Source organism: Qipengyuania gaetbuli (assembly GCF_020171365.1).
Lineage (GTDB): Bacteria > Pseudomonadota > Alphaproteobacteria > Sphingomonadales > Sphingomonadaceae > Qipengyuania > Qipengyuania gaetbuli_B.
This window is the reverse complement of record NZ_JAIUZO010000002.1, coordinates 2112625-2340011: the sequence shown is the minus strand read 5'-3', so window position 1 is coordinate 2340011 and position 227387 is coordinate 2112625. Positions and strand designations below refer to the sequence as shown.

Below are 227387 nucleotides of genomic sequence, written 5' to 3'. Positions count from 1 at the left end.
AGCTGGCGCAGGCTTATGCCGAATTCGACCGCTGCAAGACCCGCCTCCTCGCCGCGCGCGAGGAGATCGCGACCTGCGCGATTTCGGGCGCGGTCGGCACCTTCGCCAACATCGATCCGTCGGTCGAGGAATATGTCGCCGAGAAAATGGGCCTCAAGGCAGAGCCCGTCTCGACGCAGGTCATCCCGCGCGATCGCCACGCCATGTATTTCTCGACGCTTGCCGTAATTGCCGGCTCGATCGAGCGCCTTGCCGTGGAAATCCGCCATCTCCAGCGCACCGAAGTGCTTGAAGCCGAGGAATATTTCTCGCCCGGCCAGAAGGGCTCGTCGGCCATGCCGCACAAGCGCAACCCGATCCTGACCGAGAACCTGACCGGCCAGGCCCGCATGATCCGCGCCTATGCCCTGCCCGCGCTGGAAAACGTGGCGCTGTGGCACGAGCGCGATATCTCGCACTCGTCGGTCGAACGCTTCATCGGCCCCGATGCGACCATCACGCTCGACTTCGCGCTCGCCCGCCTGACCGGCGTAGTCGACAAGCTGCTGGTCTATCCCGAGCGCATGCAGGCGAACATGGACCGCATGGGCGGCCTCATTCACTCGCAGCGCGTCCTCCTCGCCCTCACCCAGAACGGCGTGAGCCGCGAGGACGCCTACCGCCTTGTCCAGCGCAATGCGATGAAGGTCTGGGAATCGGACGGCAGGCTGATGCTGCTCGACCTGCTGAAGCAGGACGAGGAGGTGACCGCCGCGCTGACCGTCGAACAGCTCGAGGAACGGTTCGACCTCGATTATCACTTCAAGCACGTCGACACGATTTTCGACCGCGTCTTCGGCTGACCTTGCCGCGCGAGTGATGCGCGCCTAGCATCGCGGCCAAACAGCTGAGGGGTAACGCAGAATGCAGATTGTCCGGACGATCCTTTGGGTATTGCTGCTGGTGGCGGTGCTCGCCTTCTCCTTCGGCAACTGGGACAAGCAGATCGACGTGCGGATCTGGCCCGGCATCGTCTGGGACACGCGCGTCCCTGCGCTCGTGATCGTTTCGTTCATGATCGGACTCATCCCGATGTGGCTCTATCACCGCGGCGTCCGCTGGCGGCAGGCCCGGCGTATCTCCGCGCTGGAGCAGGCAACGGCCAAGATGGCGAGCCCGCGGGTGGACGATACGCCCGTCACGGCCCCCGCACCCGTCGAAGCCACCGCCTCGCCCGCTGCGGAACCGGCCAATCCGGTCGAGCCCGAACCCGATCAGCGGGCATGAGCAATCCGATCTACCTTGCGCTGGACGTCCCGCGCCTGAGGGACGGCGTTGCCCTGGCCGAAAAGGTGAAGGCGCACGTGGGCGGCATCAAGCTGGGCCTCGAGTTCTTCTGCGCGCACGGGGCGCACGGGGTGCACATGATCGGCCAGCTCGGCCTGCCGATCTTCCTCGACCTCAAGCTTTACGACATTCCCAACACCGTGGCCGGCGCGATGCACGCGATCCATTCGCTGGAGCCGGCGATCATCACCATCCACGCCAGCGGTGGGCGGGCCATGATGGAAGACGCCAAGGCTGCGGCGGGCGAGCATACCAAGGTCGTCGGTGTCACCATGCTGACCAGCATGGACGACCGAGATCTTCAGCGCACAGGCGTGCAGGGAAGCGCGCACGACCATGTCATGCGCCTTGCCGAACTGGCGCACGAAAGCGGGCTCGACGGCATCGTGTGCTCTGGCCAAGAGGTCAAGGCAGTCCACAGCCAGTGGAAGGACGGCTATTTCGTCGTTCCCGGCCTGCGCCCGGCAGGCAGCGCGGTCGGCGACCAGAAGCGTGTCGTAACACCCCGGCAAGCGCGCGACGACGGGGCCAGCGTGCTGGTCATCGGTCGCCCGATCAGCCGGGCCGACGATCCCGCAGAAGCCGCCCGCGCGATCGAGGCGACACTTTGAATCGATTCGAGGAGGCGTCGCCGCAAGACGCCGAAGAAATCCGGCAGCTGGTCGAAAGCGCCTATCGCGGCGATTCCGCGCGCCGCGGCTGGACCCACGAGGCCGACCTCCTCGAGGGTGAGCGCACCTCGATGGACGAGATCGAGGGGATGATCGACGCGCCCGGCATCGCCCTGTGTGTTGCGCGCAACGAAGAGGACAGGATCGTCGGCTGCGTTGCCGTGACCGCCGTCAGCGACACGCTCGGTTACCTCGGCATGCTGACCGTTTCCCCAACCCTGCAATCGGCAGGCCTGGGAACGAAGCTCCTGCGCGGAGCCGAGGAGAAAGCGCGTTCAATGGGTCTGAAGGCCATGGAGATGACCGTCATCTCCCAAAGAAACTCGCTCATCGCATGGTACGAACGCAGCGGCTATCGTCCGACGGGCGAACGGCGGCCCTTCCCTATCCTGCGGAATCCGCCGCTCGAATTCGTGGTTCTGGCAAAGCCCCTGGTGGCCGACTAGGTAGAGGCAATGGGTGCCCCCCTGATCAAGATCTGCGGCATAGCAACTGCCGAAGCGCTGGACGCAGCAATCGCCTCGCAGGCCGATTTCGTGGGGCTGGTCTTCTTTCCGCCCTCTCCCCGACATATCGGCGGACACGCTGCGGCGGCGCTTGCCGCAAGGGCCGGCAGCCGCATCGGGCGGGTCGGACTGTTCGTCGATGCCGACGATAGCACAATGGCGGAAGGCATTGCCGCCGGGCGGCTCGACGCGGTGCAATTGCACGGCGAAGAGACACCCGCGCGCGTCGCACAGGTGAAGGCGCGGTTCCGCTTGCCGGTCTGGAAGGCAATCCCGGTATCAACTGCCGCCGATGTAGCCCGGGCCGAAGACTATCGCGGTGTGGCAGACCTGCTGTTGTTCGACGCGAAAACGCCGAAGGACGCCGCGCTTCCCGGCGGGATGGGACTGCGGTTCGACTGGTCGCTGCTTGCAGCCCAGAAGGGCCGTTCCGGCTGGGGCCTTGCTGGCGGCTTGTCTCCTGCCAACGTCGCCGATGCCGTCCACCTGACCGCAGCCCCGCTGGTCGATACGTCTTCCGGCGTCGAAACGGCTCCCGGCATCAAGGACCCGGACCTCGTCCGCGCCTTCTGCGAAGCTGCCCGAGGCGCTTGACGCAGGCGCCAATCCTGCTATGCGCGCGCCTTCGCTAATTGGCCCCGCACCCCGGTGAAGCGGTGGCCGCGTAGAAGTCCCTGGGATTCCTGCGGTGCGATGCCGGGTTGGATGGCTGTCAATGGGGCAGTTCAGCAAATTGAAGGATACGACTCATGTCGAAGCGCAAGAGCGCCAAGTACAAACTCGACCGCCGGATGGGTGAAAACATCTGGGGTCGTCCGAATTCCCCGGTCAACAAGCGTTCGTATGGTCCCGGCCAGCACGGCCAGCGCCGCAAGGGCAAGATGTCCGACTTCGGCCTGCAGCTGCGCGCCAAGCAGAAGCTCAAGGGCTACTACGGCGACGTGACCGAAAAGCAGTTCAAGCGCACCTACCAGGAAGCGTCGCGCATGAAGGGCGACACCGGCCAGAACCTGATCGGCCTGCTCGAGCAGCGTCTCGACATGGTCGTCTATCGCGCCAAGTTCGCTCCGACCATCTTCGCCGCCCGCCAGATCGTGAGCCACGGCCACATCTACCTCAACGGCGTGAAGACCAACATCGCCTCGGCCCGCGTCAAGGTCGGCGACGTCGTCAGCCTCGGCAGCAAGGCCAAGGAAATGGCGCTGGTCATCGAAGCACAGAGCCTGCCCGAGCGTGAAATTCCGGACTACGTTGCCCCCGACGGCAACGACAAGATCACGTTCACCCGCGTGCCGAAGCTCGACGAAGTGCCCTACCCGGTCACGATGGAACCGAACCTGGTCGTCGAATTCTATTCGCGCTGATCGGTCCGGCAACGGAACACGAAAGGGCGGTCCTTCGGGGCCGCCCTTTTCATTTGCGTAATATATTTCAATAACTTGCGGGAACTTGCAGCACCCATTGCGTTATTGCGGTGCAATGACATTCTACCGCTATCTCACCCGCACGCGCATCGGCAAATGGTACGCCTCGCTCGCCGATGCGCAGCGGCAGGCAAATAGCATCGGCGCTGGCTTCACCGAACCGAACGGGGACTTCGTCGCCTATCGCGGGACTATCCTCGAAATGCGCGAGAAACCGCCTCAGCGCGAATGGGCGCGGCGCAAGGACCAGTAGACCATTGCTGCAATGATGGCGGTAATGACGCCGCCCCAGAACCAGTAAGGCAGGAACAGCGCCTGCGCGATGTGGCCGGTGTCGGAGACCTGCGGCCGGCCGTCCAGCATGCCGCCCGCGCTGAAGAGGTAGTCGAAGTCGCGGTAGATGCTGATGCAGCCCTGAACGCCCAGGAACTGCACTGCGAACTTGCGGTGGTTCTGCGCGCCGCGAAAGGCCAGCCACAGGCATGCCGCCCCGATTGCCGGCAGCACGACCCAGCCCGTAAGAGAGCGCACCCAGATCAGCGTCGATGCAAGCAGCACGATGCCTAGCACTGCCAGCGCCGCAGTCGTTGCGCGACGTGTCTGCGATGACAGGATAAGCGCGCACCCGGCGGCCGTCGGGCCCAGCAACCCTGCTGCGGCTATGGCTGCGCTGGAGATTCGCGATGGCTCGACCTCGCCCACATGGAGGGCGTAGCCCGAACCATTGGCGAAGATGACCAGCCGCTCGAAGTCATTGCCGAATGCCATGGCCGCGAGCCCGTGTCCCATCTCGTGGAACCATGTCGACAGGATCGTGAAGGGATAAAGCAGGTAGCCGCCATAGGGCGAATGCCACAGCAGTATGGTCGCAAAGGCGAGGACAACCAGCATGGTGATCTCTTCACGCGGGCTGCGGCCGGAAAAGTTTCCGTTCGCGGACCTGTTCGTGGCGCGCCAGCGCTCCATCCTGCTCCTGTTCCTCCGACACTTGATCGGCAAATTCTGGCTTTCGGTCAGATAATGCCCAATTTACCGCGATTTACGGGGCGATCAACTTGCCGTCGAACGAAAACACATTTCCGCTGTGCGAGGCAACGCGGCTGGCAATCACTTCGAGCAGGCGTGCAGCCGAATACTCGGGCGTGAAAAGCTTTCCTGCAGACACATTGCGCTGGAAGGGTTCGCTCAGCGCGGTGTCTACCGTGCCGGGATGCAGGCCGATGCAGAAAGCGTCGGGCTTCTTGCGCGCCAGTTCCACCGACAGCGTGCGGATCAGCATGTTGAGCGCAGCCTTGCTCGCTCGGTAGCCGTACCATCCACCCAGCCGGTTGTCCGAGATGCTTCCGACGCGGGCAGAGATGGCTGCGAAGCCCGCCCTCCCCCTTGCCGGCAGGAGCGGCAGGAAATGCTTGGCCACCAGCGCCGGGCCGGTCGCATTGATCGCAAAGTAGCGTGCAAGATTGGCCGCATCGAGGTGCCGCCAGTCCTTTTCGGGACCCTCGCCATCCGAATGGAGATAACCCGACGCCACGATCACCAGGTCGAGTTCGCCCCCTTCCGCCATCGTGGCGGCGGCCGCGGCGATGCTCGTTTCGTCTTCGAGATCGAGAAAGATCGCGCCTTCACCGGCGCTGCGCGACAGGCGGACAACCTGCGTTCCCGATGCTTCCAGCCCCGCAGCCAGGGCAGCGCCGATTCCTCCCGACGCGCCGATGACCGCTGCGCGCCGCCAGTTCATCCCTCGCCGCTGCCGAGATAGTCGCGTCGGAAGTCGCCTGCGAAGGTCGCAAAGCTGCCCGCTGCGATCGCATCGCGCATGGCCTGCATCAGCTGCTGGTAGAACGCGATGTTGTGCTCGGTCATCAGCATTGCGCCGAGGATCTCGCCCGCCTTGTTCAGGTGATGCAGATAGGCGCGCGAATAAGTCGAGCAGACCGAACAGGAACACCGCGCATCGAGAGGCTCCATGTCCTCCGCAAACCGCGCATTGCGCAGGTTGAGCGGACCATTCCAGGTAAAGGCCTGCCCGTTGCGGCCTGACCGGCTGGGCAGGACGCAATCGAACATGTCGACCCCGCGCTCCACCGCGCCGACGAGGTCGTCGGGCTTGCCCACGCCCATGAGGTAGCGCGGACGGTCCTGCGGCAGCTGTTGCGGAGCGAATTCGAGTGTGGCGAACATCGCCTCCTGCCCCTCGCCCACTGCGAGGCCGCCGATGGCGTAGCCGTCGAAACCGATGTCGGTCAGCTTCTCGGCGCTGATTTTGCGCAGTTCCTCGTCGAGTGCGCCCTGCTGGATGCCGAACAGCGCAGCACGTTCAGCGTGCTCGCCGCCCGCATCGAAGCCGTCACGGCTGCGCTTCGCCCAGCGCATGCTCATTTCCATGCTGGCTGCGATTTCGTCGCGCGGCCGGTCGGCGCGGGGACATTCGTCGAAGGCCATGACGATATCGCTGCCGAGCAGGCGCTGGATTTCCATCGACCTTTCGGGCGTCAGCATATGCTTGGAGCCGTCGATATGGCTGCGGAACTCGACGCCCTTTTCGGTCAGCTTGCGCAAATCAGACAGGCTCATCACCTGGTAACCGCCGCTGTCGGTCAGGATCGGGCGGTCCCAGTTCATGAACTTGTGCAGCCCGCCGAGCCGCGCGACCCGCTCGGCCCCGGGGCGCAGCATCAGGTGATACGTATTGCCGAGGATGATGTCCGCCCCGGTGGCGCGCACCGTTTCGGGCTTCATCGCCTTGACCGTCGCCGCGGTCCCAACGGGCATGAATGCGGGCGTGCGGATATCTCCGCGCAGCATCTCGATCCGCCCGGTCCGAGCGCGGCCGTCGGTCGCATCGATGGTGAAGGAAAAGCGCTTTGCCATGTCAGAAGCCGTAGATCAGCGTCGCGCGGGTCAGCGTGTCGGTCGACACCTTCCCCACGGGCGGATTGCTGTCGTAATCGAGTTGGTATGACAGTCGTGAACGCAGCCGGTTGCTGACCTTGAAGTCGAGGCCGCTGACGAAGGTCAGGCTAGTGTTCGACCCGTCGACGATCAGCTGGGCCTCTCCGCCGGTCTCGGCCAGAGCGTTGGCGTCCTGCGAGAAGGTGAGGCGCTCGAAAATCTTCCAGTCGAAATCAAGACCGGCAAGAGCGGCAATGCGGCTTTCGGTGCGCCCGTCGGTGTATTCGGTCACGCGATAGGCAGGGCCGGCCTTTACCGAGAGGGACAGGTCGCCACTATCCACCAGCTTGTAACCGACGCCGCCCGATGCGGCATAGCGGCCGGAAAAGCCCTGGATCTTGTCGCTTTCGAACTGCGCCAGGCCATAGATGAACATGCGATCATTGAACTGCCAGCGCGGTTCGTAGGAGAAGAGGTATTGCTCGCGGCTCGTGGTGCCGTTCTGGCGCTGGTAATCCACGCGGCCCTGCAAGCGGTGGCTCCAATCGATGCCCTCGCGCTTCAGCTTGAGCGAGGCGGCGATCCCGACGCTCTCGGTGTTGCCGGAAGACTGGAAGCCGCCAAGCTCGCCCTCGCCCTTCCACAGCTCGAACATCCCCGCATTCTCGATTTTCGCGAGACGCGCTTCCTCGGCCGCCGCATCGCGCTCGGCCTTGGCCGCTTTCCAGCCGCTCTCGAGCGCGTCGATTTCGGAGGCATCGTCAGGGAAGGAACTGCGCGCAACCGAGATCACTGCGTCCACCTTTGCCGCATCGCCGGTCGCGATGGCATTTTCGATCATGGTGCGAGCAGCTGCAGGCAACTCGGCATTGGCGGCACTCGGCACTAGGGTGAGCGCCAATACTGGCAAGAGGAGGCGGAGCATCTTCATGGCGAGCCGCCTAGCCTGTCAGGCGCGCAGTCGCCAGCCTGTCTTGAAGATGTAGGCGATGATCGCGACGCAAACGGCAAGGAAGCCGAGCGTGATTGCAAAGCTGATCCTGATGTCCACGTCGCTCGACCCGTAGAAGGTCCAGCGCAGCCCGCTGACGAGATAGACGATCGGGTTTGCCAATGCGATCGTATCCCAGGGCTTGGGCAGCATATCTATCGAATAGAACGTGCCGCCAAGGAAGGTGAGCGGGGTCAGGAACAGCATCGGGATGATGCCCAGCTTCTCGAAATTATCGGCCCAGATACCGAGGATGAAGCCGAACAGGCTGAAGGCCGCGGCCACCAGCATGATGTAGACAACCGCCAGCAGCGGATGGGCAATCGAGTAGTCCACGAACAGACGCGCCGTCACGAGAATGATTGCGGCAAGGATGAGGCTCTTGGTTGCCGCGGCCCCGACGAAGCCGATCAGCGTCTCTGCCACCCCGACCGGAGCACTCAGCAGCTCGTAAATCGTGCCCGTGAAGCGCGGCATGTAGATACCAAAACTGCTATTGCTGGTCGTCTCGCCCAACAGCGTCAGCATGAGCAGGCCCGGGATGATGAAGGCGCCGTAATCGACCCCGCCAAGGTCGGGCATCCGCCCCCCGATGGCGGCACCGAAAACGATGAAATAGAGCGAGGTCGTCAGCACCGGTGCCAGCACTGACTGGAAGGCGGTACGCAGGAAACGCACCAGCTCGCGCTTGTAGATCGACCAGGTCGAACGCCATCCGATCATGCCGCGACCTCCCCATCGCCCAGCAGGGAAACGAAGATGTCTTCGAGGCTGCTCTCACGTGTCTCTATGCCTGTGAAATCGATACCCTCGGCCACCAGCGCCTTGGTCAGCTCGGCTACTTCCGCCTTGCCCTTCCCCGTACCGTCACCCCCGCGATAGCACAGCGATGTACCGCATTCTTCGAGTTCGACGGGAAATCGGGAAAGCGCTGGCGGCAGCACGGCAAGCGGCGCGGCCAGCGCGATATGCGCTTCAGTCCGGCCGAGCCGTGCCATCATGGCGTCCTTTTCATCGACCATCAGCAACTTGCCGCGATTGATGATACCGACCCGGTCGGCCATCAGCTCGGCTTCCTCGATGTAATGCGTGGTTAGGATGATGGTGACGCCGCGTGCGCGCATCTGGTCGATGATCGCCCACATGCCCTTGCGCAATTCGACATCGACGCCGGCAGTCGGCTCGTCGAGGAACAGGAGGTCCGGCTCGTGCGCCAGCGCCTTGGCGATCAGCACGCGGCGCTTCATCCCGCCGGACAGCGCCATGATCCGCTCATCCCGCTTGTCCCACAGGCTGAGGCTGCGCAGGATTTCCTCGATCCGCGCCGGATGGGGAGCAAGGCCGAACAGGCCGCGCGAATAGCTGACCGCGCGGATCACCGGCTCGAACATGTCGGTGCTGAGTTCCTGCGGCACTAGGCCGATCCGCGCCCGTGCCTTGCGCCAGTCGGTCGCAAGATCATGCCCGAATGCGCTCATCCTGCCCGAGCTCGGCCTGACGAGGCCGCAAACCGCCCCGATCAGAGTCGTCTTGCCAGCTCCGTTTGGGCCGAGCAGCGCGAATATTTCGCCCGGCCTGATCGAAAGGCTCACATCGTCGAGCGCCTTGAGCCCGCCGGGATAAACCTTCGTCAGTCCCTCAAGCTCCAGGATCGGTTCGTTCATGCAACCCGACTAGGGAAGAAGCAACGAGGAGTCACCATAGGAATAGAAGCGGTATTCGTTGGCAATTGCATAGGCATAGGCGGCCATCATGCGCTCGCGTCCCATTAGCGCGCTCACCAGCATCATCAGCGTGGATTTTGGCAGGTGGAAATTGGTCATCAGGCCATCGACTGCGCGGAAAGTGTAGCCAGGCGTGATGAAGATATCCGTGTCGCCGGCGAAGGGACGGATCACACCGTCCTCACCGGTCGCGCTTTCGAGCAGGCGCAGGCTGGTCGTGCCTACAGCGATGATTCTCCCGCCAGCCTCGCGCGCTGCGTTGAGGCGTTCCGCGACCTCCGGCTCGATCCGGCCCCATTCGGAATGCATGGTGTGGTCGTCGGTGTCGTCCGCCTTGACCGGCAGGAAAGTGCCCGCACCCACGTGGAGGGTCAGCATCTCGCGCCCGACACCGGCTTCGTCCAGCGCGGCGACCAGACGCGGCGTGAAATGGAGCGATGCGGTGGGCGCGGCCACTGCGCCGTCCTCGGCGGCGAACATCGTCTGGTAATCCTCGCGGTCCTGCGCGTCGGTTTCGCGCTTGCCCGCGATATAGGGCGGCAGCGGCATGCGCCCCGCCCGCTCCAGCAGGACTTCGACTGGCTCTTCCCCGGCAAAGGCGAGGACGAAACTGCCGTCGGGCAGGCGTTCTTCCGCGACCGCCTCGACACCGCCGCCGAATTCGACGCGGTCGCCCGGCTTCAGGCGCTTGGCATTGCGGATGAAGGCCTGCCAGCGGCGCAGGTCCACGCGCTTGTGCAGGGTCGCGCCGATGCGCGCTTCGCCGCGTCGCCCTTCCAGCTGTGCGGGAATGACGCGGGTATCGTTGAAAACCAGTACGTCCCCGCGGCGCAGCAGCTTGGGCAGGTCGCGCACGCCGCAATCGCGAAACGGCGCCGCCTCGCCTTCGACCAGCAGCATGCGCGCCGCATCGCGCGGACGTACCGGGCGCAACGCAATGCGTTCGTTGGGTAGTTCGAAATCGAAGAGATCAACTTTCATCGCCCGCGCCTCTAGACGCAGGGCGATGACAGTTAAAGCACTTAGCTGATCGGCGAGTTCAGATCGTCGGCGGTCACTTCCGCTTCGGTCATGATGCGCGGCGCAGCAGGAGCCGGCTTGTTATCGGCCGCGATCGAGGCCTGCATGATGCGGGTCGGGTTCTGCGGCGGTTCGCCACGATTGATCCGGTCCACGGCATCCATGTTGGAAATCACGCGGCCGAAGTTGGTGTAGCGCTTGTCGAGGCTGAAGCGCGGATAGAACACGATGAAGAACTGGCTGTTCGCGCTGTCTTCGCTCGCGGCGCGGGCCATCGAGACGGTCCCGCGAACGTGCGGCATGAAATTGAACTCTTCCTCAAGGTCGGGATACGTCGAGCCGCCCTGGCCGGTGCCGGTCGGATCGCCGGTCTGCGCCATGAATCCGTCGATCACGCGGTGGAAGATGACGCCGTCGTAGAAACCCTCGCGGGCGAGCGTCTTGATACGCTCCACATGGTTGGGCGCCCAGCTCGGCATGAGGCGGATGGCAACGCGTTCGCCGTTCGACAGGTCGAGAAGGAGGATATTCTCCGGATCTTCCTGCTGGCTGTAATTGATCGGCTGGAGAACCTTGCGCGGCGCGGCGGCTTCCGCGTCCTGCGCGGTTGCAGCGACGGGAGCGATTACCGTCAGGGTTGCGGCAGCAATGGCAAGCGTGGTCTTGAACATCGTGTATCCGTCGAAATGTCTGATGTGGCGCTTGCCCTAGCGAGCGGGCGCTGTCGGTTCAATGAATAGCTTGGACAGCGTCAATAGTCGCCCAGCCGGCCCTTTTCTTCCACACGCGCGATCACGTCCTCGCAAACGGCCTTGCTGACGAAGGGCGTGATGTCACCGCCGAACAGGGCGATTTCCTTGACCAGCTTGGAGGCGATCGGCTGCAGCGAGACGTCTGCCATAAGGAAGACCGTCTCGATTTCACTGTCGAGCTGCTGGTTCATCCCGGCCATCTGGTACTCGTATTCGAAGTCGGCGACGGCGCGCAGCCCGCGGATGAGGACATTGGCGCCCATCTTCTGCGCGAATTTGACGAGCAGCGCGTTGAACCCGACCACCTCGACATTGTCGAGCCCGAGCCGCTCGATCTCGCGCTCCACCATGGCGAAGCGTTCCTCGGTCGAGAACATCGGGTTCTTCGATGGGTTGGTCGTCACCCCGATGATCAGCTTGTCGACCAGCTTGGAACCGCGCCGGATAATATCCGCATGGCCCAGAGTGATGGGATCGAAGGTTCCGGGGTAGATGCCGATACGGGTGCTCATCAATGGTCCCTCTTCACGATGAAGCGCGCCAGTTCCGCCAGCAGCCTTGCGTCCGCGCCATGGCCGGCGAGGTGCTGGCCGGCCTGCTCTACCAGCATTTCCGCCTGCGCGCGCGCCTGTTCGCGGCCCATGATCGTGACGAAGGTCTGCTTGCCCTGCCCCTCGTCCTTGCGCAGCGCTTTGCCGGCTTTCTCCTCGTCCCCTTCAACGTCGAGTAGGTCGTCGGCGATCTGGAAAGCGAGGCCGATGTCGCGGGCATAGGCGCGCAAATGCGTGCGGCCTTCCGGGGGAACGCGGCCGAGGATTGCGCCCATTTCCACGCTGGCCGCAAGGAGTGCCCCGGTCTTGAGCTGCTGGAGGCGGGTAATCTGCCTGAGGTCGTATTCCTGCTCTTCGGACATGATGTCCATCATCTGCCCGCCGGCCATGCCGTCGTGCCCGCTGGCCTTGGCGAGTGCCGCCACGAGTTCGGCACGGACGAACGGATCGCTGCTGGTGTCGGGCATGGTCAGGATATCGAAGGCCAGCGCGTGCAGGCAGTCGCCCGCCAGCACGGCGGTCGCCTCGTCGAAGGCCTTGTGCAGCGTCGGCTTGCCATGGCGCAAATCGTCGTCGTCCATGCAGGGCAAGTCGTCATGGATAAGCGAATAGGCATGGATCGCCTCGACTGCGCATCCGGCGTTGACGGCGGCCTGCCGCGAGACGCCGAAGAGCTGCGCCGTCGCACAGACCAGCAGCGGGCGGACCCGCTTGCCCCCGCCGATGACGGAATAGCGCATGGCTTCCACCAGCCGGGCGCGGGTGTCCTGCGGCACTGGCAGGAAGGCGTCGAACGCCCCGTCGACTTCGGCCTGGACCTGTTCGAAGGCTTCGGCGAGCAGGTCGGGCATGCCGGACATCGCGTTCACGCCTCAGCTTTCCGCGTCAAACGGGACAGTGCCCGAAGGCGCGCCGTCGCCGCCTTGCACGATCTTTTCGATCCGCGCCTGCGCCGCATCGAGCCGCGCCTGGCACGCCTTGCGCAGCGCCTCGCCCCGCTCGTAGAGCGCGATGCTTTCATCGAGCGGGACCTCGCCGCTTTCAAGGCTGCGCACGACCCCTTCGAGCGCGCGAAGCGCCTCCTCGAAGCTCATTTCGCCAATCGGCTTGTCTTGACCCTCTGTCATATGCGGCGGAGCATTGACGGGGCACGGGCGCGCGGTCAAGAAGATGGCAAAACAGGGGAGCGGATATGACGTGGATTGTCGCCTTCATCGCTGCGGCGCTGGCCTTTGGCGCGCTTGATGCCATCTGGCTGGGCTGGGCCGGAGACAATTTCTATCGCCCCCGCCTCGGCGACATACTGGCCGACAGCTTCCGCATGGGGCCGGCGCTGGTGTTCTACACCGCCTATATCGCTGCAATCGTCTGGTTCGCCGTGCGACCCGGGATTGCCGGGGGCATCGGACAGGCCGCGCTCAACGGGGCGCTGCTCGGGGCGATCTGTTATGCGACCTATGACCTCACCAACCAGGCAACGCTGCGCCAGTGGTCGACGACGGTCACGGTCGCGGACATCATTTGGGGCGCTTTCGCTACCTGCGTAGCCGCGTCGGTCGCGACCTTCGCCGCCCAGCGGCTCGCCTGACCGGAACCGCAAAGACATGTTCATCGGCCACTTCGCCCCGGCGTTTGCCGCGCGCGCCATCACCGACGAGGCACCCAAGCTGGGCACGCTGTTCATCGCCGCGCAGCTGACCGACTGGGCCTTTTTCCTGTTCGCGATGGGCGGGCTGGAGCATTTGCGCCTCACACCGGGTATCACGGCGATGAACCCGCTCGATTTCTACGATTACCCGATTACGCACTCGCTGGTTGGCACGGCGGGGTTCGCGCTTGGCTTCGCCATCGTGGTCGGCGTCATGCTGCGAAACGCTATTGCCGCGACCTGGGCAGCGATCGTGGTGATGTCGCACTGGGTGCTCGACTGGGTATCGCACCGTCCCGACCTCACGCTTGCGGGCGGTCCGGACCGGCATGGCCTCGGCCTGTGGAACTATCCGGTTGCCGCCATCTTGGTGGAGCTTGCGCTCGTGGGCCTGTGCTTCTGGTGGTACCTGCGCCGGACCAAGGGGCCGGTGGTTCCCCCGCTGATCCTGCTGGGCACCCTGCTGCTGTTCCAGGTTGTCAACTGGTTCGGGCCGGAGCCGGAAACCGTGGGTTTCCCCTTCCTCGTCACGGGCCTCGTCGCCTTCGGGATACTGACCCTCGTCGCATCATGGGTCGGCAGCACGCGCTGGCACCGCAACGAGGTCGGATTGAACCGCGCCAGCCCGCCGCTGTAGGGAAAAGCGCAGCGCCGCATATTGCGCCCGCGCGCGCGGGACCGTAAGGCGCGCGCCATGAGCGAAATCACCCCCGACATCGTCGCCCAGCACGGCCTCTCCGAAGAAGAATACGACCGCGTCCTGCACGCGCTCGGCCGCGAGCCCAATCTTGTGGAACTCGGCATCTTCTCGGTGATGTGGAGCGAGCACTGTTCCTACAAGTCCAGCCGCCTGCACCTCAAGAAGCTGCCGACCGAGGCGCCGTGGGTGATTTGCGGTCCGGGCGAGAACGCGGGCGTTATCGATATCGGCGACGGCCAGGCCGCCATCTTCAAGATGGAGAGCCACAACCACCCCTCCTACATCGAACCCTACCAGGGCGCGGCGACGGGCGTGGGCGGCATCCTGCGCGACGTGTTCACGATGGGCGCCCGCCCCGTCGCGAACGCAAACGCGCTGCGCTTCGGACGGCCCGACCACCCCAAGATGCAGCACCTCGTCAAGGGCGTGGTTTCGGGCATCGGCGGCTACGGCAATTGCGTCGGTGTCCCGACCGTGTGCGGCGAGACCAATTTCCACCCGGCCTATGACGGCAACATCCTCGTCAACGCGATGACGGTGGGCGTGGCCGATGCGGACAAGATCTTCTATTCGGCCGCGACCGGCGTCGGGAACCCGATCGTCTATGTCGGCTCCAAGACCGGGCGCGACGGTATCCACGGCGCCACCATGGCCAGCGCCGATTTCGAGGAAGATGCCGATGCCAAGCGCCCCACGGTGCAGGTCGGCGACCCCTTCACCGAAAAGCTGCTGATCGAAGCCTGCCTCGAACTGATGGCGACCGACGCCATTGTCGCGATCCAGGACATGGGTGCAGCCGGCCTCACCTCCTCGTCGGTCGAAATGGCGACCAACGGCAAGGCAGGCATCCGCCTCGATATGAACAAGGTGCCGTGCCGCGAGGAAGGCATGACCCCTTACGAAATGATGCTGAGCGAAAGCCAGGAGCGCATGCTCATGGTGCTGAAGCCCGGCAAGGAGGCCATGGCCGAAGCGATCTTCCGCAAGTGGGAGCTCGATTTCGCGGTCATCGGCGAAGTGACCGACACGCGGCACATGGTGCTCGAATTCGACGGCGAAGTGGTGTGCGACATCCCGCTCGGCCCGCTCGCTGCCGATGCCCCCGAATATGACCGCCCGTATCTCTCCAAGGAAGAATACACCGCCTGGGCGGGCATCAAGCCGATGACCGACCGTCCGGACACGCAGGACGTGGGCGCAGACTTGCTGACGCTGCTGGCATCGCCCAACCTTTCCTCGAGGCGGTGGATTTCGGAACAGTACGACAGCCAGGTCGGCGCGGACACGCTGCAGACTGGCGGCGATGCCGGTGTCGTGCGCGTTCACGGCACGAAAAAGGCGCTGGCGATCAGCACCGACTGTACGCCGCGCTATGTCCATGCCGACCCCTACGAAGGCGGCAAGCAAGCGATCGCGGAAGCCTATCGTAATCTCAGCGCGGTGGGCGCACGCCCGCTGGCCGTGACCAACTGCCTCAACTTCGCCAATCCGCAGCGTCCGGAGATCATGGCGCAGTTCGTCCACGCCCTCGAAGGCATGGGCGCCGCCTGCCGTGCGCTCGATTTCCCGATCGTGTCGGGCAACGTCAGCCTCTACAACGAGAGCAAGGCGACTGGTGGCGGATCGGCCATCCTGCCCACCCCGGCTATCGGCGGCGTCGGCCTGATCGACGACTACGACAAGATGATGACGATGCCCTTCAAGGCCGCGGGCGAGGCGATCTACCTCATCCACGCCGAGGAATGGGCCACGCCCGACCCGCAGCGTTCACACATCGGCAAGTCGCTGTGGCTCGCGGAGATCCACGGCCGCGACGAAGGCCGCGCTCCGCCCGTCGACCTGACGCTGGAAAAGAACGCCGGCGAAGGCGTACGCGAACTGATCCAGGCCGGCCTCGTCAGCGCGGTGCACGATGTGTCTGACGGCGGTCTTGCGGTCGCACTGGCCGAAATGGCCATGGCGAGCGGGCTCGGCGCGGAAGTGGTCGGCAATGACGACTATACGCAGGCCCAGTGGTGGTTCGGCGAGGACCAGGGCCGCTACGTGATCACCGTTCCCGATGCAGAGGCTTTCAATGCCTATCTCGCCAAGGGCACGGAAAATGAGGACACCGCGCGCGTCGGTTTCCGCCGCCTCGGTACGGTCGGCGGCGACAGCCTGTTCGGCGTCCCCGTGAGCAAGCTGCGCGAAGCGCACCAGAGCTTCTTCCACGACTGGATGGAAGCCTGAGGACAAGGCCGTGGCCGTGCTGCAGTTCGTGCTGCATTACGCCGGCCACTGGCTTGCCCCCTTCCTGATCGCGCGGCTGGTCTTTGCAAGGGACTGGCTGCGAGCAGGCGCGGTCATGGCCGCGGCGAACGTGATCGACCTCGACCATTTGCTGGCCGATCCGGTATTCGATCCGGACAGGTGCAGCATCGGTTTCCACCCGCTACATGGCTGGGTCGCCGCAGGGATCTACGTGGTCATGCTGGCCGTGCCGAAATGGTGGATTCGCGCGTTTGCACTTGGTGCGCTGTGGCACCTGGCAGTCGACCTGGCCGATTGCGGCATGCAGGGATGGAGCCGGTAAGATGAATTCAGCCTATTCCGGAACGCCGCTGGCGAAGAAGCTCAATCTGCGCGACGGCCAGCGTGTCTGGTTCGACGGCATGCCCGAGCACGTGATCGACGAGATAGACGAATATGCGCTCGAACTGAGTTTCGCGGCTGGCCCTGAGGACAATCCCGATGCAGCGCACATCTTCGTGACCGAACGCGCGGCAATGGAAGAAAAGCTCGCGGTGCTGCGCGAGGCTATCGCCAGTGACGGTCACATCTGGGTCAGCTGGCCCAAGAAAGCGTCCGGCTTGGCGACCGACATCACCGAGGACACCATTCGCGAGGTGTGCCTGCCGATGGGCCTCGTCGATACGAAGGTGTGTGCGGTGGACGAGACCTGGTCGGGCCTCAAGCTGGTGATCCGCAAGGAACTGCGCTGAAGGTCAGGCGGCCTGAGCCTGCGGAGGCATGTAGTCCTCTTCGGTCAGGCCTTCGGACCGCATGATCTCGAGGCAACGGAAATAGGTTTCCGGCTTGCCGACATTGAGGCGGCGACGGGCATCGGCAATGTCTTCGCGCATCACGCTGGCGACATCCATGTGCGCCAGCTTGGCGGCCTTGCGCCCGAGTTCGCGCCCTTCGCGAATGGCGTCGAACAAAGGCGCAGCCGTGCCGGTCGACCTCTTGATCTCGCGCGCACCGGCATAGGCGATGAAGAGGATGCCGTGATTGTGGTTCTGTTCGTAGCTGAAGCCGAGCAACGCCGCCTCGCCCAGCGCATCGCGCCCGTATCCGGTCAGGACGTGGAAAAGGTCGTGCGTATCGCGCAGGCGGCTGAAATACCATTCCGTCAGGTCGTCGTAGCGCTTTTCGGGCGGCAGGAACTTGTGCGATTCGGCGACCAGTCCGGCCGCCGACAAGCCTTCACGCTTCATGAAGGCGATATAGTGCGCCGCCACGGTTTCAGGCCCGCAGTCCGCCCAGCGGGAATGTTCGTCCAGCATGGCAGGAATGTCGGTTTCGTCCGCGAGGAACCGCTGGCCTTCTTCCGATGCGATGAAGTCCCACGCCTGCCGGTGGCTGCGCTTGCCCTTCAGCGATTCGATGATGTGGAACACCTGCGCAGTGTCTTCCTTGTCCGCGACCAGCTTGCGGAAATGGCGCCAGGCCTTGAGCGGCCGGATGCGGCTGGTCTTGCGGTCAGGATGGACAAGCGGACGTTCGATAAGTGCCATGCGAAGCTCCATTGCAGCGCGCAACTTACAATAGTGTAAATTGCCTGTCCATGTAACGGGTTCCCTCCGCGCCGCGAATTGCCGATAGGAGGGGACATGCAAGACCACGAGAGCATCGCTTACGACCTGCCGGACCTCGCCGACGAGGACCGGATTTCCCGCGCGCAGGCCATGCGGGACAAGCTGAAGGAGCGGCGAACCTGCCGCTATTTCTCAGACCGGCCGGTCCCGCGCGAGGTTATCGTGGCCGCAATCGAGGCGGCGGGCACCGCGCCCAATGGCGCGAACCATCAGCCGTGGCATTTTGCCGTCGTATCCTCGCCCGACAAGAAACGCGCCATTCGCGAAGCAGCCGAGGCGGAAGAGCGCGCATTCTACGCCGGCAAAGCCAGTGCCGAATGGCTCGATGCACTGGCCCCGCTGGGTACCGATGCGGACAAGCCGTTCCTGGAGACCGCCCCCTGGCTCATCGTGGTGTTCGCTCAGCGCAAAGGCGGGATCGCCGAAGACGGGAAAACGCAGAATTACTACGTCACCGAAAGCGTGGGCATCGCCTGCGGAATGCTGATCGCGACGCTGCACGAAGCCGGGCTTGCCACTCTGACCCACACGCCCTCGCCCATGGGGTTCCTGCGCGAAATCTGCGGCCGGCCCGAACATGAAAAGCCGCTGATGGTGGTGGTCGCCGGCCTGCCTGCAGAAGGCGCGACGGTCCCGCGGCACGCGCTGGACAAGAAGCCCCTGACGCAGATCGCCAGCTGGTTGTGAGCTAGGCCGCCCGCAGCATTTCGCGCGGGTCGTGCCCCTCGCGGTGCCAGACCTCGTGGCAGCGGTGATAGGCATGAGGACGTTGGAACCCGAAGCGCTCGCGCGCTTTTTCCAGGTCCATCATCAGGACCTCGCTCACCGGGTGGGCAATCACGCCATCGCAATCCTTGCCGATCCGGTGCGCTTCACGAACCGCGTCGAGCACCGGGGCTGACGTCTTCACTTTGCGCCTGATCCTGAAGCCACCGCTATAGCCCAGCAGGAGGTTGGCGTGGTTGGGCGCGTGCCCGTGCGTAAACAAGAGCACGCAGGCTTCGCCCAGCGCATCGCGCCCATATCCGGTAAGGACATGAAGCAGGTCGTGCGTGTCGCGCTGGCGCCAGCCGAACCATTCGAGCAGGTCGCCATAGCGCGGCCTGCCCATCTTCTTCTGTTGGTCCGCGAGGCCTTGCGCCGACAGCTTCTGGCCCTGCATGAAATCGCAATAGGCATGGGCCACGCTGCCCTTGGGCAGGCGCCGCAGAGCATCATGGTCGTCGAGGATTTCGGGCAGGTAGGGCTCCTTGCGACGCAGCATCTGCCCGTGTTCGCTCAGCGCCAGCTTGCGAGCCAGCCGCTCCGTATGGCGTGACGGCAGGGCGTCGAAGATATGGAAGACGTGGGAGGTTTCCTCCTTGTCCCTGAGCAGTTCGCGATAGTGCCTGAAAGCGCGGCGCAGGCTGCGTTTCTGCTCTGGGCGTTCGGGATGCCGGAACGGGGTTCCATCGGGCGCGAAATCGGCCATCGGCGTGATGGAAGTCATTGGTTCCTGCTGCTTCGTATTCTGGAAAAGTCGAAGCAGGAGGATAGTGCAAATGCACTATGTCCGATTGGACGTTACCGTCATTCCATGGGCACTTAGCCCTGCGTCCAGTCCTCGCGGCCGATCCCGAGGAGCGACAGGATGACTGTCAGGTCCTCGCTCGAAACCCTTCCGTTTGCCGCAGCGCGGGCCTTGGGTTTTGCGCGATAGGCGAAGCCGTAATCGGCCGCGCCGATCATCGGGATATCGTTCGCCCCGTCTCCCGAGGCGAGGACGCGGGCTCCATCGCCCAGGGCAGCGCGCTCTTCCTCCAGCGTGGCCAGCTTGGTCGAGGCATCGCTGACCGGTCCGGCAAGACCGCCGGTCAGCCTGCCCTCGCCCACGGCAAGCCGATTACCGACGACCCGTTCGAAACCGAGCTGCTGCGCAACCGGATCGGCGAAATGGTGGAAGCCGCCGGTGACGAGGACCGTGCGGCAACCATGCGCCTTCAGCGTCTGGACGAGCGTGCGCGCACCCGGGACCGGGCGGATGCGTTCGTCGAGGCACTGGTCGATGGCCGCTTCGGCCAGCCCTTCGAGCAGGCCCACACGTTCGCGCAGCGCAGCCTCGAAATCGAGTTCGCCGCGCATGGCACGCTCGGTAATATCGGCGACGCGGTCCTTGATCCCCGCGTAGTCGGCCAGTTCGTCGATGCATTCCTGACCGATCATGGTCGAATCCATGTCGGAGACGAACAGACGTGGCACGGCGATCTCGTCCATTGCGACCAGCATGTCGCAATCGCCGAAATGCTCGCCCAGGATGTCGGCCACCTCCAGCGCATCGCCGCGCGGCATGGTCAGTTCGAGGACGTTGCCGCAGAATTCCAGCATGCCTGCCGCAGCGATCGGCGTGCCAGCGGATTCAAGTGCGGCGCCTGCGGTATCGAGGCGGGTTTCCAGTCCCTCTTCCTCTGCTATCAGCCGGGCGATGAGCACTGCGCAATCTCCTGAAACCAACGGGGCCGGACGGCCGGTCGCGCTCATTGCAGGGCCGACCGCCAGCGGCAAGAGCGATCTCGCGGTCCGGCTCGCACAGCTGCTGGAAGCGGACGGCCGGCGCGGCGTGGTGATCAATGCCGACAGCGCACAGGTCTACGCCGACCTGCGGGTGCTCTCGGCCCGGCCCGACGAGGAAGAGATGGGCGGCATCGAGCATCGCCTGTTCGGCGCATGGGACGGCGCACAGGCCTGCTCCGCAGCCGATTGGGCGGAGGCGGCGAAGCGCGAAATCGCCGCGCTCCATGCCGAAGGGGCGGTACCGATCCTGTGCGGCGGTACGGGTCTCTACATGCGAACCCTGCTGGAAGGCATCGCACCGATCCCGCAGATCGATCCGGCCGTGCGCGAAGAGGTGCGTGCGTTGTCGCAGGCGGATGCCCGCACCGCTCTGGAACTCGAGGATCCCATGGCCGCAGCCCGCCTGGCCCCGGCCGATACCGCGCGCACCGCAAGGGCGCTCGAAGTTGTCCGCTCCTCCGGACACCCGCTGAGCTATTGGCAGGAGCACAAGGAAGGCGGGATCGGCGCGGATATCGACCTGCACCCGCTCATCCTCCTGCCGGACCGCGACTGGCTGTACGAACGCTGCGACCGCCGGTTCGAAATCATGCTGGACCAAGGGGCCATCGAGGAAGTCGAGGCGCTGCTGGCGCGCAATCTCGACCCGGCCCTGCCGGTCATGAGAGCGATCGGAGTGCGCGAAATCGCGGCCGCCCTCAAAGGCGATCTATCGCTGGCTCAAGCCATCGTCGCTGGCCAGACCGCTACGCGCCAGTACGCAAAGCGGCAATATACGTGGTTCCGGCACCAACCGCCGGGGAACTGGCCGCGCAGTGATTGCAAAAATATCTCGGTTGAAGATATTTTTGTATCTTTATTGCGCAAATCGAGTTGACAGCACGCTTTTCGTTTCTCATACGAAAGGTCCAGTCGGCTCGGTGCTATGACCCCAGCACCGGGCCGATTTGTCACTTTGAGACGGAGGAAAACGTGTCGGAAGAGCGCAGCGGTGCTGCCATATTGATCGAATGCCTGAAGCGGCAGGGCGTCGAATTCGTATTCGGCTATCCCGGCGGCGCAGTGCTGCCGATCTACGACGAACTCTTCGCCGATGACGACATCCGCCATATCCTCGTCCGTCACGAAGCGGGCGCGGCTCATGCGGCGGAAGGCTATGCGCGCTCGACCGGCAAGCCCGGTGTGGTGCTCGTCACCAGCGGTCCGGGTGCGACCAATGCGGTCACCGGCATCGCCGATGCCTATCTCGATTCCATCCCGATGGTGGTCATCACCGGCCAGGTGCCGACTGCGCTGATCGGGACCGACGCGTTCCAGGAAGCCGACACGATCGGCCTCACGCGCCACTGCACCAAGCACAATTACCTCGTGAAGGACCCGGAGCGCCTGCGCGCCACGATCGAGGAAGCCTTCCGCATCGCCACGACCGGGCGCCCCGGCCCCGTGGTCGTCGACATTCCCAAGGACGTGCAGATCGCATTGGCATCCTGGGGCGACCAGGACGAGGCGCCCCTGCCCTCGCACCGTTACCAGCCGCAGATCGAAGGCTCGCAGGACGAGATTGCCCAGGCGGTCGCCATGCTCGCCGAAGCGCAGCGCCCTGTCCTCTATACCGGCGGCGGCGTGATCAATGCCGGCCCCCGCGCGACCGAACTGCTGCGTAAGCTGCAGCGCGCCACCGGCGCACCGGTGACGAGCACGCTCATGGGCCTCGGCGCATTTCCCGCCGACCATCCAGACTGGCTGGGAATGCTCGGCATGCACGGCACCTATGAAGCCAACATGGCGATGAACCGGGCCGACCTGATCATTGCCGTCGGCGCGCGGTTCGACGACCGTGTCACGGGCCGCCTCGATGCCTTCGCCCCGCAAGCGAAGAAGGTGCACATCGATATCGACCGGGCGCAGATCAACAAGATCGTGCGCGTCGACCTCGGTATCGTGGGCGACTGTGCCCATGTGCTCGACCAGATGCTGCAGGCATGGGGTGGCCGCAAGCCGAACGACCTGTCCGAATGGCAGGCCCGTATCCTCGGCTGGAAAGCGCGCGACTGCCTCGCCTATCCCGACCGCAGCGACGCGATCATGCCGCAGAAGAGCATCGAGCGCCTGTTCGCCCTGACGAAAGACCGCGATCCGATCATCACTACCGAGGTCGGCCAGCACCAGATGTGGGCAGCGCAGTATTTCGGTTTCCGCGGTCCGAACAAGTGGCTCACCAGCGGCGGGCTCGGCACGATGGGCTATGGCCTGCCTGCTGCGATCGGCGCGCAGCTGGGCAATCCGGGCAGCCTCGTCATCGATATCGCGGGCGAAGCGAGCATCCAGATGAACATCCAGGAGCTCGGCACGGCCAGCCAGTTCCGCCTGCCGGTCAAGGTCTTCATCCTCAACAACGAATACATGGGCATGGTCCGCCAGTGGCAGGAACTGACCTATGAGAGCCGCTATTCCAACAGCTATTCCGACAGCCTGCCCGATTTCGTGAAGCTGGCGGAAGCCTATGGCTGGAAGGGTATCCGCATCGAGGACGAAAGCCAGCTCGACGCCGGGATCGAGGCTATGCTCGCGCATGACGGGCCGGTCATGGTCGACTGCCAGGTCGCCAAGGAAGCAAACTGCTTCCCGATGATCCCGAGCGGCGCGGCGCACACCGACATGCTGCTCTATGGCGACCAGGTGGGCGGCACGATGGACGACGAAGCAAAGGCACTTGTCTGATGGGTATGCATTCGAAAATCCCGACCGAATTCGCCGCGCGCGCCGAACGGCGACGCTGGTTCAACCGCGCCGATGCCGAACAGCTGCTCGACTGGCTGGAAGAGGACGGTCACCGCTTCGTCGGCATGGACGTGGCGGAAAAGCATGGCGACGAGAACTGGACCCTGTTGCCCGACCAGCTCGACCTCTCGCGCCAGACCGACAATTTCGAAGCGGTGCGGCGCGGGCGCGATTTCCTGCGCGAATACGACGGCGAAGGCCGCATGTTCGAGCCGGTGTGGCAGGAGCGTGCGCAGTGAAAATCGCCGAGCAGGCCAGCGAACGGCACGTGCTGAACGTGATCGTCGACAACGAGGCCGGCATCCTTGCCAAGATTTCGGGCATGTTCACCGCGCGCGGCTACAACATCGACAGCTTGACCGTGGCCGACATTTCCGAAGACCATGCGATCAGCCGAATCACTATCGTGACGCGCGGTCCGGAGCCGGTGATCGACCAGATCCGCGCCCAGCTGGAACGCCTCGTGCCCGTACACAAGGTCATCGATCTCACCGAACAGGGCGCGCATGTCGAACGCGAACTGGCGCTCGTGAAGGTCGCGGGCAAGGGTGACAACCGCGTGGAAGCGCTTCGTATCGCCGAGCTCTTCCGCGCCAATGTGGTCGACACCACCACCAGCAGTTTCGTCTTCGAATTGACCGGCGCGCCGGACAAGATCGACAGTTTCATCGCCCTGATGCGCGAACTCGGCCTCGTCGAGGTCGGCCGCTCGGGGATCGTGGGTATGATGCGCGGCGCGGCCGGCGCGTAGAACGAGGAATCCAATGCAAGTCTATTACGATACCGATTGCGACCAGCAGCTCATCAAGGACAAGAAGGTCGCCATCGTCGGCTATGGCAGCCAGGGCCACGCGCATGCGCAGAACCTCCGCGACAGCGGGGTTGGCGAAGTCGTCATCGCGCTGCGCCAAGGTTCGGCGACGGCGAAGAAGGCCGAAGGCGCAGGCTTCACGGTGAAGACGGTCGCCGAAGCCGCCGCATGGGCTGATGTCCTGATGATCCTCGCGCCCGACGAGCACCAGGCTTCGATCTATGCGAACGAGATCGCCGGCAAGATGCGCCCGGGCACAGCGCTGGCCTTCGCGCATGGCCTCAACATCCACTTCGGCCTGATCGACCCGCCGGCAGACGTCGACGTCATCATGATCGCACCCAAGGGCCCCGGCCACACGGTGCGCGGCGAATACCTCAAGGGCGGCGGCGTGCCCTGCCTCATCGCGGTCCACCAGGAATCGAGCCAGTCGGGCGGCAACGGGTTCGCCAAGCAGCTTGCGCTTTCCTACGCCAGCGCGGTCGGCGGCGGCCGGTCTGGCATCATCGAGACCGATTTCAAGGAAGAGTGCGAAACCGATCTCTTCGGCGAACAGGCCGTTCTGTGCGGCGGGATCACCCACCTTATCCAGGCCGGTTTCGAAACGCTGGTCGAGGCCGGATACGCGCCCGAAATGGCCTATTTCGAGTGCCTCCACGAAACCAAGCTGATCGTCGACCTGCTTTATGAAGGCGGCATCGCCAACATGCGCTATTCGATCTCGAACACCGCCGAATACGGTGACATCAAGACCGGCCCTCGCATCATCACCGACGAAACCAAGGCCGAGATGAAGCGCGTCCTCAAGGACATCCAGTCGGGCCGCTTCGTTAAGGATTTCGTGCTCGACAACCAGGCAGGCCAGCCCGAACTCAAGGCCAGCCGCAAGGCTGCCGCAGCCCACCCGATCGAGCAGACCGGCGCCCAGCTGCGCGCGATGATGCCCTGGATCGGCGCGAACAAGCTGGTCGACAAGGACAAGAACTGAGGGCTTGCGCATCACGGGATTAGGGGCAGGATAAGCCTATGCAAGACCTGCCCTTTTCCTGTTCCTGCGGCGCGATTGCCGGGACGCTGGTGGACGTCGGCCCCAAAGCCGGCGACCGCTATGTCTGCTATTGCAACGACTGCCGCGATTTTGCGCGCTATCTGGGCAAGGATGCGGAGGTGCTGGATGCGGCAGGCGGGTCCTCGGTCTACCAGACCCGCGTGGGTCACCTGCGCATCGAACGCGGGCTCGATCACCTCGCCTGCGTGAACATGGCTGGCAAGCAGACCTTGCGCTGGTTCTGCCGCGATTGCCGTACGCCGCTGTTCAACACGATGGACAATGGTCGCTGGCCGTTCCTCAGCATGATCACTGCAGGCTGCGACAAGGCGAAGCGCGAAGCAGTGCTCGGCCCGCCGAGGGGCAGCGTCTTTGCCGAGCACGCGACCGGCCCCGACGTGGTGACGCCGCCCGTCACTGCATTCGCGATGATCCGCCGCGTGATCGTGCGCCTCTTCGCCGACAAGCTCTCCGGCGCTAGCAAGCGCTACGCCCTGTTCGATCCCGTCACGAAGGCTCCGGTCGCACGGCCCCTATCGCTAACCGACGCCGAAAAAGCCGCCTTGGGACGAAGCTGACCATGCGCCTGTCCGATTGCCACAATATCGAGGATTTCCGCAGACTGGCGCAGGCGCGCCTGCCCTGGCCGGTGTTCGACTATATCGACGGGGCCGCCGATGACGAGATTACCAAGGCACGCAACACTGCGGCCTTCGACAGCGTCGACCTGGTGCCCGACGTGCTGGCCGGCGTAGCGGAAATCGACACCTCCTGCACGATCATGGGCCGCAAGAGCGCCCTGCCCCTGATGCTCAGTCCGACCGCGCTGCAGCGGGCCTTCCACCGTGACGGCGAACGCGCCGTGGCCAAGGCGGCGGAGAAATTCGGGGTGTGGTTCGGCATCTCCAGCCTCGCCACGCATTCGATCGAGGAAGTGGCCGCGCTCACCAGCGGGCCGAAGCTGTTCCAGCTCTACGTCCACAAGGACAAGGGCCTGAACGCCAGCATGATCGAACGCTGTCAGGCCTCGCGTTTCGATGCGCTGGCGCTGACGGTCGATACCATCGTTTCCGGCAAGCGCGAGCGGTGCCTGCGCTCCGGGTTCACGACGCCGCCGCGCTTTTCCGCCTCCTCGCTGTGGAGCTATGCGACACGGCCGTACTGGACGCTCAATTACGTTTTCTCGCCCAAATTCCGCCTGCCCAATCTCGACGGGCACGTGCAGGAAGGAACCGGCAAGGCGGTCAGCATCCAGGATTATTTCAACACCATGCTCGATACCGGCATGGACTGGGATACGGCCGCGAAGATCCGACAGGACTGGGGCGGCACATTCTGCCTGAAGGGCGTGATGAGCGCAGCCGACGCCCGCCGCGCGGTCGAGATCGGTGCCGATGCGATCATGATTTCCAACCACGGCGGCAGGCAGCTCGACGGCAGCCGCTCGCCCTTCGACCAGTTGTCCGAGATCGTCGATGCGGTCGGCGGCGAAATCGAGATCATCTGCGATGGCGGGGTCAGGCGCGGCACCCATGTTCTGAAGAGCCTGTGCACGGGGGCCACTGCGGCCTCGGGCGGCAGGCTTTATCTCTATGCGTTGGCAGCTGCGGGACAGGAGGGCGTCGAGCGTGCACTTGCCATCCTGCGCGACGAAATCGAGCGGGGGATGCGGCTGATGGGGGTCACCTCGGTGGAACAATTGACCCGCGAACGGCTGCGCTGGCGATAATTTCCAAAACTTCGGCTTGAACTCGGGGTAATATTGCGCAATGCAGCATGACATGAACCGCATCGGACTAATTCTGCGACTTACCCGCCCTTGGGCGTGACCTAGGCGTGCCGAAAGGGTGCGCCGCGCACCCAAGGGCCGAACCGACCTTCGCAGTTACCGATACGAGTTTTCCCAATGTCCATGCTTCGCGATCCGAGCACCAAGTACAGCGCATTCCCGCAGGTCAACCTGCCCGACCGGAAATGGCCGACGCGCACCATCACCGCCCCGCCCCGCTGGCTCTCGACCGACCTTCGCGACGGGAACCAGGCGATCGTCGACCCGATGGACGCGCACAAGAAGAACCGGTTCTTCGACCTGCTGGTCGAGATCGGCGTGAAGGAGATCGAGGTCGGTTTTCCCAGCGCCGGCGCGACGGAGTTCGATTTCATCTCCGGCCTCGTCCGGTCGGGACGCATCCCGCAGGACGTGCTGGTGCAGGTCCTCACGCAAAGCCGCGAAGACCTGATCCGCACCAGCTTTGCCAGCCTCGAAGGCGCGCACGCGGCCATCGTCCATCTCTACAACGCGGTCAGCCCTGCATGGCGCGAAGTCGTCTTCGGCATGACCCGAGACCAGGTGCGCGACATTGCCGTCCACGGCGCCAAGGTGATGCGTGACGAGGCGGGAAAACAGCCCGGCACGAACTGGCATTTCCAGTATAGCCCGGAAACCTTCTCCACCGCCGAGCTCGATTTCAGCCTCGAGGTTTGCGAGGCTGTGATGGAGGTGCTCACCCCCACGCCGGACCATCCGATCATCCTCAACCTGCCCGCCACGGTCGAGGCGGCGACGCCCAATATCTATGCCGACCAGGTCGAATATTTCATCCGCAACCTGCCGAACCGCGACAGCGCGGTGATCAGCCTCCACACACATAATGACCGCGGCACCGGCGTCGCTGCGGCGGAACTCGCATTGATGGCAGGGGCGGACCGCGTCGAGGGCTGCCTTTTCGGCAATGGCGAGCGCACGGGCAATTGCTGCCTCGTTACGATGGCGCTCAACTTGTATACGCAGGGCGTCGATCCGGGGATCGACTTCTCCGACATCGATCGCGTCATCGAGACGGTCGAGTACTGCAACCAGATCCCCGTTCACCAGCGCCACCCCTATGGCGGCGAGCTGGTCTACACGGCCTTTTCCGGCAGTCACCAGGACGCCATCAAGAAGGGCTTCATGGCGCTGGAGACGCAGAACGACCCGCACTGGCGCGTGCCCTACCTGCCGATCGACCCGGCCGATCTCGGACGCAGCTACGAGGCGGTCATCCGCGTCAATTCGCAGTCCGGCAAGGGTGGCTTCGCCTGGGTGCTGGAACAGGACCAGGGTTTGAAACTGCCGAAGAAGATGCAGGCCGATTTCAGCCCCCATGTCCAGCGCATGGCGGACCAACTGGGCCGCGAACTCAATGCGGCCGACATCTGGGAAGCATTCCGCAAGGCCTATCACGTCAAGACCAGCGACAAGCATTTCCAGCTGGTCGATTACGAGGAAAGCCGCGCCAGCGACGGGACACGCATCTTCACGGGCCGGATCGAGGTCGGTGGGACCGCGCAAAGCGTGTCGGGCCGCGGCAACGGCCTCATTTCCAGCGTGATGGGGACGCTGCGCGATGCGTTCGGCGTGGAGCTAGAAGTGGTCGATTATTCGGAACATGCCCTGGGCGCAGGGACCGACGCCAACGCCGCAGCCTACCTCGAATGCCGGACACCCGACGGGCGGACAATCTGGGGATGCGGCATCGACGAGGACGTCGCGACCGCCAGCGTCAGGGCAGTGCTCAGTGCAGCCAACTCGGCGCAGCTTGCCGAGTAATTTGCAGGCAGGGTGCCCCGCATCGGGACTATGGCCCTTCTATACAATCTAAGCATGTATACTATGGTATGAGACTGGCGAGTATCTCCGATTATCAGGCCTTTATGGTCGCAATATGAGGGCATTAATTGGTTGAGGAGCCGTTCTACGTAGTCCGGGCTGACCAGCTACCGGCGCTCTATTACCTGGACCGCGAACACCCGCGGCCCCGCCGCGTCGAATGGATCAACCGCGGCACGGACTCCAAGCTGCGTCCCTCCACCATCGACATGCTGCTGCGCACACTGTTCCGCGACCCGGGCTCGCCGAGCGTCAAGAAGCTGCACCAGTCCTCCGGCCTTCGCGCCGTGTTCGGCAACGAAAGCGACCGGGACCGGTTCGCACGCGCCTTCGTGGAGGCGCGCCGCCACCTGCATTCCAGCACAGCGAATGTCGTCACCGCCGTGTTCGATAATGTGGAATCTGCAGAGAAGGCGGTCGAATTGCTGTGCGGCAGCGATATATCGGAAGACGCTATCTCGCTGGCCTGGCGTACCAGCCAGTATCTCGACCCCGATTACACCGCAGGCGAAGGTCACGGGATCGTCGACGTGGCCACAGCGATTGCCGGCGGTGGTATCGCCGGTGCCCTTCTGGGGACCGCGATCCTGTTCATCCCCGGCGTCGGTCCGGTGGCCGTGGCCGGGGCGCTCACCTCTTCCGCGCTTTCGTCCGTTGCGACAGTGACTGGCATCATCGGCGCTACCGGTAGCGGCATCGCCAAGATGCTTACCGACCACGACGTCGACGGCGTATCCGCCACGCTCTACGAACAGGAAATCCGCAAGGGAAAGGTCTTCCTGTCGGTGGATTGTTTCCGCGGGAAATGCGATGCCGACACGGTCCACACTTTGCTGGACAGGGCAGGTGGTAAGACGGCAGGAATGAACCCTGGAGGGTTTTCCTGACCGGCCAAAGGGGAGAGGCAAGAATGAGCGAAGCGATAATCGAACCCGAACTTCCGATCATCGATCCGCACCATCACTTATGGGACCTGCGCCCGCTGATGGCCGCCTTCCCCGAACCTCGGCATGATTTCATCGAGGCAATTGCCGGCGCGCCCTATTACACCTTCGACGAACTGCTCGCCGACACGCAGAGCGGGCACAATGTCGTCGGCACGGTTTTCATGGAATGCGGCGCTTTCTACGACGCGTCGCGCGGCGATGCGATGAAGCCTGTCGGCGAGGTCGAATTCGTCAATGGCGTCGCCGCACAGGGGGCGAGCGGGCTCTACGGCGATTACCGTCCCTGCGCAGGCATCGTAGGCCATGCAGACCTGACGTTGGGCGACGGGGTCAAACCGGTCATCGAGGCGCTTGTCGCCGCCGGCAACGGCCGTTTCCGCGGTATCCGGCACGCTTCGGCCTGGGATCCCGACCCCGAGGTTCTCGGCCCGCCCTTCCATGCACCCGAAGGGCTCTACGGCAGCGACGCCTTTCGCGCCGGGTTTGCAGCATATTCGCAATTCGGCCTGACGTTCGACGCATGGTTGCTCGAGCCGCAGCTCGGCGATGTCCTCGAACTTGCCCGTGCGTTTCCGGGCCAGCAGATCATCCTCGACCACTGCGGCACCCCGCTCAATATCGCGAGCCACAGGGGCAAGCTGCACGAGAATTTCGACCGCTGGCGCCGCTCCATCCACGCCATCGCCGAATGCCCCAATGTGGCGGTCAAGCTGGGCGGCCTCGCCATGGCGTTTTGCGGCATGCCCGAGGACGGCCCCGCCAAGGGTCACGGGTCCGAACACCTCGCTGCGCTCTGGCGCCCCTATATCGAGACTTGCATCGAAAGCTTCGGTCCCGAGCGGGCCATGTTCGAAAGCAATTACCCGGTCGACCGCTGGGGCGCGAGCTACCCGGTGCTGTGGAACGCGTTCAAGCGCCTCGCCCGCAGCCACTCCGAGGACGAGAAGCGCGCGCTGTTCGCAGGGACAGCTGCGCGCATCTACGGGATCGAGCACGTCCTGCCGGCCTCCTGACGTTTACGTAACGTCACTCTCGACAAGCGCGCCTGCGCGCCATAGGCGTTCGCGCATATTCGAGAGAGGAGCCTTTCTGCATGAGCCTGCCCGCCCCCTTCGACAAGCTGCGCCTGCCGGTCATCGGATCGCCGCTCTTCATCGTCTCCGGTCCGGAGCTGGTGATCGCCCAGTGCAAGGCCGGCATCGTCGGCAGCTTCCCGGCGCTCAACGCACGCCCGCAGAGCGAACTCGACGAATGGCTCCACCGCATTACCGAGGAACTCGCAGCCTATAACCGCGACAATCCCGACCGTCCGGCTGCGCCTTTCGCCGTCAACCAGATCGTCCACCGTTCGAACGACCGGATCGAGGCCGACATGGCGACCTGCGCGAAATGGCAGGTGCCGCTGGTCATCACCTCGCTTGGCGCGCGTGAGGAAATTTTTGACGCGGTGCGCGGCTGGGGCGGCATCACCATGCACGATGTCATCAACAACCGCTTCGCCCACAAGGCGATCGAAAAGGGTGCCGACGGCCTCATCCCGGTTGCCGCCGGTGCAGGCGGCCACGCAGGCACGCTCAGCCCCTTCGCACTGATGCAGGAAATCCGCGAATGGTTCGACGGGCTGGTCGCCCTGTCCGGCTCGATCGCGCACGGACGGTCGATCCTTGCCGCGCAGGCGCTGGGTGCCGACTTCGCCTATATCGGCTCGCCCTGGATCGCGACCGAGGAAGCGAATGCGGTAGACGGCTACAAGCAGGGCATCGTCGAAGGTAGTGCGGACGGCATCGTCTATTCGAACCTGTTTACCGGCGTGCACGGCAACTACCTGCGTTCTAGCATCGAGAATGCGGGCCTCGATCCCGACAACCTGCCCGAAAGCGATCCTTCCAAGATGAATTTCGGCAGCGGCGGCAATACCAAGGCCAAGGCGTGGAAGGACATCTGGGGTTCGGGCCAGGGCATCGGCACGGTCAAGTCGGTCGGCCCTGTCGAGGACATGGTCGCCCGCTTCGAACGCGAATATCGCGATGCGAAGGAATCGCTCGACAAGCGGACGGTCTAGGCCGCCGCGCTCCACAGCGCTTCGGCCATCGCGTCGAGATCGGAAAAATCGAGGTCCGCGGCCACCGGGTCGCGGCGGTTGAGCAGCAGCGGGCGCGCCTCGTCGAGGAGCCTTCGCCGCAGGGCTTTCTGCAGCAATTGAAGCCGGTGCAGGGCCTCGTGGGCGGCAGTCTCGGCGTCGAGCCGGCGCTTCTCGGCCCATGCCCCCTCCACGCAGCCAACCCGTTCGATCACCATTGCGTTGTAATCGCGATGGGGTCCGCGGTGCAGCGGCAGGGCGGTGCGCCGCGCCGCATGCTCGCTGGCCGGAAACAGCAGGCCGTTGGTGCGGAAATCGTCGAACCCGATCCGCTCGCGCCCGAGCGCTGCGAACATGGAGCCGAAGCAGTCGCGGTTGAGCAATTGGCGCGGCAGCAAGTGATGTCGTTGCAACGCAGGGTCGTGACCCGGCTGCCCGCGCCGGTTGACCGCGCGGAAAGGCAGGCGGGAACGCCCGCCTGAAAATGAATTACGACCCGTCACGACCCCCTCTTTCGTCTAACATCGGAGTTACTCTCACCGTCCCGTCTCCCTTAGGATCGAGCATGACCATTACCCCGTCCTCGAACCGGGCTTCCGATTTGTCCTGAAGAGGCCCTGCCCTGACCAGCTCGTGCATCAGCCGCGCGGCCATGCGGGTCGCCCCGATGCGATCCTGAGCGAGTTCGGGTGCAATGAGGATTTCCTGGCCGATGAACCAGGCGAGCCCGTCGCTAACCAGCGCACCGTCGCCGCCGACCGCGAAGCCGACCAGCCCGAGCGCGGGAAACGGCCCCCCGTCAATCCATGCATTGACCGTGCGCAGGAAGAAATCCGGTTCGATGGCGCTGCAGGACGGGCCCCAGGACACCGCCTTCACGCCCGGCAGGTGTTCTGCCAGACCGGCGCCGATATCGAGCATGCAGCGAACGATAGGCAGGCTGTTGGCGGCGTCGGCAAGCTGCGGGCCGGGAACCAGCGCAATAGCCTCTGTGGCTATGTCACCAAGACTGCTGGGCACGTTGAAGCGGTGAACGAGAGGCGGGACCGCGACGCCCGGTCCGGGGGACAGGCCGAGGCAGTCGAATGTCATTCCCCATTGCAGCAGTTCTAGCCAGTCTCCGCCGCGCGTACTTTCGCGCCTTTCCGGCGCCGCAACCTCGTCATGCAGCAGGGGGTCGTGGCTGACGGAAGCCTGCGGCATGGCCGCAAGCGCGCCCGTCAGCGCTGAACGGTCGGGACGTTGCCTGGGCTCGAACAGGAGATAGAGCCCGTCGGGGCAGCGACGTACCTCTGCCGGTGTTCCCGATCCCCGCTGCATTATCGATGCGTCCCCCGTCCCTTCGCCATAAAGCCCTAAGCGCCCTGAAAAATTACGTCGAGGCCGTTAAGGTAGATTCTGTCCGTTTCGGATGCAGTTGTCCTAAAAGATGCCGCTGCCAAGTCCTTCGGCCATTGCCGCGCCAAGTTGGCGGGCTGCATCGAGTATATCCGCAGACAACGACTTTCGGGCCATGATCTGTTCGGGAGTCTGCGCGTCAGTGTTGACGATCACCGGTTCGGCCACGCGGCGCAGGCGCCAGCCGGCGGCGATCCGGTCGATCTGCCGCTGCGCGCCTTCCCCGTCGGATCCGGCGGCGATCATAGTTGCATAGGCGCGGCCCTCGATCTGCCCAAGCACCGGGTAATAGCAGCGGTCGAACATCTCCTTCATCTCGCCGCTCATGGTGGCGAGGTTTTCCGGGCAGACGAACAGATAGCCGCCGGCAGAAAGCAAGTGCTCCGGCGTAACCGCGTTCGCCCCCAGCAAGAGGGCCGCATCGCCCGCGCCCTCGGCGGCAGCCCGCGCCAGCGCCTCGCTCGCGCCGGTGCGGCTGTGCCAGGCGATCAGGAGTTGTGTCGACGTCATGACGCCGCCGAGCATCGCGCAGCCTTGTCGATTGTCAATGCCGCCGCGCTTGCTGCGATGGGGTTCGCCGCGATAGGAGGGGACCATGGCAACTTCGGCCCTCCCCCATGTTTTCGGCGTTTCGCAATCCCTGACCGGCAAGGCCTGGCGCTGGCGCGGCGGGAACATGGACCTCGGCCAGGGGAATTTCGCGGCTGGCGACGATATCGTGCGCCAGATCCTGCTCGCACGCGGAGTGTCCCCGGACGATCTCGACCGGCACCTCACCCCGACCCTGCGCGATTTCCTGCCCGACCCGTCGGAGTTCAACGACATGGACGCGGCAGCGGACCGGCTTGCCCAGGCCGTGCTCGCGGGCGAGAAGATCACCGTCTACGGCGATTACGACGTGGACGGGGCGACCAGTTCGGCGCTCCTTATCCGCCTGTTGCGCGACCTTGGCGTCGAGGCGGACTATTACATCCCCGACCGACTGCTCGAGGGCTATGGCCCGTCGGGCGAGGCGCTGGTCCAGCTTGGCGAAAGCGGGTCGAGCCTGATCGTTACCGTCGATTGCGGGGCCATGGCGCACGAGGCGCTGGCCATGGCAAGCGATGCGGGCATCGACGTCATCGTGGTAGACCACCACAAGTGCGCGCCCGAATTGCCGCGCGCGGCCGCGCTGGTGAACCCCAACCGGCTCGACGAGAACGACCTTGCCGCAGCGCACGGGCACCTTGCCGCGGTGGGCGTGGCCTTCCTGCTCGCCATCGCGCTGGTCCGCACACTGCGCGCCAGCGGCTATTTCGAGAACCGCAAGGAGCCTGACCTCTTTTCCCTGCTCGACCTCGTGGCGCTCGGCACGGTGGCCGACGTCGCAGCCTTGCACGGCCTCAATCGCGCCTTCGTCGCGCAAGGCCTCAAGGTCATGGGCAAGCGGGCCAATACCGGCATGGCGGCCCTCATCGACGCGAGCCGCCTGAAGCGGGCCCCGGCCTGCTCCGACCTCGGCTTCGCACTGGGTCCGCGGATCAATGCCGGTGGGCGCGTGGGCGAATCCACCCTCGGCGTGCGCCTGCTGACGACCGAGGATCCCGAAGAGGCCGCGCGCATCGCCGCCCAGCTTTCCGCGCTGAACGAGGAACGGCGCGCGATCGAGGCAGAGGTCCAGCAGGCCGCCGAGGACCAGCTGGCCGGACAGCATAACCGCGCAGTGCATGTGCTCGCCGGCGATGGCTGGCACCCCGGCGTCATCGGCATCGTGGCCGGGCGCATCAAGGAAAAGACGGGCAAGCCCTCGCTCGTGGTGGCGCTCGACAGCGCAGCCGGCCAAGGCAAGGGTTCGGGGCGTTCGATACCCGGTGTCGACCTTGGCGCAGCGATCATCCGGGCCCGCGAGGAAGGCCTGCTGGTCAAGGGCGGCGGCCATGCCATGGCGGCGGGCCTGACAGTGGCCAGCGACAGGCTCGACGCCTTTGCCGAATGGCTCGACGCGCATCTCGAAAGCGTGGTCGCCCGCGCGAGCGAGAACCGCGAGATGCTGCTCGACATCGCGGTCGCGCCCGGCGGTTTGACGCCGGCACTGGTCGAATCGCTCGAATGCGGCGGGCCCTACGGCGTCGGCTGGCCCGGCCCGAGAATCGCGGTCGGCCCGGTCCGGCTGGTGAAATGCGATATTGTCGGTACTGATCACGTGCGCCTGATTGCCAGCGGCGACGACGGCCGCAGCTTCAAGGGCATCGCCTTCCGCGCTGCCGATAGCGAGATGGGGCAGGCCCTGCTGCACGGCTCGCGCGGGCGCCGCCTGTGGCTGGCCGGCCGGGCGAAAATCGACGATTGGGGAAGCCGCCCGCAGGCCGAATTGCACCTCGAGGACGCAGCTTTCGCTGACTGATCCGCAGCTTGCGCATTTGGAGGGTTGACGCCCCGAGCGCCCCCGCCTAAGTGCGCCGCCACGCCACCGACCCGGCAACGGGTGTGGCCCGTTCGTCTAGCGGTTAGGACGCGGCCCTTTCACGGCTGAAACACGGGTTCGATTCCCGTACGGGTCACCACGGTGGCGTTATTGCATCTGCAATCCGCGCAAAGCGCCACGCATGTGGCCCGTTCGTCTAGCGGTTAGGACGCGGCCCTTTCACGGCTGAAACACGGGTTCGATTCCCGTACGGGTCACCATCTGCCACAGGCTTGCAGACATTGGCTCTGGCGCTGTCCAGCAGGCCTCGCTAAGCGCGCCTGCATGAGCGAGCGCTCCTTTCCCTGGTCCGCCTTCGCCCTCGCCGTGGCGACCGCCATCGCACTTCTCGTGCTGGGCGACGACCTGCTTACCGTTGCACTCGTGCTGCTGGTCTGGGCCGGTTCGCTGTGGCTCGTCGGCGCGACCCCGCCGCCTGCGGTCGAGCAGAACAGCAATGGCGCGATCTCCCGCGATTCGATGGGCGACCTCTTCGAGCATTCGGAAACACCCGTACTCCTGACCGACCGCGGACGCGTGATCGTCGCCAATCTCGCCGCACGCCGCCTGCTGGGCGCGCACGTGCTGGGTCAGGACGTCAGAATGGCCTTGCGCCAGCCGGAAGCCGTCAGCCTGCTCGACAGCGACCAGGACGGCGCAGCCATCGTGCGCGGCCTTGCCCGGCGAAGCGATATCTGGCGCGTGAACCGCAAGTTGCTCGACACCAACCTCTCGGTCATCGAGCTGGTCAACAAGACCGCCGAGGCCGACATCAGCCGTGCGCACACCGATTTCGTCGCCAACGCCAGCCACGAGCTGCGCACGCCGCTCGCCTCGATCCTCGGCTATGTCGAGACGCTGCGCGAGGAGGACCGGCCCGAGCCGGAAATGGCGGACAAGTTCCTCGCCACGATCCAGCGCGAAGCCAGGCGCCTGCAGGACCTCGTTAGCGATCTCATGTCGCTCTCGCGTATCGAGGCGGAAAAGCACGACATGCCGGCCAGCACAGTCGCCCTTGCCGCCGTCGCCAAGCGCGCGGCGCAGGACGGGGCCGGCGCAGAACGCATGGAGCGGCTCGATTTCGAGGCGCATGGCGATTTCATCGTGCGCGGAGACGAACAGCAGCTCGAACAGCTGGTGCGCAACCTCGTCGACAATGCCATGAAATACGGCGCGCCCGACAGCATGGTGACCGTCCGCCTGGCGCCGCAGGGCGAGACACGCGTGCTGCTGACCGTGACCGATCACGGCGACGGCATCGCGCCCGAACATATCCCGCATCTCACGCGCCGTTTCTACCGCACGGATCCGGGCCGCAGCCGTGCCTCGGGCGGGACCGGCCTTGGCCTTGCCATCGTGAAGCACATTGTCGAGCGGCACCGAGGAAAGCTGTCGATCGAGAGCAAGCTGGGCGAAGGGACGCGGGTCAAGGTCTCGCTCCCGCTCGCGGACTGATCAGCGATTTCTGGCGCATCTGCGCAGTTTTCACAGCTTTTCCACAGCCATTCCACAGGGTGCGCAAGGCCGCGTGGAATGTGTCACATGGCTGTAATCATCGGGTCATAGAGGCGACGCCGGATCGTAACCTTGTAAAGGATTCGTCATAATGAAACCGGCATTCCGGCTGTCCGTCATCGCGGCGGCACTGAGCTGCACCATCGCCACTCCCGTCGCCGCACAGGATGCGGCTGCACCCACTGCAGAGCGGAGCCTGGCCGAAATGCGCGCGCAGCTCGCGGCCCTGGCGTCGCGCATCGACCAGCTCGAAGGCGAGCTGGCGCAGGAAAAGGCTGCCAACGCTGCACAGGATGCATCGATTGCTGCCAACACCGAAGCGGTTGCCAAGCCCGCGCCCGCGCCGGCAGTGGCACAGCTCGAAAAGAAGGACGGCTGGAGCTTCAAGCCCCGCGGCCGCCTGATGTTCGATGCCGGCTTCACCAGCGTGCCCGATTCGACCGGCCGTGAAGACGGTTTCGCCAGCGAAGTTCGCCGTGCGCGCCTCGGCGCCTCGGGCGGCCTTGGCGGCGGTTTCGAATACAAGTTCGAGCTCGATTTCGCCGGTAACGAGGTCGAGGCTGCCGATGCCTACCTCAGCTATGGCAATGGCCCGCTCGAAGTGATCGTGGGCCACCACAACAACTTCCAGTCGCTCGAAGAGCTGACCAGCTCGCTGCACACCAGCTTCATCGAACGTGCCGCCTTCACCGATGCCTTCGGTTTCGAGCGCCGCATCGGTGCCTCGGTCAGCTATTCGCAGGGCATCGTGCTGGCACAGGCCGGTGTGTTCACCGACAATTTCGACGATACCGGCACCAACAATCGTGGCATCGACGGACGCCTCGTCGTCATGCCGAAAATGGGCGACACCCAGCTCCACTTCGGCGGTTCGCTCCACTTCAACGAACTGGGCGAAGACGCCGGCAGCGTGCGCTATCGCCAGCGCCCGCTGGTTCACTTTACCTCCGAACGCTTCGTCAACACCGGCAATCTTGCCGCCGACAGCGAATTCGGCGCAGGCCTGGAAGCAGCCGTGATTTCGGGCCCGTTCCACGCGGCAGCGGAAGGCTACTGGCAGAACGTGGACATGCCCGCGATGACGGACAGCCCGACCTTCTTCGGCGGCTATGCCGAGGTCGGCTACTTCCTCACCAAGGGTGACACGCGCGGTTACAAGGGCGGCAAGTTCGACCGCACCAAGCCGGCCAGCGCGGTGGGCGAAGGCGGGATCGGCTCGATCCAGCTGAACCTGCGTTACGATTACCTCGACCTCAACGATGCTGGGATCATCGGCGGCGTGCAGAATGGCTACCTCGCCTCGCTGGTGTGGAAGCCGACCGACTACACGCTCTTCAGCCTGAACTACGGCAAGATGGATTATGACGATGCCGCCTATGCAACGGCAACCGGCGACACGTCCTACACCGTAGATGCCTTCGGCGTGCGCGCACAGGTCGATTTCTGATCCAGATACCGCTAGGGGCTGCCACAACGATTCGGCACCCCCTAGCGGAAGTCACACTTTTGTCGTCAGCATGTAACAAATCCGCGCTCTTGCGCGGCTAGTTGGACAACATAGGGGTTCCCAATGACCAAGACTTTCAAATTCGCTCTCGCCGCCGCTTCGGCCCTTGCCCTCACCGCTTGCGGTGACAATGCCGGTGGCGGTGCGACCCGCGACCAGATCAAGGCCGTCGGCTCGTCGACCGTCTTCCCGTTCGCCAAGGCCGTTTCCGAAGCTTTCGCACGCGACACGCAGTTCGCCTCGCCGATCATCGAATCGACCGGTACCGGCGGCGGCATGAAGCTGTTCTGCGCCGGCGTCGGCGCCCAGACGCCCGACATCGCGCATGCCTCGCGCCGCATGAAGTCGAGTGAATTCGCCGACTGCCAGGCCAATGGCGTGACCGACATCATCGAAGTCCAGGTCGGCCTCGACGGCATTGCCCTCGCTTCGTCGAAGGGCGGCATCATGATGAACCTGACGCCGAAGATGGTCTACGAAGCGCTCGCCGCCTCGCCCTACGGCAAGGAACAGACCGCCAAGAACTGGTCGGACGTCGATCCCTCGCTGCCGAACCAGCCGATCCTCGTCTACGGTCCGCCGAGCACCTCGGGCACGCGCGACGCGCTCAAGGAACTGATCCTCGAAGCGGGCTGCAAGACCGACGCCGCCACCGCAGCGCTCAAGGAAACCGACGAAGACCGTTACGACCAGGTCTGCACCGAGGTCCGCAGCGACGGCGCCTATGTCGACCAGGGCGAACAGGACAACCTCATCGTCCAGAAGATCGAAGGCAACCCGAACGCAGTGGGTATCTTCGGCTACTCCTACCTTGAAGAGAATCTCGACAAGGTGCAGGGCCTGCCCATGAACGGCGTCGATCCGACCTACGAGAACATCGCCAGCTTCGCCTATCCGGGCGCGCGCCCCCTCTTCATGTACGTGAAGAAGGCGCACCTCGACGCGATCCCGGGCCTGAAGGAATTCCTCACCCAGTGGTCGACCATGTGGGGCAAGGACGGCGCGCTGACCAAGATCGGTCTCGTGTCGAATCCCGATGATGCGATGGCCAAGGCTGCCGCAGCCGTCACCGAATACACCACGCTCGACGGTTCCGAGCTGAAGTAAGGGTATCAACGCACGCAATGTCGCCGACCATTCTGCTCCTCCTGGCCCTCGGGCTCGGGCTCGCCGGATGGTTGGCGGCTCGTGCTCGTGCGTGGACCTTCCGCAAGGCGAGCCCTGACGGGCGGCTCGCCAGCCTGCCCAGCTACCACGCATGGTACGTGGCGCTGTGGATCATCCTGCCCGTCCTGGTTTTCGTCGGGGCGTGGAGCGCGATCGCGCCCGGCCTCGTCACCCAGTCGGTGCTGGCGTCGCCTGCCGCCGACCAGCTGCCTGCCTTCGGTTTCCAGCGCCAGACGATCCTGAACGAGGCGCGCGCGGTCGCGACCGGGGCATCGCAGGCGGTGTTCAACCCGCTGGCGAAGGAATTCGTCGAGCCGTACCGTCAGGCCCTGTCGTTCTACAACTGGATCGGCATCGCTGCGACGCTGGTTATCGCTTTCCTCGGCGGCGCGTGGTCGTTCCTGCGCCTGAAGCCCGATTTCGCCGCCCGCACCCGGGTGGAGCGGATCGTCATGGCGATCCTGCTGGGTGCCTCGCTGGTCGCGATCCTGACGACCATCGGTATCTTCGTCAGCCTCATATTCGAGACACTGCGCTTCTTCGGCATGGTCAACCCGCTCGACTTCCTGTTCGGCACCCACTGGGGTCCGGATCCGATGAGCAACCCGAACAACCCGGACAGCAGCCGCTACGGCGCGATTCCGCTGTTCTGGGGCACGCTGTTCATCGGTGCGATCATCGCCATGATCGTGGCCATCCCGCTCGGCCTGATGAGCGCGGTGTACCTGACGCAATACGCGAACCCGCGCCTGCGTGCCTGGATCAAGCCGACGCTCGAAATCCTCGCCGGCGTCCCGACCGTGGTCTACGGTTATTTCGCCGCGCTGACGATTGCGCCCGCCATTCGCGATTTCGCGATCAGCCTCGGCGCCTCCAACCCCTCGAGCGAGAGCGCGCTGGCAGCCGGCCTCGTCATGGGCGTGATGATCATCCCGTTCGTGTCCTCGATGGCCGACGATTCCATCGCTGCGGTCCCGCAGGCCATGCGTGACGGCAGCCTGGCGATGGGCGCGACCACCAACGAGACGATCCGCCGCGTGCTGGTGCCTGCCGCCCTGCCCGGCATCGTGGCCGGTGTCATGCTCGCCATCAGCCGCGCGATCGGCGAGACCATGATCGTCGTCATGGCCGCATCGACCGCCGCAAATCTCAGCGCCAATCCGCTCGATTCCATGACCACGGTGACGGTCCAGATTGTCGCCATGCTGACCGGCGAAGGCAGTTTCGACCATCCCGCGACGCTCAGCGCCTTCGCGCTCGGCTTCGTGCTGTTCATGGTGACGCTGGGGCTGAACTTCATCGCCCTGCGCGTCGTCAAGAGGTTCCGCGAAGCTTATGAGTGAGCATATCGCCCCCACGCGTACGCCCGAATTCGAGGCGCGCCTGAAGAAGCGTTACGCGGCAGAGCGCCGGTTCCGCAGGCTCGGCCTGGCCGCGATCGTGTTCTCGGTCGCCGTGCTGGTCTACCTGCTCGGCACGATGACGCTGAACGGCATCGGCGGCTTCCAGCGCGCCGAGCTCGAAGTCCCGATCGACTTCACGCAGGCCGGCATTTCCGCCGATCCCGCCACCATGGCGAGCGACGGGGCCGTGCAATCCCTGCAGGGGCAGGGCCTGCCCGAAGTCGTGCAATTCTTCGCCGAGCAGTCGCTGGGCGACGAGGCGGCCGAACAGCTTGGCGCACAGGCCTGGCGTGATGTCGCCGATGCGATTGCCGCCGATCCCTCCATCCTCGACCGGCAGGAAACCTTCTGGCTTCCTGCCAGTGCCAGCCTTGCCAGCGGCTATGCCGGCGAAGGGTCGGCGGAAATGCAGGCGCTCGCGCAGCAGCTCGATGAAGCGGGCAAGATCGACAAGAACTTCGACACCGGCTTCTTCGCCCGGTCCGATGCGACCAATCCGCAGCAGGCAGGCATCTGGGGCGCGCTCAAGGGCTCGTTCCTGACGATGATCGTGACCCTGCTGCTGGCCTTCCCCATCGGTGTGCTGGCCGCGCTCTACCTCGAGGAATACGCGCCCAAGAACCGCTGGACCGACCTCATCGAGCTGTCGATCAACAACCTTGCGGCAGTTCCGTCGATCATCTTCGGCCTGCTGGGCCTTGCGGTCTTCCTGACCCTGTTCCCGAACCTGCGATCCGCCCCCGTGATCGGCGGCATGACGCTGGCGCTGATGACCATGCCGGTCATCGTCATTGCCGGGCGCAACGCGATCAAGGCGGTCCCGCCGAGCATCCGTGACGGCGCGCTCGCCATCGGGGCCTCGCCGGTCCAGGTGGTCTTCCACCACGTCCTGCCGCTCGCCCTGCCCGGCATCCTGACCGGCACGATCATCGGCATGGCCCGCGCGCTGGGTGAAACCGCGCCGCTGCTCATGATCGGCATGCGCGCTTTCGTGGCGAGCCCGCCCGATAGCTTCACCTCGCCTGCCACGGTCCTGCCGATGCAGATCTTCCTCTGGTCTGACGAAATCGATCGCGGTTTCGTGGAACGGACCAGTGCGGCTATTATCGTCCTGTTGCTGTTCCTCCTGCTGATGAACGGCCTCGCCATCTACCTGCGCAACAAATTCGAGAAAAAGTGGTGACCGTAGTCCATCAAAACCTGGAAGATACCGACGCCAAGATGAGCGCGCGGAACGTCTCCGTTTTCTACGGCGACAAGAAGGCGATCGACGAGGTTTCGATCGACATTCCCACGCGCTACGTCACGGCCTTCATCGGCCCGTCGGGCTGCGGCAAGTCGACCTTCCTGCGCACGCTCAACCGCATGAACGACACGATCCCTTCGGCGCGCGTCGAAGGCGACATCATGCTGGACGGCGAAGACATCTACAAATCGGGCATGGACGTGGTGCAGCTGCGCGCCCGCGTCGGCATGGTCTTCCAGAAGCCCAACCCCTTCCCCAAGTCGATCTACGAAAACATCGCCTACGGTCCGAAGATCCACGGCCTTGCAGAAGGCAAGGACGAGCTGGACGCGGTGGTCGAGAAATCGCTGCGCCGCGCGGGCCTGTGGGAAGAGGTCAAGGACCGCCTTCAGGACAGCGGCACCGCCTTGTCCGGCGGCCAGCAGCAGCGCCTGTGCATCGCGCGCGCCATCGCCGTCGATCCCGAAGTCATCCTGATGGACGAACCATGTTCGGCACTCGACCCGATCGCCACTGCAAAGATCGAGGAACTGATCGACGAACTGAATGGCCGCTATGCCATCGTGATCGTTACCCACTCGATGCAGCAGGCCGCTCGCGTCAGCCAGCGGACGGCTTTCTTCCACCTCGGAAAGATGGTGGAATATGGTCGTACTTCTGACATATTCACCAATCCGCTCGAACAGCGGACCCAGGATTACATCACGGGCCGCTACGGATAAGGCTAGGTAAGAACATGCAAGAACATACCGTAAAAGCCTTCGACGAAGACATCACCCGCCTCCGCGGCCTGATCGCGGAAATGGGCGGTCTGGCCGAAGTCGCGATCCAGCAGGCGCTCGATGCGCTGGTGCGCGGTGACGACGACCTCGCCAAGAAAGTCGTCAAGGGCGACAAGAAAATCGACGCGCTCGAAAGCGAGATCGACAAGCTGGCCGTGCGGATCATCGCGCTGCGTGCGCCGATGGCGGACGATCTGCGCGAAGTCATCGCCGCACTCAAGATCGCCGGCGTGGTCGAGCGTATCGGCGACTATTCCAAGAACATCGCCAAGGCGAGCCGCGAGATCGGCGACAACCGCAAGAAGTTCGAACCGCTCACCCTGCTCCCTGCCATGGCCGAAGTCGCCAGCGAGATGGTCCACGACGTGCTGACCGCCTACGCCGCCCGCGACCCGGAACTGGCCAAGGAAGTGATCCTTGCGGACGAGAAGGTCGATGCCTTCTACAACTCGATCTTCCGCAACCTCGTCAGCCACATGGTCGAAAACCCCTCGATGATCTCCAGCGCGGCGCAACTCCTGTTCGTCGCCCGTAACCTGGAACGCATCGGCGATCATGCGACGAACGTGGCCGAAATGGTCCATTTCGCCGCCACCGGACAATATCCGGTCGACGAGGATAACTGACATATTCCTGTAGCCTGAAGGTCATAGAGCCATGTCGAACGAGAAAAACCGCTCGCATGGAGACGCGAAGGTGCAGGCTGCAAAACTCCTGCTCGTAGAGGACGATCCCGCCCTTTCCGAGCTGCTCGAATACCGCTTTTCGAACGAAGGCTACGACGTCCGCACCACGCCGGACGGCGACGAGGCGATCCTCCTTGCCAGCGAGGAAACGCCCGACCTCGTTATCCTCGACTGGATGATCGAGGGGACCAGCGGCATCGAAGTGTGCCGCCGGCTGCGCCGCGACAAGGCGACCGCGCACGTGCCGATCATCATGCTGACCGCGCGCGAGGCGGAAGACGACCGTGTCCGCGGCCTGGAAACCGGCGCGGACGATTACCTCACCAAGCCCTTCTCGCCGCGCGAGCTCCTGGCCCGCGTGGCGGCTGTCATGCGCCGCATCCGGCCCGTGCTGGCCGGCGAAAGCATCGATGCAGGCGATCTGACGCTCGATCCGGTGGCGCACAAGGTCACGCGCCGGGGCAAGCAGCTCAAGCTCGGCCCGACCGAGTACCGAATGCTCAAGTTCTTCATCGAAAGCCCGGGGCGCGTCTTCAGCCGCAACCAGTTGCTCGACGGGGTCTGGGGCACGGAAAGCGACATCGAACTTCGCACGGTCGACGTGCACATCCGCCGCCTGCGCAAGGCGCTGGAAGTCGAAGGCGCCAAGGACCCGATTCGCACCGTGCGTAGCGCTGGATATTCCTTCGAACCCGTCTAAAGCTGCGGCATGGAATTCGCCGGCTACGCGTTCATTGCAATATTCGTCGGCGCACTATTGCTGGGCCGGCATTTCAAGGCCACGCGCGAGGCACGGGAAGCCGCCGAACAGGCGAAAGTGCCATCGAGGGCAGTGGACCTGCGGGTCAGCGGGTGGACAGCCAGCGAGCTGCGCGATGTCTTCCGCCGCTTTTCCGAACTTTACGGCCTGCCGGAACCGCGAGTGGCCGAAACTGCGAACGGCGTCTTCTCGGCCAAGTGGACCGACGGCCTTGCCCCCTCCCACATCCTCTTCGCGGTGAATTACGCCCACTATCCCGAAGGCCACGACCTCCACGGGCGGAGCATCTGCGCAGCGGCGAAGGTTTCGGCCGGTCACTTCGACAGTGTTCCTGCCGGTCGCTCAGTCACGATCTACGTGCCCGAGGACGATGACCGTTTCGACTGCGTCCATGCCGTGGACGATCGCGGCACGGCCTATTTCGGTGATTTCGGGAAGTCCGGTTTCGTGAAGACTGACCGGGCGCGCATGCGGACCTGTGTGCAGGCCTTGTTCGGCTAGGTCACCGGCACAGCCCGCCCCGCCGTGCACCCATGTCGAGGTGTAGGTGGTCCGCGTGGGCAGCATTGTAATCGGGCGACAGGACGATGCCGAAAGCCTCGCAGGCACCGTCGCGAACCTCGCGAAGGAAGCGGGCTTCGTCGCCCTCGCCCTGCCAGTCGCCGAGCACGCTGATCCGCGTACCGTCGGTCAGGACGAAACCGGCGATGTCGATGGCATTGCCGTTCGCGTGCTGGCTCCACGGGCCATCTTCGCGCCCGTAGAGGCGGCGGCAGGAATAGGCGCCAAGGTGCTCGATCCGCGCGATGCCGGTGCCGAATATCGCCTGTGCGGCAGGCTCGATTGCGTCGCTCTGCCATAGCTCCATCGCAATGGCGACCGGGCAGGTCGTGGGCGGCGTGTCGGGGCTGAGCGGATAATCGGCAAGCTGCGTGCGATCCTCGCGGCGGCACGCTCCCTCGCCTTCCGGCGGCAGGGCGGTGAATTCGACCCCGCTACGCTCAAGCACGGCGCGGCATTGCGGCACGTCGCCGGCAAGGGCGCGCAGCTTCGCCTCGGTCGCCCAGCCCACCGGATCATTGAGGTCGAGCGGGGCCCAGGGATCGTGCTGAGGATGCGCGGCGAGCCAGCTGCGTCCCGCCACGAACAGCGCTGCCGCGACCAGCAGCAGGATGACCCTGCGGTCACCGATAAACTTGCCGATGTGCCTCGATATGGTGAGCTTCAAACCTGCGTACCCATCAGATCGACCAGGATCAGCCCCGCGATCAGGACGAATACGATTCCGATGCCGCGATCGATCCAGACGCGGGTCGCGGCGCGTTCCATGAAGCGCGCAAGGCGCTTGCCCGCCGCGATGTAGAGCCAGCCGATCACGAGGTCGGCGACCAGCGCCACCAGTGCCAGTACCACGATCTGCAGCGGCACGCTTTTCGCCGGATCCACGAAGGGCGGGATGATCGCGACCATGTAGACCAGCGACTTGGGGTTGCCGATGGCGACCGCGATCCCGTCGCGGAAGGCGTGGCCGGAGACCTGGCGGACCGGCTCCACCCCGTCCTCCCCCGCATGGAAGGAATGGCGGATTGCCTTCAGGCCGAGCCAGGCGAGGTAGAGCACGCCTGCGATCGCCAGCAGGCGGAAGGCGAGCGGATAGGCAGCGGCGAGCGCGCCGAGGCCCAGCGCGGCAAAGGCCCACCACACGAAATAGCCGATCTGCATGCCCATCAGCGCTGCCCAGCCCGAGCGCGGGCCCCGCCAGATCGCCTGGCTCATCACGAAGATCATGGACGGCCCCGGCACGATGCTGGTCGTGGCGGTTACGAGGAGGAATGCGAGGAGCGTTTCGAGACCCATTACGCCCGCGCCCCTAGCCGCAGCCTCAGTGGAAGTCGCGCGATTTCGGAATGATCCGCACGTCGCGCCGATGTCCCTGATGCCAGCCGCATTCGCGGTTGCCCGGTGGCGGTTCCTGCCACGGTTCGACCGGCTGGTAGGGATCGTCTCTCCCCTCGCGCAGGTTGTCGCGCGGGTTGAACTTGTCCGGCCGCGGCGAGGAGACGTGGTCGGCCCGTGCGAGCGGCGCGTTGAGCATGTCGTCGGACAGCCTGTGCAACTGGTCAGTCGCATCGGTCATGTGATGCGCGATCACGTGGATCACCTCGTCGTCATATTCGACGCGCCCGCGCACCTCCATCAGGCGCGCGCCCATGACCACGCGGCGCTGCCTTTCCTTCAGGTCCGGCCAGACGACGAGGTTGATGACACCCGTCTCGTCCTCCAGCGTGATGAAGCACACGCCCTTGGCAGAACCCGGCCGCTGGCGGATCAGCACCACGCCCGCGACATGGACCATGGAGCGGAACTTGCGCGCCCTCAGATCGCAGGCACGCACGAAGCCGCGTTCGGCAAGGCTGGCGCGCAGGAACGCCATCGGATGCGCCTTCAGGCTGAGGCGCGTGGTCTGGTAATCGGCGACCACTTCCTCCGACAAGGGCATCTGCGGCAGCGCGGTGCGATGCACCTCCGCCCCCTCGTCGCGCGTGGCGGCGGCGGCGAACAGCGGCAGGTCCGCACCGCCGACGAGGCTGCGCGCGTCCCACAGGGCCTGCCTGCGCGATAGGCGCATCGAACCGAAGGCATCGGCGCTGGCGAGCCGCTCCACATGGGCGGGACCGATCCTGGCACGGTCGCGCAGCGCGCGCACGTCCTCGTAGGCGCCGTTCTCCTCGCGCTCGGCGACGAGCTGCGCGGCCACCGCTTCGGGCAGGCCGTCGATCTGCCTGAGGCCCAGCCGCAAGGCGACGTGCCGGTCGAGCCGGCCGCTGTCGCCCTGCCCGCCACTCGCCGCACCGACTTCCTCCAGCGTGCAGTCCCACTGCGACAGGTTCACATCCACCGGCAGCACGCGCACGCCATGTTCCGCCGCATCTCGCACGATCTGCGCGGGCGCATAGAAGCCCATGGGCTGCGAATTCAGCAGCGCGCAGGCGAAGGCAGCGGGGAAATGGCATTTCAGCCAGCTCGACACGTAGACGAGATGCGCGAAGCTGGCCGCATGGCTTTCGGGAAAGCCGTATTCGCCGAAGCCGCGGATCTGGTTGAAGCAGCGCTGGGCGAAGTCGCGGTCATAGCCGCGCGCGACCATGCGTTCGACCATCATGTCCTGCAATTCGTCCACCATGCCGCGGCTGCGGAAGGTCGCCATGGCCTTCCTCAGCCGGTTCGCCTCTTTCGAGGAGAACTTGGCCGCATCGAGCGCGATCTTCATCGCCTGTTCCTGGAAGATCGGCACGCCCAGCGTGCGCTCGAGGATGCTGGACAGTTCGTCCGGCGGGCCGTGCTGCGGCGACGGCGCGGGTATCACCACCTGTTCCGCCCCGCGCCTGCGCTTCAGATAGGGATGGACCATGTCGCCCTGGATCGGACCCGGGCGCACGATGGCGACCTGGATGACGAGGTCGTAGAATTCGCGCGGGCGCAGCCTCGGCAGCATGTTCATCTGCGCCCGGCTTTCGACCTGGAACACGCCGAGCGAATCCCCCTTGCGCAGCATGGCATAGGTTTCCGGGTCCTCGCGCGGGACGCTGGCCAACGTCAGCGTGCGGCCGTGGTGGTCGTCGAGCAGGTCGAGGCATTTGCGGATGCAGGTCAGCATGCCCAGCGCCAGCACATCGACCTTGAGGATGCCGAGCGCCTCGATATCGTCCTTGTCCCATTCGATGAAACTGCGATCGGGCATGGCGCCATTGCCGACCGGCACCGTTTCAGTGAGCGCGCCTTCGGTGAGGATGAACCCGCCGACATGCTGCGACAAATGACGCGGCATTCCAATCATTTGCTCGGTCAGTTTGAGAACGCGCCTGAGATGCGGATCGGTGACGTCCATGCCTGTTTCGGCAGCGTGTTTCTCGCTGATCTCGCGGCCCCAGCCGCCCCACACCGTCTTGGCGAGCGCGGCGGTCACGTCCTCGCTCAGCCCCATCGCCTTGCCCACTTCGCGGATCGCCATGCGCGGGCGGTAATGGATGACCGTGGCGCACAGCCCGGCGCGGTGACGGCCATACTTGCGGTAGAGATACTGGATCACTTCCTCGCGCCGCTCGTGCTCGAAATCGACGTCGATATCGGGCGGCTCCTTGCGGTCTTCGGAGATAAAGCGGTCGAACAGCAGCTGGTGCTGCGCCGGATCGACACTGGTGATGCCGAGGCAGTAGCAGACGGCCGAATTGGCCGCGCTGCCGCGTCCCTGGCACAGGATCGGCGGGTCGACCTTCTCGCGCGCGAAATCGACGATGTCCTTGATGGTCAGGAAATAGCGCGCCAGCTCCATCTTGCCGATCAGCGCCAGTTCCTTGTGCAAGGTTTCGGCCACGCTTTCTGGAATCCCTGCGGGATAGCGCCATTCGGCCCCCTTCCACGTCTCGGAGACGAGATAGTCCTGCGGCTCGACCCCGCCGGGATAGAGTTCTTCGGGATATTCGTATTTCAGCTCGTCGAGGCTGAAATTGCAGGCATCGGCCACTTCGCGCGCAGCCGCGATGGCGTGCGGCCAGCGTTCGAACAGGCGGACCATGGTCGCAGGCGGCTTGAGGTAGCGTTCCGCATTGCCGTGGAGCAGGTGCCCGGCGGCCGCGACAGTGGTCTTGTGCCGGATCGCGGTCATCACGTCCTGCAACGGGCGCCTTTCCGGCCCCGCGTAATGCACGTCGTTCGTGGCGAGGATCGACAGGCCGTTCGCTTTCGCCAGCGCGTCGAGTTGCTCGATCCGGGCGATGTCGCTGTCGGTGTAGAGATAGGCCGCCGCGATATGGCGCAACGTCGGCAGTCCGGCAGCGAGCTGCGGCACGATATCGGTAAAGGGCGCGGCGAGGTGTTCCTGCAGCTTCTCTCCCGCCAGCCCGACGACATTCCCGGCCCATGCGGGCACGATGTATTCCTGCGCCAGATCGCGCGGGGGCACGAGGATCAGCTGCACGCCCTCCGTATGGCGGGCGAGCATGGAGAGCGAAATGTGGCACTCCCCCTTCTCCTGCCATTCGCCGTCCAGCGTGCGCATCCGCCCCGCCGAGATCAGGCGGCAGAGCCGGCCATAGGCCGCGCGGTTCTTCGGATAGGCGAGGAAGGCCAGCCCCTCGATCGTTTCGATCCGGCAGCCGATGCAGGGCTTCAGCTTGAGTGTTGCCGCCTCGGTATGGACGCGCACCACGCCCGCCATGGTGTTGGCATCGGCAATCCCGATCGCGTCGTATCCCAGCGCGCGCGCCTTGAGTACGAGGTCCACCGCATCCGATGCCCCGCGCAGGAAGCTGAAACAGGACACGATGCCGAGTTCGACGAAGGCGCTGCGCGGCGGCGCGTCTATCGAGGCAGGATCGATCTCGATCGTGCGCTTGGGAATCTGGAGGTCGCTTTCGGGCATGGGCTCACCCCGCAAGCTCCGCCAGGCGCGCCTTCACCGCGGCAAGGTCGGCATCGAACAGCCGCGCCTGTTCCTCGCGCGCAGGGCCTTCGAGGCGCAGGAGATAGGACGGGTGCGCGGTGACCCACAGCTCGCTGCCGTCTTCCAGCGGGATCGGCGTGCCGCGCACCTTGGAGATGCTGACCGTCTTGCCCAGCAGGCCGCGCGCCGCGCTGGCACCCATGGCGAGCACCAGCTTGGGCTGCACGATCGCGCGCTCGCTCTCGATCCACCAGCGGCAGGTGTCGATTTCCTTCGCGCCCGGGTTCTGGTGCAGCCGCCGCTTGCCGCGCTGCACGTATTTGAAATGCTTCACCGCATTGGTGAGATAGGCCGCGCGCCGGTCGATCCCGGCCTTTTCCAGATGCACGTCGAGCAATTGCCCAGCCGGACCCACGAAGGGGCGGCCAGCCAAGTCCTCATTGTCGCCGGGCTGTTCGCCGACGATCATCAGGGCGGCATCCTGCGGCCCCTCCCCCATGACGGCGGTATTGTCGAGCGCGCCGATCGGGCACTTGCGGCAGGCGTGGATCGCCTTGTCGATCGCGGCCAGCGTGTCGGGCCGCTCCTCGAACTCGAGCGCCCCCTTTTCCACCATGCTGGCCTCGCGCCCCTGCGCGCCTGCGATCAGGTCCGGGATGAGCGATGCCTCCGGCATGTTCTTCCAGTACTTCTTGGGCATTTCCTTCAGCATGGCCCCGATCTTCAGCCGCGCGGGGTTGAAGATGGAGGCGTAATAGGTGCGCCAGAGGTCCTCCATCGGGTCGCCGCCGGGGGCATCATGGCGCTCGGCAGGCGGGCCTTCCGCCATCGTCTCGCCGTCCCAGTGGAGGCTGCCGCGCGGGGTCAGGATCGACCAGCGCATGTTCGAAAAGCGGCGCATGAAGAAGCCTGCATTGGCGCGCAGGATGTGATGCTCGGGCTCGAACCAGGCGACGTAATGCTCGCCCGCTTCCTCGTCCTCACTCTCGACCAGCCGGAAGCGCACGAAGGCGTGCATCTTGTGACTGTCGCGCCGCACGTTCTTGTCGAGTTCCTCCACCCGACGCACGTCGAGGTCGGCCTTGTCCTCCATCATGCGCGGATTGGACTGGAGCCGCCACAGCAGGCGGTAGAGCAGCGCGAAACGCTCGGGATCGGAATGCAGGATCGCGTTCTTCGCCAGGCTCACGAAGCGGCGGTTGGCGCGCACCGGCCTCGCATCCATCGGCGGGACCGGCATCCGGCGCTCGCCATGCGAGAACAGATCGCCGCTGCCGCCCGGCTCGACCCAGGCGATGCGGTCAGGCGGCACGTCGCACTGGACGAGCGCGCGCGCCCGATCGCGCCAGAAGTCGAAATCGTCCGCTTCGGGCAGGTTGACCACGTAATAGGTGCCGAGCCTGACATGCTGGAGCGCGGTCATGTCACAAACAGCTCCAGCTGCTCTGACTTCGGGGCGAGCAGGCTGCGCAAATCCGCCCGGTCGGTCAGTGTGACCGGGCGCCAGTCCACGGTGCAGATGAAGGGGCGCACCTTGGTGATCGACTGGGTGAGTAACGCCACGTCGTCCAGCCGCAGCGCGCGGTGGCGGCGGCTGGCGAGGATCTTGCCCACCGCCTTCACGCCCAGGCCGGGCACGCGCAGCAATTGTTCCTTGGTGGACCGGTTTACGTCGACCGGGAAGGCCTCGCGGAATTTCAGCGCCCAGGCGAGCTTGGGATCAATGTCGAGCGGCAGGTTCCCGTCCGCCTCGGTCGCCTGCATCACCTCGGCCGGCTTGTAGCCGTAGAACCGCATCAGCCAGTCGGACTGGTAGAGCCGGTGTTCGCGGATCAGCGGCGGACGCTTCAGCGGCAGCACTGCGCTGGCATCGGGAATCGGCGAGAAGGCGCTGTAGTAGACCCGGCGCAGGCGGAAATTGTCGTACAGCCTGCTGGCCTTGCCCACGATGTCGGCATCGGTCGCGGCATCGGCGCCGACGATCATCTGGGTCGACTGGCCGGCAGGGGCGAAGCGCGGTGCGTGCTTGAACCTTTTGTGCGCGTCTTTCGCCTCTGCAAGATCGGCCTTCACCTTGCCCATCGCCCCTTCGATCTGCCGCGCGTCCTTGTCCGGCGCGAGGCGGGTGAGGCCGCTGTCGGTCGGCAGTTCGACATTGATCGAGACGCGGTCGGCATAAAGCCCGGCCTGGTGGACGATCTCCGCATCCGCTTCGGGAATGGTCTTGAGGTGGATGTAGCCGCGGAAATCGTGCTCTTCGCGCAGGATGCGCGCCACCTCGACGATCTGTTCCATCGTATGGTTCGAGTTCTTCACGATGCCGGAGGAGAGGAACAGCCCCTCGATATAGTTGCGGCGATAGAAGGCCAGCGTCAGGTCGACCACCTCCTGAGGCGTAAAGCGCGCCCGCGCCACGTTCGAACTCTTGCGATTGACGCAGTAATGGCAGTCGAACACGCAGTGGTTGGTCAGCAGGATCTTCAAGAGCGAGATGCAGCGGCCGTCGGGCGCGTAGGCATGGCAGATGCCCATTCCTTCGGTCGAACCGATCCCCCTCCCGCCCAGGCTGTTCTTCTTCGCCGTTCCCGACGACGCGCAGGAGGCATCGTATTTCGCCGCATCGGCAAGGATTTCCAGCTTCTGGAGGATCGTCTGCTGCGCCATTTGTTCTTTATATGTTCCAGCGTCAGATTCGCCAATGTCAAAAGATGCACGAAAGTTGGATTTTTTCGGGAACTCCACGCGCGCACGCGCGTAGCGCGGGTACGGACCGGGCCCCTCTGGCGAGCGCAGCAGCGCTCGTGATGTCGGACGTAAGTAACGCCGGCGGCCCATTCCAATTCCCCAAAAGGGCGTCGGCATACCTACATCTCGCGGCCGCAAGGTCGCCAGTCTGGAGTATGCAATGAAATATCTCGCTTCCCTCGCCCTCGTCGGTCTGGCAGCCACCCCGGTTGCCGCCCAGGAGAAGGACTGGAGCTTTGGCGACGGAACCTCGCCGGAACGCTGGTCGACGGTAAATGCCGCCTACGCTCTTTGCGATGTCGGTCTGCACCAATCGCCGATCGATCTCGGAGCCCCCAATGCCCGCGGCGATATCGAGCTGACCACCAACTTCGGCGAGACCGCCGGCAAGGTCTCTCTCGGCAAGGAGAAGGTCCAAGTGGATTTCCCTGCCGGATTCGGAATGAATTCGGGCGGCAAGGAATTCGGCCTCGTCCAGGTCCACTTCCACACCCCTTCGGAGCACGCCATCAGCGGCAAGCGTTATCCGCTGGTCGCCCACTTCGTGCACGCAACGCAGGCTGGCGAACTTGGCGTACTGGGCGTCATGTTCGAACTGGGCGATGCCAACCCCGCCCTCGATGCCATCGTGAATGGTGTCGGCAAGGGTAACGGCACGCAGGTCCAGTTCGATATCAACGACATGGTCCCGGAAGACACGGGCATCTATCGCTACATGGGTTCGCTGACCACGCCGCCCTGCAGCGAAGGTGTCAACTGGCACGTGGCCGATACGATCATGACTGCCAGCGCTTCGCAGATCGCTGCCATGGAAGGCAGCCTCGGTCCGTCCGCCCGGTCGATCCAGCCACTCGGCACCCGCCTGCTGGTCGCCCCGGCCGACTGATCGCGAAATTCTCCGGGGCCGGGAGCTAAGGTTTCCGGTCCCAACCCTAATGGCCCGGTAAGCATGAGCCGAAGGGCAGGATTCACCCTTCTTGCGCCAATAGGACTCTCCAAGGGGAGAAATGGCGCGTGGGGCTTTTCCGCAGGAACCAGGTCGCAAAACCGCAGGACCGGCGCGTTGCGACGCGATACAGCGTCGATTGCGCGGCTACGCTCAAGATGCTGGGCGGCGACCGTCACGGCCGGCTTTCGGATCTGTCCGAGGCAGGTGCGCGCCTCGACACCCCCAATCCCCCCAGCGAAGGCGTTTCAGGACTGCTTTCGTGGAACGGGCACGAGCATTTCGGCAAGGTGGTCTGGGCCAACGAGCGCAGTTGTGGCCTCGTGTTCGAGCGGCCCCTTCCCCAATCGGTAATCGAAGAGACGGTCGATACGGTCGAGGCCCCGTCGGGTCCGGTGGCGAAGTTCGGCAATATTCCTCTCGGACAGCGGCGTTCGCGCCGTGCGAGCCTCGTTTCGGAAGGCTGAGGGTTCAGGCGGCGGCAATCTCGCCTGCGCGATAGGCGCAGGACTGGAGATTGCCCATGCGCGCCGCATACCTGATGACTGCCCTTGCCCTTTCGGCCACCCCTGCGCTTGCGCAGGACGAGGAAGCACAGGCCGATGCGCCGCGTGGAGTCCCGGTGAAGTGCATCGCGCCGCAAGCGGTCGTTCCGCCCTTCAACAATACCCCTGAGGCGATGGAGCAGTCGCGCGTTGCAGCCACGATCGTGGCGGGGGACCGTGTGTGCAAGGGCAGCGCGCTGATGCTCGAACTCTCCGAAATCCAGCACGGCCCCGAAGAGCCGGTCGTGCCGGAAGAAGGCGTGGAAGAACCGGCCGAGCCCGCCTAGGCGCACAGGCCCTGCAAATACCAGTCGGGCGCCCCGCCGCGGCCGTCGCCCACGATGCCGAGACGATAGATCCAGTAGCGGCGTCCGCGATCGTCCTCGATCCGGTAGTAGTCCCGCAGCCTCGCCCCCCCGCGTTCGCGCCACCATTCGGGAGCGATGCGTTCCGGGCCTTCGACCCGCGCCACCTCGTGCACTTCCCCCCGCCAGCGAAAGCGCCGCGGGTACCCGTCAGGGGTCGCGTAGAGCACTGCAATCTTTTCCGGATTGTCGAGTAGTTTCAAAGGCCTTTTGTGGAAAGCCAATTCGCCTTGTGAAGTCGGTTCCGGCTCCAGCGGGGGCTGCCAGCGCTGCGCGCGCTCGGGGATGTGGCTGGCAAACGGAACCGGCCGGGTAACCGCATCCCTGCCAAGGCGTACCGTCAGCCGGTCGATGCAGGCTGCCAGCGAAGTGCCGTGCGTTTCTGCCGCAGCCTCGATATCGCCCTGCTCCAACGCCAGCGGCTCGGCCCAGCTGGCGCGCAGGCGCAGCATCTCGATACCGAACCCTGCATCGACATCGTCGAGCCGCGCCGCGAAGAGCCGGCAGATATGCGCCGCCTCGCGGGTGGCGGCAGCCATTTCGAGACGGCGCACCACCACCTCCCCGTCGACCCGCCACATTCCCAGCTCCAGCCTGCGCGCGCCTTCGCCCCGCGCTTCCAGTTCGCGCGCCATGTCTTCTGCGAGATCGCCCACCACCTGATCCAGCAACTGGCGATGGCGGATCGGCTCCATCAGACGGCGCTGGACCAGCGGCATGTGCTGCGGGACCACCGGCAGCAGCGGCTCGGGCACCCTGCCGAGGATTTGGTCGAGCCGGATGAGCGGGTTGGCGGCAGGCGACTTGCGGTTGCGGAACCGCCGCTGGATCGCATCGCGGCCGATCGTGGCCAGCTCTCCGAGCCGCTTGAGGCCGAGGCGGCGCAGCACGGTAAGTACGTCATCGTCGAGGCGCAGCGCGGCGACAGGCAGGTCGGCGAGCTTCGCTTCGGCATCGTCCTGCGCGGCCAGGATCGCGCCGGGTGGGCCGTAATGCGACAGCGCCCATGCCGCCCCTGCCGTCGGTGCGATAGCGCAGCGCAGCGTCAGTTCGCGGCGCGCGAAGGCTTCTGCCACATCGGCCAGCAGCCTGCCTTCCCCGCCGAACAGGTGCGGCACCGCCGTCACGTCGACCAGCAGGCCGTCGGGCGCGTCCATCGCCGACCACGGGCCCCAGCGCTGCGCCCAGATCGCCAGCCTTTCGAGAAAGGCGAGATCGCCTGCCGGATCGCTCGGCGCGGTAGCGATGTCAGGGCACAGCGTACGCGCATCGGCCAGCATCATGCCCCGGCGCGCACCTGCCGCCATGCCCGGCCGGTTGGCCGCCTCGATCCGCGGCCCGTGAGCGGTATCGGCGATGAGCACGAGCGGCTTGTCGTCGAGTGCGTGGCGCTCTCCTCCATCGCCTAGCCGCCAGTGATCCATCGCCATGGCAGGCATCCAGATGGACAGGATGCGGCGCGGGCGCGCGGCATCCGGCAGGAGCGCGCTCATGCCCGCCGGGGCGCGCGGCGATGTTGCAGCCCGGCTGCCCAGTTCGCGACCGCGCGGTCGGTTTCTCCGCCGGCCCTGCCTGCCCTGAGGGTCTTGCCGTCCTCTCCCAGCAGCCACTCGCCGGGCGCATGGCTACGCGCCCGAAAGAGTTCGGCATGCCACGCCGGATCGCCCGGGGCCTGCGCGTTCCAGCGCGGCGGGGCGGACGGCGCGCTGGTGGCTTCCCAGCGCATCCGCGCCGAAGACAGGTCGCGCGCGGCATCGAGCCGGACGAGGAACAGCGGCACACCGTGCCTCTCGCTCGCCAGGGTCAGCCGGCGCGAGGCAGTGAAATCCAGCGCCTTGGCATTGCCCGGGATTTCACCGATCACGAAGGCGAGATCGCGGCAGCGCAGCCCCTCTTCCAGCGCGAAGAGGGCATCTTCCACTTTCTCTGCCAGTACGTGGATCACGCGGCCCTGCAGGTCCGCCGGAAGCCCTGCGCGACAGGGCCTGCCACCAAGGCGCGCCGCCTCGCGCGTCTGGACCCACAGCACGCCGCGCCGGTCCTCCGCCTCGCAGCCGCATTCACGCGGGACATGCCGCCAGTCGTCGAGCGCCAGGGCAAGCGCCACGCCCGCCCCTGCCGCTTCGCGCGAAAGGGCGAAAACCTCGTTGTGGAGCGCCGGTCCCTGCACTGCCACCAGCCCCGGACGCCAGCGCGCGCTGCGACGCGCGGACAGCGCGGCAACGTCTTCGAAGGCCGTGATCGGCAGGGAGGAAAGGGCGGTATCGGACATGAGGAATCGACTCGTTTGTTCGCATTATGTTCCATGCGACAGAGATTCGCAATTCGTCTGTGCGCTGCCCCGCTCCGGCGCAGTCGCAGGAACGCGCAAGCCGCTCCAAGCGTACGAAAACCAAACGCAATCACCAGAAGGGCAAGATCATGAAATACTCGAAAGGCAACCCCGACGCGCTCAAGGAGAAGTTCTGGCACGCCATGGCGGACTCGCCGTTCCTCTTCCTCGAACTCGACGGCCAGTCGGACACTTCGGTGCCGATGACCGCCCAGCTCGACAAGAATGCGAACAGCTCGATCTGGTTCTTCACGCAGAAGAACAGCACCTTCGCCAAGCTGGGCAAGGTGAAAGCGAGCTTCGCCGGCAAGGACCACGACATGTTCGCGCGTTTCGACGGCACGCTGGCGGTCGAGACCAGCCAGGAGCGTTTTGACCAGTTCTGGAACAACTTCGTCGAAGCCTGGTACGACGGCGGCAAGGACGATCCGGATATCCTCTTCCTGCGCATGGACCTGGGCCAGGCGGAAATCTGGAGCGGTGACCTCGGCTTGCTCAACACTGCCAAGATGGCACTGGGCATGACCGTCCACCAAGAAGCCGAAGAACGGCACGTGGAAAGCGTCGACCTCTAAGCGGGATCGACAGCACAAAGAAAAAGGGCCGCTCCAGTGGGGCGGCCCTTTCTTTTTGCCTTAGTCCCGCGGCTCGTCGGGATGGATGGGGATCATCGTCTCCTCGCCAGCGACATCATCGACGACTTCGATGATACCGCGTCCGAGATGGCTGTTCCCGCGGCTGTAGGCGAAATAGATGACCAGTCCGATCGTGGTCCAGATCGGCAGCACCAGCATCGCTTCGAACGGCAGGTTGAGGAACAGAAAGGCGCAGCCGATGATGGTCGCCGGCCCAACCAGCCACAGCGCCGGCGTACGGAAATCACGCTTGCGATCCGGGTCGGTCTTGCGCAGCAGCATGACCGCGACCGCCACCATCAGGAAGGCGTAGAGCGTCCCTGCATTGGCGATGTCGGCCAGCTGCCCCACCGGGAAGAACGCGGCAGCAACCGCCACGATCACGCCGGTGATGGCGGTGACGACATAGGGCGTCTTCCACTTGGGATGCACCTTGGACAGACCTTCGGGCAGAAGACCGTCACGGCTCATCACGAAGAAGATGCGGGTCTGCGCGAAGAGCAGCACGAGAATAACCGAAGGCAGCGCGAGGAAGGCCGCGATACCCAGCATGTTGCCGATGCCCGAGAAGCCGATCTGGCGCAGCACGTGGGCCAGCGCCTCGTCCGAGCACACCAGCGCGCTCGAATAGGCAGGCAGGGCACACTGGCGTGCCAGTTCTTCCGACCCTGCAGGGAACGGAATGCCGTTCGGCCCCATGATCGGCTGGCCGCCGATCGTCCCGATCGCACCTGCTGCCACGAGGATGTAGAACACGGTGCAGAACAGCAGCGAACCGACGAGGCCGATGGGCACATTGCGCTGCGGATTCTTGGTTTCCTCGGCCGCGGTGGAAACTGCGTCGAAGCCGACATAGGCGAAGAAGATGGTCGCCGCGGCACCCACCGCGCCCACGCCCGTGCCGAAGCCGCCGAACACGCCGGCCGGCAGGAAGGGGTTGAACTGGTCGGGATCGAAATAGGCGCTGGTCAGAGTGAGGGCGATGAAGGCGGTCAGCGCGGTCACCTTGATAGCGACAAGCACGGCATTGACCTTGGCACTTTCGCTGGTGCCGATCATCAGCAGCCAGGTCACCAGCAGGGCGATGACGAGCGCGGGCAGGTTGATGAAACCGCCCTCTGCCCCGCCCAGTGCCAGCGGTCCTGCCGACAGCCATTGAGGCAGGTATATGCCCAAGAATTCGTTGAGGATGGTCCCCGTGAAATAGCCCGACCAACCGACCGACACGGCCGATGCGGCGATGGCGTATTCGAGGATCAGCGCCCAGCCGACGGTCCAGGCGAGGAATTCGCCCATCGTGGCATAGCTGTAGGTATAGGCGGAACCCGCGACCGGGATCATGGCAGCGATTTCGGCGTAACAGAGCGCGGCCACGATACAGACCGCACCCGCGATCACGAAGGCCAGCATCAGGCCGGGACCTGCCTTCTGCGCGCCGGCGGCCGTCAGTACGAAAATTCCGGTGCCGATGATGCAGCCGATACCGAACAGCATGAGTTGGATGGCACCGAGCGAGCGATGCAGCGATTTCTTTTGCGCAGTCGCCAGAATGGCGTCGAGCGGCTTTACTCTATCGAGGATCATTTCAGGCGAAGGCCTCCACGGGCCCGCCTCGGGACCCTCCCGCTCCGCCAGCCCGAAGCGCGCTAATTACGCGCGAACTTCGGACTGGAAAAGCGGCAAATATGTCAGGCCCCCAGAATAGAGGGGAAAAGCCCCGTCACGAGGATGATCGTGACTGCCAGCGGGCACAGCCAGGCAATCAGGAAACGCCACAGGCCGAACATGGCAGGCGACAGGCCGGTCGTCGTGCGCAGCAGGTTGGTATCTGCCTTCCACCCGACGAAAAGCGAGGTAAACAGCGCGCCGAGCGGCAGCATGACCTTGCCCGTAAACCCGTCGACCGTGTCGAGGATGTCGGTGTTCTCGAACAGCGACCAGAAGCCCAGCGGGCGCACATCGGCCCAGACATTGTAGCCCAGCAGGCAGGCAATCCCGATGAGAAAGGCTCCGCCGCCGAAGATCGCCGACGATTTCGGACGGCTCCAGCCGCGCTCCCCAATCCCCCAAGCAGTGGGCACTTCGAGCAGCGAGATCGAGCTGGTGACTGCCGCCACGAGGATGAGGATAAAGAAGAGGAACCCGAACAACGCGCCGCCCGGCATGGTCTGGAATGCGAAGGGCAGCGTCTGGAATACCAGCGTCGGTCCGGCGGCCGGATCCAGTCCGACGGCGAAAACGATCGGGAAGATCATCAGGCCGGCAAGGATGGCAACGCCGGTATCGGCAACCGCAATCATCGCGGACGTCGCGCCCAGCCCGCTGTTTTCCTTGATGTAGGAACCGTAGGTGATCAGCCCTGCAACACCCAGCGAAAGCGAGAAGAGCGCCTGTCCCAGGGCCGAGTTCATGACCTGCGGGGTCAGCTTCGACCAGTCGGGCGTAAACAGGAATGCCACCGCATCGCCGATGTCACCCTCGATCGCGCCGTAGACCACGAGCCCGAGCAGGAGGACGAAGAAGGCGGGCATCAGGTAGGTAGCAGCCTTCTCGATCCCCGAGCTGACGCCGCGCGCCACGATGTAAAAGGTCAGCCCCATGAAGGCGAAGTGCATGGCAAGCAGCAGGCCGGGGCTGGCGAACATGTCGCCGAGCCGCTGCTGGATCTGTTCCTGGCTCTCTCCTGCCAATGCACCGCGGAACGGGTCGCCGGACAGGATCGCCTGGAGGAAGTCCCAGCCCATAATGCCCGCATAATAGAGCACCCAGCCAGCTACGACCGAGTAGAACGACACGATCAGGAATGCCGCGATCGCCCCGATTCCGCCGAATATCGACCAGCTCGGCGAAGCGCCCGACTGCACGGCTACCTTGCGGATCGAACCGACGGCATCGGTCTGGCCGACACGGCCGACGAAAATCTCGGACAGCACCAGCGGCAGTCCCAGCAGGAACACGCAGCCGATGTAGAAAATGACGAAGGCGCCGCCCCCGCTTTCGCCGGCCAGAGTCGGAAAGCGCCAGATGTTGCCCAGCCCGACTGCCGCGCCGACCGCGGCAAGGATGAATGCGCTACGCGAGGACCAGCCCTCGCCCGTGGTTTGAGAAGTCGCGACCATTTGTCGTCCTAATCCCTTGTTTCCCGCAGCGCTCCCGGTCGCCGCTCCTCGGGGCGGGCTTTAAGCATGGATACCACGCGGTGTCCAAGCGTTGCTTTGCCTTCTCCCCTGCACTTGCTAGGGCACGCCAATGTCGACCACATTCCAGCTCGATACGAGCACCAGCCGCGCCAACCCCACGCCCCAGCCGATGAAACGGCTCACGGTACCGAAGATTCGCGCTCACAAGGCAGACGGCGAAACAAAGGAACCACTGGTCATGCTGACCGCCTATACGGCGCGTCAGGCGCAGATCCTCGATGCGCATTGCGACATCCTGCTGGTCGGGGATTCACTGGGGCAGGTGATCTACGGATTGCCATCGACCATTCCCGTCACGCTGGAGATGATGGCGAACCATGCGGCTGCCGTCGTGCGGGGTAGCTATCACTCGGTCGTCGTCGTCGACATGCCGTTCGGTTCCTACGAGGCGTCGAAGGAACAGGCGTTCGAAAACGCTGCCTACCTCCTCAAGCAGTCGGGCGCCGCGGCGGTCAAACTGGAAGGCGGCGAGCAGATGGCCGAAACCGTCGCTTTCCTCAACCAGCGCGGCATTCCGGTCATGGGCCACGTCGGCCTGACCCCGCAGGCGGTAAACGTGCTCGGCGGCTACATGGCGCGCGGGCGCAGCGATGCAGAGGCGGACAAGATTGTCGGCGATGCACAGGCGCTCGACGAAGCAGGCGCATTCGCGATCGTGATCGAAGGTGTTGTCGAGCCCATCGCGATCGAAGCGACCAAGGCGGTATCGTGCCCCACTATCGGCATCGGTGCGTCCGCGCAGTGTGACGGACAGGTCCTCGTGACGGAAGACATGCTCGGCATGTTCGAGCGCGTTCCGCGCTTCGTGAAGAAATACGAAAACATCGCCGAGGTGATCGACCGCACGGTTGCAACCTATGCCGAAGAAGTGCGTTCACGCAGTTTCCCGTCGCAAGAACAGACCTACCAGCCCAAAAGCTGAGACCCGGACCGAAAAGATGCTCGCAACCATCTGGCGTTTCTACGCCTTTTCTCTCTTTTTCACTCTCATCTGCCTTGGCCTTGGCGCCTGGTACGGCTGGAGCGCGACCGGTACGGTGACCGGGACGCTGTCCCTACTGTGGATCATCGTGGTCCTCTCGGTCCTCGAAATTTCGCTCAGCTTCGACAATGCCGTGGTCAATGCCTCGGTCCTCAAGGAAATGGACGAGGTCTGGCAGCGCCGCTTCCTGACCTGGGGCATCGCCTTTGCGGTGTTCGGGATGCGCGTGGTCTTCCCGCTCGCCATCGTGGCCATAGCTGCAGGGCTTGGACCGCTGGAGACGATCAACCTCTCGCTCAACCAGCCGGACGAGTACGAGCGCATCGTGTCGAGCGCGCATGTCGGCATCGCCGGTTTCGGCGGTGCATTCCTTGCGATGGTGGGCCTGAAGTTCTTTTTCGACCTCGACAAGGAAGTGCACTGGATATCCGTGATCGAGCGCAACCTGTCCAAATTTGCCGCACTGCCCGCAGCTGAAATCGCAATCCTGCTGCTGGTGATGTGGGGTATTTCGAACCTGCTCGAACCAGCCGAAGCGCTGACTTTTCTCGTCGCCGGGATTCTTGGCCTCGTGACCTTCATTGCAGTCGAAGGGATCAACACGATCCTCGAAATGAAAGAGGAAGCGCACAAACTGCAGGGTGCCGTGGTGCGCAGCGGTCTCGGCGGCTTCCTCTACCTCAACGTGCTCGACGCTAGCTTCAGCTTCGACGGCGTCATCGGGGCATTCGCATTGTCGAACAACATGGTCGTCATCGCGCTGGGCCTGTCGATCGGCGCGATGTTCGTGCGCTCGATGACCATCCATCTGGTCCGCAAGGGTACGCTGGCAGCCTACCGCTTCCTCGAACACGGCGCTTTCTGGGCGATCATCGTGCTCGGCGCGATCATGCTGGTTTCGGCCAAGTTCCACATTCCGGAGACGATTACCGGGTTGATCGGTGCAATCCTGATCGGGCTCAGCTTCTGGTGGTCGGTGCGGTACAACCGTCGCAACCCGGTCGAGGCTGACGGGCCAGCCGCGTAGACAGGGGCGCGGCCAGCACCAGCTGGAACAGGTGGTAAAGCAGCAGCGGCATCACGATGAAACCGGCCACGGCGGGCGGGAACAGGATCGTCGCGAGCGGCGCTCCTACCGCTGCGCTCTTCTGCGCTCCTGCGAAAAGGAAAGCGATGCGGTCTTCGCGTCGCAGGCCGAGCATGCCGCCAGCGGCCCAGGCACCCAAGTGGCCGATAGCGAGGAACAGTCCGACCAGCGCAAGGACGATTGTCCAGCCCGACCCGTCCATGCGTGACCACAGGCCCTGCTCAACGGCGCCGGAAAAGGCCACATAGACTGCGACTGCGATCACAAACCTGTCGATCCAGACGATGCGCTGCCGGTTGCCCGCCGTGAACCGGGCAGCGGGCTTTTGGAACACCTGCCCTATGGCGAAAGGCAGGACGAGGATCGTGAGGATCTTGACGATGACTTCGTTGCCGACCGCGCCCTCGCCGCTTCCGCCAAGCGCAAGGAATATCGGCACGGTTACGAATACACCGATGATGTTGAGCAGTGCCGCACTGACGACCGAGAGCGCGACCGTGCCGCCGGAAAGCGACGTATAAGACGTCGCCGATTGCACCGTAGAAGGCAGCGCACCGAGATAGAGGAAACCGAGTGCAACAACTGCGGGCAGCGCGCTATTCGCAGCCAGTGACAGCCCCAGACCGGCAATCGCCATCGCGCCGAACACCCATAGGACCAGAGGCAGGAGAAACCTCCAGTTCGCGATACCGGCAAGGATGTCCTGCCGGTCGATACGCAGGCCGTTGAGCAGGAAGAGCAGGAAGATGGCCCCGTTGGCGATCTGCTGCGCGATCTCACGTGCAGAGCCTGTCGCGGGAACCAAGGCCGCTGCCGCAATGGCAATTGCCAGAAAGCGGATCATCGGGTCCCGGGCGATGGATGCGAGTGCCATGAGGGCCCACCTGCCCGTGAGCGGTGCCCGTGTCTAGCGGCGCGAAAGCGCGGCGAGCTTTGCCTGCAACTCGCTGCGCAGTGTCCTGTCCTCTGGCGGAAGGGCATCCAGCAGCGCCGTTATGGCAGGCAGGCTTGTTCGCTGCATTTCGTAGGCCTCCAGCGCCCAGTCCAGCTTGGCAGCGCCCTGACCCTCGCCCAATTGCCCCGCAGCGACACTGCGGGCTGCAAGGACCCATGGCACGCCGCGCATTCCGCGTTTCAGCGCACGGTCGAAGAGGTCGGCGGCTTCCTGCCACTTTCCGGCTTCGGCATAGGCGCTCGCGGCTAGCGCTGAGGCATGGCCGTTTGCCGGGTTTGCGGCGGCGTATTCGGCAATAACCCGCGCCGCTTCTTCGCTCTCCAATGCCGCAGAGAGCCGCAAGACGAGCGGCCATGAACGTTTTATGCTGGCGGCTTTACCATAGGCCTCACGCGCGCCGACGCGATCGCCGGCAGCCAGTGCGGCATCGCCCTGCAAGGCCCATGCATCGCTCGAATTGGGGAACTCAGCTGTAAAGGAGCGCGCGGCAACCTGCCCTGCCTGGAAGTCTCCGGCATATATCCGCGCACGGATCGCATCGCGTTTGGCCAGCGCGGCCCCGCCTTGAGCTTCCGTCGGCGGAAGAACGGCCAGTGCCTCAGTCGGCGTGGAGGCCAAGTCGAGGAATACGGCAGCTTGCTCCCGATCCCCCAGCGCCTCGTAGGCACGGCCCACGAGCGTGCGCAGCCACACCGAACCGAGTGGTCCACGCGCCTGGTCGGCGAAGCGGTAAACCAGCTCCTCCTCGCCGCCGCTGCGCGACAGGGCATAGGCGAGCAATTCCGCAACCCTGCGATTGTCGGGTTGCAGACGCTGCAGTTGGTTGAGCGTTTGCGCCGCGCTTTCGAGGTTCCCCCGCTCAATGTCGATGATCGCCGAGAGCAACCGGGCGGCTGGTGTCCTGCTGCGCACCGCACCCGACCGGTCGAGCGCCTCGCGCGCTTCGACAAACGCGCCGCTCCGAGCGGCAGCAACCGCCTTCAGATAGTGGGCTGCAGGCGTTTCGCTCTCTTCTTCGTAAAGCAGGTCGATCGCCTGCGGGATGTCGCCGGCATCAAGCAGGGCGGCAGCATGTTCAAGCCGCACTTCCTGGTCGCGAGGCGCCGCCTGCCGCGCCCTTGCAAACCACTCCGCCGCCGGGACCATTCCTTCGCTATCGCGCGCCAGATGGCCGCGGAACCGCAGCGCGGCGGCATTGTCCGGTCCGAGCTCCACTGCCTTTTGCGCCGCATCGAGCGCGGCGAACTGGTTGCCGATGTTGTAGCGAAGCCGACCGACATCGACCCACAGCTCCGGGTCATCCGGGGCGACTGCTCTTGCCCGTTCCAGCGCCTCGATGGCCGCCGGCAGGTTACCCTCGCGGTACGCAAGCTTGCTGAGCAGGCGGAAGCCTTCGCTTGCCGTCTCCTGACTGAACTCGCCATCACCGAGCCATTTGCGAGCGGCAACCAAGTCGCCGCGTTCCAGCGCCTCCTTGCCTGCCAATGCAGCGTAGTCGGTCCGGGGCGTGCCCGCTGCCGCGAGCTCTTCAAGCGTCAACTGCACTGCCCGTGCATCGCCGCGTTCCACCTGGTCGCGCAGGTTTTCGATCCCGTCGCGGGTCCCGCCGCTTTCGCCGCAACCTGCAACCAAGGCCGCTGCGAGAACCGCAGCCAGTCGGAAATCAGTCCTGCAGGTCATACTGCTTCAGAAGGTCGTACAGCGTCGGACGGCTGATCCCGAGCAGCTTGGCGGTATTGGAGATATTGCCCTGCGTGCGCGACAGGGCCTTGCGGATCATCCTCCGGTCGGCCTCTTCGCGCGCCTGCTTGAGATTGAGCGCCAGTTCGCCAGCCTCTTCGTCCCCGCCAAGATCGAGGTCTTCGGCGCCGACCAGCTTGCCGTCCGACATGATAACCGCCCGCTTCACGCGGTTTTCCAACTCGCGAACGTTCCCCGGCCAGCCCCAGCTATCGATGGCCGCAAGGGCATCGGGCGCGAAACCCTTCACCTGCGGGTTCATCTCCGCGCTGAATCGGGACAGGAAATGTTTTGCCAGCAGGACGGCATCTCCCGGGCGTTCGGCCAGCGTCGGGATTTTCACGACGATTTCCGCGAGGCGGTAGAACAGGTCTTCGCGGAAAGTGCCTTCCGCGATCATCGCTTCAAGGTCCTGGTGCGTCGCACACACGATGCGGGTGTCGACCGCAATCGGCTTGCGCCCGCCGATCCGTTCGATGACGCGTTCCTGCAGGAAGCGCAGCAGCTTGACCTGTAGCGGCAGCGGGATGTCGCCCACCTCGTCGAGGAACAGCGTACCGCCGTCGGCCAGTTCGATCTTGCCTTCGTTGGTCTTTACCGCCCCGGTGAATGCGCCTTTTTCATGCCCGAAGAGTTCGCTTTCGAGCAGGTTTTCGGGGATCGCGGCGCAATTGATGGCGATGAAGGCCCCGCTGCGCCGGTCGCTTGCCTCGTGAAGACCGCGAGCGAGCAGCTCCTTGCCGGTACCGCTTGCACCGAGGAGCATGACCGAAACATTCGTCGGCGCGACACGCTCGATCGTCCTTGCCACTTTCGCCATCTCGGGGGCGGCGGTGATCATCGAGCCGAGAACCGTCTTCTCCTCGCCCACCTTGGCCGACAACCGCCGGTTCTCGGCTTCGATTTCATGAAGCCTGAAGGCCCGGTCGACGATCATGCCCAACTGGTCGATGTCGACCGGCTTCTGGTAGAAGTCATAGGCCCCGCGATCGATCGCCTGGAGAGCGCTTTCCCGCGCGCCGTGGCCGCTGGCGACGACGACCTTGGTGTCGGGCTTCATCGCCATGATCGCATCGAGCACGGCAAAACCTTCGGTCGTCCCGTCGGGATCCGGCGGCAGGCCGAGATCAAGCGTAACGACTGCCGGCTCTTCCGCCCGCAGCGCGGCAAGCGCCTGGTCGCGGTTGCCCGCAATGACCACCTCGTAATTGTCGTAGGCCCACCTCAACTGGGCCTGCAGTCCTTCGTCATCCTCGACAATGAGCAGCTTGGGTTTCGCCTCGGCCATCAGACGGTCTCCTTGGTCGGGGTGCCGGACCCTTGGTAGATTGCTTGTGCGGAGCGCAGCGGCAGGCTGACGCTGAAACGGGTCCCCAGCCCTTCGCGGGATTCGACGTCGAGCCGGCCCTGCATGGCGCGGATCGTCTCGCGCGCCTCGTAGGCGCCGATGCCGAAACCGCCGTCCTTGGAGCTGACGAAGGGTTTGAACAGGCCGTTTCGTAGGAAGGCCGGGCTCATGCCCTTGCCCTGGTCGATCACGTGGATCTGGCCAGTGATGCCGTCGCTGAAGACTTCGATCGTGACCGGCGTTTCGTCGAAGCTTGCATCGATGGCGTTCTGGACGAGATGGGCGAGCGCCTGTTCCAGACCCTCGGCATGGGCGACGACGACTGCCTGTTCCGATCGTGCGATGCCGATCGGGTGGGACCCGCCAAACTGGTCGACCAGCTTCCTTGCGACCTGCGCAAGATCGAGCGGCTCGACTGCCTGGTTACCGGCCGTGCCATAGCGTCCCAGCCGCGCGAGCAGGAGGTTGAGCTTGTCCGCGCTGTTGCGCAGCGTCACGAGCATGTCCTTGCGGAATTCGGGCTTGTCGGCGTGCAGTTCTGCATTGCGCATCAGGAGCGACATCTGGCTCGAGAGGTTCTTTATGTCGTGCATGACGAACGCCATGCGGCGGTTGAACTCGTCGAACCGGCTCGCCTCGGAAAGGGCGACCTGTCCGCTCTGTTCGGCAAGGTAGCTGGCGAGCTGCCGTCCGACGATGCCGAGAAGGTCGAAATCCTCCCAGTCGAGATCGCGCGTGATGGCCGGCCTGGCGAGCACGATGACGCCCACGAGGCGGTCGAAGTGCAGCAGCGGCACGGCAGCCCAGGCGCGCCGTTCCTCGCGCAGCCATTCGGGCAGGAATTCGAGCTCTCCGTGGTGTTCGACCCCTTTGCGCGCCTCGTCGAAATCGATGATCAGGCCTTCGCGTTCGAGGATGGTGGCCAGTTCGACCGGCATGGCGCGGTGCGGGATGTCCGCGTTCGGCCAGCACCAGCTAGCTCCCAGCACCAGCGAGCCGTCGTCATCAGGAACGAGAAGCAGGCCCGAGGGACTGTCGGTAATGTCGGCCAGCGCCTTCACCGTGCGTTCCTGCAGGCTGGTCTCGTCGAAACCGGTGCGGCCGATGGTATTGGTGAAGCGCATCCACTCGCTCCGGTAATCGTAGCGGTGCTTGAAGAGATGCTTGATCGCGGTCACCCGCATCCAGCCGCGCATCCGGTCGGACGGCAGCCAGATCAGCGCCAGCGCGCCGGCCGCGATAAGCAGGCCGACCTGCGTCAGGGCACGCACGTCGCCTTCGAGCAGGTCGAGCGAATTCGCCAGCACCAGCATGACCGCGAAATAGGCGCCGATCACCAGCAGCGAGAGCGAACGGAAAGCGAGCGTACGCGAGGGCCGGAACTCGAGGCCCGCCGCATTCGAATTGTAGCCGATGGCGAAGGGTATCGCGATGATCGCCGCGGCAAGCCCCTGTACCGCCACCAGTTCCGGCGGCGCTCCCCCCGTGAGATAGGCCAGCGTGTGGAAGTTGAGCGCGAACGCCCACATCCCCGCCATCGCCGCGGCATTCCAGCGCAGCAGGCGGCGCGAGGACAATGCCGCACCCACGTAGAGATTATGGATCAGCACGAGCGCACCGACCGCAGTGAGGACGCGCAGGATCGCGGCGGTCTCGAACACCATCAGGCTAGCATCGGGCCAGCCAGCATAGCGCCGTGCCAGCATCAACAGGGCGATCTGGAAGGTCTCGACCAGCGCCAAGGCAATTGCCGCGGGTCGCACAAGGCGCAGGCTTTCGTCGCGACCATCATTCGCGAACAAGCGGAAGAGGACGAAAATCCAGGCAAGGTTGCGCGCCACTTCCGTCAGCGAGACGGCCAACCGGTCGGGCGGGAAGCTGGCCGCCGCAAAGCACCAGTTTGCCGTCAGGGCGAGCGCTGCCACGCCGGCCCAGCGGTCCGGCCTTTCGCTTGCACCGAAACGCGCAACCCACAGTGCGGCAAGGCCGCAAACCATTGCGCCGACCGCGTAAAGCACGGACCCGAGACTGCCGACCCATTCCATCAGCGGGCCCCATCCGGCCAGAGGATGACGCGCGCCGTCTGCAGGAGGATCAGCACGTCGAGGAAGGGCGAGTAATTCTTGGCGTAATACAGGTCGTATTCCAGCTTGCGGCGGGAATCGGCCATGCTCGCGCCATAAGGGTAGTTGATCTGCGCCCAGCCGGTGATGCCCGGTTTCACCATGTGGCGTTCGGCGTAATAGGGCAGTTCGGCCTCGAGCTCGCGAACGAATTGCGGGCGTTCGGGACGCGGGCCCACGAAGCTCATTTCGCCCTTCAGCACGCTCCACAATTGCGGCAGTTCGTCGATCCGAACGGTGCGGATGAAGCGCCCGACACGCGTGATGCGGGGGTCGTCCTTCTCCGCCCATTTCGCGCCGTGCGCCTCGGCATCCTGGCGCATGGAACGCAGCTTGGGGATCATGAAATTCTGGCCGAACAGGCCAACGCGCTGCTGGCGATAGAACGCTGGCCCCTTGCTCTCCAGCTTCACGAGCAGCGCGAAGAGGAGGATCAACGGCAGGGTCATCACCAGCAGGACAAGACTGACCACGACATCGAAGGCGCGCTTGGCAATAGAGGACAGACGCTGGCCGGCAGTGAACCCGTCCGAGAAGATGAGCCAGCTCGGGTTGAGCGTATCGAGGTCGAGCCTGCCAGTCTCGCGTTCGAGGAAACCGGACAGGTCGCTGACATCGACCCCCTTGGTCTTCACCCGCAGCAGGTCCTTCAAGGGCAGCGCATTGCGCCGTTCCTGCATGGCGAGGACGACTTCCTGCGCCCCGATGCTGGCGACATATTTGCCGAGGTCCCCGACCGAAGCGCGCTCGAGCGCACCCTCGATCTTTTCGCCCGGGCCGGTGCCCATCCACAGGCAGGCAAGCACCTTGAAGCCCGCATCGGGCCTGCGCGACAGGTCGACGATCTTTTGCGCTCTCGGCCCTGCCCCCAGCACAAGCACCCGCCGCCTGAACGCGTCCTTGTCGATGATACGCGACATCAGCAGCCGGTTGACGACCAGCAGCACCAGGCCGATCGCCATCGCGTAAAGCAGGATGGAGCGCCACAGCGCCGTACCGGGCAACACGAGGTTGACGAAGGAAATCGCGAAGATGCCAAGCCCCAGCGCCACGAACATGCGTGCGGTCGCAAAGCGCATCGAGCGAAGGGCAATCGGCGTGTAAGTGCCTACCGCAATGGTCGCGAGCCAAACGATGACGGCAAAGCCGATGACGGCCGGCAAGCGGTCGCGAAACGGTCCCGGGTCCATCTGCAGCTGGAAAGTGCGCAGGTGCCAGCCCGCCTCGCCCGCGAGGACCAGCAAGAGCAGGTCCAGCGCGCACAGAAGCATCACCTCGTAAGGGATGTAATGCTTGAAAATTCGAAACATCGTCGTTCTGCGGCGGCCTCGGGCTTGGTTAAGGCCAGCCTTACCATTGGAATGGTGAACTGTCGGTAAATTTTACACCAATGAAAAACGGCGCCCTGTCGCGGTGACAGGACGCCGTTTCGAGTGTTTTTCGGGCCGGGTTAGTTGTCGACTGCGTCCTCGACCGCCTCGCCTGCATCCTGCGCAGCTTCGCCTACGGCGCCGGCTGCTTCGCCTACTTCATTGGCGGCATTGGCGATGGCATCGTCCTTGGCGACCTCCGCCCCGCCCATCTGGGTGAAGAGAACGACCGCCACGACTGCGACGACCAGCAGGACGAGCGCCATCAGCCAGCCCGAACCACCGCTGCGGCGCGGTTCGTCGGTCACGACGGTATGGGTGGTGTGCGTATTGCCATCGGGCGTACGCGTTTCCGTGATACGTTCTTCTGCCATTGGTACTTGCCTTCCCACAATTGCTTGTATTGTGGCGAAAACGCGGCGCGCTTGCAGGCGGTTCCCACGTGACTGGTTAACGCTCGCCGAACTGGAACGGCGTGGTCCCGCGGCTCATCCGGTCGAAACTGAGGTGTCGGCCGCGAGGCGGCAGCGAACGCTGCGCGCAGTTCTCGCGGTGGCAGCGCGCACAGCCCGGTCCGATCGGCTGGGCGTCGGCAGGGCGGAGCGAAACGCCCCGCGCCTGTGCCAGGTCGCCTGCCAGGACCGCTTCGATGCCGAGGACGACGGAGTAGCGCGCTTCGCCCTTGGCCCCGCTGCCCACAGGGCTCTTGGCCATGGTCAGCCAGCCACCCTGCCTGTCTCCGCCATCGTCGAGCGCGATAAACTGCACCTGCAGTTCCCCGCCCCGTTCGAAAGCCAGATGCGCCGCCCACAAGGGGCAACTCACCTCCCCGTCGAGGAAGCGGGCCGTGCTGGCACCGACGAAGACCTTGGAAAACTGCCCCGCCCGGTCGAGGCGCGCCATGAAGAAAGGCAACCCTCTCTGGCCGACCCGTTGCAGCGTCGTCAGGCGGTGGGCGAGCTGCTCGAAGGTCACGCCGAAGCGGCGCTGGAGGACCGGTAAATCGTATCCGGTCGCCTCGCAGGCGCGCAGGAACCGGCCATAGGGCATGATCAGCGCGGCGGCGAAGTAGCCGGTCAGGTGCCGGGCGAACAACTGCCGCGCCGCATCGTCCTCCAGCCGCGAACCCTGCACGATGGCGTCGATCTCGTCGCGCTGTTCGAGCTGGGCCAGCTGTGTCGCAAGGTGGAAATTGCGCGATGCGGGGCTGAGCATTTCGTTCAGCTGGATCTGGCGCGCATGGAGGTCCAGCCGGCTTAGCCTGTCCGGCAGGACCTCTGCCGGCAGGATGCGGACGGACAGCTGGTGCCGTTCACGAAGGCGGTCCGTAAGGGCGACCCCGATATCTCCGCGTGACAAGCGGATTTCGTCGGCCAGTTCTTCTGCCGCCGTGTCGAGGTCTGCGAAATGGTTGCGCCAGCGCTCGATCTCGCGCCGCGACGCGGCGAGCGGATCATCGAACAGGTCCGCGCCCGCACCCGCCTTGTCATAGAGGCGCGCGAAGGCCGCAGCGATTTGCGGCGATGTCGCAAGGAACTCCTCCGCCTCGTCCCGGTCGATGGCGAGGTCGGCGAACCGTTCGTCCGCCAGCCGGCGCATCAGCCCGTCGAGACCGCCCACTGCCTCGTCCTCGCGCAGGGACCGGGGGTCGAATTCGAACTGTTCGACCATCGCCATGATGACGCGCGCGCTGACCGGGCGCTGGTTGCGCTCGATCAGGTTGAGGTAGCTGGGCGAAATCGACAGGCGCGTCGCCATGGCTGCCTGGGTCAGGTTCTCGCGCTTTCTGAGGCGACGTATCGCCGGCCCTGCAAGGAGCGCCTCGTCGGCCATATTGTAAATTCCTTTACATCTTTACAGCTATAGTTGGCAGGAACGCGCCAATTAGACAACAAATTCTGTAAATTTCCCTGTCATGCAAACGCCCGAGGGCACATCTTCCTCTCAAGGCCACAGTGCCAAGACGACAGGAGATTCGCATGACCTACCAGAGCCGCATCGCCGAACTCGGCCAGACCATCGCCAAGAATGGCGACAGCTGGGCAGCCATCGACGCAGCAAGCGCTGCTCGCATGGCCGTGCAGAACCGCTTCCCCACCGGCCTCGACATCGCGCGGTACACCGCCAAGATCATGCGCGAGGACATGGAAGCCTACGATCGCGACCCGGCGAACTACACCCAGTCGCTCGGCTGCTGGCACGGTTTCATCGCCCAGCAGAAGATGATCAGCATCAAGAAGCATTTCGGCAGCACCAAGCGCCGTTACCTCTACCTTTCGGGGTGGATGGTCGCCGCCCTGCGCAGCGAATTCGGCCCCCTGCCCGACCAGTCGATGCACGAGAAGACGAGCGTTCCTGCCCTGATCGAGGAACTCTACACCTTCCTCAAGCAGGCCGACGCCCGTGAACTCGGCGGCCTGTTCCGCGAACTCGACAAGGCCAAGGAAGCCGGTGACGCAGTCAACACGCACCGCCTGCTGCGCGAAATCGACGAACACCAGACGCACGTCGTGCCGATCATCGCCGACATCGATGCAGGCTTCGGCAATGCCGAGGCGACCTACCTGCTCGCCAAAAAGATGATCGAGGCTGGAGCCTGCGCGCTCCAGATCGAGAACCAGGTGTCGGACGAAAAGCAGTGCGGCCACCAGGACGGCAAGGTTACCGTTCCGCACGAGGACTTCCTCCAGAAGATCCGCGCGATCCGCTACGCCTTCCTCGAACTGGGCGTTCCCGACGGCATCATCGTCGCACGCACCGATTCGCTCGGCGCGGGCCTCACCAAGCAGATCGCATATTCGACCGAACCGGGCGACCTTGGCGACCAGTACAACAGCTTCCTCGACTGCGACGAAGTCGATCCGGCCAACATCACCAATGGCCAGGTCTTCATCAGCCGCGACGGCAAGCTGCTTTCGCCCAAGCGCCTGCCCAGCAACCTGTACCAGTTCCGCGCCGGAACGGGTGAAGACCGCTGCGTGCTCGACTGCATCACCGCTCTCCAGAACGGTGCAGACCTGCTGTGGATCGAGACCGAGAAGCCGCATGTCGAACAGATCGCCGGCATGGTCGATCGTGTTCGCGAGGTGATCCCGAATGCCAAGCTGGTCTACAACAACTCGCCCAGCTTCAACTGGACCCTGAACTTCCGCCAGCAGATTTTCGATGCGTGGGAGAAGGAAGGCAAGGACGTGTCGGGTTATGACCGCGCCAAGCTGATGAGCATCGACTACGACGGTACCGAACTCGCCGCCGAAGCCGACGAGAAGATCCGCACCTTCCAGGCCGATGCCGCAAAGCGTGCCGGAATCTTCCACCACCTGATCACGCTGCCGACCTACCACACGGCCGCGCTGAGCACCGACAACCTCGCCAAGGAGTACTTCGGCGAACAGGCGATGCTCGGTTACGTCAAGAACGTCCAGCGCGAGGAAATCCGCCAGGGTATCGCCTGCGTGAAGCACCAGAACATGGCCGGTTCGGACATCGGCGATGACCACAAGGAATACTTTGCCGGCGAAGCGGCCCTCAAGGCCGGCGGCAAGGACAACACCATGAACCAGTTCGCAGCTGCCTGAGGAGAGGAAGGATGACGACGATGACCGACGAAGCCCCGAAGACCGAACCGGGCCGCGCACGCGCCCTGTTCTCCACCGCCGACTTCCGCCTGCTGCGGACCGCCCTGATGCATTACGCGAGGGCGACGGATGACCGGGAGGAGCTCGCCAAGATCAACGCGCTCCACCACCGCCTGGGCACCTACGTGCCTTCGGACAGCTAATTACCAGTTCTCCTGGGGAGGAGAAACGGCCGTCGCAGCACCCCCAAAGCTGCGGCGGCCGTAAATTTTTGGCTCAGCCCCCGCTCCGCGGCATCAGCTCCAGCGCGGCACCGGCAAGCGCTTCCGCACCGGCCGCGACCACCTTTTCGGCATCGGGCGCCCAGAACGGCGAGTGCAGCGAAGGCAGCGGCTTGCCCTCTTCCTTCAGCGCCTTGAGCATGTGGTCCGGCGTACCGCTGACCCAGAAGATCACTGACTTGATGTTGTCGGGATCTGCACGGCGGTATTCGCTGAAATCCTCGCCCCCCATTACCGGCGGCTGCGTGCCGACGCGGTCGGCACCGAAGCGGTCGGCGAAGCTGGCGAGCAGCTGTTCGGCGAAATCGGGATCGTTGTAGGTGGAGGGCGTGAAGTCTTCCTGCACCTCGACCACCGGCATCAGGTTTTCGGGCATGCCTGCCGCCACCGCCTCGCCGCGGGCGATACGGGCGATCCCGTCGAGCAGCAGCTTGCGGCTTTCGTCGGAATAGCTGCGCACGGTCAGCTGCATGCGCGCCTCGTCCGAGATGATATTGTGCTTGGCCCCGGCAAGGAAGCTACCCACCGTCACCACGCCCGGCTCCAGCGGCGACAGTTCGCGGCTGACCAGCGTCTGCAGGCGCATGACGATGGCGCTGGCGAGCACGATCGGGTCCTTGGTGGTGTGCGGATAGGCGCCGTGGCCGCCGACGCCCTTCACTGTGATGTTGACGCTGTCGACATTGGCCAGCGCATAGCCCGGCGAAATGCCGATGCTGCCGGCAGGCTTGTCCGCCGCCGCATCGTGGAAGGCGATGGCGTAATCGGGCTTGGGGAAACGGGTATAGAGCCCGTCGGCCAGCATAGCGCGCGCACCGCCGCCGGCTTCCTCGGCAGGCTGGAGGACCATGACCAGCGTGCCCTGCCATTCGTCCTTGCGTTCGGCGAGCAGCTGGGCGGCCCCGATGAAGCCGGTCATGTGGGTATCGTGGCCGCAGGCGTGCATCACGCCCGTCGTCACGCCGCTGGCAGGCGTCGCCATGACCTTGCTGGCGAAGGGCAGCCCGGTCTGTTCGACCACCGGCAGCCCGTCCATGTCGGCGCGCAGCAGGACCGTGGGCCCGTCACCGTTCCTCATCACCGAGACGACACCGGTCTTGCCCACGCCTTCGGTCACTTCGAAGCCGAGCGCGCGCATCCGCTTGGCGAGCTTGGCGGAGGTCTTGTACTCCTCGAAGCTGAGTTCGGGATTGGCGTGGAGGTCGCGGTAAAGCTCCATCAGGTCGGGCATGTCTTCGGCCAGCGAGGCGCGCAGGTCCTGCGCCGAGGCAGGGGCCGCAAAGGCAATCGCAAACGCGGCAAGGCTTGTTGGACGGATGTAGGACTTCACGGGTTTCTCCCCCACAGCATGGAACACTTGGAACACGGTCCTTGGGGCAAAATTCCCCGCCCCCGACCATCGCCCCTCTGGCCGCGCCTGTCTGGCACGGCGGCAGGCCGTAGGAAAGCCCTACAACCCGTAAGTGAAGACGAGCGCGGCCGACAGCGTGACCACCATGATGATGACCAGCGGCACGCCCGTGCGCACGTAATCGCCGAATTCGTAGCTGCCTTCCGACATGATGAGCATGTTGGTCTGGTAGGCGATCGGCGTCGCGTAGCAGAGGTTGCAGCCGAACAGCACGGCCAGCACCATGGGTTCGGGCGGCAGGCCAAGCTGGGTCGCGATGGCAAAGGCAATGGGCGTGCCGACCGTCGCTGCCGTGGCATTGGACGCGAAATTCGTGATGAAGGTCATGGTGAGCATGATCACCGCCAGCGCCGCTGCCGGGGTCAGGTATTGCAGCCCGCTCGACATGACGAGGCCGATCCAGTCCGCCGCACCGCTTTCGAGGATCACGCGGCCCAGCGCGATACTGGCCGCGACCAGCACGATGACCGAGGCGGACAGCGCCCGGCCCACGCGGTCGAATTTCACGCAGCCGGTGACGAACATCAGGATCGCGCCGAGCAGCGCGGAAATCGCGATCGGCACCTTGAGCAAGTAGAAGCCTTCGCTGCCGAAGAAGGGCAGGCCGACCGATGCCAGGGCGACCGATGCACCCATGATGCCCGCGGCGAGCACGGCTTTCGACCGGCGCGGCAATTCACGGCGGCCTTCCAGCGTGAGAAGGCTGTCCGCGCGCTCGAACCGCTCGATATCGTCGGGCAGGCCCATCACCAGCAGCACGTCGCCTTCCATGAAGCGCAGGTCGCCGCCTTCGGAATAGCTGTCCTTCTCGCCCAGCAGCCGTTCAGGACGGTGCGTGCCGATCACCGCCACCCCGTACAGGTCGGCAATGCCGGAACTGGGCAAGGTGCGTCCGATCAGGCGCGAATCCGCCGTGACCGTCATTTCGACGACCGCGATGTCGATGCCCTGGTCGTGCGAGGTGCGGCGGATGCGGTCGATCACCCAGCTCGGTGCGGCATCGCCGCGCAGCACCGACATGGCCTCCTCGATCGCCTGGTGGGTACCGGTCATGCGCAGCCGGTGATGCGGGCGCATGAGGCCGCGCGGGACCTCGTGGAACTCGATACCGTCGGGCAGGCGCGAGGCCACTTCGGACAGTTCGCGCCCGTTGAGGATGGAATTCTCCGTCACGCGCAAGCGCGTCTCGAACCGGCGCAGCGCGTGGACCTGCGCGATACGGTTGTCGCCCAGCATGCGCGGCATCACCAGCCAGACGAAGGGCAGCGCGATCAGGCAGGCGAAGATCACGATCGGGGTGAAATGGAACACGCCCATCCGCTCCATCCCCAGGTCGACCGCGATGGACACGACGAGGATGTTGGTCGAGGTGCCGATAGTGGTCGCCAACCCGCCCAGCAGCGATGCGGCATTCATCGGGATCAGCGTCTTGGAAGCAGGCAGCAGGCCGCGTTCGGCAAGCGCCACGAAGATCGGGATCAGCAACACGAGGACGGGCGTGTTGTTGATGAACATCGACAGGACGAAACAGACCACCAGCGAGAACAGCAGACCCAGCTGGAGGTTGAACTTGAACATTCTCTCCAGGAAGCGGGCAGCCGGTTCCAGCGCGCCGGTCACCACCAGTCCCCGCCCCATGACCATCAGCGCGCAGATGGTGATCAGCGCGTAATGGCCGAAGCCGGAGAAGGCGAGCTGCAGCCCGTCGGTCGGGTCGTTGCCGTCGAGCGGGAAGAAATAGAGGCCGACCGCGATGACTGCGATTGTCAGCAGGGAGACGATCTCCACTGACATGCGGCCGCGGGCAAAGGCGACGAACATGGCGACGGTCACGACCATGGCGGCTATCGCGTGATAGGACGGAATTCCGATCATCCGCCTGGGTGAATTCCATCGCTGGGGCGCGAATTCAAGGGCTTTCGTCCCCCAGTTGCAATTCGTCTCAGCTTGGGTGGGTCGCGGGGGCGCCCCGTCCCTTGACCAGCAGGGCTGCGGCAAAGGCAGCTGCGACCAGCGTACCGGCGCCGCCTGCAAGGAATGTCCAGTCGGCCCGGCTGGCCATGGCAACGAGGTTGAGCCCCAATGCGGCAAGGCCCGAAAGCGCGCAGATTGCGCCGACTGCCTTGGTCACCGCCCCGCCCTTCCCGAACAGCGACAGTCCCAGCATCACGGCCGCCGCGCCGAGCGTGAACTTGGCGAGGAAGTAGAGGAAGAACGCGCCTGCCAGCACCGCATCGAACAGTTCGGGCAGGCTTTCCGACACTTTCATCGCGGGCGCGAACATCGACAGGCCCATCGCGACCTGCAGCAGGTTGAGCAGGCCGGAAATGCCGACCAGCGTCCACAGGACCGCATTGTCCGGCCGCCGCATTCCGAGTGCGAACGACACGGTAGCCAGCACGAGGAAGGCGATGAGTTCCGCAAACCACGTCAGCGGGCGCAGCATCTCGTTTTCGGAACCCGAAACGACGGTGATATAGAAAATCTGCGACGCCACGGTCGCCAGCAGTGCGATAGCGACTGCGCGAATGGATGCCTGTTCGCTCATGGACTGTCCCCCTTGTGCCGGCACGGGATGAAACCATGCCGTTCGCGGGGTCTGCCACGAAAGTTACAGCGAATGGAAGGCTGGTACCCCTGGCCGGACTCGAACCGGCACTTCAAAGAAACTCGATTTTGAGTCGAGCGCGTCTACCAATTCCGCCACAGGGGCCTGTGCAGGAGCGCGGGAGTTAGCCGCGCTCTGCGGGTGCATCAAGCCTTGAGGGCCTGCGCCACCAGTTTGTGCAGCTTCGAGTGCAGCTGGTCGTTGGCAGCTAGCACCTGCTTCGAATGGATCTGTTCCGAGCGGCCGCGGAAATCGGACACGAAGCCGCCGGCTTCGCGCACGATCAGGCAGCCTGCCGCCGTATCCCAGTCGTTGAGGCCGCTTTCCCAATAGCCGTCGAACCGGCCGGCTGCGAGCCATGCGAGGTCGAGCGAGGCGGCGCCGAAGCGGCGGATGCCTGCGACATTGGGGCCGACCGCGCTGAAAATCTTCGACCATTCGGCGAAGTCGCCATGGCCCTGGAAGGGAATGCCGGTGGCGATCAGCGCTTCGGACGGGTTGCGGCGCGAGGACACGCGCAGGCGGCCATCATGCAGCCATGCGCCGCGGCTCTTTTCGGCCCAGAACGTCTCGTCGGTGACGGGGTTGTAGACCACGCCCGCGGTCACTTCGCCCCATTCGTCGCTGCCGAGCTTGCGTTCCTGCACCGCGATGCTGATCGCGAAATGCGGGATGCCGTGGAGGAAGTTGCTGGTGCCGTCGAGCGGGTCGACGATCCAGCGAGGCATGCCGTCCTTGCCATCGATCACGCCGGCTTCTTCCATGACGAAACCCCAGTCGGGGCGCGCCAGGAGCAGCTCGTCGTAGATCGCGCGTTCGGCACGCATGTCCGCCTTGGACACGAAGTCGGCAGGGCCCTTGCGGCTCACCTGCAGGTGTTCGATCTCGCCGAAATCGCGGCGCAGGCGGGCACCCGCCTTGCGCGCGGCTTTCTCCATTACGCGGATCAGTCCGGAAATTGCGGCCATTGGTATCTCTTACTCGGTGAGGACGCGGATCGAACGCGCCTGCAGGTGGATGTCGCCCCACTCGCAGGCCATGTCGAACTTCGTGCCCTCGATGTTGAAAGTGTCGATCGCGAAGCGGCGCTTGCCTTCGTCGCCGATATCGCGGCGGTCGAGGCTGAGCTTGGAAATGCCCGCGAAGCGCAGCATTCCGGGGTGGAAGCAGCCATCCTCCCCTGCGCCCGGTTCCTCATAATCGGAGTGTCCGGGCTCGAGGCAGAAATCCATTTCCAGCGTCAGTTCGTCATCGTTGATGATCACCGCCCGCAGCGTGCTGCTGGCGATGTCGACGTGATCGAACCGGCTGGCGATGGACTTGCCCATGGACACAGTGCCTCAGTTGGCCTTGCCGACGTAGCTCTGCTCGTAAACGTCGACCACGATGCGCGTGCCGCTCTCGATGTGCGGCGGCACCATGATGCGCACGCCGTTGTCGAGCACGGCAGGCTTGTAGCTGGACGAGGCGGTCTGGCCCTTCACCACGGCGTCGGCTTCGACGATGGTGGCTTCGACCTGCTGCGGCAGTTCGACGCTGATGGGCTTTTCGTCCCACAGTTCGAGCATCACCTGCATGCCGTCCTGCAGGAACGGGCGGGCATCGCCGAGGAGGTCGGAAGGCAGGTTGATCTGCTCGTAGGTTTCCTGGTCCATGAACACGAGCATGTCGCCGTCTTCATAGAGGAACTGGTAGTCCTTCGTATCGAGGCGCACCTTCTCGACCGTGTCGGCGCTGCGGAAGCGGACGTTGGTCTTGCGGCCGTCCTGCAGGTTCTTCATCTCGACCTGCATGTAGGCGCCGCCCTTGCCGGGCTGGGTGTGCTGGATCTTGGCGACCTTCCAGATGCCGCCTTCGTACTCGATGATGTTGCCCGGACGGATGTCCACGCCGCTGATCTTCATGGGAAACCTGCCTTCGATGTGAAAGAGCTCCGACCGGCAGGGATTCGTGCCGGGCGGACGTGCGCCGCGCGCCTTACCCGAGGCGGGCCAATCGGGCAAGCAATGGAAAATTCATGTGGCACCCCCTATATCGGGATGTGGAGGGCATCACCATGAAACGCCTCATTGCCACTGGCCTCGCCGCCGCGCTTGCCGCCACCGCCGCACCGATGGTGCAGGCGCAGGGCCGGCTCGGCCTGCTCGAACAGGGCGAATATGTCTGCGCCCTGCCCGGCAGCGCGACAGGACCCGCCTGGCGCGAGATGGACGCGCATAATTTCGCCATCACCGGGGCATCCAGCTACCGCACCGACAAGGGACAGGGCACCTACCTGCTCGAAGGCAATCGCGTGACCTTCACCCGCGGCCCGATGAAGGGGCATCGGATGATGCTGCTGTCGTCCGGGCTGCTGCAGGAACTGGGCAAGGACGACAAGCTCGGCCGCCTGCGCTGCCACCGCGCAGGGCCGCTGCAAGACTGAGCTAGCGTCCCGCCGTCAGGAGCGGGAACGGATTGACCGCATTTGCGGGCTCCCACCACTCGGCATCCTGCGTCGTCTGCAAGATCGCGAAATGCAGGTGCGGAGCCTCGTCCGAGGCATTCCCGCTCGACCCGACCGTGCCCAGCCGCTGGCCGCGGCGCACGCGCTGGCCTTCCTTCAGCCCTTCGGCATAGCGGTCGAGATGGGCGTAGTAATGGATTGTCTCGCCATCGGGCGAGCGCACATAGATCGTGTTGCCGCCCGCGTCGGAGCGGAACAGCTTCTCCACCGTCCCCGGCCCTGCCGCCACCACGCTGGTGCCGCGCGGTGCCATGATGTCGATCGCCTCGTGCAGGCGCACACCCTCGCTACGCGAATCGCTGAAGGTGTCGGTGAGGTCGGAGGGGCGGATGTTCTTGACCGGAATGAGCAATTGCCGCCCGTCGCTGTCGGCCGGAGCAGTCGGCCCGGCCCTGTCGAGCGAAGCGGCAGAGGCGTCCGTCTCGCCGCCGGTCGGGACCGCGACGGGACTGGGCGCAGCTTCTGCCGGCCGCGTATTCTTGCGCTGGCTTTCGCTGCTCGCATTCTCGATTAGCGTGCCGCCCGCCACGATCCAGATCGCACTGGTAATCGTGGCGGTGATGACGATGGTGAGGATGCGATCGACGAAGTTCATGGGGCCACCCTAGCCCATCTGGCCTCGAATATCACCTGCGTCGATTGCGAGACCATCTGCGCGAGCCGCGCGGCATCCCAATTGGTCAGGCGCACGCAGCCGCTGCTCTGCGCGCGGCCGATGGTATCGGGCTCAGGCGTGCCGTGGATGCCGTAATGCTCCTTGCTGAGGTCGATCCACACGACACCGACCGGGCTGTTGGGCCCTGCAGGCAGCTTGAAGGTCTCGCCCGAACCCTTTCCGAGCACTTCGGGGTCATAGGAATAGGGCGGGTTGTAAGCCTCGCCGAGGATTTTCCATTCGCCCAGCGGCAGGGGAAATTCGCTCGAGCCGGACGACACGGTAAACAGCGCCACCAGCTTGTCGCCCTGGTAGGCGCGCAGCGTGCTGCCGGCCTTGCTGACGACGATGCGATCGACCTCGGTCTGCTCGCTGCCGACGCCGAGCGAGGCGAGCGTGCGCTGCCAGTTGCTGTCGTCGATCGAGCCGGGCTTGATGGCATCCGCGCCGATATTGGGAACGCGGATCTGCTGGCCGACCTGGAAATAGCTCGGCTCTTCGCCATCGGGCCGCCCAATGTCGGGGGTCGGCGTGGGCTGCGGATTGGGTCCCTTGCCCTGCGCCGCACCGGCAGGCTGGCCGCCGGGATTGAGTTCCTTCAGCACTGCGACCGTGGTGTGAAAACGTTCGGCCAGCCGCTCGTCGAGCGAGCGGTAACCCAGCCTCTCCATCTCCGCCTGCTCGGCCGGATCCTCTGGAATCGAGCGATAGTCGGGCTTGCCCCAGCTTGCCGGGATGGTGACGACGCGGGTTGCGGGTATCTGCTCCCACTCCGCCAGCGCGGCCTTGGTCGGCTCGTCGAGGTTGCCCGTGGTGTCGAGACCGTTCGCTTCCTGGAAACCGAGCAGCGCGTTCTCGGTGCTCATGCCCATCTTGCCGTCGATGACGCCCGGCCCGAAGCCGATCCGGTCGAGCACGACTTGGGCCTGCATGACCGGGCGCTCCTCGGAATCGGGAAGGGCATCGGCATCTGCCGCCATCGCATCGCCCTTGTCATAGGCCGCGTCGTTCGAGGCCATCGCGTCGGCGTAATTATCCTGGCCAAAGGTCTCGTACCCCTGGTCTGGCGCGGCAGGCCGGGCAGCGGCGGTATCGGTCTGGTCAGCCTCTTCGGCCCCGTCCAGCCCGCAGGCGGCAAGGGTCACGCAGGAGGCGGCGAGAAGCAGGAAATGGCGCATGGGAACTCCCGAAATTACGGGACGCGACCCGTCCCTTCGGGAGAAACAACTCACTTTACCGACATTTGCTCCGCAAAGGCCTTGATGGCGGCCACTTCGTCGCCGTTCCAGACGGCGCCCGATACAGCGAGGAAGTCAGCCCCCGCCTCCACGATCGGACGGCAGTTTTCGGGCGTGATACCGCCGATGGCGACGCTGGGAATCTCCACCATCTCGCTCCACCATTCGAGCAGTTCGAGCTCGGCGGTGTGCTCGGTCGCCTTGGTCGTGCTGGGGTAGAATGCGCCAAACGCGACATAGTCCGCCCCCGCCTCGCCCGCTTCCAGCGCAAGGTGGCGCGAGCCGTGGCAGGTCACGCCGATCTGCGCCTCGCGGCCCAGTTCCTCGCGCGCGTCGGCAGGATCGCCGTCGCCCTGCCCCAGATGGACGCCATCGGCCTTCAGCCGCTTGGCCAGCCCGACGTCGTCATTGACGATGAAGGCGACTTCGCGCGCGGCGCAGATCGCCTGCAGCGGTTCGGCCAGGGCAGCCGCATCATGCTGGTCCAGCCCCTTCACACGGAACTGGAAAGCCGTAACGAGGCCTTCGCCTGCATCGAGCGCGCGTTCGAGGCGTGCGGGAAAATCGCCCGACACGTCGAGCGGCGAAATCAGGTAGAGCTGGCAGGGGGTATCGGTCATCGCGGCGCTACGTATCGCCAGAAACGCGCTTCGTCGACATTCAGATTTGCGAAAGCGGCGGGCGGCCTATCCTTGGCCTATGAACAAACGCCCCCTCGCCCTTGCGGCAGCCGCCCTGCTCTTCCCCGCGATCGCCGCCTGCGCGGTGGTGCCCGATGCGCCCATCGTGGAAGGCACGCCGCGTGCCGAGGGCACTCCCGTGGCCATCGGCCAGCCGGTGCGCGTGGGCGATGTCGTGGTCACGCCCCGCCGCGTGGTCGAGGACAGCCGCTGCCCGGTGAATGCGCGCTGCGTCTGGGCGGGCCGCCTCGTGGTCGAAACCCGCATCGACGGTGCAGGCTGGCGCGACACCGCCAATATCGCGCTGGGCGAAGACTATGGCACGCACGACCGCGTGATCGCACTCGTCTCGGGCACGCCGGAGGTCACCACCGGGCGCGAACTGGCGCCCGGCGATTACCGCTTCGTCTACGAAAGCAGGTAGGTCGTCAGGCGATGCTGGCGGCGTGGATCTGGTCGATCGCGCCCGACAGCGTGCCGTCGAATTCCTCGTCGCTCTGCGTGGCGCGCAGGTCCTGCAGCAGGCCGCGGCTGAAGCTGGCGATCATGCCCGGGTTCTGCGCCAGGTGTTTGCACGCTTCGTCGGTCGAATAGCCGCCCGACAGTGCCACGACACGCAGCACCTTGGGGTGGCTGGTCAGGCCCGAATAGAGGCCTGCGTCCTTGGGGATCGACAGCTTGAGCATGATCTGCTGGCCTTCCGGCAGCGCATCCAGCCCTTCCTCGATCGCGGCGAGCATGATCTTTTCGCCTTCCGCGCGGTCGGCGGCAGTGATGTCGTATTCCGGCTCCAGGATCGGGACGAGGCCGCAGGACAGGATACGCGCGCCTTCGGCGAACTGCTGGTGCACGGCGGCCTTGATGCCGGCCGGATTGGCCGACTTCACTACGCTGCGCATCTTGGTGCCGAAGACGCCCAGTTCGCGGGCACGGTTGCACATGTCTTCAAGGCCCGGGTTGGGCTTCATCAGCTGCGCACCGTCACGCTCGTCCTCAAGCCCCTTGTCGACCTTGAGGAAGGGAACGATGCCGCGTTCGGCAAGGCGGTGGGGCACGCTCTTGCCGCCGCTCTGGCCGTCCATGGTCTTTTCGAACAGGATCGCGCCGATGACCTTGCCGTTGCCGAAGCAGGGTGCCTCGATGATGCGCTGGCGCATTTCGTGGATCAGGCCGAACATTTCGTCCTCCGTGGTCCAGGCACCCTCTTCGATGCCGTAGCCCTTGAGCGCCTTGGGGGTCGATCCGCCCGACTGGTCGAGCGCCGCGATGAAGCCCTGACCGGTGGCGATACGCTGGCGCATTTCCTCGAAATTCATGTCCGTCCTCGCTGGTGCGTGCATAGGTATGCACGGCCCCTTAGCGGCGGCTCTTCGCAGCTGCAACAGGAACGCGAGGATTACTTGTTGAGGGCGGCGACCCCGGGCAGGTCCTTGCCTTCCATCCACTCGAGGAAGGCGCCGCCTGCGGTCGAGACGAAGGTGAACTCGTCCTTCACCCCGGCATGGGCCAGCGCGGCGACCGTATCGCCCCCGCCCGCGACCGAGGTGAGCGAACCATCCTGCGTCAGCGCGGCTGCGGTCTTGGCGAGCGCGACCGTCGCGGCATCGAACGGTTCGGTCTCGAACGCGCCCATCGGGCCGTTCCAGACCAGCGTGCGGCAGGTCTTGAGCACGTCGCCAAGGGCCTCCACCGCCAGCGGGCCGACGTCGAGGATCATCTCGTCCGCGGCAACCTCGTGGACGTTGCAGACCCGCATGCTCGCCGGATTGGCCGCGAATTCCTTCGCTACCACCACGTCATAGGGCAGGTGCACGGTGCAGCCGGCATGGTCGGCCGTGTCCATGATGCGGTTGGCGGTGTCGGTCAGGTCGTGCTCGCACAGCGACTTGCCCACATCGACCCCGCGCGCGGCGAGGAAGGTGTTGGCCATGCCGCCGCCGATGATGAGGTGCTGCACCTTGCCGACGAGGTTTTCGAGCACGTCGAGCTTGGTCGAGACCTTGGCCCCGCCAACCACGGCAGCTACCGGCGTCTGCGGCGCGCCGAGCGCGGCGTCGAGCGCCCTTAGTTCCGCTTCCATCGCGCGGCCCGCATAGGCGGGGAGGAAATGCGCCAGCCCTTCGGTCGAGGCGTGGGCGCGGTGCGCGGCGGAGAAAGCGTCGTTGACGTAGAAGTCGCCATGCGCCGCAATGGCCTTGGCGAATTCGGGATCGTTCGCTTCCTCGCCCGGCCAGAACCGCACGTTGTCGAGCAGGCCGATATCGCCAGCGCGCAGGATGCCGATCGATTGTTCGACCACCGGCCCCGAAACTTCGGGGATGAACATGATTTCCTTGTCCAGCACCCGCTCGACATCGCCCTGCACCATGCTGGTGCTCATGGTCGAGTGGCGCTGGCCCTTGGGGCGGCCGAAATGCGCGAGCAACAGGACCTTGGCGCCCTTGTCCGACAACTCGAGGATGGTCTCCTTGACCGCCTCGACGCGGGTGACGTCGCTGGCGCGCCCTTCCTGCATCGGCAGGTTGAGATCGACGCGCACCAGCGCGACCTTGCCGGTTACGTCGCCAAGGTCGTCCCCAAGGTCGTCCAGGGTCCTGAATTTGCTCATCTGAGTGTCCTTAGAGGAACTTCCCCATCACGCCGGTGGTGTCGATCATGCGGTTCGAGAAGCCCCACTCGTTGTCGTACCAGCTGACGACGCGCGCCAGCTTGCCTTCGAGAACGGCGGTTTCGAGGCTGTCGACGGTCGAGCTGGCCGGGTGGTGGTTGAAGTCGCTGCTGACGAGCGGCTGGTCGGTGTAGTCGAGCACGCCCTTCATCTTGCCTTCCGCTGCGGCCTTGAGCGCGGCGTTGATTTCCTCTGCCGTGGTATCGCGGCCAGGGACGAAGGTCAGGTCGACCAGCGAAACGTTCGGCGTCGGCACACGGACCGACGAACCGTCCAGCTTGCCCTTCAGTTCGGGCAGGACGAGGCCGACCGCACGGGCAGCGCCGGTGGTGGTCGGGATCATGTTCTGCGCACCGCCGCGGGCACGGCGCAGGTCCTTGTGGATCTGGTCGAGCATGCGCTGGTCGTTGGTGTAGCTGTGGATCGTGGTCATGAAGCCGCGCTCGATCCCGACGAGATCCTGCAGGACCTTGGCGACCGGTGCGAGGCAGTTGGTGGTGCAGCTGGCGTTCGAGATGATGTCGTCGTCAGCGGTCAGCGTGTCGTGGTTCACGCCGTAGACGATGGTCTTCGACACGCCCGTTGCCGGGGCCGAGATGATCACGCGCTTGGCGCCTGCCGCAAGGTGCGGGCGGGCCGCTTCGTCCGACTGGAAGAAGCCGGTGCATTCCATCACGATGTCCACGCCCATTTCGGCGTGCGGCAGCTTGCCGGGATCGCGTTCGCTGGTGACGCGCACGTGCTTGCCGTTGATGACGAGGTCTTCGCCGTCCACTTCGACCGTGCCGGGGAAGCGGCCGTGGGTGCTGTCGAAACCGAACAGCAGCGCGTTCGACTTGGTGTCGGACAGGTCGTTGATCGACACCAGCTCGAGGTCGTGGTCGTTACGCTCCAGGATAGCGCGCGCCACAAGGCGACCGATACGTCCGAAACCGTTGATTGCAACCTTGGTCGCCATTGGGAAGAACTCCTGCTTAGCCGTTCAATTTGTTGATGATTTGCGGGACGATCGCCTCCGCGGTGATACCGAATTTCGCGTAGAGGTCACCGGCCGGGGCGGATGCGCCGAAGCGGTCGATGCCGATGGTCAGGCCGTCGACGCCGACAAAGCGTTCCCAGCCCTGCGTGACGCCCGCCTCGATCGAGACCTTGAGCGCTTCTGCCGGCAGCACGTCGGCGCGGTAGGCCGCGTCCTGCTGCGCGAAAAGTTCCATGCACGGCATCGAGACGACGTCCGCGCCGATGCCCTGTTCCTCGAGGCTGGCGGCACAGGCCATGGCCACCTCGACTTCCGAACCGGTCGCCACCAGCACGACCTTGCGGTCGGCATCGGCGGCCTTGAGGCGATAGGCGCCCTTGGCGCTGCGGTTGCTCGCCGCGCTCCAGTCGGCATCGCCTTCGCCGCGCAGCTGCGGCAGGTTCTGGCGGCTCAGCGCGAGCACAGCAGGCGTGGTCGGCGCTTCGAGCGCCAGCGCCCAGCATTCCGCCGTCTCGATCGTGTCGCACGGGCGATAGACGTTGAGATTGGGGATCAGGCGCAGGCTCATCACCTGCTCGATCGGCTGGTGGGTCGGGCCGTCTTCGCCAAGGCCAATGCTGTCGTGCGTCAGGACGTAGGTTACGTTGATTTGCTGCAGCGCCGACAGGCGGATCGCATTGCGGCAATAGTCGCTGAAGATCAGGAAGGTGCCGCCATAAGGCGCAACGCCGCCGTGCAGCGCCATGCCGTTCATCGCGGCGGCCATGCCGAATTCGCGGATGCCGTAATAGAGATAGCGGCCGCTGTAATCGTCCGCACTGAAGGGCGCGGTGGAGGCGGTCTTGGTGTTGTTCGAGCCGGTGAGGTCGGCCGAACCGCCGATCAGCTGGGGCAGCTTCTCGGTCAGCGGGCCGAGTGCCATTTCCGATGCCTTGCGGGTAGCGACGGTCTTGGGATTGGCGGCGAGATCGCGGATGTAGCTTTCCAGCGCAGGGCTGGCGAGATTGCCGACGCCCGCCATGTGGTTCTCGAACGCGGCCCGCGCCGCGCTGTCGGCTTCGAGACGCTGGCGCCATTCCGCATGGGCGGCCTTCCCGCTCTCGGCGGTCGAGCGCCAGTCGGCAAGGATCGCGTCGGGCACGGTGAACGGCTCTGCGTCCCAGCCGAGATATTCCCGGGCGGCGGCAATTTCGTCCGCGCCCAGCGGCGCGCCGTGGACGTTGTGGCCGCCCTGCTTGTTCGGGGCGCCCTTGCCGATGACGGTGCGGCAGGCGATCAGCGAGGGGCGCTCGTCGGCCAGCGCTTCGTCGAGCGCGCGGCGGATGTCCGCGAAATCATGGCCGTCGCAGATGGTCACATGCCAGCCGGTCGCCTCGTAGCGGGCCTTGATGTCCTCGCTCGTCGACAGGTCGGTATCGCCGTCGATGGTGATGCGGTTGTCGTCCCACAGCACGTTCATGCGGCCCAGCTTGAGGTGGCCGGCAAGCCCGATCGCTTCGTGGTTGATGCCTTCCATCAGGCACCCGTCGCCCGCGATCACCCAGGTGCGGTGGTCGACCAGCCGGTCGGAGAAGACCGCGTTGAGGTGACGTTCTGCAATCGCCATGCCGACAGCCATCGCAAGGCCCTGGCCGAGCGGGCCGGTAGTGCATTCCACGCCGTCGAGGAGGAAGTTTTCCGGGTGGCCGGCGCAGGGGCTGCCAAGCTGGCGGAAGTTGCGGATGTCGTCCATCGTCGGACGCTCGTAGCCCGACAGGTGGAGCAGCGCGTAGATCAGCATCGAGCCGTGGCCGGCCGACAGCACGAAGCGGTCGCGATCGGCCCAGTTCGGCGCGGCAGGGTCATGGCGCAGATATTCGCTCCACAGCACCGTCGCGGCGTCGGCCATGCCCATCGGCATGCCGGGATGCCCCGAGTTTGCCGCCTGCACCGCATCCATCGAAAGAGCCCTGATGGCGTTGGCCATCTGGACCATGCGGGCAGTGTCGATTGTCATGCTTGGTATCTCCGCGAAAAAGGGCCGATTCGACGCGCGCGCACCCTTCGCGGAGGCGTGCGACAAGGTCAAGCCGAGGGCTGGGGACAGGCCTGCGGGGCCGACCCTTGAGCAACTTATCAACAGCACACCCCAAACCTTTGCGCGGCAACGCGATTCTTGGTATTTCTACGCACTATGAGCGACGCGCGCATCACAACGGCCATCGACAGGATCGAAAAAGCGCTCGCCCGCATCGAGACCCAAGCCGCGCTTTCGCGCTCTTCGTCGGCTTCGGCGGCACTCGTGCAGAAGCACGAAGCACTGCGCGAACAGGTCACTGCCAGCCTGTCCGAACTGGATACGCTGATCGCGGGGCTGGAACGGTGAGCGAGGTCCGTCTCACCATCGGCGAGCGCAGCTACACTGTGGGCTGCGCAGCCGGCCAGGAACAGCGGATCGAATATCTCGGCGGCCTGGTCGATGCCAAGCTCAAGTCGATGGGCGGCAATCTCACCAGCAACGAGGCCAAGAACCTGCTCTTCGCCGCTCTGATGCTGGCAGACGAGGCCGACGAAGCCCGCAACAAGGGCGGCTCGGCTGCACCCTCGCCCGCACCTGCGGGATCGCCGCTCGACAGCGACGCCGTGGCCGGAAAGCTGGAACGCCTTGCCACTGCGTTCGAAAACGCTGCATCGGCTCTTGAGGGGCGCTCGCAGGCCTCCTAAATAGGCCGCGGCGGGACTGCCCGGCACGAGCCGCATGAAACATCCCTGAGGCTATAAGCAATCCAAGGGAGCTGTCCCTACCTGGTTGGCGGGTTCGTCCCGGCGATCCGGATATACGGCGCCCACCTGACGTGAAGGCGTCAGAGGATTTTCCGGCAACGACCCATGGTGGTTCCGCCACTCTTTTCGGTGTCCGCACGCCATCCGGCGTGCGACCTCCTCGCTCATGCGACCTTGCGGTCGCGTCGCTGCGGGCGCCCGGTCGGGCTTGCGGGCATTCCGCCCGATGAATCGAGTTGATGAGGCGGCAGTGACCAAGGACGAACTTCGCAAGCAACTGCGCGCCGCCCGGCGAGAGACGGTCGAGGCCCTGCCCGAAAGCATGCGCGCGCTGGTCTTTCATCGCCCGCCTGCGCCCCTGCTCGGCCTGCTGCCGGAAGGAGCGGTGATCGGCCTGTACCGTGCCAATCCGCACGAAGCGCCAGCCGCGTCCTATGCCAAGTTCCTGTACGAACGGGGCCACACCCTTGCCCTGCCGCGTTTCGCCACCCGCAATGCGCCGATGGAATTCGCTCTGTTCGAAGACCCGTTCGAGGAAAGCGACCTCGAGGTCGGTCCCTTCGGCCTGCTGCAGCCTGGAGCAGACGCTTTGCCAGCTTCGCCGGACGTGCTGTTCGTCCCGCTGGTCGGCTTTACCGATCGCGGAGAGCGGCTGGGCCAGGGCGGCGGGCATTACGACCGCTGGCTGGACGCCCATCCCTCTGCGAAAGCCATCGGGCTCGCCTGGGACAGCCAGCTGGTTGCCGCGCTGCCGACCGAGCCGCATGACCGCAGGCTCGATGCCGTCGTCACCACTACCCGCCTTTACGGACCCTTCGCATGAGAAACGAACCAACCTGGCGTATTCCCGTCGGCCTCATGGGCCTGCTGCTGGCGCTACTGGTCTACGGCATCCTCGTCGCGCGCTACGTGCCCGAAGTGATCGGCGGCTGGAACGCGCTGGTGCAGACGGTGATCTACCTGTTCCTGGGGCTCGTCTGGCTGCTGCCGCTGCGGCGTTTCCTGATCTGGATGGAAACGGGGCGCTGGTCGCCGCCTTCGGACAAGGAATAAGGCGCCCAAAACGAAAAAGCGGGGCCGAAGCCCCGCTTTCACGCATCTTCAAAACTGAAGAATGTCCCAAGTGGCGCGAGTGACGGGACTCGAACCCGCGACCCTCGGCGTGACAGGCCGATACTCTAACCAACTGAGCTACACCCGCGCATCTAGGCGCTGTGCCTCTTGGGAGCCGCGCATCTAGGCGGCACTCCGATTCCTGTCAATGCGCTTTTCGCCCCTTTTTTCGGATTGTTTTCCCGCTCTCGCATTTACTCGAAAGTAACCATTTGGGGCCGACACTGCCGCCAGCATTTCCACGTGGGGGAACGGGGGAAGTCGCATGTTGCAAGGGGCATTACTCATCGCATCGCTGGCGCTGCTCGGGGGCGGCGCGATCGCCGCGAAATCGGCCATCGATATCCAGGACAGTTGTTACGAGGCACCGTCCGGCTGGCCCCGCTGACGTTCAGCAGTTCTCGTACTTCCAGTAGCGCTTCTTGCCCTCGGCAAGCCATTCGACCGCCTGGTCGAGCCGGCTTGCGCGGGTCGCCTCGCGCTTTGCCCCGGTAATCCAGTCCACATAATCGCGCCGCTGCGCCGCGGTGAAACCGTCGAAAGTCGTCTTGGCCGCAGCATTCACGCCGAGGCGTTCGGCTAGGTCTTCCGGCACGGCGCTTTCCTTCACCGGGGCGCGCTTCTTGCCGCCGCCGGTGGCGCTCCCGCCCGCCTCGATCACGGCGGCAATGTCCTGCAGGCGGGCGATGAGGTCAGCGTCTGCAGGAAGGTCGGAGAGCGAGGCGATTTTGCCGCACTGGCCCATGCCGTCGCCCTGCTTCGCTTCGCCGTGGATGGTGAAGGAGCAATGCGCCTTGAATGCGGCCATGCCGGCGACATTCTTACCCTTCAGGCAGAAGTGCGGCATGCCCCATTTGATGTCCTCCGCGCCTTCGGGAAGCGCGTCATGCGCCACTTGCCGCAGGTGCCGAAGGATGGGCTGCGCAAAAGGCGCGGCCTTGGCGATGTAGTCGTCGACTCGGGTGTCGGTCTTCATGCCCGACACCCTATCACAGGTCAGTCGACGAGGATCAGCGCAGGCGTCTCGATCAGCTTCTTCAGCGCCTGGATGAAGCTTGCGGCATCATAGCCGTCGACCACGCGGTGGTCGCAGCTGATCGAGATGTTCATCAGCTTGCGCTTCTCGATCCGCTCGCTGCCCATGCCGTCGGAGACGTACATCGGGCGCTCGATTATGCGGTTCGGGCCGATGATCGCGACTTCGGGGCGGTTGATGACCGGCGTGGTCGCCACGCCGCCGAGGGGGCCGAGCGAAGTGACGGTCAGCGTGCCGCCCTCCATCTCTTCCTTCTTCGCCGTGCCGCTGCGAGCTGCATCGGCAAGCCGCGAGATTTCCTTGGCGAGCTGCCACAGGTTCATCGCATGCGCATTGCGGAGAACGGGGACCATCAGGCCCGCATCGGTCTGTGCAGCCATGCCCATGTTGACCGAACCGTGCCGCGTCACCACACCCGCCTCGTCATCGTAGCGCGCGTTGATCATCGGAAAGTCGGGCAGCGTCTTGCAGATCGCCGTGATCAGCAGCGGCAGGATCGTCAGCTTGGGACGATCGCCGCGATTGGCGTTGAGCTGGGCGCGCAGGGTTTCAAGGTCCGTTACGTCCATCTCCTCGACATAGGAGAAGTGCGGGATGTTGCGCTTCGATGCAGCCATGTTCTCGGCGATGCGGCGACGCATGCCGATGACCTTCTTCTCCTCGTCCTGGCGCGTTTTCGCGGCAGGCGAATAGCCGGAGTTGTAGGACAGGAACTGGTCGAGATCGCCGTGACGGATGCGGCCCTCTTCCGAAGGCTTCACCTGCGCAAGGTCGATGCCGAGGTCCCTGGCGCGCTTGCGCACGGCCGGGGTGGCGAGGACCTTGGCGTGAGCCTTGGGCTCGGGCGCCGGGGTCGGCGCGGGCAGCGGTTCGGGTGCCGGATCGGCGGCCAGCGCGTCGTCGGCATCGCTTGCATCAGAAGTTTCGACCTCGATCCGCTCCTCGACCTTCTCCGCCTTCGGAGCAGGTGCCGGAGCAGGCGCTTCTTCGGCGACGTCTTCGGGAATCTCACCCTCGACCTCGATCACGACCAGCATCGAGCCGATCGAGACCATGTCGCCTTCCTCGCCGGCGACCTCGACGATGGTGCCGGTGACCGGACTTTCCATCGGCACGGTGGCCTTGTCGGTCATCATGTCGACGAATTCCTCGTCCTCCTGGACGCGGTCGCCGACTTTCTTGTGCCACTGGACGATCTCGGCCTCGGCGATGCCTTCGCCGATGTCGGGCATATTGAAGGTGAACTTGCTCATCGCGTTACTCGCTCAGGATCTTGTCGAGGGCCTCGCCGATACGGACAGGACCGGGGAAGTAGGCCCATTCGAGGCTGTGGGGATAGGGCGTGTCGAAGCCGGTGACCCGTTCGACGGGCGCTTCGAGATGGTAGAAGCAGCGTTCGGTGACGAGCGCGGAGAGTTCCGCGCCGAAACCGGCAGTGCGCGTGGCTTCGTGAACGATCAGGCAGCGGCCGGTCTTCTTCACCGAGGCTTCGATCGTCTCGATGTCGAGCGGGACGATGGTGCGCAGGTCGATGATATCGGCCTCCACGCCCTTCTCGGCGCAGACCGCCTCTACCACGTGGACCATGGTGCCATAGGCGATGATTGTCAGTTCCTCGCCCTCGGTGGCAAGACGCGCCTTGCCGAGCGGGATCTTGTAATGGCCTTCGGGCACGATGCTGGCGTCGAACTTCTTCCACGGTTGCACCGGCTTGTCGTAATAGCCGGAGAACGGGCCATTGTAGATGCGCTTGGGCTCGAAGAAGATGACCGGGTCGTTGTCCTCGATCGCGGAAATCAGCAGGCCCTTGGCGTCATAGGGCGTCGCGGGGATCACCGTCTTGAGGCCAGCCACATGGGCGAAGATCGCTTCCGGGCTCTGGCTGTGGGTCTGGCCGCCGAAGATGCCGCCGCCGAACGGGCTGCGCACGGTCATCGGAGCGATGTATTCACCCGCCGAGCGATAGCGCAGGCGCGCCGCTTCGGAGATCAGCTGGTCGAGGCCGGGGTAGATGTAGTCGGCGAACTGGATTTCCGGCACCGGACGCAGGCCGTAGGCCCCCATCCCCACCGCCACGGCGATGATGCCGCATTCGGAAATTGGCGTGTCGAACACGCGGGTCTTGCCGTATTTCTCCTGCAGGCCGGCCGTGCAGCGGAACACGCCGCCGAAATAGCCCACGTCCTCGCCCATGACGACGACATCGGGGTCCTTCGCCATGGAGATGTCGAGCGCTTCGTTGATCGCCTCGATCATGTTGAGGCGGCGTTCGATGCCGGTCGCTACGCTATCGGTCGTTTTCGTTGCGGTGCTCACAGGTCGAGCCCTCCCGGAAACTTGGTCTCGCGTTCGCGGATCGCCTGTTCGGCCTGCTCCTGCAGGTGCCACGGCAGTTCCTCGAACACGTCCTCGAACATGGTGCGGAAAGGATGGTGCAGGCCGTGGCCGAGAATGCCGTTGGCTTCCGCTTCCTTGGTGGTCTTCTTGACGTATTCCGCCGCTTCGAGGTCCATGGCCTGCTGGCGCTCCTCGTCCCACTCGCCGATGGCGATGAGGTGGTTCTTGAGGCGCATGACGGGATCGCCCAGCGGCCATTCGTCACGCTCCTGCGCGCTGCGATAGCCGGAGGGATCGTCGGAGGTGGAGTGGCCTTCGGCGCGGTAGCTGAAGAACTCGATCACGGTCGGCCCGGCATTGGCGCGGGCGCGGGTGGCGGCCCACTGTTCCGCCGCATAGCAGGCGAGCGGGTCGTTGCCGTCGACGCGCAGCGAGGCGATGCCATACCCAAGGCCGCGCGCCGCAAAGGTCGCACGCTCGGCTCCCGCAAAGCCGCTGAAGCTGGAAATCGCCCACTGGTTGTTGACCACGTTGAGGATGACCGGCGCGTTGTAGACGGTCGCGAACAGGCAGGCGGAATGGAAGTCGCCTTCCGCGGTGCTGCCCTCGCCCACCCAGGTCGCGGCAATGCGGCTGTCGCCCTTGATCGCGCTCGCCATCGCCCAGCCCACCGCCTGCGGGGTCTGCGTGGCGAGATTGCCCGAGATCGAGAAGAAGCTGTGCTCGCGGCTGGAATACATGATCGGCAGCTGGCGGCCCTTCAGCTTGTCGCCCTTGTTCGAGTAGATCTGGTTGATCATCTCGATCATCGGGTAGCCGCGCTGGATCAGGATGCCCTGCTGGCGGTAGCTGGGGAAGATCATGTCGTCGCCCGCCAGCGCCATGGAGGCGGACACGCTGGTAGCCTCCTCGCCGGTGCACTTCATGTAGAAGCTGGTCTTGCCCTGCCGCTGGCCGCGGAACATCCGTTCGTCGAACGCGCGGGTCATGGCCATGTGGCCGAGCATCGTGCGCAGGGTTTCGGGATCGAGCTTGGGGTCCCAGGGTCCGTGCGCCTTGTGGTCGTCGCCCAGCACGCGGATCAAGCCATAGGCGAAATCGCGCATGTCCTTGGGATCGGTAGTCTCGTCGGGGCGCGGCTGCGCGCCTGCTTCCGGCACTTCGATATGCGAGAAGTCGACCGTATCACCGGGACGGAACTTGGGTTCGGGAACATGGAGCGAAAGCGCGGGGCGGTTGTCGCCGGCTTTCGCTGCTGTCCGGTCACCCTCGGCAGGGGGCCTGTCGGCCATAGACTCTCTCCAGACGCAATCTTACGCTTGCGCGTTATTTTATTTCACGCGGGAGAAACGGTCAAGATGGTGCCGGTTCAGACCGCGACGGGGGCCTTGATGGGCCCGTGCGGCGTGTAGTCGTGAACCGCGAAATCCTCAATGCGGTAGTCGAAGATAGAGGCCGGACGCCGCAGAATCTCAAGTGTCGGATGACCCTGCGGTTCCCGCTCGAGCTGTTCTTCAACGAGGTGTGCGTGGTTGAGATACAGGTGCGTATCGCCGCCCATCCACACGAATTCTCCCGGCTCGAGTCCTGCTTGGTCGGCCAGCATGCGCTGAAGCAGCGCCGCCGACCACAGGTTGAACGGCAGCCCGAGCGCGACGTCGCAGCTGCGCTGGTAGAGCAGGCCGTTGAGCCGCCCGTCCGCGACGTGGAACTGGTAGGTCTTGTGGCACGGGGGCAGCGCCATCGAATCGAGTTCGGCCACGTTCCAGCCTTCGATGATGTGGCGGCGGCTGCCCGGATTCGCTTTGAGCGATTCGACCACCTCGGCGACTTGGTTGATCCCCTCGCCCTTCTCGTAGAGCCCGTCCTTGCGATAGCGATAGGTCGGCCAGTCGACCCACTGCTTGCCGTAGACCGGACCGAGATCGCCCCAGCGCGCGGCAAACGCCTCGTCATCGGCGATCCGCTGGACGAAGTCGTCGAGCGCGATCTCCTCGCCCGTCTCCTTGACGTAGCGCGCGTGCGGCCACTCGTTCCAGATCTTCACGCCCTGCAGCACCAGCGGTCGGATGTTGGTGTCGCCGGTGAGGAACCACAGCATCTCGCGCGTGGCGGTCTTCCAGTAGACCCGCTTGGTCGTGATGAGCGGCATGGCCCCGCCCGCAAGGTCGAAACGGAGCATGGCCCCGAAGACGGACCTCGTGCCTACGCCGGTGCGGTCGCGGCGCTCGTCCCCCTCGCGCCAGATGCGGCGCATGAGGCCGAGATATTGCTGTTCGTAATGCTGGTCGGACACGGCCGAAGCCCTATCCCGATTTTCCGCGAAATGCCTGCTTGCGTGTGCAGCAATCCACACCTATAGGGCCGCCTCTGCCTCGCGGGGTCCGCCCCGCAAGCATCCGGTCGGGGAGTAGCTCAGCCTGGTAGAGCACTGTCTTCGGGAGGCAGGGGCCGGAGGTTCGAATCCTCTCTCCCCGACCACTTTTTTGTCAAATATAATTCAAATCCTGCGTCCCTGCTCATCAGCATGCGGGGCTCTAATCCGAGATTTCAATTTGTTCGCACTGTCTCTTTTGGGTCAAGATGGCTTGGGTCATTTTACGGTTGCCGACGCCTTAACATCAGATTGGCCTTACCAAGATTGTTCGCGGCCCCTCGCTTGGATGTGGAAATTCGCCTGAGAACAGCTCAGTTCGTGTTGTTGTGCATACTTCTTCTGAGCTAAATTTTCTTAAGTTTAGACTGTCGAGTGCGGTAAGCTCTACTCGCGAAATGTCGCTTGCGCTCGCACACAATTGGCGGAGGTCATTTTGAGAGGCCAACCGGCTGATTCGTTGCTCCAAGTGCTCGGCTCGCTGGGGCATCACCGAAACCCTAATAGTAATCTGCGCCATACTTTGCTTCTCCGACGCTTGAGCGGGTTGCGAGTGCATGTGAACGCCGAACATCATTAACAGCATAGCGAATGCTCTCTGAGGGCTGCCGATTAACTGCATTTTGGAAAGTCCTCAATTTTATAGCCTTCCCAAAGCGTATCGGTGATTACCAGAAAAATGGTGCCAAAGCTCTATGTAACGTTACTTAGGTCTTCGAACTCCTCGCTCCCGGCACGGAGGTTCCGAACAACCTTTCGCTGAGTTAAAAGCGTTGAAAGCCGGGTTGCATCAAGGACACGCGATTCAACTGCGTGCGCGGAGCTAGTGAGGTACGATCAGCTAAATCACTGAAGAAGGTTTGATGCGCGGCTCGCGGCCGCATTTGTCGAGTTCAATCAAGGTCAGCGGGCGGATAGATCTCAATTATAGTGGCCGTAGACGCTTCAGTTACGCCCCCGCCAGACAAAACTCGGCTATTCTGACGAAAGAACAAGGGTCTCGAAGAACCCGCGAGCTGCGCTTGTTTAATTGGCCTATTCGCAGCCAAGCTAACCAACAAACATGATCAAAGGATTAGATCGCAATTAGCTCGAGCTGGGATACCGGGCTAGAGTACGTTCTGTGATCAATACTTGACCGAAACGACGCGTCGACCTCTGGCTTGGAGAAACTCAACTTGTTCGTCAGCCTTGGCCTCGAAGACCCACTTCTCCCCCGGATAGAGCCTGTTGGGAGCGAGTGTCCGACACTCCTGAGTGACGATGATGCATGCTTTTCCGTCAAAAAACTCTACGGACGAGTTCGAACGGTTCTCGACTGAAATACTCCCACTCTCCCGATCAGATACTACCGAACCGGCTTCTAAAGCTGGTCTAAGCAGTACCAAAGTATCGTAGCCTACCAAGACCTTAAGCCCGTCAGTTTCTGACACAACATCTCCGGAAACCGGCCGGACTCGAACACGAAAAATCCGTTCAACTTCAGGACGCTCGCCCAATAGAGCGATGCGCAGCAGCCGACGTTCTCCCGGCTCCAGGATAAGGCGCCGAGGTGACACAAATATCGGCGCAGATTTCTCAAGAGTAAGCTCGACGCGCTTTTCAAAGTCGGTGTCGGGATTCAGCACCTCAAATGGCTCTACTGCGACGTACATTCGCTCTTCGCCATCGTTGAGAAGCTCAATATCACCCCGTGCAGGTCCGTCCGCTTCGAGGTCAATGATCACCTTGTCGAGAACCAAGCTGGCCGACGCCGTCGCAGACCATAAGGCGCATACTATGGCCGCAAATGCTTTAGCCCTGAATTTCATGATTTTTCCTCTGCTTGCTGAACGACGAGCTTCCCGACCCGTGCAAGGTCTTCAGATTGCTCAAAATCAGGCGCCTTCGTGATATAACGCGCGCCGTCCCTGCCGCTTATTTCGAGGTCCTGCCCCGGCGACGTTTCCAATTGGAAATAACCCATTTCGTCGGATACCGCGACCTCGCGTCCCGATCGGATAAATGCCCTCGCTAATAGAGTGCCATCTTCCGTGACTAGCTGTCCGACAATGGCTGTGAGGCGTTTAACTGACCAATTGAGTTCCCGAATATTCCCTGGGTACACAGAAACCTTACGCACATCGTTCTCAATTTGCAGCGGGCCGCTTGCCCGAGCCTTTAGCCGCACCTCGTAGGATCGGTAGCTGGGTACGGTTAGGGTAGCGCGTTCGCCTCCTTGAATGGAACCTCTAGATTGTCCATCGATCAATATTTCGAATTCATCAACTTCCCGGGCACCGTTCACATTAAGCAACAATGTACTCTCTCGGCTTGCCCTCACAGTATTTGCTATCTGATCGCCATGCAGGAGCAATGTGGTGGCGCCGCCAAGAGCGAACTGGGTCCGACTGGATCGGCGCTCTTCTGCTCGGAGCACGTCTGCTCGCAAAGATACTCCCTGCCCGGTGAACTCCATCGCCGTCGACAGCGCATCTCGACCGGGGCCTGTCTCAAAGGCAGCCTGTGCCTCGATTTGGCCAATTTCGCCAAGACCGAGGGACCCATTCACATAATGCTCGCTGAAAATGCCAGCTTCATCATCAGCTGGCTGCCTTCGGTAACCTACGGCAGCTCCAGCCCCTCCGCGGCTTCCAAACATTCGCAGGTTTACCCCGACAAAGTAAGCTTCGCCGAATGACGAAGTTGAGTACTCCCCAACCAAGCTTACGATTGCATAGCTCCGTCGAACGATGTCGTAGTTTGCCGTGCCTGTGACAGCATACTGGTAGCTGTTTGACATGTCGCGATAGTTGCCTAGCAGCCCCAACCTCAGCCTCTTGCCAACCCAGCTTATGGATCCACCAGCCTGTGTGTAGTCCCCAGTAAGGTCTGCCTCATTGCGGACGCTCACCCTTGATCCAGAGACATGTCGAAGATCGAAGCTGTAATTGAAAGCGCCGCCCCTCATCGAGGCGAGAGAAATCGAGGCTGACTGCGCCCCAGACGCCTGCATTCCGACTGCGGCTTCCCCAGACATTTCGGTCCCGAGATAGGCGATCATCACTCGCCCCCCTGCGTCCTTATCCTGGTATTGGGCACCGGCGCCCAGCGCCCAGTTTTCGGTCAATCGGAAAATTGCTCCGGTCTGAGCCGTGAGCTTTTCAGACAGCGAAGCTCCCCTAAGCAACGACGTGCGATAGGGGACCTCCAATCCGGCCTCTGCGAAAAAAAAGGGGTGGTCGGGAGGTGGAATACTCCGTGATTTGCTAAAAAATCGTCGCTCGAGTCTGGGCGGAGCTCCAGACTCGCTTATTTCGATTTGTATTTCGTAATTACCGGATGGGAAGGAAGCAGTGTCTATCTGCGTACTTCCAGCAGGAAGGTTTGCAGCATACAGAATTCGTCCACCGAGAGAAACTTCAACTCTCCCGCGAGACCGCAGGTAAATATTTATTGGCGTGCCAATAAGCGTTTCCCTATCCAATCTCGTGTCTAGCTGGCTTGAAATGCCAATGCCGGCAACGCGAGCCCGACGCAAATTAGTAGACGAGCGGGCCCAAAAAAGACCTCCGTAGTACCTTACGTCGTTTTGATCGATTTCCCCTCGCGCCTCTTCGACCTGAAGCCCAGCGCGATCTGAATATACGAGTGAATTCTGGAAACGAATATCGCCAACGCTCGCGATCGTGTCCGCGTTTCCGGAAAAATCTACTTCACCTCCGTCATACCCCGAAGCCAGGAAGCTAATCGTCGAGGCAAGCGCGAAATCCTTGTCAGGCGCCGGAAGATACAGCGGTGCGGCCGACTCTCGGCGCAACTCCGAGTTCACGAAGAGATGAATTTCGAAGCGATCTGCATAGTGGATGATGCCGACAGTCTCGGGTTCTAGAAGGCCGCATGTTTGCTCCACATTACGGGTGGAACATGCTCGGTCCTGATTGCGCGGCAGTCTCGATCTGAGCGCATGCGAGATGTCGTCGGTCCTCAGCGTCTCCGGCAATTGAGCGAGCAGAAGGTCAGGGTCTGAAAATACCACCCATTGAGGATTAACCGTCACCTCGAACAGCCCGATGAGGCGCCCCTCAAAGTAGACGTCGAGGATTTGCTCCTGATCATCCTCCAGGTCCTCAAAACCTGCTGGAGCCGTAACTTGAAAGGATGAAGCGAATACAGGCGAAGGGTACCCAAACATCATGGTTAATAGCGCAAAAAGCGCGGCCACGGACTTATGATGGTTGGATAGCCCCGCCATCGCAAGTCAACTCGGCGAAACGATGAGTGTGAGGGCTCCGGAGTAAGTTCCTGCCTTAGCGCTGGCAATTTCGGCTTCGCTCACCCTTATAATCAGGCTGGCGCTCGTCATGGGGCCATTGTTGCAGGCATGGTGCGTGGCGGCTGAAATGAAGTCTCGCGACGGCTGGCCCGCCATAAGCTCTTCGCCAGTCATTTGGCCCGTGAATTCTGACCAGAGTACATCAAAGTTGATGGCGTCGATCCCGGACGCAAGAGCAAAGGTAGAGCCTGGTCCGGTTCCAAGCGCGATCACCGAGTAGGCGGGGATCCGATTACTGCTGAAAACGCAGACCGATTGGCTTTGGACCGCATCCCCGCCCAAGCCAAAGGCTCCGAATTGCACGTCCTGTAGACCGGTGATGCGCACACGGTCGTTATTGCCCCGGCTGATCCCATTGCCATTACCTTGGGCATGGACCGGCTGCTGGAGGCCCAGTGCCACCATTGCCATGAGGCTAATCGCCCTTCTGATGGCAGAATTCACCATGCCTTAGAAATAAAGAACTATGGTTAAAACTTGGTAAATCGGGCCCACTCTGAAGGCGGGCCCGATTTACCACTTATTCGGGCTGCACCAGCAGCGTCAGAGTGCCGGTATAGGTCTGACCAGCCTGCATCGCTGAAAGATCAGCGCTCGCCAACTTGACGATAAGGCTTGCCGAGCCTGCAGGCCCACTGCTGCACAGCTGATGGGTGGCGGTTGAAGTCAGACCTGTCTCTGCCGCTCCCGCAACAAGAGCCGTCCCGTTGGCCTGACCGACGTTACCTGCCCATTCCACGCTATAGGGGACGGTGGAAGCACCGCTCGCAAGCGTAAAGGCATTACCACTACCGCTACCACTGGCAGTGATCGAATAGCCGCGCGTCGAAGTGTTCGACCAGACGCAGACATCCTGGTTGCTCGATGCATCAACTGACGGGTCAAGATTGAGAAGGCTGATATCATCAAGGCCCGAGATACGGACTCGGTTAGGCACGGACGCATTGATCGACACCGACCCTGTCGAAGTCGAACCTTGAGAGCCCTGTACAGCAGCGGCTGCGGGGGTCGAATTCAGAGCAAGAGCAGCAAGAGCGCACGTTGCCATGAACTTTTGTGCTTTCGCATAGTTAAAGGCGGTCATTTAAGGTCTCCACAAATTCCCAAATCAGGAATTAACGTGGGTCGGTTAATTTTACGTAATCGGGTCTCATTCCCCGGGGCAATCGCCATTGCGCGCGCTGCAGAAATCTAGACCGGTCAGGATTGAGCTGAAGAGGCATGGTTAAGAGGCGCAAGGATGCGCTCTTCATCATGCCGAAATCACCCAATAAAATTTCCTGATTTGCTTGCAATAAATCTGGGCTTCCCGCTTTGTTTTTAGGCGAGACAAGATATTTTACCCCTCAACGCGAGCAAAAAAAACGCCCGGAAAACCGGGCGTTTAATATTCCGTAGCGGACCAGAGATCCTGTAGATCCTTAAATCAAGGGCTGACCGGATCGTCACTGCCACCGTCGTCGCCTCCGCCTGCAAGCGAGGCAAGAAGACCGACAGCTGCAAAAGCCGCAAGAAGGACAAGAACGGCCGAACCTCCCATTTCACTTTCATATGCAGCTGGTTCACTGGCGCGAACCTGGGCCTGAACTGTATCAGCATTGCCTATCGTCACCGCAACGAGGCTGAGCGCAGCTGCCATGGAGAGGAGATTAGACTTGCGCATAAAACTACCTTCGGATTGATTCTGTCGCCGGACTATCTCAGCGAGGGATCGATTTCAAGGGATGTAGCGGAATTTTCTTAAGAACCTTACCAATCTTTGCATGCGACTAGTAGGGATTTCCGCGCCCATGGTTGATGCGACAGGAACGACAGGCGCCTCTAGGGACTTGGGAGCGCATTTCCATGCGCTTAGCACACCTGTCGTACCCAACCGCACGTTATCATCAAATCAACTTTGCTTCCAAGGCTCAGCGAGACGATAGATTTTCGTGTAAACCCACCGACCACCGCTCAAGGAGAATAGTCGGCGAAGGCTGGTTAGGTTCACGCCATAGCAGCAACCCTCAGCGCAAGACCTCACTCTTTCCCGCAAAGATCGATTTGTCGACCAGGTGAGGCATGCGATGATCGGCACAATGAGGCCTGCGCCCAGCCTTCCTGCTCACGATGTCCAAGGGTAGTACCTCTCTTACCTGCCGGAGGCGAAAGTCTTGCTCCTCGCTCGCTTCCCCTCCGCCAAAAGAGGAGGCGATTGGTGCTAGTGCCCGGGGAGCGCCAAATGCATCGCTTGCGCGACACGTGGCGTTATCGCGCATGCTCCCCGTGGATCCGGAAGCTGGGTTCCAGACAAAGGAGCAATTCAACCCCATGCACAGTAGACCTTGCTTCTCGCAGCCGAACTCATGGTCGCCCTGCTCAAGCACCCTAGCCCACCGCCCACTGGCTGGCGCCAACCGAAAGTGGCTTTCCAACATCGTCTAGGCAATCTCTACGATAGCAAGATCGGCGAGGCTTTGCACCCATAGGACTGGAATGATCGCTCGCATGATATATCCATAAGGTGCAGATATATATGGATTTTCCCCCACTTTGTTAGAATTTAATTAGGAAATAAAGCAGATTTATCCCCATACAGGCCGAATAAATATTGTCATTTGTCTATTTATCGGCCCTGTCACTCAACGGGGAAAAATCATGAGATTTGTAAAGAGGTATGAATTTACTTCACTAGCCGCGCTTGCGCTTCTTGCCACGTCTTCTATCGCAGCAGCGAAAGACTACGAGTTCGCTCCGCTGCCTCAGGGCGGAGCGTCGATAAGGTATTTGCAGGGCATTCCGACCGTCAGCGTGGCAGACGAGAATGGCGGGGTGATGGTCACCCAATCCGAGGAAATGTACGGTCGTGTCCGCCTCAACATCGCCTTCACCAATGCAAGCGACGTGGGGATCAACTTCGGCATCGAGAATATAACAGCGACCCTCGATGGCGAGCCTCTGGTTGTGATGAGCGCGTATGACCTGGAGAAGATCGCCAAGCGGAAGGCCGGTTGGGCTAACTTCGCGGTGGCAATGGCTGGAGGGCTTGGGGCAGTAGCGGCGAATGCAAATGCCAACCGGACCTATACGACTGTCGGCCGCTCACGCTTCGGGTCCTATTATTCCCAGACCACCGTTCGCGACAACACAGCCGCGGCTGTGGGTACGGCGGCTTCGATTGGCGGGGCAGCGTACACGATGTCTCGGATCAACCACAATCTCGAGCAAACGCTGGGATCCATTCAAAACGAAGTGATCCAGACGACAACCGTCGACCCTCGGACGAATTACGGCGGCATGCTGGTGCTGGATAAGTTCAAGGTGACGAAGAATTCACCTGGTCGCCTTGAACTGGTCATCCGGCGCAATACCGGTGATGAAGAAGGATACAGGGTCGCGTTCGATCTCAAGCGCTAGACCTCAGGGAGGGATGCGACAGGCACTTCCCTCCCTTTTCCGCTCACCACATCAGGCGATGCTTGAAGTGAAAGAATCCGGGCCATGCCCGATCGCGCGGATGCTCCTACTCTAGCAGCAGTTTGCTCGCGCGAGCGCTCCTTGGCCCAAACAAAGCTTGGCCTCCATTCGCCTGCAGTCAGAATTGGCACGTCTTGCGGGCTGCCCAGCAAGCTCCAACCATATGAACAACCGGCGCGTGCCCTCAACCAGTCGGTTGAGCCGAAGGAGCTTGGAAGTCTGGAACAGCGTGAAGCGGTATATTCCTCAACCGAAAGCGCCTCGCGAACCCGTTAGGATGGTACGCGGCCAGTGTCGGCTGAGCGCAGGCGCGACCTTTGCCCACTATTTGCTGTATCGCACATTCTTGTCGATCGAAGCACTTGCATACGAGAGCTCAATTCAACGCAGGCACGTTTTTCATGAGGTGCCATCATGCCCCTCCAGCTCGCCCTTCTATTTAAAGCGATTCGTCCGGAAAGAGACTGCCGCCATGCATGCAGTCGAAGCATCCTGCGGCACAAAGAAGCCTTTGTCTTTAATTGCTTGCCTGCCGATTCAAAGTTGCCTGACACTGATCTAAACTTGGTCTCGAATATCAAGGAAGACCAGATGAATGATGATGAAATCAAGTTGCATGAGGATGCCCGCACTCTAGCCGCTGCTGTCCTCGACGAGATGCTGGACGAGCTTCCTCTCACCTTGAGGAAGGAGGTCCTAGTCGAGATCGTTGCCAAGGCTGGGGTCTCGCGCCTTACGCGAAACAGCCCGAGGCCTGCTGAACTCGAACAGCAGATCAACTTCCTCGCGCGACTTCTGATCGAAGAAGCCCCCGCCTCCCCTCTTGATGCGCAGCTGGTGCTGCAGGCGGTAGCGCTTAATGAGGCTACTCAGCGCCAAGTGTCCTACGCATCCGATGAACGGACATCAGAGCGGCACCGCGAGTTCAGCCTTAGCTTCGCCAGTAGGGCTATGATCAATCACGCCAAGGTCATGCAAGCACGTGAGGCCATGGCAGGGCGCCGCAAGACCGACATGGACAGCTCACGGGCAACATCGATCGTTGCAGCTATCGAAGCGGGAAAACGTAGGTTGGAGCTAGCAGATGCTAGGCGCACCCTAGCCAATAGTGAGCGTAGCGCCCTTCAAGGAGCCTCGGGTGAGCACCCCTCCAGGAAAGCAAGACCGATACCTAAAGGTGGCCAATGACCTCAAACAGGGCCCCTCACCTTCGCAACATAGGACCGATGCTTGCTAGCCCTCGATGCGGAGCAAGGACTCGTATGGGAGCGCCATGCCGCTCGCCAGCAGTGGCGGGCAAGACAAGGTGCCGGATGCACGGCGGGGCCAAAGGTTCAGGGGCGCGGGCAGGCAATCGTAATGCGCTGAAAGACGGCTTCTTTACCCGTGAGGCAATCATGGAGCGGCGCAACCTCAATGGGTTGCTCCGCGAAATATCCTCGACAATCCGCGATCTGGACTAGCCGCCCTGAAGTTATGAACTCAGGAGGACCGTGCAGAGGCAATCCGCCGATATAGGGAAACGCAGAGCAGAGTGGCGGCTGCTGCAGCTACCCCGACCAGAAAATCGGCGAGGTCCGCTTCCCTCCCCCGCCCCATGCCCCACTGGATACCTTCGATCGCGAGGGCTAAAACCGCTGATCCGCCAAAAAGGCGAAACGAACTGACCTGAGGCCAAGTCAATGCGGCGAGCGCCGCCACGGTTACGAAAGCCAGAACATGCTGTAGCTTGTCTCCTAACCAGTTAGGAGGAGTGAAATCTGGATCGAACCCTACCCAGAGGATGAAGGCGACGACGATCGCGAGAGCAAGAGCGAGATGTTCGTTCGGTACGGTCCGCCGCCTACTGCCGCTTGAGGCGTACGCCTGGCGAGGAGACTGGATCGCCGAGAAACTCGATACCGGCGTCTTCGAATTTCGTCAGAAGGCGCTCCAAAGTGCCGCCACGTGATGGCGGAATGCTTTCGTCTGCCTCAAAGCGCTTAATCGTAGCCCAACTGACCCCAGACAGCGTAGCGAGCTCACGCGAGCTAAGCCCCAGCAAGGACCTAGCAGCACGAATTTGCGGCCCTGAAATCACTTGCGCTCCAGCAATTGTGAGCTTATAAGCTCTTAATGAATTTTGATCTGCTCCCAACGGCATTGCCGCCGAACATCGATGACATCCTCATTCGTTGCAAGGGTGCCTACTCACAAAACACCTTGCGTGGCTACCGCAATGATTTGCGACATTTCCAGCAGTGGTGCGAGGCCCAGGGGAAAGAGTGGCTCCCAGCGGAGCCAGAGACGATTGCGCGGTTTATCGACGAGGAAGCCAAGACCAAGGCTATGGCAACAGTGAAGCACCGGCTCGACGCGATTAGCTTTGCTCATATGATCGCCGACCTGCCCCGCCCCACTGGTCACAGCGAGGTCCGGCTCGCGGTGCGCCGCGCCAAGCGCAGGAAATCGACCAGGCAACAGCAGGTCCTCGGACTGACGAAAGAGCTGCTAGACCGAATGCTCGAGGCCTGCCCGGACACGCGCACCGGCAAGCGCGACGCGGCGCTTCTTTCGGTGGGCTACGATACGCTCTGCCGGAGCAGCGAGCTCGTTCTTCTGAGGGTCGAGCATTTGAGCCCTTGCCGCTCGCGGCTCTTGGTCCCCCGCTCGAAGAACGACCAGTTCGGCGAAGGACGTGCTGCTTATCTTTCTGAAGAAACGGCCAAGCGCCTCGATGTATGGCTTTCCTCCTCCGAGATCACCGAAGGGCCGCTTTTTCAAGGGCTCCACACGCGCAAACTGGCAAAGCGACCGTTTGTGACCGCGTCGGTACGACGGATCGTTAAACGCGCTGCAGAGAGGGCATCACTGACTCCGCCGGAAATAAAAGCATTATCCGGTCACTCTATGCGCGTTGGCGCTGCCCAGGACATGTTTGTCGCAGGTTTCGAGACCCTCGGCATCATGCAGGCTGGCGGATGGAAGAGCCAGAACGTGCTCGCGCGATACGTCGAACATGCTTCAACACAGGCTATGCATCTCAGGCGGTGGAAGCGCTTGTCTGAGATACACTCAGAAGCAAGAATGCCGGCCCAATCAGAGCCGGCACTCCAACCACACTACGGTGTTGTGAACGCTAGGAGCCGTTAGCCAGAGCGCCCAGATATTCCCCATATTCGTTCTTCGCGAACCGCGACGCCCTGGCCATCAGATCTTCGTGGTTAATCCATCCAAGCCCGTATGCGATCTCGTCAGGCGAGCCCACTTGCTGCCCCTGACGTTCAGTCAGAGTGCGGACGAAGTTGCCTGCATCGAGTAGCGAGGCATGGGTGCCGGTATCGAGCCATGCGTATCCGCGCCCCATGAGCTTCACCGACAGAAGGCCGTCCTCGAGATAGGTCTCGAGGAGTGAGGTGATCTCGAGCTCTCCTCGCTCCGAAGGCTTCACGCGGCGTGCTCGCTCGGGCGCAGTTCCATCAACGAAATAGAGGCCTGTCACGGCATAGCTGGACGGTGGGATTTCAGGTTTTTCGATGATCGCTCGGACCGTTCCGTTCTCGTCAAAATCAGCGACGCCGTATCGCTCGGGATCCTTGACGTGATAGCCGAAGACAGTTGCGCCGGTGTCGCTGCTAGCCTCAGCGAGCATTTCGGGCAGCCCGTGCCCGAAGAAGATGTTGTCTCCGAGGACCATCGCCGAAGGTGCACCATCGAGGAAGTCTTCAGCGAGAATGAAAGCCTGCGCTAGTCCGTCGGGGCTGGGCTGGACGGTGTACGAAAGCGAAATACCCCACTGGCTCCCATCTCCGAGAGTCCGCTGGAACTGAGCCTGGTCTTCGGGAGTGGTGATGATCAGGATTTCCCGAATACCCGCGAGCATAAGAACGCTTAGCGGGTAATAGATCATCGGCTTATCGTAGATAGGAAGAAGCTGCTTCGATACGCCGGTAGTTACGGGGTAGAGGCGCGTGCCCGATCCCCCTGCGAGAATGATCCCCTTGCGAGCGGTCATTGCGTGATCTCCATGTCTTTAAGAACGTTTTGCAGGCCGCGCCGCCAGTCAGGGCGAGCGATGCCAAAGGCCTGCTCGAGACTGCTACAGTCGAGCCTGGAATTGAGTGGTCGGGTGGCCGGAGTCGGGTATTCGCTAGTAGGGATGCCCTTCACTGTCACTTCGCGCCTGGCCTCCGCAAAGATTGTCTCGGCGAATTCCTTCCAGCTGACATCAGGCGCCCCGCTGAAATGATAGGTGCCTGCTTTCGAAGCATCCTTCGCCAGCTGCTTTACCAAGTCGAGGCAGGCCTGCGCGATGTCGCTTGCCGGCGTCGGGCCTCCAATTTGATCTGCGACGATATTCAACTGATCGCGGTCCTCGGACAACTTCAGCATACTCTTCACGAAATTGCTTCCGTGGGGCGAAAAGACCCACGACGTTCGGAGTATCGCGTAGCGCCCGCCTGCCTCAAGAACCGCCTTCTCACCAATAAGCTTAGACAGCCCGTAGGCGTTCTTTGGGTCGGTCAAATGCTCTGGCTTCCAAGGCTCGTTGCCGCTTCCGTCAAACACATAGTCTGTCGAAATGTGGACGAAGGGGACGTCAAGGTCCGCGCAGGCTTTCGCCATTGCCGCCGGCGCCAAGCCGTTCACGCGGGCGGCAACAGTGGTTTCGTCTTCGGCCCGGTCGACGGCCGTATATGCCGCAGCATTGATCACTCCACTCGGCGAGTGCTTCCGTATCGCTTCCGCACAGCTCTCAGGCTGCGAGAGATCGGCTTCGTCCCGAGACAAGCAGGTGACATTACCCAGGGCCTGTAGCTCGCGAGCCACCTGCCCCGTCTTACCAAAGACGAGTATGGTCACGCCGCCTTTGCCTTACCGGTTCCGAGCCGCTCACCCACGCCCTTGCGTTCCAGCAATGGACGCCACCAAGCCTCGTTTTCGAGATACCAGACAACGGTCCGCTCCAGTCCTTCTTCCACTGTCACTGAGGGCTTCCACCCCAGTTCATCACGTATGCGCGAGGCATCGATAGCGTAGCGAGCATCGTGGCCGGGACGGTCAGTGACGAAGGTTATGAGATCGGAATAGCGACCTTCGCATCGTGGCTGGACGCGATCGAGAATTGAGCAAATCGCCTGCACCAACTCGAGGTTGGTACGTTCATTGTCGCCGCCGATGTTGTAGCTCCGCCCCACCTCGCCTCGCTCTGCGACCAGCAAGAGGGCCTCCGCATGATCCTCGACATAGAGCCAGTCACGGATATTCGACCCGTCGCCATAGATCGGCAGCGGTTTGCCCGCGAGCGCATTGAGGATAACGACCGGAACGAGCTTTTCAGGGAAGTGATAGGGCCCGTAGTTGTTCGAGCAGTTCGTGATGACAACAGGCAGCCCGTAAGTTTCGTGCCAAGCCCGGACCAAATGGTCAGAACTCGCCTTGGAAGCGGAATAAGGGCTCCGGGGATCGTAAGGGGTATCCTCGGTGAACTTAACCTCCGGATCCGCAGGTAGCGAACCATAGACTTCATCAGTGCTGATGTGATGGAAACGGAAGCTCTCGGGCTTTCCCGCTTCCTCCCAATATTTCCGAACTGCCTCCAGCATATTGAAGGTCCCGTTGATATTGGTCTCGATAAAATCGGACGGCCCATCGATCGATCGATCCACGTGCGATTCCGCAGCAAGGTGCATGACGATGTCAGGCTTGAACTCGTCGATTGCTTCCTGAACGGCTTCGCGATCGCGAATGTCGCCTTGTTTGAACCGATAAAGTTCGCTCGTCTCTACTTCGGCCAGATTCTCGAGGCATGCGGCATAAGTTAGCGCGTCGAGGTTTAGCACCTCATGACCTCGCGCAATCGCGAGCCTGACGACGGCTGAGCCGATGAAACCGGCACCACCGGTAACGAGGAACCTCATTGTGAATTCTCCCAGAGAAAGGGGCTTTTGATTTGTGAAAGATAAGGCGCCTCGACGTCTTTCTCGCTCAAGACCGGATTATCGACGTCCGGCCATTCGATGCCGAGTTCCGGATCATCCCAGCGTACCGAGCCTTCGGTTTCAGGAGCGTAATAATCCGAGCATTTGTAGACGATCTCGCTGCCCGGCTGCAGCGTCATGAAACCGTGGGCGAAACCTGCAGGAATGAAGAGTTGGAGGCCATTATCCGCACTAAGTTCGTAGCCCGCCCACTGACCGTAGGTTGGGCTACCAACGCGGATGTCTACTGCGACATCGAAGATAGCACCGCGGCCGCACCGGACCAATTTGGCTTGGGCAGCAGGAGGCTTCTGAAAATGAAGGCCTCTGACCGTGCCGACCTTGTCGGAGAGCGAGTGATTGTCCTGGAGGAATTCGCACTCGATGCCTGCGTCGCGATAGACTCGAGCATTGTAGGTTTCAGCGAAGAAACCTCGGCTGTCGCCAAACCTGCGTGGCTCCAGCAAAACGACCCCGGGAAGCCGGGCCTGGTCAACTTTCATCATCTCTACTCTTGTTGGGAATTCATGCTTCTCGAAGGAGCGAGAAATATTCGGCGCCAATCACATCCCAGCGATATCGGCGGTTCGCAATTTCATTCATCAACGAACCATTCTTGATATCCGAGATACCGGCAACGAGATCCGCCAACTGGGGCGCACTCGCAAAATAGGCTGCGCAGTCTTCGGTCGTGTAGCGATTGAAGCTGCAATCAAATGCAAGGATTGGATGGCCGACGTGCATCATCTCGACCAAGGCCGGATTTGTGCCCCCTGCCGAGTGACCGTGGATATAGGCCGATGCATTGCCCCGGATTCGTTGAAGTGCTGTCGGCTCGTAGATCGGATCAAGCATTAGGATGTTCGGTGAGTGGGCATATTGAGACCTGAGCTTTCGGCCGAATTCGCTGTTGTTCCAATTCCCCACGAAAACGAGCGGGAGCGATGAGTTTTCGAATGCCTCAAGGATCATCGCCACGTTGTTTTCGGGCTCGATCCTGCACAAGGCTAGAGCGTAGTCGTCGGGGATTAGGCCAATGTCGATAGGTTCTTCGGCAATCGATTGAACTGCATGGTCGCCGCCGTAGGCGATAACGCGGGCCTCAATCTTGTATGTTTCCTTTAGGTAGTCAGCGATACCCTGATTGTCGGCGATGACTTCGTGTGCAAAACGAACAGCCAGCCATTCCGACCATTTGAGGAAATAGCGCCCTAGGCCCGTCCACTTCGGGCGTCGCCATTCAATCCCGTCGACATTCGTAACAATCCTTGCACGAGAGATCAGCCTTAACAGTGGGAAAATGATCGCCCCCGACACCCCAAGGACAAGAAGCCGGTCATGCCGCCTCCAGATTGCATCGAGCGCTGCCACACAATCATAGATGATGCTCTGAATTCCGTTTGCATTGAGACGAGAGTAACGCAGCCTCGCACCGCAATAATGAGAAGGGCGTTCCTCGTACGCCTGCTTAGAGCAATACACTGTCAGCTGATCAATCGGTTGATCGCTCGCTTGCGCATGGCAAACAAGTTTCTCGACCAGAGTCTCGAAGCCGCCGTAACGTGCCGGCACCCCGACTGTACCTGTGATTGCGATTTTCATTAATATTCCGCTTCAGGCCTTGGCAGCCTCTACCGAGGCCAGTGCTTCACGCAAACGGACTGCGAAGCTCTCGAAACTGAAATTGCTGGCGCGTCTTCTCGCCTTCGCTGACATTTGCATCAATAAACCAGGATTGTCTGCCAGAAACCTCACTTTTCGTTCCAGTAAATCAACGTCCCGGGAGTCAATGAGCAAGCCCTCCTCGCCATCAGTGATAATTTCTGACGGCCCGCCGACCGGGGGAGCGATAACGGGAACCCCAAAGGACATCGCCTCCACCAACGTCAAACCAAATGTCTCAATCCACTGGTCTACTCTTGAAAGATTCAGCACCAGATCGGCTTGTTGATAGAACTCTTCCGGCCTCTCCGAGCGCGGAAAGATGTCTAAATTACCTGGAATTTCCGAAACCGGTAGATATCGTTTCACCTCATGGGGCTCCGCATTCAAAACTAGTCGGAGGTGAATTTCCGACCGGTCTGAGAGGCGCCGAGCAAGCTCGAGAAATTCGGGTATCCCTTTGAAGTCCCGTGGCGAAGCGAGCATAAGGATTTCGAATTTTCCAGAATGCATTGGATCATAGAGATGAAATTGTCCCGCCGACGCGATCCTGTCTGGAACGGGGTTGGGAACAACCGCTGCGGCAATTCCTTCGATCGGAAGTCTCGCTCTGTTGTCTTCGGAAACGTACAGCACGAGATCTGCAGTTTTCCGCGCCACCCAGACCAAAAAAGACTGAAGGATTTTGGGTGAAAGTGAAACCTCGTGAATGTGGTAGATTACCATTCTGCCAGAACGACGACCCCAAAGCGCTGCGCCAAATGGCAGTAGAGTATTGACGTAGACAACCGCATGGGGCGGAAACGAAGAGCGCGAGAGCTCACGGTAGAGTTGGACTTGGCTGACCATGAAGCTGAACAATGTCAATATCCGGAAATTACTGCGCCGATACCAGTAACGCCGAACAGGTATACTCACCCCTTCCAAGACCCCACGGCCTTGACTGCCAACAAGAAGAAGACCGCGAGCCTTCAAGGCTCTGATAGCTTCACTCAAGATTGTCGGACTACCCGAGCTATCGTTCAAGAGGTGACAGAATACAATCACGTCAAAAATTTTCGATTTTGCGACGTGCCAAGCGGTCTCGATCCGCCACAATCATATCGACGATTGTAGCTGCTGAGGTTTCTGCATCGGAGACATTATCGACAGCAATAAGCAACTTTCGGTCAGCTAGATCTTGGTATCGTCCATTCAATATCTCGATCGCGTCGAGGCTTAACTCTTGCTTTCTCTCACGGACTACAGCCGCCGGGACCCTGATAAAAAAGGCGTACTTCGGCCTGATGGTTAGGTACGCGATGACGCGCAAGATCCAGTTCGGCAGCGATATCCGGCTGCGCCCAGGATCCGCAACCATGTCAAAGATGTAGCGGTCAAAGAGCATGACTTCGCGCCTAGTCAACTTCTCATGCGTTTCGCGAAAATATCCAATCTGATAATCGATCCAGTAATAAGCTGAGCGCGCCAGAGAGCCCACAAACCCGGACGGCATCGCCCGATGTGGCTCTCCGTAGTTTTCGTCAATTCTATCGATCGCTTTTGCGGACTTTGCGATTGATGCGATCCTCGGCAGGATCGAGGGGCGAAAATGCCGATATGCGACTGATTGCTCGCCAAAGACGCACTCCAGTTGCACCTTGATTTTGTCAATTACAGTCGTTTTGCCACATCCATCAGGGCCGCTTACCGAGAGGAAACTTCCCGCTGGGCGCAATCGATCCCGCAACCGGAAGAACAGGAAGCCCAGAGTGCGCACGAATGCGGAAAAGCCTTGTGCCCGCCACAGCCGCGCTATGGCCATGAATCTCACACGGCGCGACAAGGGTAACAATTTTGAACCTTGTCCTGCTGCAAGTCTGGCGATCTGCATCGCAGCCAATCCTTGGTCAAAGAGCAAGCACAACTTGGACGAAATGATTGCCTTGGCGTTCTCGTCTGACGCGATGGCAGCGAAGGCCTTATCGTACTTAGCATGCAACGGCTTACCCACCATCAGATGGAACAGCCATTTGTCGAGCAACTTTACCGCGTCTGAAACGACTGGGATGCCGCGGTGATCGCAAGCGTCTTCGAGCATCTGTGAGGCTGAGAGCGCCTCGATTCCGTAAACCTGGCTCGATGTGAAGAAATCAATCTTGATTTCGAAAATCGCGGAAGGAGAAAGTCTCTTAAATAGTGTAAACTGCGTGAGTCGCTCGTCTCGAAAGTAGTTGGCGAATTGCAATTCGTTAGATTCTGCAATGGTTCGTACTACGCCAACTGCAGCCGGCAGATGTGCCGGTTCAACAATTAGGTCAAGATCGCGAGCGCCAAGGCTTTCAGGGAGTCTTTCATAATTACGTAAAACGGCGAAACTTATACTCCTCGCAGAAAGCCCTTGGAAGAGTTCTTCCAGTACGCGAGTCTCCAAAACTCTTGGACTTGATTCAGCTACTTCAACTAAGTTCATCATCGTGAGGCAGTTTGGGTCTTTAGCTTCTGGCGGATCAACTTTGGGGAGAACGCTCCGCTCAACCCAAGGAAAATAGCAAGTCGCAGCCAGTCTCGCCTCATCCAAGCGAAACCAGCTTTCTTGTACCACGCAGCGGCGCTATCAGAGCGCCAGTCATTCAAGCGATCCCATACGGTCCGCGAAGCGATAAAGCTCGCTAAACTCTCTTCACTTTGACCGTATCGGCGGCGGCGGAGACAATCCTTAATCCATCTCATCTTGAGCTGCATGAGTTTTAAGTTTTTCGTTGATAGCGATTGCTCGGGCTTCCGATAGCGAAACAATGGCTCAGGAAGCGTCAGGAAATATCTACCCGATGCGCCTAGATCCGACATCCGACACCACAGGTCTAGGTCCTCGGCGAAGTCTTGGTATCTAATACCCTCTTCATTGGGCAATATGTCTTGCCGGTAGCCGCCAACACGCAATGCATCAGACTTTCGGAAAAGCGTTGTGGGAGCCATGAAGAGCAGTTTCCGATCGTTGTACATTCGCTCAAATTCACAGCGGGACTCTGGACCGACCTTCTGAATGCCGAGGTCTCTGTTGCTTGCAGAGACGTAAGTCGCGTAACTGCCTACCCCGATAATATTGGGATCATCACGCAGGGTGGTTTGCAATCTCTCAACCAAACATTCTTCAGCCATGTCGTCGGCATCGAGGAACATGACGAAGTCTGACCCTGCCTCATTCAAGCCCCGCTGGCGGGAGAATGCGGTCCCTCTGTTCTCATCGTTTCTCAGTAAGCGAACCGTTGGATCGCTCTTCATAATCGACTCGACGACTTCTATCGTGTCGTCGCTTGACGCATCATCAATAACCAAAATCTCTGAAGCCCTGGCCGTTTGGATCTGCAAGCTTTCGATGGCTGCTCTAATTGTTGACGCTGCATTATAAGCGCAGATGATAACGGTCACTTTGAGGCTATCGGCGCTCATGTCACGCTTCCTTCAGAACACTTTCATAGGCGGCAGAAAGGCGTTCAGACACTTTGTCATAGGTGTATTTTGACACCGCAAGCTCACGTGCATTCCGCCCCAGTCGTCGCCTAAAGCTCTCGTCCGCGGCTAACTTGGAGAGGGCCACAGCGAGGTCATCTGCCGGACTCCTATCAGGAGCCAGGCTCACGGTAATGCCGGCAGAGCTTCCGATCGCTCTTCCGGTTGCGTCTCCTTCGATGCATACGGTTGGCAGCCCTGAAAGCATTGCTTGCAGGACGATCGTTGCCAGTCCGTGATGGAAACTCGGGTAGAGAAAGACATCAGCCTCGTTGAGATTTTTAACGACGACATCCATCGGTACTCGCCCGAGAAAGGTTACTCGGTCGCCTTCTGGGTGCTTCTCGGCACAAGTAATGAGCTCTTTCTTGAGGGGACCATCACCCACAACGATAAGCCTCGCCTCTTTATTACTATCAAAGAACTTCAGCGCCGCTTCGAGCGCCAGTCTTGCGCCTTTCCAATCTTTCAGCTCACCAACAAAAAGAAGCTTCATGGGACCGTAAGATGCGGCCTCTAGTTTGGAGAGCGCGAGCTCGCTTGTGTCGGTGATTGCCGTTTGCGGAAATGGAACGATCTTTGGGGCATAGCGAGGAGGAAGCGTCTCTGAAGTATGACTTAAAATTATCTTTGCGCGACGCGCCGTAAGTCTAGTGAATGGGTCAAACGTCCTGAGAGCCGAGCGCATAAAAACTCTTGCCAGATCTTTCAGCTTGGACCGAACAGACAAGTGTTTGAGAATTTGCGGATGGGTGTTCTCGCTGCCGACTGGGCCCCAGACAAATGGTCTTTGACCAAATGCAAGCCCCGAAGGCATCCAGTCCATTCCTCCAGTCAGATGATGTACGACATCCACATGTTGTCGGCGCAAAACCTTTCGCGCACGAAACGCAACACCGATTTGCCAAAGGTAATAGTAGATCAAAAAGAATCGCTTGCCCTTTTTGTAGAAGCGAAAAATCCACGGTAGATCGAGATATTCGAATTGGAGGCGGGCTGGCTTTGGTGTTCGTGCGAACGCTTGGTCGTGAACCTTTCGGAGATTGGCCCTAGTAATTACGGTTACGTCATGCCGCTTTGCGAGCTCATGCACTACTCGCCAGCCAATTTCACCCTCACTCCCGCGACCAGTTTCACAAGCATACGCAGAGATGAGAACTTTCATCTCGACCGCGACCTGTCCCGACGTAGCGACTTCCTCTCGATCTCATATACGATGCGAATACAGATTAGTCCGAACCAAAAAACCTGAGTGTTCCAAGCAGAGAATGCGAAAAATATTGCCCAAAAGACGATCAACGGCGCGGTGCTCCGGCTGAAGAGCCTGAAAGCATAAGTCCACGCGAATAGGGCAAATGCGATTATCCCATAGAAGACCGCAAATCCCGGTAGAAAGCCCACTGACGCAGAGTCGGTCATACTGGGTATCTTCCCTAGGAAGAATGCGAAGAGGCCCGGGGTTCCAGACCCAAGCCACCAGCCGATCTGCTGCAGGTTCGAAGAATCGAAATAGATGACTAGAGGAATGACACGCAGGGCACCGCTTCCCTCGGCCTCGTGAATGCTTGTGATATCCAAGGTGGGGAGCGCATTGACTAGGTTGACGACGCGCTCGACCGCCTCAACCTCAAGAATCGACAGCACCGGCCAAGCAAAGAGCAAGATCGCGCCTACGGCAGTAGCCCAGGTCGCCCCACTTGCGAGCGCCAGAACGACCACGATCGACGCGGCCGACAGCGCGCTTCCACTTAAGACCATGGTAAAGAGGAACGCGAAGCAGACGCGCCAATTCTTCCGCAACGTCTGAACGAGAGATTGCGCTGGTTTATTAACTCGCTCCAATGTGAGAAATGCAAGCATGGCAATTCCCACCACTCGTCCCAATTGAGAGGGCTCGAAGGCTAGGGAGTTGTAACTCCACAATCCTTTGCTCGCGATCAAATTAGGAACCGGCAATCCCGCAAACGATGCCGTGAGCTGGATCACGGACGCTACAGCGAAGGCTTGGATCAAAAAGGAAAAAAGAAGTGAAGCATGGGAAGCGTTGAACCAGCGTTTTTGGCAGAGGCCCGCCAAAACTAGATATCCGCAAGCAAAAAATAAGGTGAAAAGTGTTGACCAGATGTCGCGAGCCACATTGGATGATAGACTCGCACTGGTCATCAAGACCGCCAAAAGAGTTAGAAGGACTAAGTCGCCCCCAAGGCGCAGCCGCATAAAGGGCAAGGCGACGGCACCGGCAGCGATGACGCCCAATAACAGGTAGTTCCTGAACTCTTGGTCGACGAATATTCCGATCACTATCGCAAAGGAAAAGAACAGGAGGGCAAACAGCGCCCGCTCATTCTTTTCCAACTCTATTCGCGAAGAGTGGCTTCGGAAGTGAGACCGCTTTTGACTGAACCCAAGGTCCCCCGAAGGACGTTGACTTTCCGACCTGAGGAAACGCATGTTTTTTACCGGTATCTCAGTCGGCTCAACGCGCGCCTGAACCGTAAGGCGATGAGCAGCGTTGCTCGCGAAAGCAAGAGAAGAGATCTCTCAAAGGACGAACGCCCGGAGTATGTCTCGTGGAAATACCGCCTAGATGCACTCCAGAATGCAAAGCGCCGATAGGCGTCCCCTTTTTCCGTCGGTTCATGCGCGTGCTGTACGGAAAGGTCTCCCAAAAAGGCAATTTTCAGGCCTAGGTCTTTCATCTGGTGAGCAAGAATGGCTTCCTCGCAATACAGGAAGACGTTTTCGTCAAAGAAACCAATTTTCTGCATTGCATCAGCACTAATCATGAAACATGCGCCGGAAACCTTTTCGACAAAACGCCTTCGAGGAAGGGTGTCGGGTTCGACCTTCTTCCGCAGGTCCCGGCTGGAGAACATCGTCAATGGCCAAGCGAACTCTTTCCAGAATGAGAGCTCAGCCATAGGGTTTTCCTCGTCCCCGCTCAGATTAACAATCTGGGAGGCAGCGATTCCTACAGAGTTATCTGCGCCAAGTCCTTCTACAAGCCTTGAAACGTAGGATGGATTCGAAACCCTGACGTCAGGGTTGACTACGAGAATGGCATCACAACCGATCGCCAAGGCAAAACGGGCCCCGATGTTGTTACCCGCTGAATAGCCTGCATTTCGGTGGTTCTGCAGAAAATAGGCGCCCTGATCGAAATCCGCCGGGATATGATCAGCCCGCAAGACCACACTACTTCGTGTGATTGAAATGAAGTCTTCAATCATCTTTGCGCGGGATGAGGCATCGGAATTATTATCTACAACTATGATCCGGAGGTCGACGCCCTCCTGATTGACCAGAGTTTGTAGGCACCCGGCCAAATCCTTGTCGCTATTGTAGGTTAGAACGACAGCGCCGACCCTTGGAAGAGTTGTCACTTCGGCATCCGCACTAGCAGACTATCGATGAGTTGGCCGCGGAATTGCTCACCTTCAAACTCTAAGCGTTGGTCCCCTGCGTCGTGTGACCGCCGAAAATAGAATACAGCATGGATGACCAAGGAAAGTAGTATCGCCAATCGGGCTGCGGCCACCTCACCACCGAACCAATCGCGCGCGATAATGCACTGAATTTCATTCAGAAATTTCGCCGGGGAATGGCCCTGAGCAGCTGCTATTTGAAAGTGCAGTTGATCGTATCCCAATGGGTAATTGAGAGCAGCGTACTCCCAATCGAATACGTAGAGTTTGCTATTGAGCTCGAAACAATTCCACGGAGTAAAATCTCCGTGCGCCAAGCTCACCAGCATGTGCGGAGCCTTCGAGCCGAGAGTGGATGAGGCGTGCCGAAATCGCTGGATCCATCGCGAATCCAAGGACGCCTCAATGGAGGCCACATCCTCCTTTAGTCTTGCGAGCAGGCTCTGAGCGCCCTCATGAACAGTTACAGAATGCAGCTCGCGCAGGAACCTCAGGTGTTTATCACCGAAAGGCATTGCCGCTTTAGACCGCTTCTCTCGTGCAGCATCGGTAACGAGCAAACTATAGGAATCGGAAGATCGCTTGACCAATACCTCGGGGGCGACGGCTGAAACCAGGCCGAGACCGGCAATCCTTTCTAGGAGCTTGGCCTCGCGGTCGATGAACTTCCGAACGGGCTCTCGGCGAGATAACTTCGCATAACCAAGGATGCGCCCGTGGCAATCCATTACCTGGATCGTTGACTTCCGGTGAGGCCCAGAAGTGCCGGTGAAATAAGCGAAGCTTTCTGCCTCTCCGCCAAAGTCCGTGCCGATGTCCGGCTGCCCTTTCAAGTTTATCCGCTCCGGTCCAACGAATGAGCGCGGGCCGAAGAGCGCCATCAATTGACTCCAGGATTTCGCAAGTCCGGACGACCAGTTGACAGGTTGAAGCATGTCAAGGCCAGCCGAGGCTGCTCGTCGATTGCCAAGTGGCAATAACCACCACCTGGGATTTGAGCGCGCTGCAATGACCGCGTAGCTTTCGCCGCTTCCCTGTGAAGGCCTGACGCCTATCGCAGCAAGGTCGGCAAGGAAGGCGTCAAACGAAGCTGAGCCAACGGGCGGCACGCCAGAAAGAAATCTAAACACTGGTTAACTCAGGAAATAATACGACTTTTTGGTGCGTGCGTCCCTCGCACCACCACATTAGGGCCGATAATTGAACCATCACCAAGATTAGCTCCATCAGCCACGACTGCCCCATGGGAAATCCAGCAATTTTCACCGATTATAATACCGGAGAACTTGTTGCCTTGCCTCCAAAAAGGTTGCCTATCGCTGGATGTCACGTGGTTACTTGCGTAGACTCCTGCCAGCGCCGCAATCATTGTCCACGCGCCGATCTCTAGGTCGCCATTCGACTGTAGGACGGAATTTCGCCCGACGTAACATGAGGGTCCAACCAGCAGTGTCCCTGCCAAGCAATGGAAGTGAGCACCGTGTGCGATAACTGAGTTGTCGCCAATCTCGACTCGACCTTGGCCACGGCCTCTTGGCAAAATGAACTCAGCATCGCCTTCGAATATAACGCCTTCTCCGATTACAAGATTGCGCTTGTTGCCTTGTAACGTGAGGCGGCCCCTAACTTTGCTGCGTCGTCCAAGGCGAAGCCCAGCCAAGCGGTACAATCCAGCTCGCGTAGTGGAGGCGGCTCTGCCAGCGATCAACTTTAGCAGAGTCAGCGCTCCGGCTGCCAAGCTCTCCCCTTGAATGCCTCGGTTTGTGAGGAGGCGCCGGGATGCCAATCGAAGAAGCAAATCGATTTGGGAAGGATTGCGCAGAATTGCAGCTGCAGGATTCCGCCGAATTTCCTGCTTGAAGTGCTTAAACTTTGCAAGGTCAGCATGCTTCCTAGCCAACGCGTCCGTAGTCTCCATCATGATCGCGGTATCACGGGTCATGTTTGTTGAATGAACTCGGTAGAGGAAAAGCTTCTCAGGAATTCTCTCCACTTGATTTCGTTGCGTCAGCCGTAGCAGCAAGTCCCAGTCCTCGAACTTCAAGTCTGGATCGAATCCATTCAGCTCAACCAAGGCCCTGCGGCGATAAAGGATGCCCATTGCTGGTATCCAATTCGCAATGAAAAGCTCGCGCCTTACGTTCTTGCTTATAGGTACAGGGTATATATCACTGAAAACGGCCCGGCGCCGCGACTTCTCATCAATGATATATCCATCACTGTAGACCGCGGCGACCTCCGGCGAAGCTCGCCTCAAGGCCTCTACAGTACGCGCGGTCATTTCCGATAGATAGACGTCGTCACTGGCAATAAATTGAACGAATTCCCCACGGGCAAGGCTCAGTGCCCTGTTAAGGGTCGCGCAAACCCCAACGTTCTTTTGCTTGTGATATTCGATTCGCATCTCGCGTTCGAATTCGGCTAGGGTTTCTCCAATAATCTGAGGTGTGCTGTCCGCTGAACCGTCATCGATAACGATCAACTCAATATTTGGATATGTCTGGGAAGCCACACTCTGCAGCGCCTCTCGGACATAAGGCGCGTGATTGTAGGCAGGCATAATAATACTTACGAGTGGCATTTCTGTGTCGCAAGGTCGGATGGAAGTGGTCACACTGTAGCCTCAGGATGCTTTCGGCCCATCCGCAGGCCGGTTACGGAACCAGGGTAGCGCAAAACGCAATTCATCTCGATTTGATATCCCAGCCTATCCGAGAAAAAGCCTGCTCGATACGTATCGCGATCGAACTTGAATCGCCTCTAGTTTTAATCAAAAATCTCAATCCTAGGACAATTCCTAATGCCGCTACAAAGCAGGACGCCACCCCTCCCGCTTTGGGCGCCGCTCTGGCTATAAATAGCAGCGCGATCGCCGCGACTAGATACGAGGCCAACAGATACAATGACGCTTTTTCCAGTTTGAACCCAATGAGGTGAATGGCAGCGACCCAAGTCGCTGCAAGGTGGACCCCGTAGGCTATGACGAAAGCCCCCCCTATTGCCTGAGTTCCAAAATTATCGAGCTGCCACCATACAAGGACGACAAAAAGCGCATTGAAGACGCATTCGAGCAGAATGAACAAGCCGCCTCGGCCTTTTGCTACTACGGTGAATCCGATTGCCCATGATCCGAGCTTCAGAATGTTGCCTAGCGTCATGATCTGCAACAGCTCGGCCGCGTCGCTGAATTGAGACGAATACAGGACGAGCAAGACGAGCGGTGCAAGACCGATGGTGAAAAGAATGAGAGGCCCGCCGAGGATGAGTGAAAGCTGGAGCTGTTCATTCACCATGGCAGTCGATGCCTTTGCGTCATGCACCGCGCCGCTGAGACGCGGAAAATAGTCGGCGGCCATCGCGTTCAGGACAAATCCCAGATAAGTTATGGTCAAGGCCCAAGCTGCCTCAAATTGTCCGAGAATTTCCAGTCCGAGCCGCTCTTGAACGATAGCGCGCACCATCAGCAGGGTGGAGGCCGTGAGGAGCGCGCCAAACATGAAGGCGAGTCCTAGCCTGACCATTCCCCACCAGTTCACAATCTGGGCGCGGAATGACGATTTGAAGGCGGCCCTTGGTAGGTCGATCCTCCGTGTGAACCAAATTGCAGCCAGGAGCTGGCCAGAAGCCAAACCGAGTACGAGGAATGGGAGGCCTCGCTGCCCCCAAATCAGAACTGGGATCAATCCTAGTACAGTACCTACTAAAGCGCCGTAGACGGTAACTCTAACCAGCTCTGCAATCCGCCGCATCGCTTGGATAATCGTCGTCATTGCCGAAGCGACCACACCTAGCCACACGGCTACAGCTATGACACCGAGAGTTTGGGGGCTTATCTCATCTGCGAAGACCCTAGATGCTATTTGTTCTCGGAAGAGCCAGATTACCAAGGCGGATAAACCGCCTTGAATAGTGAGGCTCATAAGAAGCAAAGTGCGCGTTTTAGATTGCGCTTCGATATTGTGTGCATCCTGAGCGACCTGACGCACACCACTTGCGGTCATCCCTAGGCCACCAGCTGTTCCGCCAACTTCCTTGATATTGTTAAACAGGCCCAAGAGACCAATTCCTGTGGGGCCCAAAAGAACGGCAACGAGCTTTATTCTAGCTATCGATATGAAGATGTTCGTCACCTGCGAACCGCCGACGATGAGGATGGCGCGAAGAGGACCTGGCGTCTTCATCTGAGTGTTGTCGCTACTTAACCAAGGCTATCGAAAGCAGAGGAATCGTAATCCAAGAATTTTTGACGACGTCCCGAATGTTGGATCGCAATCGAAACCTAGAGCAAAGCCGCGATGACGGCTTCACAGTCATCGTCCGACAGCTGCGGCCCGATCGGAATGCTAAGGGCCTCTGACGCGAGTTGGCGCGCAAGGGGATAGGCGCCAGCAGAAAACCCTAAGCCGCTGTATGCGGCCTGCATGTGGGGTGGGATCGGATAATGAATCAAGGCCCCAATACCATTGGCTTCCAGCTTGGCCTGGAGCTTTTCTCGCTCATCCGTTCGCACGACATAAAGATGCCAGACTGGCTCTGCCCAACGGGGCACATGCGGCAGAATCAAGTCTGAATCGGCTAGTCTTTCGTTGTATCGGGATGCGATCGCCGATCGTCGACCTGTCCAATCGTCGAGAACCTTCAGCTTCACTCGCAGGACAGCAGCCTGAATAGGATCAAGGCGAGAATTCACGCCCACTTCATCATTAACGTACTTGATGCGACTGCCGTAGTTTCGCAGCGCGGATATGCGCTCCGAAAGATCAGCCTGATTTGTCGTGATTGCCCCGCCATCGCCGAGCGCACCAAGGTTCTTCCCAGGATAGAAGCTCCAGCAAACTATGTCGCCATGAGCACCGATCCGGCGCCCCTTGTAGCGCGCACCATGGGCTTGTGCACCGTCTTCTATAACGCGCAGGCCATACTCGCGGGCAATTTCAAGGATTGGGTCCATATCCGCAGGCTGCCCGTAGAGGTGGACGGGCATAATAGCCCGTGTCCGCGAAGTGATAGCAGATGCGATGCGCGAGGGATCGATATTGTAGGTAGCCGGATCGGGTTCAACGGGCACCGGGACAGCACCAACCGAGGTTATGGAAAGCCAAGAGGCAATATAGGTATTCGAGGGGACGATTACCTCGTCTCCTAGTCCAATATTCAGTGCACGCAAAGCAAGCGTTAGCGCATCAAGGCCATTGGCCACTCCGACTGCGTGGTTGGCTCCACAATAGTCAGCCCATTCTGCCTCGAATGCCTCAACTTCAGGTCCGAGGATGTACCATCCGCTATCGAGTACGCGGTGGACCGCCGCATCGATTTCGAGCTTCAGTTCTCGATAAGCCGCCCCCAGATCGAGAAAGGGAATCACCGCATTTCTCTCGATACAGCAGCTCTGAATTCTTCATAACACCGAAAATAATCGGCCTCATCGTAGGGAAGCGACGCAAGCACCATGCAAACCGCCCCTTGGCTGAAACTATCCATTTCTCTCCAGACAAGACGACTTATGTGCAAACCCTTGCGCGGATCTCTGAGCCAATATTCGGAGCGGGAAGTGCCATCGTCGATCTTTATCCGAAAACTTCCAGATAGAGCGAAAACCACCTGTTCAAGTTCTTTGTGGGCATGACCGCCTCGCTTCGCGTCGACCGGAACATTGTACAGGTAATAGACTCGCCGAATATCGAACGGCAGATGATTCCCCCCCTCAACGAAAGTCAGATCACCACGAGGATCATGGATTTGCGGTAACTCGATTTCACGGACGAAGCCTCGAGCTTGGGTCATATGCGTGATGCTCTCTGAATGATGTTTTTATACATAGGTAAGTCGGCCTCAAAAGTTTCGCGATCATAAGCAAAGAACATATCCCGCTCATTTTGACCTAACTCCCTCATAGAGAGTCGGCGATAGAAGGCTTCAGCCTTAGTATTGCCCAAGCGCACGTCGATATTCGCAATTTTGCAACCCAACTCCCTAAAACCCAACCCAAAGGATAATATCGCGCTTTCCAAGGCCGCTTTTGGTGGCTTGTTATGATCAAGTATCCAGCTCCCCCAAGTGAAGCTCTCATTCCCGATATCGTACAATCTCACGGTTCCACAGGGCGCCCCATTCCGGCGCTCAATCACGTAATACAATTCGCGACGATCAGCTTCGCGCGTTTTATAGTTCGCAATCCACTCGCGCTGATCGGCGACTGATCCGGAGACGGGAGATAAATGGCGATTGTAGGCCGGATTCATGCGCAGCCCATAGACATATGGCGCATCCTCCAGCTCGATCAGTCGAAGAACTAGATTGCGACCTTCTATGCGAGAGAAAAAATTCAATGCCGTCACGATCAAAATCTCATTCAATCCTTGGGGTAGTGACCTTCCGGTACCCCACGCGCGATAACACCGAATGGCGCTCAAGTAGCCAAGCGATAGCGCAGATAAGATACTTGCGGCCTACCGCTGCGCTGCTTGAAAGCGCTCTTGTTCGGCCTACCGCTGCGCTGCGTGAGGCCGGGACGCACTCAGAAAGCAAAGCAAGAACGCCATCGAGCACTCTCACCCTGCCCGCCCCTCGATATCCCGCTCAAGGCGCGCGATCTGCGTCTTCAAGTAGTCATACTCGGCGCGCTTGCGGGTAAGGAACTGCCCGGCCAGCCGGCCGCGCTCAGCGAGCCCTCCTGGCGTCAGCACGTAGACATAGCGCCCCTTCTCGCTCGAGAGACGAAAGCGCTCAAGCTTGAGCCAGCCGCGCGCGGCTAGCGCCTTGAGGCAGTAATTGGTGCGGCCCAAGCTCACCCCCATGCGCCTCGCCAGTTCGCGCTGCGTGATGCCCGGCTGCTCCTCGAGCAGGTAAAGTATCTCGCAGTCGAGCGCCTCGCGCTCGCTCAGGGCCGGCTGCGGCTGATGGGAAGCAGGGGGCTGCATGGCTACCGCACCGGACGGGAAGCGAGATTTTCCCGCTTGCCGGCCGGTGCCGTGGGCAAGGACACGGGCAACGCCCGCCATCCTCGCGTGTTCAAAATTGAACGTGGCTGTTAGGCAAGCAACTTGCCGGGGTCAATCGCTGAACAGAAGAAAACCGCGCCCAATGGGGACGATAGCAGAACTCAGGCGGCCACGAGGCTCGCCCGCGGGAGGGTCACGGGGGTCTCACCCGACAGAAGCTTCAGCAGAACCACGACACGCTCGCTTCCCGCCGCCTTGACGAGCTCGCCGCACAGGTCGTCGAACGGCCCACCCACGATGCGCACCTCGTCTCCGGGCTGCAGCTCCTCTGCAAATCCGGCAAAGCCGCCGCTCTGCTCAAGCTCCCTCAACCGCTCGACGAAGCCCACGGGAACAGGCGCGGGGTCGGCCCCGGTGGTCACGAGGCGGATAACACCGATGGTCCCGTTGACCGAGCGCCACTGTGCGCGGTCCGCGGCGAGGCCCACGAAGAGATAACCCGGAAACAGCGGCTCTGTGACCTGCACGCTCCTGCCGCGCACCAGCTTGCCGCGGGCGATCATCGGGCAGTAGGCAGCAAAGCCCTGCCGTTCGAGATGCCAGATGGCGAGCCCCTCGCGGCGCGGCTTGGCCTGGACGGCGTACCAGCAGTGGCCGTTTGCATCGCCGGCAGCGCTCACGCCCCGGCCTCCACCGAACGGGTGGCAACCCGGCGCGCGCTTGGGGCAGCGCACCGAGTTGCCGCGCGGATATTCAGGTACGACCCGAAGAACTCACGCGCTTGTCTGGGAAAGCACTCCTGCATCAGCGGCCTACTTGGCCCCGAAGCCGGACAGGACGACGCGCAGCGTACGAAGCGCAATCACGATATCGAGCCAGTACGAGAGGTTCTTCACGTAGTAGAAGTCGTACTGGAGCTTGGCATGGACCTCGTCGAGCGAAGCGACATGCCCCTGGTTGACCTGCGCCCAGCCGGTAATGCCGGGGCGCACGATGTGGCGGTAGCGATAGAAGGGAATTTCAGCTTCATACCATTCCGACAGGCTGACCGCCTCGGGGCGTGGGCCGATCCAGCTCATCTGGCCGAGAAGGATATTGAAGATCTGCGGCAGCTCGTCGAGGCGCGTGCGGCGCAGGAAGCGCCCGACGCGCGTAATGCGCTGGTCATCACCGCTGGTAATCGAACTCGTACGATCAGCGCCGTCATGTGTTACGGTCATCGTGCGCAGCTTGAGCACGTGGAAGACCTTCCCACGGAAGCCCATGCGGCGCTGGCGAAAGAAGACCGGCCCCTTGCTGTCGAGCTTGATGGCAAGTGCGGATGCAGCGATCAGCGGCAGGACGATCGGCATGAGCACGACGCTCGCCACCACGTCGATCGTACGTTTCATTTTCTGGTAGATGAGGCTCGGGATCAGCGCACCGAAGCTGTTTTCGGACAGGTGACTGATACGCACCCGCCCCGTCTCGGCTTCCCACACTTGCCGGTAGTGATAGACCGGCCGGCCCGAAATCGCGGCCTCAGCCAGAAAACGCTCCCACGCGGGATCAAGGTCTGCGTGGAGGTCCGCAATGATCGGACCCAGCGGCAGGCTCTCGGCCGAGGGGGTCGAGAGGACCAGCGTGGGCATGCGCGGCAGACCCAGGATGCGATCCACCTTCCCTCCGGGCACGACCGAGTAGAATATACCCTTGGCCCTGACGTGGAGCGTCTCGATCGCATAGCGCGCGACGAGCGTGCCGAGAAAGCACGAAACGATCAGCGCGTTGGAATACTCGAGGCGGAGGAACAGTACGAGCGCCAGTGCCGCGCCATAGAAGGTCGCGAGCACCGGCAGGATGGACTGGGCCACTCTTGTGCCGGGATACTGGCGGAAGCGCCGGAGGGTCACCACCATGCCGAGCGCGGCGAAACAGGCGATCAGAAGCGAGTTGCGGGTCGTATTGCCACTGGCAAGCAGGTGGTCGCCGACAAATCCGAACAAGGCGGGCAAGCCCGAGGAATTGACAGCAAGCGCCAGCCACGCCGGCAGCCAGATGCCGCAGACGAAAATCAGGATAAGTTCAAAGCGCAGCGTATGAAAGAAGCTGCGGCCACTCGAGACGAGCGGCTCCCTTGCCAGAAGCACTGGACCTCCGTCGTATAGATTTTCGGCTATTCAGCCCCTGAATGCATCATTTGTTATGCGGGAAGATCCCAAACGAATGCTGCAGTTGCGAGATTCTCTATTGCGAAATCAGTTCTTGGTTTCAAGCCCCGTTTATCAACACCTGTCACCACCCTTGCCTTCAAACATCGTATGTGTGAAAGAAATTGGAAATTTCCGACCAAATAGCCTCTTTCCTCCAAGATTAGGCCAAATTTTTCAAAGGGTTTCGCAACACCACCGATTTGTCGGGCGATTTCCATGCATTTGTATGCACGCCTCCAGCGTGTCCCATGCTGGCACCGTCGCACCCAATGACCATCTTCACGCCTTGAGCCTCGCATGCGGTCAGGGTAAATAAAACCACGCAGCGGGGGGATGATGGTGAAGCAAAGCGGCGACCGAAACGAAGAAACCCGGCCTCTGGATGACCTGATCGATACTTACGGCGTTCTTGTCGGCTGGAAGTCACAAGACTTGCACGATCGTATAATCCTGCGGGTTCAATCGGTTCGCAAACCTCCGCCGCATACAGAAGACGACGTTCACCATTCTGTTTACATGCTCGACAAGAACCAGGCCGTTCAACTTGGCCATTACCTCTTCCAGGTTTCCGGGCAGACCAAGCCGACTGCGAGACCCGGGTTTTTGGCAAGGATCTTTGGCCGCTAGGCTTCAAGCAGGACTAGCAAGGGTCTATTCGCCTCGCTAAGGGGCCTGCCCTGTAACTTGGCGGGAACACGCTACCCGCTCATGGCAGCACCAAGCGAGGGACGCGCAAGATTTTCAGCAGGCTAACCGATGCAGCCCGCACCGAACGCGGCGCCTTGATCCTTTTTGCAGGCTTTCTCGCATTCGTGTTTCTTACCGGAGGCGGATCGCGCGACGACATCACCAGCCTGCCAATCCTGCGAGGCGTTGCGGCGCTCGTCGTGGCGCTTAGCATCTTTCTCATCCCGAGCCGCTGTGCCCTTGCTGTCCGGGGCCCGCTTGCCCTTCTCGGCGCAATCGGAATTCTCGCGCTCTTCCAACTTGGGCCCCTGCCCCCCTCTGTCTGGATGGAACTCCCGGGACGGGAGGTCATCGCAAAAATGGACGTGATGGTCGGGCTTGAAGTGTGGCGCCCGCTCACGCTTTCGCCAGCGGCAACCATCAACGCGCTAGCCTCTCTTGTTGTCCCCCTCGCCGTGCTGCTGCTGCTATGCCAACTTGGTGACAGCGAGCGTGCCCTTGCAGCATTCGTGGTCATGGGGGTCGTGAGCACCCTGGTCGGCGTACTCCAGCTCTTCAGCGATCCGCGTAGCGGTCTCTATCTGTACGAGATCACAAACCGCGGCAGCCCGGTAGGCCTGTTCGCCAATCGCAATCATCAGGCCGTCTTCCTCGCCTGCTGTGCCCTCATCTGCACGCACCTCGCGTTGCGCAGCAGCCTCACAGGCCGTAAAAACTGGGTGGCGCTCTATGCCAGTTGCGGCTTACTCCTTGGCGTAGGCGTTCTCATCAATGGCTCTCGCGCCGGGCTATTCGCGTTGCTGATGGTGATGATCATGTCGGCCGCTGTGCTCCTGCCGCGCCGGGCGGAAAAAGCCGTCAAGACCAGGGCCAAAGGCCAGTCGTTCCTTGCCCCGGTAGCGCTCGCTCTTGCCGCGGTGGCACTCATAGCCTTGTTTGCGCTCGCAGAACGCTTGCCAGCCTTGTCACGCCTGATCGAGCGCAGCGCACTCGAAGACCTGAGAGCTGACCTTCTCCCGATACTGCTCGAGATGGTTGCCGATTTCCAGCCTTGGGGAACCGGTCTTGGGACGTTCGAGCATGCCTACCGCATGCGCGAACCCGTCGAATTGCTCATGCCGTCCTACGTCAACGAGGCGCATAATGACTGGCTTCAATTCGTCATCGAAGCTGGCGTCCCCGGGCTCCTCGTCATGGCCGCGGCGATCACAATTGCCCTCGTGAGGGTTTGGCGCATGGTAGGTAGCCTAATGCAAGCCAGGGGCGGGTTCTCTGACAGCTGGCTGGGGCTTGGATTGCTGCTCATTCTCGCCGGGGCAAGCGTGGTCGACTATCCGCTGCGGGTTCCGTCAATCATGGCCCTTGCAATCTGCGCGCTTGCCATCTTTGTCTGTCCTGACCTAAGTAAACAGGCGAAAGCTGGGAAAACTTAACTTTTCAAACGAGGGATCGCGAAAGCAAGAGGCTGCTTCAGACCTATTCTTTCGACACTCAACCATGCCAAAAAACCGGATCTTCTTGCTTGCTGCTGCGAGCACCCTTCTCACGGCCTGCGCCTCATCGGGTCCCATCGGGACCGATCCGGGTATCGCCGTAGCAGAGCTGAGCGCTCTCCCCGCGCCCGCAACCGATGAGACGGCAATTATTCGCCCGCAGGACAGCCTGCGGATCGACGTGCTTGGCTTTCCTGAGCTGAGCCGGGAGCTCCAGGTTTCTGCAACCGGAACGTTTGCCTTTCCGCTCATCGGCATGGTCGAAGCAGAAGGAAGAGAGCCGCAGGCCATCGCTCAGGACATCGCAGCGCGACTTCGCGGACCCTACGTGGTCGACCCCGTGGTCACCGTTGACGTCCTCGAACAGCCTGGCCGTGTCTTCACCATGGGCGGAGAGGTCAACAAGCCTGGCCGCTATCCCGTGTTCGGGACAATGAGCCTCCTCGAGGCAGTGGCCACCGGCGGCGGCACGACCGACACGGCGAAGCTTGGCGAGGTCGTGATCTTTCGCACCGTCGGCGACCAACGCTACATCGGAATATATGACCTCGGCGCCATCCAGCGCGGAAATTACGCCGATCCGACGATCTATCCTGGAGACATCGTTCAAGTCGGCGAGTCGCCCACATTACGCCGCTTGCAAGCGATAACGTCCCTTGCTCCTTTGATAACATCGCCGATCATCCTGCTTGATCGCGTGCTGAGATAAGCTGCCATGGACCGTACAATGAATATCCGATCGGCTCGCCCCGACACAGCCGATTATTACGAGGATAACGCTGAAGGCTTGCGAGACCTTGGCGTGCCGGTCGCCGAGCGCGTCTGGCAGACAGTCAAGAACAACAAGTGGCTGATCGCGATCCTGATCACAGCAAGCCTCGTGATCGGTGTCGTCGCGACCTTGATCATGACCCCCAAATACCAGGCGAGCGCCCGCATCGAGATCAGCCGCGTCGAAAATAACGTCACTGCGGTGGAAGGGGTTGAAACGCAGGACCAGGTTCTCGACGCGCAATACTACGAGACCCAGTACGAACTGTTGAAGTCGCGCTCGCTCGCCGAGCAAGTCGTGCGGCAAGGCAAGCTCGCCTCAGACGAGGCGTTCCTGAAGGCTTTCGATATCGATACAGCCGATGCCGGTTTTGCGCGCGATCCGGAGAGGGCTCTCGCCAATCTCCTCTTGGATAATGTTTCCATCTCACCGGTCGGTTCGTCTAACCTGGTCGATATCCGCTTCACCAGCCCAAGCCCGGCAGTTTCTGCGCGCATCGCCAATTCTTGGGCGAACGAATACATTGCCAGCAATCTCAGCAGGCGCTTCGGTGCCACCAATGAAGCGCGCCAGTTCCTGGAAGGCCGGATCGAACAGCTGAGAGAGCGTCTCGAAACAGCAGAGCGCGAGCTCATCACCTATGCCGCCGAGCGCAACCTTTTCACTATCGAGACGCCTGAAACCGGCAGCAGCAGTGAGACAGCCTCCCAGACGCTGGTTGCCAGCGACCTCCAGGCGCTCAACACTGCGCTTGCGCAGGCAACCACTGAGAGGATCGCTGCCCAGAGCGCGCTCGATGCGACCGCTACCGCCCTTTCGCCTGAAGATGCGGCCGCTATCCAGCCGCTGCGCCAACGAAGGGCTGAGCTTTCCGCCCAGCGTGCGCAACTGCGCGCTACTGCTGGCGAAGAATACCCAACTGTCCGAGCCCTCTCTGAACAAATCAGCCAGCTTGACCGCGAAATTGCTGCAGCCGAGCGCCGTTCTGGCAGCGCGGTTCGTGCACGGTTCCAGCAGGCTCTCGAAACGGAACAGCGCTTGAGAGCGCGCGTCAACGAACTGCGTGACGAGTTCGTCGGCCAGAGGCGCGACAGCGTACAGTACAATATCCTGCAGCGCGAAGTCGACACGACACAGGCACTCTATAATTCCCTGTTGCAGCGCTACCGCGAAATTGGCGTCGCTGGTGTTGGTGAAAACAACATCGCGATGGTCGACGCCGCCGAAGTACCGACCGTTCCCTCCGAGCCCAACCTTCTTCGAAACCTCCTGCTATCGCTGCTGATCGGCGCTGCAGCTGCAGGTGGTATTATCCTGCTTCGCGAGAAGCTGGACCAGAGCGTCCGCGATCCCGCAGAAGTGCCCGAACTCCTCGGAGTACCGCTCTTGGGCAGCATCCCTGCATCGAGGGAGAATGATCTTGCAGACGAGTTGGAGAGCAAGCACTCCGAGCTCTACGAGGCCTACTTCAACCTCTTTACGACGCTCGGATTCCTCTCCGAGAACGGTGTGCCGAAACGCCTGATGCTTGGCAGCACGCGGCCAGCAGAAGGCAAAAGCCTGTCAAGCGTCGCCTTGGCGAAGATCCTCGCCGAGCGCGGTAAGCGGGTGCTGCTGCTCGATGCAGACATGCGTCACTCCGGCCTTTCGAAGTACCTCGATGTCTCCGGCGGCAAGGGGCTCAGCAATTACCTGCGCGGCGAAGATGACTGGCAGTCGCTGGTACAGATTGCCAAGCCGTTCAACTTCGAGCTCATTCCCGCCGGACGCCAGCCGCCCAATGCAGCAGAATTGCTCGCAGGCGACCGTTTCGAGGAGTTTCTCGGCAAACTCGAAGCGCGGTATGACCATGTCATTATCGATGCGCCCCCAGTGCTGGGCCTCGCCGATGCACCGCTCATCGCTTCCGCTGTGGAAGGCGTGGTCATGGTGGTGGAAGCAAACCGCGGGAAGGTGCGCATGATCGCGCAGGCTCTCGACCGACTGGAGCGAGGCGGCGGCAAGATTTTTGGTGCCGTCGTGACCAAGCTCGACGAGCGTAACCAGTCCTATGGCTACGGTTACGGTTATGGCTACGGGTACTCCTATGGCGAGAAACCGAAACTGAGCGAAGTAGCCTGAGGAGACCGGCGTTGAGCCTGCGAGGCATTCTTGCAGCAAGCTTCGTTGCGCTGGCGCCAATCCTTGCCCTGCATGCGCAGGTGAATGCAGGGGGCCTTGCCCCTGGCTGGGCCAATGCCTGGAACGGCTTCCGTGTCGCTGATCTCGCCTTGGCTCAGGTGCGGGCCTCGCAGGTCGATGAGGCGAGACTGTCTCTCCGCATCGATGATATTGCGTCGAAAACTGCGAGAGTTGCCTACTCGAGGGAGCCTCTGGCTACCAAGGCCCACTTCGTTCTCGCGATGGCGAGTGACACTCAAAGCGATGAGTTATTGGCGGCATCGAGATCGCTGAACAAGCGCGAGCGCCTGACAGGACTTATGCTTGTGCAGATGGCCGCGCAGGACGGAGAAATTGCCAAGCTCTTCCCGCTGCTTGATCAGCTGTCGCGCACCGAGCCTGAACTTTCTTCGCAGTTGGTCGCGATCCTTTCCGAGAACCTCGGAGACCCGGATGCCCTACCTTTGATCCGGGAAGCGCTTTCCTTCGAGCCTGTCTGGGCGCCTGCCTTCTGGCGAAGCGTGCCTAATACGGATGCGGCCTTGAATGCTTTCCTGAGCCTTCGATCCGACCTTGATGCTGACCTTGACGAGCAAGCCAACCGCAACCTTCTGGCACGCCTGGTTTCCAACAAGCGCTTTGGCGACGCTTTCACCGTGTACGGCGCAATCGCCCCGGCGGTCGACATGACCAAGAACGCACTCAAAGCAGACTACCCGCCAATCGATTGGCAATTGCGAACTTCGCGTGAAGCGCAGGCTCGCCTGACGGGATCAGCCGCTCTCCAAATCTTCGTCGAGCAGAATGCAGCCGGTGAGTTAGCCCGCAAACTGATCGTCATCCAGCCAGGATCCTATTCCTTCCAGAGCGACGTCAACATAGGCCAGGGAACCGGTGACATCACCGCCAGCATCGAATGCGTATCTAATCAGAGCGGCCGCGCTCTTACCACCAGCATAGTGGCAACAAAGAACTGGCAGTTTGATGCACCCGATTGCGACTATGCTTGGCTGATCTTGAGGGGTTCTGCTTGGGAAAGTTCATTGCCGCTGGAAGCGACGGTGAAGCGCTTGGTGCTCGAAATACCGCGATAGAAATCTCTCCGCTGCCCCCAGCTTCAAACGTGTTTTCCTAATCAAGCTCCGCATTCACCTGCCACCAGGAAGTTTGGGTGAGCGAGGCGCTGTGCCATTCCTCAAAAAGCAGCTTTGCTGTCGACGTCGGCACTCCACAGATTTTCGACTTTGTCCTTGGTGACCAAGTAACTTCGGCGGTAGCGCGCGGGTAGCGACCCTCCGCACACTCAGCCTGAATGAGCAAAAAGGCACTGACCAGTCCCGATGGGATCGCCAGGAAAACGATTATGGCAACAAGAAAGCGGAGCGTAGCTTGATGGTGAAAGGCCACGCCAACCTGCGATCCCGTGGAAAGAAGCCTTATCGTAGCTCCTCATGGCCAAGAACCCGTCGACAGGACGGGCAGGCTTCGGCCTTCAATGCGTTATGGCACTGCAGCGTCTTGTTCAATCTCATGTGGGCCTGTTGTCTGACCGAAAGCCCCGACGATTTCGCAAGTGCTTCCAAGTTAATTTAGCGAAACAAACGGGCACAGCTGCACCCATCCAACCCTGAGGCAAGAACAGTATAAAATAGACACCTTATTTGTCAAGTTAAACAAGTACTTACATGCTATTTTACCCGCATGCAGTGAGCCTTCTCCTGCATACAAACCTGTTTTTTAAGAGCACGGATTGGAAGCGGTATTGGCAGAGGTCGAAACAACGCCCGAATTGCGCGCCAAGTGGGTAGATATTGCCAAAGCCATATCTATCCTATTGATTTTATTAGGTCATGCAACGCAACATGTCTCGATATACACGGGCGAAGATGGCATTTTGCATGGCTTCGTAACAATGCTGACGCCAGTACGCGTTCCCATGTTTTTCTTCATATCCGGCCTATTTTCTATGTCTTTCTATATGGGACACAATAAACGGATAACCGAACGTTTGCTGCAACTATCAAAGGTCTATGCAGTATGGAGCATTCTGTCGCTTCTATTTGCAAAAATGCTTTTCCCCTCGGCTGAATCGCACCTCGCTGGGCTCGCATTTACGGATGCGGTAGCTGAGTTCATACTTCCAAGCGCATTCCCCTGGTTTTTGTGGGCGCTAGCGATTTTCAATCTCGTCGCTGCATTTGGCTTGAGGCATGTCCCTCTATTCACCTTGCTTATCGCCATCGGCCTCTCCGCTGCGCTCGTCACGATTCCTTATGATCTTCCCGGCACCCATGCGGTGGGCGGGGTTGGCATTTATGCAAATTTCCTTTTCTTTGTCCTGCCCTTCTATGTCGCAAATGCGCGAGAGCGGATCGAGCGTCTCGCTCCGCTAAGAACAGCCTGCACAGCTGGAATAGCTTACTGCGCGTTACTGTTCGCCAGCGAGGCGCAGGGCAATTCCTGGCTAAAGCCGGCCTTCACAATCACAGCCACCTGCGCCGGTATTATCACGCTCCTCTGCTTGGCTCGTATCTTGGAAAACACCGGCAGGGTGCAGCTGACCATGAGTTATATCGGGCAAAAGACGCTGCCGATTTATGTAATGCATGGACTGATAAGCCTCGGAATGGCGAAAATTGCTTTCGGAGCAGGAATGTTCGGCTCTCCTCTTGTTGATGCACTTGTGACCATCGCAATCGCCGGCTTCAGTGCGGGGATAAGCGTGTTGATCGAGCGATTATTGCCGCGGAGTGTAAGCGATACCATCTTTATGCCAACGCGCCGAAAAGCAGGTGCAAGCAATGGTCACGCGAGCTCGATTTCCGTTCCTAATTCTGCCGTTTAGACGCGAAAATCGAATTACCATGCATGGCTGCGAGTAGGCGAGCACCTTGCGCCAAAGCCTTTATCGCAGATCAACCACTTATCCTGCACCGCGTCCCTCGCGTGTCACCAAATCAACATTTGTCTGAAACCACGGGGCCGCTGCCTCGTTGGGCGGTCATGCCGTCCCATTCCGTATTGTTCGTCTGCCTCGGCAACATCTGCCGGTCCCCCCTTGCCGAAGCCGCCTTCCGCCGCGCTGCACAGGAGGCCGGGCTCGACGTGCTTGTCGATAGCGCCGGCACGGCCGACTACCATGTCGGCCAGCCGCCCGATCCGCGCAGTATCGACGAGGCGCGCAGGCAAGGCATCGACATTTCGGGCTATCGCGGGCGGCAGCTGGCGGCAGAGGATTTCCACCGCTTCGATTTCATCCTCGGCATGGACCGGTCGAACATGCACGGTATCGCCGCGCGCGATCCCGGCAATGGCAAGGCGCGCACAGTCATGCTGCTCGACCTCGTGCCCGGCCAGAAGGGCCGCGAGGTGGGCGATCCCTATTACGGCGGCACGGACGGGTTTCGCGTGACCTGGAACGAAGTCGATGCGGGCGCGCAGGCGCTCGTGGCAGTGCTGCTGTCCGATCATGGCTGACGAGGACAAGCGGCGCGCGCGGCCGGTCCCGGCATCGCGCCTGGGCAGGCTGGCAGGCTTCGGCGGGCTGGCAGGCGGCATGTTCGCCGGCGCGCTGGGCGAAGGCGCACGCCGGCTGGCTGCAGGCGAGCGGCCGAGCATGGACCAGCTGCTCCTCACCCCAGGCAATGCGAAACGCATGGCGGACAAGCTGTCGCACATGCGCGGCGCGGCGATGAAGCTGGGCCAGATGATTTCCATGGACGCAGGCGATGCCCTGCCGCCCGAGCTTTCCGCCATCCTCGCCCGCCTGCGCGAACAGGCCGATTTCATGCCGCCACGCCAGCTAGACAAGGTGCTGGCCGAGCAGTGGGGCACGGACTGGCGCAAGCTCTTCCGCCGGTTCGAGCCGCGCCCCATCGCCGCCGCGTCCATCGGACAGGTCCACCGAGCCCTGACCCGCGACGGGCGCGCGGTGGCGATCAAGGTGCAATATCCCGGCGTTGCCAAGAGCATCGAATCGGACGTGGACAATGTCGCCGGACTGCTGCGCATGACCGGCCTCTTGCCCGACAGCCTAGATATCGCGCCGATGCTGGCTGCGGCGAAGGAGCAGCTGCGCGAGGAAGCCGATTACGAGCGCGAAGGCCGGATGATGCAGGTCTATGCCGAACTGCTGGACGGCGACGCGCGCTTCGTGGTGCCCGAGCTGCAGCCGGACCTGACCCGCCCGCACATCCTTGCCATGAGTTTCGAGGAGGGCCGCCCGATCGAGGCGCTGGCGGACGAACCGCAGGACCTGCGCGATTCGGTCTTCTCGAGCTTCATCGAACTGGTCGGGCGCGAATTATTCGATTTCGGCTTCATGCAGACCGACCCCAATTTCGCGAACTACCGTTTCCGCGCCGATACCGGGCAGGTCGTGCTGCTCGATTTCGGCGCAGCCCGCAAAGTCGATCCGGCGGTCGCCTCGCACTACCGCCGCCTGCTGCAGGCAGGACTGGACGAGGACCGCGAACGGGTCCGCGAGGAGGCCGTCTCTGCTGGCTTTATTTCCCCCCAAGCGCTCGCTCGCCATCCAGAGCGGATTGCCAAGGCCATCGACATCATCGTTACCGAAATGGCGCGGCCCGGGAAGTTCGACTTCGGCGACCGGGCTTTCGTGCCTGAGATCACGGAAGAGGCGATGCCGATCGCCAAGGACAAGCAGAGCTGGCACGTCCCGCCGCCCGAAACGCTGTTCGTCCAGCGCAAGGTGAGCGGGACCGCGCTGCTCGGCGCAAGGCTGAAAGCGCGGGTGGACGTGCGTTCGATCGTCGGGGACCTGCTGGCAGAAACCGCCGCGTAGGTTTGCCGGCCTGTCGCGTCCAGGGCCTAGCCGCCGCGTAGGGTCTTTACGCCGAAATCGCGCTCGAACAGGTAAAGCAAGATGCGCGCCGCCTCGCCGCGGTCGCCTTCCAGCCCGCCGTCGCGTTCCATCAGCAGGCGGGCATCGTCATGCGCCTTGGGCAGCAGTTCGGTGATCTGCTCGAAACTGGCGATGGCGAAAGGCGTGTCGCCCGATTGCCGCGTGCCGAGCAATTCGCCTCCGCCGCGCAGGCGCAAATCCTCCTCGGCAAGGACGAAACCGTCCTGCGTCTCGCGCATCAGGGCGAGGCGTTCGCGTGCGGTTTCCGACAGCATTTCGCCATGCAGCAGTACGCAGAAGCTCTTCTCGCTCCCCCGCCCCACCCGTCCGCGTAGCTGGTGGAGCTGGGCCAGGCCGAAGCGCTCCGCCTGCTCGATCACCATGAGCGTCGCGTTAGGCACGTCTACGCCGACCTCGATCACCGTGGTCGCTACCAGTAGCTTGGCATGGCCGCTGGCGAAGCGTTCCATGGCCGCGTCCTTCATTTCCGGGGCCAGCTGGCCATGGACGAGCACGACGTCGTCGCCGAACCGCTCTTTCAGCGAGGCGTAGCGGGCCTCGGCAGCCGCGATCTCGTCCGCTCCGTCGCTTTCGCGGACCATCGGACAGACCCAGTAGGCCTGCCGCCCATCCGCGATTTGCGCCGCGAGCCGTTCGACCAGCGCAGGGATGCGGTCCTGCCCCATTACCACCGTGTCGATGGCCTGTCGTCCCGGTGGCAATTCGTCGAGCTTGCTGACGTCCAGTTCGCCATATTGGGCCAGCGTCAGCGTGCGCGGGATCGGCGTTGCGGTCATGGCAAGTACGTGCGGCGCGCGCTTGCCCTTGCTTGCGAGCATCAGTCGCTGGCCGACCCCGAAGCGGTGCTGTTCGTCGATCACCACCATGGCGAGATTGCGATAGGCGACCTTGTCCTGGAAAATCGCATGGGTGCCGACGACGATATCGATGCTGCCGTCGAGGAGGCCCATCAGCGTCGCCTCGCGGGCCTTGCCCTTGTCGCGCCCGGTCAGCAGGGCAACGTGCGAGCCGGTCGGCTCGGCCATGCGGCGCAGGCTCTCGTAATGCTGGCGGGCGAGGATTTCGGTGGGCGCGAGCAGTGCCGCCTGCGCACCCGCCTCCACCGCGATCAGCATGGCCTCCAGCGCGACGACGGTCTTGCCCGCCCCGACATCGCCCTGCAGCAGGCGCAGCATCGGCGCTTCCTGCGCCATGTCGCCTTCTATCTCGGCGATCGAACGCTTCTGCGCCCCCGTCAGCGGGAACGGCAGGTCGAGCTTGCCGCGATAGCTGCCGTCGCCCTTCAATGGCTGACCCTTGCGCCGGCGATTGTCGGCGCGCACCAGCATCAGGGCCAGCGAATTGGCGAACAGCTCGTCATAGGCCAGCCGGTCGCGCGCCAGCCTGTCCTCGGCCTTGTGCGCGCGGACCACCGCCTCGCGCCACGCGGGCCAGCCTTCCTTGGCGACCTGTGTCGGTTCGATCCATTCGGGTAATTCCGGACACCGCGCCAGCGCCTGCTCGACGAGGCCCGCCACCTTGGGCTGGGTTAGCCCTTCTGACAGGCGATAGACCGGCTCGCACAGGCGTTGCAGCGTATCGCCGCCTTCCTCCACCACGTGGTCGGGATGGACGATCTGCAGCATGTCACCGAAGCGTTCGAGCTTGCCCGCTACCCAGCGGGTTTCGCCCACGGGCAGCTGTTTCTTGGCGGTATAGGACGCGCGCCCGAAATAGGTCAGGGCGAGGACGTTGCCGATGCTGTCCTGCGCCAGCACGCGGTAAGGCGCGCGCGGCGAGCGGCCGCTGCGATGTTCGGTGACAGTTAGCTTGACGACGATGTTCTCGCCCTCGCCCGCCTCGTCGAGCGTCTCCACCGCGCGGCGCGACACGAAGCGTTCGGGGAGGTGGTAGACGAGGTCGCGCAGCCGCGTCAGGCCGAGCTTGTCTAGCGGCTTCTTCAGCTTCGGGCCGACGCCGTCCAGCGTCTCGGTTTCGGCGAACAGGGGGTTGAGGACGTCGGGCCGCATCGTCCACACGCTATAGCCGCTTGCACGCGTTTGGCGAGTGCCCTACCCGCCCCATCCATGGTTCAAGCCCTGACATTCGAAGGCCGCAAGCAGCGCGCCCGTTTCCGTGCCTGGCACCGCGGCACGCGCGAAGCCGATTACATGATCGGCGGCTTTTTCGATCGCTATCACGAAGGCTGGGGCGAGGAGGAACTCGGCTGGTTCGAGGCGCTGCTCGAGGAAGACGACGTCGATGTCATGGCCTGGGCGCTGAAAACGCAGGAAACGCCGGTCCGCTTCCAAGGCGCGCTGATGGCGAAGATGCAGCTGCTCGATTATGTCGACATTCCGCGTTGACGGGAACAGGGGGGACGCTATCGCGCTGTCCCTTCGATGCCCGACCTTTCCCGGATCCTCAAAGCCCGCCAGCCGCTGACGCTGGCGCAGGTCGCCCGCGGGGCGCAGCCACTGGTGATGGCCGACCTTGCGCGCGCCAGCACGGGACGCGCCGTCTTCATCGCGCCCGACGATGCGGCGATGCGGGCCATCACCGATGCGGCGCATTTCTTCGCACCCGAGCTCGACGTCATCGAGTTTCCCGCCTGGGATTCGCTGCCCTACGACCGCGCCAGCCCGGCACTGTCGGTCAGTGCCAAACGGCTGGCTGCGCTTCACCGCCTGCAGACCGGCAAGGCGAAGGCGCAGCTGGTAGTCACCACGGCCAATGCCGTGCTCCAGCGCGTGCTCACGCCGTTCCGTATTCGCGAAAGCGTGCGCGAGTTCAAACCCGGCACGGAAATCGGACGTGAAAGCCTGTCGCTGCTGCTCCAGAAACAGGGCTACAGCCGCACCGACACGGTCATCGACAAGGGCGAATACGCCATTCGTGGGTCGATCGTGGACGTCTTCCCGAGCGGCCTCGACGAAGCCCTGCGGCTCGACTTCTTCGGCGACGAGCTGGAGTCCCTGCGCAGTTTCGACCCGAACACGCAGATGTCCACCGGCAGGCTCGACAGCCATTTGCTGCTGCCTGCCAGCGAGGCGCTGCTCGACGAAGACAGCATCAAGCGCTTCCGCAGCCGGTATCGCGAGATGTTCGGCGCCAATGCCACGCAGGACCCGCTCTACGAAGCGGTCAGCGAGGGGCGCAGGCTCGCCGGAATGGAACACTGGCTGCCGCTGTTCGAAGACCGGCTGGTCACGCTGTTCGACCACCTCGGCGAGGATGACCTCGTCGTCATCGACCAGGCTTCGCTCGCTGCGGCGGAAGAGCGTATCAAGGACGTCTCCGACTATTTCGAGCAGAGGAAGGCGATCAGCGGGCAGGCCAAGGGCAATTACCGCCCGCTGGCACCCGACGCGCTCTACCTGAAGGAAGACGAGTTCAAGCAGGCGCTCGCCGCAGCGCCCGCGCACCGTGCAACGCCATTCGACGAGCCGGAGAGCGACACGGTGGTCGGTTTCGGCTTCCGCTCGGGCCGCGATTTCACACCCGAACGCGCACGCGGCGACAATGTCTACCCGGTGCTGGCGGATCACCTGAAAGCTCTCGGCAAGGCGGGCAAGCGCCCGCTACTCGCTGCCTATTCGACCGGCAGCCGCGCCCGCATCGCGTCGATTCTGGAAGAAGCGGGCCAGCCGGTCGCGCTGGCGGACAGCTGGCAGGAAGCGCTCGGCCTCTCTGCCAAGGGCAAGCCCGCCGCCATGGTCCTGCCGCTGGAGGCCAGCTTCGCCAATGACGAGATGGAACTGCTCACCGAGCAGGACATCCTCGGCGACCGCCTCGTGCGCCGCAAGAAGAAGCGCAAGGACGCCGACGCATTCCTTGCCGAATTGCAGGCTCTCGCGGTAGGCGATCTCATCGTCCATACCGAGCACGGTATCGGCAAGTATCTCGGCCTCTCGCCCATCCAGGTCGGCAAGTCGAAGCACGACTGCGTGCAGCTGGAATACAAGGGCGGCGACAAGCTGTTCATCCCGGTGGAGAACATCGACGTTCTCAGCCGCTACGGCTCTTCCGAGGAAGCGGTCATGCTCGACAAGCTGGGCGGCGAAGCCTGGCAGAAGCGCCGAGCCCGCCTGAAGGAGCGTATCCGCGAAATCGCGGGCGAACTGCTCAAGGTCGCAGCAGCGCGCGCTCTGCGGAAGGCGCCCGTGCTGGAGGTCGAGGAGGGCCCGTACAACCAGTTCCTCGACCGCTTCCAGTACGAGGAAACCGACGACCAGGACCGCGCCATTGCCGACGTCCTGTCCGATCTCGAGAGCGGCAAGCCGATGGACCGGCTGGTCTGTGGCGACGTCGGCTTCGGCAAGACCGAGGTCGCCCTGCGCGCCGCCTTCGTCGCCGCGATGAACGGCCAGCAGGTTGCGATTGTAGCGCCGACCACCCTGCTCGCGCGCCAGCATTTCGAGAACTTCAGCCAGCGTTTCAACGGCTTCCCCTTAAAGGTTGGCCGCCTCTCGCGCCTCGTCCCTGCCAAGGAAATGAAGGATACGCGCGAAGGGCTGGAAAAGGGCGATATCGACATCGTCGTCGGCACCCACGCGATCCTCTCGAAGCAGACCAAGTTCAAGAACCTCGGACTCGTGATCGTGGACGAGGAGCAGCGCTTCGGGGTGAACCACAAGGAAAAGCTCAAGCAGCTGCGCGCCGACGTGCATATGCTGACGCTGACCGCCACGCCCATCCCGCGCACGCTGCAGATGGCCATGACTGGCCTGCGCGAACTCTCGACCATCCAGACGCCGCCCGTGGATCGCCTCGCGGTGCGCACCTACGTCATGGAATGGGACGACATGGTGATGCGCGAGGCGCTGCTGCGCGAACACCATCGCGGCGGGCAGAGCTTCATCGTCGTGCCGCGCATTTCGGACATGGAACAGGTGTCCGACTGGCTCCACGAACACGTGCCGGAAGTGAAATTCGTCGCCGCCCACGGCCAGATGGGTGCAGGCGAGATCGAAGAGCGGATGAGCGCCTTCTACGAGGGCAAATACGACGTGCTGCTGGCGACGACCATCGTCGAAAGCGGCCTCGACCTGCCGAGCGCGAACACGATCATCATCCACCGGGCCGACATCTTCGGCCTCGCGCAGCTCTACCAGCTGCGCGGCCGTGTGGGCCGGTCGAAACTGCGCGCCTATGCCTACCTCACCTACGCCGCCGACACGCAGCTATCGGAAGTGGCGGAAAAGCGCCTCAAGGTCCTCGGCGATCTCGACAGCCTGGGCGCAGGCTTCCAGCTGGCCAGCCACGACCTCGACATTCGCGGCGCGGGCAATTTGTTGGGCGACGAACAGTCAGGCCACATCCGCGAGGTCGGGTTCGAGCTCTACCAGTCGATGCTGGAGGACGCGATCCTGGCCGCCAAGGCCGGCGAGCTTGGTCTCGAGCCCAAGCGCGAGACGGTCAGCCCGCAGATCACGGTGGATGCGCCGATCATGATTCCGGAGGACTACGTCCCCGACCTCGCCGTGCGCATGGCGCTCTACCGCCGCCTCAACGACGCGGAAAGCAAGGGCGATGTAGAGGCACTGGCTGCCGAGATGATCGACCGCTTCGGCCCCCTGCCATTTGCCACCGAGAACCTCGTCCGCCTCATCCAGATCAAGCTGCAGGCGATCGAGGCGAACATCGCCAAGATCGACGTCGGCGCGGCCGGCACGCTGGTTACCTTCCACCAGGACGACTTCCCCGACGGCCCGGGCCTCATTGCCTATGTCGACCGCCTCCAGGGTACGGCCAAGCTGCGCCCCGACATGAAGCTGGTGATCAGCCGGGCGTGGAGTTCGCCGGAAAGCCGCCTCAACGGCCTGTTCCAGCTGACTAAGGGCCTGTCGGGCATCGCCCGCAAGTCGAAGAAGCGCGAAAAGCAGGCCGCCTAGGCAGAAGCGAGCTCGAGGAAATCCGTTACCGCGACCGGTTCGGCGCGCAGGAAACCCTGGTAGTATTCGCAGCCCTCGGCAGCGCAGAAATCGCGCTGTTCCGTCGTCTCCACGCCCTCGACCAGAACCTTCAGGTCGAGAGCCCTCGCCATGCCCATGATGGCACGGAACACCGCCTGGTCGCGCTCGTCCTCCGCCACGCCGTCGACCATCGACCGGTCGAGCTTGATGCAGTCGAGCGGCAACACCTTGAGGTAGCGGAAATTGCAGAAGCCCGCGCCAAAATCGTCGAGCGCGATGCGGCAGTCGAGCAGCTTCAGCTGGTCCAACACGCTCGCCACGCGGTCGAGATCGCCCAGCAGCACCTGCTCGATGATCTCCAGCGTCACGCGTTCTAGCGAAAAGCCGACCCGCTCCGACAGGCGCGCGAAATCGAGCGCGAAATTGTCGGCCCCGAGGTCCGCCGGTGTGATGTTGAGCGAAAGACGCAAGTGCGCTGGCCAGTCGCGCGCCTGTTCCATCGCGCGCTGGGCAATGTGACGCGACAGGTGCGCCGTATGGTCGGCGCGCTCGGCGATCTGGAACAGAGAAGCCGCTCCCATGCGGCCGATCTGCGGGTGGTGCCAGCGGGCAAGTGCCTCGGCCCCGATCATTTCGTCGGTGTCGAGCGAATATTGCGGCTGGAACAGGATCTCGATTTCGTCACCGTCGATGGCGGCGAGAAGGTCCGCCTCCAGTTCGTGGCTCGAGCGCTTGCTCGATGCGACCGCCCCGCTCGACCATGCGATGCGCGAACCGGCAGACTGGCGGGTGCGTGCGGCAACTTCGGACAGGCGGTCGAGAATAGATTCGGCATCGTCGTTTTCACCGGCCCGCATCAATGCGAGCCTCGGCCAGAGCCGCAAATTCGCGCCGCCTTCGGGATTGGCAATTGGCCCTGCAATCGCATCGGCCAGCGCCTCTGCCAGCCACTGCCAACGCTCCCTGGTGCACTCCTCGCGCGCCAGCAGGACGAAATTGCCTCCGTTTAGCCGCGCAGCCAGCCAGACCCCGCTTTCAAGCTCGTCGGCTGCGAAATGGCGGATGCGCTGGGCCACTTCGACCAGCGCCACGTCGCCCGTGCTTTCGCCGAAAGCGACGTTCACCGTGTCGATCCTGCCGATGGTGATGAGCATCGCGTGGATGGGACAGTTGCCGGCATAGCCCGGCCATTCCGACTGCCAGCGCCATACCGTCCGGCGCATTTGCGCCGGGTCGGCGAGACCCGTCAGAATGTCCCTCGTTTCGTCCATATCCGGCTCAACTGCACGACCCATGCAACCCCGCTTATCCCCCTTACGTAAAAATTATGCCACAAATTCCGGCTTTGTTGCCAAATGGGACGCCGTTCCATAGGGATGCGCTCCACTGCCGCGCCGAACCGGCGGGCGAAGACGGGACAGGCAATGGGCGATTACAGCCGACTGGCACTGCTGGTTTCCGATTCCGATCGGGCACAGGAAGCCGCCGAGCAGGTGTTCCGCCCGCTCGCCGACTGGGTCCCGCTGGAAGAAGCGGATGCCGCCGTAGTGCTCGGCGGGGACGGGTTCATGTTGCAAAGCCTCCACGCCATGCTCGATGCGGACCGCATCGTACCGGCCTACGGGGTAAACCTAGGCACGGTGGGCTTCCTGATGAACCGCAACCGCCAGCCCGAACGGCTGCTGGCGCGCATCGCCAAGGCGAAGGAACTGAGCATCAGCCCGCTCACCATGGAAGCACGAACGCAGGACGGGCGCACGCAGCGCTTCTGCGCCATCAACGAAGTCTCGCTGCTGCGCGAAACCCGCCAGACCGCCAAGATCGAGGTGTCGGTGGACGACAAAGTGCGGATCAAGGAACTGGTCTGCGACGGTGTGCTGCTGTCGACGCCTGCCGGCTCGACAGCCTACAACCTTTCCGCCGACGGACCGATCCTGCCGCTTGATTCCCAGCTTTTCGCGCTGACGCCCATCTCCGCCTTCCGCCCGCGCCGATGGAAGGGCGCGATCATCCCTGACCGCAGCTGCGTGACCTTCCGCGTTCTCGAGGCGGACAAGCGCCCGGTGGCGGCCGTGGCCGACCAGCGCGAGCTGCGCGACGTGGCCGAAGTGCGCCTGGAAATCGCGCGCGACAAGGCGCTCACCCTGCTGTTCGACCCGGGCCACACGCTCGACGAACGCATCGTTGCAGAGCAATTCGTGGTCTGAGTGTGGGCAGCGGTCCACACCGCCCCGATTTTTTGAAAAACCCGGCTTGCCAAAGCAAATCCTCGCCCATATAGGCGCACCCCTGCCTTCGGGCTGCTCCCCGATAGCTCAGCGGTAGAGTAGGTGACTGTTAATCACTTGGTCGTTGGTTCGAATCCAACTCGGGGAGCCATTTTCCATTTCGCAGCCAATCGCTCGCGACCGGAAAACCCTCTTATTTCCTAGGAAAACTTGTTCGCAGACGCGCGCATGCATTCGTTGCCGCGCGTGCTGTTTCGGGCTATTGGTGGGGGACCAAATGGGGGAATACCTCATAGTCTAACTGCGAGGCATGTATGGGCAAGCTGACCCAAGCACACGTAAAGGCAGCCCTCAACAAACCCGGACGTCATCACGATGGCGACGGATTGATCCTGTTCGTGCGCGATTCCGGCCAGGCAAGCTGGGTTGCACGGGTGCAGAATAACGGAAAACGCCGCGAGTTCGGTCTTGGTAGCCTGCGCGCAGTGGGACTGAGTGAGGCTCGGGAAAAGGCATCATTGGTGAAGGCGGCGCTGATTGCTGGCCGCGACCCTCATTTGGCCTTGAGACCCCCAAAGGAAATGACCCGCACATTTCGCGAAGCTGCGCTGGGCTTCCTCGAAGCCAAGACTGCCGATGCAAAGATTTCAGATGCAAAGCGACGGCAAAGCCTATCGCAACTGAAGACCTACGCCTTTCCAGCCCTCGGCAAGTTACAAGTGCAGAGCATCGATGCGGATACAATCGCTAATTGCCTGCGCCCGATCTGGACGCGCAAGCCTGAAACCGCCCGCAAGGTGCGCAGCCTTATCATTCGCACCCTGCGCTTTGCCCGCCCCGATGGTGCACTGTTCATCGGCACACTTGGGCCAGCTGTTGCCGACCGGCTGCCAGCACAACCGAAGCGCGGGAACTTTGAGGCCCTGCCCTATTCCGAACTGCCTGCCCTCATGGCGCGGCTGGTGGACAAGCGTGGCATGGGTGCGCTGGCGCTGCGCGCTGCGGTCCTGACCGCGACACGCAGCGGTGAAGTGCGCGGTGCAACGTGGAATGAGGTCGATCTTGACGCCGCTGTGTGGACCATCCCTGCCGACCGCATGAAAGCCCGCAAACTGCATCGCATTCCGTTGTCGCCAGCCGCTGCCGTGCTGTTCCGAGAAATGGCTTCAATCCGGCAGGCAGGAACCGACCTTATCTTTCCAGCTGGCAGCGGGAACGAGTTGAGCAACATGACACTTACCAAGGTCCTGCGTGATATGAAGGTGCCCTGCACGGTGCATGGATTCCGGTCGACCTTCCGCGACTGGGCGGCAGAACAGACGAGCTTACCCGGCGAAGTAGCTGAGGCAGCCCTTGCCCATACCGTGCCCAAAGCTGTTGAGGCTGCATATCGCCGCACAGACTTCTTCGACAAACGCCGCGACATGATGGACGCTTGGGCCGGTTTCGTGATGGGCACCGGCGGCGCGGAGATTGTTGCTATTGAAGCGACTGCCCGGAATTGAGGGCTTTGCGCGCAAGGGACTGTCTCGCATCTGTTTGCCGGCACTAGCAGCCCATCGGCTCCCTAATCCTCGATACGGAACCTATTGCCGCGCTCTGTGGCTTGCTGCGAAGCTGACAAGCGCAACATTGCCCATCCGGCAAAGTTCGCTAATCAATGCAAATGTCTATTCCTGATTACCAAACGCTGATGCTCCCAGTGTTGCAAGTTGCAGCTCAAGGCGAGACACGTGTGCCGATTGCATCGGAGACTATTGCCGATCAGTTCGCCCTATCCGAGGAAGAGCGCGAGGAACTTCTGCCCAGCGGGAAGCAGGCACTTCTTCACAATCGCGTGCACTGGGCAAAGTTCTACATGACCAAGGCTGGCTTGATCGACAGCCCATCGCGCGGCGTGTTTGTCGCATCCGACGCTGGAAAAGCATTGTTGGCGAAAAACCCCAAACGGATCGATGTTGAACTACTCAAGACATATCCGGCGTTCATTGAGTTCTACGACAAGAGCAATTCGAGCAAAAGTGACTCCCAAGACACCGCCCAGGAACAGGCGGCGGCATCTGAAACGACACCCGAAGAACAAATTGATGCGGCCAACTCGGTCTTGACCAAGGCATTAAAGGCCGACCTACTCAGCCGCGTTCATGAGCAGACGCCCACGTTTTTCGAACACCTGATCGTCGAATTGCTGGTCGCGATGGGTTACGGTGGCTCCCACGAAAGCGCTGCACGGCGGCTCGGAAAATCAGGTGATGGTGGCATTGACGGCATCATCGACGAAGATCGCCTCGGCCTCGACCGCATTTACGTTCAGGCTAAGCGATACAGTCCTGAACAGACAATTGGTCGCCCCGCCATCCAAGGTTTCGTCGGTAGCTTGATAGGCTTCGGGGCAACAAAGGGCGTGTTCGTGACTACATGCACGTTCAGCAGACAGGCTCTCGACTATGTTGAGAACCTACAGCAGCGAGTCATTCTGATCGATGGCGACCGACTTGCCGAATTGATGATCGAGTTCGGTATCGGTGTCAGGGTAAGTCGCGTCGTCCAGGTCAAACGCCTCGATGAAGATTTCTTCGCTGATTGAATCATGTCTGGCCCACGGGAGATCGGCATCGCTAGAGCCTTGAGCCTAGAATCCGGCCCTAACCCCTTCCCGCTTTCATTTAGGGGTGAAACAGCGACGGAAGCCGCCGAGGTAGTTTCGGCCCTTTTTGCTTGAGTGCGAACACGCAGGCATCAAGCTCGCCGCGGTTGAACTCGACCCTGAACTATTCCGGCAGTTAAGCGGTGAGGGTGCATCGGCTTTTAGACTGATCGAGAACGCTCGGTTGCGCTGCGAGGTGCGTTTTCTACGACCTTCAGTCCGCTCCTGAGAACCACTCAATCTCCGGTAATATCCACCGCATCAATGGTTGCGTGTCATTGGAGGACGGAAATCGCCTCTGCCTGACCTGCACTTCGACGAGAACACAATCGATCATCTGCGCAGAGAAACTACCGGCCGCGTGATTTGCCGCGACGACCCTCTGCATTACACTTGGGCAATTCTCCGACGCGCTAGTCTTGTGCATCGCAACCCCTGACGGCATGTTCCGCATGTATTCGCCTTTGCTCGCTTGAAAGCGCGAGCGCCAAGTGGAGGATCTGCGAATGGCCTCAACGCCGGAAAGTGTTGACGCGCTAGCGATCATCGAAGGATGGGGATGGGACCATGCCGATCCTCGTTTCGAGTTTCATGTGCCTGTCATGGTGCCGATTAGCGAAGCGATCAATCGCCTGGCCATGGAAGGGCACCATGATCCGGCTGGCGCCATGCTTATGTTGCTGGGGGAAGGCAAGCTCCAAGCAACCGGTCACTACCGCTGGAAGAAATACCTAGATGGTCATTTTGCAAGGGAAGGAACCGGACCAATCCCAGCCCACCGCTGGGTAGTTCTTAGACAGGGATGCGATGCCAATAAAGGCCTTCGACCAAACGAGGGCGCGTTTCAATTTATTGATGCGGACTGGAACGGAGGCAAGGAACCGCGCGCGGACTGGAGTTGGCAGAACGATTGCTTTTCAACCGCCCAAGTTTCGGGAGGCGATTGGCTTGATGAGGGCTACTTCGAGGAATCCTATAGCGTCACCGACATAGAAGTGCGTCCGGCAGAGGCCAATTGCGGCTCGTTCCAAATCGACGCTTCAGAAGGCGGTGGGGCAAAGAGCAATCGAGGGGGCGCGCCTGCAAAGTATGACTGGGAACGGGCTGTCGCCGCCGTTGTATTCCAGTGGGCTGACGATGGGTCTTGGCACCCCGACATCCAGGCAGATGTAAAGAAACGCCTTTCCGCGTGGTTTGCCGAACACGATCAGTATCCTTCCGACAGTTTACTAAAGGAACGTGCGCGTTGGCTTTTCGCCGAGTTTCAGCGTCGGAGAGACGAGGCCGATAACGTCGCAACCTAGGGTTTCCGGCCTGTTATTGGCCCTGCTGGCCGACTTCCGGGGCCGTTCGCAGGTATTCCCCGTTTCACACCCGTTCCCGTCCGTGAACGGGCTTGAACGGAAAGGATATGATAAATGGAACCTGTGCTTTGCAGCATTGCGGATGCAGCCCGCACTCTGGGGATCGGCAAGACCAAGACCTACGAATTGATCGAACGGGGCGCCTTGGAAACGATCACCATTGATGCCCGACGGCTGGTGAAAGTGGAGAGCATCAAGCGCCTGGCCGATGGCGCGACGGCGAAAAGCGCGGCGTGAGTGCCCCATGGCTGACAAGTTCCGCCGGGCAAAGGTGCCGCGCCATGTTCGCGTCTATCATCGTCAGATGCAGTCCGACGCTTGGCGGCATCTGTCAGGGAGTGGGGTCAAAGTCTTGCTGGCGCTGGCCGCGCTTGAAAAGGGCGACAACAACGGTGAGTTCTTCCTATCTGCTCGGAAGGGGGCAGAGATAACTGGCCTGGGCAAGAATGCGGTCAATCGAGCGCTTCACGAATTGCAGGACAAGGGATTCATTTACTGCGCAAAAAGGGGAGGCTTCTCGCGCAAGACACCTCACGCTGCTTGCTGGGGCCTGACTTGGCAAGGGGGGCCAAAGGGAAGCGAACATCGCGCTCCTTCGCATGCCTATGAAAAGTGGCGGCCTGCAAAAAAATGCGGTCCCCAAACTGCGGACAACACCGTCCCCGAAATAAGGTCAGTGAGGCAAAATCCACCCCACAACTGTCCTCCAAACGGGGACAATAAAACCAGAGAATTGGCGGAAAACCGCCAAAGTTCGGCTGTCCGTAAATCGGGGACACATAATAGTTACCAGGGGCTACCTCCCGATCATGCGACAAAGAGTGCGACGGTCATCTCTCCGACCTTCTGGTGGAATCCCCATCCCACCAGATCCCTCATTCCACTCATTTATGCGGTTACCTTGGCCGCTTTGCTAGACGACGCCATCAACAAAAGGATCGCTGCATGACGGACGTCGAACGCCGCGCTCTTTGGCAGCACTGGTGCGACTATGGAGGAGATTTCCCCCACGCGTGCCAATCAATGATCTGCGGGGCGCGCACCCGTGCGGGAACACCCTGTAAGCGGCGCGACCTCTATCGATCTGGGCGGTGCAAATTGCACGGGGCGCTTTCGACTGGGCCGCGCACAGCAAGGGGCGAGCGACGATCAGCGCGCAACGGCAAGCGCACAAAAAGGGGCAAACTCCATGAGAGGGTAAAGAAGCCTAATGATTTAGGAAAATCTGGCAGCGCGGCTGGACCAACTGGAGACTGAAATGGGCGGATTTGGTTCAGGACAGTATGGTGGCAGACCAACGACAGATGCGTCACTGCGCATCGATTTGGCTTGGCTCTTACGGACAGGCCGGGCGCGGGAAGGAAGCGACATTTCTGGATCGCTGCACTGGACTTGTGGCGGTTCGCCAAGCGGATCGATCGGCTATCGGGCTGTCATGAGCGAACCTGGTTTGGAACGGCTTGTCCTGAACTATATGCGCGGCAGCGGCGAGGATGCTGAGCGAGTTCTACAATCGATATATCTTTCCCACACGGTCCCCAATTACGGGGGAAAGCGCTGGTGGATGATTTGCCCTTATCGCGGCCATCGCGTTGGCAAATTGTATCTACCGCCAGGTGGGGACCGTTTCGCATCCCGACAAGCATGGCGGCTGGGCTATCAGTGCCAGCGAGATTCAGCGCGGGACCGCCCTTTTGAACGACTGTTCCGGTTGCAGAAGAAGCTCGGCTGCGATCAGGGCTGGGAAGCAGGTATCCAGCGCCCCAAGGGCATGTGGCACCGAACCTTCGATCGGCATTTGGAACGCTATTGGGAACTCGATGACGAGTGCGCCTCGGAAATGGCAGCGATGATGGGCCGACTGTTGGGGAGATAGTCGGCCTAGGCAGCAAGGCGCGCTTGCCGTTCTCAGTCTATCGGGGCAGAACGCAGACGATCACAGGGGAGCGCATGCGTGCCGGAATTACAGTTTAAAGGCAAAGAGTTCGTCTATAATCATCATCTGACAGTGCCCTTTCGCCCGCTTGAGATGCAGGCAGACAAGGGCATCGGCAATGCCCGGCTGGACGGCAACCTCATAGTGCATGGTGATAACCTCCACGCGCTGAAGGCATTGCTGCCAATGTATGCGGGCAAGATAGACTGCTTTTACATCGATCCGCCCTACAATACGGGAAAGGATGACTGGAGCTATAGCGACCGCGTCGACGCGCCCATGATTAAGGAATGGGTGAACGACAACCCTATCAACGTTGATGACAAGCTTCGGCACGATAAATGGCTAACTATGATGTGGCCGCGGGTATCGTTAATCCGTGAACTACTACGCCCCGGCGGTATCCTATTTGTTAGCATCGACGATAACGAAGTCGCAGCCGCAACGCTGATGTTGCAGGAGCTTTTCGGTGACCGCTCTCATCTAGGCACCATCATTTGGAAAAACGCCACTGACAACAATCCCACTAATGTTGCGGTCGAGCATGAGTATGTCTTGGTTTTCTGTCACAAGAGAGATGAGGTAGAACCGGTCTGGAAATCTCCATGGTCCGACTTAAAGGAACAGATGACGGCTGTGGGCGCGAAGATTTTGGACCAGTCGTCTGACTTGGAAGAGGCTCAGGCATCCTATTCCAAATGGTTCAGGCAGCATAGGTCACAGCTTGGTCCATTGGCTGAATATAACCGAATTGATGACGGGGGAATCTACACAGCCAGCCGAAGCGTCCACAACCCTGGCAAGGAGGGTTACCGCTGGGAACTGGAAAATCCCTTGACGGGTAAGCCAGTGCCTCAGCCTTTGATGGGATACCGCTTTCCGGAAGAAACCCGAGATAAGCTGCTAGAGCAAAATCGCATCATTTTCAGCGAGAATGAGGACCAGCTTATTCGGCTCAGACTGCCATTGTCGGACTATCGCGAAAAGATGCCGAGTTTGATCGAGATCGATGGCCGGCGAGGTGCGAATGAATTGCGAGCCATTTTTCCAGAACGAAAACAGGCATTCAAAAATCCGAAGACATTCACTCTGATCGAGTGGCTGCTTTCCTACGTTACAGATCAATCCGCCATTATTGTCGACTCTTTTGCAGGATCGGGCACCACTGCCCACGCAGTGCTGGAACTGAACCGGCGAGATGGAGGGAACCGGAGATTCATCTTGGCGGAAGGCGAGGACTACGCCGATGATTTGACCGCCGAACGTGTGCGCCGCGTAATCAGCGCAAATGACGGCGGTGACGAGAGTTTCACCTTCTGCACTTTGGGAGCGCCCGTCGAAATGGACGCGGTGCTCTCCGGCGAAAACCTGCCCACAGTCTATTCAATCGCGGGCCTGCTGTGGCACACAGCCACCGCCACGCCGCTGGAAGCCGCTAGTATCGCGCCAGCCGCCGACATTGCGGATGGCCTGCACAAGCTGGGCACCCATGGCGGGCGCACTTATTGGCTGCACTACAAACCCGATCTGGCCTGGCTAAAATCCGGCGGGGCGGCGCTGTCGCTCTCTATGGCCCGCGCTGTGGCGGCAACGGGTGAAGGCAATCATCTGGTGTTTGCCCCGGCCAAGTTCGTCTCGCGCGAATTGTTGGCGCGCGAACGGCTTGACGTGGACTACGCCCCGCTGCCCTTCGCGCTTTACCGGCTGGAGACGGCATAGGTGGCCTTCCGCGAACTCGATTATCAGGCCCGCGCCCTAGCCGCGTTGGACGCATGGCTGGAGCGGCTGGGCGAGGAAAAGGCCAAGGCCGATAAGGTGGCCGAAGTCCGCGCCGCCAACCCGGAACTGGACATTCCCCTGCCCGACTTCCCCGCCAAGGCATGGGAGCGGCTGGCGGCTGACAAGGGCGTGCCCGGCGGACGGACCTTTTCCCCGCGCCTTTCGGGCGATGACTGGCCGGTGCCCAATGCCACGCTGAAAGTGCCGACCGGCGGCGGCAAGACCTATCTCGCCTGCGCGGCACTCTCACGCATCTTTGGCCGGTATGTTTCTGCCAACACCGGCATGGTGCTGTGGATCGTGCCGAACGAGGCGATCTATTCCCAGACTTTGAAAGCCCTGCGGGACCGCGACCACGCCTATCGCCAAACACTGGATCGCGCGGCAGCCAACCGTGTGAAAGTCCTGGAAAAAGACGATCCGTTGCACAAGACCGATCTGGACACGCATCTGTGCGTCATGGTGCTGATGCTGCAATCGTCCAACCGCGAAAATCAGGAAAGCCTGCGCCTGTTCCGCGACCGTGGCGATGTGCACGGTTTTGTGCCAGCCGATGGCGAACAGGCCGCTCATAAGGCCCTTAAAGACGCCATTCCGAACCTCTCAATCTATGACCTTGGTGATGGCGGTCCGCCCTGGCCAATGGTGAAGGCCAGCATGGGGAATGCCATGCGGATCGTGCGCCCGGTCGTCATCATGGATGAAGGACAGAAGGCAGTTTCCGATCTGGCTCATTCCACGCTCTACGGCTTCAATCCCCGACTGGTGCTGGAATTGAGTGCCACGCCCAAGGATGTTCCCCCACGTCCAGCACGCAACGGACAGCCGGCACGCGAAGGCCGCACTGCCAATATCCTTGTCGAGATTACCGGGCGCGAACTGGAACGCGAGGGCATGATCAAGATGCCCATGAATGTCTCCCCCCTTCCCGGCGGAGAATGGCAGGCCACACTGGCCAAGGCATGGGAGCGGCTGGAACAGCTTGAACGCACCTCACGCGAATATGAAGGCGACGGCGGGCGCTATATCCGCCCGATCCTGCTGGTGCAGGTGGAGCGCACCGGCAAGGAACAGGCCGAAGCGGGATTCATCCATGCAGATAACGCACGCGACTGGTTGAAGGCCGTGGCGGGTCTGGAAGATGACGAAATAGCCTACAAGACCGCCGAACAGAACGATCTGGACAAGCCGGAGAACAGAGACCTGCTAAGCCCTAAGTGCCGGGTGCGGGCGATCATCACCAAGGCGGCGCTGGCCGAGGGCTGGGATTGCCCGTTTGCCTATGTGCTGTGTGCCTTGGCCGCTAATAGCAACGAAGGAGCGCTGACGCAGCTTGTGGGACGTATCCTGCGCCAGCCGCACGCGATAAAGACCAACGTGGATGCGTTGGACGAATGCTATGTCTTTGCCCATCGCGCCGACACCCAAGCGACGGTGACAGCCATTCGCGAAGGGCTACAGGGCGATGGTCTGGGCGATCTGGCGGTCGATGTGAACCTATCGGACAGTGGCGGCGCGTCCAGCGACGCCCCAATTGCCCGCAAGGTGCAGCGACGCGATGCATTCCGCACCACCGCGATTGCCCTGCCTCAAGTCCTGACTGTGGAGGCCGAAGGCGTCGCCCGTCCCTTCGATGCCGAAACTGACCTGTTCCCGCTAATCGACTGGGCCAAACTGGACCTTGCCCCGCTCGCCGACAAGCTGCCCAAAGAGCGGCTGGGCGACGATCATCACCTGATCCGGCTAAGCGCTGGCGATGCTGGTGTGGAAGTGGCAGATGGCCCGTTGCAAGCCGCATCCGCCATTGCCGCCTTTGATGGTGCCTATGCCGTCAGGATATTGGCGGACCTCGTGCCCAATGCCTTCACCGCCTGGGCGCTTGTGGACGATCTGCTAAATAAATTGCGCGCGAACGGTTGGGCTGATGCAGACTTCGCGCGGCTCGCCTCCTTCCTGATCGACGAATTAAGAAAGGAACTGGACCGGGAACGCGAGCGGCAGGCGGCGGAACTGTTCGCCTCGGGGCTGGATGCCGGAACGATTCAGTTCGCCCTGCGCGGGGACGATCACGACTGGCACGCACCCTTTGAGCTGCCGACCGGCCAACCGGAGAGTGCCGCGCCATTGCTGAGCGCATCGCACGGACCCTTGGAGCGAAGCCTGTTCCTGCCGATCTATCGCGCCGACCTGAACGAGGAAGAACAAGGCGTCGCCGTTTATCTCGACCGTGAGTCCGCCGTGCGCTGGTGGCACCGCAACGGCACCGGGCGTGGCAGCTATGGCCTGCGCGGCTGGCGACGCGGCAATATCTATCCCGACTTCCTGCTGGCAGCGACCCGCGACGAAGCCGACCGGGAACGGATTGTCGTGCTGGAAACTAAGGGCGTGCACTTGGCTGGCAACGAGGACACCGAATACAAGCGGGCATTGCTGGAAAAGCTGACCGACAAGTTCTCTGTGATGCCGCATACGGCGGACGGCTTGCCACTAACTGTCGAGCCGTTCGACTTCACGGCTGCGCTGGTCGTCTTCAGCAATGTGCAGGCCGAATTGCCTGCGATGATCCATGCCGGGAAGTGACGGCCAATTGTTCGCCCACGTTCGCCGCTTGGTGGGGGAACGAGTGGGGGAACGACCGTTTTCTTAGCTTGATTTAATCTGATTTAGTTTCAAACTTTCAATTGCTTGTGCGAATTGAGTTATAATCCAACTCGGAGCCACTATTCTCTTACATTCCAGTGAGTAGGCGCAGCCCCACCGATGCGGTGAGCGCGGCGGTGCCCCAGCGTATCCAGCGTTGCGGCAAGTATTTGAGCGCCAGCAGGCTGCCGATCTGCCCCCCGATCGCTACCGCAACCAGCAGCGGCAGGCCGATATCGACGGCAGCGGCAAAGCGGCCCTCCCCGCCCTTGAGCACCTGGCCCGCCAGCCCGAACAGCGAATTGACGAGAATGAACAGGCTGGCCGTCGCGGCCACGGCACGCGCCGAATTCCAGCGCGCAAGGTGCAGCAGCGGGGCCAAGAAGATGCCGCCACCGATGCCCACGATGCCCGCAAGGTAGCCGAGCGGCGCAGCCGCGAGCGGCATGAATCTCGCCCAGCGAGCCGGCTCCCCGTCGCCGCCCGCCACAGGCAGCAGCATGGTCAGCGCGGTCAGCAGCAGGGCAGCGCCCAGCAGGGCCAGGAATGCGCTTTCGCCGATCGGGGTGAGCCCGCCGAGGAAGGCAGCAGGCGCGGCAATGGTGGTCAGCAGCAGCGCGCCGCGCCAGGGCGTGACGCCTGCCCGCGCGAAACGGACAGTGCTGCCCGCCACGACCACGATATTGCAGGCCAGCGCGATCAGCGGGAGGATGCGGTAGTCTACGCCGGAAAGGGCCATCAGGGCATTGTAGGTAGACCCGCCGCCAAACCCCACGCTGGCGTAGAGCAAGGCCACGATCAGGAATGGAAGGGCGAGCGCGGCCATGGCCCTGCCTAGACCGCTTCACCGCTGCAGGCTAGCATCGCGCGTCGAGGGGCAGGATCACATGAAAAGCAGCGATATCGTACTGGACGAAGGGCTGGTTCGCGCAGGCCCCGCAGAAGCGCGCAAGCTCGGCGATATTACTGCGGACGGATTTAGGAACGATCCCTTCAACTACTGGCTGTTCGGCAATTTCGCGGGCATCAGCCACCTGTTTCACCTGCAGGCACGGCGCATCTACGCCCCCCGCGGCTATTGCTACACTCACGGCGATGAGGGCGCATGCATGTGGATGCTGCCGGGCGGCGACGCGAGCTTCAGCACAGCGGATTACGCAGCTTTTGCCCTGCCCACTCTGTTCAAATGCGGACCGGGCGCGGTGCGGCGCGGCATCATGACGGGCGAGGCAATGGACAAGGTCCACCCCGATTTCGAGCACGCCTATTTATTCAGCATTGCCGTTCGCCCCGGCGCGCAAGGCAAGGGGCTCGGACGCAGGCTTATCGCGCCCGTGCTCGCGGCCTGCGACCGCTTGGGAGTTCCGGCGTACCTTGAGAATTCGAACCCGGCCAATGCGGGGTTCTACGGCTCGCTCGGCTTCGTGGTCTGCGGAGAAATCAGGCCGACGCCCGATGCCCCGCCGCTGGTGCCGATGGTGCGTGAGCCGCGCAGCGCCTGAACGCCGCGCGGCCCATTACCTGACGATCAGGCCTGCGCTCCGACCGAGCCGTGACAGTGCTTGTACTTGCTGCCCGAACCGCAAGGGCACGGAGCATTGCGGCTGATTTCCATGCCGGCGAAGGGATTGTCAGCACGGGCAGCACCGCCCGGGCTTGCGGCAGCACGCGGGCTACCGGCAAGCGATCCGAACAGGTCTTCGCGTTCTGCCGAACCGTCGCCGTCGTTCGAATTGTCGTCCCCCGTCAGCGGGTCGATATGGCCCGTGAGGAAGTCCGGCAGTTCGGGCAGGTCAACCTGCGGTAGCGGGGCCGGTTCTGCCAGTTCGATCCGCAACAGCTTCGCCGTCACATCCTCGCGCAGCTTGTCGAGCATGCGCTCGAACAGGGCGAAGGCTTCCTGCTTGTACTCGTTGATCGGCTGCTTCTGCGCATGGGCGCGCAGCCACACGACCTGCCGCAGCGCATCGAGCGTGGAGAGGTGTTCCTTCCACTGGTGATCGAGTTCCTGCAGCAGCAGGCTCTTCTCGATCCGGCGCCACAGGCCGGCATCGGCCTTGCCGATCTTGGCTTCCATGCGCGCATCGGCTTCGGCCGCGATCCGTTCCTCGATCAGTTCCGGCTCGATCTGGTCTTCCTGCAGCCATTCCTCGTACGGGAAGGTCATGCCGAAGACTTCCTCGACGCGTTCCTTCAGGCCTTCGATGTTCCACTGTTCCGGATAGGAACCCGGCGGGCAGTTTTCCGACACGATGGCGTTCACGGCGTCGCGGCGCATGTCGATGACGACATCGTCCACCGCTTCGCTGTCCATGATTTCCGCGCGCTGTTCGTAGATGACCTTGCGCTGGTCGTTCATCACGTCGTCGTACTGCACGACCTGCTTGCGGATTTCGTAGTTGCGAGCCTCGACCTTCTTTTGCGCGGTCTCGATGGCCTTCGACAGCCACTTCGAACCGATGGCTTCGCCATCTTCGAGGTTCGAATTCATCATCTTGGCGAATAGCGTGTCCGGACCGAAGATGCGCAGCAGATCGTCCTCTAGGCAGAGGTAGAAGCGCGACAGGCCGGGGTCACCCTGGCGGCCCGAACGACCGCGCAACTGGTTATCGATACGGCGGCTTTCATGGCGTTCCGTGCCGAGCACGAACAGGCCGCCCGCGTCGAGCACGCGCTGCTTTTCCGCGGCCACTTCGGCCTTGATCTTGGCGATGGCCGCATCACGCTCCGGCCCGTCGGGCATGTCGCGCAATTCGTCCTCGATGCGGAACTCGACGTTACCGCCCAGCTGGATGTCGGTACCGCGACCGGCCATGTTGGTGGCGATGGTGACGGCGCCGATACGGCCCGCCTGCGCCACGATATGCGCCTCGCGCTCGTGCTGGCGGGCGTTGAGCACCTCGTGGGTCACGCCTTCCTTGTCGAGGAAGCTGGAGAGCAACTCGCTCTTCTCGATCGATACCGTGCCGACGAGGACCGGCTGGCCGGTCTCGTTCTTTTCCTTGATCGCCTTGGCGATGGCTTTGAACTTGTCCTGCGTGTTCTTGTAGAACTCGTCTTCCTCGTCGACGCGCTGGACGGGCACGTTGGTCGGGATCTCGACCACGTTCATCTTGTAGATGTCCCAGAATTCCGCGGCCTCGGTCGCGGCGGTGCCGGTCATGCCCGACAGCTTGGGATACATGCGGAAGTAGTTCTGGAAAGTGATCGAGGCGAGCGTCTGGTTCTCCGGCTCGATCTTCACGCCTTCCTTGGCCTCGACCGCCTGGTGCAGGCCGTTCGACCAGCGGCGGCCGTCCATCATGCGGCCGGTGAATTCATCGATGATGACGACCTTGTCGTCCTTCACGATGTAGTCCGTGTCCTTCTTGAACATGATGTTGGCCTTGAGGGCTTGGTCGAGGTGATGGACGACCTGGGTGTTCTCGACGTCATAGAGATTGTCGGTCTCGAGCAAGCCCGCGTCCTTGAGCTTCTGCTCGATGGCGTCGGTGCCCTCTTCGGTCCAGGTGATGTTCTTGGTCTTCTCGTCGGCCTCGTACCACTCGGGCTCGAGGTTCTTCACGATCGCGTCGACGGCGACGTAAAGCTCGGACTTGTCCTCGGTCGGGCCGGAGATGATCAGCGGGGTGCGCGCCTCGTCGATCAGGATCGAGTCCACTTCGTCGACGATCGCGAAGTTGAAGGGACGCTGCACCATCTGGCCGCGCTCGTGCTTCATGTTGTCGCGCAGGTAATCGAAGCCGAATTCGTTGTTCGTACCGTAGGTGATGTCCGCACCATAGGCATCGCGGCGCTCGAACTCGTTGAGGTTCGGGACGATCACGCCGATCGTCAGGCCGAGGAACTGGTGCAGGCGACCCATCCATTCCGCGTCGCGGCGGGCGAGGTAGTCGTTCACGGTGACGACGTGGACGCCCTTGCCCTCGATGGCGTTGAGGTAGGTGGCGAGCGTCGCCACCAGCGTCTTGCCCTCGCCCGTGCGCATTTCGGCGATTTCGCCGCGGTGGAGCACGATGCCGCCGATCATCTGGACGTCGAAGTGGCGCATGCCCAGCACGCGAACCGATGCCTCGCGCACGGTGGCGAAGGCTTCGGGCAGGATGTCGTCTAGCGTCTGGCCATCGGCCAGCATGGCGCGGAACTTGTCGGTCTGGGCGCGCAGTTCATCGTCGGAGAACGCCTGGAGCTGCGGCTCGAGCGCATTGATCTGGTTGACGATCTTGCTGATCGACTTGACGTAACGGTCGTTGGACGAGCCGAACAGGGACTTGGTGATGGTCTTGAACATGGTGGGGCAACAGCCTCGGATACAAATGATGGAGTGCGGGCGTCGATCGGACGCGCCAATGTAAGGAAAATGCCCGCGCACGCAGGTGGTGCCGGGCAGGAAACCGTCAGGTCTGGAAAAACGCTATTCGAAAGCGCGGTCGGGGCCGAACATCACTGTCGGGATGTAGATCACGACCGGCTGCTGCGGCTTGCAGGGCGTCAGCTTGTCGGTACGCGACTTCTGCTTGCGCTGCCGTTCCGCGCATTGCGACTGCGCGTCCTTGGCATCGTCCTGGTCGGCACGCTGTTCCACACCGACGCCGACCGATCCTTCGAATGCCTGCGCAGGCGCGCCGAGCGCGGCAAGGCCGGTCAGGAGCGCAAGAAAGGCGAGGAAACGGGCGATCATCGTGCGACTAAGATAAGTGCTGATCGTCATGCCGTCCACCCCGCTGTCGGATTTACCCGCGAGGAGAATTGCCTGCCGAATATGAAACTTTCTTGAACGTGCCGGGATCAGTCATCGACCGGCAGGCGCTCGATCCTGTGGGTCATGCGATAGCGCCGCGTCTCCAGCTTGCCGTCTTCGGCGCGCGGGGGCTCGAAAGTCGGTGCGACTTCGCAGGGATCCTTTTCCGCATCCTGGGGCGCTCCGGTCACCTTGCATTCGCTTACCGAGCCGTCGCGAGCAATCACGAATTCCATGACGATATCGGTCTCGACGGGCAGCTGCGTCGCGCTCGGCAGGGTAAACCGGACCGCCTGTTCATACAGCGATGCGATCGGCACACCCTTGTCGTCGCGGGCCGGTTTGAACCGCGCGCGTTCCATCAGTTTCTCGCACGCCGTGCGGTCGAGTTCGGAGACTCCGCTGCTGGTGACGATTTCGCACCGGCTTACCCGGCCCGTTGCCTCGATCGTCAGGTTCGTGACCACGCGGCCCTTGGTACCCGCCCGTGCTGCCCAGCTCGGATAATCGTCCGTCGTCACCCATGTCCCCGGGTTCGAGGCAGGTTCGGCCTTTTCGGCCGGGTCCTCGACCACCTCGCGTTTGGTCGGGTTCAGTTCCACGACCTGCGCCGCCAGCGGCGGAGCGAAGGCGAGCGAAATCAATGCGATCGGATATTTCATTGCGTCCCCCCAAGGCGGGCGCCGTCCGGATCGGTCGGGCCTGCTTGCGTCGCGTTACGCGATAAAGGGCGATAGAACTTGACGCAACCGGCCATCCCAATAAGCCGCACCGGATGGACCTGACCCCTTCCCCGCTCGCCAAGCCCTTCCCCGCCATGCCCGCCATCGACGGTGCGGTGCTGCGGGTGGCTCGCGCGCGCTACAAGGATTGGGACCGTGCGGACCTGACCTTTGCCGAACTGGCCGAAGGCACCAGCGTCGCCGGCGTATTTACGAAGAGCGCCTGCGCCTCGAGCGAGGTGGAACTGGGCCGGAAAAACGTGACCAACGGCCATGCACGCGCGCTGGTGGTCAATGCCGGAAATTCCAATGCCTTTACCGGATATCGCGGGCAGGAAGCGGTGGTGCAGATCATGGAGCAGGTGGCCGAAGCGCTCGGCTGCCCGGCAGAACAGGTCTTCGTGTCCTCGACCGGCGTGATCGGCGTTCCCCTGCCCAAAGACAAGGCCCGCGCAGGCGTGGCCGCCGCCCTCGAAGCGCAGCCGTGCAGCTGGGAAGAGGCGGCGAGCGCCATCGGCACAACCGACACCTTCACCAAGGGCGCGCACGTTTCGGCGCTGATCGGGGCAACGCGGGTCGATCTGTGCGGCATCATCAAGGGCAGCGGCATGATCGCGCCCGACATGGCGACCATGCTCGGCTACGTCTTTACCGATGCGGCGGTGGAGCCCGCCTTCCTCCAGCAAATGCTTTCGCGCGCGAACAGCGAGACGTTTTCCTGCATCACGGTGGATGGCGACACGTCGACCAGCGACACGGTGATGCTCTTCGCTACGGGCAAGGCAGGCAATCCGGTCATTTCCGGCTGGGAAAGCGCCGGCGCGGACGCCTTCTATGCCGCGCTCCTCGAAGTGTGCCGCGAGCTCGCACAGCTTGTCGTTCGTGACGGTGAAGGCGCGCAGAAATTCATCGAGATCGCGGTGACCGGCGCAACCGATGATGCGAGCGCGCGCAAGATCGCCATGTCGATCGCCAACTCGCCGCTCGTGAAGACCGCGATTGCCGGCGGCGATGCCAATTGGGGGCGCGTGGTCATGGCGGTGGGCAAGGCAGGCGAACCTGCCGACCGCGACCGCCTCTCCATCGGTTTCGGCGGGACCTGGGCCGCGCGCGATGGGCAGCCCCTGCCCGATTACGACGAGGCTCCGGTTGCGCGCCACCTCGAAGGGCAGGACATCCGCATCGACGTCGACCTCGGGCTTGGCAAAGGCCGTTCGACCGTGTGGACCTGCGACCTGACGCACGGCTACATCGACATCAACGCGGACTACCGTTCTTGAGCGCGCTCGACACCGAGATACTCGCATTGATGCGGACCGTGTCGGAAACGGCGATCCTGCCGCGCTTTCGCAATCTTTCGGCGGGCGAGGTCGAGGACAAGGGCGGCAACGATCCCGTCACCATCGCCGACCGCGAATCCGAAAAGCTCCTGCGCGAAGGCCTCACGCGCATTGATGGCACGCTCGCCTTCGTCGGCGAGGAAGCGGCGCATGAAGACCCCTCGGTGCTAGACCGGCTCGACCGGCCTTGCTGGATTGTCGATCCGGTGGACGGGACGCGCAATTTCGCCAACGGCCACGGCCCGTTCGGCGTCCTCGTCGCCCGCGCGGAAGGCGGGTTCACCCAGTCCGGCTGGATTTACGACTGCCTGACGGGCCGGTTCTGCTCCGCCCATCGCGGCAAGGGTGCCCTCGTCGATGGCGAGCGCGTCACCGCCAAGGGCACCGGACGCACGCCGCCGGTTGCGGCAATCTCGCTCGTCTACATGGAGGAAGCCCGCCGCGAGGCCACGAAGCAGCATATCGAGCCGGCCTACGCCCTCGTCGACATCCCCTATTGCGCTGCCGAGCAGTATCCGCGGCTGGCGCTTGGCGAAAACGACGTGTCGATCTTCGAACGCACGCTCGCGTGGGACCACGCCGCCGGTGTGTTGTGGCTGGAGGAAGCCGGCGGCAAGGCGGCCCGGCCTGACGGGTCCCCCTACCGCGTCGACGAACACGGGCGCACGGGCCTTTTGGGTGCCTCCAGTCCCGCACTGTGGGATGAATTGGCGGCGCTTTATGCGCATTTATGACGGAATTCCGACACGCCTGCGCATCGGGTGGCAACGCGAAACCCTTTCCAATAGCGCACGCTCGCTTTACGCTGACCGGTAGGCCACCAGAGGAAACGCAGTGACGTTAGGCAATGCCCCCAGTTCCGGCCCCGAGGCCGAAACCGGTGATTCCCATGCGGACACCCCGCAGGAGCCGATGGCGCTGGACGAGCGCTACACCAATCGCGAACTGTCCTGGCTGAGCTTCAACCGCCGTGTTTTGGCGGAAAGCGAAAACGCGCGCTACCCGCTGCTCGAACGCCTTCGCTTCCTGTCGATTTCCGGAAGCAATCTCGACGAATTCACCATGGTCCGCATCGCCGGCCTCGAAGGGCAGGTGCATCGCGGTATCGAAACGCCGGGTATCGACGGGCTGAGCCCGCGCCAGCAACTCGACGCGATCCGCGAGCAAGTGCTCCAGCTGGAACACCGCCAGCAGGACAGCCTCGACGAACTGCGCGGCCTGCTGGCCGACGAAGGCATACTGATCGCGCTGGTTGAACAGCTCGACAAGCAGCAGCAGGACTGGCTTGAAGACTATTTCACCACCGACATCCTGCCGCTGATCACGCCGCAGGCGATCGATCCTTCGCACCCCTTCCCCTTCGTCGCCAGCGGCGGGATGGGCGTGCTGTTCCGCCTCAAGCGGGGCCGCCGCAAGGGTGAACTGGTCGAGATGGTCCTCATTCCCAGCGGTGCGCCGCGCTTCGTGCGTGTGCCCGGCGAAAAGGCAATCTACGTCGCTATCGAACAGCTGGTGACCCGGTTCGCCAGCCAGCTTTTCCCGGGCTTCAAGATCCTTGGCGACGGCATTTTCCGCGTCCTGCGGGACAGCGATATCGAGGTCGAGGACGAGGCCGAAGACCTCGTGCGCTATTTCCGCACCGCCATCCAGCGGCGCCGCCGGGGCCGTGCGGTCCTGCTCGAGCTGGACGACGAATGCGACGCCTCTGCAGAAGCCCTGCTGCGCGAACAGTTCGACGTCGACGCGGCGATGATCGTGAAGACGGGCGGCATGCTGGGCCTGTCCGACCTGTCGGCGATCTGCAACGAGCCGCGGCCCGACCTCAAGTTCACCCCCTTCTCGCCCCGCTATCCCGAGCGCGTGCTGGCCCATGACGGCGATGTCTTCACCGCTATCCGCGAGAAGGACATGGTTATCCACCACCCTTACGAAAGCTTCGAAGTGGTGGTCGATTTCCTGCACCAGGCGGCGGTCGACCCGCAGGTCGTCTCGATCAAGCAGACACTCTACCGCGCAGGGGACCAGTCGCCGGTGATCGCCGCGCTGGTTGAAGCGGCGCAAAACGGCAAGGCCGTCACCGCCGTGGTCGAGCTAAAGGCCCGCTTCGACGAGGAACGCAACATCCGCTGGGCGAACGAGCTCGAACGTGCGGGCGTGCAGGTGATCTACGGCTTCACCGAATGGAAGACCCACGCCAAGGTTAGCCTGGTCGTGCGCCGCGAGGAAGACGGCTACCGCACCTACTGCCATTTCGGCACGGGCAATTACCACCCGGTCAATGCGCGCATCTACACCGACCTCAGCTATTTCACCGCCGATGCGGCTTTGGGGCGCGACGCGGCCAAGATGTTCAACTTCATCACCGGCTACATTGAACCGGAGGCCCTGGAGAAGATCGCCATCTCGCCCATCGGCCTGCGCGAGAAACTGTACGAGCTGATCGACGTCGAGATCGCCAATGCACGCGCGGGCAAGCCGTCGGGCATCTGGGTGAAGCTCAATTCCATCACCAACCAGGCAATGATCGACAAGCTTTACGAAGCGAGCATGGCGGGCGTCGAAATCCGGATGGTGGTGCGCGGCATCTGTTCCTTGAGGCCCGGCATCCCCGGTCTCAGCGAAAACATCAGCGTAAAATCGATCATCGGGCGCTTTCTCGAACATGGTCGCATGTGGGCCTTTGCCAATGGCAAAGCGCTTCCGAGCCGGCAGGCCAAGGTCTTCATCACCAGCGCCGATGCCATGAGCCGCAATCTCGACCGGCGCGTGGAAGTGCTCGTTCCCGTGACCAACAAGACGGTCCACGACCAGATGCTGGGACAGGTCATGCTGGCCAATATCCTCGACACCGAACAGAGCTGGCGCCTAGGTCCCGACGGGCAGTACCTGCGCATGCGCAAGGGCGAAGGCGGCTTCAACTGCCACGAATATTTCATGTCGAACCCTTCGCTCTCGGGGCGCGGCTCCGCTCTCCAGCGGCATGAAGTCCCGCGCCTCACGCTGAGCGGAGCGAAGCGATGACCTCCGTCAAATCGCGCAGCGCCAAGTGGCAGCGCCGCCTGATCCATCCGCCCCGTGCCGTCATCGACATCGGTTCGAACACCGTCCGCCTCGTGCTCTACGAAGGCACGGCCCGTTCGCCGGAAACCGTGTGGAACGAGAAAGTCGCCGCACGCCTCGGCCGCGATCTGTCGGAAACAGGCCGCATTCCCGAAGAGGCCATGGACGAGGCGCTCGCCGCGCTTGCCCGTTACGCCCTGATTATCCGTGACCGCGGCATCGACGATGTGCAGACGGTCGCGACAGCCGCCGCGCGCGATGCCGAGAACGGCGGGGAATTTCTCGACCGGGTCGCTGCGCTTGGGCTGTCCCCGCGCCTGCTGTCGGGCGAGGAGGAAGCCTGCGCTTCCGCTTTCGGTGCCATCGGCGCCTTTCCCGGTGCGAAAGGCATGATCGCCGACCTTGGAGGCGGCAGTCTCGAGCTCGTCTCCATCGGCGATGGCGAATGCCACGATGCGGTCAGCCTGCCATTCGGGACCTTGCGCCTGCCCGCACAGCGAGCTGCGGCCGGCGATTTCGAGCAGCAGGTTCACGACACGCTTTCCGGCGTCGGCTGGGCTTCGGGCCACGAAGGTCCGCTCTACATGATCGGCGGCACCTGGCGCGCGCTGGCGCATTACGCGATGCGCGAATGCGACTATCCGCTGACCGACCCCCACGGGTTCTGCCTGACGATGGATGAGGCGCATGATCTAGCTGGAAGGCTGGTCGATGCCGACCCCGAAAAGCTGATGGAGATTTCCGGCATATCGCCGATGCGTGCCGGATACCTTCCCGATGCGGCCGCCTTGCTGAAACCCTTGCTGGCCGAATTGAAGCCGGAGAGCCTCGTCTTCTCGAGCTGGGGCATCCGCGAAGGCCTGCTGTTTTCGCAGCTCAACGACCTTACCCGGTCGCTCGACCCGCTGCTGGCAGGCGTCCACGCCTTTGCCGAGCCGCGCGATGCGCCGATCGTCGATGCGACCCGCATCGCGGGCTGGACGGTCGACCTCGCCAGCGGGGGCGGCAAGCGCAACGAGCGCCTTCGCCTCGCAGCAGCGCAGCTCGCCCTCGCCCTCCAGCGCGTGGAGCCCAACCTACGGTCCAACCATGCGACCGAATGGGCACTCGACAAGCGCTGGATCGACTGCACACCGCGCGACCGAGCGATGATCTGCGCTGCGCTTCTCGGCAGCCTCGGCGCGACGGAAGTTCCGAACCGCCTGCGCCGCCTCGCAAGTGACGAGGATTTGCGTGAAGGCCTTACCTGGGGGCTCGGCTACCGGCTGGCCCGCCGCTTGGGCGCAGGCGCAAGGATTGCCCTCGCCTCCAGCAGGTTGCGGCTCAAGAAAAAGTCACTGGTCCTCTACATGGACGAAAGCCGGGCCGCGCTTGCCACATGGCCGCTGACCAAGGATCTGGAAGTCCTCGCCGATTGGCTGGGCCGCAAGCCCAAGATCAAGATCGGCCAGTTCGATTTCTCCAACGAACTGGAAGAAGAAGAGGAAGAGGACTGACCTTCAGCCGGCGGTCGCGGGTGCGGCCAGCGGGAAGAAGGGGATGCGGACCTCGAAGGGCGACCCGTCCTCGCGAACGAAGGTGTAGAAACCTTCCATCGAGCCATAAGGCGTTTCGAGCGGGCAACCCGACACGTAATCATGGCTTGCACCAGGTGCGAGCGCCGGCTGTTCGCCGACGACCCCTTCGCCATCGACATGGGCGACCATGCCGCGCGCATCGGTAATCCGCCAATGACGGGTCTTGAGCTGCACCTTCTCGTGCGAACCGTTCTCGATGCGGATGTGATAGACCCAGAACCACTTGTCGGCATCGGGCTGCGACTGTTCGGGAAGGAAATTCACGGCAACCCGGACGGTAATCCCGTCGGTCGTGGCGGCGTGCTGAAAAAGCTCCTTGATCACATGTACCAAATTAGGAATTCGGCTGCCGACGACAAGACCGCGATGGTGCCGGAACCCCACTTATCCGCCGTTTTCAGTCCGGATCGGGAGGATTATGCTTCTCGAGAAAAGCTATCATGGCCTCCAGCAGCCTGGTTTCCTCCTCCGGGTCACTGATCGAATGGCCATCTGCAATCAGCAGCGATTCCAGCGTGATCCCCGATTTTTCGGCCGTCTCGAGCAGATCGTCGAACTGCGATTGCGGCACGACGCGGTCCGTCTTCCCCTGCGCCACGAAGAGCGGCCGGCGAAGTTCCCCGATGCGATCGGTCACGGATATGGTCGACAGGTCGAAATCGACGTCGCCCGTGACCCGCGGCTCCCATTTCCGGAAGGCTCGTCGCCCCTTGCTGCCGCGTCCGAAATAGTTGCGATCGTATTTGAGCATGTCCTCCCAATCGGCGACCCCGGCAAAACTTGCCCCGCAGCGCCAGCGATCCGGGTTGCGGATCAACCCCCACATGGCTGCGTAGCCGCCGTAACTTGCCCCCACGATGCAGGCCTTGGCAGGATCGACGATGCCTTGCGCCACAGCCCAGTCCAGCGTGTCGTCGAGATCGTCCTGCATCGCGCGTCCGATCTGGCCGTCGCCCAAGCGCTCGAACGCTTCCCCATATCCGCCGGAACCCCGGAAATTCGGCCGCAGGACTGCGTATCCGCGCGATGCGAACAGCTGCGTCCAATCGTCGTAGATGGCGGAATCGCGAATGCCGAAGGGGCCGCCATGGGGCATGACGATGGCCGGCAGGTTGCGCGCCTCGCGTCCCTTCGGAAGGGCGAGGAAAGCTCTCAGGACAGTTCCGTCGCGCGCACGCACGTCGTGTGCGGTCATGGGCAGCAATTGGCGCTCGTCTATCTCCGGGCGAAGGTTGGCGAAGAGGTCGAGCCGGCCCTCACCGGGAGTGAAGATGTAAAGCGCACCCGGATCGTTCGATCCGGACTGCATCACCAGCATGCGGTTGGACGGCGTGATATCGATGATTTCGACGCGACTACCCGGAAGGGCCTTCGACAAGGCGTCGTGATAGGCTTTCATGGCCGGGTCCAGCCAGTCGATCTGCGGGCCGTCGTCTGTGTAAATCACGCCGAGCGGGCCTTCGCCGCGCCTCATCAGGACCTTTTCGAGACCCCAGCGCGGGTTTTCCCAAACCGTTTCCCCCAGCGTGCCGGTCGAATAATCGATTTCCTTGAGGACGCCCCGGCCATCGGGGCCATCGACCATCGCATAGCCGGTGTCGGTCCCTGCATAGATGCCCATTACATCCCAGGCATCGATTGCCGTCTCGTCGGCCAGCTTGACCTTCGTGACCTTGGTAAAATCGGAAGCGGCATCCGGGCGGTAATAAACCTTTACCGAACCTCCGCTGGTGAAATTCATGCCGAGCCGGACCGTGCCCTGATCGTCCGCCCACCAGGCGTCGACGTCCTTCTGCGATTTGTGCACCCGTTCCGCGCCGTCCTCGCCGCTTCCGTCGAGGGGAAACCGCCAGACTTCAGGGTTGCGGTACACACTGCGGCTAACCGACAGGAGAATGTGTTCGCCGGCTGGATCGACATGAAGGATGTCGTCACCCGACAGGCCCTGCCGGTCGAACCCGATATAGCGGATTTCGTGCGCTTCCATGTCATAGGCCATCAGCCGCGTTACCGGCAGGAAGAACAGCCCGGCGGCATAGGTGTTCACCGAGATGAGGATACGATTGTCGCCGGCCCAGCGGAACCAGCCGAACTCGTTTCCACTGCCAAGGTCGACTGTAGCGAGCTGCTGGCGCGTGGAGGCATCGTGGACCGACAGGATCGTCTTGTCGTCCTGCCAGGTCACGAATGCGAAACGCGCACCGCTTTCCGAAAGTCTCGCGACACCAAGATTGCTGCGCCCGGCAAAGGCGGAAACCGGGATGTCACGCGGCGTCCTTGCCAGTTGCCGAGAGACATCTTCCTGCCCCTCTGCCGGCACTTCCTGTGCTCCCAGTGGAAGCGGGACAAGCGCTGCGCATAGCGCTGCAAAGATTGGAAAACGCACCTGCGACCCCCTGGCGATATATTCCCAAGGGCACAATATTGCGCCGCGCCGCAAAGACAAGTTCGCGTCCCCAAAATACCTCGCAAATCAACTTTGCGGCGATTTCTACGGTTAATATCGATTTACTGCGGTTTGCGACTTTCTCTTAGCCAGGGAGGCATAGTTTCCATTCTCGGAGAAATTCAAGCCGAGGGGCAACGCAATGGGCAGGCGTATCGGAACATTCCTGCAGCGTCTGAAGAAGGACACGACCGGCAACCTGCTGTTGATGGCAGGCGCCGGGATCACTGCGCTCGTCGGGGCCGCGGGGATCAGCGTGGACACGGTCCAGTGGTATCTCTGGAAACGGCAGATGCAGCAGGCCGTCGATACCGGCGCAGTGGCCGGGGCTATCGCCATGTCCTTCGGGCGCGATCACAACACCGCAGTCACCAGCGAGGTCGGACGCACGGCCAACACTGCCCATACGATCGAGCTGGTTTCCACGCCGCCGACCAGCGGTGCCTGGACAGGCGACAGCGGGGCGATCGAGGTCGTCGCGACAACCAGCCGTGCCCTGCCGTTCTCGTCGGTCTTCCTGTCTACGCCTCCCACCATCCGGACCCGCGCCGTCGCCACCGCCGTCGCAATCGGCAATCCATGTGTCCGCGCGCTGGCTACGTCCGGTACCGGCATCGATGTATTCGGCAGCGCGCAGGTCAATCTGGGCTGCCCGGTTTCGTCCAATTCTCCGGGCGGCGTCTCGGTCGACCTCGGCGGTTCGAGCTTCCTCAATACCGACCTCGTCATGAGCGTCGGCGGGATCGACTACGGAGCGGGCAATTTGCCGTCCAACGCCTCGCTCGTCTCCTATGGCCTTCCGGTCGAGGATCCGCTGGCAAGCCGCAACCTGACCTGGTCGCCGACCTGTAACCTCAACAACGTCAACGTTACTCCCAGCCAGACGCGTACGCTGGACCCGTGCCGCTACAACAACGGGCTGCGCATCCAGGGCACGGTGTACCTGCGCCCGGGCCTTTACGTGATCAATGGCGGTTCGTTGACCATCAACTCGGGTGCAGAGGTCTTCATGGCGCCCGGTACGACCGGCGGCGTCACTTTCATCCTCACGGGCAACAACCCTTCGCAGGTCGCAACCCTGTCGGTGAACGGCAGCGCGGAGATAGACATCCGCGCGCCAACCATGGCGGAAAACCCGCTGTGGGGCGGCATCCTGTTCTACCAGGACCGCATCGCGTCGGACAAAAGCAACACGATCAATGGCGGATCGGACATCAACCTGCACGGGGCGATCTATTTCCCGACCAACGACCTGACCTACAACGGGGATTCCTCGCAGACCGCGCAATGCCTGCTGATCGTCACCCAGCGCGTGCGCTTCGGCGGGACGAACAACATCGACAACAATTGTGACCCTGACCTTACGACGATCAACTCGTCCGCGTTCACGATCAGGGTGGTGGAGTAGGCCATGCTGTATCACTTCCTCCGCAAGCTCTATCGCGACACTTCAGGCGTCGGCTTCGTCGAACTGGCGCTCGCCGCCCCGCTGCTCGCGCTGCTGTTTCTCGGCATGGTCGATTTGTCGGTAATCGTGGCGACGCGCATCGACCTCGAGCAGGCGGCGCAGCAGACCACCGACCTCGCCCTTGCCAAGCGGCCCACTTCCACCGACACGAGCTATCTCGTGGCCGAGGCCCGGAACGCCAGCAACCGGCCGACCAGCGATATTCGCGTACAGCTGATCCTCGAGTGCGACGGGACGCAAGGCTACAGCTTCAACAGCAACTGCTCGCCCGGACAGGTCCAGAAGCGCTTCGTGAGCGTCGCAATCGACCAGCCCGTGTCGACCGGTTTCAACTGGCGCAACATGGGTGCCATGTTCAGCGGGACCACCGTTCCCTATTCGCCGACCACCGTGACCGGCGACAGCATCGTGAGGCTGCAATGACGCATCTCTTCAAGCGCCTGCGTCGCGACCGCGAAGGCTCCTTCGGGATCGAGTTCGCCATCGCGCTGCCCGTTCTGGTGGCGCTGATGATCGGCATCCTCAACTTCGGGCTGGTGCTCAACGCCAACGGGTCGATGCGTAATGCGATGGGCGAAGGCCTGCGACTGGCCAAGGTCGATCCGGCAGCGACCGACGCGACCGTCATCGCGACCACGCGCGCTGCGCTGATCGGGGTCGATCCGAACGCCGTCCAGACGCTGACCTTCCGGCGCGGCACGGTGAACAATGCCGAGACAGGCACGATGACCATGACCGTGCAGCTACGCCCGATCATCCCCTTTGCGATGATCCCGCCGATTACGCTGACGGAAACGAAGCAGATCTACCTGCCGAGCTGACCCCCTAGGGTTTGCCGCCGGTCAGGTATTCCTCGAGCTGGCCGAGCCGTTCCTTGCCGAACCACATTTCGGACCCGACGAAGAAGGTCGGGATACCGAAGGCTCCGCGTTCGACGGCCTGCGACGTATTGTCCACCAGCCGCTGCTTGACCTCCGCGTCCTGCGTTGCACCAAGCAGGCGCTGCGCATCGAAGCCGTTTTCGGCCAGCACGGCGGCCACTGCCTCGACATCGGAGCAGTCGATATTCCGCTCCCACACCGCCGGCTGGAGCGCATCGACGAGCGCCTGCATTTCCGGCTGGTCTTTCGCCGCCACGAGGACGCGCTGCAGCAGGATCGAATTGAACGGCAGCGCGGGATGCATCCGGAATTTCGTCATCGCATGGCGATCGAGGAAGCGCTGGAATTCGAGCGCGGCGTACGGGACTTTCCCCTTCACGTCCGCATCGCGCATCATCGGCGGCGCGTTTCCGGTGAGCTTGTGCATCCCGCCGAGGAAAACGGGCGTCACGACCAGCTCTGCGCCCGTACGCGCCACGATATCCTTCAGCGGATACCATGCGAGATAGCCATTGGGCGCGGCCAGATCGAGAATGAATTCGACCGTCTTGCTCATCAGAATTGCTCCTTCCACGGGCGCAGGTCCAGCTCGTGCGTCCATGCGTTACGCGGCTGTTTCCAGAGCCGCACATATTCTTCCGCGATACTGGCCGGCACCAGCAGGCGGTCTTCCGCCAGCCGTTTCTCCCAATCGGGGTATAGGCCGCGGATGAAATCGCCGTCCACCGCACCGTCGATCACCACATGGGCGACATGGATGCCCTCGGGCCCCAGTTCACGTGCCATCGATTGCGCCAGGGCCCGCAGAGCATGCTTTGCCCCGGCAAAGGCGGAGAATCCCGCCCCGCCGCGCAGGCTTGCAGTTGCTCCGGTAAACAGGATCGAACCCCGACCGCGCGGCGCCATGTGCCTTGCCGCCTCCCTGCCTGCGAGGAAGCCGGCAAAGGCCGCCATCTCCCACACCTTGCGATAGACCTGCGCGGTCGTGTCACGGATGCCGAAGCGCACATTCGCGCCGATGTTGAAGACGACCACTTCCAGCGGGCCGACCTCCCGCTCGATCCGTTCGAACAGGGCGACCGTGTCATCCTCGTCGCGCGCATCGACACCGAAGGCCATGGCGCTGCCGCCCTCGGCCTCGATTTCCGAAACCAGCCCGGCAAGTTTGTCCTCGTGGCGCGGGCGGCGGGTGACGCAGGCGGTCAGGCCTTCGCGCGCAAAGGCTTTGGCGATGGCGCCGCCCAGCCCGTCGCCTGCACCGACGACAAGGGCGGCAGGCCTGCTCACAGCCCCGCCGCCCCCAGAGCGCGGTCGAGGTCTTCCTTGACGTCCTGGACGTCCTCGAGCCCGACGTTGATACGCAGCAGGCCCTCTGTCACACCCATCTCGTCGCGCGCTTCCTGCGTCATGCCCGCATGGGTCGTGCTGGCCGGGTGGCACATGAGGCTGCGCGCATCGCCGATATTGTTCGAGATATCGACCAGTTCCAGCGCATCGAGGACGCGGAACGCCGTCGCGCGGTCGCCGACATCGAAAGCGAAAATCGGGCCTGTCGCGGTCATTTGCCTTGTCGCCAGTTCATGGCGCGGGTGGCTGGCAAGGCCCGGATGCAGCATCTTGGGCACACGGCCCTCGATCCCCTTGCCTAGGGCAACCGCATTCTCGCTCTGCTTCATTGCGCGCAGGCTCAGCGTCTCGAGGCCCTTGAGGACCACCCAGGCATTGAACGGCGCGATGTTCGGGCCGGTGTTGCGCTGGAACGGCAGCAGGACCTCGTCGATCCATTCCTGCGAAGCGCAGACCGCGCCTGCCAGGACCCTGCCCTGCCCGTCCATCAGCTTTGTGGCGGAATAAGCGACCACGTCGGCGCCGAAGTCCATCGGCCTTTGCAGCGCGCTGGTGGCAAAGGCATTGTCGACCACCGTCGTGATGCCGTGCGCCTTGGCGACGGCACAGACATGGGCGAGGTCGACCACGTCGAGCGTCGGATTGGCCGGAGTCTCGAAGAAGAAGACCTTGGTGTTGGGACGGATTGCCGCTTCCCACGCATCGTCATCGGCGCTGTCGACGACGGTCGTTTCGATACCGAAGCGGGGGAGGAGGTGGTCGAGCAGCCAGCGGCACGAGCCGAAGGCTGCGCGGGCACCCACGACATGGTCGCCTGCCGAAAGCTGGCACAGCAGCGCCGTGGTCATGGCCGCCATCCCGCTCGCCTGCGCACGGCAGGCCTCGGCACCCTCCATCAGAGCGATGCGCTCTTCCAGCATGGCGACGGTCGGGTTCTGGAGGCGCGAATAGGTCATGCCCTCTGCCTCACCCGCAAACCGGTCGGCAACCGTCTGCGCGTTGTCGTAGGTATAGCCGGATGTGAGGAACAGCGCCTCGCTGGTCTCGCCATGTTCGCTGCGCCAGGTGCCCCCGCGCACGGCCTGCGTGGCTGGCCGCCACTTCGAAGTGATCGAGCGATCTGTACCGGTGGTCTTTTTCATCGCCTGCGGGATAGCACGCGCAAAGCGTGCCGCAAGCGGGTCAGCCTTCGAGGGCGGAAAGCCCCGCTTGGCCAATGGACCCGCGCCCGACCGCCCTGAGCATCTGGGCGCCCTCGATCACTGTCAGCACCGCGCGCGCGCCCTCGGCAGGATTGGGATCGCTTTCTGGCAAGTGGTCGACGACCCAGTCGAGCAGCCGGTCCATTATCCTGCCAGCCGCATCGAGGTACGCCCTGTCACCGGCCGCACACCCTGCCACGATGTCCCACCAGACCCTGAAGAAGGGCGTGAATTCAGGCTGGCCGGTAATGTCGAACACCGTCTGCGCACAGGCACGCCGCGATACCGATCGCTGGGCGGGAAAGGCCGTATCGAGCGCCTGCGTGAACTGCAGCGCGAGGAAGTCCAACAAGGCTTCCACCAGCCTATCCTTGCTGCCGAAATGATAGATCAGCATCCGGTCGCTGGTGCCTGCCGACCTAGCGAGCGGCCGAAGCGACAAGTTCCCCAGCCCGTTCTGCATGACGTGGGCAGCCAGCGCTGGAAGCAGGGTTTCGCGCGACATACGGACCGTATTCATGCCTGACTTGTAGCGACTGCTACACACGGCTACAAGTGTAGCATCCGCTACATTCGACTCGGAGAATGCCTGTGTCCGCTTACGAAATCTTCGCCGCCGCCGGCCTCGTCTCGGTAGTCATTGCGCTCGGCTACATCCTCGCAGGTTCTCCGAAGATCGGCAGCGCCACTCTGGCAGCCGGCCTCGCGGCAGGGTTCGGAGCCTTCACCGCCGTGACGATCGCGCGCGAGGGCGTGCTGCTGGTCTGGACCAATCACACGGAAAACCTGTGGGGAGTGCAGGTCTGGTGGGATCTGCTGTTCGCAGTCGGAATCGCGGTATTCCTGATCGCTCCGCGGGCACGGGCGGCGGGAATGAACCTCTGGCCGTGGCTGGTCTTCGTCGCGGCAACCGCCAGCATCGGCCTGCTCGCCATGGTCGCACGCCTTTTCTGGCTGGAAGCGCGTACAGAAGCCTGATGCGGGTTGCGGCGCGCGCCGCCGCTGCCTAAGCCGCAGCGTGATGAGCCGCGCACCCGAGCAGCCCCGCGATCCGATTGCCTGGTGCGCCGCGCTTGCGGTCGGCTTCTGGCTGCTGGCGCTGTGGAACCTCGCCATTCCGAGCGCGCCCTATTTCGACGAGGTGCATTACCTCCCGGCTGCGCGCGAGCTGCTGGAGCTGGGCAATTTCACCAACCGCGAACATCCCATGTTCGGCAAGGAGATGATCGCGCTCGGCATTGCGATTTTCGGCGACAACCCTTGGGGATGGCGCCTGTTCTCCTCGCTCGCTGGGGCCCTCGCGCTTTTCGCGATCATGCGGGCGGTATGGTTCGCAACGCTGAGCCGGTTTGCGGTTCTGGCTGCGGGCACGCTTGTCGCGACCGGCTTCCACCTGTTCATCCATTCGCGCATCGCCATGCTCGACATCTTTATGGTCTGCGCAATCGCGCTGGCATATTGGCAACTGGCCGCCGCCATGCGCGAGCCAGAAACCGGCCGCCGCCGCCTTGTCCTAGCAGGGATCGCGCTGGGCCTCGCGATGGGGGCGAAATGGAATGCCGTGCCCCTCGCCATGGCGCCCGGTATCGCCTTCCTTGTGCTGAGGTGGTTCGCGGGCCGCCGCCGCCTGTTCCTGTCGCGGCGCGGGATGCCTGTGCCCGGCATGACGCTGGTCGAGGCTTTCCTGTGGCTCGGCGTCCTGCCGCTGTTCGTCTACTGGCTGACGTTCTGGCCCGCCTATTCGTTTCAGGTCGATGGCATAAAGGACGGTATTGCCGCGCATCACCGGCTGATGCTCGATCTCCAGACCCAGGTCCTCCAGAGCCATCCTTACGAGTCCACCTGGCCCGAATGGATGCTCAACCTGCGGGCCATCTGGTATCTGTATGAAAACGTGGACGGCGCGCAGCGGGGCGTACTCTTGGTAGGAAATCCGTTGACCATGCTGCTGGGCCTGCCGGCGCTCGTGTGGTGCGCGATGCGCGGCATTTCGCAGAAGTCGCCCGCGCACGGTGCCATCGCCGTGCTCTATGCCGTCAGCCTTGGCCTCTGGCTGGTCGCGGAGAAATCGACCCAGTTCTATTACCACTACTTCCTGCCGAGCACTTTCCTGCTGATTGCCCTGGCGCTCACGCTGGACGATCTTTGGCAGGCGGGCTGGCGCAAGGTTTCAGGCGCCGTGCTGGTGCTGAGCACACTGTTCTTCGTTTTCTTCTACGAAATCCTGGCCGCAGAGCCGTTGGCAGGACCAGACAGCTTCACGACCTGGGCGTGGATAGACGGCTGGAAGTAACCGGTCAGAACCGGCCCCAAACGAAGCGGCTCGACAGGGCGTAGTTCCATACCGATCCGATACCGATGCCGACCAGTGCTGCGACCAGTTCGTGGAAGCCGCGGTCGTGAAGCGTCGTTGCAACGGCCACGTTTGCGAACGCCCCGATCGAGCATGCCGCAATGAAGCTGGTCCAACCCCAGAATATCCGGTTCGCGCTTTTCAGGCGGCGGTCGCGATAGGTGAGGAAATTGTTCAGCCAGAAGTTGAACGTCATCGCACCGAAGGTCGCGGCGGCCTGGCTCCAGCTGAAGTTCGTGCCTGCAACCAGCAGAAATACATAAAGAATGGCCATGTGGACCAGCACGCCCAGCGCGCCGACCGTGCCGAACAGCGCAAAGCGGGTCGGGATAATCCTGCCGAAGCTCTTGTCGTAGAGGCCGGCGAGAAAATCCAGCGCGATGGCGCGGTCGAGCTTGCTTTCGCCCGAGCGGCGCGCGGAGAAATTCATCGGGAAATCCTTCACCTTGAGCGGTGTCTTGGAGGTCGCCAGCAGGTCGAGCAATATTTTGAAGCCGATCCCGGAAAGGTTCGGCACGAGACGCCGGGCGATTTCGGTCGGCAGGAGGAAGAAACCGCTCATCGGATCGGACAATTCGACGCCGGTGAGCCTGCGCGCGAGGCCGTTGGCGATGCTCGACAGCTTCTCGCGGTCGGGCCTGCCCCATTCCTCCATGCTCGCACCGTCGGCAAAGCGGCTGGCGACAGCGACGTCCGCCTCGCCTGCCTTCACGCTGGCGAGCATCACGGCGAGCAGCTTGGGATCGTGCTGGTGGTCGGCATCCATGACCGCGCAATAGGGGGCTGCAGTGGCGCAGAAGCCCTCGATTGCGGCGCTCGAAAGGCCCCGCCGCCCGATCCGCTGGATGACCCGGACACGCGGGTCGTGAAGCGCGATGCGCCGCGCCTCATCGGCAGTGCCGTCGGCGGAATTGTCGTCGACGATGAGCACTTCCCAGCCCGCCGGACCGAGTGCTTCCTCGATCCGCACGACAAGCGGGGCGAGATTGTCGCGCTCGTTGAGCGTCGGCAGGATAATGGCCAGTTCGAGCGGCCTTGCGGTCGCTGCGGTGCTTGCCGGCTGGGTTTGCGGATCCATGTCCATTGCATGGCCCGACTAGCGGGCAAATCTCAAGATATGCTTAGCAGGTTCCTAACCACGGCATCGCCGATTTCCCCCGTAGAGGCACTTCCGCCGAGGTCCGCGCCGCGGATTTCGCTCGACAACGTCTTCGCAGCTGCCCGTTCGATGCGGTTCGCCTCTTCCTCGAGCCCGAGCGAGTGGCGCAGCAGCATAGCGAGGCTGAGGATGGCGGCAATCGGATTGGCCTTGCCCTGCCCGGCAATGTCGGGCGCGCTGCCGTGGATCGGTTCGTAAAGGCCGAAGGTACCGAAGCCGGTCTGCCTTTCGCCAAGGCTGGCGCTCGCCAGCAGGCCGATCGAGCCCACGCAGGCGCTCGCCTGGTCCGACAGGATGTCGCCGAACAGATTGCCGGTGAGGACCACGTCGAACTGGCCGGGGCTGCGCACCATCTGCATGGCGGCATTGTCGACATACATGTGGTCGAGCTCGACATCGGGATATTCGGCCGCAACCTCGACGACCGCCTCGCGCCAGATGCGGCTGGTTTCGAGGACATTGGCCTTGTCGACGCTGGTCAGTTTCTTCCGGCGTTTCTGCGCGGCGCGGAAGCCGGTGTGCGCGATCCGGCGCACTTCCGCCTCGTTGTAGGACATGTCGTCCCACCCTTCACGCCCCCCGGCGCTGTCGCGTTCGCCCTTCTTGCCGAAGTAGACGTCGCCATTGAGCTCGCGCACGACCAGCAGGTCGATCCCCCGCGCCAATTCGGGCTTGAGCGGAGAGAGGTCTTCCAGGCCCGGGAAACCGGCAGCAGGGCGCAGGTTCGCAAACAGCCCCAGCTCACTGCGAAGGCCAAGGATCGCCTGTTCGGGCCGATGTTCGCGCGGGAGGCTATCGCATTCAGGATCGCCGACCGCGCCAAACAGCACGGCATCGGCCGCGCGGGCCATGTCCAGCGTTTCTGCGGGTAGCGGATGGCCATGGCGCTTGTAGGCAATTCCGCCGACATCGCCTTCGAACAGGACGAGACCCGGCAGGGACAGTGCATCGAGGACTTTCAGCGCCTCGCGCGTGACTTCGGGTCCGATGCCGTCTCCGGCCAATACCGCAATCTTCATGTTCCTATGCGTCCCAGCCGCTGCCTCAATACAGTCCTAGCGGCTAGAACGTCCGCCCGCGTGTCCGCAAGCAGGTAGCGGGCGATTTGGGCCTCGTTGCGGTCGAGAATTTCCAGAGCCGCGCCAAGCCCCGCTATCTCGGGCCGCTCGCCCCCATAGCCCAGTTCGCGCAGCAGGAGGATTTCGTAGCTCGCCAATGCAGGCGCCCAGCCGCGCGCCGAGGGCGCGTTGCAGATCGCATCGAGCAATGCTGCCAACGCGGCATAGAGGCTGGGATAGGGATTGCGTTCGGGAAGCGCGCTGGCCGTCAGTGCGCACACCCAGGCGATGGCAGAGGCCGGCAACGGCTCGCTCAACCACGGCCCGCGGCTTTGCGCGAGTTCGAGGCGGGCAAAGGGCAACTGGCTGTCCGACCGGGAGCGGATTTCCGCTTCGACGAGATTGCCGGGAATGACCACGGGGCGCAGCTGCCTGCCCCTGCCCCCGGCGACATAGGCCGCCACGACCCCGCTTTCTTCGGTCAGCATCCGCGCAATGACCGCGGTCTCGCCATGCGGGCGAGCGGCAAGCAGGATCGCGGGGGCGGACAGGTGCATGGCTAACCGTTAGGCGCGATCCCCGTGCGAGCCAATGCTTCGCGGGACGACTTGACGGCAAGGCCCTTCTTGCGGCCCATCGACCAGTTCTGCTGCATCCTGACTTCGGGATTGGGCGCGCACCAGATCTCGCCGGTTTCGTTGATCGCGGTGACCCAGAGCAAATTGTGTTCCGGCCCGTAATCGATGACGGCGAGCGCATAGCCGTCCCCGCGGCCGAGGACATGCAAGGGAATTGGCGGATCGAGCTGTGTCAGCATGGCGTCACCTTTCAAGCAGGTGACTCGCGCGGTCCCGACCGGTTCCTAAGCTGACCTTTGTGTAGTGGGATCAGCCCTGCCTGGCTTCGAGCGCAGCGATACGCTCGGCCAGCTTGTCGCATTCCTCACGCGCCTTGCTCGCCATCGCCTTGACTGCATCGAATTCCTCGCGGCTGACAAAATCCATCCCGCCGAAGGCTTCCTTGGCGCGTTCGCGCGCGCTTTCGCGTGCCTCACGCGTCATGCCGGCAAGCGTACCGGCAGCGGAATTGGCGAGTTTGACGAAGTCGGCGATGAGCGGGTTCTGGCTTTGCATGGCGGCTATCTAGGCGCGAAGTGCGCGCGCTTCAATTCCCGATGCGCACCCGTTCGGACGCGCCGCCTGCAGGCAGCCCGCCATCGGCATCAGGGTTGAGCTGCAAGAACTGCCAGTTGAGTGCGGTCGCGAAGAGCACCCATGCGAGGTAGGGCAGCAGCAGCATGGCCGCGAGCCGGCGCACCTTCCAGAACAGCGCGATGACGACCAGCAGCGTGATGTCGATCATGACCAGCACGACCAGCGCGGCGGTGATTTCCTTCATCCCGAAGAATACCGGGGTCCAGGCGAGGTTGAGCAGGAAATGGATCACGAAGGCGAGAATCGCCATGCCGCGACCGCGCGCGCCCCAAGCGGCGCAGACGAGGGCGATCGAAAGGCCGATCATCACGTAAAGGATCGTCCAGACGATGCCGAATGTCGCCGGGGGCGGATAGATGCCGGGTTTCACCAGGTTCTGGAACCACAGGCTGTTCGGGCCACCGAGCTGGCCGGCCAGGAAGCCCAGCAGGACGCACAGGGGCACGGTGAACAGTGCCCAGCGAATGAAACTTGCGCGAAGCTGGCCGCGCGAAGCCAATACGTTCATCGAAAACCCCCAGAGGCGATTCGTTTGATGCCCTTCTGGCTATCCGGCGACGTGCTGGCAACCGGGCCGCGCCAACCATGCCGCAACGGGACGCTTCAAACCTTCACCACACCGTGTTCGATGAGGCTTTTCGCGCAATCGACGATGCTTTCCTCGGCCGGACGCGTTTCCCAGCCCAGCCGGTTCTTCGCGTGGCTGGCATCGACGTGGCGCGATTTGCCGACCTCGCTCTTGATGGATTTGACACCCGGATTGAACAGCGAGAGTACCGAAACCATCCAGTTCGGCATCACCTTGGTCGGCACCTTTCGGGTGTGGGCGGCGGGCAGGCGTTCGCGCAGGATATCGGCGATCTCGATGATCTTGAGAAAGCGCCCTGCTGCAAGGAAACGCTCGCCACCCAGCCCTGGCTCTTCGAGGCAGCGGACATGGAGATCGGCAACGTCGCGCGTGTCGACGACGGCAAACCCCAGGTCGGGCGCCATCGGCATCGCACCTGCCAGCACCTGCCTCACCGCTTCGACCGAGGGCGAGAAATCCGCATCGTCCACGGGGCCCAGCACCATCGACGGATTGACCGACACGAACTCCATGTCCCCGCCCTGCTCTGCCACCCAGTCACGGGCTGCGCGTTCCGAAATCGTCTTGGACTTCACATAGGGATAGACATCGGGGTGGGTCACATCGGTCCAGTCGCTTTCGTCGACCGTGTATTCCTTCTCGTTCCGGCCATAGGCGACGGCGGCCATCGAACTGGTTTGGACGAAGCGCTTGACCCCCGCTTCCTTCGCAAACCGCAAGGCGCGCAGCGTGCCTTCGCGCGCGGGCACGATCATCTCGTTCTCGTCCTTGGGCGTGGCGGCAGCGATCGGGGAGGCGACGTGGGCGACATGCGTGCAGCCGGCATTGGCCGCTGCCCAGCCATCATCGCTCATCAATTCCGCCTCGAAAATCTTGAGCCGGTCCTCGCCCGGATTGCCCATCAGGGCACGCAGCCGCGCCTCGCTCTTGGCCTTGCTGCGCACGGTGGCGTGAACCGTCCACCCCTTCGCCAGAAGCTGGCGGATGAGTTCGCCCGCGATATAGCCCGTGCCGCCGGTTACGAGTACTGTGCCTGCCATCACTATCCTCCCTTTCAGGCAGGCTAGGCCGCACAGTTGCAAGGGGCAACGGAGTTTCAATGCGCAAGGTCGATTATCTGGTCATCGGCGCGGGTATCGCGGGCATGTCCGCTGCCGCGCGCCTCGCCCGGCATGGGTCCGTCGTGGTGTGCGAGGCCGAGAATGCACCTGGCGTACACGCCTCGGGCCGAAGCGCGGCCTTTGCCCATTTCGACATGGACGCGCCGCTGGTGAGGGCCCTTACTGCGGCCAGTATCCCGCTGCTGGTGGAGCCGGCGGCAAAGCGGCACCCTGCGCTGTTCATCGCGCTCGAAGGGCAGGAAGACGCGCTCGATCGCGTCGAGGCAGGCTACCGAAAATGGCAACCGGGCGTCACGCGCCTGACAGCCGACGAGGCGCGCGAACTGGTGCCTGTGCTTCGCGCCGGAGAAGGCGGGATCATCGGCGCCCTGCTCGACGATCAGGGACACAAGCTCGATGCGCACGCGATGCTGGAAGAGCATCGGCATTCGCTGATCGCTGGCGGTGGCGAAATCGCGACACGGGCGAGTGTCTCGGCGCTGCGCCATGACGGCTCCCGGTGGATCGCCGATACCGCCGGACAGAGCTACGCCGCCAAGATCGTCGTCAATGCAGCGGGAGCCTGGGTCGACGAGATTGCAAGGCTGGCCGGCGTCGTTCCCCTCGGCATCAGGCCGCTGCGCCGGACTGTCATCACCTTCGATGTACCGGGTGATTTCGACGTTTCGCCCTGGCCCTTCACCAAGACCGTCGGCCCGGGATTCTATATCGAGCCGGAGGGGCGCGGCCGCCTGCTCGCCTGCCCGATGGACGAACACGACAGCGAGCCCTGCGATGCGCAGCCCGAGGAAGAGGACGTCGCCCTTGCGGCGTGGCGGGTCGAGGAGGCCACGACGCTCACTATCCCGCGCCTTGCCAGCAAATGGGCGGGCCTGCGCAGTTTCGCGCCCGACCGCCTGCCGGTGTGCGGCTTCGATCCGGCAGCACCAGGCTTCTTCTGGTTGGCGGGACAGGGCGGTTTCGGATTGCAGACCTCACCGGCCATGGCGCTGGCGGCGGAAGCGTTAGCGACTTTGGGCGAATGGCCGGAAGAACTTTCCGGCGTCGGCGTCATGCCGCAGATGCTGGCGAGAGAGCGGCTGATACCGGCGCGCGGGTGAGCGCTTTGCCGCGGCTATTCGCTGTCTTTCGCCCGGAGGTCGCGGCTCCCGATGAACAGGATGAAGACCCACCACGCGACGACAAGCGCAAGTACGCCCAGTACAATCGGCCAGAAGTTGTCCTTCGCATTATCGAAGACGCCTGCCTCACCCATGGCGAGGAAACCGTAGAAGATCGCCGGCCCCCCAAGAATGGCTACCGACAGCATGATGGCGAGCATCAGCAGACCGCGATCTTTCTTCTTTTCTGCCCCGTCCATCGTCGAATTCTCCGCGTAACCTCTTGACCCGAATACTTATTACAGAATTCCCGAGATTTCGCAATTCGATGGAGGGGAACCGCCCTCAGCGCATCAGCACCAGTTCTTCCGCCATGGTCGGATGGATCGCGGTGGTCGCGTCGAAATCGGCCTTGGTGAGCCCCGCCTTCACGGCGATGGCGGCGGCCTGCATCATTTCCGGCGCTTCGGGCGCGATCATGTGGATGCCCACGATGCGCCCGCTGTCGCCGTCGCAGATCATCTTCATGAGGCTGCGTTCGTTGCGGCCCGCGAGAACGTTCTTCATCGGGCGGAAGTCGGAGAGGTACACCTTGACCGATCCGAGCGCGTTCTTCGCTTCGCCCTCGGTCATGCCGACCGCCGCGATAGGCGGGTGACTGAACACCGCGCTGGGGATGCAGGAATGATCGACCGCGACCGGATCACCCTTGCCGAAGACGGTCTGTGCGAAAGCCTGCCCTTCGCGAATGGCGACGGGGGTGAGCTGCACGCGGTCGGTCACGTCACCAACCGCATAGATGTGGTCGACATTGGTCTTGCTGAAACGGTCGACCTTGATCTCGCCATTGTCGCCCATCTCGACACCCGCCTTGTCGAGGCCCAGCCCGTCGGTGTTCGGGACGCGCCCGACGGCGAACATGACGAGGTCGGCCTTCTCCTCATCGCTGTCGCTCATCTTCACGAAATAGCCGCCGTCTTCGCACGGCTTGATATACTCGAAGGTCGTATTGAAGCGGAACTTGATCCCCTTCATCGTCGAGATCTGCAGCAGGCGATCGCGCACCGCCTCGTCATAGCTGCGCAGCAAGCGGTCGCCGCGATTGACCACGTGGACGTCGCAGCCGAACTCGTTCAAGATGCCGGCAAATTCATTGGCGATGTAGCCGCCGCCCGCGATGATTACCTTCTTGGGCAATTCGTCGAGATGGAAGGCCTCATTCGAACTGATCGCGTGCTCCGCGCCCTGGCACTCCGGCATGCGCGGACGCGCACCGGTGGCAACGAGGATGTACTTCGCCGTGACCTTGCGCCCGCTGGCCAGCGTGATCTCGTGCGGGCCGGTGATCTCGGCCCGCTCCTTGAAGATCGTCACCTCGTGGTTCTGGAGCGTGTCGGTATAGGCACCCTCCAGCCGGTCCACATCGGCCAGCACGTTGTCGCGCAGCACCTTCCAGTCGAATTTCTTCTCGCCGATCTCCCAGCCGAAGCGGGCGCAATCCTCGAGGTCTTCGGCGAAGTGCGCGCCATAGACGAGCATCTTCTTGGGTACGCAACCGCGAATGACGCAGGTCCCGCCGACCCGATGCTCTTCGGCAATCGCCACCCGGGCGCCGAGCGCCGAGGAAACGCGGCTCGCCCTGACGCCGCCCGACCCCGCGCCGATGGTAAAGAGGTCGTAGTCGTATTCGGTATCGGCCATCGGGAAACTCTCTGCTGCTTGCTCGGCGCTATTGCGGAGTGGTCCGGATTTGCCAAGCCGGTGGTTACATCAACCCGCGCGCTACTCGTATTCGTCGATGCCGGCGGCATAGGCCGGGGTGAGCCATGCCGCAGCGAAGGACGTGAGGCACATCCATGTCGTAGCGATGAGCAGGAACACGATCATCCAGTGTTTTTCCGACAGTGGCTGCCAGAACCAGCTGTTGTCGGCGAGCCCCATTGCCAGGGCCGCAAAAAGAGCGATGCCCGCAAGCGTGAGGTTGCCGCCCCACATGAAGGCCTTGAGGCGCATGGCCTTCTGCCATTCGTCGAGAGCCGGGCCGTCGGCGCGATGACCCAGTCCAGCGAGGCCGACCAGGTTCCCCGGCATCAACATCATGATCAACCAGAAGTTTTCGATTTCCGCATCCTTCAGGATCAAGACAATCGACAGGCCCCAGACCGCGACCAGCCATACACCGGTCATTATCATTAGGGTGCGGGGGGACACGCGACCGGACCAGGCCCAGTCTGAAAATCGTTCCGAGGCGCGCGTCACGAGGTCGCCTTTGTATTCCATGTCAGTTCCCTGCTCTTATTCAGTCGTTTTCGTCGAGATCGGCGGCGTAAGCAGGCGTCTTGCGCGCCGCCGCAATGATTGCGCACTGGATGGTGGCGCCGAGCATGAACATGCCGAATGCGCCCCATTCCACCTGGCTGACAGGGCGCCACAGTGCATCGGTTGCCGAAAGACCGACGGTATAGGCAGCCAGGGCCACCACCGGCACGACCCCGCCCGTGGCGATGGCATAATAGCGCATTTGCCGGTCGTGCTCGTCCAGTTCGCTGTCGTAGCCACTGCGCAGGGCCGATCGGGCGGTAAGTGCTACGGTCAAAAGTGTTATGGTCGAGGAAAAAATCGCCCGGTCGACCCATCCTGCAACCGCTGCGTAAAGTGCAATCGACGATAGTGACAACAGGAGCACCGCAAGTGCAATCTGGGTCGTGGGCGCCAGCATCGGCAACTGCTTGCGCCGGATTTTTCTCGATTCGTAAGTCATGCGTCCCTCCACTTGATCAGTCGTTTTCGTCGAGTTCGGCGGCGTAGGACGGCGTCAACCATCCAGTCACGATAATGCCGATCTGGGTCATCAGGCCGAGCAGGAAGAAGGACAGCGCGACCCATTCGAAGGATTGGCGCGGGTACCGGAGTCCGTCGTCGGCAAGGTTTCCGAGCAACAGCGACCACACCGCGACACCGACCAGCGGAACCATCGCCCCGATTGCATTGGCCTTCCAGTAGATCGCCAGTTCCCGCTCATCGAGCGGGCCGTTGCCCCGCGCCTTGTGATCGTTGAACAGCTTGATCGCGAGCGAGCCCATGGCCGCCGAAAAGACGATGCCCTGCCCGACCTTCGCGCCCTGCACTGCCAGGTACATCCCCATGAAGGTTAGCGACATGAAGATCAGCGTGGCCACGATCGTCGTTCTCGGGCCGATCTTGCCTGTGTGGACCTGCCGCCCGGTCACGCGCATGGCTGCGCGGTCGAGCCCTTCAGCGATCCTGTTGCCCTCGTAAGCCATTATTCGCGTCCCTTCGCCAATTGCTGCGACAGCGAGGGGAACGGTTCGAACGAAAAGACCATCTCCACCGGCACCCCGAACTGCTCGGCGATGGAGAGCGCCAATTCGAGGCTGGGCTTGTAATCGCCGCGCTCCAGGAAACCGATGGTCTGCGGGTTCACACCCACGGCATCGGCAAGATCACGACGGCTCAGCCCCGCATCGGCGCGGAACATGGCGATTCGGTTGTGTATCACCCTCGACATGCGAGTTTGATACGCAAATCGTTATGTTAACGCAACACTTAATTGCGATTTTATCTTATTTTGCAGCGCGAGGCCTGCCCTGCCCTCCGCGACGGCGGCGCGGACCGCCGCCGGGCCGTCCGCCCTGCCCGCCGCCCGAGCCGGCACCTTGCGGCTTGCCCTTGCGCGCAAGATGTTTCTGCTTGGGCTTCGGCTTGCGATTGGCGGCATCGCCGGTCGGGCGCACCTTTGGGCGGGCCAGCTTGGGCTTCTGCTCGCGCTTGGTCGGGCCGACGCCCTCAACCACGGCGCGAAAATTGTCCGGCAGCGGCAGGCGCTCGAACTCCGCGTCGGTCTTCTTGCGGATATCCTTTAGGTAATCGCGCTCGTCCTCGGCGCAGAACGCGATCGCCACGCCGTCGCGGCCCGCACGCGCGGTGCGGCCGATACGGTGGACATATTGTTCCGGCACGTTGGGCAGCTCGTAATTGATCACGTGGCTCACGCCCGGAATGTCGATCCCGCGCGCGGCAACGTCGGTCGCGACGAGAATCGGGGTCTTGGCGCGCTTGAATTCGTCGAGCGCGCGCTCGCGCTGCGGCTGGCTCTTGTTGCCGTGGATGGCATTGGCGGGAATGCCGGACTGGCCCAGCTTCTTCACCACGCGGTCGCAGCCATGCTTGGTGCGCGCGAAGATCAGCACGCGCTCGAACTTGCCCGGCACCGGGTGACGTTCGGACAGGATCATCTCGAGCAGGGTCTGCTTCTCGTCCTGCTGGACCATGAAGAGATACTGGTCGATGCGCTCTGCCGTCGTGCTTTCGGGCGTCACGCTGACCTTCACCGGGTTGCGGCAGTACTTGCCCACCAGTTCCTGGATCTGCTTCGGCATGGTCGCGCTGAAGAACAGCGTCTGGCGGTCTTCGGGAACCAGCTGGCTGATCCGGCGCAGCGCGTGGATGAAGCCGAGGTCGAGCATCTGGTCCGCTTCGTCGAGGACGAGGATTTCCACGCCGTCGAGCTTGAACGCCTTCTGGTCGATCAGGTCGAGCAGGCGGCCCGGCGTTGCGACGAGGATGTCGGTACCGCGGTGCAGCTTGTTGCGGTCCTTGTTGACCGAGGTGCCGCCGACGATGGAATGGACCTTGAGACCGGCGAGCGCGCCATAGTCCTTGGCGCTGTCGGCGATCTGGCCTGCCAGCTCGCGCGTCGGAGCAAGCACCAGCATGCGGCACGACTTGAACGGCGTCTGCCTGTCGGCTTCGCGAAGGTTGTCGATGCTGGGCAGCATGAAGGCCGCTGTCTTGCCGGTGCCGGTCTGCGCGATGCCGAGCAGGTCGCGGCCTTCGAGCACGCGCGGAATGGCCTGTGCCTGGATCGGCGTGGGTTCGGTATAGCCCTTGATGTCGAGGGCCTGGAGGACGGGCTGCGACAGCCCGAGGTCGGTGAACTGGGTCATGTTTACTCGCAATATGCTTGCGGCGCGCAGACGGATGCCACTTGGAATCCGGGCGCGGCGCGGGTGACGGGCACCCACAAAAGTATTACTTTCGTGGGACCCAACAAACGACCCGCGTGAAAAGGGAAGTCCTTGGAAAATCAACGAGGCGCGGCCGGGGCAATGGATGTCTCTCACATCGCCGCTTCACGCTGGCTAGCGCGCTTCGATGGCGGCCATGTGGGGGCAGGAGGCACGAAAGTCAAAGCATTCCTGTCGCGCATCGCTTCGCGGGTTTCGAAGGCATCGCTTGCCCAGCCTTCGCAGATGGGGAATATTTCTCCGCTTCGGGGATAGACTTGGGCGAGCGGCACGGATGGCAAAGCGGATCGGATTGACAGTATTGGCGGTCGCGCTGGCGGGACTACTGTTCGGATGGATGTTCCAGCGGCAGGTTGGCGAGGCCCTGTTCGAGCGGGCGGTTGCACAAAACCTGGCGCGCGACACCGTGAGAGACCTGCCCGACGGCCTCCATGTCGGCCTGTGCGGGACCGGTTCCCCGCTCCCGAACCTCGAGCGGGCCGGCCCCTGCAACATCGTCGTGGCAGGCGAACGGCTGTTCGCGGTCGACATCGGCGAAGGCGGCGGCGAGACGCTGGGGCTGATGGGCTTCAATGCCGGTGATGTGCAGGCCCTGTTCCTGACCCATTTCCACTCCGATCACATCGACGGTTTCGGCCCGCTGCAATTGTTCCACTGGACCCGCGGCGCCGCCCGCGCGCCCTTGCCCGTCTACGGCCCCGCTGGAGTCGAAGCCGTGGTCGACGGGTTCAACGCGGCCTATGCGACCGACAAGACCTATCGCATAGCGCATCACGGCGAGGCGGTAGCGCCGCCCACGGGTAGCGGTGGGGCCGCCATGCCTTTCGAACTGCCGACCTCCAGCGCGGTCGTGTATGACGAAGGCGGCCTGGTCGTCACTGCATTCCGCGTCGACCATTCCCCGGTCGAGCCTGCAGTTGGCTATCGCTTCGATTACAAGGGACGCTCGGCCTGCATCAGCGGCGACACTGTCAGGTCATCCAATCTCGAAGCGGTCTGCAAAGGGGTCGACCTGCTCGTGCACGAGGCTCTCCAGACCACGCTCGTGGGCAAGATGCGCGATACCATGGGCGAGCAAGGCAATGCCAATGCCGCCCAGATCTTCGCCGATATCATGGATTATCACACGACCCCCAAGCAGGCGGCACAGAGCGCGGCGGCGAGCGGGGCGAAGATGCTGGTCCTAACCCACTTGGTCCCGCCCCTGCCCAGCGCGATCCTTTATCCGGCCTTCCTCGAAGATGCGGACCGGCATTTCGATGGCCCGATCGTCGTGGGCGAGGATGGCATGCTGTTCTCGCTGCCCGCAGGGTCCGGCGAAATCGAACGCAGTCTGCACCTTTGATGCACCAAAAAAGGCCGCCCCTTGCGGGACGGCCTCTGTTCGGGGCGGGTTGGCTGGCGCGCGATCAGGCGGCCTTCTTGCCCGCAAGTGCGTGGACGTCGGCAGCGCCGAGCAGCTGGCCGCCGATGCCCCAGTCGCCCTGTTCGACTTCCATGATGCGCACCCAGGTCACGGGGCGCATGGCTTCGCCTTCGACTTCGACCATGGCTTCGGTCACCTTGCCGATGAGGTCCTTCTTCTGGTCGTTGGTGAAAACGTTCTTGATCACGTCGATGGTAACGAGCGGCATTGGTATTCTCCTTGGATAGTATCGTTTCTGAAGTGTCGATCGGTCTGTTCCGATGACCTGTCGATACGTCCTGCCGCACCTCCATGCTTGACCTCGGCATGAAGATGTCTGACCTTTTCATGGAGATTTTCCGCAATCGGGGATGTTCGGATGGACGGACCAATACCCCGGGTCGTCAGCTTCGGGAGTTTCGAGCTCGATCCGCACGGATTCGAGCTGCGCCGCGATGGCGAACGCGTCCATGTCGAACCCCAGGTGCTCTCGCTCCTGCTACTCCTCGCGCAGAACAGCGACCGCATGGTGTCGAAGGACGAGATCATCGATGCCGTCTGGGATGGCCGTATCGTCTCTGAATCGGCGGTTGCCGCACGAGTGAAGGCTGCACGCAAGGCGGTGGGCGATAATGGCAAGGCGCAAAGCGTCATCCGCACGATCCACGGGCGCGGTTTCCGCTTCGTGGCCAGCGTTGAACAATCCCATGCCTCGACCTTGCCTGCAGCAGCGATTGCCCCGGAACCCGTGGAAACGACGGACGCCGTCCGCGATTCCCGCCCGTCCATCGCGGTGCTGCCGTTCGAGCTGACGGGGGAGCGCGGGTCGCACGATATCGTCGCCGACGCCCTGCCCGCGGATATCATCATGGACCTGGCACGGAGCAACTGGCTGTTCGTGATCGCTCGCGGCTCCAGTTTCCGGTTCCGTGGTGCCGACAGCGACCCGATCGCGGTCGGGAATGCGCTCAAGGTCAATTACTGCCTGACCGGCAGCATCGAGAGAGCGGGCAGGACCGTCACCGTGCAGGTCGCGCTCGTCGACACCCGCGACGGGCGCAGCATCTGGTCCGAACGGTACTCGGGCCCGGTCCAGGACCTACAGGGCCTACGCCCCGAGATAGAACGCGGCGTGATCGAGAACGTGCTGGTCCAGATCCCCCAAAACGAGGTGCGTCATGCCCGCGGGCTGCCCACCGCAGAGCTCGACGCATGGGCGAGCTTTCACCTCGGCGTCGATCACATGTACCGTTTCAATGCGCAGGACAATGCTTCTGCCAGCCACCTGTTCAAAGTGGCACTCGAACGCGATCCCTACTTCTCGCGGGCAATGGCAGGCCTGTCGTTCACCCACTTCCAGAGCGCTTTCATGGCTTATGAAGACGACACCGAACGGCATGTCGAACAAGCCAGGCTGCTCGCCCAGAAGGCGGTGGAAACCGACCGGCTCGATCCGTTCGGCCATTTCAGCCTGGGCCGCTGCTCATGGCTCGAGGGGCGACTGGACGACAGCATTGCATGGTTCGACAGCGCGACCAGCCTCAGCCCCAGCTTCGCGCAAGGCATCTACAACCGCGGGCTCGTGGCGACGATTGCTGGCAAGGCCGAGCGGGCGGACCGCGACCTTGCGCTGGCCCTGGAACTCAGCCCGCTCGACCCCATGGCCTATGCGATGATCTCCAGCCGTGCGCTCACGCATCTCCAGTTCGGCGATATCGGGAAAGCAGCCGAGTTCGGCGAGCGGGCCGCCCTTACCCCCGGCGCCCACAAGCATATCAAGCTGATCGCCGCAGTGACGGCGCACATTGCGGGGGACAAGGACAAGGCTGCCGAATGGCTGGCCCATACTCTCCGTGACGATCCGGAGCTGAGTACCGAAAGCTTTTTCCGCGCCTTCCCCTTCCCGGAAGACGCACCGCGCGAAACGCTGGAGCGTGCGATGCGCGCCCTTGGCATCTAGGGGACTGCCGAAAACATGAAGAACGAACTGCTGCGCCGCCTTGCCGGGCCGGGCCTAATTTTCACCGGCGCGGCGATCGGGACATCGCACCTCGTCCAGTCGACCCGCGCAGGAGCCATGTTCGGACTTGCGCTGGTCGTCGTCATCGTACTCGCCAATGTGCTCAAGTATCCGGCCTATCGTTTCGGCGTCGATTTCGCCCATGCGCGCGGTCGGTCGCTGCTCACCGGATACCGGGAGCTTGGAAACTGGGCGCTGATCCTCTTCCTGTTGCTGGTCACCCCGCTGGTCCCGATCATATGGGCAGCGCTGGGGGCGGCGACGGCGGGCATCCTGACGGTGATCGTAGGTCCGGTCGCACCCGTTCAGGTCCTTGCAGCAGGCGTCATTCTCGCAGCCACGGCCTTGCTGCTTATCGGCGGTTACAGCCTGCTGGACCGGGTGAATGCCTGGCTGCTCGCTTTACTGACAATCGCAACACTCATCACCACCGCCACGGTCCTGCCGCAGGTGCAGTGGGCCACGCTGGTCGACTTCAGCTGGACCCGCGAGACGGCGGCGCTGCTGTTCATCGTCGCATTGGCGGGCTTCATGCCCAATCCGATGGACGTTTCGGTCGCGCTGTCGCTGTGGAAGGTCGAAGGCGACCGGCAATTGCCGCAAGGCGCGCACCCGCCCCTTTCGGCTGCGCGCAGAGGCTTCCTATGGCCCTATGTGCTGACAGCGTTCATGGCGGTGTGCTTCTGCATCATGGGCGCGGGCGTCATGCACCCGGACGGTATCGCTCCCCTGCCCGACGCGCCCGGTTTCGCCGACCAGCTCGTCGGCCTCTATCGCGCCGCGCTGGGGGAATGGGCAGCCCTGCTAGCCGCATTGGCGGCGCTGTCGGTCATGCTGACCACGGTGATTGCAGGGGTGGACGCCTACTCGCGCATCGCGGCCGCCTCGCTGGCGATCTTCCAGCAGCGCGAGGACGTGTCCTACACCCGGCGCGAATATGCCGGTTTCTGCCTGCTGTTCGTGGTCATTGCACTCGTGACGATCTTCACGCTGCTGCGGGACCTGACCGGCTTCCTCGATTTCGTGACTTCCGCCAGCTTCGTCATCGCGCCGGTCGTGGCGCTGCTGAACCACCTCGTCGTCACGCGCTGCGAGATGCCCGAGGAAACCCGCCCCGATGCGATGATCAAGGCGTGGAACTGGCTCGCGATCGCGGTGATGGGCGCGCTGGCGGCGATGTATTTCGCCCTGACCTAGTCGCTCAGGCCCGCAGCCGCGAGGAGGGCTTCGGTACTGGCATCGAAGCTTTCACCACCCTGCTCGATTGCCTTGGCCATCTGCTTGCCCAGCTCCACCCCGAACTGGTCGAAAGGATTGATGCCCATCAGCACGGCATTGGCGAAAGTGCGATGCTCGTGGAAGGCGATCAGCGCGCCCAGCGTGGCCGCGTCGAGATCGTCGCACAGGATCGTCGCGCTGGGGCGGTCGCCCGGGTAATTGCGCGCCGGGTCCTCGCCCTTCTTGCCGGTCATCAGCGCTGCGCCCTGGGCAAAGCAGTTCATCAGCAGGATGCGGTGGTGAGCCGGGTCGAGATCGTCGCCGGGTCCGATGCTGGCGATGAAGTCCACGGGGATCAGGTGCGTGCCCTGGTGCAGCAGCTGGAACACGGCGTGCTGCGCATCGGTGCCCGCTCCGCCCCAGGTAATGGGCGCGGTCGGGCCGTCGACCGGCTTCATGTCGGCGGTCACCCGCTTGCCGTTCGATTCCATCTCCAGCTGCTGGAGGTAATCGGGGAACAGTCCCAGCCGCTCGTCATAGGCGAAGACCGCACGGGTCTGGCACCCGCGCACGCGCGAATAGTAAAGGTCGGCAAAGGCGGCGCGCAGGACCAGATTATCGCGCCCGTCGGTATCGCGGAAATGCCGGTCGACCGCCGCAGCGCCTGCTAGCATCTGGCGGAAATCGTCCATGCCCGCGGCCATCGCGATGGGGAAACCGATGCTCGACCAGATGGAATAGCGCCCGCCGACGCTTTCCTGGAACGGCAGGATGCGCGTTTCGTCGACGCCCCATTCGACGGCAGCCTCGGGATTCGCGGTGAGCGCGATGACCCGCCCGCCCGGATCGGAGACGCCATTGTCGCGCAGCCATTTGAGCGCGCTTTCGGCGTTGGTCATCGTCTCGATCGTGGTGAAGGTCTTGCTGGCAACGGCAACCAGCGTCTTGGCCGGATCGCATTTCGCAAATGCAGCTTCCAGAGCGACGCCGTCGATGTTGGAGACGACATGGACATCGCACAGCGATAGGTCGCGGCTGAGCGCATCGACGCCCAGCGCAGGGCCCAGCGCGCTGCCGCCGATACCGATGTGGATCAGGTGATCGATTTCGCCGAATGCGCCCTGGTGGATGGCCTCCACCAGCATGCCCATGCGGTCGATCAAGGCGGCGGCTTCTTCCACTTTCGCCTCGTCGCCGACGCCGCGCAGGGTGGCATGGTCGGCAGCGCGTCCTTCGGTGGGATTGACCACCTCGCCTGCAAACAGCTTTGCTCGCATGCCCGCAAAGTCCATCGCCTCGGCCAGCTGCTCGAAGATGTCGAGCACTGCCCTGTCGAGGTGCGTTTTCGACCAGTCGAACAGGATGCCGCCCGGCGCCATTGGGTCGTCCGTGCCGTCCTCTGCCAGCTCCAGCCTGCCCGAGAGCATGGCGACGCGTTCTTCGCCGCCGGGTTCGTCCGCACCCTCCCCCCCGTCGCGCACCGTGCTGAAGAGTTCGAGCAGGGTCGGCTGCGGCAGTTCGTCGAGATCGCTCCACAGGTCGGCGGCGGTCTTGGTCATGGCTGGGCGAAAGTCCTTTCGTGGTCAGGCGTCAGCGACTAGGGAATGCGGCGATGAATGAGAACCCCGCAATCCGCGAAAACGCTACGGATACGAATACGGCCAAGCCGGAAGAAGAAGAGGAAAGCTGGGGCAGCTTCCTGGTATTCTGTCTCAAGCTGGTGCTGGTGGTGCTGATTTTCCGCACCTTCGTCGCCAGCTTCTTCACCATCCCTTCCGAAAGCATGATGCCGGGCCTGCGCACGGGCGATTACCTGATCGCGGCCAAATGGCCCTACGGCTACAACGAGAATTCGCTGCCGCTCGGCCTGCCCGGGCCGAGCGAGCGAATCCTCGCCAGCCTGCCCGAACGGGGCGACGTGGTGATCTTCAAGCACCCCGTCGACCGCACCGATTACGTCAAGCGCGCGATCGGGCTGCCGGGCGACACGATCGCGGTGCAGGACGGACAGCTCATCCTCAATGGAGAGCCCGTGAAGCGCGAGGAAGCAGGCTACGCCGACATTCCGATGAGCGCGAACACCGCCTGCCGCTCGGACGGCGGGACGGTGATCGACAACCTCTGCCGCTATCGCCAGTTCCGCGAGACGCTGCCTTCGGGCAAGAGCTACATGACGCTCGACTTCGGCAGTGTCGGCGCCCGGCCGCTGCGCGATGCGGACGGCAATCTCATGGTCGGCGCCGACGGGCAGCCCATCCTGATCGATCCCGACAACACCGCCCCCTTCGTGGTGCCGGCCGGCAAGGTTTTCGTGATGGGCGACAACCGCGACAATTCGCTCGACAGCCGCTTTCCTGCCGTTAGCGGCCAAGGCGTGGGCATAATCGACCAGGAACTGCTGGTCGGACGGGCAGGCGTGGTGCTCTGGTCGACAGACGGCAGCGCAGAATGGCTGCTGCCCTGGACATGGTTCACTGCCGCACGATGGGACCGTATCGGAGAGGGCATTTGACCGGCCTTTCTACCGAAACGCTCGACTGGCTCGAGACGACCGGCTTTACGGTGAAGGACGAGGCCTTGTGGCGCGCTGCCCTGACTCACGGGAGCATGGGCGAGAAGAAGGATTACGAACGGCTCGAATTCCTCGGTGACCGCGTGCTCGGCCTGTCGATCGCCCAGTGGCTGTTCGACCGCAGCGAGGCGCCCGAAGGCAAGCTTGCCCAGCGCCTCAATGCCATCGTCAGCCGCGAGATGTGCGCCAGCGTGGCGCGCGGCATCGGCCTTGCCGAGCATATCAGGATCAGCAAGCAGGCACGCGCCGACGGCGGGCGCGACAGCGACAACATCCTTGGCGATGTGATGGAATCGCTGCTTGGCGCTCAGTTCGTGGAAAACGGTTTCGAAGAGGCGCGCAAGCTCGTCCACCTGCTCTGGCGACCTGCTCTGGAAAGCGGCGCAGGCGAACGCAAACACCCGAAGAGCGCGCTGCAGGAATGGGCCGCCGGCAATCGCCGCGCGCCGCCGGAATACGAGGTCATTGACCGTTCGGGTCCGGATCACGCGGCCCAGTTCACCGTGCGCGTCAAGGTACACAAGGTCGGCGAGGCGGAAGCGACTGCCGGCAGCAAGGGCGAGGCAGAGAAAGCCGCCGCCGCAGCATTCATGGAGAAATACGCGTGAGCGATACCCCCACCACCCGTTGCGGCGTCGTTGCCGTGCTGGGCGCGCCCAATGCCGGCAAATCGACGCTGGTGAACCAGCTGGTCGGACAGAAGGTCGCGATCACCTCCGCCAAGGCGCAGACCACCCGCGCACGCATGATGGGTATCGCGCTGCAGGGCGACACGCAGATGATCCTCGTCGACACGCCCGGCATCTTCGCGCCCAAGCGCCGGCTCGACCGCGCCATGGTCAGCGCGGCCTGGGAAGGTGCCGAGGCAGCCGATGCCGTGCTGCTGCTGGTCGATCCGATCAAGCAGCGCCGCCACGAACTCGAACCGCTGATCGAACAGATCGCGGCGCGCCCCGAGCGCAAGATCCTGGTGCTCAACAAGGTCGATCGGGCGAAAAAGGAACCGCTGCTCGCTCTGGCGCAGGAATTGAGCGCCAAGGTCGAGTTTGCGGATGTGTTCTTCGTTTCCGCCCTGACCGGTGACGGCGTCCCCGAAATGAAGGAAACGCTCGCCGCGCTGATGCCGGAAGGTCCGTGGATGTATCCCGAAGACCAGGTCTCCGATGCATCGGAACGCCTGCTGGCGACCGAGATCACGCGCGAACAGCTGTACAAACAATTGCACGAAGAGCTGCCCTACGACAGCGCGGTTCGCCCTGAAAAATACATCCAGCGCCCCGACGGCAGCGTCGAAATCCACCAGCAGATCGTGGTGATGCGCGACAACCAGCGCGCGATCGTCCTCGGCAAGGGTGGCAGCCGCATCAAGGCGATCGGCGAAGCGGCACGCAAGGAATTGTCCGAACTGCTCGGGCAGAAGGTCCACCTCTTCCTCCACGTGAAGGCCGACGAACGCTGGACCGAAGACAAGGAAATGTTCGAGGAAATGGGCCTCGACTGGGTGCGCTGACGCCCTCTTCTTGTATTAACAGGAACATGGTATTTCCTCTTCGGCCTGTGACGGGCCAATTAGGGGAGGACCGCTCTGATGTTTCAGGACATGTTCGGGGAATTCACGACCGGAAAGGTCGGCCGCGGGAAGTTTATTCTGTTGACGCTCGGCCTCGGCCTGTTCCTCGTGGTTTTCGCCATGATGATCGGCGGCGGCATCGGCGTGTTCGAGCAGCTTGGAGGAACAGCTGAGACTCCCGGTGTCCAGCCACTTGCCCTCGGTACCCTGCTGGCCTTCTTTGCCGCCGGTCTCATCGTGGCGATCGGCCAGCTCAACCTCGTCGGCAAGCGGGCGCGCGACATCGGCTGGCCGGCGCTGCTGCTGGTCATCGTGTACCTGTTCCTTACCCCGCTGATCTGGCTCATTCTGGCAGTCATGCCCGGCAAGCAGGATGCCGGCGCCTAAGCTACGCTGCTTGCACTGAGGCTCCGGCACTGACATTCCTGACTGCGGCACTTCCGCCGCTGCTGAGGGGATGGGACAGGCTTGAGCTGGGGGAACGAAGCCCTTGCACTGGGCGCGGCGCTGGCCGTCGGCCTGCTCGTCGGTATCGAGCGCGGCTGGAAGCTGCGCGAAGCCGAAGATGGCCAGCGTGTTGCCGGCATCCGCACCTTCACCCTGCTTGCACTGGCCGCAGGTCTCGCCGGCCTGTTCGCAGCATCCGGGCAGCCCGTCGGCGGAGGTGTCCTGCTGGCGGGCGCGGCGACCATCGTCGCCATCGGATACTCGCGCTCCAGCCTTGCGGACGGGAAGCCCGACGCGACTTCGGCGGTAGCTGCCATGGTCACGCTCGGGCTCGGCTTTCTCGCCGGAACCGGCGAGCCGGCGCTGGCTGTGGCAGGGGGCGCAGTCGTTACCGCGGTTCTTGCGCTAAGAACCGAGGTCCATCGCTGGGTCGGCGCGCTCGATGCAGCCGATATCAAGGCTTTCGCCCGCTATGCGGTCATCGCGCTCGCCGTCTTCCCCTTCCTGCCCGAGGGCCGCTTCGGTCCCTATGATGCCTGGGAGCCTCAGGCCCTTTGGCTGGTGGTTATCATCGTCACCGGTTTTTCCTTCGCTGGCTACGTCGCCAACCGGCTGTTCGGTGCGCGGAAGGGCACCATCGCGACCGCGATCATCGGCGGGGCCTACAGCTCGACCGCCGTAACCCATTCCTTCGCCCAGAAGATCGGGGCAAGCGCCGGTGGCGGCGCGGAAAATGCCGGCATCGCACTAGCAAGCGCGGTCATGTACCTGCGCGTCATTATCCTGGTGGCGCTCCTGGCAACCAGCTTGCTGCCCCACTTCGTGATGGTCGTCGCACCCGCGCAGATCGTCGGTTTCGGAGTCGCCTACTTCCTCTACCGCAAAGCACCCAGCAGCACCGGCCCCGCCCCGCCCGGCAACCCGATCGCGCTGCTACCCGCGCTGACCTTCGTCACCTTTGTCGCCGTAGCGGCGGTGGCAGCGCGCTGGGCGCAAAGCGAGTTCGGCGAACAGGGCATCGCCATCCTGCTGCTGCTCATGGGTAGCATGGATGTCGACGCGGCAATCGTCACTGCCGGAGGGCTGGAGCCGGGCACGATCGCACCGCAACTGGCGGCGCTGGCCATCGCAGGGACCATCCTTGCCAATATGGCCGTGAAACTGGGCGTCACGCTCGTCTACGGCAAGCGTGCGGCTCGCCCTGCCGCCATTGCGCTGGGTGCAAGCATGATAGCCTTGGCGGTCAGCCTGACCGTCGGCTATCTTGAGCTATAGGGTTGGGTTGACCGGGTCATGGACAAGGAAAACGGTGAACCGGGGAAAGGCAGGTCCAGGCTGGCCAGTATCGCAATAGTTCTCGCCTCGACAATCGCAGCCCTGGCAGCGCTCGGGCTGGTCCTGAAACTTGCTAACCCGCTCCCGTCGCGTGATCGCTTCCCCGCAGATGCAGCTGTTGCCAATTCCAACAGCGAGCTTGCCGACAGGTTGACTGAACATGCCGCGAAACAGCCCGGCAAGTCGGGCGTCATGCTCCTCGGCACGGGTCTTGAAGCCTTCGCGATGCGCGTTGCCATGGTGCGCAAGGCCGAACGCACCATCGATGCCCAGTACTATATCTGGGAAGACGATCTGTCGGGATCGATGCTGCTGGCGGAGATGGTCCGGGCCGCCGATCGCGGCGTAAGGGTGCGCCTGCTGATAGACGACAATCCCACCGCCGGTCTCGACCCGATGTGGGCTGCGGTGGTCACGCATCCGCGGATCGACGTTCGCATCTTCAACCCGATGACCATTCGCAAGCCGCGCGTCATCAACTACCTGTTCGATTTTCCGCGCCTGAACCGCCGGATGCACAACAAGTCGCTGACGGTCGACGACGCGATCACGGTGGTCGGCGGGCGCAATGTCGGCGACGTCTACTTCGGTGCGGCGAGCGAGCGGCTGTTCATCGACCTCGACGCTCTCGCCATCGGTGCGGTGGTCCCGCAAGTCTCGGCGGAATTCCAGCGCTACTGGACAAGCGAAGCCTCCTATCCCGCGGAACTGATACTAGACGCGGTCGAGGCCCGCCTGATCGAAAACTGGCGCAATCCCCGGCACCCCGACAGCGATCTGGCAAGCGCCTATGCAGCCGCTGCTACGGATGCCTTCGCCAGCCTCGAGCGCACAATGCGCGATGGCGGCTTTACCTGGGCGGAAATCCAGCTGCTGGCCGATGAGCCGCGCAAGGCGGCAGGGCCAATTCCCGAAGAGGACCTGCTTGCAGCAAAGCTCGCACCGATTATCGCGGGTGCGGAGACACGGTTCGACCTGCTTTCGGGCTATTTCGTGCCTGCCGAGCGCGGCACCGAGATGCTGGTGGACCTTGCCGGCAGGGGCGTGGAGACGCGGATCATCACCAACAGTGTCAGCGTAACCGACGTGCCGATCGTGCATGCCGGCTATATCCCGAGCAGGAAGCCGCTGGTCGATGCCGGGGTCGAACTCTACGAAGCGCGGCCCCATGACGATGACGCACGGCTCGAAATGAAGACGCTGGGCAAGTCACGATTCAGCGGCGGCGGGGAGAGCCTCCACGCCAAGACCTTCGCGATTGACGGCAAGCGCCTGTTCGTCGGTTCCTTCAATTTCGATCCGCGCAGTGCCCTGCTCAATTGCGAGATGGGCTTCGTGATCGACGCTCCGGAACTGGCGTCGGAAATGGTGGCGCGGCTCGACCAGCGCCTTCCCGCCAACGCCTATCGCGTCGGTGCGGGCGAAGACGGCGAGCTGACCTGGACCGTGTCCGACAGGGACCCGCCAGAGGTCCACACGACCGAACCGGGAACCAGTGCGTTCAGCCGCTTCGTGGTCGGAGCACTGTCCAAGTTACCGATCGCCTGGCTCCTCTAGGAAGAGCGCGCCAGCAAGTCCGGCGCTAGTCCTTCGCCGAAGCCTTCTTCTTGGGCGCAGCCTTCTTCTTGGGCGCAGCCTTCTTCTTGGGCGCGGCCTTCTTGCGCCCCTTCTTCTTGGCCGGTCCCTTGGCCGCGCGGGCATCGATCAGTGCGATGGCCTGCTCCTCGGTCACGTCCTCGGGCTTCACGTCCTTGGGGATCGTCGCGTTGGTCGTACCGTCGGTGACATAGGGGCCATAACGGCCCGGCATAACCTTGATCTCGCCGCCGCTGGTCGGGTGCGCACCGAGCGTCTTGATCGGTTCGGCCTTTCCCCGTGCGCCGCCTTTTCGGTTAGCCGCCTCGGACAGGATCGCCACAGCGCGGTTCATGCCGACTTCGAACACTTCGCGGGTCGAGGTTAACTTGCCATACTTTCCATCATGACGAAGGTATGGGCCATAACGCCCTATATTTGCTTCGATTTCCTCGCCCGTTTCCGGATGGGCACCGACGATGCGCGGCAGGCCGAGCAGCTTGAGCGCCCATTCGAGATCGAAATCGTCGAGGTCCTTGGGAATGCTCGCCCGCTTGGCGTCCTTGCCCTCGCCCAACTGGACGTACGGCCCGAACCGGCCGGTCTTGCGTTCGACCGGCAAGCCCGTTTCCGGATCCTCGCCCAGAACCGCGTCCTGGCCGCCGTCATCACCCTCGCTCCCAGGCTTGGCGAACTGGCGAGTGAACTTGCATTCGGGATAGTTGGCACAGGCGACGAAAGCGCCATAACGACCACCGCGCAGGGCGAGCCTGCCGCCCTCGCGTCCTTCCGTTTCGCAGAGCGGGCAATGGCGCGGGTCCTTGCCGTCGGCGCGTTCGGGGAAAAGGTAATCGGCGAGGAAGTCGTCGAGCACCTCGGTCACTTCGGACGGCTTCTTGTCCATGACCTCCTCGGTCTTGGGCTTGAAATCGCGCCAGAAAGCTTCGAGCAGCTGCTTCCAATCCTCGCGCCCGTCGGACACCGTATCGAGCTCTTCCTCGAGCCCGGCCGTATAATCGAAGGCGACATATTGCGGGAAGAACCGCTCCAGAAATGCTGTCAGGAGACGGCCCGATTCCTCTGCAAAGAAACGGTTTTTCTCCATCCGGACGTAATTGCGATCGCGGATGGTCTGGATCGTGCTGGCATAGGTCGACGGACGCCCGATGCCGAGCTCTTCCAGCTTCTTGACCAGGCTCGCCTCGGAATAGCGGGGCGGTGGCTGCGTGAAGTGCTGGTTTGCCTCGACCGCCTTCTTGGCCGGCGCATTGCCCTTGTTCACGACCGGCAGCAGGCCGTCCTCGTCGTCGTCCTTGTCGTCGAAGCCTTCCTGGTAGACCGCGAAATAGCCCGGGAACTTCACCACCTGGCCGGTCGCGCGAAGCTCGTGCTTGCCGGTGCCGTCACGCAGGGTGATGGTGGTGCGTTCGAGCTGCGCGGCGGCCATCTGGCTCGCCATCGCGCGCTTGAAGATCAGGTCGTAGAGCTTGCCCTCGTCTCCCGAACCTGCGCGGTCGCGGCTGAAATCGGTGGGACGGATCGCCTCGTGGGCTTCCTGGGCATTCTTGGCCTTGGTCGAATAGAATCGCGGCTTGTCGGGCAGGTAATAAGCATCGTAGCGGTCGGCGATGGCCTTGCGGCAGGCATTGATGGCGCTGCCGTCCATCTGCACCCCGTCGGTACGCATGTAGGTGATGGCACCCGCCTCGTAGAGCGACTGGGCGAGCCGCATGGTGTGACTTGCGGAAAAGCCCAGCTTGCGGGCGGCTTCCTGCTGCAGCGTCGAGGTGGTGAACGGAGGCGCGGGATTGCGCTTCAACGGCTTCGTTTCGATGTCCTCGACCGTGAAGCGCGCATCTTCGACCGCTTTTTTCGCGGCCTTGGCGCTGCCTTCGTTGCCGAGCGTCAGCTTGTCGAGCTTCTGCCCGTCGAACTTGACCAACCGGGCGTCGAACTGCGTCCCGTCCTGCTCCAGCTTGGCTATGACCGACCAGTATTCGTCGGCCTTGAAATGCTCGATCTCGATTTCGCGGTCGACGATGATCCGCAGCGCCACCGACTGCACGCGGCCCGCGCTCTTCGCGCCGGGAAGGCGGCGCCAAAGGACCGGCGAAAGGGTGAAACCGTAGAGATAATCCAGCGCACGGCGCGCGAGGTATGCGTCGATCAGCGGCTGGTCGAGCTCGCGCGGGGTCTTCATCGCATCGGTCACCGCCTGCTTGGTGATCGCATTGAAGGTCACGCGGTCGACTTCCTTGGGCAGCGCCTTGCGCTTGGCGAGCAGTTCGCGAACGTGCCACGAAATCGCCTCCCCTTCGCGATCAGGGTCGGTGGCGAGGATCAGGCGATCCGCCTTCTTGGCGTTGTCGGCGATTTCCTTGAAGCGGCTCTGCTTGTCCCGGTAGAGTTCCCAGTCCATCGCGAAATCCTCGTCCGGACGGACGCTGCCATCCTTGGGCGGCAGGTCGCGGACATGACCGTAGGAGGCGAGGACCTTGAAGTCCTTGCCGAGGTATTTCTCGATGGTTTTCGCCTTGGCCGGCGATTCTACGATGACCAGTTGCATGGAGGAAAAATCGGTCCCTTACGTGTACGTATGCGTATACGCGCGAAAATGGGGGGCGGGTTCGGAAGGCGTCAAGCTTAGAAAAAGCCCGGATCCAGCAAATGCCAAATCCGGGCCTGAGGTCCGATTTCGCGGGAAGACAGATCCCTCGTGCCTTTCGGGTCACTTGCAAGCGTCAGGGCCCGTCAGCCTGACCCCCCAAATTGGCCGGTTCGTTGCGACTTGGGACAATGCGACTCACCGCATCAGCGCTGTTGGTTCAGGTAACCGATCACCAGATCGTTTGTCGCCCCGGCAAGAGCGATCGCGCCGGCTTGGTAATTCTCGTCGTTGGCGGTGAACGTGAACTTGCGGGTCTTGCCAAAGCGCGGCAATCCGATTCCAACCGCTGCGGCAATCCCGCCGGCGACGTTTGCCGCCGACTGCACGGCTTTCTCGCTGCCACTGCTGCCGTCGGCCACTTCGATGAACTCGCCGTCCACCGATACCGGCATGTTCAGCACGATTTCGTTCTGCTTGCCGTTGGCGCCATAGACCGAGATACTCGAATAATCCGGCACCACCGACAGGTTGGCATTCACCTTCAAGCTGCCGCCAAAGCTGAAGGCACCGGGACGTTTTTGGTCGGAAAAGTCGATGAGGTAGACAGCGCCGATCGCCGGGATGCCCGATGCCTTGGCTGCACTCTGGACGGCGAACGTGTTCTGTCCCGCACGACCTGCATCGCCGAAATTGCCGAAGCTTTGGCGCTGCGCCACATCCCCGGTCAGGAAAACCTGCATCGGCAGTTCGGTCGGGGAATAGAACATTGCCTTCCCCTTGCTCTTCTTTTCGAGCTGAATGTTCTCCTCGCTGGGGCCGTGTTTGCCCTTCAGGTTAGCAAAATCCGCAGGCACGACCGTCACCCCGTTGGCAGCCAGCTTGGCGATGAAGTCGGCGTATGCCGCATCGGTAATCTGCTGCATCATTTCGGGAGTGACGCCGTCCAGTGTGCTTTGTGCCTTGGTGGTACCCCCGAAGGCACCCATCAGCCCGCCAGTCGACTTGGTCTGATCAACCGATTCGAAAATGAAGCCGACATTGAAGGCAACGATCGAAACCTGAGATGCGCCTTGCATGGCGCCCTTGTCCTTGACCTTTACCGGCGCGTCGTCCTTGGCATAAGCCGAAGAAAGTCCAAAAAACAGCAGCGCGAAGACTGCCAAAAGAGACTTTATAGAGTTTGTCATTACTTCCCCCATCTGCACTTGATGGGAGTTCCATTGAAACAGAACGCGCCGGATTGCTTGTATAGGCTCGACAACCTTCGGGATCCTCGGAGTTTAACCCGCCAAACTAACCCTCCCCGCAGCATGCCGCTCCAGCCGTCCGGCGATTTCCAGTTCCAGCAGCGCCAATTGCACGGCCGCCGCACTTTCGCCCGACTGGCGGATGAGTTCGTCGATGGCGACCGGCGCGGTCGTCAGTAGCGAGGCGATGTCGGCCGGCTGCGCCTCGGCCATTTCGCCCGGCTCGAAATCGAATTGCGACACCGGCTCGCGGAAGGTCGAGCGCGGAGTGCCGTCGAAGCCCGTGAGCAGTTCCACCACGTCCTCCGGCGACTGCACCAGCACCGCGCCCTCGCGGATGAGGTGATTGCAGCCGTGGCTGCGCGCTTCGAGCGGGGACCCGGGGATCGCCATGACCTCGCGCCCCGCCTCGCCCGCCAGCCGTGCGGTGATGAGGCTGCCGGACTTGACCGCCGCCTCGACCACCAGGGTCCCGCTGGCCAACCCTGCGATGATGCGGTTGCGGCTGGGGAAGTGGCTGCCGCGTGGTTCGGTGCCGGGGGGCTGCTCTGCGATCAGCAGGCCCTCGCTCGCGATCCGTTCCTGCAAGACCTCGTGCTGCGGCGGATAGGCGATGTCGATACCGCTGGCGATGACGCCGATGGTGCGCGGGAAGGCCCCCTCGTGCGCTGCGCCGTCGATGCCCCGCGCAAGGCCGGAAACGACGGTAAAACCCGCCCCAGCCAGACCTTTCCCGAATTCGCGCGCCAGTTTCACGGCAGCCGCGCTGGCATTGCGCGCGCCGACCATGGCCACGCAGGGAGCAGAGGCCAGCGACAGGTCGCCGCGATAGGTCAGGATCGGCGGGGCGCCGTCCACTTGGGCCAGCAGCGCCGGGAAATCGGGCTGGTCGTGGAAGAGGTACTTGGCCCCTGCCCGCCTGACGGCATCGACCTCGCGCTCGATCCGGTCTGCGGGCGCGGCGCGGTACTGCCGCCCGCCGCGCTTGCCGAGGTCCGGCAGGGCATCGAGCGACGCGACGGCCGTGCCGAACCGCGCCAGCAACATGGCATAGCTGACCGGCCCGATATTGGGCGAACGCAGCAGCCGGATGCGCGCGAAAGCCTCTTCCTGCGTGAGCGATGCCGCTGGCGGCCGTGCGAGTCCGTTCACCCCTTGGAGCCGACCTTGGGCTCGGTCCCCGCGACGAGGCGCCGGATGTTTTCACGATGCAGCCAGATGACCAGCACAGCGATCACCGCCAGCACCTTGGCGAAGGTGGGCGCGCCGAGCGCGAATGCGGCGACGGCAGCGGCTACCACCGCGCTCATCCCGGCAAGCGAACTGATGCGGGTGATCGCGAGCATGCCGATCCAGACCACGGCGTAGGCCAGCCCGATCGGCCAGGCGAGCGCGAAGCTGACGCCCGCATTGGTCGCCACGCCCTTGCCACCCTTGAAGCCCAGCCAGACGGGGAAGGCATGGCCGATCACCGCGAAGAGCGCAGTCCAGCCCATGTCCTGCCAGAACCACATTCCGGCCAGCCAGACGGGGACGAAACCCTTGGCGAGGTCGAGCAGGAGCGTTGCCGCAGCCAGTCCCTTGCTGCCTGTGCGCAGCACATTAGTCGCGCCGATATTCCCGCTGCCGATGGTCCGGATATCGCCCTTGCCCGCCAGCTTGGCCAGGATCAGGCCGAACGGGATGGAACCGAAGCCGTAGCCCAAGAGGGCGGCCCAGAGGACGGTGATGGTGAGTTCGGTCGGCACTGCTTTTCCCCGCGACTGTCGGGACTTGGCTTGCAGCCTGCGCCCCTCTACCTCTACCGCCCTAATGTGAAACGCGCCCCTTCGACAAGCGCCGGGGCCAGGGGACTATCGATTTTGGACGCTTCTTCCCCGATCCTGCTGTTTGATTCCGGCGTGGGCGGGCTGACCGTCCTTGCCGAAATGCGCAAGCTGCTGCCCGATGCGCCGGTGATCTATGCCGCCGACATGGCCGGCCTGCCCTATGGCGCTAAAAGCGAGGCGGAGGTGGCCGCGCGGGTCGCGGGGCTGCTTGGGCGTATGGCGGAACGCTACCAACCGCGCCTCATTTGCATCGCCTGCAACACCGCCAGCACGATTGCGCTGGGCATGGTGCGCGAGGTGCTGGAGACGCCGATCGTCGGCACCGTGCCCGCGATCAAGCCCGCTGCAGCGGTTACGAAGACAGGCACGATCGGCCTGCTCGGCACACAAGCGACGGTGCGCCAGCGCTATGTCGACGATCTCGAGCGTGAGTTCGCCAGCGACAAGGTGCTGCTGCGCTACGGTGCGAACGACCTCGTGGCGCTGGGCGAGGCGAAGCTTCGCGGCGAGGCGATCAGCGTGGACGATGTTGCGCGGGCCGCGTCCGGCCTCGTCCTCCAGCCGGGCGGCGAGAACATGGACACGGTCGTGCTTGCCTGCACCCATTTCCCGCTGCTGGAGCCGGAACTGCGCGAGGCGTTCGGGAAGGACGTGACCTTCGTCCACGGCGCGGCGGGCATCGCGCGCCGCATCGCGCATCTCGTCGAGGGGCAGGACTTCACCCGCGCCGAGCCGGACCTTGCGGTGACGACCGGCGATCTGGCCGATTTCGAGCGGCTCGCCCCAACCTTCGCCCAGCACGGTATCAAGCGCCTCGAACGCTTCTGAACCTTGCGAATCGTTCGCAAAGATCGCGGTGGCGAAAGCCGCCCCGTTCGCTTATGTGACGGCTCATGTATGGCCGCCGTGGCGGCGCTGACGGGCCCCTTGCCGCGTGAATTACGACCAGATCTTCGACGAAGCGATCGACCGCCTTCATTCGGAAGGCCGCTACCGCGTGTTCATCGACATCCTGCGCAACAAGGGGGCCTTCCCCAACGCGCGCTGCTTCCACGGCCATAACGGTCCCAAGCCGATCACCGTGTGGTGTTCGAACGACTATCTCGCCATGGGCCAGCACCCCAAGGTGATCGAGGCGATGGAAGAGGCGCTGCACGACGTGGGCGCAGGATCGGGCGGCACGCGCAACATCGGCGGCAACACGCATCTCCACATCCAGCTGGAGCGCGAACTGGCCGACCTGCACGGCAAGGACGGCGCCCTGCTCTTCACCAGCGGCTACGTCTCCAACGACGCGACTCTGTCGACGCTCGCCAAGCTGCTGCCCGGCTGCGTGATCTTCTCGGACGAGCTGAACCACGCCAGCATGATTGCCGGCATCCGCAATTCGGGCTGCGAGAAGCGCGTCTTCCGCCACAACGACCTCGCCCACCTCGAGGAACTGCTCGAGGCGGAACATCCCGACACGCCCAAGCTGATTGCCTTCGAAAGCGTCTATTCGATGGACGGCGACGTGGCCCCGATCCACGCGATCTGCGACCTCGCTGAAAAGTACAACGCGCTGACCTATATCGACGAGGTGCACGCGGTCGGCATGTACGGTGCACGCGGCGGCGGCATCACCGAACGCGACGAAGCGGCGCACCGTGTCGACATCATCGAAGGCACGCTGGGCAAGGCATTCGGCGTCATGGGCGGCTATATCGCTGCCGACACGCGCGTGATCGACTGCATCCGTTCCTATGCCCCGGGCTTCATCTTCACGACCTCGCTCAGCCCCGTGCTGGTCGCAGGCGTTCTGGCAGCCGTCCGCCATCTCAAGGGATCAAGCGTCGAGCGCGACGCCCAGCAAGCTGCCGCAGCCTATCTGAAAGCGAAGATGCGCGAAGCCGGACTGCCGGTCATGGACAGCGTCACCCACATCGTCCCGCTGATGGTGGGCGATCCGGTGCGCGCCAAGAAGATCAGCGACATCCTGCTCGCCGAATACGGCGTCTACGTGCAGCCGATCAACTTCCCCACCGTCCCGCGCGGGACGGAGCGCCTGCGCTTCACGCCCGGCCCTGCCCATACCGAAGCCATGATGGACGAGCTCGTAGGCGCGCTGGTCGAAATCTGGGACCGCATGGAACTGGAACTGCGCAAGGCCGCGTGATCCGATGGCGGAAGCTGCCGATCCGGACTTTCGCCACCCCACCCCTTCCGAGCTCCAGGCCATGCTCGATTGCGATGCAGCGCTTTTTGGCAAGTGGCAGGACCTGACCCCGCTCGCGCGGAACGAGTGGATCTGCTGGACCATCTCCGCCAAGCAGGAGGCCACGAGGCAAAAGCGCCGCGCGCGACTTCGCGAGGAAGTGCTGGAAGGCAAGAAGCGCCCCTGCTGCTGGCCGGGCTGCCCCCACCGCCGCGAATCCGCGCGCAAGTGGGTCGATGCATGACCGTGCCGTAAGGGATTTTGCCTCCGGCAAAGCTTGGGCTAGCACTCCTGCCGAGAGAGCAGGAGGAATCATGAGCGGCAATCCGGAACAGACTTTCGCAGAGGTGGTGCGCGGCCGTCGGTCGATCCGCGGATATCTCGACAAACCCGTCCCGCGTGCGCTGATCGAGGAAGTGCTCGAACTGGCGATGCGCTCGCCCTCCTCGATGAATACGCAGCCTTATCACTTCCACGTCATTACCGGCGATCCGCTCAACCGCATTCGCAAGGGCAATACCGAGAACATCCTAGCCGGCGTGCCCGACAGCCGTGAATTCCGCCGCGGTCATCCCTTCGAAGGCGTCCACCGCGAACGGCAGATCGGCTGCGCGATCCAGCTGTTCGAAGCGATGGGCATCGAGCGCGACGACAAGGAAAAGCGACAGGACTGGGTGCTGCGCGGGTTTCGCCAGTTCGATGCCCCCGTCTGCGTCATCGTGACCTACGACAAGGAACTTTCGGACAGCGACGACACGGCTTTCGACTGCGGCGCCGTGACCACCGCGCTGGTCAATGCCGCGTGGAGCCGGGGTCTAGGCTGCGTGATCAACTCGCAGGGCATCATGCAAAGCCCGGTGGTTCGCGAGCATGCCAGCATCCCCGACGACCAGGTCATCATGAAGGCGGTCGCCATGGGCTGGCCCGATCCCGATTTCCCCGCCAATCCGGTCAAGATTACCCGCCGCGAGGTGAGCGAGGCGGCGCGCTTCGTGGGGTTCGACGACTGATGGCCAGCCGCGAAGGCTGACTACCCGGGATAGAAATCACCTTCCGCCCGTTCGGCGTGATGATGAGCACTTCCGAAACAAACGAGAGCCTCACCAGGCTTGGTGAGGATTTCTGGCACTTCCGCGGCCAGTTCAAGGCCAAGGGCCTTGTCGACCTGGGCACGCAGGCGTCGCTGGTCCGGCTGGAAAGCGGCGATTTCGTTTTCCTGGACAGCTACACCCTGCCCGAGCCTGCGCAGGCGGAGGTGGATCGGCTGACCGACGGCGGCGCCAGGATTTCCGCCATCCTCAACCTGCACCCCTTCCACACGCTGCATTGCGAATGGATGCACCGCACCTATCCGCATGCAGCGCTCTACGGGACCAAGAGGCATCTTGCGGTCCTGCCGGACCTGCCGTGGCAGGAGGACCGCTGCGAAAGCCCCGCGCTGGCACGCGAATTCGGGTCCGACTTCGATTTCAAGGTCCCGGCCGGGGTTCCGCTGGTGTGCGACGACGAGAGCGTGCACTTCTCGTCCGTGCTTGCCTATCACCGCCGTAGCGGGACCATCCATGTCGACGACACGCTGATGTACCTCGACAAGAACTTCCCGATTTCACTCGCCCCCATCAACCAGCGCCTCGATTTTCACCCCACCCTTGCCAAGGCGCTGAAAGAAGAGCGTGGCGCTGCAGAAGCGTTTCGCGAATGGGCCATCGCGCTGGGCATCGATTGGGCGGGTGCAAAGCGCGTTGCTGCCGCGCACAACTCAGTGCTGGAGCTGGGCGAGCAGGAATTGCCTACGCTGATCGGCGAGGCGCTCGGACGGGTAAAGCCCGTCCTCGACAGTCACCGCAAGGAATTCGGCTGACAGAGGTCAGCGCAGGCTGACGACGTTGTCCGCTGCCGGACGGGCACGGCTGCCGTCGTAAAGGCTCGCCATCGGCTCGTCCGTCACGATGATACGCTCGGCCGCGCCGAAGCCGTTGAAGTCGGTCTTCATCGCGGCGCCATAGGCACCCAGCATCCCGATCTCGATGTAATCGCCGGCCTGGATGTCTTCCGGCAGGGAAAACGGACCGGGCATGAAATCGGCATCGTCGCAGGTGGGGCCGTAGAAGGCGAAATCGGTCGCCGGCTTGATCAGGTCTTCTTCCAGCGCACGGACCGGGAATTTCCAGTCGACATGGGCGGCATCGAACAGGGCGCCATAGGCACCGTCGTTGATGTAGAGCTCCTCGCCGCGGCGCTTTTCGACCTTCACCACCAAGCTGCTGTATTCGGCGCACAGCGCGCGGCCGGGTTCGCACCACAGTTCGGCGTTGTAGGCGATCGGCAGCGCATAGAAGTGCTGGTGGATGATGGTGAAATAGTCTTCGAGCGGCGGAGGCTCCATACCCGGATAGACGCTCGGGAAACCGCCGCCGACATCGACCATGTCGATAACGACCGAAGCTTCGGCAATGGCCGCGCGGGTGCGGTCGAGCGCCTGGACATAGGCGAACGGGCTCATCGCCTGGCTACCCACGTGGAAGCACACGCCCAGCCAGTCGGCATACTGGCGGGTTTCCTGCAGCAGCGCAGGCGCTTCGGTGAGGTCGCAGCCGAACTTGGAAGCAAGGCTGAGGGCCGCGTGTTCGGACGAGACGCGCAGGCGCACGCACAGCCGCAGGTCGGCAGCCGGTTCCCCGTCTTCGCCGCGAGTCGCATCGACGATCTTCTCCAGTTCCTCGACCGAATCGAGGCTGAAGGTCTTCACGCCGTGCTGGAAATAGGCTTCGCGGATCGCGCCGGGCGACTTGACCGGGTGCATGAAGCACAGCGTCGCATCGGGCAGCGCCTGCCGCACCATGCGCACTTCTGCGATGGACGCGACGTCGTAATGCGTGATGCCGTTGTCCCACAGGATCTGCACGAGATCGGGCGAGGGATTCGCCTTGACCGCATAGAGCGACTTGCCCGGGAACTTCTCGACGAAGAAGCGGGCGGCACGCGCTGCGGCGTGCGGGCGATTGAGAATGATCGGCTCGTCCGGGCGGAGCGCGCGAACTACGGACCAGGCGTCAGGGAAATGCTGCAACTCAAGGGACCCCCTAAACAGTCCTTGCGGACCATGAAACGACAAGCTGCCTTGCGGTTAGGAAGTCCCCTTGGGGCAGCGGGAGCGGCGCATATATCTCGTGCATCATGAATCGCAAGTGAAATGTTGCCCCGCAATTGCAACCTTTCCCGGGGTGTCTCGGGCCTGTGCTGCGGTGGGTCGAGCCCGCCTTAGAACGCGATCTTGGGCGCCTGGTCGACCGTGCCCTTCTCGCTGTCGTCCAGCCGGTGGAAATCGGCCGGCTGGAAGCCCAGTATTCCGGCAAACAGCACGGCCGGGAAAGTCTCGCGGCCCGTGTTGTAGCGCGAAACCGCGGCATTGAGTGCCCGGCGGGCAGCCGCAAGCTTGTCTTCCACATGCGCCAGTTCGCGCTGCAGTTCCTGGAAATTGGCCGAGGCCTTGAGGTCGGGATAGGCCTCTCCCAGTGCCAGCAGGCGGTCCAGCGCCACGCGCAGGCCTTGTTCGTCGCCCGAGGTAATCGGGCCGTTCGCAGCCTGGTTGCGCGCGGAAATCACGGCGTCGAGCGTTTCCTTCTCGTGTCCGGCATAGCCTTTCACGGTTTCGACGAGATTCGGGATGAGATCGTGACGCTGCCGCAACTGCGCGTCGATATCGGCCACGCCCTGGTTGACCGTCTGCCGCAGGCCGACCAGCCGGTTGTAGATGCCCACCAGCATGATGGCGACGAGCACGATGACGCCGATCACGACCATTGCGAAAACGCCCATGTCTTAACCCCCTATTCCAAGTCGGGTGCTATGATAGGGTGCAAGGGTTAAAGGGGAAAGTACGGGTGATCGAATATCCCGATGCCGATCGGCTGATGGCGGGCGAACTGGGCGAATGGCTGGATGGTCAGCGCACCACGCGCCGGCTCGCGATCGAGAAATCGAACAACCGCATCTTCAATATCGCCATTGTCCTCTTGCCCTTGCTGGGCGCGCTCTGGGTGTTCGGCTTCTCGCCCTTCGACATTCCTATATTCGTCTGGGTGGTCGCAGGAGGCCTCGCGTGGGCGTGGACCCAGAAACCGAAATTCGATGCGAAGAAGCAGGTCAAATCGGGCATCAACGAAGCCATCGCGAAGTCGCTGGGGCTGGAATATTGCCATGACTGCGAGGGCAGCGAGGCATTCGAGCAGACGCGCGCCTTTCGCATGCTGCCTTCGCACGACCGCTCGAGCTTCGAGGACTTGTGGTCGGGCCATGCAGGGCCGCATCCCTTCCTGCTGCACGAGGCGCATCTCGAGGAGCGGCGCGGCTCGGGCAAGAACCAGCGCTGGGTCACGGTTTTTCGCGGCGCGATCCTGTCGATCGGTTTCGAGGAAAGGTTTCACGGCACCACCCTGCTCGCCCCCGACGGGCAGTTCAGCAAGTTCTTCGGCGGGGCAAAGGACACGATCAAGGTCGAGGGGACGATCCTCGACCGCGCGCAGATGGTGAGCCCCGAATTCGAGGACCGCTACGACGTCTATTCCACCGACCAGACCGAAGCGCGCTGGATGATGCATCCCGAATATATCGAGCGGCTGCTGGCGATGGAGAGCGCGTTCGGCGGCAGGGACAGCTCGGTCCTCTTCACCGGCGGCACGATGGTCATGGCGATCAACGGCGGGGACATGTTCGAAAGCGGCTCGCTCGACCACCACGAGGATGCCCATCTCGTGCGCGAGACGATCCGCCAGTTCGCCCAGCTCGCCGACGCGGCGCTGGCTTTGAACCGCATACGGTCGGACCAGGTGCGGACGCCCGCAACCCGCCTCTAGGGAAGCTCGACCGTGTCCTTCACGGTGCCGTAGACGAAGCTGGTGTTGATGGTCGCGATGCCAGGCGTGGTGTGAAGCGTTTCGCGCATGAAGGTCTCGTAATCGTCGAGGCCGGCGACCACGATCTGCAGCAGGTAATCCGAGCTCCCGGTCAGCAGGTGGCAGGACAGGATCTGCGGCGTTTCGCGCACTCGCTGCTCGAAAGTATCGACCACCTCGCGGTCATGGCGCGCCAGCGTCACTTGCACGAAAGCGGTCACCGGATAGCCTGCCGCCTCGCGGTCGACGAGCGCGACATAGCGTTCGATGACACCCGCCTTCTCCAGGTTCCTCACGCGCCGCAGACAGGGCGAAGGCGACAGGTTGACGCGGTCCGCCAGCTCCGCATTGGTGAGGCGCCCGTCGCGCTGCAGCTCTCTCAGGATCTGGCGATCTTTCCCGTCCATACCGCCCTCTTGTTAGCAGGATATGCCAATTTCACCCATGAAATTGGCACACTTTGCAGGGAAATGCCACAGCTGCATCGGTATATTGGCCTCAAACGCATGCAAAGAGGCATATTATGAGTCGCACCAAACTTTCCGGTTTCGCAAGCCGCGCCATCCATCACGGTTACGATCCAGCCGAAAACCAGGGCGCCCTCACGCCGCCCATGCACCTTGCGTCCACCTTTGCCTTTGAAAGCGCCGAACAGGGCGGCGCCATCTTCGCCGGCGAGCAGCCGGGCTATTTCTATTCGCGCATTTCCAATCCCACGGTGGACCTGCTGGAGCAGCGCCTGGCCGTACTCGAAGGAGCGGAAGCGGGCGTTGCCGCCGCCAGCGGCATGGGCGCGATCACGGCGGTCATGTGGAGCATCCTCGAGGCAGGCGACGAAATCGTCACCGACGAGACGCTCTACGGCTGCACCTTCGCCTTCTTCCGGCACGGGCTGGCGAAGTTCGGGGTCAAGGTCATCCACGTCGACCTGACCGATCCCGCCGCGCTGGAAGCAGCCATGAACGATCGCGTCAAAGTGGTGTATTTTGAAACTCCGGCCAACCCTAACATGCGGCTCGTCGACATCGCCGCGATCAGCGCGGTGGCGAAGCGCCACGGTGCGCAGGTGGTGGTCGACAACACCTATGCGACGCCTGCCCTCACGCGCCCGATCGAGCTTGGCGCCAACATCGTCGTCCATTCCGCGACGAAATACCTCGGCGGTCATGGCGACCTTGTCGGAGGGCTTGTCGCGGGCAGTGCCGGGATGATGCAGAAGGTCCGCCTCGAAGGCCTGAAGGACATGACGGGGGCCGTCATGAGCCCCTTCACCGCCACGCTGATCATGCGCGGCCTCAAGACGCTTGCCCTGCGCATGGAACGCCACAGCCGCACCGCGCTGGAAGTCGCGCAATGGCTCGAAGCGCAGCCGCAGGTCGCAGCGGTCCACTATCCGGGTCTGGAAAGCTTCGCCCAGCACGAACTGGCGACGCGGCAGATGGCGCTTCCGGGCGGGATGATCGCCTTCGACCTCGTGGGCGGTTACGACCAGGGCATCCGCTTCATGAACCGGCTCGAGATGATCATCCGTGCCGTTTCGCTCGGCGATGCCGAAACGCTGATCCAGCACCCGGCCAGCATGACCCATTCCACCTACACGCCCGAAGAGCGCGCGGCCCACGGCATCGGCGAAGGCTTGCTGCGCCTGTCCATCGGGCTGGAGGAGGCTGAGGACATCTTCGCCGACCTCGAGCAGGCACTCGCTGCATCGGAGCTTGCGATCGCGGCATAGGCCAATAGGGGCGCCCCACCCTTTCGGGAGGACGCCCCTACCGCTGCGACACCTGTTGAGGGGTCGGGGAGAGTGTTCAGGCTGTCGCAGCCCAAATCGTTGTGAGTGAAACGGTAGGATTGCGGACCCGGTTCCAGAAAGCTGCCATTCAGGAACGCCTAACTTCCTGTATTTTATAGATTGTTGGCGTGCCACATCGGTTGGCTTGCAAAATATTTGCGATAAACCGTGCGGTCTTCAGAAGGCTTTTTCGCGCTTCTGTTTACTTTTCGTTCCGGTCTTTGCATGGTCGAATCCGTGAGCCAGCCGCTGCCCCTTCCTGCCCTCCACGCCAGCCATGCCGGAACCTGGCTACGCGATGCGAACGGATCGACGCGCGGCTGTTCCAAGGGCGAGGCGGTCATGGCGGCTGCCGACACGCCGCTCCTGATGATGAACGCGCCGCTCGTGGCGAGTAGGCTGGGCTATCCAGATCTGTCCGGCCTCGACCTGCTAGAGCTTTTCGCCTTCGTCCATCCGGCCCGCTTTTGCGTTCCCACGCCGAAGGGGCTGGCCCACGCACTTGAGCTGGAAGAGCCTGCAGACGACGCGGACGTGCCTTTGCTCCTGCAAAAGGCGGCAGGCGCGCTGGTTGCGACATGCGAAAGCGATGGCTGGTCGGAACGCGAGGGCGCGTGGTCGACGCTGCAATCTCTGACGCGGCTGCGCTGGCCATGGGCGAACGTGCTCGCCCCCCATGTGCGCAAGCCCCAAAAGGCCGAGAAATGGCTCTTCACCAAGCTTCCCGAATGGGAAGAGGCGGCAGAGCGCCCCCAACCCGCACAGGTCCTGATCGACGAGCCGGAAATCGAAGCGCAGCTTGAACGGCTGACCGGTGAAGGGGCGGAACGGCGCGACGGGCAAAGGCTGTTCTCGCGCGGGGCAGGCCATGTCTTCTCGCCGCGCGACCGGCAAAAGCGGCCCCATGTCCTCCTCGCGCAGGCAGGAACGGGCATCGGCAAGACGCTGGGTTACCTTGCTCCCGCCTCGCTCTGGGCAGAGAAATCGGGCGGAACGGTCTGGGTCAGCACCTATACCAAGAACCTCCAGCGCCAGCTGCGCCGCGAAAGCACGCGGGCCTGGCCGGCCACGCGGCCCGACGGCTCGCCCCCCGTGGTCGTGCGCAAGGGGCGCGAGAACTATCTCTGTCTGTTGAACCTTGAAGATGCGCTGCAGGGCGGCTTCTCGGGCCGGCCCGCAGTGCTGGCACAGCTAATCGCGCGCTGGGCCGCCTATACGCAGGACGGCGACATGATCGGCGGCGACCTGCCCGGCTGGCTGGGAACGCTTTTCCGCAAGCGCGGCATCGCGGCCCTGACCGACCAGCGGGGCGAATGCGTCTATGCGGGCTGCCCGCATTACCGCAAATGCTTCATCGAACGCAGCGCACGGAACGCGGCGCAGGCCGATCTCGTCATCGCCAACCACGCGCTGGTGATGGTCAATGCTGCCCGCGGGCGCGATCCGAATGCGCGGCCCACGCGCATCGTGTTCGATGAGGGCCACCACGTGTTCGACGCGGCCGACAGCACCTTCTCGGCTGCGCTGACTGGGCAGGAAGCCATCGAGCTGCGGCGCTGGATCATCGGGCCAGAAAAGAACAGCCGCGGGCGGCGCCGAGGCCTTGCTGCACGCCTCGCCGATGTCGCCAGCTATGACGATGCAGGCGGCGAGGCAGTGGAGGCCGCAGTCGAAGCGGCGCAGGCGCTGCCTTCCGACGGTTGGCTCGGACGGCTGGTCGAGGGCACGCCCTTCGGCCCTCTCGAGGCGCTGCTCGCGCAGGTCCGCGCCGTCACCTATGCGCGCGATGAAAGCGGGCAGGAGGCGGGATACGGGATCGAGACCGAGACCTCCCAGCTTCCCGGCGAACTGGTCGAGGCGGCAGGCACCGCGGCGCAGGCGCTTGCCGCAATCCGCTCGCCCCTGCTCAAGCTGGCAGGCCGCCTCGAAGCGGTGCTGGAAGACGCGCCCGACTGGCTCGACGGACAAGGCCGCGCACGGATCGAAGGCGCGCGCCATTCGCTCGCCTGGCGGGTGGACCTCATCGCGGCATGGGAAGCCCTGCTGTCGCGCCTCGGCGGCCCCTCGGACCCGGAATTCGTCGACTGGCTGGCGGTGGACCGGAACGACGCGCGCGAATTCGATGTCGGCATCTACCGTCACTGGCTCGACCCGATGAAGCCCTTCGCCAAGGTCGTGCTCGAACCGGCACACGGCGTCATGCTGACCAGCGCCACGCTGACCGATCGCGACGAGAGCGGGCCCGACTGGCCCCACGCCATCGCCAAGAGCGGCACCCCGCACCTCGAACTGGTGCCCAAGACCCAGCAGGCGGACAGCCCCTTCGACTATGCGGGGCGCGCCGAGGTCCTGATTGTGACCGATATCCGCAAGGGCGACATCCCCGCGCTCGCCGGCGCCTATGCCCGCCTGATCGAGGCGAGCGATGGCGGCGTGCTCGGCCTGTTCACCGCCATCAGGCGCATGCGGGCCGTCTATGGCCGCATTGCCGACCGGCTCGCCCGGGCGGGCCTGCCGCTTTATGCCCAGCACGTCGACCCGATCGATACCGGCACGCTGACCGACATTTTCCGCGACGATCCCCGCGCCAGCCTGCTTGGCACCGATGCCCTGCGCGACGGGGTGGACGTGCCCGGCCGCTCGCTGCGCTGCGTGGTCATGGAAAGCGTGCCGTGGCCGCGCCCCACCATCCTCCACCGCGCGCGCCGTGCCGCCGCCGCAGAGGAAGAAGGCGGGGCACAGCGTTACGACGACCGCATCATCCGCGCGCGTCTTGCGCAGGCCTTCGGGCGGCTCATCCGCAGCCGCGAGGATTCGGGCCATTTCGTCGTGCTCTCACCCGCGTTTCCCAGCCGCTTGCTGTCGGCCTTTCCCGAAGGCACGCCTGTTTTACGCGTCACGCTCGACGAGGCTTTACAGCGCGTCGCTAAGGGTGTTGGAACGAAGGCATTCGAAGCTGCGGAGAGCGAATCCTCGTGAAGATCCTGGGCCTATTGCGCCATGCCAAGTCCGATTGGGGGCAGAGCGACAAGCGCGATTTCGACCGGGGCCTGAATGCGCGCGGCCGCAAGGGAGCGCGCCTGATCGGCGAACATATCCGCGATCACGGGGTGAAGTGGAACCGGCTCGTGGCAAGCCCTGCCGAGCGGGTGAAACTCACGCTTGGCGAAGCGGCCGTAGGGCCCGAGCCCGAATGGGATCGCCGCCTCTACCTCGCCTCCACCGAGACGATCTGCGACGTGATCGGCGAAACCGACGACAGCGTCGATGCCCTGCTGCTGGCAGGCCACAATCCCGGTTTCGGCGACATGGTGTTCGAACTGGTTTCACCCAGGAACGAGAACGACCTGTTCGACGAAGCGAAGGTGAAATTCCCGACCGCTGCCTTTGCGGTCTTCGAGCTCGATATCGACAGCTGGGCCGACCTGCAGGAAGGCTGCGGCAAACTGGTCCATTTCGCCCGCCCTCGCGATCTCGATGCGGAGCTTGGGCCGGAATACTAGTCCGTTTCGCTGCCCTCTTCCGCAGGGGGCAAATCGTCGACCATGACGAACTCCACCGGGAGCACAACGGCCACTTCCTGTGCCTGGCCTCCGGCGTCCAAATTGACGGGCGCGGGCGGCGATTGCGCTATGGCCCTGCAAACCAGGGCGTCGAGCTCGGCTGCTCCGCTCGACCGGTGCACGGCGCAGTCGCGCACCGTTCCGTCGACGCCGATCCTGAACATCGCCTCCACCCGGCCCTCGAAGCCCAGCCGAACGACTTCAAGCTGGTAGATCTGCTGCGCCCGGCTCGCGACCCGCAGGCTCCACCTGCGGGCGGCATCCCGCCAGCCAGCATCTGCTGAGTTGAGCGTGGAATTTTCGGCCTTCTGCTGCGCCAGCACAGGCGCGACGGGCGCAGCCACCAGCGCACCCCCGACTATCAGACTGGAAAAGGACCGCGCTCTCACGATGAGCAGGATAGTTCGTTATCTATCCCGTGGATACAGGAACTACCGCAGCACGCGCGGCCCGCTGCCGCTCTCGCCCCACCGGTCGTCCGCATTGTAGAGCGCGCATTTCTTCAGGCTGAGACAGCCGCAGCCGATACAGCCGTCGAGGTCTTCGCGGACCTTCTCCAGCGCCGCGATCTGCGCCTCGATGCGCTCGCGCACTGTGCGGCTGATTGTCTTCCAGTCCGCCGCATTCGGCGTCCGCCCCTGCGGTAGCGAGGCCATCGCCTGCTCGATCTCCGCCAGCGACAGGCCGAGCCTTTGCGCGATGAGGATGAAGCTGAGCCGCCTGATGTCACCGCGCAGGAAACGCCGCTGGTTGCCCGACGTGCGTAGCGCCGCGACTAGCCCCTTGTCTTCGTAGAAGCGGATGGCCGAGACAGACAGGCCGGTGCGCCGCGCCAGTTCGCCGATCGTAAGCAGGTCGTTCGCTTTCATCGATTACCGTCATAGCAAATTCAAACCTTGACCTCAACTTAGCTTGAGGTTGCATATGTCCCTGCATCGCACATCGCGGGCCGGCTTTCCGGTCCGTGCAGACAAGGAGAACCGCGATGCCCAAGGGCCGTATCGAACACGCCAATATTTCCGTCACCGATCCCGACCGCAGCGCCGCCCTGCTGGCAGAGCTGCTCGGCTGGCACGAACGCTGGAGCGGACCGTCCATGAACGATGGCCGGACGATCCATATCGGCGGCGAGGACAATTACGTCTCGCTCTACACCAATCCCGGCGTCTCCGGCGACTACCGCAAGGGCCAGCCGCTCAACCACATCGCCTTCATGGTCGACGATCTCGACGCGGCAGAAGAAGTCGTGGTGCGCCACGGGCTCGAACCCTTCAGCCACGGCAAATACGAACCCGGCCCGCGCTGCTTCTACTTCTTCGACTGGGACGGGATCGAGTTCGAGGTGGTCAGTTATGAATGAGGTCATACCCCGCCGCCCGCTGTTCGCACTGGCCCGCCACCGCCCCCTGAAGGCCTCTCGCACGAAGCTGCAAACACGCCCCTTCCCCCCAAGGCCGCATCCTGTATGACTTGCCGGCCGCGGCGCGTCGTGCCGCCTTCAGGGGAATGAGAGAATGAAGCCCGTCCTTCGCTGCGCCGCCGCCGCAATCGCGCTTTACGCCGCACCCGCTGCCGCCGAAACCGTCGTGGTTACCGCCGATCGTATGCTCGATGTCGAAACGGGCCGCTTCGTCGAAAATCCGGTAGTGACGGTGGTGGACGGCAAGGTGGCCAGCGTCGGGTCCGGCAGCGCGATACCGGCCGATGCCAAGCGGATCGACCTTGCCGGGCACACGCTGCTGCCCGGTCTCATCGACATGCACGTCCATCTCGACGGGCGGCCCGAATACGGGGGCTATTCCGGCCTCCAGTTCACCGACCGCTTCTGGACCGCCATCGGCGTCGCCAATGCGCGCACCATGCTCAAGGTCGGCTTCACCACCGTGCGCAACGTGGGCGACAGCGATTACAATGTCGCCGGGATCGACCAGGCGATCGAGGAAGGCTGGATTCCGGGTCCGCGCATCGTGAACGCAAACCACGCGCTGGGCGCGACCGGTGGCCACTGCGACGAGACATTCCTGCCGCCCAGTTTCGATGCGAAGAGCCCGGCGGTGGGCGACAGCCCCGACGAACTGCGCAAGCGCGTGCGCGAACAGCGCAAATACGGGGCGGAAGTTATCAAGGCCTGCGCCACCGGCGGCGTCTTCAGCCGCAACACCGCGCCGGGCATCCAGCAGCTGACGCTCGAGGAGCTGAAAGCCATTGCCGACGAAGCGCATTTCTGGGGCCTGAAGGCAGCCGCCCATGCGCATGGCGCCGATGGCATCAAGGCAGCGATCCGTGCAGGCTTCGACACGATCGAACACGCCAGCTACGCCGATGACGAGGCGATCAAGCTTGCCAAGGAACACGGCACCTACTTCTCGATGGATATCTACAACACCGAATACACGCTGAGCCAGGGCGCGGCGAACGGCGTACTGGAAGAAAACATCGCCAAGGAACGCGCCCTCAGCCAGGCGCAGCGCGACAATTTCCGCAAAGCCCACAAGGCAGGCGTCAAGATGGTCTTCGCCAGCGATGCGGCGGTCATGCCGCACGAGCTCGTGGGCGGTCAGTTCCGCGTCATGGTCGAATACGGCATGACCCCGATCGAAGCGATCCGCGCAGCCACGGTCAATGCGGCAGACGCGCTGGGCCAGAAGGGCCAGGTCGGCGTCATCAAGCCCGGTGCATGGGCCGACATGATTGCGGTCAGCGGCGATCCGCTGGCGGACGTCGGCGAGCTGGCCGACGTCGATGCCGTGATCAAGGGTGGTGTGCTGGTCGAGTAGCCGGCGCGGCGTGATAGCCCGCCAGTGCGCCCAGCGGCACGTCCTCGAACCGGACGAGCCAGCGTTTGGCCATTTTAGCCAGCGGCATGGGATTGAGGTAGTGGCGCTTGCAGCGCCCGTCGCGCTCGCTCGCCACGAGTTCCGCGCTTTCCAGCACGGCAAGGTGCTTGGCGACCGCCTGCCGGGTGATCGGCAGTTCCTCGCTCAGTTCCGAAAGGGTCAATCCGCCCTCTTCGCTCAACCTGTCGAGCAGGAGGCGGCGGGTGGGATCGGACAGGGCGACGAAGGTATCCGTCATGCACCCAAGGCTAACGGGCGCCCGGCGAGTCGCTCAAGATTGCGAGCCGCCGCGCGCCCCGTTTGTCCCCAGCTTGCTGCGGATCAGAACGCCTGCGCGCCGCCGAAAACGCCGATGATCAGCGGATCGCGGGTGGAGCGCGGATCGCGGCGGATGGCCGCTTCCTCGTTGCCGATCTCGTTCCAGATCGTATCGTCGATCCGGTCGGCGACGCGGGTTGCGACCTGCGATACGTTGACACCCGTCAGGGCGGCCAGCGCCTGGCCCACCAGCGGGTCCTGCGCCACGCGCATCGCCGTGCCCAGTTCCGGAACCATCGCATCGATCAGGCGCGTGCCGATTTCGCCGCGCAGGAAACCCGTCGCAGCGGTCGGGCCGCCGTTCACCAGCGCCACGGCGTTCTGGATGCCGATCACGCGAACCGCGTCGGTCACGATGGGCGCGGCCCGTTCGGCACCTTCATAGGCGATATCGCCGAAGGCATCGTACAGCCGGTCCTTGAACAGCGACGAGGTCAGGATCGTGCCGAGCACCCCGCCCCTTGCGCCCAGCAGGTTCTCCAGCCCGACCTGTGCGACTTGCTGGTCCCAGAAGCCGCCTTCGTCGAGCATGCGCGCAAAGGCACGCTCGCTCGACAGGTAAAGCAGGCGCTGCACGGCATCGACCAGGCTGAAACCGCCCAGCGTCGAGCAGGCTGGCAGCGCCAGCGCAGCGCCGCCCAGTGTCAGGCCGCCAAGGAACTTGCGGCGGTGGGTGGCAGTGGCGAGAATATCGTTCATTAAATCTACTCCTCGAAGGTCCCACCCTTGTCGCGCGGTATCTAGCCCGCCCATATGAACTCTCCGATGAACCGCGTGCGCTGCCTCGTCCTCAATGCCGCTCTCGGCCCGCTCGACTACAAGGTGCCGGACGGCATGCAGGTCGAACCGGGCCACGTTGTCGAATGCCCGCTCGGCCCGCGCACGATCATCGGAATCGTCTGGGAGGCTGAACGGCTTCCCGGAACCGAGGTTCCTGCAGAGAAGCTTCGCCCGATCAGGGGAATCCTCCCGGTCCCTCCTCTCTCCGCCCCGCTGCGGCGGCTGATCGAATGGACGGCCGACTATTACGTCGCCTCGCTGGCAGGCGTCGCGCGGATGGCGCTGTCGTCGGGCGGAGCGCTGAAGGGACCGGCGACCATTACCGAGTACCGCCTGACCGGCGGCATGCCCGAACGCCTCACGCCCCAGCGGCTTGCTGCAATGGAAGCGCTGGAGGGCGAACAGGCGACCATCCGCGAGCTTGCCGGAATTGCCGGTGTGTCCGAAGGCGTGCTTCGCGGCCTCGTAAACCAGGGCGTGCTCGAGCCGGTCGAGGTCGACTGCGACCGGCCCTATGACGAGGCGCGGCCCGATTTCACGCAGGTCGATCTCTCGCCCGAACAGTCGGAAGCCGCGGGAACATTGTCGAGGGCGGTCAGGGACGCGAAATTCGCGCCCTTCCTGCTCGACGGGGTAACCGGATCGGGCAAGACCGAGACCTATTTCGAACCCGTGGCCGAGGCATTGCGCATGGGTCGGCAGGTGCTGGTCCTGCTCCCCGAAATCGCGCTGACGGAAAATTTCCTTCACCGCTTCGAGGAGCGCTTCGGCGTGGCGCCGGTGCTGTGGCATTCCTCGCTCAAGTCGACCGAGCGACGGCGTGCCTGGCGCAATGTCGCCAGCGGTGAGGCACAAGTGGTGGTGGGCGCCCGCTCCGCCCTGTTCCTGCCGTTCCGCAGGCTCGGCTTCATCGTCGTCGACGAGGCACACGAGACCAGTTTCAAGCAGGAGGACGGCGTGCGCTACAACGCCCGCGACGTTGCCGTCATGCGCGCGCATTTCGAAGGCATCCCTGTGGTGCTCGCTAGCGCGACGCCGGCCCTCGAAAGCCTGCAAATGGCCGAGAGCGGGGTCTACGCGAAGCTCGACCTGCCCAGCCGTTTCGGCGGCGCCGAGCTGCCCTCCATCGACCTCGTCGACCTCACGCAGGAGAAACCGCCGCACGGCATGTGGCTCGCCCAGCGGCTGGTCGACGGCATCGCGGAGCGCCTCGAACGGGGCGAACAGTCGCTCCTGTTCCTCAATCGCCGCGGCTATGCCCCGCTCACGCTCTGCCGGAATTGCGGTTTCCGCTTCCAGTGCCCCAATTGCAGCGCATGGCTGGTCGAACACCGTTTCACCCGCCGCCTCGCCTGCCACCACTGCGGCCACGAGACCCCCAGCCCCGATCGGTGCCCCGAATGCGGCGAACCGGATTGCCTTGTCGCTTGCGGACCCGGGGTTGAACGAATTGCGGACGAGATTGCGGAGCGTTTGCCCGACGCAAGGGTGTTCGTGGCGACATCGGATACGCTCAATTCGCCCGGACGCGCCGCCGAATTCATCGCGCAGGTCGAAGGCGGCGCCATCGACGTGATCGTCGGCACACAGCTCGTGACCAAGGGCTTCCACTTTCCCGAGCTGACGCTGGTCGGCGTAGTCGACGCCGACCTCGGCCTTGAAGGCGGCGACCTGAGGGCGGGCGAGCGGACCTACCAACAGGTCGCGCAGGTCGCAGGCCGTGCAGGTCGCGGGGAAAAGCCGGGGGAGGTCCTGATCCAGACGCGGCATCCCGAAGCCAGCGTGATTTCCGCCCTGGCAGCAGGCGATCGCGATGCGTTTTACTCGGTCGAGACCGAGATGCGCCGCGAAGCCGGTGCCCCGCCTTTTGGTCGCTGGGCGTCGATCATCATTTCCTCTGAAGACGAGGCGGAAGCCCGCGAGGCCGCGCGCAGGATCGGCGATACCCGCCCGCAGGTGGACGATCTCATGATCCTCGGCCCCGCGCCCGCTCCTATGGCGCTTCTCCGTGGCCGCTATCGTTATCGCCTGCTCATGAATGCGCGCCGTTCGGTGCAACTGCAGGACGTAATCAGGCGCTGGCTAGGCAGCATTGACCACCCGCCGGGCGTGCGTGTGGGTGTGGATATCGACCCCTATTCCTTTGTTTGATTTGGCCGGTTCTCTCGATTAGCATCCTCCACAGGGATTCGCGGGGACTGCATGGCCGACACAGTGGCCGACCCGCACAAAGTTGGGGTCTGCACATGCGTCTTTTCGCCAAAATTCTTGCTGCTTTCGCAGCTCTCGTTGCCATGCCGGCCCATGCCGCCGACTGGTTCCTTGCCGAAACCGATCACTTCAAGATCTATTCGCGCGATTCCAAGTCGAGCACGGAAGAATTCGCCCAGGACCTGGAACGGCTGGACGAGGTCCTGCGCATCATCAGCGGCGTCGGACCTGACGACGGCAGCCTGCCGCCCTCCTCCAAGGTCATCGTTTTCCGCTTCGGCGAGACACGCGACATGGCTGTCCTGGCCGGCCAACCGGGCAGCGGCATCGGCGGGTTTTTCATCCCCCGCGCCTCGGGTTCCTACGCCTTCGTCCCTCGCCGTCAGAACGTGACCTACGAACGCAGCAACCAGGACCGTTTCAGCGGACTGGAGCTGGAACCCAAGGCCGTCCTGTTCCACGAATACGTGCACTATTTCATGTTCCAGCACCGCAACGCCCCGTACCCCGCTTGGTACCGCGAAGGCTTTGCAGAGGTGTTTTCGACGCTGCGCTCGGAAGGAAACCGCTTCGTGATCGGCGATGCGCCAACGTGGCGGAGCCTGGAAATCATGGCGGTCAATCTCGACGTCGAGAAGATGATGGATCCGCCGGCGAAACCCGATCGTGAAACGGTTGCGCGCACCTATGGTCACGGTTGGCTGCTCGCCAGCCTGCTGAACTTCACCCCGGAACGCCGCCCGCAGATCACCGATTACGTCACGCGCCTTGCTCGCGGCGAAGGCCGGCTCGACGCGGCCAAGGCCGCTTTCGGCGATCTCGACCAGCTTGAGAAGGAACTGGACTCCTATCGCCGCGGCTCGGCCAAGGTACTCAAGGTGCCTTACATGAACGCCGAAAAGCCGAAGGTGAAGATCCGCCAGCTCAGCGCCGACGAGGAAGCGCGTATCGACCTGATGATCGAATCGAAAGTTGGCGTCGACGAAAAGGCGGCAGCCAAGCAGCTCCCGAAGGCGCGTGCGCTGGTCGAACAATTCCCGCAAAGCGTGCCGGTGCTCCTTGCCGCAGCCGAGGTCGAGTTCGACAACAAGAATTACACCGAAGCGGAAGCACTCTCGAACAAGGCACTCGCCATCAATCCAGACTCGACCGAAGCCGCGATCAACCTGGCCAACACCTCGTTGATGCGTTCGCTCGACGACAAGGCAATGATGGCGCAGGCGCGCGAACGTTTCATCGCGGCCAACAACATGGAGAACGACCATCCGGTCCCGCTCTACGGCTATTACCTGACCTATTTGCTGTCGGGCGAAGAAGCACCCGATTCAGCCAAGAACGCTCTCGAAAGCGCCTATCAGTACGCGCCTTTCGATACAGGCATCCGCCAGACTCTGGCGCACATGTTCCTGCTCGAAGGCGAAATCGGCATCACCAAGTCGCTTCTCAACCCGCTGATCCAGACGGGTCACGGCACCCGCGTAGCCCGCTGCCTCTCCTATGAACTCGACCTGTTCGAAAAGGGCGACAAGGAACCGCTGCTCAAGCGCCTCAAGCCCAAGCATCCGGCCTCCGAAGAGAAGGAGGAAGAGCCCAAGGACGATGCAGAACCGGCAGCCGACGGAGAAGGCACAGAAGGTTCCGATTGCGGCGAAAGCACCGAGACCGCCTGATCCCATGAACGGCGGGCGCCGGTCGTCCGCCGCCCTTTCACGACTGTGTTGCGGCAAGAAGGATTGAGC

221 protein-coding genes and 6 tRNA genes (1 of these 227 running past the window's edge) are annotated in these 227387 nt (G+C 62.8%); 110 read left to right on the top strand and 117 right to left on the bottom strand.

The window, feature by feature from the left end; genetic code table 11:
* The 7 genes from purB to LCL94_RS12050 form a co-directional block, all read left to right on the top strand.
* On the top strand, positions 1-842 hold the 3' portion of the coding sequence (purB, locus tag LCL94_RS12080; RefSeq protein WP_224832412.1) for an adenylosuccinate lyase. The gene continues 469 nt to the left of window position 1, outside the view; 842 of the gene's 1311 nt are visible here — the last part of the coding sequence; its start codon lies off the left edge, out of view; its stop codon occupies positions 840-842.
* Between the two features lie 61 nt (positions 843-903).
* The gene (locus LCL94_RS12075) at positions 904-1266 is read left to right on the top strand and encodes a DUF1049 domain-containing protein (RefSeq protein WP_224832411.1); all 363 of its coding nucleotides are present in this window, start codon (positions 904-906) and stop codon (positions 1264-1266) included.
* Entirely contained in the window at positions 1263-1937 is a 675-nt protein-coding gene (gene pyrF, locus LCL94_RS12070) for an orotidine-5'-phosphate decarboxylase (protein ID WP_224832410.1), read from the top strand. The genes LCL94_RS12075 and pyrF overlap by 4 nt, the downstream gene beginning before the upstream one ends.
* Positions 1934-2443: a GNAT family N-acetyltransferase gene (locus tag LCL94_RS12065; RefSeq protein ID WP_224832409.1), complete on the top strand. Its 510-nt coding sequence runs from the start codon at positions 1934-1936 to the stop codon at positions 2441-2443. Before pyrF ends, LCL94_RS12065 begins: the two co-directional genes overlap by 4 nt.
* 9 nt (positions 2444-2452) lie before the next feature.
* On the top strand, positions 2453-3097 hold the full coding sequence (locus LCL94_RS12060) for a phosphoribosylanthranilate isomerase (protein ID WP_224832408.1): 645 nt from the start codon (positions 2453-2455) through the stop codon (positions 3095-3097).
* 155 nt (positions 3098-3252) lie between these two features.
* A complete protein-coding gene (rpsD, locus tag LCL94_RS12055; RefSeq protein WP_160606752.1) occupies positions 3253-3867 on the top strand; it encodes a 30S ribosomal protein S4 in 615 nt (204 codons plus the stop codon).
* Between the two features lie 115 nt (positions 3868-3982).
* Positions 3983-4180: a hypothetical protein gene (locus LCL94_RS12050; protein ID WP_224832407.1), complete on the top strand. Its 198-nt coding sequence runs from the start codon at positions 3983-3985 to the stop codon at positions 4178-4180.
* On the opposite strand, the gene LCL94_RS12045 is transcribed toward LCL94_RS12050, so the two are convergent.
* The 11 genes from LCL94_RS12045 to LCL94_RS11995 all read right to left on the bottom strand — a co-directional run bounded on the left by LCL94_RS12045 (position 4147) and on the right by LCL94_RS11995 (position 12984).
* A complete protein-coding gene (locus LCL94_RS12045; protein WP_224832406.1) occupies positions 4147-4893 on the bottom strand; it encodes a M50 family metallopeptidase in 747 nt (248 codons plus the stop codon). The genes LCL94_RS12050 and LCL94_RS12045 overlap by 34 nt on opposite strands.
* Before the next feature lie 73 nt (positions 4894-4966).
* Positions 4967-5665, bottom strand: a complete 699-nt coding sequence (locus tag LCL94_RS12040) for an SDR family NAD(P)-dependent oxidoreductase (protein WP_224832405.1) — start codon at positions 5663-5665, stop codon at positions 4967-4969.
* Positions 5662-6798, bottom strand: coding sequence for a tRNA guanosine(34) transglycosylase Tgt (gene tgt / locus LCL94_RS12035; RefSeq protein ID WP_224832404.1), 1137 nt, complete (start codon positions 6796-6798; stop codon positions 5662-5664). The genes LCL94_RS12040 and tgt overlap by 4 nt, the downstream gene beginning before the upstream one ends.
* A gap of 1 nt (position 6799) precedes the next feature.
* Complete coding sequence (locus tag LCL94_RS12030; RefSeq protein WP_224832403.1) at positions 6800-7750, bottom strand: YdiY family protein; 951 nt, start codon at positions 7748-7750, stop codon at positions 6800-6802.
* Positions 7751-7768: 18 nt separating this feature from the next.
* Positions 7769-8533: an ABC transporter permease gene (locus tag LCL94_RS12025; RefSeq protein WP_160606738.1), complete on the bottom strand. Its 765-nt coding sequence runs from the start codon at positions 8531-8533 to the stop codon at positions 7769-7771.
* Positions 8530-9474, bottom strand: coding sequence for an ABC transporter ATP-binding protein (locus LCL94_RS12020; protein WP_224832402.1), 945 nt, complete (start codon positions 9472-9474; stop codon positions 8530-8532). The genes LCL94_RS12025 and LCL94_RS12020 overlap by 4 nt, the downstream gene beginning before the upstream one ends.
* A 9-nt stretch (positions 9475-9483) precedes the next feature.
* Positions 9484-10515 carry a tRNA preQ1(34) S-adenosylmethionine ribosyltransferase-isomerase QueA gene (queA, locus tag LCL94_RS12015; RefSeq protein WP_224832401.1) on the bottom strand — a complete coding sequence of 344 codons (1032 nt, stop codon included), beginning with the start codon at positions 10513-10515 and terminating at the stop codon, positions 9484-9486.
* Between the two features lie 41 nt (positions 10516-10556).
* Positions 10557-11225, bottom strand: coding sequence for a peptidylprolyl isomerase (locus tag LCL94_RS12010; protein WP_224832400.1), 669 nt, complete (start codon positions 11223-11225; stop codon positions 10557-10559).
* 80 nt (positions 11226-11305) lie between these two features.
* Positions 11306-11818 carry a pantetheine-phosphate adenylyltransferase gene (gene coaD / locus LCL94_RS12005; RefSeq protein WP_222553567.1) on the bottom strand — a complete coding sequence of 171 codons (513 nt, stop codon included), beginning with the start codon at positions 11816-11818 and terminating at the stop codon, positions 11306-11308.
* A complete protein-coding gene (locus LCL94_RS12000) occupies positions 11818-12717 on the bottom strand; it encodes a polyprenyl synthetase family protein (protein ID WP_224832715.1) in 900 nt (299 codons plus the stop codon). Before LCL94_RS12000 ends, coaD begins: the two co-directional genes overlap by 1 nt.
* Positions 12718-12729: 12 nt before the next feature.
* A complete protein-coding gene (locus LCL94_RS11995; RefSeq protein WP_224832399.1) occupies positions 12730-12984 on the bottom strand; it encodes an exodeoxyribonuclease VII small subunit in 255 nt (84 codons plus the stop codon).
* A 65-nt stretch (positions 12985-13049) separates the two neighbouring features.
* Between LCL94_RS11995 and LCL94_RS11990 the strand changes: the two genes are divergently transcribed.
* The 5 genes from LCL94_RS11990 to LCL94_RS11970 are packed head-to-tail and all read left to right on the top strand — an operon-like array spanning position 13050 to position 17186.
* Positions 13050-13445: a DUF2177 family protein gene (locus LCL94_RS11990; protein WP_222553569.1), complete on the top strand. Its 396-nt coding sequence runs from the start codon at positions 13050-13052 to the stop codon at positions 13443-13445.
* A 16-nt stretch (positions 13446-13461) separates the two neighbouring features.
* Positions 13462-14142 carry a hypothetical protein gene (locus LCL94_RS11985; protein WP_224832398.1) on the top strand — a complete coding sequence of 227 codons (681 nt, stop codon included), beginning with the start codon at positions 13462-13464 and terminating at the stop codon, positions 14140-14142.
* Between the two features lie 57 nt (positions 14143-14199).
* Positions 14200-16434 carry a phosphoribosylformylglycinamidine synthase subunit PurL gene (purL, locus tag LCL94_RS11980; RefSeq protein WP_224832397.1) on the top strand — a complete coding sequence of 745 codons (2235 nt, stop codon included), beginning with the start codon at positions 14200-14202 and terminating at the stop codon, positions 16432-16434.
* 10 nt (positions 16435-16444) lie between these two features.
* Positions 16445-16777, top strand: coding sequence for a DUF6122 family protein (locus LCL94_RS11975; protein ID WP_224832396.1), 333 nt, complete (start codon positions 16445-16447; stop codon positions 16775-16777).
* Between the two features lies 1 nt (position 16778).
* On the top strand, positions 16779-17186 hold the full coding sequence (locus LCL94_RS11970; RefSeq protein WP_224832395.1) for a DUF3052 family protein: 408 nt from the start codon (positions 16779-16781) through the stop codon (positions 17184-17186).
* Between the two features lie 3 nt (positions 17187-17189).
* Here LCL94_RS11970 and LCL94_RS11965 read toward each other — a convergent pair whose 3' ends face one another.
* Entirely contained in the window at positions 17190-17981 is a 792-nt protein-coding gene (locus tag LCL94_RS11965; RefSeq protein ID WP_224832394.1) for a ubiquinone biosynthesis protein COQ4, read from the bottom strand.
* 96 nt (positions 17982-18077) lie between these two features.
* Here LCL94_RS11965 and LCL94_RS11960 point away from each other — a divergent pair, with 96 nt between their 5' ends.
* Positions 18078-18749, top strand: a complete 672-nt coding sequence (locus LCL94_RS11960) for a nitroreductase family protein (protein WP_224832393.1) — start codon at positions 18078-18080, stop codon at positions 18747-18749.
* A 1-nt stretch (position 18750) separates the two neighbouring features.
* Here LCL94_RS11960 and LCL94_RS11955 read toward each other — a convergent pair whose 3' ends face one another.
* Positions 18751-19551: a Coq4 family protein gene (locus LCL94_RS11955; protein WP_224832392.1), complete on the bottom strand. Its 801-nt coding sequence runs from the start codon at positions 19549-19551 to the stop codon at positions 18751-18753.
* A 95-nt stretch (positions 19552-19646) separates the two neighbouring features.
* Complete coding sequence (gene serB / locus LCL94_RS11950; protein ID WP_224832391.1) at positions 19647-20531, bottom strand: phosphoserine phosphatase SerB; 885 nt, start codon at positions 20529-20531, stop codon at positions 19647-19649.
* On the opposite strand from serB, the gene miaA reads away from it, so the two are divergent.
* From miaA to LCL94_RS11895, 11 genes are all read left to right on the top strand, one after another.
* Entirely contained in the window at positions 20524-21489 is a 966-nt protein-coding gene (miaA, locus tag LCL94_RS11945; RefSeq protein ID WP_224832390.1) for a tRNA (adenosine(37)-N6)-dimethylallyltransferase MiaA, read from the top strand. The genes serB and miaA overlap by 8 nt on opposite strands.
* Before the next feature lie 95 nt (positions 21490-21584).
* Positions 21585-23333, top strand: a complete 1749-nt coding sequence (gene ilvB / locus LCL94_RS11940) for a biosynthetic-type acetolactate synthase large subunit (protein ID WP_224832389.1) — start codon at positions 21585-21587, stop codon at positions 23331-23333.
* Positions 23333-23632 carry a hypothetical protein gene (locus LCL94_RS11935; protein WP_222553579.1) on the top strand — a complete coding sequence of 100 codons (300 nt, stop codon included), beginning with the start codon at positions 23333-23335 and terminating at the stop codon, positions 23630-23632. Before ilvB ends, LCL94_RS11935 begins: the two co-directional genes overlap by 1 nt.
* Positions 23629-24144, top strand: coding sequence for an acetolactate synthase small subunit (gene ilvN, locus LCL94_RS11930; protein ID WP_160606704.1), 516 nt, complete (start codon positions 23629-23631; stop codon positions 24142-24144). Before LCL94_RS11935 ends, ilvN begins: the two co-directional genes overlap by 4 nt.
* 13 nt (positions 24145-24157) lie before the next feature.
* A complete protein-coding gene (gene ilvC / locus LCL94_RS11925) occupies positions 24158-25192 on the top strand; it encodes a ketol-acid reductoisomerase (RefSeq protein ID WP_224832388.1) in 1035 nt (344 codons plus the stop codon).
* A gap of 38 nt (positions 25193-25230) precedes the next feature.
* On the top strand, positions 25231-25830 hold the full coding sequence (locus LCL94_RS11920) for a DUF6151 family protein (RefSeq protein WP_224832387.1): 600 nt from the start codon (positions 25231-25233) through the stop codon (positions 25828-25830).
* 2 nt (positions 25831-25832) lie between these two features.
* Positions 25833-26981 (top strand): alpha-hydroxy acid oxidase, encoded by a 1149-nt coding sequence (locus LCL94_RS11915; protein ID WP_224832386.1) that lies wholly within the window; start codon positions 25833-25835, stop codon positions 26979-26981.
* 177 nt (positions 26982-27158) lie between these two features.
* Positions 27159-28841, top strand: a complete 1683-nt coding sequence (leuA, locus tag LCL94_RS11910; protein ID WP_224832385.1) for a 2-isopropylmalate synthase — start codon at positions 27159-27161, stop codon at positions 28839-28841.
* Between the two features lie 128 nt (positions 28842-28969).
* The gene (locus LCL94_RS11905; RefSeq protein WP_224832384.1) at positions 28970-29788 is read left to right on the top strand and encodes a hypothetical protein; all 819 of its coding nucleotides are present in this window, start codon (positions 28970-28972) and stop codon (positions 29786-29788) included.
* A gap of 23 nt (positions 29789-29811) precedes the next feature.
* Complete coding sequence (locus tag LCL94_RS11900; protein ID WP_224832383.1) at positions 29812-30861, top strand: amidohydrolase family protein; 1050 nt, start codon at positions 29812-29814, stop codon at positions 30859-30861.
* A gap of 80 nt (positions 30862-30941) precedes the next feature.
* Positions 30942-31910 (top strand): NAD(P)H-dependent flavin oxidoreductase, encoded by a 969-nt coding sequence (locus LCL94_RS11895; RefSeq protein ID WP_160606690.1) that lies wholly within the window; start codon positions 30942-30944, stop codon positions 31908-31910.
* Here the strand turns inward: LCL94_RS11895 and LCL94_RS11890 are convergent.
* From LCL94_RS11890 to LCL94_RS11880, 3 genes are all read right to left on the bottom strand, one after another.
* Entirely contained in the window at positions 31907-32431 is a 525-nt protein-coding gene (locus LCL94_RS11890; RefSeq protein WP_224832382.1) for an AHH domain-containing protein, read from the bottom strand. The two genes, LCL94_RS11895 and LCL94_RS11890, sit on opposite strands and share 4 nt — an antisense overlap.
* Positions 32418-33248, bottom strand: a complete 831-nt coding sequence (locus tag LCL94_RS11885; RefSeq protein ID WP_224832381.1) for a hypothetical protein — start codon at positions 33246-33248, stop codon at positions 32418-32420. Before LCL94_RS11885 ends, LCL94_RS11890 begins: the two co-directional genes overlap by 14 nt.
* 102 nt (positions 33249-33350) lie before the next feature.
* On the bottom strand, positions 33351-33836 hold the full coding sequence (locus tag LCL94_RS11880; RefSeq protein WP_224832714.1) for a flavodoxin family protein: 486 nt from the start codon (positions 33834-33836) through the stop codon (positions 33351-33353).
* Between the two features lie 85 nt (positions 33837-33921).
* Here LCL94_RS11880 and recJ point away from each other — a divergent pair, with 85 nt between their 5' ends.
* The 12 genes from recJ (at position 33922) to LCL94_RS11820 (ending at position 45336) form a co-directional block, all read left to right on the top strand.
* Positions 33922-35709: a single-stranded-DNA-specific exonuclease RecJ gene (gene recJ / locus LCL94_RS11875; RefSeq protein WP_224832380.1), complete on the top strand. Its 1788-nt coding sequence runs from the start codon at positions 33922-33924 to the stop codon at positions 35707-35709.
* Between the two features lie 85 nt (positions 35710-35794).
* Positions 35795-35869, top strand: a tRNA-Glu gene (locus tag LCL94_RS11870).
* A gap of 46 nt (positions 35870-35915) precedes the next feature.
* Positions 35916-35990 (top strand) — tRNA-Glu (locus tag LCL94_RS11865).
* A gap of 64 nt (positions 35991-36054) precedes the next feature.
* Positions 36055-37224 (top strand): ATP-binding protein, encoded by a 1170-nt coding sequence (locus tag LCL94_RS11860; RefSeq protein WP_224832379.1) that lies wholly within the window; start codon positions 36055-36057, stop codon positions 37222-37224.
* Positions 37225-37375: 151 nt separating this feature from the next.
* Positions 37376-38731, top strand: coding sequence for a porin (locus LCL94_RS11855; RefSeq protein WP_224832378.1), 1356 nt, complete (start codon positions 37376-37378; stop codon positions 38729-38731).
* Between the two features lie 123 nt (positions 38732-38854).
* Positions 38855-39898, top strand: a complete 1044-nt coding sequence (locus tag LCL94_RS11850) for a substrate-binding domain-containing protein (RefSeq protein ID WP_224832377.1) — start codon at positions 38855-38857, stop codon at positions 39896-39898.
* A 17-nt stretch (positions 39899-39915) separates the two neighbouring features.
* On the top strand, positions 39916-41301 hold the full coding sequence (gene pstC, locus LCL94_RS11845; RefSeq protein ID WP_224832376.1) for a phosphate ABC transporter permease subunit PstC: 1386 nt from the start codon (positions 39916-39918) through the stop codon (positions 41299-41301).
* The gene (gene pstA, locus LCL94_RS11840; RefSeq protein WP_224832375.1) at positions 41294-42544 is read left to right on the top strand and encodes a phosphate ABC transporter permease PstA; all 1251 of its coding nucleotides are present in this window, start codon (positions 41294-41296) and stop codon (positions 42542-42544) included. The genes pstC and pstA overlap by 8 nt, the downstream gene beginning before the upstream one ends.
* 38 nt (positions 42545-42582) lie before the next feature.
* Positions 42583-43329, top strand: a complete 747-nt coding sequence (gene pstB / locus LCL94_RS11835) for a phosphate ABC transporter ATP-binding protein PstB (RefSeq protein WP_222553703.1) — start codon at positions 42583-42585, stop codon at positions 43327-43329.
* A 14-nt stretch (positions 43330-43343) separates the two neighbouring features.
* A complete protein-coding gene (gene phoU, locus LCL94_RS11830) occupies positions 43344-44015 on the top strand; it encodes a phosphate signaling complex protein PhoU (RefSeq protein WP_160606669.1) in 672 nt (223 codons plus the stop codon).
* 70 nt (positions 44016-44085) lie between these two features.
* On the top strand, positions 44086-44775 hold the full coding sequence (gene phoB, locus LCL94_RS11825) for a phosphate regulon transcriptional regulator PhoB (RefSeq protein WP_222553704.1): 690 nt from the start codon (positions 44086-44088) through the stop codon (positions 44773-44775).
* Between the two features lie 9 nt (positions 44776-44784).
* Complete coding sequence (locus LCL94_RS11820) at positions 44785-45336, top strand: hypothetical protein (protein ID WP_224832374.1); 552 nt, start codon at positions 44785-44787, stop codon at positions 45334-45336.
* A 1-nt stretch (position 45337) separates the two neighbouring features.
* On the opposite strand, the gene LCL94_RS11815 is transcribed toward LCL94_RS11820, so the two are convergent.
* From LCL94_RS11815 to LCL94_RS11795, 5 genes are read right to left on the bottom strand one after another with little or no spacing between them, the layout of a single operon-like run.
* Positions 45338-46063, bottom strand: a complete 726-nt coding sequence (locus LCL94_RS11815) for an extensin family protein (protein ID WP_224832373.1) — start codon at positions 46061-46063, stop codon at positions 45338-45340.
* Positions 46060-46692 carry a LysE family translocator gene (locus LCL94_RS11810; protein WP_224832372.1) on the bottom strand — a complete coding sequence of 211 codons (633 nt, stop codon included), beginning with the start codon at positions 46690-46692 and terminating at the stop codon, positions 46060-46062. Before LCL94_RS11810 ends, LCL94_RS11815 begins: the two co-directional genes overlap by 4 nt.
* A gap of 25 nt (positions 46693-46717) precedes the next feature.
* On the bottom strand, positions 46718-50257 hold the full coding sequence (locus LCL94_RS11805; protein WP_224832371.1) for an error-prone DNA polymerase: 3540 nt from the start codon (positions 50255-50257) through the stop codon (positions 46718-46720).
* 4 nt (positions 50258-50261) lie between these two features.
* Positions 50262-51701, bottom strand: a complete 1440-nt coding sequence (locus LCL94_RS11800) for a UdgX family uracil-DNA binding protein (protein ID WP_224832370.1) — start codon at positions 51699-51701, stop codon at positions 50262-50264.
* Complete coding sequence (locus tag LCL94_RS11795; RefSeq protein ID WP_224832369.1) at positions 51698-52942, bottom strand: putative DNA modification/repair radical SAM protein; 1245 nt, start codon at positions 52940-52942, stop codon at positions 51698-51700. Before LCL94_RS11795 ends, LCL94_RS11800 begins: the two co-directional genes overlap by 4 nt.
* A 241-nt stretch (positions 52943-53183) precedes the next feature.
* Here LCL94_RS11795 and LCL94_RS11790 point away from each other — a divergent pair, with 241 nt between their 5' ends.
* The 3 genes from LCL94_RS11790 to LCL94_RS11780 all read left to right on the top strand — a co-directional run bounded on the left by LCL94_RS11790 (position 53184) and on the right by LCL94_RS11780 (position 54801).
* On the top strand, positions 53184-53909 hold the full coding sequence (locus LCL94_RS11790; RefSeq protein ID WP_224832368.1) for a carbonic anhydrase: 726 nt from the start codon (positions 53184-53186) through the stop codon (positions 53907-53909).
* A gap of 128 nt (positions 53910-54037) precedes the next feature.
* Positions 54038-54436 (top strand): PilZ domain-containing protein, encoded by a 399-nt coding sequence (locus tag LCL94_RS11785; RefSeq protein WP_224832367.1) that lies wholly within the window; start codon positions 54038-54040, stop codon positions 54434-54436.
* A 56-nt stretch (positions 54437-54492) separates the two neighbouring features.
* Positions 54493-54801: a hypothetical protein gene (locus tag LCL94_RS11780; RefSeq protein ID WP_224832366.1), complete on the top strand. Its 309-nt coding sequence runs from the start codon at positions 54493-54495 to the stop codon at positions 54799-54801.
* On the opposite strand, the gene LCL94_RS11775 is transcribed toward LCL94_RS11780, so the two are convergent.
* Both LCL94_RS11775 and LCL94_RS11770 read right to left on the bottom strand, forming a co-directional pair.
* The gene (locus LCL94_RS11775) at positions 54798-56372 is read right to left on the bottom strand and encodes a DUF6504 family protein (RefSeq protein ID WP_224832365.1); all 1575 of its coding nucleotides are present in this window, start codon (positions 56370-56372) and stop codon (positions 54798-54800) included. The two genes, LCL94_RS11780 and LCL94_RS11775, sit on opposite strands and share 4 nt — an antisense overlap.
* A complete protein-coding gene (locus tag LCL94_RS11770; RefSeq protein WP_224832364.1) occupies positions 56369-57151 on the bottom strand; it encodes a hypothetical protein in 783 nt (260 codons plus the stop codon). The genes LCL94_RS11775 and LCL94_RS11770 overlap by 4 nt, the downstream gene beginning before the upstream one ends.
* Positions 57152-57300: 149 nt before the next feature.
* On the opposite strand from LCL94_RS11770, the gene LCL94_RS11765 reads away from it, so the two are divergent.
* The gene (locus tag LCL94_RS11765; RefSeq protein WP_224832363.1) at positions 57301-57786 is read left to right on the top strand and encodes a pyridoxamine 5'-phosphate oxidase family protein; all 486 of its coding nucleotides are present in this window, start codon (positions 57301-57303) and stop codon (positions 57784-57786) included.
* 60 nt (positions 57787-57846) lie between these two features.
* Here the strand turns inward: LCL94_RS11765 and LCL94_RS11760 are convergent, their stop codons facing one another.
* Both LCL94_RS11760 and LCL94_RS11755 read right to left on the bottom strand, forming a co-directional pair.
* Positions 57847-59430, bottom strand: a complete 1584-nt coding sequence (locus LCL94_RS11760; RefSeq protein ID WP_224832362.1) for an amino acid permease — start codon at positions 59428-59430, stop codon at positions 57847-57849.
* A 104-nt stretch (positions 59431-59534) separates the two neighbouring features.
* Positions 59535-60965 carry a sodium-dependent transporter gene (locus LCL94_RS11755; RefSeq protein ID WP_224832361.1) on the bottom strand — a complete coding sequence of 477 codons (1431 nt, stop codon included), beginning with the start codon at positions 60963-60965 and terminating at the stop codon, positions 59535-59537.
* 130 nt (positions 60966-61095) lie between these two features.
* Between LCL94_RS11755 and panB the strand changes: the two genes are divergently transcribed.
* Together panB and LCL94_RS11745 are read left to right on the top strand one after the other, a co-directional pair.
* On the top strand, positions 61096-61968 hold the full coding sequence (gene panB, locus LCL94_RS11750) for a 3-methyl-2-oxobutanoate hydroxymethyltransferase (RefSeq protein ID WP_224832360.1): 873 nt from the start codon (positions 61096-61098) through the stop codon (positions 61966-61968).
* Between the two features lie 16 nt (positions 61969-61984).
* Positions 61985-63055, top strand: coding sequence for a DUF475 domain-containing protein (locus LCL94_RS11745; protein WP_224832359.1), 1071 nt, complete (start codon positions 61985-61987; stop codon positions 63053-63055).
* Here the strand turns inward: LCL94_RS11745 and LCL94_RS11740 are convergent.
* From LCL94_RS11740 to LCL94_RS11710, 7 genes are all read right to left on the bottom strand, one after another.
* Entirely contained in the window at positions 62988-63989 is a 1002-nt protein-coding gene (locus tag LCL94_RS11740) for a bile acid:sodium symporter family protein (protein WP_224832358.1), read from the bottom strand. The genes LCL94_RS11745 and LCL94_RS11740 overlap by 68 nt on opposite strands.
* Positions 63990-64022: 33 nt before the next feature.
* On the bottom strand, positions 64023-65750 hold the full coding sequence (locus LCL94_RS11735) for a tetratricopeptide repeat protein (protein WP_224832357.1): 1728 nt from the start codon (positions 65748-65750) through the stop codon (positions 64023-64025).
* The gene (gene prsR, locus LCL94_RS11730; RefSeq protein ID WP_224832356.1) at positions 65734-67098 is read right to left on the bottom strand and encodes a PEP-CTERM-box response regulator transcription factor; all 1365 of its coding nucleotides are present in this window, start codon (positions 67096-67098) and stop codon (positions 65734-65736) included. The genes LCL94_RS11735 and prsR overlap by 17 nt, the downstream gene beginning before the upstream one ends.
* Complete coding sequence (gene prsK, locus LCL94_RS11725) at positions 67098-69203, bottom strand: XrtA/PEP-CTERM system histidine kinase PrsK (RefSeq protein WP_224832355.1); 2106 nt, start codon at positions 69201-69203, stop codon at positions 67098-67100. The genes prsR and prsK overlap by 1 nt, the downstream gene beginning before the upstream one ends.
* Positions 69203-70591, bottom strand: a complete 1389-nt coding sequence (locus LCL94_RS11720) for a TIGR03013 family XrtA/PEP-CTERM system glycosyltransferase (protein ID WP_224832354.1) — start codon at positions 70589-70591, stop codon at positions 69203-69205. The genes prsK and LCL94_RS11720 overlap by 1 nt, the downstream gene beginning before the upstream one ends.
* A gap of 140 nt (positions 70592-70731) precedes the next feature.
* On the bottom strand, positions 70732-71025 hold the full coding sequence (locus LCL94_RS11715) for a hypothetical protein (protein ID WP_224832353.1): 294 nt from the start codon (positions 71023-71025) through the stop codon (positions 70732-70734).
* 76 nt (positions 71026-71101) lie between these two features.
* Entirely contained in the window at positions 71102-72484 is a 1383-nt protein-coding gene (locus LCL94_RS11710) for a helix-turn-helix domain-containing protein (protein ID WP_224832352.1), read from the bottom strand.
* A gap of 146 nt (positions 72485-72630) precedes the next feature.
* On the opposite strand from LCL94_RS11710, the gene LCL94_RS11705 reads away from it, so the two are divergent.
* Positions 72631-74229: an isocitrate lyase gene (locus LCL94_RS11705; protein ID WP_224832351.1), complete on the top strand. Its 1599-nt coding sequence runs from the start codon at positions 72631-72633 to the stop codon at positions 74227-74229.
* 20 nt (positions 74230-74249) lie between these two features.
* Positions 74250-74432, top strand: coding sequence for a hypothetical protein (locus LCL94_RS11700; RefSeq protein WP_160606618.1), 183 nt, complete (start codon positions 74250-74252; stop codon positions 74430-74432).
* Between the two features lie 73 nt (positions 74433-74505).
* On the opposite strand, the gene LCL94_RS11695 is transcribed toward LCL94_RS11700, so the two are convergent.
* From LCL94_RS11695 to efp, 7 genes are all read right to left on the bottom strand, one after another.
* Positions 74506-75828: an amidohydrolase gene (locus LCL94_RS11695; protein WP_224832713.1), complete on the bottom strand. Its 1323-nt coding sequence runs from the start codon at positions 75826-75828 to the stop codon at positions 74506-74508.
* A 132-nt stretch (positions 75829-75960) separates the two neighbouring features.
* Positions 75961-77796, bottom strand: a complete 1836-nt coding sequence (locus LCL94_RS11690; RefSeq protein ID WP_224832350.1) for an SLC13 family permease — start codon at positions 77794-77796, stop codon at positions 75961-75963.
* A 67-nt stretch (positions 77797-77863) separates the two neighbouring features.
* Entirely contained in the window at positions 77864-78469 is a 606-nt protein-coding gene (locus tag LCL94_RS11685; protein WP_224832349.1) for a hypothetical protein, read from the bottom strand.
* A gap of 81 nt (positions 78470-78550) precedes the next feature.
* Positions 78551-78634, bottom strand: a tRNA-Leu gene (locus LCL94_RS11680).
* 41 nt (positions 78635-78675) lie between these two features.
* Positions 78676-79497 carry an inositol monophosphatase family protein gene (locus LCL94_RS11675; RefSeq protein WP_160606612.1) on the bottom strand — a complete coding sequence of 274 codons (822 nt, stop codon included), beginning with the start codon at positions 79495-79497 and terminating at the stop codon, positions 78676-78678.
* A gap of 9 nt (positions 79498-79506) precedes the next feature.
* On the bottom strand, positions 79507-79857 hold the full coding sequence (locus LCL94_RS11670; protein WP_224832348.1) for a hypothetical protein: 351 nt from the start codon (positions 79855-79857) through the stop codon (positions 79507-79509).
* A 12-nt stretch (positions 79858-79869) separates the two neighbouring features.
* Positions 79870-80433 carry an elongation factor P gene (gene efp / locus LCL94_RS11665; protein WP_222553623.1) on the bottom strand — a complete coding sequence of 188 codons (564 nt, stop codon included), beginning with the start codon at positions 80431-80433 and terminating at the stop codon, positions 79870-79872.
* 152 nt (positions 80434-80585) lie between these two features.
* Here efp and LCL94_RS11660 point away from each other — a divergent pair, with 152 nt between their 5' ends.
* Entirely contained in the window at positions 80586-80954 is a 369-nt protein-coding gene (locus tag LCL94_RS11660) for an elongation factor P (protein ID WP_224832347.1), read from the top strand.
* 1 nt (position 80955) lies between these two features.
* On the opposite strand, the gene LCL94_RS11655 is transcribed toward LCL94_RS11660, so the two are convergent.
* The 3 genes from LCL94_RS11655 to thiE are packed head-to-tail and all read right to left on the bottom strand — an operon-like array spanning position 80956 to position 83548.
* Entirely contained in the window at positions 80956-81630 is a 675-nt protein-coding gene (locus LCL94_RS11655; RefSeq protein ID WP_224832346.1) for a M23 family metallopeptidase, read from the bottom strand.
* Positions 81627-82868, bottom strand: a complete 1242-nt coding sequence (locus LCL94_RS11650) for a L,D-transpeptidase family protein (protein ID WP_224832345.1) — start codon at positions 82866-82868, stop codon at positions 81627-81629. Before LCL94_RS11650 ends, LCL94_RS11655 begins: the two co-directional genes overlap by 4 nt.
* A 50-nt stretch (positions 82869-82918) precedes the next feature.
* Entirely contained in the window at positions 82919-83548 is a 630-nt protein-coding gene (gene thiE, locus LCL94_RS11645) for a thiamine phosphate synthase (RefSeq protein WP_224832344.1), read from the bottom strand.
* A gap of 79 nt (positions 83549-83627) precedes the next feature.
* On the opposite strand from thiE, the gene LCL94_RS11640 reads away from it, so the two are divergent.
* The gene (locus tag LCL94_RS11640; protein ID WP_224832343.1) at positions 83628-84032 is read left to right on the top strand and encodes a hypothetical protein; all 405 of its coding nucleotides are present in this window, start codon (positions 83628-83630) and stop codon (positions 84030-84032) included.
* Positions 84033-84036: 4 nt separating this feature from the next.
* Here LCL94_RS11640 and LCL94_RS11635 read toward each other — a convergent pair whose 3' ends face one another.
* The 4 genes from LCL94_RS11635 to tkt all read right to left on the bottom strand — a co-directional run bounded on the left by LCL94_RS11635 (position 84037) and on the right by tkt (position 89251).
* Complete coding sequence (locus LCL94_RS11635; RefSeq protein WP_224832342.1) at positions 84037-84924, bottom strand: fructose bisphosphate aldolase; 888 nt, start codon at positions 84922-84924, stop codon at positions 84037-84039.
* 80 nt (positions 84925-85004) lie between these two features.
* The gene (locus tag LCL94_RS11630; protein ID WP_224832341.1) at positions 85005-86216 is read right to left on the bottom strand and encodes a phosphoglycerate kinase; all 1212 of its coding nucleotides are present in this window, start codon (positions 86214-86216) and stop codon (positions 85005-85007) included.
* 10 nt (positions 86217-86226) lie between these two features.
* Positions 86227-87234 (bottom strand): type I glyceraldehyde-3-phosphate dehydrogenase, encoded by a 1008-nt coding sequence (gene gap / locus LCL94_RS11625; protein ID WP_224832340.1) that lies wholly within the window; start codon positions 87232-87234, stop codon positions 86227-86229.
* A gap of 16 nt (positions 87235-87250) precedes the next feature.
* Positions 87251-89251 (bottom strand): transketolase, encoded by a 2001-nt coding sequence (tkt, locus tag LCL94_RS11620; RefSeq protein ID WP_224832339.1) that lies wholly within the window; start codon positions 89249-89251, stop codon positions 87251-87253.
* A 177-nt stretch (positions 89252-89428) separates the two neighbouring features.
* Here tkt and LCL94_RS11615 point away from each other — a divergent pair, with 177 nt between their 5' ends.
* The 4 genes from LCL94_RS11615 (at position 89429) to LCL94_RS11600 (ending at position 91071) form a co-directional block, all read left to right on the top strand.
* Positions 89429-89620: a hypothetical protein gene (locus tag LCL94_RS11615; RefSeq protein ID WP_224832338.1), complete on the top strand. Its 192-nt coding sequence runs from the start codon at positions 89429-89431 to the stop codon at positions 89618-89620.
* Positions 89617-89958 (top strand): cell division protein ZapA, encoded by a 342-nt coding sequence (locus LCL94_RS11610; RefSeq protein WP_224832337.1) that lies wholly within the window; start codon positions 89617-89619, stop codon positions 89956-89958. The genes LCL94_RS11615 and LCL94_RS11610 overlap by 4 nt, the downstream gene beginning before the upstream one ends.
* A gap of 286 nt (positions 89959-90244) precedes the next feature.
* Positions 90245-90841 (top strand): 5-formyltetrahydrofolate cyclo-ligase, encoded by a 597-nt coding sequence (locus LCL94_RS11605; protein ID WP_224832336.1) that lies wholly within the window; start codon positions 90245-90247, stop codon positions 90839-90841.
* Entirely contained in the window at positions 90838-91071 is a 234-nt protein-coding gene (locus tag LCL94_RS11600) for a DUF2842 domain-containing protein (RefSeq protein WP_224832335.1), read from the top strand. Before LCL94_RS11605 ends, LCL94_RS11600 begins: the two co-directional genes overlap by 4 nt.
* 71 nt (positions 91072-91142) lie before the next feature.
* Here the strand turns inward: LCL94_RS11600 and LCL94_RS11595 are convergent.
* A tRNA-Asp gene (locus tag LCL94_RS11595) sits at positions 91143-91219 on the bottom strand.
* Between the two features lie 177 nt (positions 91220-91396).
* Here LCL94_RS11595 and LCL94_RS13455 point away from each other — a divergent pair.
* Positions 91397-91519 (top strand): hypothetical protein, encoded by a 123-nt coding sequence (locus LCL94_RS13455; protein WP_261388562.1) that lies wholly within the window; start codon positions 91397-91399, stop codon positions 91517-91519.
* A gap of 3 nt (positions 91520-91522) precedes the next feature.
* Here the strand turns inward: LCL94_RS13455 and LCL94_RS11590 are convergent, their stop codons facing one another.
* The 5 genes from LCL94_RS11590 to thyA form a co-directional block, all read right to left on the bottom strand.
* Positions 91523-92107: a YdeI/OmpD-associated family protein gene (locus LCL94_RS11590; protein ID WP_224832334.1), complete on the bottom strand. Its 585-nt coding sequence runs from the start codon at positions 92105-92107 to the stop codon at positions 91523-91525.
* Positions 92108-92127: 20 nt separating this feature from the next.
* Entirely contained in the window at positions 92128-93420 is a 1293-nt protein-coding gene (locus LCL94_RS11585) for a dihydrolipoamide acetyltransferase family protein (RefSeq protein ID WP_224832333.1), read from the bottom strand.
* Positions 93421-93424: 4 nt separating this feature from the next.
* Complete coding sequence (locus LCL94_RS11580) at positions 93425-94423, bottom strand: alpha-ketoacid dehydrogenase subunit beta (protein ID WP_224832712.1); 999 nt, start codon at positions 94421-94423, stop codon at positions 93425-93427.
* Positions 94424-94479: 56 nt separating this feature from the next.
* Positions 94480-95796, bottom strand: a complete 1317-nt coding sequence (locus LCL94_RS11575) for a 3-methyl-2-oxobutanoate dehydrogenase (2-methylpropanoyl-transferring) subunit alpha (protein WP_224832332.1) — start codon at positions 95794-95796, stop codon at positions 94480-94482.
* A gap of 77 nt (positions 95797-95873) precedes the next feature.
* Entirely contained in the window at positions 95874-96800 is a 927-nt protein-coding gene (gene thyA / locus LCL94_RS11570; RefSeq protein ID WP_224832331.1) for a thymidylate synthase, read from the bottom strand.
* Between the two features lie 108 nt (positions 96801-96908).
* On the opposite strand from thyA, the gene LCL94_RS11565 reads away from it, so the two are divergent.
* Positions 96909-96985, top strand: a tRNA-Pro gene (locus tag LCL94_RS11565).
* A gap of 1020 nt (positions 96986-98005) precedes the next feature.
* Here the strand turns inward: LCL94_RS11565 and LCL94_RS11560 are convergent.
* The 4 genes from LCL94_RS11560 to LCL94_RS11545 all read right to left on the bottom strand — a co-directional run bounded on the left by LCL94_RS11560 (position 98006) and on the right by LCL94_RS11545 (position 102277).
* Positions 98006-98689, bottom strand: coding sequence for a molecular chaperone (locus tag LCL94_RS11560; RefSeq protein ID WP_224832330.1), 684 nt, complete (start codon positions 98687-98689; stop codon positions 98006-98008).
* Positions 98686-101082 (bottom strand): TcfC E-set like domain-containing protein, encoded by a 2397-nt coding sequence (locus LCL94_RS11555; RefSeq protein WP_224832329.1) that lies wholly within the window; start codon positions 101080-101082, stop codon positions 98686-98688. Before LCL94_RS11555 ends, LCL94_RS11560 begins: the two co-directional genes overlap by 4 nt.
* Positions 101083-101118: 36 nt before the next feature.
* On the bottom strand, positions 101119-101604 hold the full coding sequence (locus tag LCL94_RS11550; protein ID WP_224832328.1) for a hypothetical protein: 486 nt from the start codon (positions 101602-101604) through the stop codon (positions 101119-101121).
* A 109-nt stretch (positions 101605-101713) separates the two neighbouring features.
* Positions 101714-102277: a hypothetical protein gene (locus LCL94_RS11545; protein WP_224832327.1), complete on the bottom strand. Its 564-nt coding sequence runs from the start codon at positions 102275-102277 to the stop codon at positions 101714-101716.
* Positions 102278-103830: 1553 nt separating this feature from the next.
* Here LCL94_RS11545 and LCL94_RS11540 point away from each other — a divergent pair.
* From LCL94_RS11540 to LCL94_RS11525, 4 genes are all read left to right on the top strand, one after another.
* Entirely contained in the window at positions 103831-104589 is a 759-nt protein-coding gene (locus LCL94_RS11540; protein ID WP_224832326.1) for a DUF2815 family protein, read from the top strand.
* A 474-nt stretch (positions 104590-105063) separates the two neighbouring features.
* Complete coding sequence (locus tag LCL94_RS11535) at positions 105064-105837, top strand: hypothetical protein (RefSeq protein WP_224832325.1); 774 nt, start codon at positions 105064-105066, stop codon at positions 105835-105837.
* Complete coding sequence (locus LCL94_RS13505) at positions 105834-106112, top strand: HGGxSTG domain-containing protein (RefSeq protein WP_412070782.1); 279 nt, start codon at positions 105834-105836, stop codon at positions 106110-106112. The genes LCL94_RS11535 and LCL94_RS13505 overlap by 4 nt, the downstream gene beginning before the upstream one ends.
* A 652-nt stretch (positions 106113-106764) precedes the next feature.
* The gene (locus LCL94_RS11525) at positions 106765-107781 is read left to right on the top strand and encodes a tyrosine-type recombinase/integrase (RefSeq protein WP_224832323.1); all 1017 of its coding nucleotides are present in this window, start codon (positions 106765-106767) and stop codon (positions 107779-107781) included.
* Here LCL94_RS11525 and rfbA read toward each other — a convergent pair.
* From rfbA to LCL94_RS11425, 20 genes are all read right to left on the bottom strand, one after another.
* Positions 107768-108643: a glucose-1-phosphate thymidylyltransferase RfbA gene (rfbA, locus tag LCL94_RS11520; protein ID WP_224832322.1), complete on the bottom strand. Its 876-nt coding sequence runs from the start codon at positions 108641-108643 to the stop codon at positions 107768-107770. The genes LCL94_RS11525 and rfbA overlap by 14 nt on opposite strands.
* Entirely contained in the window at positions 108640-109491 is an 852-nt protein-coding gene (rfbD, locus tag LCL94_RS11515; protein ID WP_224832321.1) for a dTDP-4-dehydrorhamnose reductase, read from the bottom strand. The genes rfbA and rfbD overlap by 4 nt, the downstream gene beginning before the upstream one ends.
* Positions 109488-110549, bottom strand: a complete 1062-nt coding sequence (gene rfbB, locus LCL94_RS11510) for a dTDP-glucose 4,6-dehydratase (RefSeq protein WP_224832320.1) — start codon at positions 110547-110549, stop codon at positions 109488-109490. Before rfbB ends, rfbD begins: the two co-directional genes overlap by 4 nt.
* On the bottom strand, positions 110546-111115 hold the full coding sequence (rfbC, locus tag LCL94_RS11505; protein ID WP_224832319.1) for a dTDP-4-dehydrorhamnose 3,5-epimerase: 570 nt from the start codon (positions 111113-111115) through the stop codon (positions 110546-110548). Before rfbC ends, rfbB begins: the two co-directional genes overlap by 4 nt.
* A gap of 19 nt (positions 111116-111134) precedes the next feature.
* The gene (locus tag LCL94_RS11500; protein ID WP_224832318.1) at positions 111135-112211 is read right to left on the bottom strand and encodes a DUF1972 domain-containing protein; all 1077 of its coding nucleotides are present in this window, start codon (positions 112209-112211) and stop codon (positions 111135-111137) included.
* A gap of 12 nt (positions 112212-112223) precedes the next feature.
* Complete coding sequence (locus tag LCL94_RS11495; RefSeq protein WP_224832317.1) at positions 112224-113120, bottom strand: glycosyltransferase family 4 protein; 897 nt, start codon at positions 113118-113120, stop codon at positions 112224-112226.
* A 199-nt stretch (positions 113121-113319) separates the two neighbouring features.
* Positions 113320-114726, bottom strand: a complete 1407-nt coding sequence (locus tag LCL94_RS11490) for a hypothetical protein (RefSeq protein ID WP_224832316.1) — start codon at positions 114724-114726, stop codon at positions 113320-113322.
* Positions 114723-115703 carry a glycosyltransferase family 2 protein gene (locus LCL94_RS11485; RefSeq protein WP_224832315.1) on the bottom strand — a complete coding sequence of 327 codons (981 nt, stop codon included), beginning with the start codon at positions 115701-115703 and terminating at the stop codon, positions 114723-114725. The genes LCL94_RS11490 and LCL94_RS11485 overlap by 4 nt, the downstream gene beginning before the upstream one ends.
* A 1-nt stretch (position 115704) precedes the next feature.
* Complete coding sequence (locus tag LCL94_RS11480) at positions 115705-116928, bottom strand: glycosyltransferase family 4 protein (RefSeq protein ID WP_224832314.1); 1224 nt, start codon at positions 116926-116928, stop codon at positions 115705-115707.
* A complete protein-coding gene (locus tag LCL94_RS11475; protein WP_224832313.1) occupies positions 116925-118118 on the bottom strand; it encodes a hypothetical protein in 1194 nt (397 codons plus the stop codon). Before LCL94_RS11475 ends, LCL94_RS11480 begins: the two co-directional genes overlap by 4 nt.
* A 101-nt stretch (positions 118119-118219) precedes the next feature.
* Positions 118220-119146 (bottom strand): glycosyltransferase family 2 protein, encoded by a 927-nt coding sequence (locus LCL94_RS11470; RefSeq protein WP_224832312.1) that lies wholly within the window; start codon positions 119144-119146, stop codon positions 118220-118222.
* Positions 119143-120123, bottom strand: coding sequence for a phosphotransferase (locus LCL94_RS11465; RefSeq protein WP_224832311.1), 981 nt, complete (start codon positions 120121-120123; stop codon positions 119143-119145). Before LCL94_RS11465 ends, LCL94_RS11470 begins: the two co-directional genes overlap by 4 nt.
* Before the next feature lie 203 nt (positions 120124-120326).
* Positions 120327-121769, bottom strand: a complete 1443-nt coding sequence (locus LCL94_RS11460) for a glycosyltransferase (protein WP_224832310.1) — start codon at positions 121767-121769, stop codon at positions 120327-120329.
* A 103-nt stretch (positions 121770-121872) separates the two neighbouring features.
* The gene (locus LCL94_RS11455) at positions 121873-123369 is read right to left on the bottom strand and encodes an oligosaccharide flippase family protein (protein ID WP_224832309.1); all 1497 of its coding nucleotides are present in this window, start codon (positions 123367-123369) and stop codon (positions 121873-121875) included.
* A 98-nt stretch (positions 123370-123467) separates the two neighbouring features.
* Positions 123468-124553 (bottom strand): DegT/DnrJ/EryC1/StrS family aminotransferase, encoded by a 1086-nt coding sequence (locus LCL94_RS11450; RefSeq protein WP_224832308.1) that lies wholly within the window; start codon positions 124551-124553, stop codon positions 123468-123470.
* Entirely contained in the window at positions 124550-124972 is a 423-nt protein-coding gene (locus LCL94_RS11445; protein ID WP_224832307.1) for a sugar 3,4-ketoisomerase, read from the bottom strand. Before LCL94_RS11445 ends, LCL94_RS11450 begins: the two co-directional genes overlap by 4 nt.
* Positions 124969-125526, bottom strand: coding sequence for a GNAT family N-acetyltransferase (locus tag LCL94_RS11440; protein ID WP_224832711.1), 558 nt, complete (start codon positions 125524-125526; stop codon positions 124969-124971). The genes LCL94_RS11445 and LCL94_RS11440 overlap by 4 nt, the downstream gene beginning before the upstream one ends.
* A gap of 213 nt (positions 125527-125739) precedes the next feature.
* The gene (locus tag LCL94_RS11435; protein ID WP_224832306.1) at positions 125740-126189 is read right to left on the bottom strand and encodes a MarR family EPS-associated transcriptional regulator; all 450 of its coding nucleotides are present in this window, start codon (positions 126187-126189) and stop codon (positions 125740-125742) included.
* 101 nt (positions 126190-126290) lie between these two features.
* Entirely contained in the window at positions 126291-126809 is a 519-nt protein-coding gene (gene nusG, locus LCL94_RS11430; RefSeq protein ID WP_224832305.1) for a transcription termination/antitermination protein NusG, read from the bottom strand.
* Between the two features lie 132 nt (positions 126810-126941).
* A complete protein-coding gene (locus LCL94_RS11425) occupies positions 126942-128258 on the bottom strand; it encodes an exopolysaccharide biosynthesis polyprenyl glycosylphosphotransferase (RefSeq protein ID WP_224832304.1) in 1317 nt (438 codons plus the stop codon).
* A gap of 396 nt (positions 128259-128654) precedes the next feature.
* On the opposite strand from LCL94_RS11425, the gene LCL94_RS11420 reads away from it, so the two are divergent.
* Positions 128655-128948: a hypothetical protein gene (locus LCL94_RS11420; RefSeq protein WP_224832303.1), complete on the top strand. Its 294-nt coding sequence runs from the start codon at positions 128655-128657 to the stop codon at positions 128946-128948.
* Positions 128949-129070: 122 nt separating this feature from the next.
* On the opposite strand, the gene LCL94_RS11415 is transcribed toward LCL94_RS11420, so the two are convergent.
* On the bottom strand, positions 129071-129307 hold the full coding sequence (locus tag LCL94_RS11415; protein ID WP_224832302.1) for a hypothetical protein: 237 nt from the start codon (positions 129305-129307) through the stop codon (positions 129071-129073).
* 60 nt (positions 129308-129367) lie between these two features.
* Between LCL94_RS11415 and LCL94_RS11410 the strand changes: the two genes are divergently transcribed.
* The 7 genes from LCL94_RS11410 (at position 129368) to LCL94_RS11380 (ending at position 138237) form a co-directional block, all read left to right on the top strand.
* Complete coding sequence (locus LCL94_RS11410; protein ID WP_224832301.1) at positions 129368-130441, top strand: O-antigen ligase family protein; 1074 nt, start codon at positions 129368-129370, stop codon at positions 130439-130441.
* A 64-nt stretch (positions 130442-130505) separates the two neighbouring features.
* On the top strand, positions 130506-131210 hold the full coding sequence (locus LCL94_RS11405; protein WP_224832300.1) for a polysaccharide biosynthesis/export family protein: 705 nt from the start codon (positions 130506-130508) through the stop codon (positions 131208-131210).
* A gap of 18 nt (positions 131211-131228) precedes the next feature.
* A complete protein-coding gene (locus LCL94_RS11400; RefSeq protein ID WP_224832299.1) occupies positions 131229-133394 on the top strand; it encodes a GumC family protein in 2166 nt (721 codons plus the stop codon).
* An 11-nt stretch (positions 133395-133405) separates the two neighbouring features.
* Entirely contained in the window at positions 133406-134527 is a 1122-nt protein-coding gene (locus LCL94_RS11395) for a hypothetical protein (RefSeq protein ID WP_224832298.1), read from the top strand.
* Positions 134528-135195: 668 nt separating this feature from the next.
* Positions 135196-136278: an acyltransferase family protein gene (locus LCL94_RS11390; RefSeq protein WP_224832297.1), complete on the top strand. Its 1083-nt coding sequence runs from the start codon at positions 135196-135198 to the stop codon at positions 136276-136278.
* Between the two features lie 158 nt (positions 136279-136436).
* Entirely contained in the window at positions 136437-136910 is a 474-nt protein-coding gene (locus LCL94_RS11385; RefSeq protein WP_224832296.1) for a low molecular weight protein-tyrosine-phosphatase, read from the top strand.
* Positions 136903-138237 carry an ABC1 kinase family protein gene (locus LCL94_RS11380; protein ID WP_224832295.1) on the top strand — a complete coding sequence of 445 codons (1335 nt, stop codon included), beginning with the start codon at positions 136903-136905 and terminating at the stop codon, positions 138235-138237. The genes LCL94_RS11385 and LCL94_RS11380 overlap by 8 nt, the downstream gene beginning before the upstream one ends.
* 26 nt (positions 138238-138263) lie before the next feature.
* On the opposite strand, the gene recG is transcribed toward LCL94_RS11380, so the two are convergent.
* Positions 138264-140327, bottom strand: coding sequence for an ATP-dependent DNA helicase RecG (recG, locus tag LCL94_RS11375; protein WP_224832294.1), 2064 nt, complete (start codon positions 140325-140327; stop codon positions 138264-138266).
* A gap of 57 nt (positions 140328-140384) precedes the next feature.
* Between recG and LCL94_RS11370 the strand changes: the two genes are divergently transcribed.
* The gene (locus LCL94_RS11370) at positions 140385-140663 is read left to right on the top strand and encodes a succinate dehydrogenase assembly factor 2 (protein ID WP_160606549.1); all 279 of its coding nucleotides are present in this window, start codon (positions 140385-140387) and stop codon (positions 140661-140663) included.
* A gap of 36 nt (positions 140664-140699) precedes the next feature.
* The gene (mfd, locus tag LCL94_RS11365) at positions 140700-144191 is read left to right on the top strand and encodes a transcription-repair coupling factor (protein WP_224832293.1); all 3492 of its coding nucleotides are present in this window, start codon (positions 140700-140702) and stop codon (positions 144189-144191) included.
* Here mfd and LCL94_RS11360 read toward each other — a convergent pair.
* Complete coding sequence (locus LCL94_RS11360; RefSeq protein ID WP_224832292.1) at positions 144188-145507, bottom strand: GGDEF domain-containing phosphodiesterase; 1320 nt, start codon at positions 145505-145507, stop codon at positions 144188-144190. The genes mfd and LCL94_RS11360 overlap by 4 nt on opposite strands.
* Positions 145508-145636: 129 nt before the next feature.
* On the opposite strand from LCL94_RS11360, the gene LCL94_RS11355 reads away from it, so the two are divergent.
* The 11 genes from LCL94_RS11355 to LCL94_RS11310 all read left to right on the top strand — a co-directional run bounded on the left by LCL94_RS11355 (position 145637) and on the right by LCL94_RS11310 (position 156746).
* Entirely contained in the window at positions 145637-146419 is a 783-nt protein-coding gene (locus LCL94_RS11355; protein WP_224832710.1) for an NAD kinase, read from the top strand.
* A gap of 97 nt (positions 146420-146516) precedes the next feature.
* Positions 146517-146591, top strand: a tRNA-Asn gene (locus tag LCL94_RS11350).
* A 163-nt stretch (positions 146592-146754) separates the two neighbouring features.
* Complete coding sequence (locus LCL94_RS11345; RefSeq protein WP_224832291.1) at positions 146755-147945, top strand: tyrosine-type recombinase/integrase; 1191 nt, start codon at positions 146755-146757, stop codon at positions 147943-147945.
* 161 nt (positions 147946-148106) lie between these two features.
* Positions 148107-149027, top strand: a complete 921-nt coding sequence (locus LCL94_RS11340) for a restriction endonuclease (RefSeq protein WP_224832290.1) — start codon at positions 148107-148109, stop codon at positions 149025-149027.
* A gap of 566 nt (positions 149028-149593) precedes the next feature.
* Positions 149594-150391 (top strand): hypothetical protein, encoded by a 798-nt coding sequence (locus LCL94_RS11335; protein ID WP_224832289.1) that lies wholly within the window; start codon positions 149594-149596, stop codon positions 150389-150391.
* Positions 150392-150505: 114 nt separating this feature from the next.
* Positions 150506-150688: a helix-turn-helix domain-containing protein gene (locus tag LCL94_RS11330; protein ID WP_224832288.1), complete on the top strand. Its 183-nt coding sequence runs from the start codon at positions 150506-150508 to the stop codon at positions 150686-150688.
* 7 nt (positions 150689-150695) lie between these two features.
* Entirely contained in the window at positions 150696-151400 is a 705-nt protein-coding gene (locus tag LCL94_RS11325; RefSeq protein ID WP_224832287.1) for a helix-turn-helix domain-containing protein, read from the top strand.
* The gene (locus LCL94_RS13500) at positions 151397-151708 is read left to right on the top strand and encodes an HGGxSTG domain-containing protein (protein ID WP_412070781.1); all 312 of its coding nucleotides are present in this window, start codon (positions 151397-151399) and stop codon (positions 151706-151708) included. The genes LCL94_RS11325 and LCL94_RS13500 overlap by 4 nt, the downstream gene beginning before the upstream one ends.
* A gap of 178 nt (positions 151709-151886) precedes the next feature.
* Positions 151887-152327, top strand: a complete 441-nt coding sequence (locus LCL94_RS11320; protein ID WP_224832286.1) for a hypothetical protein — start codon at positions 151887-151889, stop codon at positions 152325-152327.
* Positions 152328-152405: 78 nt separating this feature from the next.
* The gene (locus tag LCL94_RS11315) at positions 152406-154106 is read left to right on the top strand and encodes a site-specific DNA-methyltransferase (protein ID WP_224832285.1); all 1701 of its coding nucleotides are present in this window, start codon (positions 152406-152408) and stop codon (positions 154104-154106) included.
* Positions 154107-156746, top strand: coding sequence for a DEAD/DEAH box helicase family protein (locus LCL94_RS11310; RefSeq protein WP_224832284.1), 2640 nt, complete (start codon positions 154107-154109; stop codon positions 156744-156746).
* 148 nt (positions 156747-156894) lie between these two features.
* Here the strand turns inward: LCL94_RS11310 and LCL94_RS11305 are convergent, their stop codons facing one another.
* Positions 156895-157632: a sulfite exporter TauE/SafE family protein gene (locus tag LCL94_RS11305; protein ID WP_224832283.1), complete on the bottom strand. Its 738-nt coding sequence runs from the start codon at positions 157630-157632 to the stop codon at positions 156895-156897.
* Positions 157633-157693: 61 nt separating this feature from the next.
* Here LCL94_RS11305 and LCL94_RS11300 point away from each other — a divergent pair, with 61 nt between their 5' ends.
* Positions 157694-158308 (top strand): GNAT family N-acetyltransferase, encoded by a 615-nt coding sequence (locus LCL94_RS11300; RefSeq protein WP_224832282.1) that lies wholly within the window; start codon positions 157694-157696, stop codon positions 158306-158308.
* Positions 158309-158334: 26 nt separating this feature from the next.
* Here the strand turns inward: LCL94_RS11300 and secA are convergent, their stop codons facing one another.
* The 3 genes from secA to LCL94_RS11285 all read right to left on the bottom strand — a co-directional run bounded on the left by secA (position 158335) and on the right by LCL94_RS11285 (position 162209).
* Positions 158335-161097: a preprotein translocase subunit SecA gene (secA, locus tag LCL94_RS11295; protein WP_224832281.1), complete on the bottom strand. Its 2763-nt coding sequence runs from the start codon at positions 161095-161097 to the stop codon at positions 158335-158337.
* Positions 161098-161220: 123 nt separating this feature from the next.
* A complete protein-coding gene (locus LCL94_RS11290) occupies positions 161221-161517 on the bottom strand; it encodes a hypothetical protein (protein WP_160606448.1) in 297 nt (98 codons plus the stop codon).
* Positions 161518-161594: 77 nt separating this feature from the next.
* Positions 161595-162209 (bottom strand): energy transducer TonB, encoded by a 615-nt coding sequence (locus LCL94_RS11285; protein WP_224832280.1) that lies wholly within the window; start codon positions 162207-162209, stop codon positions 161595-161597.
* 113 nt (positions 162210-162322) lie between these two features.
* Between LCL94_RS11285 and argJ the strand changes: the two genes are divergently transcribed.
* From argJ to LCL94_RS11265, 4 genes are all read left to right on the top strand, one after another.
* A complete protein-coding gene (argJ, locus tag LCL94_RS11280) occupies positions 162323-163549 on the top strand; it encodes a bifunctional glutamate N-acetyltransferase/amino-acid acetyltransferase ArgJ (protein WP_224832279.1) in 1227 nt (408 codons plus the stop codon).
* A complete protein-coding gene (locus tag LCL94_RS11275; RefSeq protein ID WP_412070780.1) occupies positions 163546-164343 on the top strand; it encodes an inositol monophosphatase family protein in 798 nt (265 codons plus the stop codon). Before argJ ends, LCL94_RS11275 begins: the two co-directional genes overlap by 4 nt.
* A gap of 100 nt (positions 164344-164443) precedes the next feature.
* Positions 164444-166630 carry an RNA degradosome polyphosphate kinase gene (locus tag LCL94_RS11270; RefSeq protein ID WP_224832278.1) on the top strand — a complete coding sequence of 729 codons (2187 nt, stop codon included), beginning with the start codon at positions 164444-164446 and terminating at the stop codon, positions 166628-166630.
* Positions 166627-168165, top strand: coding sequence for a Ppx/GppA family phosphatase (locus LCL94_RS11265; protein ID WP_224832277.1), 1539 nt, complete (start codon positions 166627-166629; stop codon positions 168163-168165). Before LCL94_RS11270 ends, LCL94_RS11265 begins: the two co-directional genes overlap by 4 nt.
* Before the next feature lie 3 nt (positions 168166-168168).
* Here LCL94_RS11265 and apaG read toward each other — a convergent pair whose 3' ends face one another.
* On the bottom strand, positions 168169-168567 hold the full coding sequence (gene apaG, locus LCL94_RS11260) for a Co2+/Mg2+ efflux protein ApaG (RefSeq protein WP_224832708.1): 399 nt from the start codon (positions 168565-168567) through the stop codon (positions 168169-168171).
* A gap of 76 nt (positions 168568-168643) precedes the next feature.
* Entirely contained in the window at positions 168644-170632 is a 1989-nt protein-coding gene (locus LCL94_RS13495; RefSeq protein ID WP_224832276.1) for an alpha/beta hydrolase family protein, read from the bottom strand.
* Between the two features lie 202 nt (positions 170633-170834).
* On the opposite strand from LCL94_RS13495, the gene LCL94_RS11250 reads away from it, so the two are divergent.
* From LCL94_RS11250 to LCL94_RS11240, 3 genes are read left to right on the top strand one after another with little or no spacing between them, the layout of a single operon-like run.
* Positions 170835-172100, top strand: a complete 1266-nt coding sequence (locus LCL94_RS11250) for a TadE/TadG family type IV pilus assembly protein (RefSeq protein ID WP_224832275.1) — start codon at positions 170835-170837, stop codon at positions 172098-172100.
* Positions 172101-172103: 3 nt separating this feature from the next.
* A complete protein-coding gene (locus LCL94_RS11245) occupies positions 172104-172583 on the top strand; it encodes a TadE/TadG family type IV pilus assembly protein (RefSeq protein WP_160606436.1) in 480 nt (159 codons plus the stop codon).
* Entirely contained in the window at positions 172580-172981 is a 402-nt protein-coding gene (locus LCL94_RS11240) for a TadE/TadG family type IV pilus assembly protein (protein ID WP_160606434.1), read from the top strand. Before LCL94_RS11245 ends, LCL94_RS11240 begins: the two co-directional genes overlap by 4 nt.
* Positions 172982-172985: 4 nt before the next feature.
* Here the strand turns inward: LCL94_RS11240 and LCL94_RS11235 are convergent, their stop codons facing one another.
* The 4 genes from LCL94_RS11235 to LCL94_RS11220 are packed head-to-tail and all read right to left on the bottom strand — an operon-like array spanning position 172986 to position 176110.
* Complete coding sequence (locus LCL94_RS11235) at positions 172986-173597, bottom strand: 2-hydroxychromene-2-carboxylate isomerase (RefSeq protein ID WP_224832274.1); 612 nt, start codon at positions 173595-173597, stop codon at positions 172986-172988.
* Positions 173597-174328, bottom strand: coding sequence for an SDR family oxidoreductase (locus LCL94_RS11230; protein WP_224832273.1), 732 nt, complete (start codon positions 174326-174328; stop codon positions 173597-173599). Before LCL94_RS11230 ends, LCL94_RS11235 begins: the two co-directional genes overlap by 1 nt.
* Complete coding sequence (locus tag LCL94_RS11225; protein ID WP_224832272.1) at positions 174325-175530, bottom strand: trans-sulfuration enzyme family protein; 1206 nt, start codon at positions 175528-175530, stop codon at positions 174325-174327. Before LCL94_RS11225 ends, LCL94_RS11230 begins: the two co-directional genes overlap by 4 nt.
* A 40-nt stretch (positions 175531-175570) precedes the next feature.
* Positions 175571-176110, bottom strand: coding sequence for a TetR/AcrR family transcriptional regulator (locus LCL94_RS11220; RefSeq protein WP_224832271.1), 540 nt, complete (start codon positions 176108-176110; stop codon positions 175571-175573).
* 65 nt (positions 176111-176175) lie between these two features.
* Between LCL94_RS11220 and LCL94_RS11215 the strand changes: the two genes are divergently transcribed.
* Together LCL94_RS11215 and LCL94_RS11210 are read left to right on the top strand one after the other, a co-directional pair.
* Positions 176176-176568 carry a hypothetical protein gene (locus LCL94_RS11215; RefSeq protein ID WP_412070779.1) on the top strand — a complete coding sequence of 131 codons (393 nt, stop codon included), beginning with the start codon at positions 176176-176178 and terminating at the stop codon, positions 176566-176568.
* A gap of 43 nt (positions 176569-176611) precedes the next feature.
* A complete protein-coding gene (locus LCL94_RS11210) occupies positions 176612-177883 on the top strand; it encodes a phospholipid carrier-dependent glycosyltransferase (RefSeq protein WP_224832269.1) in 1272 nt (423 codons plus the stop codon).
* A gap of 4 nt (positions 177884-177887) precedes the next feature.
* Here the strand turns inward: LCL94_RS11210 and LCL94_RS11205 are convergent, their stop codons facing one another.
* The 7 genes from LCL94_RS11205 to LCL94_RS11175 all read right to left on the bottom strand — a co-directional run bounded on the left by LCL94_RS11205 (position 177888) and on the right by LCL94_RS11175 (position 183003).
* Positions 177888-179021 carry a glycosyltransferase family 2 protein gene (locus LCL94_RS11205; protein ID WP_224832268.1) on the bottom strand — a complete coding sequence of 378 codons (1134 nt, stop codon included), beginning with the start codon at positions 179019-179021 and terminating at the stop codon, positions 177888-177890.
* Between the two features lie 32 nt (positions 179022-179053).
* Positions 179054-180121: a 3-isopropylmalate dehydrogenase gene (gene leuB / locus LCL94_RS11200; RefSeq protein WP_224832267.1), complete on the bottom strand. Its 1068-nt coding sequence runs from the start codon at positions 180119-180121 to the stop codon at positions 179054-179056.
* A complete protein-coding gene (recO, locus tag LCL94_RS11195) occupies positions 180118-180717 on the bottom strand; it encodes a DNA repair protein RecO (protein ID WP_224832266.1) in 600 nt (199 codons plus the stop codon). The genes leuB and recO overlap by 4 nt, the downstream gene beginning before the upstream one ends.
* Before the next feature lie 2 nt (positions 180718-180719).
* Positions 180720-180977, bottom strand: a complete 258-nt coding sequence (locus LCL94_RS11190) for a hypothetical protein (RefSeq protein ID WP_224832265.1) — start codon at positions 180975-180977, stop codon at positions 180720-180722.
* Positions 180978-181047: 70 nt separating this feature from the next.
* Entirely contained in the window at positions 181048-181293 is a 246-nt protein-coding gene (locus LCL94_RS11185; protein ID WP_222554276.1) for an accessory factor UbiK family protein, read from the bottom strand.
* Positions 181294-181324: 31 nt separating this feature from the next.
* The gene (locus LCL94_RS11180) at positions 181325-181882 is read right to left on the bottom strand and encodes a TspO/MBR family protein (RefSeq protein WP_224832264.1); all 558 of its coding nucleotides are present in this window, start codon (positions 181880-181882) and stop codon (positions 181325-181327) included.
* A gap of 95 nt (positions 181883-181977) precedes the next feature.
* On the bottom strand, positions 181978-183003 hold the full coding sequence (locus LCL94_RS11175; RefSeq protein WP_224832263.1) for an NAD-dependent epimerase/dehydratase family protein: 1026 nt from the start codon (positions 183001-183003) through the stop codon (positions 181978-181980).
* Between the two features lie 59 nt (positions 183004-183062).
* Here LCL94_RS11175 and LCL94_RS11170 point away from each other — a divergent pair, with 59 nt between their 5' ends.
* Entirely contained in the window at positions 183063-184184 is a 1122-nt protein-coding gene (locus LCL94_RS11170) for an NAD(P)/FAD-dependent oxidoreductase (RefSeq protein WP_224832262.1), read from the top strand.
* 14 nt (positions 184185-184198) lie between these two features.
* Here LCL94_RS11170 and LCL94_RS11165 read toward each other — a convergent pair whose 3' ends face one another.
* The 7 genes from LCL94_RS11165 to LCL94_RS11135 form a co-directional block, all read right to left on the bottom strand.
* Entirely contained in the window at positions 184199-184444 is a 246-nt protein-coding gene (locus LCL94_RS11165) for a hypothetical protein (RefSeq protein WP_224832261.1), read from the bottom strand.
* An 85-nt stretch (positions 184445-184529) separates the two neighbouring features.
* The gene (gene gorA, locus LCL94_RS11160) at positions 184530-185885 is read right to left on the bottom strand and encodes a glutathione-disulfide reductase (RefSeq protein WP_224832260.1); all 1356 of its coding nucleotides are present in this window, start codon (positions 185883-185885) and stop codon (positions 184530-184532) included.
* A gap of 81 nt (positions 185886-185966) precedes the next feature.
* On the bottom strand, positions 185967-186464 hold the full coding sequence (locus LCL94_RS11155) for a hypothetical protein (protein WP_224832259.1): 498 nt from the start codon (positions 186462-186464) through the stop codon (positions 185967-185969).
* Positions 186465-186483: 19 nt separating this feature from the next.
* Positions 186484-186945 (bottom strand): hypothetical protein, encoded by a 462-nt coding sequence (locus LCL94_RS11150; RefSeq protein WP_224832258.1) that lies wholly within the window; start codon positions 186943-186945, stop codon positions 186484-186486.
* A gap of 16 nt (positions 186946-186961) precedes the next feature.
* Entirely contained in the window at positions 186962-187468 is a 507-nt protein-coding gene (locus tag LCL94_RS11145) for a hypothetical protein (protein ID WP_224832257.1), read from the bottom strand.
* Entirely contained in the window at positions 187468-187713 is a 246-nt protein-coding gene (locus LCL94_RS11140; RefSeq protein WP_160606402.1) for a helix-turn-helix transcriptional regulator, read from the bottom strand. The genes LCL94_RS11145 and LCL94_RS11140 overlap by 1 nt, the downstream gene beginning before the upstream one ends.
* Before the next feature lie 55 nt (positions 187714-187768).
* Positions 187769-189151 (bottom strand): DEAD/DEAH box helicase, encoded by a 1383-nt coding sequence (locus LCL94_RS11135; RefSeq protein WP_224832256.1) that lies wholly within the window; start codon positions 189149-189151, stop codon positions 187769-187771.
* Positions 189152-189506: 355 nt separating this feature from the next.
* Here LCL94_RS11135 and LCL94_RS11130 point away from each other — a divergent pair, with 355 nt between their 5' ends.
* Positions 189507-190577, top strand: a complete 1071-nt coding sequence (locus tag LCL94_RS11130; RefSeq protein WP_224832255.1) for an MBL fold metallo-hydrolase — start codon at positions 189507-189509, stop codon at positions 190575-190577.
* Positions 190578-190641: 64 nt separating this feature from the next.
* On the opposite strand, the gene LCL94_RS11125 is transcribed toward LCL94_RS11130, so the two are convergent.
* Positions 190642-190866 carry a tautomerase family protein gene (locus LCL94_RS11125; RefSeq protein WP_224832254.1) on the bottom strand — a complete coding sequence of 75 codons (225 nt, stop codon included), beginning with the start codon at positions 190864-190866 and terminating at the stop codon, positions 190642-190644.
* Between the two features lie 150 nt (positions 190867-191016).
* On the opposite strand from LCL94_RS11125, the gene LCL94_RS11120 reads away from it, so the two are divergent.
* Together LCL94_RS11120 and LCL94_RS11115 are read left to right on the top strand one after the other, a co-directional pair.
* On the top strand, positions 191017-192597 hold the full coding sequence (locus tag LCL94_RS11120) for a winged helix-turn-helix domain-containing tetratricopeptide repeat protein (protein WP_224832253.1): 1581 nt from the start codon (positions 191017-191019) through the stop codon (positions 192595-192597).
* A gap of 15 nt (positions 192598-192612) precedes the next feature.
* Positions 192613-193854, top strand: a complete 1242-nt coding sequence (locus tag LCL94_RS11115; RefSeq protein ID WP_224832252.1) for a hypothetical protein — start codon at positions 192613-192615, stop codon at positions 193852-193854.
* Here LCL94_RS11115 and pgi read toward each other — a convergent pair.
* Entirely contained in the window at positions 193851-195434 is a 1584-nt protein-coding gene (gene pgi / locus LCL94_RS11110; protein WP_224832251.1) for a glucose-6-phosphate isomerase, read from the bottom strand. The genes LCL94_RS11115 and pgi overlap by 4 nt on opposite strands.
* A 53-nt stretch (positions 195435-195487) precedes the next feature.
* Here pgi and lepB point away from each other — a divergent pair, with 53 nt between their 5' ends.
* From lepB to LCL94_RS11080, 6 genes are all read left to right on the top strand, one after another.
* On the top strand, positions 195488-196387 hold the full coding sequence (gene lepB / locus LCL94_RS11105; RefSeq protein WP_224832250.1) for a signal peptidase I: 900 nt from the start codon (positions 195488-195490) through the stop codon (positions 196385-196387).
* Positions 196384-197055, top strand: a complete 672-nt coding sequence (rnc, locus tag LCL94_RS11100; protein ID WP_224832249.1) for a ribonuclease III — start codon at positions 196384-196386, stop codon at positions 197053-197055. Before lepB ends, rnc begins: the two co-directional genes overlap by 4 nt.
* On the top strand, positions 197052-197957 hold the full coding sequence (gene era / locus LCL94_RS11095; RefSeq protein WP_224832248.1) for a GTPase Era: 906 nt from the start codon (positions 197052-197054) through the stop codon (positions 197955-197957). Before rnc ends, era begins: the two co-directional genes overlap by 4 nt.
* Positions 197958-198035: 78 nt before the next feature.
* Positions 198036-198404 (top strand): DUF805 domain-containing protein, encoded by a 369-nt coding sequence (locus LCL94_RS11090; RefSeq protein WP_224832247.1) that lies wholly within the window; start codon positions 198036-198038, stop codon positions 198402-198404.
* A gap of 81 nt (positions 198405-198485) precedes the next feature.
* The gene (locus LCL94_RS11085; RefSeq protein ID WP_224832246.1) at positions 198486-199739 is read left to right on the top strand and encodes an MgtC/SapB family protein; all 1254 of its coding nucleotides are present in this window, start codon (positions 198486-198488) and stop codon (positions 199737-199739) included.
* An 18-nt stretch (positions 199740-199757) separates the two neighbouring features.
* Positions 199758-201356 carry a phospholipase D family protein gene (locus LCL94_RS11080; RefSeq protein WP_224832245.1) on the top strand — a complete coding sequence of 533 codons (1599 nt, stop codon included), beginning with the start codon at positions 199758-199760 and terminating at the stop codon, positions 201354-201356.
* A gap of 25 nt (positions 201357-201381) precedes the next feature.
* Here LCL94_RS11080 and topA read toward each other — a convergent pair whose 3' ends face one another.
* The 4 genes from topA to plsY all read right to left on the bottom strand — a co-directional run bounded on the left by topA (position 201382) and on the right by plsY (position 206977).
* Positions 201382-203940, bottom strand: a complete 2559-nt coding sequence (topA, locus tag LCL94_RS11075; protein ID WP_224832244.1) for a type I DNA topoisomerase — start codon at positions 203938-203940, stop codon at positions 201382-201384.
* A 245-nt stretch (positions 203941-204185) separates the two neighbouring features.
* Positions 204186-205169, bottom strand: coding sequence for a hypothetical protein (locus LCL94_RS11070; protein ID WP_224832243.1), 984 nt, complete (start codon positions 205167-205169; stop codon positions 204186-204188).
* Positions 205170-205262: 93 nt separating this feature from the next.
* Positions 205263-206381 (bottom strand): DNA-processing protein DprA, encoded by a 1119-nt coding sequence (gene dprA, locus LCL94_RS11065; protein ID WP_224832242.1) that lies wholly within the window; start codon positions 206379-206381, stop codon positions 205263-205265.
* Positions 206378-206977, bottom strand: coding sequence for a glycerol-3-phosphate 1-O-acyltransferase PlsY (plsY, locus tag LCL94_RS11060; RefSeq protein ID WP_224832241.1), 600 nt, complete (start codon positions 206975-206977; stop codon positions 206378-206380). Before plsY ends, dprA begins: the two co-directional genes overlap by 4 nt.
* 114 nt (positions 206978-207091) lie before the next feature.
* Between plsY and murI the strand changes: the two genes are divergently transcribed.
* The 5 genes from murI to LCL94_RS11035 all read left to right on the top strand — a co-directional run bounded on the left by murI (position 207092) and on the right by LCL94_RS11035 (position 211113).
* Entirely contained in the window at positions 207092-207886 is a 795-nt protein-coding gene (gene murI, locus LCL94_RS11055) for a glutamate racemase (protein ID WP_224832240.1), read from the top strand.
* A gap of 106 nt (positions 207887-207992) precedes the next feature.
* Complete coding sequence (gene hemA / locus LCL94_RS11050) at positions 207993-209213, top strand: 5-aminolevulinate synthase (RefSeq protein ID WP_160606383.1); 1221 nt, start codon at positions 207993-207995, stop codon at positions 209211-209213.
* Positions 209214-209217: 4 nt separating this feature from the next.
* Entirely contained in the window at positions 209218-209496 is a 279-nt protein-coding gene (locus tag LCL94_RS11045; protein WP_224832239.1) for a YdeI/OmpD-associated family protein, read from the top strand.
* Between the two features lie 70 nt (positions 209497-209566).
* The gene (locus tag LCL94_RS11040) at positions 209567-210262 is read left to right on the top strand and encodes a nitroreductase (protein ID WP_224832238.1); all 696 of its coding nucleotides are present in this window, start codon (positions 209567-209569) and stop codon (positions 210260-210262) included.
* 62 nt (positions 210263-210324) lie between these two features.
* Positions 210325-211113 carry a hypothetical protein gene (locus tag LCL94_RS11035; RefSeq protein WP_224832237.1) on the top strand — a complete coding sequence of 263 codons (789 nt, stop codon included), beginning with the start codon at positions 210325-210327 and terminating at the stop codon, positions 211111-211113.
* A gap of 6 nt (positions 211114-211119) precedes the next feature.
* Here LCL94_RS11035 and LCL94_RS11030 read toward each other — a convergent pair whose 3' ends face one another.
* A complete protein-coding gene (locus LCL94_RS11030; protein WP_160606378.1) occupies positions 211120-212322 on the bottom strand; it encodes a type III PLP-dependent enzyme in 1203 nt (400 codons plus the stop codon).
* Positions 212323-212513: 191 nt separating this feature from the next.
* Positions 212514-213071, bottom strand: coding sequence for a LemA family protein (locus LCL94_RS11025; protein ID WP_224832236.1), 558 nt, complete (start codon positions 213069-213071; stop codon positions 212514-212516).
* Between the two features lie 65 nt (positions 213072-213136).
* Here LCL94_RS11025 and LCL94_RS13490 point away from each other — a divergent pair, with 65 nt between their 5' ends.
* Positions 213137-214108 carry a DUF3137 domain-containing protein gene (locus LCL94_RS13490; protein ID WP_224832235.1) on the top strand — a complete coding sequence of 324 codons (972 nt, stop codon included), beginning with the start codon at positions 213137-213139 and terminating at the stop codon, positions 214106-214108.
* Here LCL94_RS13490 and LCL94_RS11015 read toward each other — a convergent pair.
* The gene (locus LCL94_RS11015; RefSeq protein ID WP_160606375.1) at positions 214105-214554 is read right to left on the bottom strand and encodes an Lrp/AsnC family transcriptional regulator; all 450 of its coding nucleotides are present in this window, start codon (positions 214552-214554) and stop codon (positions 214105-214107) included. The genes LCL94_RS13490 and LCL94_RS11015 overlap by 4 nt on opposite strands.
* Before the next feature lie 116 nt (positions 214555-214670).
* Here LCL94_RS11015 and LCL94_RS11010 point away from each other — a divergent pair, with 116 nt between their 5' ends.
* The 3 genes from LCL94_RS11010 (at position 214671) to LCL94_RS11000 (ending at position 219442) form a co-directional block, all read left to right on the top strand.
* Positions 214671-215879: a methionine gamma-lyase gene (locus LCL94_RS11010; protein ID WP_224832234.1), complete on the top strand. Its 1209-nt coding sequence runs from the start codon at positions 214671-214673 to the stop codon at positions 215877-215879.
* 285 nt (positions 215880-216164) lie between these two features.
* On the top strand, positions 216165-218918 hold the full coding sequence (locus LCL94_RS11005) for an ATP-dependent DNA helicase (RefSeq protein ID WP_224832233.1): 2754 nt from the start codon (positions 216165-216167) through the stop codon (positions 218916-218918).
* Positions 218915-219442, top strand: coding sequence for a SixA phosphatase family protein (locus LCL94_RS11000; protein WP_224832232.1), 528 nt, complete (start codon positions 218915-218917; stop codon positions 219440-219442). Before LCL94_RS11005 ends, LCL94_RS11000 begins: the two co-directional genes overlap by 4 nt.
* On the opposite strand, the gene LCL94_RS10995 is transcribed toward LCL94_RS11000, so the two are convergent.
* Together LCL94_RS10995 and soxR are read right to left on the bottom strand one after the other, a co-directional pair.
* Positions 219439-219846, bottom strand: coding sequence for a TonB family protein (locus LCL94_RS10995; protein ID WP_224832231.1), 408 nt, complete (start codon positions 219844-219846; stop codon positions 219439-219441). The genes LCL94_RS11000 and LCL94_RS10995 overlap by 4 nt on opposite strands.
* Positions 219847-219933: 87 nt before the next feature.
* Entirely contained in the window at positions 219934-220371 is a 438-nt protein-coding gene (soxR, locus tag LCL94_RS10990; protein ID WP_224832230.1) for a redox-sensitive transcriptional activator SoxR, read from the bottom strand.
* Between the two features lie 116 nt (positions 220372-220487).
* On the opposite strand from soxR, the gene LCL94_RS10985 reads away from it, so the two are divergent.
* A complete protein-coding gene (locus LCL94_RS10985) occupies positions 220488-220862 on the top strand; it encodes a VOC family protein (RefSeq protein ID WP_224832229.1) in 375 nt (124 codons plus the stop codon).
* A gap of 154 nt (positions 220863-221016) precedes the next feature.
* The gene (locus tag LCL94_RS10980; RefSeq protein ID WP_224832228.1) at positions 221017-222279 is read left to right on the top strand and encodes a metal-dependent hydrolase family protein; all 1263 of its coding nucleotides are present in this window, start codon (positions 221017-221019) and stop codon (positions 222277-222279) included.
* Here the strand turns inward: LCL94_RS10980 and LCL94_RS10975 are convergent.
* Positions 222254-222577, bottom strand: a complete 324-nt coding sequence (locus tag LCL94_RS10975) for an ArsR/SmtB family transcription factor (RefSeq protein ID WP_160606367.1) — start codon at positions 222575-222577, stop codon at positions 222254-222256. The genes LCL94_RS10980 and LCL94_RS10975 overlap by 26 nt on opposite strands.
* Before the next feature lie 83 nt (positions 222578-222660).
* On the bottom strand, positions 222661-223356 hold the full coding sequence (locus LCL94_RS10970) for a DUF4197 domain-containing protein (protein ID WP_224832227.1): 696 nt from the start codon (positions 223354-223356) through the stop codon (positions 222661-222663).
* Positions 223357-223422: 66 nt separating this feature from the next.
* Between LCL94_RS10970 and LCL94_RS10965 the strand changes: the two genes are divergently transcribed.
* Both LCL94_RS10965 and LCL94_RS10960 read left to right on the top strand, forming a co-directional pair.
* Positions 223423-225588 (top strand): primosomal protein N', encoded by a 2166-nt coding sequence (locus tag LCL94_RS10965; RefSeq protein WP_224832707.1) that lies wholly within the window; start codon positions 223423-223425, stop codon positions 225586-225588.
* A gap of 95 nt (positions 225589-225683) precedes the next feature.
* Positions 225684-227318: a hypothetical protein gene (locus LCL94_RS10960; RefSeq protein WP_224832226.1), complete on the top strand. Its 1635-nt coding sequence runs from the start codon at positions 225684-225686 to the stop codon at positions 227316-227318.
* Positions 227319-227387: the final 69 nt, after the last annotated feature.

Excerpts from the sequence above, each read along its gene's own strand:
- LCL94_RS11640 (WP_224832343.1), top strand. The coding sequence starts at position 83,628 with ATGAACAAACGCCCCCTCGCCCTTGCGGCAGCCGCCCTGCTCTTCCCC.
- LCL94_RS11960 (WP_224832393.1), top strand. The coding sequence starts at position 18,078 with ATGCAAGACCACGAGAGCATCGCTTACGACCTGCCGGACCTCGCCGAC.
- prsK (WP_224832355.1), bottom strand. The coding sequence starts at position 69,203 with ATGGAATGGGTCGGCAGTCTCGGGTCCGTGCTTTACGCGGTCGGCGCA.
- rfbC (WP_224832319.1), bottom strand. The coding sequence starts at position 111,115 with ATGATGAAAGTTGACCAGGCCCGGCTTCCCGGGGTCGTTTTGCTGGAG.
- LCL94_RS11465 (WP_224832311.1), bottom strand. The coding sequence starts at position 120,123 with ATGCTTCAACCTGTCAACTGGTCGTCCGGACTTGCGAAATCCTGGAGT.
- LCL94_RS13505 (WP_412070782.1), top strand. The coding sequence starts at position 105,834 with ATGACCTCAAACAGGGCCCCTCACCTTCGCAACATAGGACCGATGCTT.
- LCL94_RS11545 (WP_224832327.1), bottom strand. The coding sequence starts at position 102,277 with ATGACCGCCTTTAACTATGCGAAAGCACAAAAGTTCATGGCAACGTGC.
- LCL94_RS11010 (WP_224832234.1), top strand. The coding sequence starts at position 214,671 with ATGAGTCGCACCAAACTTTCCGGTTTCGCAAGCCGCGCCATCCATCAC.
- LCL94_RS11705 (WP_224832351.1), top strand. The coding sequence starts at position 72,631 with ATGACCTACCAGAGCCGCATCGCCGAACTCGGCCAGACCATCGCCAAG.
- LCL94_RS11550 (WP_224832328.1), bottom strand. The coding sequence starts at position 101,604 with ATGGCAATGGTGGCACTGGGCCTCCAGCAGCCGGTCCATGCCCAAGGT.
- LCL94_RS11575 (WP_224832332.1), bottom strand. The coding sequence starts at position 95,796 with ATGGCCGACAGGCCCCCTGCCGAGGGTGACCGGACAGCAGCGAAAGCC.
- LCL94_RS11795 (WP_224832369.1), bottom strand. The coding sequence starts at position 52,942 with ATGGCGCAGCAGACGATCCTCCAGAAGCTGGAAATCCTTGCCGATGCG.
- coaD (WP_222553567.1), bottom strand. The coding sequence starts at position 11,818 with ATGAGCACCCGTATCGGCATCTACCCCGGAACCTTCGATCCCATCACT.
- LCL94_RS11740 (WP_224832358.1), bottom strand. The coding sequence starts at position 63,989 with ATGGCACTCGCATCCATCGCCCGGGACCCGATGATCCGCTTTCTGGCA.
- LCL94_RS11915 (WP_224832386.1), top strand. The coding sequence starts at position 25,833 with ATGCGCCTGTCCGATTGCCACAATATCGAGGATTTCCGCAGACTGGCG.
- LCL94_RS11710 (WP_224832352.1), bottom strand. The coding sequence starts at position 72,484 with ATGGCCGACGAGGCGCTCCTTGCAGGGCCGGCGATACGTCGCCTCAGA.
- LCL94_RS11900 (WP_224832383.1), top strand. The coding sequence starts at position 29,812 with ATGAGCGAAGCGATAATCGAACCCGAACTTCCGATCATCGATCCGCAC.
- LCL94_RS11800 (WP_224832370.1), bottom strand. The coding sequence starts at position 51,701 with ATGACCGCGCTCCAGCATGTCAGGCTCGGCACCTATTACGTGGTCAAC.
- LCL94_RS11155 (WP_224832259.1), bottom strand. The coding sequence starts at position 186,464 with ATGGAATACAAAGGCGACCTCGTGACGCGCGCCTCGGAACGATTTTCA.
- LCL94_RS11220 (WP_224832271.1), bottom strand. The coding sequence starts at position 176,110 with ATGAATACGGTCCGTATGTCGCGCGAAACCCTGCTTCCAGCGCTGGCT.
- LCL94_RS11235 (WP_224832274.1), bottom strand. The coding sequence starts at position 173,597 with ATGAGCAAGACGGTCGAATTCATTCTCGATCTGGCCGCGCCCAATGGC.
- rfbB (WP_224832320.1), bottom strand. The coding sequence starts at position 110,549 with ATGAGGTTCCTCGTTACCGGTGGTGCCGGTTTCATCGGCTCAGCCGTC.
- LCL94_RS11715 (WP_224832353.1), bottom strand. The coding sequence starts at position 71,025 with ATGGCAGAAGAACGTATCACGGAAACGCGTACGCCCGATGGCAATACG.
- LCL94_RS12050 (WP_224832407.1), top strand. The coding sequence starts at position 3,983 with ATGACATTCTACCGCTATCTCACCCGCACGCGCATCGGCAAATGGTAC.
- LCL94_RS11435 (WP_224832306.1), bottom strand. The coding sequence starts at position 126,189 with ATGGCGGGCGTTGCCCGTGTCCTTGCCCACGGCACCGGCCGGCAAGCG.
- LCL94_RS11460 (WP_224832310.1), bottom strand. The coding sequence starts at position 121,769 with ATGCCACTCGTAAGTATTATTATGCCTGCCTACAATCACGCGCCTTAT.
- LCL94_RS11125 (WP_224832254.1), bottom strand. The coding sequence starts at position 190,866 with ATGCCGCTCGTTACCATCGACGTGATCAAGAACGTTTTCACCAACGAC.
- lepB (WP_224832250.1), top strand. The coding sequence starts at position 195,488 with ATGAATGAGAACCCCGCAATCCGCGAAAACGCTACGGATACGAATACG.
- LCL94_RS11895 (WP_160606690.1), top strand. The coding sequence starts at position 30,942 with ATGAGCCTGCCCGCCCCCTTCGACAAGCTGCGCCTGCCGGTCATCGGA.
- LCL94_RS11600 (WP_224832335.1), top strand. The coding sequence starts at position 90,838 with ATGAGAAACGAACCAACCTGGCGTATTCCCGTCGGCCTCATGGGCCTG.
- LCL94_RS11850 (WP_224832377.1), top strand. The coding sequence starts at position 38,855 with ATGACCAAGACTTTCAAATTCGCTCTCGCCGCCGCTTCGGCCCTTGCC.
- recJ (WP_224832380.1), top strand. The coding sequence starts at position 33,922 with ATGGCAACTTCGGCCCTCCCCCATGTTTTCGGCGTTTCGCAATCCCTG.
- LCL94_RS11005 (WP_224832233.1), top strand. The coding sequence starts at position 216,165 with ATGGTCGAATCCGTGAGCCAGCCGCTGCCCCTTCCTGCCCTCCACGCC.
- prsR (WP_224832356.1), bottom strand. The coding sequence starts at position 67,098 with ATGGCCGAGGCGAAACCCAAGCTGCTCATTGTCGAGGATGACGAAGGA.
- LCL94_RS11385 (WP_224832296.1), top strand. The coding sequence starts at position 136,437 with ATGCCGTCCCATTCCGTATTGTTCGTCTGCCTCGGCAACATCTGCCGG.
- LCL94_RS11490 (WP_224832316.1), bottom strand. The coding sequence starts at position 114,726 with ATGATGAACTTAGTTGAAGTAGCTGAATCAAGTCCAAGAGTTTTGGAG.
- LCL94_RS11080 (WP_224832245.1), top strand. The coding sequence starts at position 199,758 with ATGGACAAGGAAAACGGTGAACCGGGGAAAGGCAGGTCCAGGCTGGCC.
- LCL94_RS11140 (WP_160606402.1), bottom strand. The coding sequence starts at position 187,713 with ATGTCGAGGGTGATACACAACCGAATCGCCATGTTCCGCGCCGATGCG.
- argJ (WP_224832279.1), top strand. The coding sequence starts at position 162,323 with ATGGACCTGACCCCTTCCCCGCTCGCCAAGCCCTTCCCCGCCATGCCC.
- LCL94_RS13500 (WP_412070781.1), top strand. The coding sequence starts at position 151,397 with ATGACGGACGTCGAACGCCGCGCTCTTTGGCAGCACTGGTGCGACTAT.
- LCL94_RS11040 (WP_224832238.1), top strand. The coding sequence starts at position 209,567 with ATGAGCGGCAATCCGGAACAGACTTTCGCAGAGGTGGTGCGCGGCCGT.
- LCL94_RS11810 (WP_224832372.1), bottom strand. The coding sequence starts at position 46,692 with ATGGGTCTCGAAACGCTCCTCGCATTCCTCCTCGTAACCGCCACGACC.
- LCL94_RS11690 (WP_224832350.1), bottom strand. The coding sequence starts at position 77,796 with ATGATCGGAATTCCGTCCTATCACGCGATAGCCGCCATGGTCGTGACC.
- topA (WP_224832244.1), bottom strand. The coding sequence starts at position 203,940 with ATGCAACTGGTCATCGTAGAATCGCCGGCCAAGGCGAAAACCATCGAG.
- LCL94_RS11920 (WP_224832387.1), top strand. The coding sequence starts at position 25,231 with ATGCAAGACCTGCCCTTTTCCTGTTCCTGCGGCGCGATTGCCGGGACG.
- LCL94_RS11585 (WP_224832333.1), bottom strand. The coding sequence starts at position 93,420 with ATGAGCAAGTTCACCTTCAATATGCCCGACATCGGCGAAGGCATCGCC.
- LCL94_RS11820 (WP_224832374.1), top strand. The coding sequence starts at position 44,785 with ATGGAATTCGCCGGCTACGCGTTCATTGCAATATTCGTCGGCGCACTA.
- LCL94_RS11935 (WP_222553579.1), top strand. The coding sequence starts at position 23,333 with ATGGGTATGCATTCGAAAATCCCGACCGAATTCGCCGCGCGCGCCGAA.
- LCL94_RS11775 (WP_224832365.1), bottom strand. The coding sequence starts at position 56,372 with ATGAGCGCGCTCCTGCCGGATGCCGCGCGCCCGCGCCGCATCCTGTCC.
- gap (WP_224832340.1), bottom strand. The coding sequence starts at position 87,234 with ATGGCGACCAAGGTTGCAATCAACGGTTTCGGACGTATCGGTCGCCTT.
- tkt (WP_224832339.1), bottom strand. The coding sequence starts at position 89,251 with ATGACAATCGACACTGCCCGCATGGTCCAGATGGCCAACGCCATCAGG.
- LCL94_RS11660 (WP_224832347.1), top strand. The coding sequence starts at position 80,586 with ATGAAACGCCTCATTGCCACTGGCCTCGCCGCCGCGCTTGCCGCCACC.
- LCL94_RS11090 (WP_224832247.1), top strand. The coding sequence starts at position 198,036 with ATGTTTCAGGACATGTTCGGGGAATTCACGACCGGAAAGGTCGGCCGC.
- LCL94_RS12030 (WP_224832403.1), bottom strand. The coding sequence starts at position 7,750 with ATGAAGATGCTCCGCCTCCTCTTGCCAGTATTGGCGCTCACCCTAGTG.
- pstC (WP_224832376.1), top strand. The coding sequence starts at position 39,916 with ATGTCGCCGACCATTCTGCTCCTCCTGGCCCTCGGGCTCGGGCTCGCC.
- LCL94_RS10980 (WP_224832228.1), top strand. The coding sequence starts at position 221,017 with ATGAAGCCCGTCCTTCGCTGCGCCGCCGCCGCAATCGCGCTTTACGCC.
- LCL94_RS12060 (WP_224832408.1), top strand. The coding sequence starts at position 2,453 with ATGGGTGCCCCCCTGATCAAGATCTGCGGCATAGCAACTGCCGAAGCG.
- queA (WP_224832401.1), bottom strand. The coding sequence starts at position 10,515 with ATGAAAGTTGATCTCTTCGATTTCGAACTACCCAACGAACGCATTGCG.
- LCL94_RS11290 (WP_160606448.1), bottom strand. The coding sequence starts at position 161,517 with ATGACGATCAGCACTTATCTTAGTCGCACGATGATCGCCCGTTTCCTC.
- LCL94_RS12075 (WP_224832411.1), top strand. The coding sequence starts at position 904 with ATGCAGATTGTCCGGACGATCCTTTGGGTATTGCTGCTGGTGGCGGTG.
- LCL94_RS11045 (WP_224832239.1), top strand. The coding sequence starts at position 209,218 with ATGGCGGAAGCTGCCGATCCGGACTTTCGCCACCCCACCCCTTCCGAG.
- LCL94_RS11345 (WP_224832291.1), top strand. The coding sequence starts at position 146,755 with ATGGGCAAGCTGACCCAAGCACACGTAAAGGCAGCCCTCAACAAACCC.
- tgt (WP_224832404.1), bottom strand. The coding sequence starts at position 6,798 with ATGGCAAAGCGCTTTTCCTTCACCATCGATGCGACCGACGGCCGCGCT.
- LCL94_RS11355 (WP_224832710.1), top strand. The coding sequence starts at position 145,637 with ATGGGCGATTACAGCCGACTGGCACTGCTGGTTTCCGATTCCGATCGG.
- LCL94_RS11685 (WP_224832349.1), bottom strand. The coding sequence starts at position 78,469 with ATGAGCGAACAGGCATCCATTCGCGCAGTCGCTATCGCACTGCTGGCG.
- LCL94_RS11965 (WP_224832394.1), bottom strand. The coding sequence starts at position 17,981 with ATGGCACTTATCGAACGTCCGCTTGTCCATCCTGACCGCAAGACCAGC.
- LCL94_RS11035 (WP_224832237.1), top strand. The coding sequence starts at position 210,325 with ATGAGCACTTCCGAAACAAACGAGAGCCTCACCAGGCTTGGTGAGGAT.
- LCL94_RS11635 (WP_224832342.1), bottom strand. The coding sequence starts at position 84,924 with ATGAATTTCGAGGAAATGCGCCAGCGTATCGCCACCGGTCAGGGCTTC.
- LCL94_RS11860 (WP_224832379.1), top strand. The coding sequence starts at position 36,055 with ATGAGCGAGCGCTCCTTTCCCTGGTCCGCCTTCGCCCTCGCCGTGGCG.
- ilvC (WP_224832388.1), top strand. The coding sequence starts at position 24,158 with ATGCAAGTCTATTACGATACCGATTGCGACCAGCAGCTCATCAAGGAC.
- LCL94_RS11970 (WP_224832395.1), top strand. The coding sequence starts at position 16,779 with ATGAATTCAGCCTATTCCGGAACGCCGCTGGCGAAGAAGCTCAATCTG.
- LCL94_RS12000 (WP_224832715.1), bottom strand. The coding sequence starts at position 12,717 with ATGTCCGGCATGCCCGACCTGCTCGCCGAAGCCTTCGAACAGGTCCAG.
- LCL94_RS11205 (WP_224832268.1), bottom strand. The coding sequence starts at position 179,021 with ATGGATCCGCAAACCCAGCCGGCAAGCACCGCAGCGACCGCAAGGCCG.
- pgi (WP_224832251.1), bottom strand. The coding sequence starts at position 195,434 with ATGACCAAGACCGCCGCCGACCTGTGGAGCGATCTCGACGAACTGCCG.
- LCL94_RS11360 (WP_224832292.1), bottom strand. The coding sequence starts at position 145,507 with ATGGGTCGTGCAGTTGAGCCGGATATGGACGAAACGAGGGACATTCTG.
- LCL94_RS11590 (WP_224832334.1), bottom strand. The coding sequence starts at position 92,107 with ATGAAGACCGACACCCGAGTCGACGACTACATCGCCAAGGCCGCGCCT.
- LCL94_RS11250 (WP_224832275.1), top strand. The coding sequence starts at position 170,835 with ATGGGCAGGCGTATCGGAACATTCCTGCAGCGTCTGAAGAAGGACACG.
- pstA (WP_224832375.1), top strand. The coding sequence starts at position 41,294 with ATGAGTGAGCATATCGCCCCCACGCGTACGCCCGAATTCGAGGCGCGC.
- LCL94_RS11615 (WP_224832338.1), top strand. The coding sequence starts at position 89,429 with ATGAGCGACGCGCGCATCACAACGGCCATCGACAGGATCGAAAAAGCG.
- LCL94_RS10985 (WP_224832229.1), top strand. The coding sequence starts at position 220,488 with ATGCCCAAGGGCCGTATCGAACACGCCAATATTTCCGTCACCGATCCC.
- LCL94_RS11245 (WP_160606436.1), top strand. The coding sequence starts at position 172,104 with ATGCTGTATCACTTCCTCCGCAAGCTCTATCGCGACACTTCAGGCGTC.
- LCL94_RS12020 (WP_224832402.1), bottom strand. The coding sequence starts at position 9,474 with ATGAACGAACCGATCCTGGAGCTTGAGGGACTGACGAAGGTTTATCCC.
- LCL94_RS11130 (WP_224832255.1), top strand. The coding sequence starts at position 189,507 with ATGGCAAAGCGGATCGGATTGACAGTATTGGCGGTCGCGCTGGCGGGA.
- soxR (WP_224832230.1), bottom strand. The coding sequence starts at position 220,371 with ATGAAAGCGAACGACCTGCTTACGATCGGCGAACTGGCGCGGCGCACC.
- LCL94_RS11535 (WP_224832325.1), top strand. The coding sequence starts at position 105,064 with ATGCCCCTCCAGCTCGCCCTTCTATTTAAAGCGATTCGTCCGGAAAGA.
- mfd (WP_224832293.1), top strand. The coding sequence starts at position 140,700 with ATGCCCGACCTTTCCCGGATCCTCAAAGCCCGCCAGCCGCTGACGCTG.
- phoU (WP_160606669.1), top strand. The coding sequence starts at position 43,344 with ATGCAAGAACATACCGTAAAAGCCTTCGACGAAGACATCACCCGCCTC.
- LCL94_RS11285 (WP_224832280.1), bottom strand. The coding sequence starts at position 162,209 with ATGAAATATCCGATCGCATTGATTTCGCTCGCCTTCGCTCCGCCGCTG.
- LCL94_RS11325 (WP_224832287.1), top strand. The coding sequence starts at position 150,696 with ATGGCTGACAAGTTCCGCCGGGCAAAGGTGCCGCGCCATGTTCGCGTC.
- rpsD (WP_160606752.1), top strand. The coding sequence starts at position 3,253 with ATGTCGAAGCGCAAGAGCGCCAAGTACAAACTCGACCGCCGGATGGGT.
- leuB (WP_224832267.1), bottom strand. The coding sequence starts at position 180,121 with ATGAAGATTGCGGTATTGGCCGGAGACGGCATCGGACCCGAAGTCACG.
- LCL94_RS11495 (WP_224832317.1), bottom strand. The coding sequence starts at position 113,120 with ATGGTCAGCCAAGTCCAACTCTACCGTGAGCTCTCGCGCTCTTCGTTT.
- LCL94_RS11445 (WP_224832307.1), bottom strand. The coding sequence starts at position 124,972 with ATGACCCAAGCTCGAGGCTTCGTCCGTGAAATCGAGTTACCGCAAATC.
- gorA (WP_224832260.1), bottom strand. The coding sequence starts at position 185,885 with ATGGCCGATACCGAATACGACTACGACCTCTTTACCATCGGCGCGGGG.
- LCL94_RS11580 (WP_224832712.1), bottom strand. The coding sequence starts at position 94,423 with ATGATCGAGGCGATCAACGAAGCGCTCGACATCTCCATGGCGAAGGAC.
- LCL94_RS11170 (WP_224832262.1), top strand. The coding sequence starts at position 183,063 with ATGCGCAAGGTCGATTATCTGGTCATCGGCGCGGGTATCGCGGGCATG.
- LCL94_RS10970 (WP_224832227.1), bottom strand. The coding sequence starts at position 223,356 with ATGAACGATATTCTCGCCACTGCCACCCACCGCCGCAAGTTCCTTGGC.
- LCL94_RS11410 (WP_224832301.1), top strand. The coding sequence starts at position 129,368 with ATGGACGTGATGGTCGGGCTTGAAGTGTGGCGCCCGCTCACGCTTTCG.
- recG (WP_224832294.1), bottom strand. The coding sequence starts at position 140,327 with ATGCGGCCCGACGTCCTCAACCCCCTGTTCGCCGAAACCGAGACGCTG.
- LCL94_RS11190 (WP_224832265.1), bottom strand. The coding sequence starts at position 180,977 with ATGCTGACACAGCTCGATCCGCCAATTCCCTTGCATGTCCTCGGCCGC.
- LCL94_RS11990 (WP_222553569.1), top strand. The coding sequence starts at position 13,050 with ATGACGTGGATTGTCGCCTTCATCGCTGCGGCGCTGGCCTTTGGCGCG.
- LCL94_RS11655 (WP_224832346.1), bottom strand. The coding sequence starts at position 81,630 with ATGAACTTCGTCGATCGCATCCTCACCATCGTCATCACCGCCACGATT.
- LCL94_RS11400 (WP_224832299.1), top strand. The coding sequence starts at position 131,229 with ATGAATATCCGATCGGCTCGCCCCGACACAGCCGATTATTACGAGGAT.
- LCL94_RS11485 (WP_224832315.1), bottom strand. The coding sequence starts at position 115,703 with ATGAGCGCCGATAGCCTCAAAGTGACCGTTATCATCTGCGCTTATAAT.
- LCL94_RS11995 (WP_224832399.1), bottom strand. The coding sequence starts at position 12,984 with ATGACAGAGGGTCAAGACAAGCCGATTGGCGAAATGAGCTTCGAGGAG.
- LCL94_RS12010 (WP_224832400.1), bottom strand. The coding sequence starts at position 11,225 with ATGTTCAAGACCACGCTTGCCATTGCTGCCGCAACCCTGACGGTAATC.
- efp (WP_222553623.1), bottom strand. The coding sequence starts at position 80,433 with ATGAAGATCAGCGGCGTGGACATCCGTCCGGGCAACATCATCGAGTAC.
- LCL94_RS11755 (WP_224832361.1), bottom strand. The coding sequence starts at position 60,965 with ATGGTCGCGACTTCTCAAACCACGGGCGAGGGCTGGTCCTCGCGTAGC.
- purL (WP_224832397.1), top strand. The coding sequence starts at position 14,200 with ATGAGCGAAATCACCCCCGACATCGTCGCCCAGCACGGCCTCTCCGAA.
- LCL94_RS11300 (WP_224832282.1), top strand. The coding sequence starts at position 157,694 with ATGAAAAGCAGCGATATCGTACTGGACGAAGGGCTGGTTCGCGCAGGC.
- LCL94_RS11455 (WP_224832309.1), bottom strand. The coding sequence starts at position 123,369 with ATGAAGACGCCAGGTCCTCTTCGCGCCATCCTCATCGTCGGCGGTTCG.
- LCL94_RS11175 (WP_224832263.1), bottom strand. The coding sequence starts at position 183,003 with ATGGCAGGCACAGTACTCGTAACCGGCGGCACGGGCTATATCGCGGGC.
- panB (WP_224832360.1), top strand. The coding sequence starts at position 61,096 with ATGTCGACCACATTCCAGCTCGATACGAGCACCAGCCGCGCCAACCCC.
- LCL94_RS11985 (WP_224832398.1), top strand. The coding sequence starts at position 13,462 with ATGTTCATCGGCCACTTCGCCCCGGCGTTTGCCGCGCGCGCCATCACC.
- LCL94_RS11405 (WP_224832300.1), top strand. The coding sequence starts at position 130,506 with ATGCCAAAAAACCGGATCTTCTTGCTTGCTGCTGCGAGCACCCTTCTC.
- LCL94_RS11370 (WP_160606549.1), top strand. The coding sequence starts at position 140,385 with ATGGTTCAAGCCCTGACATTCGAAGGCCGCAAGCAGCGCGCCCGTTTC.
- LCL94_RS10960 (WP_224832226.1), top strand. The coding sequence starts at position 225,684 with ATGCGTCTTTTCGCCAAAATTCTTGCTGCTTTCGCAGCTCTCGTTGCC.
- LCL94_RS12025 (WP_160606738.1), bottom strand. The coding sequence starts at position 8,533 with ATGATCGGATGGCGTTCGACCTGGTCGATCTACAAGCGCGAGCTGGTG.
- LCL94_RS11135 (WP_224832256.1), bottom strand. The coding sequence starts at position 189,151 with ATGACCCAGTTCACCGACCTCGGGCTGTCGCAGCCCGTCCTCCAGGCC.
- leuA (WP_224832385.1), top strand. The coding sequence starts at position 27,159 with ATGTCCATGCTTCGCGATCCGAGCACCAAGTACAGCGCATTCCCGCAG.
- rfbA (WP_224832322.1), bottom strand. The coding sequence starts at position 108,643 with ATGACCGCTCGCAAGGGGATCATTCTCGCAGGGGGATCGGGCACGCGC.
- LCL94_RS11790 (WP_224832368.1), top strand. The coding sequence starts at position 53,184 with ATGAAATATCTCGCTTCCCTCGCCCTCGTCGGTCTGGCAGCCACCCCG.
- LCL94_RS11115 (WP_224832252.1), top strand. The coding sequence starts at position 192,613 with ATGAAGAACGAACTGCTGCGCCGCCTTGCCGGGCCGGGCCTAATTTTC.
- recO (WP_224832266.1), bottom strand. The coding sequence starts at position 180,717 with ATGCACCTGTCCGCCCCCGCGATCCTGCTTGCCGCTCGCCCGCATGGC.
- LCL94_RS11320 (WP_224832286.1), top strand. The coding sequence starts at position 151,887 with ATGAGCGAACCTGGTTTGGAACGGCTTGTCCTGAACTATATGCGCGGC.
- LCL94_RS11675 (WP_160606612.1), bottom strand. The coding sequence starts at position 79,497 with ATGGCCGCAATTTCCGGACTGATCCGCGTAATGGAGAAAGCCGCGCGC.
- LCL94_RS11185 (WP_222554276.1), bottom strand. The coding sequence starts at position 181,293 with ATGCAAAGCCAGAACCCGCTCATCGCCGACTTCGTCAAACTCGCCAAT.
- LCL94_RS11955 (WP_224832392.1), bottom strand. The coding sequence starts at position 19,551 with ATGACTTCCATCACGCCGATGGCCGATTTCGCGCCCGATGGAACCCCG.
- LCL94_RS11670 (WP_224832348.1), bottom strand. The coding sequence starts at position 79,857 with ATGGGCAAGTCCATCGCCAGCCGGTTCGATCACGTCGACATCGCCAGC.
- LCL94_RS12045 (WP_224832406.1), bottom strand. The coding sequence starts at position 4,893 with ATGGAGCGCTGGCGCGCCACGAACAGGTCCGCGAACGGAAACTTTTCC.
- pyrF (WP_224832410.1), top strand. The coding sequence starts at position 1,263 with ATGAGCAATCCGATCTACCTTGCGCTGGACGTCCCGCGCCTGAGGGAC.
- LCL94_RS11745 (WP_224832359.1), top strand. The coding sequence starts at position 61,985 with ATGCTCGCAACCATCTGGCGTTTCTACGCCTTTTCTCTCTTTTTCACT.
- LCL94_RS11770 (WP_224832364.1), bottom strand. The coding sequence starts at position 57,151 with ATGTCCGATACCGCCCTTTCCTCCCTGCCGATCACGGCCTTCGAAGAC.
- LCL94_RS11885 (WP_224832381.1), bottom strand. The coding sequence starts at position 33,248 with ATGCAGCGGGGATCGGGAACACCGGCAGAGGTACGTCGCTGCCCCGAC.
- LCL94_RS11305 (WP_224832283.1), bottom strand. The coding sequence starts at position 157,632 with ATGGCCGCGCTCGCCCTTCCATTCCTGATCGTGGCCTTGCTCTACGCC.
- LCL94_RS11760 (WP_224832362.1), bottom strand. The coding sequence starts at position 59,430 with ATGATCCTCGATAGAGTAAAGCCGCTCGACGCCATTCTGGCGACTGCG.
- LCL94_RS11720 (WP_224832354.1), bottom strand. The coding sequence starts at position 70,591 with ATGTTTCGAATTTTCAAGCATTACATCCCTTACGAGGTGATGCTTCTG.
- LCL94_RS10965 (WP_224832707.1), top strand. The coding sequence starts at position 223,423 with ATGAACCGCGTGCGCTGCCTCGTCCTCAATGCCGCTCTCGGCCCGCTC.
- LCL94_RS11500 (WP_224832318.1), bottom strand. The coding sequence starts at position 112,211 with ATGAAAATCGCAATCACAGGTACAGTCGGGGTGCCGGCACGTTACGGC.
- LCL94_RS11630 (WP_224832341.1), bottom strand. The coding sequence starts at position 86,216 with ATGAGCAAATTCAGGACCCTGGACGACCTTGGGGACGACCTTGGCGAC.
- LCL94_RS10975 (WP_160606367.1), bottom strand. The coding sequence starts at position 222,577 with ATGACGGATACCTTCGTCGCCCTGTCCGATCCCACCCGCCGCCTCCTG.
- LCL94_RS12040 (WP_224832405.1), bottom strand. The coding sequence starts at position 5,665 with ATGAACTGGCGGCGCGCAGCGGTCATCGGCGCGTCGGGAGGAATCGGC.
- LCL94_RS11215 (WP_412070779.1), top strand. The coding sequence starts at position 176,176 with ATGCCTGTGTCCGCTTACGAAATCTTCGCCGCCGCCGGCCTCGTCTCG.
- LCL94_RS11210 (WP_224832269.1), top strand. The coding sequence starts at position 176,612 with ATGAGCCGCGCACCCGAGCAGCCCCGCGATCCGATTGCCTGGTGCGCC.
- LCL94_RS11560 (WP_224832330.1), bottom strand. The coding sequence starts at position 98,689 with ATGAAATTCAGGGCTAAAGCATTTGCGGCCATAGTATGCGCCTTATGG.
- LCL94_RS11015 (WP_160606375.1), bottom strand. The coding sequence starts at position 214,554 with ATGGACGGGAAAGATCGCCAGATCCTGAGAGAGCTGCAGCGCGACGGG.
- LCL94_RS11335 (WP_224832289.1), top strand. The coding sequence starts at position 149,594 with ATGGCCTCAACGCCGGAAAGTGTTGACGCGCTAGCGATCATCGAAGGA.
- LCL94_RS13455 (WP_261388562.1), top strand. The coding sequence starts at position 91,397 with ATGTTGCAAGGGGCATTACTCATCGCATCGCTGGCGCTGCTCGGGGGC.
- LCL94_RS11780 (WP_224832366.1), top strand. The coding sequence starts at position 54,493 with ATGCGCGCCGCATACCTGATGACTGCCCTTGCCCTTTCGGCCACCCCT.
- LCL94_RS11540 (WP_224832326.1), top strand. The coding sequence starts at position 103,831 with ATGAGATTTGTAAAGAGGTATGAATTTACTTCACTAGCCGCGCTTGCG.
- miaA (WP_224832390.1), top strand. The coding sequence starts at position 20,524 with ATGAGCACTGCGCAATCTCCTGAAACCAACGGGGCCGGACGGCCGGTC.
- LCL94_RS11525 (WP_224832323.1), top strand. The coding sequence starts at position 106,765 with ATGAATTTTGATCTGCTCCCAACGGCATTGCCGCCGAACATCGATGAC.
- secA (WP_224832281.1), bottom strand. The coding sequence starts at position 161,097 with ATGTTCAAGACCATCACCAAGTCCCTGTTCGGCTCGTCCAACGACCGT.
- LCL94_RS11180 (WP_224832264.1), bottom strand. The coding sequence starts at position 181,882 with ATGAACGTATTGGCTTCGCGCGGCCAGCTTCGCGCAAGTTTCATTCGC.
- LCL94_RS11735 (WP_224832357.1), bottom strand. The coding sequence starts at position 65,750 with ATGACCTGCAGGACTGATTTCCGACTGGCTGCGGTTCTCGCAGCGGCC.
- LCL94_RS11265 (WP_224832277.1), top strand. The coding sequence starts at position 166,627 with ATGACCTCCGTCAAATCGCGCAGCGCCAAGTGGCAGCGCCGCCTGATC.
- LCL94_RS11420 (WP_224832303.1), top strand. The coding sequence starts at position 128,655 with ATGATGGTGAAGCAAAGCGGCGACCGAAACGAAGAAACCCGGCCTCTG.
- LCL94_RS11880 (WP_224832714.1), bottom strand. The coding sequence starts at position 33,836 with ATGACGTCGACACAACTCCTGATCGCCTGGCACAGCCGCACCGGCGCG.
- LCL94_RS11240 (WP_160606434.1), top strand. The coding sequence starts at position 172,580 with ATGACGCATCTCTTCAAGCGCCTGCGTCGCGACCGCGAAGGCTCCTTC.
- LCL94_RS11145 (WP_224832257.1), bottom strand. The coding sequence starts at position 187,468 with ATGGCTTACGAGGGCAACAGGATCGCTGAAGGGCTCGACCGCGCAGCC.
- LCL94_RS11025 (WP_224832236.1), bottom strand. The coding sequence starts at position 213,071 with ATGGGCGTTTTCGCAATGGTCGTGATCGGCGTCATCGTGCTCGTCGCC.
- LCL94_RS11700 (WP_160606618.1), top strand. The coding sequence starts at position 74,250 with ATGACCGACGAAGCCCCGAAGACCGAACCGGGCCGCGCACGCGCCCTG.
- LCL94_RS11765 (WP_224832363.1), top strand. The coding sequence starts at position 57,301 with ATGAAATACTCGAAAGGCAACCCCGACGCGCTCAAGGAGAAGTTCTGG.
- LCL94_RS11070 (WP_224832243.1), bottom strand. The coding sequence starts at position 205,169 with ATGACAAACTCTATAAAGTCTCTTTTGGCAGTCTTCGCGCTGCTGTTT.
- LCL94_RS11225 (WP_224832272.1), bottom strand. The coding sequence starts at position 175,530 with ATGAAAAAGACCACCGGTACAGATCGCTCGATCACTTCGAAGTGGCGG.
- thiE (WP_224832344.1), bottom strand. The coding sequence starts at position 83,548 with ATGACCGATACCCCCTGCCAGCTCTACCTGATTTCGCCGCTCGACGTG.
- LCL94_RS11120 (WP_224832253.1), top strand. The coding sequence starts at position 191,017 with ATGGACGGACCAATACCCCGGGTCGTCAGCTTCGGGAGTTTCGAGCTC.
- LCL94_RS11165 (WP_224832261.1), bottom strand. The coding sequence starts at position 184,444 with ATGGACGGGGCAGAAAAGAAGAAAGATCGCGGTCTGCTGATGCTCGCC.
- LCL94_RS11150 (WP_224832258.1), bottom strand. The coding sequence starts at position 186,945 with ATGACTTACGAATCGAGAAAAATCCGGCGCAAGCAGTTGCCGATGCTG.
- LCL94_RS11805 (WP_224832371.1), bottom strand. The coding sequence starts at position 50,257 with ATGCCCGAAAGCGACCTCCAGATTCCCAAGCGCACGATCGAGATCGAT.
- pstB (WP_222553703.1), top strand. The coding sequence starts at position 42,583 with ATGAGCGCGCGGAACGTCTCCGTTTTCTACGGCGACAAGAAGGCGATC.
- LCL94_RS11330 (WP_224832288.1), top strand. The coding sequence starts at position 150,506 with ATGGAACCTGTGCTTTGCAGCATTGCGGATGCAGCCCGCACTCTGGGG.
- LCL94_RS11650 (WP_224832345.1), bottom strand. The coding sequence starts at position 82,868 with ATGCGCCATTTCCTGCTTCTCGCCGCCTCCTGCGTGACCCTTGCCGCC.
- LCL94_RS11480 (WP_224832314.1), bottom strand. The coding sequence starts at position 116,928 with ATGAAAGTTCTCATCTCTGCGTATGCTTGTGAAACTGGTCGCGGGAGT.
- LCL94_RS11855 (WP_224832378.1), top strand. The coding sequence starts at position 37,376 with ATGAAACCGGCATTCCGGCTGTCCGTCATCGCGGCGGCACTGAGCTGC.
- LCL94_RS11605 (WP_224832336.1), top strand. The coding sequence starts at position 90,245 with ATGAATCGAGTTGATGAGGCGGCAGTGACCAAGGACGAACTTCGCAAG.
- LCL94_RS11380 (WP_224832295.1), top strand. The coding sequence starts at position 136,903 with ATGGCTGACGAGGACAAGCGGCGCGCGCGGCCGGTCCCGGCATCGCGC.
- LCL94_RS11340 (WP_224832290.1), top strand. The coding sequence starts at position 148,107 with ATGTCTATTCCTGATTACCAAACGCTGATGCTCCCAGTGTTGCAAGTT.